The 174,779-nt window shown below is 64.3% G+C and carries 164 protein-coding genes, 1 tRNA gene, 4 pseudogenes and 1 riboswitch; of the genes and pseudogenes, 101 read left to right on the forward strand and 68 right to left on the reverse strand.

The window, feature by feature from the left end; all coding sequences use genetic code 11:
- Positions 1–143: 143 nt before the first annotated feature.
- From Q0330_RS17825 to Q0330_RS17835, 3 genes are all read right to left on the reverse strand, one after another.
- Positions 144–551: a transposase gene (locus Q0330_RS17825; protein ID WP_366518348.1), complete on the reverse strand. Its 408-nt coding sequence runs from the start codon at positions 549–551 to the stop codon at positions 144–146.
- A 41-nt stretch (positions 552–592) separates the two neighbouring features.
- Positions 593–979, reverse strand: a complete 387-nt coding sequence (locus Q0330_RS17830) for a helix-turn-helix domain-containing protein (RefSeq protein ID WP_299479190.1) — start codon at positions 977–979, stop codon at positions 593–595.
- A gap of 533 nt (positions 980–1,512) precedes the next feature.
- Complete coding sequence (locus Q0330_RS17835) at positions 1,513–2,076, reverse strand: DoxX family protein (protein ID WP_299482789.1); 564 nt, start codon at positions 2,074–2,076, stop codon at positions 1,513–1,515.
- Positions 2,077–2,181: 105 nt separating this feature from the next.
- On the opposite strand from Q0330_RS17835, the pseudogene Q0330_RS17840 reads away from it, so the two are divergent.
- A pseudogene (locus Q0330_RS17840) lies at positions 2,182–2,424 on the forward strand (hypothetical protein); the annotation flags it as partial.
- Between the two features lie 289 nt (positions 2,425–2,713).
- On the opposite strand, the gene Q0330_RS17845 reads toward Q0330_RS17840, so the two are convergent.
- The 3 genes from Q0330_RS17845 to Q0330_RS17855 are packed head-to-tail and all read right to left on the reverse strand — an operon-like array spanning position 2,714 to position 5,719.
- Complete coding sequence (locus tag Q0330_RS17845; RefSeq protein WP_299482791.1) at positions 2,714–3,508, reverse strand: inositol monophosphatase; 795 nt, start codon at positions 3,506–3,508, stop codon at positions 2,714–2,716.
- Between the two features lie 37 nt (positions 3,509–3,545).
- Positions 3,546–4,439, reverse strand: a complete 894-nt coding sequence (locus Q0330_RS17850) for an ROK family protein (RefSeq protein WP_299482794.1) — start codon at positions 4,437–4,439, stop codon at positions 3,546–3,548.
- 47 nt (positions 4,440–4,486) lie between these two features.
- Positions 4,487–5,719: an ROK family transcriptional regulator gene (locus Q0330_RS17855; protein ID WP_299482797.1), complete on the reverse strand. Its 1,233-nt coding sequence runs from the start codon at positions 5,717–5,719 to the stop codon at positions 4,487–4,489.
- A gap of 445 nt (positions 5,720–6,164) precedes the next feature.
- Here Q0330_RS17855 and Q0330_RS17860 point away from each other — a divergent pair.
- The 3 genes and pseudogenes from Q0330_RS17860 to Q0330_RS17870 form a co-directional block, all read left to right on the forward strand.
- Positions 6,165–7,091, forward strand: a pseudogene (locus Q0330_RS17860) (substrate-binding domain-containing protein); the annotation flags it as partial.
- An 82-nt stretch (positions 7,092–7,173) separates the two neighbouring features.
- Positions 7,174–8,238: an ABC transporter permease gene (locus Q0330_RS17865; protein WP_299482800.1), complete on the forward strand. Its 1,065-nt coding sequence runs from the start codon at positions 7,174–7,176 to the stop codon at positions 8,236–8,238.
- Positions 8,235–9,011: an ATP-binding cassette domain-containing protein gene (locus Q0330_RS17870; protein ID WP_299482803.1), complete on the forward strand. Its 777-nt coding sequence runs from the start codon at positions 8,235–8,237 to the stop codon at positions 9,009–9,011. The genes Q0330_RS17865 and Q0330_RS17870 overlap by 4 nt, the downstream gene beginning before the upstream one ends.
- Before the next feature lie 168 nt (positions 9,012–9,179).
- Here Q0330_RS17870 and Q0330_RS17875 read toward each other — a convergent pair whose 3' ends face one another.
- The 5 genes from Q0330_RS17875 to Q0330_RS17895 form a co-directional block, all read right to left on the reverse strand.
- On the reverse strand, positions 9,180–9,983 hold the full coding sequence (locus Q0330_RS17875) for a DeoR/GlpR family DNA-binding transcription regulator (RefSeq protein WP_299482806.1): 804 nt from the start codon (positions 9,981–9,983) through the stop codon (positions 9,180–9,182).
- 73 nt (positions 9,984–10,056) lie between these two features.
- A complete protein-coding gene (locus Q0330_RS17880) occupies positions 10,057–11,118 on the reverse strand; it encodes an ABC transporter permease (protein WP_299482809.1) in 1,062 nt (353 codons plus the stop codon).
- Positions 11,115–12,632, reverse strand: a complete 1,518-nt coding sequence (locus Q0330_RS17885) for a sugar ABC transporter ATP-binding protein (RefSeq protein WP_299482812.1) — start codon at positions 12,630–12,632, stop codon at positions 11,115–11,117. The genes Q0330_RS17880 and Q0330_RS17885 overlap by 4 nt, the downstream gene beginning before the upstream one ends.
- Entirely contained in the window at positions 12,629–13,255 is a 627-nt protein-coding gene (locus tag Q0330_RS17890; protein WP_299482815.1) for a DUF2291 domain-containing protein, read from the reverse strand. Before Q0330_RS17890 ends, Q0330_RS17885 begins: the two co-directional genes overlap by 4 nt.
- A gap of 63 nt (positions 13,256–13,318) precedes the next feature.
- Positions 13,319–14,251, reverse strand: coding sequence for a D-ribose ABC transporter substrate-binding protein (locus Q0330_RS17895; protein ID WP_299482818.1), 933 nt, complete (start codon positions 14,249–14,251; stop codon positions 13,319–13,321).
- Between the two features lie 272 nt (positions 14,252–14,523).
- Here Q0330_RS17895 and Q0330_RS17900 point away from each other — a divergent pair, with 272 nt between their 5' ends.
- The 10 genes and pseudogenes from Q0330_RS17900 to Q0330_RS17945 all read left to right on the forward strand — a co-directional run bounded on the left by Q0330_RS17900 (position 14,524) and on the right by Q0330_RS17945 (position 25,867).
- Positions 14,524–15,987, forward strand: coding sequence for a fucose isomerase (locus Q0330_RS17900; protein ID WP_299482821.1), 1,464 nt, complete (start codon positions 14,524–14,526; stop codon positions 15,985–15,987).
- Positions 15,987–16,805, forward strand: a complete 819-nt coding sequence (locus Q0330_RS17905; RefSeq protein WP_299482824.1) for a transketolase — start codon at positions 15,987–15,989, stop codon at positions 16,803–16,805. Before Q0330_RS17900 ends, Q0330_RS17905 begins: the two co-directional genes overlap by 1 nt.
- Entirely contained in the window at positions 16,805–17,758 is a 954-nt protein-coding gene (locus tag Q0330_RS17910) for a transketolase C-terminal domain-containing protein (protein ID WP_299482827.1), read from the forward strand. The genes Q0330_RS17905 and Q0330_RS17910 overlap by 1 nt, the downstream gene beginning before the upstream one ends.
- On the forward strand, positions 17,755–19,221 hold the full coding sequence (locus Q0330_RS17915; RefSeq protein ID WP_299482830.1) for an FGGY family carbohydrate kinase: 1,467 nt from the start codon (positions 17,755–17,757) through the stop codon (positions 19,219–19,221). The genes Q0330_RS17910 and Q0330_RS17915 overlap by 4 nt, the downstream gene beginning before the upstream one ends.
- 67 nt (positions 19,222–19,288) lie before the next feature.
- Positions 19,289–20,530, forward strand: a complete 1,242-nt coding sequence (locus tag Q0330_RS17920; RefSeq protein WP_299482833.1) for an ABC transporter substrate-binding protein — start codon at positions 19,289–19,291, stop codon at positions 20,528–20,530.
- A 55-nt stretch (positions 20,531–20,585) separates the two neighbouring features.
- Complete coding sequence (locus Q0330_RS17925; protein WP_299482836.1) at positions 20,586–21,476, forward strand: sugar ABC transporter permease; 891 nt, start codon at positions 20,586–20,588, stop codon at positions 21,474–21,476.
- A 5-nt stretch (positions 21,477–21,481) separates the two neighbouring features.
- A complete protein-coding gene (locus Q0330_RS17930) occupies positions 21,482–22,321 on the forward strand; it encodes a carbohydrate ABC transporter permease (protein WP_299482839.1) in 840 nt (279 codons plus the stop codon).
- Positions 22,322–22,332: 11 nt separating this feature from the next.
- Positions 22,333–23,844: a DUF5060 domain-containing protein gene (locus tag Q0330_RS17935; RefSeq protein WP_299482842.1), complete on the forward strand. Its 1,512-nt coding sequence runs from the start codon at positions 22,333–22,335 to the stop codon at positions 23,842–23,844.
- Between the two features lies 1 nt (position 23,845).
- Positions 23,846–24,916: a sn-glycerol-3-phosphate ABC transporter ATP-binding protein UgpC gene (gene ugpC, locus Q0330_RS17940; RefSeq protein ID WP_299482845.1), complete on the forward strand. Its 1,071-nt coding sequence runs from the start codon at positions 23,846–23,848 to the stop codon at positions 24,914–24,916.
- Between the two features lie 238 nt (positions 24,917–25,154).
- Positions 25,155–25,867 (forward strand): annotated as a pseudogene (locus tag Q0330_RS17945) (IS5 family transposase).
- A gap of 44 nt (positions 25,868–25,911) precedes the next feature.
- Here Q0330_RS17945 and Q0330_RS17950 read toward each other — a convergent pair.
- From Q0330_RS17950 to Q0330_RS17980, 7 genes are all read right to left on the reverse strand, one after another.
- The gene (locus Q0330_RS17950) at positions 25,912–26,781 is read right to left on the reverse strand and encodes a ParB/RepB/Spo0J family partition protein (RefSeq protein WP_299482848.1); all 870 of its coding nucleotides are present in this window, start codon (positions 26,779–26,781) and stop codon (positions 25,912–25,914) included.
- On the reverse strand, positions 26,778–27,557 hold the full coding sequence (locus tag Q0330_RS17955; RefSeq protein WP_299482851.1) for a ParA family protein: 780 nt from the start codon (positions 27,555–27,557) through the stop codon (positions 26,778–26,780). The genes Q0330_RS17950 and Q0330_RS17955 overlap by 4 nt, the downstream gene beginning before the upstream one ends.
- Positions 27,550–28,143: a 16S rRNA (guanine(527)-N(7))-methyltransferase RsmG gene (rsmG, locus tag Q0330_RS17960; RefSeq protein ID WP_299482854.1), complete on the reverse strand. Its 594-nt coding sequence runs from the start codon at positions 28,141–28,143 to the stop codon at positions 27,550–27,552. Before rsmG ends, Q0330_RS17955 begins: the two co-directional genes overlap by 8 nt.
- On the reverse strand, positions 28,140–29,981 hold the full coding sequence (mnmG, locus tag Q0330_RS17965; RefSeq protein WP_299482857.1) for a tRNA uridine-5-carboxymethylaminomethyl(34) synthesis enzyme MnmG: 1,842 nt from the start codon (positions 29,979–29,981) through the stop codon (positions 28,140–28,142). Before mnmG ends, rsmG begins: the two co-directional genes overlap by 4 nt.
- Before the next feature lie 12 nt (positions 29,982–29,993).
- Positions 29,994–31,253 (reverse strand): tRNA uridine-5-carboxymethylaminomethyl(34) synthesis GTPase MnmE, encoded by a 1,260-nt coding sequence (gene mnmE, locus Q0330_RS17970; protein WP_299482860.1) that lies wholly within the window; start codon positions 31,251–31,253, stop codon positions 29,994–29,996.
- Positions 31,254–31,259: 6 nt separating this feature from the next.
- Positions 31,260–32,531 (reverse strand): transcription termination factor Rho, encoded by a 1,272-nt coding sequence (rho, locus tag Q0330_RS17975; RefSeq protein WP_299482863.1) that lies wholly within the window; start codon positions 32,529–32,531, stop codon positions 31,260–31,262.
- Between the two features lie 142 nt (positions 32,532–32,673).
- Positions 32,674–33,120 (reverse strand): CopD family protein, encoded by a 447-nt coding sequence (locus Q0330_RS17980; RefSeq protein WP_299483222.1) that lies wholly within the window; start codon positions 33,118–33,120, stop codon positions 32,674–32,676.
- Positions 33,121–33,489: 369 nt separating this feature from the next.
- On the opposite strand from Q0330_RS17980, the gene Q0330_RS17985 reads away from it, so the two are divergent.
- The 4 genes from Q0330_RS17985 to Q0330_RS18000 are packed head-to-tail and all read left to right on the forward strand — an operon-like array spanning position 33,490 to position 36,611.
- On the forward strand, positions 33,490–34,350 hold the full coding sequence (locus Q0330_RS17985) for a shikimate dehydrogenase (protein WP_299482866.1): 861 nt from the start codon (positions 33,490–33,492) through the stop codon (positions 34,348–34,350).
- Positions 34,347–34,946 (forward strand): dephospho-CoA kinase, encoded by a 600-nt coding sequence (coaE, locus tag Q0330_RS17990; RefSeq protein ID WP_299482869.1) that lies wholly within the window; start codon positions 34,347–34,349, stop codon positions 34,944–34,946. Before Q0330_RS17985 ends, coaE begins: the two co-directional genes overlap by 4 nt.
- Entirely contained in the window at positions 34,939–35,664 is a 726-nt protein-coding gene (gene dnaQ / locus Q0330_RS17995) for a DNA polymerase III subunit epsilon (RefSeq protein ID WP_299482872.1), read from the forward strand. The genes coaE and dnaQ overlap by 8 nt, the downstream gene beginning before the upstream one ends.
- A 50-nt stretch (positions 35,665–35,714) precedes the next feature.
- A complete protein-coding gene (locus Q0330_RS18000) occupies positions 35,715–36,611 on the forward strand; it encodes a YihY/virulence factor BrkB family protein (RefSeq protein WP_299482875.1) in 897 nt (298 codons plus the stop codon).
- On the opposite strand, the gene Q0330_RS18005 is transcribed toward Q0330_RS18000, so the two are convergent.
- Positions 36,608–37,711, reverse strand: a complete 1,104-nt coding sequence (locus Q0330_RS18005; protein ID WP_299483225.1) for a class I SAM-dependent RNA methyltransferase — start codon at positions 37,709–37,711, stop codon at positions 36,608–36,610. The genes Q0330_RS18000 and Q0330_RS18005 overlap by 4 nt on opposite strands.
- Positions 37,708–38,511 (reverse strand): response regulator, encoded by an 804-nt coding sequence (locus Q0330_RS18010; protein WP_299482878.1) that lies wholly within the window; start codon positions 38,509–38,511, stop codon positions 37,708–37,710. The genes Q0330_RS18005 and Q0330_RS18010 overlap by 4 nt, the downstream gene beginning before the upstream one ends.
- Positions 38,512–38,603: 92 nt before the next feature.
- On the opposite strand from Q0330_RS18010, the gene Q0330_RS18015 reads away from it, so the two are divergent.
- The 9 genes from Q0330_RS18015 (at position 38,604) to trxA (ending at position 51,028) form a co-directional block, all read left to right on the forward strand.
- Positions 38,604–38,750, forward strand: a complete 147-nt coding sequence (locus Q0330_RS18015) for a NepR family anti-sigma factor (RefSeq protein WP_299482881.1) — start codon at positions 38,604–38,606, stop codon at positions 38,748–38,750.
- A 36-nt stretch (positions 38,751–38,786) separates the two neighbouring features.
- Positions 38,787–39,344: an RNA polymerase sigma factor gene (locus Q0330_RS18020; protein WP_299483228.1), complete on the forward strand. Its 558-nt coding sequence runs from the start codon at positions 38,787–38,789 to the stop codon at positions 39,342–39,344.
- Between the two features lie 9 nt (positions 39,345–39,353).
- Positions 39,354–41,132, forward strand: coding sequence for a histidine kinase dimerization/phosphoacceptor domain -containing protein (locus Q0330_RS18025; RefSeq protein ID WP_299482884.1), 1,779 nt, complete (start codon positions 39,354–39,356; stop codon positions 41,130–41,132).
- Positions 41,133–41,204: 72 nt separating this feature from the next.
- Positions 41,205–42,263 carry an aldo/keto reductase gene (locus Q0330_RS18030; protein ID WP_299482887.1) on the forward strand — a complete coding sequence of 353 codons (1,059 nt, stop codon included), beginning with the start codon at positions 41,205–41,207 and terminating at the stop codon, positions 42,261–42,263.
- Positions 42,245–43,675: a tRNA (adenosine(37)-N6)-threonylcarbamoyltransferase complex ATPase subunit type 1 TsaE gene (gene tsaE / locus Q0330_RS18035; RefSeq protein WP_299482890.1), complete on the forward strand. Its 1,431-nt coding sequence runs from the start codon at positions 42,245–42,247 to the stop codon at positions 43,673–43,675. Before Q0330_RS18030 ends, tsaE begins: the two co-directional genes overlap by 19 nt.
- Positions 43,663–44,343, forward strand: coding sequence for a nucleotidyltransferase family protein (locus Q0330_RS18040; protein WP_299482894.1), 681 nt, complete (start codon positions 43,663–43,665; stop codon positions 44,341–44,343). Before tsaE ends, Q0330_RS18040 begins: the two co-directional genes overlap by 13 nt.
- Entirely contained in the window at positions 44,333–47,281 is a 2,949-nt protein-coding gene (gene addB, locus Q0330_RS18045; protein WP_299482896.1) for a double-strand break repair protein AddB, read from the forward strand. Before Q0330_RS18040 ends, addB begins: the two co-directional genes overlap by 11 nt.
- The gene (gene addA, locus Q0330_RS18050; protein WP_299482898.1) at positions 47,274–50,651 is read left to right on the forward strand and encodes a double-strand break repair helicase AddA; all 3,378 of its coding nucleotides are present in this window, start codon (positions 47,274–47,276) and stop codon (positions 50,649–50,651) included. The genes addB and addA overlap by 8 nt, the downstream gene beginning before the upstream one ends.
- A 56-nt stretch (positions 50,652–50,707) precedes the next feature.
- Positions 50,708–51,028: a thioredoxin gene (gene trxA / locus Q0330_RS18055; RefSeq protein WP_299482901.1), complete on the forward strand. Its 321-nt coding sequence runs from the start codon at positions 50,708–50,710 to the stop codon at positions 51,026–51,028.
- 482 nt (positions 51,029–51,510) lie between these two features.
- Here trxA and Q0330_RS18060 read toward each other — a convergent pair whose 3' ends face one another.
- Positions 51,511–52,398: a hypothetical protein gene (locus Q0330_RS18060; RefSeq protein ID WP_299482904.1), complete on the reverse strand. Its 888-nt coding sequence runs from the start codon at positions 52,396–52,398 to the stop codon at positions 51,511–51,513.
- 89 nt (positions 52,399–52,487) lie between these two features.
- Here Q0330_RS18060 and hslV point away from each other — a divergent pair, with 89 nt between their 5' ends.
- Positions 52,488–53,045, forward strand: a complete 558-nt coding sequence (gene hslV / locus Q0330_RS18065) for an ATP-dependent protease subunit HslV (protein WP_299482907.1) — start codon at positions 52,488–52,490, stop codon at positions 53,043–53,045.
- Here the strand turns inward: hslV and Q0330_RS18070 are convergent.
- Positions 53,042–53,329, reverse strand: a complete 288-nt coding sequence (locus Q0330_RS18070) for a BrnA antitoxin family protein (protein ID WP_299482911.1) — start codon at positions 53,327–53,329, stop codon at positions 53,042–53,044. The two genes, hslV and Q0330_RS18070, sit on opposite strands and share 4 nt — an antisense overlap.
- The gene (locus Q0330_RS19265; protein ID WP_366518349.1) at positions 53,265–53,561 is read right to left on the reverse strand and encodes a BrnT family toxin; all 297 of its coding nucleotides are present in this window, start codon (positions 53,559–53,561) and stop codon (positions 53,265–53,267) included. The genes Q0330_RS18070 and Q0330_RS19265 overlap by 65 nt, the downstream gene beginning before the upstream one ends.
- A 183-nt stretch (positions 53,562–53,744) precedes the next feature.
- Here Q0330_RS19265 and hslU point away from each other — a divergent pair, with 183 nt between their 5' ends.
- Positions 53,745–55,049: an ATP-dependent protease ATPase subunit HslU gene (hslU, locus tag Q0330_RS18075; protein WP_299482914.1), complete on the forward strand. Its 1,305-nt coding sequence runs from the start codon at positions 53,745–53,747 to the stop codon at positions 55,047–55,049.
- Positions 55,050–55,176: 127 nt separating this feature from the next.
- On the forward strand, positions 55,177–55,353 hold the full coding sequence (locus Q0330_RS18080; RefSeq protein WP_299482917.1) for a PLD nuclease N-terminal domain-containing protein: 177 nt from the start codon (positions 55,177–55,179) through the stop codon (positions 55,351–55,353).
- Between the two features lie 30 nt (positions 55,354–55,383).
- On the opposite strand, the gene Q0330_RS18085 is transcribed toward Q0330_RS18080, so the two are convergent.
- Both Q0330_RS18085 and Q0330_RS18090 read right to left on the reverse strand, forming a co-directional pair.
- A complete protein-coding gene (locus tag Q0330_RS18085; RefSeq protein ID WP_299482920.1) occupies positions 55,384–56,892 on the reverse strand; it encodes a PAS-domain containing protein in 1,509 nt (502 codons plus the stop codon).
- A 123-nt stretch (positions 56,893–57,015) separates the two neighbouring features.
- Positions 57,016–58,350 (reverse strand): ActS/PrrB/RegB family redox-sensitive histidine kinase, encoded by a 1,335-nt coding sequence (locus Q0330_RS18090; protein ID WP_299482923.1) that lies wholly within the window; start codon positions 58,348–58,350, stop codon positions 57,016–57,018.
- 108 nt (positions 58,351–58,458) lie between these two features.
- Between Q0330_RS18090 and Q0330_RS18095 the strand changes: the two genes are divergently transcribed.
- From Q0330_RS18095 to Q0330_RS18105, 3 genes are all read left to right on the forward strand, one after another.
- Positions 58,459–59,073 (forward strand): SCO family protein, encoded by a 615-nt coding sequence (locus Q0330_RS18095; RefSeq protein WP_299482926.1) that lies wholly within the window; start codon positions 58,459–58,461, stop codon positions 59,071–59,073.
- A gap of 67 nt (positions 59,074–59,140) precedes the next feature.
- The gene (locus Q0330_RS18100) at positions 59,141–59,701 is read left to right on the forward strand and encodes an ActR/PrrA/RegA family redox response regulator transcription factor (RefSeq protein WP_299482929.1); all 561 of its coding nucleotides are present in this window, start codon (positions 59,141–59,143) and stop codon (positions 59,699–59,701) included.
- 76 nt (positions 59,702–59,777) lie between these two features.
- Positions 59,778–60,089, forward strand: coding sequence for an H-NS histone family protein (locus Q0330_RS18105; RefSeq protein WP_299482932.1), 312 nt, complete (start codon positions 59,778–59,780; stop codon positions 60,087–60,089).
- A gap of 50 nt (positions 60,090–60,139) precedes the next feature.
- On the opposite strand, the gene Q0330_RS18110 is transcribed toward Q0330_RS18105, so the two are convergent.
- The 3 genes from Q0330_RS18110 to Q0330_RS18120 form a co-directional block, all read right to left on the reverse strand.
- The gene (locus Q0330_RS18110; RefSeq protein ID WP_299482935.1) at positions 60,140–60,736 is read right to left on the reverse strand and encodes an HD family hydrolase; all 597 of its coding nucleotides are present in this window, start codon (positions 60,734–60,736) and stop codon (positions 60,140–60,142) included.
- Positions 60,737–60,742: 6 nt separating this feature from the next.
- Entirely contained in the window at positions 60,743–61,252 is a 510-nt protein-coding gene (gene secB / locus Q0330_RS18115) for a protein-export chaperone SecB (protein ID WP_299482938.1), read from the reverse strand.
- A gap of 80 nt (positions 61,253–61,332) precedes the next feature.
- Positions 61,333–61,884, reverse strand: coding sequence for an FxsA family protein (locus Q0330_RS18120; protein WP_299482941.1), 552 nt, complete (start codon positions 61,882–61,884; stop codon positions 61,333–61,335).
- Between the two features lie 102 nt (positions 61,885–61,986).
- Between Q0330_RS18120 and Q0330_RS18125 the strand changes: the two genes are divergently transcribed.
- Both Q0330_RS18125 and Q0330_RS18130 read left to right on the forward strand, forming a co-directional pair.
- Positions 61,987–62,646, forward strand: coding sequence for a Tim44/TimA family putative adaptor protein (locus Q0330_RS18125; protein WP_299482944.1), 660 nt, complete (start codon positions 61,987–61,989; stop codon positions 62,644–62,646).
- A complete protein-coding gene (locus tag Q0330_RS18130; RefSeq protein WP_299482946.1) occupies positions 62,646–63,242 on the forward strand; it encodes a Smr/MutS family protein in 597 nt (198 codons plus the stop codon). Before Q0330_RS18125 ends, Q0330_RS18130 begins: the two co-directional genes overlap by 1 nt.
- Before the next feature lie 45 nt (positions 63,243–63,287).
- On the opposite strand, the gene ettA is transcribed toward Q0330_RS18130, so the two are convergent.
- The 3 genes from ettA to Q0330_RS18145 form a co-directional block, all read right to left on the reverse strand.
- Entirely contained in the window at positions 63,288–64,943 is a 1,656-nt protein-coding gene (gene ettA, locus Q0330_RS18135; protein WP_299482949.1) for an energy-dependent translational throttle protein EttA, read from the reverse strand.
- Positions 64,944–65,080: 137 nt separating this feature from the next.
- Complete coding sequence (gene rimO, locus Q0330_RS18140; protein WP_299482952.1) at positions 65,081–66,445, reverse strand: 30S ribosomal protein S12 methylthiotransferase RimO; 1,365 nt, start codon at positions 66,443–66,445, stop codon at positions 65,081–65,083.
- Positions 66,446–66,542: 97 nt separating this feature from the next.
- Positions 66,543–67,100, reverse strand: a complete 558-nt coding sequence (locus tag Q0330_RS18145; RefSeq protein WP_366518350.1) for a DUF308 domain-containing protein — start codon at positions 67,098–67,100, stop codon at positions 66,543–66,545.
- 139 nt (positions 67,101–67,239) lie between these two features.
- Here Q0330_RS18145 and Q0330_RS18150 point away from each other — a divergent pair, with 139 nt between their 5' ends.
- Positions 67,240–67,707: a hypothetical protein gene (locus Q0330_RS18150; protein WP_299482957.1), complete on the forward strand. Its 468-nt coding sequence runs from the start codon at positions 67,240–67,242 to the stop codon at positions 67,705–67,707.
- A 62-nt stretch (positions 67,708–67,769) separates the two neighbouring features.
- On the opposite strand, the gene epmA is transcribed toward Q0330_RS18150, so the two are convergent.
- On the reverse strand, positions 67,770–68,822 hold the full coding sequence (epmA, locus tag Q0330_RS18155; RefSeq protein ID WP_299482959.1) for an EF-P lysine aminoacylase EpmA: 1,053 nt from the start codon (positions 68,820–68,822) through the stop codon (positions 67,770–67,772).
- 88 nt (positions 68,823–68,910) lie between these two features.
- On the opposite strand from epmA, the gene efp reads away from it, so the two are divergent.
- Positions 68,911–69,477: an elongation factor P gene (gene efp / locus Q0330_RS18160; RefSeq protein WP_299482962.1), complete on the forward strand. Its 567-nt coding sequence runs from the start codon at positions 68,911–68,913 to the stop codon at positions 69,475–69,477.
- Positions 69,478–69,626: 149 nt separating this feature from the next.
- Here efp and serB read toward each other — a convergent pair whose 3' ends face one another.
- Entirely contained in the window at positions 69,627–70,505 is an 879-nt protein-coding gene (gene serB, locus Q0330_RS18165; protein ID WP_299482965.1) for a phosphoserine phosphatase SerB, read from the reverse strand.
- A 118-nt stretch (positions 70,506–70,623) separates the two neighbouring features.
- On the opposite strand from serB, the gene lysM reads away from it, so the two are divergent.
- Together lysM and Q0330_RS18175 are read left to right on the forward strand one after the other, a co-directional pair.
- Positions 70,624–71,118: a peptidoglycan-binding protein LysM gene (gene lysM / locus Q0330_RS18170; protein ID WP_299482968.1), complete on the forward strand. Its 495-nt coding sequence runs from the start codon at positions 70,624–70,626 to the stop codon at positions 71,116–71,118.
- 132 nt (positions 71,119–71,250) lie between these two features.
- Entirely contained in the window at positions 71,251–73,140 is a 1,890-nt protein-coding gene (locus Q0330_RS18175) for an acyl-CoA synthetase (protein ID WP_299482971.1), read from the forward strand.
- 76 nt (positions 73,141–73,216) lie between these two features.
- Here the strand turns inward: Q0330_RS18175 and Q0330_RS18180 are convergent, their stop codons facing one another.
- Entirely contained in the window at positions 73,217–73,747 is a 531-nt protein-coding gene (locus Q0330_RS18180) for a hypothetical protein (RefSeq protein WP_299482973.1), read from the reverse strand.
- 309 nt (positions 73,748–74,056) lie between these two features.
- Between Q0330_RS18180 and Q0330_RS18185 the strand changes: the two genes are divergently transcribed.
- From Q0330_RS18185 to Q0330_RS18280, 20 genes are all read left to right on the forward strand, one after another.
- On the forward strand, positions 74,057–74,875 hold the full coding sequence (locus Q0330_RS18185) for a hypothetical protein (protein ID WP_299482975.1): 819 nt from the start codon (positions 74,057–74,059) through the stop codon (positions 74,873–74,875).
- Positions 74,876–74,911: 36 nt separating this feature from the next.
- Entirely contained in the window at positions 74,912–76,729 is a 1,818-nt protein-coding gene (locus Q0330_RS18190; protein WP_299482977.1) for a glycosyltransferase family 2 protein, read from the forward strand.
- A gap of 33 nt (positions 76,730–76,762) precedes the next feature.
- The gene (locus tag Q0330_RS18195) at positions 76,763–77,938 is read left to right on the forward strand and encodes a nucleotide sugar dehydrogenase (protein ID WP_366518351.1); all 1,176 of its coding nucleotides are present in this window, start codon (positions 76,763–76,765) and stop codon (positions 77,936–77,938) included.
- A 9-nt stretch (positions 77,939–77,947) separates the two neighbouring features.
- Positions 77,948–78,991, forward strand: a complete 1,044-nt coding sequence (locus Q0330_RS18200) for a glycosyltransferase family 2 protein (protein WP_299482981.1) — start codon at positions 77,948–77,950, stop codon at positions 78,989–78,991.
- A 562-nt stretch (positions 78,992–79,553) separates the two neighbouring features.
- Positions 79,554–79,970, forward strand: a complete 417-nt coding sequence (locus tag Q0330_RS18205; protein ID WP_299482983.1) for a GtrA family protein — start codon at positions 79,554–79,556, stop codon at positions 79,968–79,970.
- Complete coding sequence (locus Q0330_RS18210) at positions 79,967–81,592, forward strand: hypothetical protein (RefSeq protein ID WP_299482985.1); 1,626 nt, start codon at positions 79,967–79,969, stop codon at positions 81,590–81,592. Before Q0330_RS18205 ends, Q0330_RS18210 begins: the two co-directional genes overlap by 4 nt.
- The gene (gene rfbF / locus Q0330_RS18215) at positions 81,589–82,404 is read left to right on the forward strand and encodes a glucose-1-phosphate cytidylyltransferase (protein ID WP_299482987.1); all 816 of its coding nucleotides are present in this window, start codon (positions 81,589–81,591) and stop codon (positions 82,402–82,404) included. The genes Q0330_RS18210 and rfbF overlap by 4 nt, the downstream gene beginning before the upstream one ends.
- Positions 82,404–83,525 carry a CDP-glucose 4,6-dehydratase gene (gene rfbG, locus Q0330_RS18220; protein WP_299482989.1) on the forward strand — a complete coding sequence of 374 codons (1,122 nt, stop codon included), beginning with the start codon at positions 82,404–82,406 and terminating at the stop codon, positions 83,523–83,525. The genes rfbF and rfbG overlap by 1 nt, the downstream gene beginning before the upstream one ends.
- A gap of 10 nt (positions 83,526–83,535) precedes the next feature.
- A complete protein-coding gene (locus Q0330_RS18225; protein ID WP_299482991.1) occupies positions 83,536–84,729 on the forward strand; it encodes a DegT/DnrJ/EryC1/StrS family aminotransferase in 1,194 nt (397 codons plus the stop codon).
- Between the two features lie 12 nt (positions 84,730–84,741).
- Positions 84,742–85,995 carry a class I SAM-dependent methyltransferase gene (locus Q0330_RS18230; protein ID WP_299482993.1) on the forward strand — a complete coding sequence of 418 codons (1,254 nt, stop codon included), beginning with the start codon at positions 84,742–84,744 and terminating at the stop codon, positions 85,993–85,995.
- Between the two features lie 3 nt (positions 85,996–85,998).
- On the forward strand, positions 85,999–86,928 hold the full coding sequence (locus Q0330_RS18235; RefSeq protein WP_299482995.1) for an NAD(P)-dependent oxidoreductase: 930 nt from the start codon (positions 85,999–86,001) through the stop codon (positions 86,926–86,928).
- Positions 86,925–87,908: a glycosyltransferase family 2 protein gene (locus Q0330_RS18240; protein WP_299482997.1), complete on the forward strand. Its 984-nt coding sequence runs from the start codon at positions 86,925–86,927 to the stop codon at positions 87,906–87,908. Before Q0330_RS18235 ends, Q0330_RS18240 begins: the two co-directional genes overlap by 4 nt.
- Before the next feature lie 89 nt (positions 87,909–87,997).
- Positions 87,998–88,612, forward strand: a complete 615-nt coding sequence (locus tag Q0330_RS18245) for a ribonuclease D (RefSeq protein WP_299482999.1) — start codon at positions 87,998–88,000, stop codon at positions 88,610–88,612.
- Positions 88,613–88,621: 9 nt separating this feature from the next.
- Positions 88,622–89,566, forward strand: a complete 945-nt coding sequence (locus Q0330_RS18250; protein WP_299483001.1) for a KpsF/GutQ family sugar-phosphate isomerase — start codon at positions 88,622–88,624, stop codon at positions 89,564–89,566.
- A complete protein-coding gene (locus tag Q0330_RS18255) occupies positions 89,566–90,132 on the forward strand; it encodes a hypothetical protein (protein ID WP_299483003.1) in 567 nt (188 codons plus the stop codon). Before Q0330_RS18250 ends, Q0330_RS18255 begins: the two co-directional genes overlap by 1 nt.
- 21 nt (positions 90,133–90,153) lie before the next feature.
- Positions 90,154–90,642: a lipopolysaccharide transport periplasmic protein LptA gene (gene lptA, locus Q0330_RS18260; RefSeq protein WP_299483005.1), complete on the forward strand. Its 489-nt coding sequence runs from the start codon at positions 90,154–90,156 to the stop codon at positions 90,640–90,642.
- Complete coding sequence (lptB, locus tag Q0330_RS18265; protein ID WP_299483007.1) at positions 90,639–91,382, forward strand: LPS export ABC transporter ATP-binding protein; 744 nt, start codon at positions 90,639–90,641, stop codon at positions 91,380–91,382. Before lptA ends, lptB begins: the two co-directional genes overlap by 4 nt.
- Before the next feature lie 145 nt (positions 91,383–91,527).
- The gene (gene raiA / locus Q0330_RS18270) at positions 91,528–92,106 is read left to right on the forward strand and encodes a ribosome-associated translation inhibitor RaiA (protein ID WP_299483009.1); all 579 of its coding nucleotides are present in this window, start codon (positions 91,528–91,530) and stop codon (positions 92,104–92,106) included.
- A gap of 68 nt (positions 92,107–92,174) precedes the next feature.
- Positions 92,175–92,639 carry a PTS sugar transporter subunit IIA gene (locus Q0330_RS18275; protein WP_299483011.1) on the forward strand — a complete coding sequence of 155 codons (465 nt, stop codon included), beginning with the start codon at positions 92,175–92,177 and terminating at the stop codon, positions 92,637–92,639.
- A 57-nt stretch (positions 92,640–92,696) separates the two neighbouring features.
- Positions 92,697–92,888, forward strand: a complete 192-nt coding sequence (locus Q0330_RS18280; protein ID WP_299483013.1) for a hypothetical protein — start codon at positions 92,697–92,699, stop codon at positions 92,886–92,888.
- Between the two features lie 12 nt (positions 92,889–92,900).
- Here the strand turns inward: Q0330_RS18280 and mutY are convergent, their stop codons facing one another.
- Positions 92,901–93,923: an A/G-specific adenine glycosylase gene (gene mutY, locus Q0330_RS18285; RefSeq protein WP_299483015.1), complete on the reverse strand. Its 1,023-nt coding sequence runs from the start codon at positions 93,921–93,923 to the stop codon at positions 92,901–92,903.
- A gap of 84 nt (positions 93,924–94,007) precedes the next feature.
- Between mutY and Q0330_RS18290 the strand changes: the two genes are divergently transcribed.
- Genes Q0330_RS18290 through Q0330_RS18300 form a run of 3 tightly spaced genes read left to right on the forward strand, consistent with a single transcriptional unit; the run spans position 94,008 to position 96,366 of the window.
- Positions 94,008–94,532 carry a DUF721 domain-containing protein gene (locus tag Q0330_RS18290; RefSeq protein ID WP_299483017.1) on the forward strand — a complete coding sequence of 175 codons (525 nt, stop codon included), beginning with the start codon at positions 94,008–94,010 and terminating at the stop codon, positions 94,530–94,532.
- Complete coding sequence (locus Q0330_RS18295; protein ID WP_299483019.1) at positions 94,529–95,227, forward strand: DsbA family protein; 699 nt, start codon at positions 94,529–94,531, stop codon at positions 95,225–95,227. Before Q0330_RS18290 ends, Q0330_RS18295 begins: the two co-directional genes overlap by 4 nt.
- On the forward strand, positions 95,224–96,366 hold the full coding sequence (locus Q0330_RS18300; RefSeq protein WP_299483021.1) for a CaiB/BaiF CoA-transferase family protein: 1,143 nt from the start codon (positions 95,224–95,226) through the stop codon (positions 96,364–96,366). Before Q0330_RS18295 ends, Q0330_RS18300 begins: the two co-directional genes overlap by 4 nt.
- Here Q0330_RS18300 and lpxK read toward each other — a convergent pair.
- The 4 genes from lpxK to Q0330_RS18320 are packed head-to-tail and all read right to left on the reverse strand — an operon-like array spanning position 96,339 to position 99,582.
- Positions 96,339–97,340: a tetraacyldisaccharide 4'-kinase gene (lpxK, locus tag Q0330_RS18305; RefSeq protein WP_299483023.1), complete on the reverse strand. Its 1,002-nt coding sequence runs from the start codon at positions 97,338–97,340 to the stop codon at positions 96,339–96,341. The genes Q0330_RS18300 and lpxK overlap by 28 nt on opposite strands.
- Positions 97,337–98,581 (reverse strand): glycosyltransferase N-terminal domain-containing protein, encoded by a 1,245-nt coding sequence (locus Q0330_RS18310; protein ID WP_299483025.1) that lies wholly within the window; start codon positions 98,579–98,581, stop codon positions 97,337–97,339. The genes lpxK and Q0330_RS18310 overlap by 4 nt, the downstream gene beginning before the upstream one ends.
- Complete coding sequence (locus tag Q0330_RS18315; RefSeq protein ID WP_299483027.1) at positions 98,581–98,829, reverse strand: DUF4170 domain-containing protein; 249 nt, start codon at positions 98,827–98,829, stop codon at positions 98,581–98,583. Before Q0330_RS18315 ends, Q0330_RS18310 begins: the two co-directional genes overlap by 1 nt.
- 33 nt (positions 98,830–98,862) lie before the next feature.
- Positions 98,863–99,582 carry a CbiX/SirB N-terminal domain-containing protein gene (locus Q0330_RS18320; protein WP_299483029.1) on the reverse strand — a complete coding sequence of 240 codons (720 nt, stop codon included), beginning with the start codon at positions 99,580–99,582 and terminating at the stop codon, positions 98,863–98,865.
- A gap of 79 nt (positions 99,583–99,661) precedes the next feature.
- Between Q0330_RS18320 and Q0330_RS18325 the strand changes: the two genes are divergently transcribed.
- Entirely contained in the window at positions 99,662–100,342 is a 681-nt protein-coding gene (locus Q0330_RS18325) for an NnrU family protein (RefSeq protein ID WP_299483031.1), read from the forward strand.
- Here Q0330_RS18325 and Q0330_RS18330 read toward each other — a convergent pair.
- Positions 100,306–101,370 (reverse strand): FAD-dependent oxidoreductase, encoded by a 1,065-nt coding sequence (locus Q0330_RS18330; RefSeq protein WP_299483033.1) that lies wholly within the window; start codon positions 101,368–101,370, stop codon positions 100,306–100,308. The genes Q0330_RS18325 and Q0330_RS18330 overlap by 37 nt on opposite strands.
- A 45-nt stretch (positions 101,371–101,415) precedes the next feature.
- On the opposite strand from Q0330_RS18330, the gene mnmD reads away from it, so the two are divergent.
- Positions 101,416–102,072 carry a tRNA (5-methylaminomethyl-2-thiouridine)(34)-methyltransferase MnmD gene (gene mnmD / locus Q0330_RS18335; protein ID WP_299483035.1) on the forward strand — a complete coding sequence of 219 codons (657 nt, stop codon included), beginning with the start codon at positions 101,416–101,418 and terminating at the stop codon, positions 102,070–102,072.
- On the opposite strand, the gene Q0330_RS18340 is transcribed toward mnmD, so the two are convergent.
- Entirely contained in the window at positions 102,069–104,234 is a 2,166-nt protein-coding gene (locus Q0330_RS18340) for a lytic transglycosylase domain-containing protein (protein WP_299483037.1), read from the reverse strand. The genes mnmD and Q0330_RS18340 overlap by 4 nt on opposite strands.
- A 112-nt stretch (positions 104,235–104,346) precedes the next feature.
- Here Q0330_RS18340 and dapA point away from each other — a divergent pair, with 112 nt between their 5' ends.
- Positions 104,347–105,222 carry a 4-hydroxy-tetrahydrodipicolinate synthase gene (gene dapA, locus Q0330_RS18345; RefSeq protein ID WP_299483039.1) on the forward strand — a complete coding sequence of 292 codons (876 nt, stop codon included), beginning with the start codon at positions 104,347–104,349 and terminating at the stop codon, positions 105,220–105,222.
- A 41-nt stretch (positions 105,223–105,263) separates the two neighbouring features.
- Here the strand turns inward: dapA and Q0330_RS18350 are convergent, their stop codons facing one another.
- The 6 genes from Q0330_RS18350 to Q0330_RS18375 are packed head-to-tail and all read right to left on the reverse strand — an operon-like array spanning position 105,264 to position 111,261.
- Positions 105,264–105,668, reverse strand: a complete 405-nt coding sequence (locus Q0330_RS18350; protein WP_299483041.1) for a Na+/H+ antiporter subunit G — start codon at positions 105,666–105,668, stop codon at positions 105,264–105,266.
- Positions 105,669–105,679: 11 nt separating this feature from the next.
- Complete coding sequence (locus Q0330_RS18355) at positions 105,680–105,949, reverse strand: K+/H+ antiporter subunit F (RefSeq protein ID WP_299483043.1); 270 nt, start codon at positions 105,947–105,949, stop codon at positions 105,680–105,682.
- Positions 105,946–106,434, reverse strand: coding sequence for a Na+/H+ antiporter subunit E (locus Q0330_RS18360; RefSeq protein WP_299483046.1), 489 nt, complete (start codon positions 106,432–106,434; stop codon positions 105,946–105,948). The genes Q0330_RS18355 and Q0330_RS18360 overlap by 4 nt, the downstream gene beginning before the upstream one ends.
- Entirely contained in the window at positions 106,431–108,032 is a 1,602-nt protein-coding gene (locus Q0330_RS18365; RefSeq protein WP_299483049.1) for a monovalent cation/H+ antiporter subunit D, read from the reverse strand. Before Q0330_RS18365 ends, Q0330_RS18360 begins: the two co-directional genes overlap by 4 nt.
- On the reverse strand, positions 108,029–108,391 hold the full coding sequence (locus Q0330_RS18370; RefSeq protein ID WP_299483051.1) for a Na+/H+ antiporter subunit C: 363 nt from the start codon (positions 108,389–108,391) through the stop codon (positions 108,029–108,031). The genes Q0330_RS18365 and Q0330_RS18370 overlap by 4 nt, the downstream gene beginning before the upstream one ends.
- On the reverse strand, positions 108,391–111,261 hold the full coding sequence (locus Q0330_RS18375; protein ID WP_299483054.1) for a monovalent cation/H+ antiporter subunit A: 2,871 nt from the start codon (positions 111,259–111,261) through the stop codon (positions 108,391–108,393). Before Q0330_RS18375 ends, Q0330_RS18370 begins: the two co-directional genes overlap by 1 nt.
- A gap of 152 nt (positions 111,262–111,413) precedes the next feature.
- Here Q0330_RS18375 and ruvC point away from each other — a divergent pair, with 152 nt between their 5' ends.
- The 5 genes from ruvC to Q0330_RS18400 are packed head-to-tail and all read left to right on the forward strand — an operon-like array spanning position 111,414 to position 115,713.
- Positions 111,414–111,923, forward strand: a complete 510-nt coding sequence (gene ruvC, locus Q0330_RS18380; protein WP_299483058.1) for a crossover junction endodeoxyribonuclease RuvC — start codon at positions 111,414–111,416, stop codon at positions 111,921–111,923.
- Complete coding sequence (gene ruvA, locus Q0330_RS18385; RefSeq protein ID WP_299483061.1) at positions 111,920–112,591, forward strand: Holliday junction branch migration protein RuvA; 672 nt, start codon at positions 111,920–111,922, stop codon at positions 112,589–112,591. The genes ruvC and ruvA overlap by 4 nt, the downstream gene beginning before the upstream one ends.
- Before the next feature lie 25 nt (positions 112,592–112,616).
- A complete protein-coding gene (gene ruvB, locus Q0330_RS18390) occupies positions 112,617–113,654 on the forward strand; it encodes a Holliday junction branch migration DNA helicase RuvB (RefSeq protein ID WP_299483064.1) in 1,038 nt (345 codons plus the stop codon).
- On the forward strand, positions 113,651–115,306 hold the full coding sequence (locus tag Q0330_RS18395) for a hypothetical protein (RefSeq protein WP_299483067.1): 1,656 nt from the start codon (positions 113,651–113,653) through the stop codon (positions 115,304–115,306). Before ruvB ends, Q0330_RS18395 begins: the two co-directional genes overlap by 4 nt.
- Positions 115,303–115,713 (forward strand): PaaI family thioesterase, encoded by a 411-nt coding sequence (locus Q0330_RS18400; protein ID WP_299483070.1) that lies wholly within the window; start codon positions 115,303–115,305, stop codon positions 115,711–115,713. The genes Q0330_RS18395 and Q0330_RS18400 overlap by 4 nt, the downstream gene beginning before the upstream one ends.
- Before the next feature lie 19 nt (positions 115,714–115,732).
- Here Q0330_RS18400 and Q0330_RS18405 read toward each other — a convergent pair whose 3' ends face one another.
- The 4 genes from Q0330_RS18405 to asd form a co-directional block, all read right to left on the reverse strand.
- Positions 115,733–116,218, reverse strand: a complete 486-nt coding sequence (locus Q0330_RS18405) for a peroxiredoxin (RefSeq protein ID WP_299483074.1) — start codon at positions 116,216–116,218, stop codon at positions 115,733–115,735.
- 63 nt (positions 116,219–116,281) lie between these two features.
- Complete coding sequence (gene recQ / locus Q0330_RS18410) at positions 116,282–118,312, reverse strand: DNA helicase RecQ (RefSeq protein WP_299483077.1); 2,031 nt, start codon at positions 118,310–118,312, stop codon at positions 116,282–116,284.
- On the reverse strand, positions 118,312–118,605 hold the full coding sequence (locus Q0330_RS18415) for a YggT family protein (protein ID WP_299483080.1): 294 nt from the start codon (positions 118,603–118,605) through the stop codon (positions 118,312–118,314). Before Q0330_RS18415 ends, recQ begins: the two co-directional genes overlap by 1 nt.
- Positions 118,606–118,608: 3 nt before the next feature.
- Positions 118,609–119,757 (reverse strand): aspartate-semialdehyde dehydrogenase, encoded by a 1,149-nt coding sequence (gene asd, locus Q0330_RS18420; RefSeq protein WP_299483084.1) that lies wholly within the window; start codon positions 119,755–119,757, stop codon positions 118,609–118,611.
- A 127-nt stretch (positions 119,758–119,884) separates the two neighbouring features.
- On the opposite strand from asd, the gene Q0330_RS18425 reads away from it, so the two are divergent.
- The 4 genes from Q0330_RS18425 (at position 119,885) to Q0330_RS18440 (ending at position 123,649) form a co-directional block, all read left to right on the forward strand.
- Positions 119,885–120,451 (forward strand): acyl-CoA thioesterase, encoded by a 567-nt coding sequence (locus Q0330_RS18425; protein ID WP_299483087.1) that lies wholly within the window; start codon positions 119,885–119,887, stop codon positions 120,449–120,451.
- Positions 120,452–120,528: 77 nt separating this feature from the next.
- Positions 120,529–121,905 carry an MFS transporter gene (locus tag Q0330_RS18430; protein WP_299483090.1) on the forward strand — a complete coding sequence of 459 codons (1,377 nt, stop codon included), beginning with the start codon at positions 120,529–120,531 and terminating at the stop codon, positions 121,903–121,905.
- Positions 121,902–122,783 carry a penicillin-insensitive murein endopeptidase gene (mepA, locus tag Q0330_RS18435; RefSeq protein ID WP_299483093.1) on the forward strand — a complete coding sequence of 294 codons (882 nt, stop codon included), beginning with the start codon at positions 121,902–121,904 and terminating at the stop codon, positions 122,781–122,783. The genes Q0330_RS18430 and mepA overlap by 4 nt, the downstream gene beginning before the upstream one ends.
- Positions 122,756–123,649, forward strand: a complete 894-nt coding sequence (locus Q0330_RS18440) for an esterase-like activity of phytase family protein (protein ID WP_299483096.1) — start codon at positions 122,756–122,758, stop codon at positions 123,647–123,649. Before mepA ends, Q0330_RS18440 begins: the two co-directional genes overlap by 28 nt.
- On the opposite strand, the gene Q0330_RS18445 is transcribed toward Q0330_RS18440, so the two are convergent.
- Positions 123,641–124,564 carry a LysR family transcriptional regulator gene (locus tag Q0330_RS18445; protein ID WP_299483099.1) on the reverse strand — a complete coding sequence of 308 codons (924 nt, stop codon included), beginning with the start codon at positions 124,562–124,564 and terminating at the stop codon, positions 123,641–123,643. The two genes, Q0330_RS18440 and Q0330_RS18445, sit on opposite strands and share 9 nt — an antisense overlap.
- Before the next feature lie 66 nt (positions 124,565–124,630).
- On the opposite strand from Q0330_RS18445, the gene Q0330_RS18450 reads away from it, so the two are divergent.
- From Q0330_RS18450 to Q0330_RS18460, 3 genes are all read left to right on the forward strand, one after another.
- Entirely contained in the window at positions 124,631–124,837 is a 207-nt protein-coding gene (locus Q0330_RS18450; protein ID WP_299483102.1) for a hypothetical protein, read from the forward strand.
- On the forward strand, positions 124,834–125,448 hold the full coding sequence (locus Q0330_RS18455; protein ID WP_299483105.1) for a VUT family protein: 615 nt from the start codon (positions 124,834–124,836) through the stop codon (positions 125,446–125,448). Before Q0330_RS18450 ends, Q0330_RS18455 begins: the two co-directional genes overlap by 4 nt.
- A 352-nt stretch (positions 125,449–125,800) precedes the next feature.
- The gene (locus Q0330_RS18460) at positions 125,801–127,003 is read left to right on the forward strand and encodes a SpoIIE family protein phosphatase (protein ID WP_299483108.1); all 1,203 of its coding nucleotides are present in this window, start codon (positions 125,801–125,803) and stop codon (positions 127,001–127,003) included.
- Here the strand turns inward: Q0330_RS18460 and Q0330_RS18465 are convergent.
- Positions 126,991–130,419 carry an indolepyruvate ferredoxin oxidoreductase family protein gene (locus Q0330_RS18465; RefSeq protein WP_299483111.1) on the reverse strand — a complete coding sequence of 1,143 codons (3,429 nt, stop codon included), beginning with the start codon at positions 130,417–130,419 and terminating at the stop codon, positions 126,991–126,993. The two genes, Q0330_RS18460 and Q0330_RS18465, sit on opposite strands and share 13 nt — an antisense overlap.
- A 110-nt stretch (positions 130,420–130,529) precedes the next feature.
- On the opposite strand from Q0330_RS18465, the gene Q0330_RS18470 reads away from it, so the two are divergent.
- From Q0330_RS18470 to Q0330_RS18490, 5 genes are all read left to right on the forward strand, one after another.
- Positions 130,530–131,000 carry an Lrp/AsnC family transcriptional regulator gene (locus Q0330_RS18470; RefSeq protein ID WP_299483114.1) on the forward strand — a complete coding sequence of 157 codons (471 nt, stop codon included), beginning with the start codon at positions 130,530–130,532 and terminating at the stop codon, positions 130,998–131,000.
- 119 nt (positions 131,001–131,119) lie between these two features.
- Positions 131,120–131,785, forward strand: a complete 666-nt coding sequence (locus tag Q0330_RS18475; RefSeq protein WP_299483117.1) for a TetR/AcrR family transcriptional regulator — start codon at positions 131,120–131,122, stop codon at positions 131,783–131,785.
- Positions 131,786–131,810: 25 nt separating this feature from the next.
- Positions 131,811–132,740 (forward strand): TAXI family TRAP transporter solute-binding subunit, encoded by a 930-nt coding sequence (locus Q0330_RS18480; protein ID WP_299483119.1) that lies wholly within the window; start codon positions 131,811–131,813, stop codon positions 132,738–132,740.
- A 24-nt stretch (positions 132,741–132,764) separates the two neighbouring features.
- Positions 132,765–134,693, forward strand: a complete 1,929-nt coding sequence (locus Q0330_RS18485) for a TRAP transporter fused permease subunit (protein WP_299483122.1) — start codon at positions 132,765–132,767, stop codon at positions 134,691–134,693.
- A gap of 2 nt (positions 134,694–134,695) precedes the next feature.
- On the forward strand, positions 134,696–135,571 hold the full coding sequence (locus tag Q0330_RS18490; RefSeq protein ID WP_299483125.1) for an amidohydrolase family protein: 876 nt from the start codon (positions 134,696–134,698) through the stop codon (positions 135,569–135,571).
- On the opposite strand, the gene Q0330_RS18495 is transcribed toward Q0330_RS18490, so the two are convergent.
- On the reverse strand, positions 135,568–136,869 hold the full coding sequence (locus tag Q0330_RS18495; RefSeq protein WP_299483128.1) for an oligosaccharide flippase family protein: 1,302 nt from the start codon (positions 136,867–136,869) through the stop codon (positions 135,568–135,570). The two genes, Q0330_RS18490 and Q0330_RS18495, sit on opposite strands and share 4 nt — an antisense overlap.
- A 157-nt stretch (positions 136,870–137,026) precedes the next feature.
- On the opposite strand from Q0330_RS18495, the gene Q0330_RS18500 reads away from it, so the two are divergent.
- Genes Q0330_RS18500 through Q0330_RS18510 form a run of 3 tightly spaced genes read left to right on the forward strand, consistent with a single transcriptional unit; the run spans position 137,027 to position 139,660 of the window.
- Positions 137,027–138,055, forward strand: coding sequence for a GDP-mannose 4,6-dehydratase (locus Q0330_RS18500; RefSeq protein WP_299483131.1), 1,029 nt, complete (start codon positions 137,027–137,029; stop codon positions 138,053–138,055).
- A complete protein-coding gene (locus tag Q0330_RS18505; protein ID WP_299483134.1) occupies positions 138,052–139,011 on the forward strand; it encodes an ATP-grasp domain-containing protein in 960 nt (319 codons plus the stop codon). Before Q0330_RS18500 ends, Q0330_RS18505 begins: the two co-directional genes overlap by 4 nt.
- On the forward strand, positions 138,992–139,660 hold the full coding sequence (locus Q0330_RS18510) for an HAD family hydrolase (RefSeq protein WP_299483137.1): 669 nt from the start codon (positions 138,992–138,994) through the stop codon (positions 139,658–139,660). Before Q0330_RS18505 ends, Q0330_RS18510 begins: the two co-directional genes overlap by 20 nt.
- Here the strand turns inward: Q0330_RS18510 and Q0330_RS18515 are convergent.
- The 8 genes from Q0330_RS18515 to Q0330_RS18550 all read right to left on the reverse strand — a co-directional run bounded on the left by Q0330_RS18515 (position 139,630) and on the right by Q0330_RS18550 (position 150,590).
- Positions 139,630–140,745, reverse strand: a complete 1,116-nt coding sequence (locus Q0330_RS18515; protein ID WP_299483140.1) for a glycosyltransferase — start codon at positions 140,743–140,745, stop codon at positions 139,630–139,632. The genes Q0330_RS18510 and Q0330_RS18515 overlap by 31 nt on opposite strands.
- A 10-nt stretch (positions 140,746–140,755) precedes the next feature.
- Complete coding sequence (locus Q0330_RS18520; RefSeq protein WP_299483143.1) at positions 140,756–141,553, reverse strand: glucose-1-phosphate cytidylyltransferase; 798 nt, start codon at positions 141,551–141,553, stop codon at positions 140,756–140,758.
- A gap of 55 nt (positions 141,554–141,608) precedes the next feature.
- A complete protein-coding gene (locus Q0330_RS18525) occupies positions 141,609–142,850 on the reverse strand; it encodes a glycosyltransferase family 4 protein (protein WP_299483146.1) in 1,242 nt (413 codons plus the stop codon).
- Positions 142,847–144,838: a nucleoside-diphosphate sugar epimerase/dehydratase gene (locus Q0330_RS18530; protein WP_299483150.1), complete on the reverse strand. Its 1,992-nt coding sequence runs from the start codon at positions 144,836–144,838 to the stop codon at positions 142,847–142,849. The genes Q0330_RS18525 and Q0330_RS18530 overlap by 4 nt, the downstream gene beginning before the upstream one ends.
- 499 nt (positions 144,839–145,337) lie before the next feature.
- Positions 145,338–146,168 carry a sulfotransferase gene (locus Q0330_RS18535; protein ID WP_299483153.1) on the reverse strand — a complete coding sequence of 277 codons (831 nt, stop codon included), beginning with the start codon at positions 146,166–146,168 and terminating at the stop codon, positions 145,338–145,340.
- Between the two features lie 6 nt (positions 146,169–146,174).
- Complete coding sequence (locus Q0330_RS18540) at positions 146,175–147,386, reverse strand: polysaccharide biosynthesis/export family protein (RefSeq protein WP_299483156.1); 1,212 nt, start codon at positions 147,384–147,386, stop codon at positions 146,175–146,177.
- Between the two features lie 2 nt (positions 147,387–147,388).
- A complete protein-coding gene (locus tag Q0330_RS18545) occupies positions 147,389–148,741 on the reverse strand; it encodes a hypothetical protein (protein WP_299483159.1) in 1,353 nt (450 codons plus the stop codon).
- Positions 148,742–148,769: 28 nt separating this feature from the next.
- A complete protein-coding gene (locus Q0330_RS18550) occupies positions 148,770–150,590 on the reverse strand; it encodes a tyrosine-protein kinase family protein (protein ID WP_299483162.1) in 1,821 nt (606 codons plus the stop codon).
- A gap of 337 nt (positions 150,591–150,927) precedes the next feature.
- Here Q0330_RS18550 and Q0330_RS18555 point away from each other — a divergent pair, with 337 nt between their 5' ends.
- Genes Q0330_RS18555 through Q0330_RS18575 form a run of 5 tightly spaced genes read left to right on the forward strand, consistent with a single transcriptional unit; the run spans position 150,928 to position 155,399 of the window.
- Entirely contained in the window at positions 150,928–151,545 is a 618-nt protein-coding gene (locus tag Q0330_RS18555; protein ID WP_299483231.1) for a sugar transferase, read from the forward strand.
- A complete protein-coding gene (locus Q0330_RS18560) occupies positions 151,542–152,453 on the forward strand; it encodes a formyltransferase family protein (protein ID WP_299483165.1) in 912 nt (303 codons plus the stop codon). Before Q0330_RS18555 ends, Q0330_RS18560 begins: the two co-directional genes overlap by 4 nt.
- Complete coding sequence (locus Q0330_RS18565; protein WP_299483168.1) at positions 152,450–153,136, forward strand: PIG-L deacetylase family protein; 687 nt, start codon at positions 152,450–152,452, stop codon at positions 153,134–153,136. The genes Q0330_RS18560 and Q0330_RS18565 overlap by 4 nt, the downstream gene beginning before the upstream one ends.
- 3 nt (positions 153,137–153,139) lie before the next feature.
- Positions 153,140–154,312 carry a DegT/DnrJ/EryC1/StrS aminotransferase family protein gene (locus Q0330_RS18570; protein ID WP_299483171.1) on the forward strand — a complete coding sequence of 391 codons (1,173 nt, stop codon included), beginning with the start codon at positions 153,140–153,142 and terminating at the stop codon, positions 154,310–154,312.
- A complete protein-coding gene (locus Q0330_RS18575) occupies positions 154,299–155,399 on the forward strand; it encodes a response regulator (RefSeq protein WP_299483174.1) in 1,101 nt (366 codons plus the stop codon). Before Q0330_RS18570 ends, Q0330_RS18575 begins: the two co-directional genes overlap by 14 nt.
- Before the next feature lie 4 nt (positions 155,400–155,403).
- On the opposite strand, the gene Q0330_RS18580 is transcribed toward Q0330_RS18575, so the two are convergent.
- The gene (locus tag Q0330_RS18580; protein WP_299483177.1) at positions 155,404–156,576 is read right to left on the reverse strand and encodes a glycosyltransferase; all 1,173 of its coding nucleotides are present in this window, start codon (positions 156,574–156,576) and stop codon (positions 155,404–155,406) included.
- 342 nt (positions 156,577–156,918) lie between these two features.
- On the opposite strand from Q0330_RS18580, the gene Q0330_RS18585 reads away from it, so the two are divergent.
- Positions 156,919–157,986: an O-antigen ligase family protein gene (locus tag Q0330_RS18585; RefSeq protein WP_299483235.1), complete on the forward strand. Its 1,068-nt coding sequence runs from the start codon at positions 156,919–156,921 to the stop codon at positions 157,984–157,986.
- Positions 157,987–158,088: 102 nt separating this feature from the next.
- On the opposite strand, the gene Q0330_RS18590 is transcribed toward Q0330_RS18585, so the two are convergent.
- Positions 158,089–158,173 (reverse strand) — tRNA-Leu (locus tag Q0330_RS18590).
- A gap of 159 nt (positions 158,174–158,332) precedes the next feature.
- Between Q0330_RS18590 and Q0330_RS18595 the strand changes: the two genes are divergently transcribed.
- The 7 genes from Q0330_RS18595 to Q0330_RS18625 all read left to right on the forward strand — a co-directional run bounded on the left by Q0330_RS18595 (position 158,333) and on the right by Q0330_RS18625 (position 168,343).
- Positions 158,333–159,316, forward strand: coding sequence for a complex I NDUFA9 subunit family protein (locus Q0330_RS18595; RefSeq protein ID WP_299483180.1), 984 nt, complete (start codon positions 158,333–158,335; stop codon positions 159,314–159,316).
- A 35-nt stretch (positions 159,317–159,351) separates the two neighbouring features.
- The gene (locus tag Q0330_RS18600) at positions 159,352–160,146 is read left to right on the forward strand and encodes an undecaprenyl-diphosphate phosphatase (protein ID WP_299483183.1); all 795 of its coding nucleotides are present in this window, start codon (positions 159,352–159,354) and stop codon (positions 160,144–160,146) included.
- Positions 160,147–160,378: 232 nt separating this feature from the next.
- On the forward strand, positions 160,379–161,860 hold the full coding sequence (locus Q0330_RS18605; protein WP_299483186.1) for an NAD(P)-dependent oxidoreductase: 1,482 nt from the start codon (positions 160,379–160,381) through the stop codon (positions 161,858–161,860).
- 6 nt (positions 161,861–161,866) lie between these two features.
- Positions 161,867–162,655: a hypothetical protein gene (locus Q0330_RS18610; protein WP_299483188.1), complete on the forward strand. Its 789-nt coding sequence runs from the start codon at positions 161,867–161,869 to the stop codon at positions 162,653–162,655.
- Between the two features lie 27 nt (positions 162,656–162,682).
- Positions 162,683–163,372, forward strand: a complete 690-nt coding sequence (locus Q0330_RS18615; protein WP_299483193.1) for a DUF4328 domain-containing protein — start codon at positions 162,683–162,685, stop codon at positions 163,370–163,372.
- Positions 163,369–167,916, forward strand: a complete 4,548-nt coding sequence (gene gltB, locus Q0330_RS18620) for a glutamate synthase large subunit (RefSeq protein WP_299483195.1) — start codon at positions 163,369–163,371, stop codon at positions 167,914–167,916. Before Q0330_RS18615 ends, gltB begins: the two co-directional genes overlap by 4 nt.
- A gap of 64 nt (positions 167,917–167,980) precedes the next feature.
- On the forward strand, positions 167,981–168,343 hold the full coding sequence (locus tag Q0330_RS18625; protein ID WP_299483198.1) for a hypothetical protein: 363 nt from the start codon (positions 167,981–167,983) through the stop codon (positions 168,341–168,343).
- On the opposite strand, the gene rlmH is transcribed toward Q0330_RS18625, so the two are convergent.
- The 4 genes from rlmH to Q0330_RS18645 all read right to left on the reverse strand — a co-directional run bounded on the left by rlmH (position 168,331) and on the right by Q0330_RS18645 (position 172,498).
- Entirely contained in the window at positions 168,331–168,798 is a 468-nt protein-coding gene (gene rlmH, locus Q0330_RS18630; protein ID WP_299483201.1) for a 23S rRNA (pseudouridine(1915)-N(3))-methyltransferase RlmH, read from the reverse strand. The two genes, Q0330_RS18625 and rlmH, sit on opposite strands and share 13 nt — an antisense overlap.
- 96 nt (positions 168,799–168,894) lie before the next feature.
- Positions 168,895–170,361 carry an alanine/glycine:cation symporter family protein gene (locus Q0330_RS18635; protein WP_299483204.1) on the reverse strand — a complete coding sequence of 489 codons (1,467 nt, stop codon included), beginning with the start codon at positions 170,359–170,361 and terminating at the stop codon, positions 168,895–168,897.
- Between the two features lie 294 nt (positions 170,362–170,655).
- Positions 170,656–171,039: a ribosome silencing factor gene (rsfS, locus tag Q0330_RS18640; RefSeq protein ID WP_299483209.1), complete on the reverse strand. Its 384-nt coding sequence runs from the start codon at positions 171,037–171,039 to the stop codon at positions 170,656–170,658.
- 112 nt (positions 171,040–171,151) lie between these two features.
- Complete coding sequence (locus Q0330_RS18645; protein WP_299483212.1) at positions 171,152–172,498, reverse strand: mechanosensitive ion channel domain-containing protein; 1,347 nt, start codon at positions 172,496–172,498, stop codon at positions 171,152–171,154.
- 98 nt (positions 172,499–172,596) lie between these two features.
- Positions 172,597–172,689, forward strand: a riboswitch (glycine riboswitch).
- Positions 172,690–172,799: 110 nt separating this feature from the next.
- Between Q0330_RS18645 and gcvT the strand changes: the two genes are divergently transcribed.
- From gcvT to Q0330_RS18660, 3 genes and pseudogenes are all read left to right on the forward strand, one after another.
- Entirely contained in the window at positions 172,800–173,933 is a 1,134-nt protein-coding gene (gene gcvT, locus Q0330_RS18650; RefSeq protein WP_299483215.1) for a glycine cleavage system aminomethyltransferase GcvT, read from the forward strand.
- 11 nt (positions 173,934–173,944) lie between these two features.
- Positions 173,945–174,304, forward strand: a complete 360-nt coding sequence (gene gcvH, locus Q0330_RS18655) for a glycine cleavage system protein GcvH (RefSeq protein WP_299483219.1) — start codon at positions 173,945–173,947, stop codon at positions 174,302–174,304.
- A gap of 90 nt (positions 174,305–174,394) precedes the next feature.
- Positions 174,395–174,779, forward strand: a pseudogene (locus tag Q0330_RS18660) (glycine dehydrogenase (aminomethyl-transferring)); the annotation flags it as partial.

The raw sequence follows: 174,779 nt of genomic DNA on the forward strand, positions 1-174,779 counted from the left end.
GGAACTTCAAGCCGTCAAGCTGAGGCCGCTGTGCCAGTCAGACAACGCTTACGATGGCCTCGAACATGTCGGTAAACGTCCTCGCACCGATCCGCCGGAGGTGCGCCTTAAGCTTGTAGAAAGCCATTTCAATGGGATTGAGGTCAGGACTGTAGGGGTTGGAGGGAACAGAAAGGCGTCCAGTGGACGGCTTTCCCCGAACAACGGAAGAGGAACCAGCAGCCCGCGTCGCGCATGGCCTTGGCTGCGGCGGCATTCTTGTGGGTGGCAAGATTGTCCAGAATGACCACGGTGCCGGGGGCCAGTTCCGGGACCAACACCTTCTCGACGTAAGCCGCGAAGGCCGGACCATCCATCGCGCCCTTTATGACCCAGGGCGCGATCATGGCATCAGCGGTCAGGCCAGCGATGAACGTCTGCGACCCCCATGAGCCAAACGGGGCGTCCATGATGAGGCGATCTCCACGCGGCGCCCAGCCCCGTAGCCGGGTCAGATTTGTCTTCACGGATGTTTCGTCAATGAACACAACGCGTTCAGGCTGTGCTGACACAGCCGGGATACGGTGCCTGAACCAGTCTTCGCGCAGACGCCTTACCTTGGTTCGGCGGCGTTCGGCGGCAACCAGCGACTTTTTTTATGCGTATAGCCGAGCTTGCGGAGGAACTTGCCGATCGCATTCGGGTGCGCGCGTACGCCGGTTGCGTCATGCAAGGCAGATGCCAGCTCCGGCATCGTGATGTCACCGTCCTGCGCGATGATTTCCGCGAAGAAGCTACGATGCGGATCGAGCTTTCCCTTGCCCCTGGGCCGACCTTGACGTGCCGCGCGGGCCTGTCCGGTGTGACGGATCGCAAGCCCCCAACGCGCCCCGGTGGCAGGCGAAAGCTTCAAGCGCAGCGCCGCCGCGCGCCCGCTTAACCCTTCCTCAATCAACTTCTGAAACCGCGCCCGAAGCGCATCCGGCAAAGGTGCTGACATGAACCATCCTCCCAAACAGGACGAATCACAGATTAGGCCCCAAGGGAATCCCTACGATTCAGGTTTTCGGCGGAAGGCTTTAGGCGTTCCTTCATTCCAATAGCTCGACCGGCATTGGCATTTGTGGACAGCTCCGAACAAATCGTAGAGGCCAGTTGCTCTGCCTGGAACTTCTTCGCAAAGGACCCCGCGGCGATCACCTCAATAACATCCCGAACCTGGGCAGAAGTCGGTTTGTAGGGCCGTTGGTATTACATCCGTTTTGCACCGAGGAATCGGGCCTGGTCGCAACCATCGCTTTTCGGATGAGGAGGTGCTGGAGCGCCTGTCCGGGTTGTTCCAGCGTCATGGTAGCATTGCCGGGTTGGTGATCGACGAAGCAGACGGGATGCCGTCCAGCGGCACCTATGCCCATCGGTTCGGCAGCTTGCTCAGGGCCTACTCCCTTGGCCGGTTCACCCCGGATCGCGATGTATCGCTACATCGAAGCCAACCGTTTGTTGCATCGATTTCTCGGCAACGAGCAATCATCCTCAGAACTCCCGTTTCAGGATGCTGCGATCGACCGAAAGCGGCCCCGCCCCCCAGGCCGCCAGTACCAGCGCAGCGACCGTCCAGATCGCGGAGAGCCCTTCGGCCTTGAACTGCACGAGGTGGAGGAACCGTGCGCCGCCATCGGCGGCCACATTGCGCAGACCATCCGACGTGAACAGCGTGGCGTTTTCGGCCAGGGCCGCCATGCCCTCGGGCGACAGGATCGCCGCGCCATAAGGGTGGCTGACGTGAAACCAGTAGGTCACGGCCAGCATGATGGCGTTGGCCAGCGCCGCCGGACGGGTGAGAAACCCGGTCAGGATCAGAAGCCCGCCCCCGAATTGTAGCACCGCCAGAACGGCAGACCACAGCCAGCCCGGAGACAGGCCGATGCTTTCAGTAAATCCGGACATGGCGAACGGCGCCTGGATCTTCGGCCAGCCTTCGACGATCAGTAGCCAGCCAACCAGCAGTCGCAGTCCCAGATGTGCCAGCGGCTGTGCAATGCGCTCATAGAACGGCGCCAGAAAGGGCAGGATCAAAGGGGTGTCGGAGTGTTTCATCGTATCCTCCTGTCGCGAAAAGGGTCGGCCCAAGCGGACCGCTCCGGTTCGTCACGCTACAGGCGCGATCTTCCTCGCTTTCGTCCATCAGGTCAATTCGCCTGCATCGAAGCGAAGATGCATTGTGTAAAACTGCTGCGGCAACGGTTCATGGCGCGGGACTTCGACCGTAAGGCCGCTGAACTCCAGATGCGCTTAGCCGTCCTGAATGGTTACATCGCGCGCGGCATACCCGCCACAGAGGCCGTAGCATCAGTCTGTCCAGGAAGAGGGAACCTCGACCCTCAGCCGATTTGCCCAACAGAGTCCTTCAAACTTATGGTTTCGTGCGGTAGCCACCTATTGTAGTCAATATCGCCTCGATGTCCGGGCTAATCGACAATCGCAGGCTGATGCGGGTGCGTTATAACGCCTCGAAGACCTGAGTGATCCACATGTCGAAATTCACGGCGATGGAGCGGGCCGCAGCATCCGGGTGAATTCGATCAGCCCCGGCTATACTGCGACACCGATGGACGCCCGGCCCGAGATGGTCGGGCCGGCGGTCTTCCTGCTGTCGGATGCGGCATCCTATTGCACGGGCGTCGACCTTCTGGTCGATGCCGGCTTCTGCTGCTGGCAAGCGCCAGCCAGCCGCTCAGCGCCGTTCCAGCAGCGCCTGCAATTCCTCGTAGATGACGGCGTTCCCGGCAATGATCGGGTTGCCAGTCATCAGCCCGTCGCCGGCCAGGAAATCGCTGACCTGCAGCCCGGCCGCACGGATAACCGCGATGGCGCCGAGGCAGTCCCATGAATTGATGTGCAACTCGACATAGCCGAGCAGGCGCCCGCAGGCGACATAGCACAGCCCCAATGCGCCCGAACCGTCACGATAGAACATGCCACCCTTTTCCAGGAAGGCGCCGAACAGCGGCAGGAATTCTGCGACCGGCATTCGGGTCGAATAGCCGACCGCGACCAGACCATCGCGGATCGTGCCTTCGCGTGGCGGCGCCAGCGGCACACCGTTCAGCGTCGCCGGAAAATCCGTGCCGCCGGCGAAAAGCTCGTCGCGTTCGGGGGCATGGACCATGCCGAAACGCAGCTCGCCCCCCTGCACGAAAGCGATCGAGACACACCAGCCCGAAAGGCCCGAGATGAAGGGTTGGGTGCCGTCGATGGGATCGACAACCCAGATGCCCTGATCGGGAGAAAATTCGGTGGGGCCGGTCTCTTCGCCCAGAAAGACATCCGCTGGGTAGCGTTCCGCAAGGCGCTCGCGGATCAGAAGCTCGGTGTTCAGATCGGCCTCGCTGGCCATGTCCTGAAGCCCCTTCGACTTGATCGTCAGGGCGTCCCGGTCGCGAAAATAGCCCTGCGCAAGGGCACCTGCCTCACGGATGACCTGAAGGGCGAAGGCGTAGCGGTCCTTCAGCGAAGCTGTCTCTGTCATTCTGGTCCTCTGTCATCAGTGATTGCGATATTTCGGCCTATTTCCACAGCCAGGCGGCACCACGCACGCCGCTGGAGTCGCCATGCTCGGCGCGCAGGATCGGCGTATGGAAGACCGTCGAAAAGCAGAGCCGCGCGAGTTCCGCCGGAAGGTCGCGATAAAGTTCGTCGACATTCGACATGCCGCCGCCCATGACCAGAACGTCGGGGTCGAGCGTGTTGATCACTACCGCGAGACCGCGCGCGACGCGGTCGATATAATCGCGCCACAGCAGTTGCGACAGGTGATCGCCGTCCCGCATCTTCCCGACGATCTCGCGGGCCTTCAATTCTGTGCCGGTATGGCGCGCATAGGATGCCTCGAAGGCGCGACCGGACACCCAGGTTTCCATGCAGCCATGACGCCCGCAATAGCAGGGCGCGCCGGGCAGTTCGGTGACCGAAGGGAAGGGCAGAGGATTGTGACCCCATTCGCCGGCGCTGTTGTTCGGGCCGTGATGGGACCGGCCGCCGACGGCGATGCCGGCGCCGGCGCCCGAGCCGAGGATGACCGCGAAGACGACGTTATGACCTGCGCCCGCACCGTCCACGGCCTCGGAGACTGCGAAGCAATCGGCATCATTTTCAACCCGGATGTCACGATCGAGCGCCGCGCGCAGATCGGCTTCCACCGGGCGGCCCAGAAGCCAGGTCGAGCTTGCCCCTTTCCCCAGCCGGCTCTGCGGTTCGAGCGAGCCGGGAATGCCGATGCCGATGGATCCCCGCTTCCCGGTCGTGCTTTCAAGCGCGCCGACCATATCGCGGATCATGCGCAGGCAGCCGGGATAGTCATGGCGCGGCGTATCCTGCCGTAGCCGGGCCAGTTCGGCCCCGCCCGGATCGAGCGCGATGCCCTCGATCTTGGTGCCGCCCCAGTCTATGCCGATCAGCATTGCTCTCCTCCGACCTGTCTGCCGCCTGTGATCCGGTCCCGCGCCGGTCAGTTGAAAAGAATATTCCGGTCGCGCGCATATTCGGCAAGCAAGGGCAGGCTCGCCGCGCCCATCACCCGCGCATCGCTGCCGATGCTGCCTTCGCGGATCTCGACCGGTGCCACGCCGGACGGGTTCAGGCGCGTGAATTTTTCGGCCGTGTCGGCGACGATGCGCCGGCGGATCTCGGCCGGGAAGGCGCCGTCGATCACCACCGCCTCGAAGTCGATCACCGATACGACGGATGCAACGGCATAGGCCAGGCTGTCGCTCGCCTCTTCGATCCAACGGTCAAGGACGGCGCCAAGGGTACTCCAGCGGTCTTCGCCCTGCCATCTGGCGATGGCGGCATCGCCCTCGTCGCGGATCATCCGTTCCAGACGCGCGACCGAGGCATGCTGCAACAGCCAGCCGTGATCGCGCCCGGCCCCCTTCGGTGGCACCGGCAACGATCCGATCGCGCCGGCAAAGCCGCGCCGTCCCGGATAGAGGCTGCCATCCAGGACCAGTCCGCCGCCGACCAGGGCCGCTGAAAAGATATAGAAGAAATCCTGAAACGCGCGCCCGCCCCCGAAGGTCAGTTCAGAGGCGCAGGCCGCTGTGGCGTCGTTATAGATATGGACCGGCCAGTCGAAGGCCTGCTCGGCGGCCTGCTGCAGGTCGAATTCCCGCCAGGCGTCGACGATATGCGGCGGGGTGCCGGTTTCCTCGCCCCAATGCCAGATCTCGGTCGGAGCGGCGATGCCAACGCCACAGATGCGGCTGAACTGGTGGCGGGTCATCCCGCCGGTGATCGCCTCGACGCTGTCGCTGAAAAAGCCAAGGATGTCCTCGGGTTCTGCGTGGGCATAGCTGGTCTTGCGGATCTGGCGGACCGCGCCGACGAAATCCATCAGGACGATCTCGGCCGTGCGCCGGCCAATCTTGGCGCCAATCGAGAATGCGCCTTCCGGATTCAGCTGCATCGGCACCGAGGGCTGCCCGATCCGGCCCCGCTGCGGCTCTCCCCGAAGCAGCAGTCCGTCGCTTTCCAACTGGTTCATGATGACCGTCGTTGTCTGCACCGACAGCCCCGAGATACGCGCCACATCGACCTTGGACAGGCTTCCGCCCGAACGGATCAGCGACAGCACCAGTCTTTCATTATACAGCTTGACGCCCGACTGGTTGGTCCCCCGGCTGGACGTATGGCCGCCCTGGACCCCCTGCTCGATCTGCTCGTCAGATTCGTCGGATCGCATCGGCGCACCTTCCCTGCCATTCACGGTCCGGGCGCGGCGACACGGTTTCCGGGCGTCATTCGGGTTTCGAATAGCAGTAGCCGGAGGCGGATGGAAGGGTTAATAATAATTCATTCCGAATGATAATATGAGATATTGCGCGCCGCTCCTTGGAGTTTCTAGTCGTGCATCAGCGTTATTTTAACAACCATACTTGGAAAACCGCCGCTTCTATCGACATCAATCCGGGGACCCTTCTTTCCAATAATAATTCATTCCGACAGAATTATTGACAAGTTGCCTGTCGCCCGCTTTGATGGCCGGGCGGCGGCGCCGCTGCCGGACGATCATCGGCGCCACCAGACCCAGAGGAGTGCGCTCCGGCGCAGGGAGGAGGAAAGATGAGGATGTTATTTCTGACGGCGGCGGTGATCGCGGCCGGCGGCGGCGCGGCGGCGGCCCAGGATGCCTGATCACCAAGACCGAGATCAATCCGTTTTTCGTCAAGATGAAGGAAGGTGCCGCCGCCAAGGCTGAGGAGCTTGGCATCAAGCTTCAGACCTATGCAGGCAAGCAGGATGGCGACGCGGATACGCAGATTGCCGCCATCGAATCCTGTATCGCCAGCGGCGCCAAGGGCATCCTGCTGACACCGAACGATTCCAGCGCGCTTGTCCCGATCATCGAGACGGCTCGGCAGAACGGGCTTCTGACCATCATGCTCGACACGCCGCTCGACCCTGCCGATGCGGCCGACGCCACCGACAATTTCAAGGCCGGCGAGTTGATCGGGCAATGGGCGGCGGCGAAGATGGGGGATGCGGCGGCGGATGCCAGGATCGCGCTGCTGAACCTGAACGCGCAGGAAATCACCGTCGATTACATGCGCAACCAGGGCTTTCTGACCGGCTTTGGCATCGACACCAAGGACCCCACCGATATCGGGGACGAGGATGATCCTCGGATCGTCGGGAACGAGGTGACCAATGCCAATGAGGAGGGCGGGCGCTCGGGCATGGAAAGCCTGCTGCAGATCAATCCTGACATCAATCTCGTCTATACGATCAACGAGCCGACGGCCGCCGGCGCCTATGAGGCGTTGAAAGCGGCCGGGAAGGAAAAAGATGTGATCGTCGTATCGATCGATGGCGGCTGTCCCGGCGTCGCGAATGTCAAGGACGGCGTTATCGCGGCGACCTCAATGCAGTTCCCGCTGCTCATGGCCGCGAAGGGAATCGAGGCGATCAAGGCCTATGCCGAAACCGGCGCCAAGCCCGAGACATCGCCGGGGCTGGATTTCTTCGATACCGGCGTCGAACTGGTGACCGACGAACCCATGGAGGGATTGCCGTCGATCGATTCCGCCCAGGGCCTTGAAAAATGCTGGGGCTGAAGTCGGCCGATTGACGACAGGATCGGGCGCGCGACGACGTGCGCCCGACGCAGCAGCCGACAACCGGAAAATGGAGAAGACCTTGGCAACCCCTTTCGCGGATCACGACCCTCCATCCGAGGAGGAGGATGTCCAGTTCGCCGTCTTCACCGAGGAGCGGCAGGGCCTGCTGACGCGTGTCCAGCATTTCCTGCCCGTCTTCCCGACCGCTGTTCCCCTGATCGTATTGATCCTGTCGCTGGCGGGGTTCGGGCTTTTTGCGGGCAAAGGGTTCTTCTCGGCCTATAACATGTCGTTGATCGTGCAGCAGGTCTCGATCATCGGGGTCCTTGCCGCGGCGCAGAGCCTGATCATCCTCACCGCAGGCATCGACCTGTCCGTTGCCGCGACCATGGTGCTCTGCTCGGCCGTGGCGGGTCAGCTTTCCGTCAAGCTGGGACTGAGCCTGATCATCGGGCTGCCGCTATCCTTCGCGGCGGGCGCGGGCATCGGCTGGCTGAATGGCTTTCTGATCACCCGCGTCAAGTTGCCGGCCTTTATTGCCACACTGGGGACCTGGAACATATTCTATGCGCTCAACCTCTATCTTTCCGGCGCGCAGTCGATCCGCGGCAGCGATATCGACACGGCGGCCCCGATCCTCAAGTTCTTTGGCAGAAGCGTTTCGCTGTTTGGCACCCAGATCACCTATGGCTCTTTCCTGCTGGTGATCGTTTTCGGCATCCTCTGGTATGCGCTGAACAAGACCGCCTGGGGCCGCCACGTCTATGCGGTGGGCGACGACAAGGAAGCGGCAGAGCTGGCCGGCATCCCCACCGACCGGGTGCTGATGTCGGTTTATGTCGTTGCCGGGCTGATCTGCGCCCTGGCGGGCTGGTCGGCCATCGGCAGAATCGGCGCGGTATCGCCCACCAGCTTCTACGAGGGCAATCTGCAATCCATCACCGCCGCCGTGATCGGGGGGATCTCGCTTTTCGGCGGCCGCGGCTCGATCCTCGGGCCGCTTCTGGGCGCGCTGATCGTGGGCGTGTTCCAGTCAGGATTGCGGATCGGCGGCGTCGATGTCCTGTGGCAATTTTTCGCCATCGGCTGGCTGATCATCTTCGCGGTGGCGATAGACCAATGGATCAGGAAATTTTCCGCATGACAGAGACTGTTCAACCCGTTCTCAGCGCCCGCAATCTGGTCAAGAAATACGGCCGCGTCGTGGCCATCGACCATGCCGATTTCGACCTGCTTCCGGGTGAGATCCTTGGCGTGATTGGCGATAACGGTGCCGGGAAGTCCAGCCTGATCAAGGCGCTTTCCGGGGCCATTCGGATCGATTCGGGCGATATCGCGCTGGAGGGCCGGCCGGTCAGCTTCGCCTCGCCCATCGAGGCACGGCAGAGCGGGATCGAAACCGTCTACCAGACCCTCGCGCTGTCACCGGCGCTCTCCATCTGCGAGAACATGTTCCTCGGGCGCGAGATTTACAGCGACAATATCTTCGGGCGGCTGTTCCACCAACTCGACCGCAATCGCATGACCGTGATCGCGCGCGAGAAGCTGGCCGAGCTTGGGCTGCTGACCATTCAGAACATCCAGCAGCCAGTCGAAACGCTGTCCGGTGGTCAGCGTCAGGGGGTGGCTGTCGCTCGCGCGGCGGCCTTCGGCAGCAAGGTCATCATTCTGGACGAACCGACCGCAGCACTCGGCGTCAAGGAATCGCGCAAGGTGCTGGATCTGATCCTTGAAGTGCGCGCGCGCGGCGTTCCCATCGTGCTGATCAGCCATAAAATGCCGCATGTCTTCGAGATCTGCGACCGTATCCACGTCCACCGCCTGGGAAAGCGCGCCGCCGTGGTCAAACCGGGCGAGATCTCGATGTCGGATGCGGTCGCGATCATGACCGGGGCGCTGCAGGTGCCCGCAGCCTGAGCCATGCCGCGACGTGCTTTCCGGCCGTCAGAGACTGGGCCATGCGCCGTCCCGCATTGACAGAGCTCCGGTCGATCCCTCGTATGATCCATCCTCAGGGCGCGGCGCCCCTTTCCCCCGTGCGGCACAGGTCGCGCAGCGCCTGGCTCTGCCCGGCTGGCAGCCTTGTCAGGCGACCAGAACCGCGATTCCCAGCCGCTCGAAGGCTTGCGCATCGGCATCGCTGATACCGTCATCGGTGATGAACGTATTGACCAGTTCCAGCGCCCCCAGCCGCGTGAAGGAAGAGCGGTTGATCTTGGTGGAATCGGCAACGAGATAAGTATGCGTCGCCGCGCGGATCATAGCCTTCTTCAGCTCCAGATCGGCGAAGCTGGGCAGCGTCAGCCCGGCATCTATGGCGACGCCTGCGGTGGCGAGGAACAGCTTCCCCGCGAAGACATCCTTCAGGTATTCGACTGCCTTGTCGCCCGACAGCGACAACGTCGGAGCCTTGAACTGGCCGCCGGGCATATGGACCGCATTGCCCGGCACCGCGCCGAGGATCAGCGCGATATTCAGCGCATTGGTGATCACCGTCAGGTCGCGACGGTCGGTCAGGCGGATCGCCACCTCGGTCGTGGTCGAGCCGGCGTCGATGATCAGCGTTTCGCTGTTCGATACCAGCGAGGCGGCACGCGCGCCGATCCGGCGCTTGCGCTCCATCTCGCCGCTATGCTGCAGCGACAGCGAGCCCACCTGCGTCGAGATCGTGTTCAGATAGGCGCCGCCATGTTCGCGGGTGACATGGCCCTCACCTTCCAGCCGCTCCAGGTCCTGACGGATGGTGACCTCCGAGACCTCGAAGGCGCTCGACAGGTCGCGGACGCGGGCGCTGCCTTCCTCCTGCAGCCAGTCGAGGATCTTGCGGCGCCGCGCCTCGGACAATACGCCCGGTTGCCGCCTCTGTCGCGCCTTGGTCACCTGTGCCATGCCATCCCTGCTCTGCGGGCTGCGGCCCTTCTGCGGCCCCTGCGGACCATCCTGACAAGGTTGCGCGCGAGGCTCAACCAAGTGCTGCTTGCTGCCGCAGGATCACGCGCTTTTCAAGGCCGCTCTGCGCCTGGTCGACGACGACTGCGGCGACGATGACAAGCCCCTTGATAACGGTCTGCCAGAAGGTCGAGACGCCCATCATGATCAGCCCGTCCGACAGGATGCCGATGACGAAGGCGCCGACGATGGTGCCACCGATGTGCCCGCGCCCGCCGCTCATCGAGGTGCCGCCAAGGACGGCAGCGGCGATGGCGTTCAGCTCGAAGGTCTCGCCGGTCGCGGGATGGGCGGCCTGCAGCTGCGATGCGATGATCAGCCCAACGAGCGCGGCGCAGAAGCCCGAGAACATGTAGACGATCATCTTCACCTTGCGGACCTTGACGCCGGACAGCGCAGCACCGCGCTCGTTCCCACCGACCGCGTAGATATAGCGGCCAAGCGGCGTCGAGCGCGCGACATAGGCCGCCCCCACCGCGACAATGACCAGCATCCAGATCGAGACCGGGATTCCGAAGACGGTGCCGGCACCGATCCAGCGAAAGCTGTCCGACCCCCATTCGGCATTGCCGTTCAGGTTCGGGAAGGTTGCCCCGCCTGAGAACAGCAGCGCCGCGCCGCGTGCGATATACAGCGTTCCCAGCGTTGCGATGAAGGGCGCGACATTCAGCCTTGTGATCAGCAGCCCGTTCACCATGCCGACGAAGATGCCGACGAGGATGGTGATCAGCGAGATTTCCAGCGTGTTGAACTGGATCGTCCACGCGAAACCCAGGTCGACGCCGTAAAGCACCAGCCAGCCCGCCACCATGCCGCAGAGCCCGACGATGGAGCCGACCGACAGGTCAATTCCGCCGGTGATGATGACGAAGGTCATGCCGATGGCCAGGAAGGCGTTCAGCGCCACATGCTTGGCCATGATGACCATGTTCGCCGTGGTCAGGAAGTTCGGCGCCGCCACCGCGAAGAAGGCGATCACCACGATCAGCGCGATGAAGGTTCGCGCCTTCAGAAACAGAAGCAGCGTGCCGGAACTGCCGGACATGGGCCGCGTGGGGGTGGAGGTTGTGCTCATGCTGGCACCTTTTGCTGTTTCTGTGCGGCGGCGACGATTTCGGCGGCGGGGGCGGTCTCGCCGTCGAATGTGGCGGTGACGCGGCCGTCGGCCATGACCGCGATTCGGTCGGAAATGCCCATCACCTCTTCCAGGTGGGAATTGGCGAAAAGGATCGCGAGCCCGTCTTCGGCAAGGGCGCGCATGGTCCGGAAGACCTCGGCCTTGGCGCCGATATCTATCCCGCGAGAGGGCTCGTCCATGAGCAGGATCTTCGGCCCGGTCATCAGCGCCTTGGAAATCACCACCTTCTGCTGGTTCCCGCCCGACAGGCTGGAGACCGGGTGTTCGGGGCTGGCGATCTTGATGCCGAGCCGGCTGACGAAATCCCGCGCGCCGCTGGCTTCGGCCTTCAGGTCAAGATGGAAGGCGCGGGCGAATTTCTTCAGCGCCGACAACGTGATGTTCTCGCGGATCGCCATGATCTGGATAAGCCCGTCGCGCTTGCGGTCCTCGGGGATCAGCGCCACCCCGCGGGCGATGCGGGCGGCGACGCTTGGCCTGCCGATGGGCGCGCCCTCGATCCACATCGCGCCGCCGGCATGGGGGTGCAGGCCGAGGATGCATTCCAGGAATTCGCTGCGCCCGGCACCCATAAGCCCGTAAAGCCCGACGATCTCGCCCGCCTTTACCGAAAGCGAGACGTGATCGACGGCCAGCCCGCCCGCCTCACGCGGAAGGGTGACGTCTTCGGCGCGGAAGACCTCTTGGCCGATCCGTGTTGCGCGTGGCGGAAAATCCTTCGAGGCATCGCCGATCATCTCAGTGACGATCCAGGGAATATCAACGCCCTCCATCGGGCGCGAGCCGGTGATCTCGCCGTCGCGCAGAACGGTGATGAAATCGCCAATGCGGATCAGCTCTTCCAGCCGGTGCGAGATATAGACGATGCCGACCCCCTGCCGCCGCAGGTCGTCGATCAGCCGAAACAGCACCTCGACCTCGGCGCTCGACAGGGCCGAGGTCGGCTCGTCGAGGATCAGGATACGCGCATCCTCGTTCATCGCCTTGGCGATCTCCACGATCTGCTGCTGGCCGATCCGAAGCGTGCCGAGCGCGGCGTCGGGGTCTATATCCTGTTCCAGCCGCGCCATCAGCTTCGCCGTTTCGCGCCGCTGCGCCGCCCGGTCGATGTGGCCGAAACGGGTGATCTCGCGGCCCATAAAGATGTTTTCGGTCACGGTCAGGTCAGGAAACAGGTTCAGTTCCTGAAAGACGATGCCGATGCCGGCGGCCTGGGCGTCGTCCTTGCTGCGGAAATGGCAAGGCTTGCCGTCCATGAGGATCTCGCCTTCGGTCAGCGGCTCGACGCCTGCAATGACCTTCATCATGGTCGATTTGCCGGCGCCGTTTTCGCCGACCAGTACATTGACCGCGCCCATGCGCAGGTCGAAATCGACGCCTTTCAGCGCGCGGGTGCCGGGATAGACCTTGACGCCGCCCCGGATCGACAGGCCGATCGGATGCCCGGTCATGGCGCCGGCCATGACAGCTCGACCGGCACGACCTCTTTCGGGTCCGCTGGTTCGGCCATGGTGAAGGCGCCGACAAAGGCGGCGCGTTTCCCGACCGAATCGTCCGGCGTTGCGGGCAGGGCGGCATGGGCCGCGTCGTTCAGCGCCCTGGAAAGCTTTGCGAATTCGATCTGGTCACGGAAGGCGGTGAATTCATAGAAGGGCAAAGCGTCGCGCAGGGCGGTGCCGCGAATAACCGGACCAAGCTGGATATCGAGATCCGCTGCCCCGTCGCCATCCATATCCACATTCAGCCGCGCGGCGCGGGATTCAGTATTGGCGCCGATGACGCTCCCCTCGCCACGGATGACGAAGACGGAAGGCGCGCCCTCGACCGCGCTCGCACGATTATATTCGACGCTGCCGGCGCTGAAATCCGCGGCCAATGCGGCCAGAAGCTCGGGCGCAGGCGAGGCGGTCTCGCGCAGGCGCGGCAGGATGCGGGTGTCCCAATCCTCGGCGACAAGGGCAGCCATCCGGGTTGCGTCATCCTGGGGTGCGTCGGTCTCGTCACTCTTGGCGACGATCTTGCAGCCGGCCAGAAGCACGCAGGCGGCAAGGATGCAGAAGGCGCTTGGGCGCATGATCGACCCTCGGGGGTTGGCCGGGGCATCGGCAGGACGCCCCGGCGATTCAGGGGATGAAGCTCAGTTCAGCGCGAAGGTTTCCAGCTGGCCGGCATTCTCGCCATTGATCAGGATACAATCCATGAGCTGCTTTTCCTCCTGCCCGGTCGCGCCGGTCTTGAGGAACTGGTCCGCCTGTTCGACCGCGACCTGAGCCTGGCGGTAAGCCGGCTGCAATACGGTGGCCTTGATGCCGCCGGCCTTGATCGAATCGCGCACATCGTTGGAGCCATCGAAGCCCACCACGATCACATCGGTCCGGCCCGCCGCTTCCAGCGCCGCCCAAGCCCCCATCGCCATGGTGTCATTGCCCGAGATCACGCCCTTGATGTCCGGGTTCGCCTGCAGCATGGATTCCATCACCGTATAGGCCTCGGTCTGGGACCAGTTGGCCGATTGCTGGGCGACCATCTCCATGTCGTACTGGTCGATCACGTCGTGATAGCCCGAGGAGCGGATGCCGGCATTGGTGTCAGATTCCTTGCCGACGAGCTCGGCATATTTGCCGGTCTCGCCCATCAGCTTGACGAACTCCTCGGCCCCGAGCTGCGCGCCCTGATAGTTGTTCGACACGATCTGGCTGACCGCGACGCCGGATTCGGTGATCTCGCGGTCGATCAGGAAGGAGGGAATCCCCGCCTCCTTCGCACGCCGGATCGGCGCGACCGATGCATCGGCGCCGGCATTGTCGAGAATGATCGCCTTGACCCCCTGGGCGATCAGCGTGTCGAAGATCTCGGACTGCTTGTTGGCGTCGTCGTCATGGGTCAGCACGACGGTGTCATAGCCAAGCTCCTTCGCGCGGGCCTCGGCGCCGACGGCTTCGGCCTTGAAGAACGGGTTGTCATGGCTGGGCGTCACGATGGCGATCGTGCCTTGCCCCTGAGCGGCGACCCGAATCGGCATTAACGCCGTCACCGCCACGGTGAGTGCAATAAAGGCTCTTCTTTTCATGTGGTTATCCTCCTCCCGTTGAATGGGCGCCGACAGTGCGGCTGACCCGTCATCCGTTAGGAAACGCCAACTTTCGATTTCTGTCAAAACATTATGTTTGCTTTCGAATTTTATATGAGGGTCCCGAGACATATCCCGGCCAACCCCGCTCTTGCCGAATATTCACGGAATATCAGTGCGATAACGAAAACTTTCCTCCAACCCGCAAAAGTGATGGACATAAAAACGAAAGTAATCGAAAGTAAATTAAATCCGGAGAGGGGAGATTCGGGATGACTAACGCGGTCCAGCGAAAGATCACACTCGGCGTCGTTATCGGCAGCAGGGCGTTTTTCAGCCCCGCCCCCTGCAAGGCGGCCCGCGACGAGATTCTGGCGGCACTCGATACGCTGAATGTCGATGCGGTGATCCTGCCCTACGAGGCGACGGCCAATGGCGCGGTACAGTCCATCGAGGACGCGGTGCTTTATGCCGATCACTTCCGGCGGCATGGGGGCATTGACGGTCTGGTCATCTGCCTTCCGAATTTCGGTGACGAGATCGCAGTGATCGAACTGGTGAACCGCGCGAAGCTGGATGTGCCGATCCTGCTGCAGGCCGCGAATGACGAGAATGACAAGGTCGGCGTCGCCCATCGCCGCGATGCCTGGTGCGGCAAGATCTCTGTCACCAACAACTTTTATCAATACGGCGTCCCCTTTACCGAGCCGTCGCATCACACCAGCGATATCGACAGCGACGAGTTCCGCGCCGATCTGGCCCACTTTACCTCGGTCTGCCGGGTGGTGCGGGGTCTGCGCGGCGCGCGGCTCGGCGCGATCGGCGCGCGCACGGCGCCCTTCCAGACCATGCGCTATTCGGAAAAGCTGCTGCAACAGGCCGGCGTCACCGTGGTCACGGCAGACCTCTCGGAACTGATGGGCCGCGCCGGCGCCCTGTCCGCCGATGATCCCGAGGTCGCTCGGATCGTCGCGAAGATCCAGGGCTACGGCACGGTGCCGGCCCATATCACCAGCGAGCAACTGGCCACGCAGGCGAAATGGACCGTCACGGTCAATCGCTGGATCGCGGAAAACGGCTGTGATGCCAGCGCCATCCAGTGCTGGCGCTCACTGCAGGACAATTTCGGCTGCGCCACCTGCGTCACCATGTCGATGATGGGCGAGGAACTGATGCCATCGGCCTGCGAGGTCGACATCATGGGCGCGCTGTCCATGTATGCACTGGCGCTGGCATCGCAGGCGCCGCCGGCGATCCTCGACTGGAACAACAACTACGCCCGCGACGAGGACAAGGTCGTCTGCACCCATTGCGGCAATTTCCCGCGTTCCTTCATTGGCGACCGGCCCGAGATCGCCGAACTCGACGTGCTGGGCGAGGTGATTGGGCGTTCCAAGTGCTTCGGCGCCGTGAAGGGAAAGGTGAAGGCGGGGCCGATGACCTATTTCCGGGTCTCGTCGGATGATACGGCGGGCAGGTTGAAAGCCTATCTGGGTCAGGGCGATTTCACCGACGATCCCTATGGAATGGATGGCGGCATCGCCGTCTGCGAGGTGCCGAACCTTCGCCGGCTGATGGGTTTTGTCACCCAACAGGGCTTTGAGCACCACGTCGCCATGGTCCGCGGCCACCACGCATCGGTGCTGAACGAGGCACTGACCCGCTATCTCGGCTGGCCCTTCTACGACCACGATACGCCGCCCGAGCCGCAACTTTTCCACCCCCGGAGGTTCTGATGACAGATCGGTCAAACACGCTCGCGACCATTCGCGACAACGCGCTGTGGATGCGGCGGCAGGCCTTCACCATGGTCCACAAGGCGCAGCTTGGCCATCCGGGTGGTGATTTCTCGGCCACGGACATCATCGCGACACTGTACTTCGGCGTGCTGCGCTTTGACCCGACCGATCCGCGCAAGCCCACCCGCGACCGTTTCGTGATGTCGAAGGGCCATGCGACCGGCGTGCTTTATACCGCGCTCTGCAAGGCGGGCTACTATCCCGAATCCTGGCTGGAGACCTATATGGGGCCTGGCTCGAAGCTGAACGGGCATCCGAACCGGCAATACCTGCCGGGGGTCGAGGCGAATACCGGCCCGCTCGGCCACGGGCTGCCAATCGCGACCGGCATCGCCATTGCGGGCCAGATCGACGGGGCGGATTTCCGGACTTTCGTGCTGACCGGCGACGGCGAGTTGCAGGAGGGCTCGAACTGGGAAGCCGCGATGACCGCCGGGCATCGCAGGCTGAACCGGCTGACCGTCATCGTCGACCGTAACCGCCTTCAGCAGGGGCAGGGGACCGAGGAGACCTCGTCGCTCGACCCGCTGCCGGAAAAATGGCGCGCCTTCGGTTGGGAGGTGGCCGAAGTCGACGGCCACGATCATGCGGCGCTTCTGGAGGTTCTCGGCGCTGAACCCGGCGAGAAGCCGCGCTGCGTGATCGCCAATACGATCAAGGGGAAAGGCGTGTCGTTCATGGAAAATCAGGCCAAATGGCACCATGGCGTGCCGAATGACACGCAATATGCGCAAGCGATGGAGGAGCTGGTCTGATGGCGCAAGCAGCAGCGGCCCCGCAGAGCTACAAGGATTGCCGCAACGCCTGGGTGGCGACCGTCGAGGCTCTGGCCGAGGCCGATCCCCGCGTCGTGGTGGTGGTCAACGATTCCATCGGCTCGTCGAAGCTGAACGGCTTTGCGGCGAAATTCCCCGACCGCACCGTCAATGTCGGCATTGCCGAACAGCTCATGATCGGCGTCGGCGCCGGGCTTGCCAATGGCGGCAAGATCCCTTTCGTCTCGGCCGCCGCCTGCTTCCTGACTGGCCGCGCGCTGGAGCAGATCAAGGCCGACATCGCCTATTCGGGCTATAATGTTAAGCTGATCGGGCAATCCTCGGGCATTGCCTATGGCGAGCTTGGCGCGACGCATCACTCGATCGAGGATCTCGCCTGGCTGCGCCCGATGCAGCAGATCACCGTGATCGTGCCCGCCGATGCCTGGGAGACCGAACAGGCGATCCGTTGGGCGGCCGATCACGAAGGCCCGGTCTTCGTGCGCGTCTCGCGGACGCCAGTGCCGGATCTCGACGTCCCGAACCGCAGTTTCCGGGCTGGAAAGGCGGAACTCGTGCGCGAGGGCGGCGACGCAACCGTCATCGCCAATGGCACGACGGTGCACCTGGCTGCGGCCGCCGCCGATCTGCTGAAATCCGAAGGGATCGCCATCCGCGTCCTGAACATGGCGACTGTCAGCCCGCTTGACGAGGACGCCGTGGCAGCAGCCGCGAAGACCGGCCTGATCGTTACCGTGGAGGAGGCGAATATCTGTGGCGGGCTTGGCGGGGCGGTCGCCGAATGGACCGCCGCGAACCACCCCGTCCGGGTCGAGCGCATGGGCTTTGACGGCTTTCGCACCACCGGCTCTGTCGAACATCTGTTCGAAGAGGCGGGGCTGACAGCGGAAGGGATCGCCGCGCGGCTGCGCGCGGCGCTTGGGCGCACATGACCCGCATCCTGGCGATAGATCAGGGCACGACCAACACCAAGGCCGTGTTGTTCGATGACCGGCTGGCGGTCATCGACCGGGCCTCGGCGCCGCTGGTGTCCACCTATCCCGCCGATGGCTGGGCCGAGCAATCGGCCGGGGCGATCCGCGACAGCGTGGCCGCCGTAATCGCCATGATCGCCGAACAGAATGGCGCCGAAGGGATCGAAGCCATCGCCATCGCCAATCAGCGAGAAACGCTGGTGGTCTGGGATGCCGAGACGGGCAAGCCCATCGCTCCTGCGATCCTGTGGCAATGCCGGCGCACGGCGGATGCCTGCGCGGCGCTGGAGGCGGCGGGCCATGGGCCCGAGGTGCTGGCGGCGACCGGGCTTGGCATCAACCCGCTGTTTCTAGCCTCGAAACTGGGCTGGGTGATGCAGAACCTGCCCGAGGCGCGTGAACTGGCCGCGACGGGCCGGCTGCGCGCCGGTACGGTCGATGCCTGGCTGATCTGGAGCCTGACCGGCGGGGCGGTCTTCGCTACCGATCATTCCAACGCCTCGCGGACGCAACTTTTTGACACCGCCGCGCTTCGCTTTTCCGAAGCGCTCTGCACCATCTTCGGCGCGCCGCTGGATGCGCTGCCGGAACCGCGCGCCTCGGATGCCGGATTTGGCGTGACCGCTGGAGGGGCGACGGCGCTACCGGCAGGGATCCCGATCCGGGCGGTGATGGGCGATAGCCATGCGGCGCTTTACGGCCATGGCGTGACCGGGCCGGGCGAGGTCAAGGCGACCTTCGGCACCGGTTCGTCGCTGATGGCGCTGACACCGGAACGCATCGCCTCGTCCCATGGCCTGTCCGGCACTATTGGCTGGACCGCCGCCGGGCAGCCGCATTATGCCGTCGAGGGCAATATCACCGTCTCGGCGCAGGCCGCCGAATTCGTCGCGCGGATGCTGGGGGTCGCCAATGCCGCCGCCCTGTCTGATCTTGCGCAGACCGTGCCGGACAGCGCAGGCGTCAGCTTTGTCCCGGCGCTTGCCGGGCTGGGTGCGCCGCACTGGGACGACGCGGCCCGGGGCACGGTCGCGGGGCTTACGCTAGGAAGCCAGCCGGCCCACCTCGCGCGCGCGACATTCGAGGCTATCGCCCATCAGGTCACCGATGTCTTCGAGGCGATGGAGCAGGATTGCGGACGAAGCCTCGACATGCTGCGGGCGGATGGCGGTGCCTCTGCCAATGACTGGCTGATGCAGTTGCAGGCCGATCTGCTGGGCCACCCGGTGATCCGCAGCGAGATTGCAGAGATCGGCGCCCGCGGGGCTGCCGCCATGGCGCTCGCCGCGCTTGGAAGGGAGGTGCCGCCGCCTGCCGGCGGTGCCGCTGTGTTCGCGCCGCAACTTCAGGAATCCAACCGCCTTCGCGCCCGCGAGAACTGGCGTCACGCGGTCGACATGGCCCGCCACCGGGCCGACTGACCCCGGCCGCCGGGCGGGATTTTCGACGACCGGCCCCCGTGCCGGAACTGCAACCAGGGAGGAACCCATGACCCATCGCAAGACAATGGCCGGCATCGCAATGCTCGGCCTGACCACCTGCCTCGCCGTGTCGGCCGAGGCCGAGGATCTGAACATCTGGACGCTGAATTTCACGTCCGAGGCCAACAACAACGCGATCAACGAGATCGCCAAGGAGTTCGAGGCCGCCCATCCCGGCGTCAAGGTCATCTACACTCAGCGGGGTGTCGACGACCACAAGACTGCGCTGCGCGTCGCGGCCGGCTCGGATAGCGGCCCCGACATCTACTTCATGTGGGCCGGGCGCGGGCTTGGCGGTGAATTCGTCAATGCCGGGCTGTCGCTGCCGCTCGACAAATATTACGAGCAATATGGCTGGAAGGACAGCCTCATCCCAACCGCCGCGGCCTTTGCCAGCAATTACGAAGGCGGGCTGCACGGCGTTCCCTATACGTTCAAGGGCGAGGTCGTGTATTACCGCAAGGACATGTTCGAGAAGGCCGGTATCGCCGAGGAGCCAAAGACCTATGACGAGTTGAAGGCAGATGCCGAGAAGCTCGCCGCGGCCGGCATCCCCGCCTTCACTTTCGGCGGGACGGTGAACTGGCATGTCATGCGCCTGATGGACGTATTGCTGGAAACCAAATGCGGCGCCGAGACCCATGACAAGCTGATGAGCATGGAGGTCAGCTGGACCGAGACACCCTGCGCCACCGAAGCCTTCACCGAGCTGAAATGGTGGGCCGACAACCATTTCCTGAAGCCGTTCATGGGCATCGACCAGGCGCAGTCCACCAATCTCTTTGTCGCAGGCCGCGCGGCGATGATGCTGGAAGGCAGCTGGTTCGTGCAGACGCTGTCCGAGGTCACCGATCTCGACAATATCGGCATCTTCCCCTTCCCGACCGGCACCGACCGTCTCTATGGCTTTGCCGAATATCACTATATCAGCGCCAAATCGAAGAACCCGGACCTCGCGGCCCAGTTCCTTGACTATTTCAACTCTCAGGATGTGCAGCAGCGCTTCCTCGGCACCTTCACCACCAATTCGGTGAATTCGCAGGTCACCTATGAAAACCAGCGCCCGCTGGATGCGGAATGGGGCGGGATCTTCGAGGGCTATGACCAGATGTTCGTGAATGGCGACCAGGCCTTCCCGCTGGCCGAGACCACCGAATATTTCCGCCTGATCAACGAGGTCGCCAACGACACGATGGAACCGCAGGCCGCCGCCGAGGCGATGCAGAAATTCATCGACAGCCAGGGGTGATGCCGTCCGCCGGCGGTTCCGTGCCGCCGGCCCTTTTCCAATCGAGGGTCAAGGTATGAAAAACCTGTTCCGCAAGATGGAGGACGAGCCTTGGCTGTTTCTCGCCCCGGCGCTCCTCATCTATGCCATTTTTGCGATCTGGCCGATGATCGACGTCACCATGATGAGCTTCCAACGCTGGAACGGGCTTGACCCCGAGCGTGTCTTTGTCGGCCTGTCGAATTACAGATATGTCCTGACGCAGGATGCGGTATTCTGGACTGCCTTCGTCAACACGGTGATCTGGACGCTTCTGTCGCTGGTCTGTCCGCCGCTGATCGGGCTTCTGTTGGCGCTCGGGCTGAACCAGCCGTTGGTCGGGCGTTCGGCGCTGAGGGCGATCTATTACCTGCCGGTCATCATCGCGCCGATCGCCGTCGCGACCATGTGGCGCTGGATGTATGACCCGTTCTTCGGCTTGTTCGCGCAGATGCTCACGAACTGGGGTTTCGGGACCAGCATCCCAGATTTCCTCGGCAATCGCGAGACAGCGCTTTACTGGGTCTTCGTGGCCTATGTCTGGCAGCAGGTCGGGTTTTCGATGGTATTGTTCCTCGCCGGGCTGCAGAACGTGGACCGCTCGCTGGTCGAGGCTGCGCAGATCGACGGCGCCGGGCGCTGGAAGACCTTCCGCTATGTCACTATGCCGGCGATCATGCCGACGATCACCATCGTTCTGGTTCTGTCGCTGATCCAGTCGATCAAGGCCTTTGACATCGTCTATGGCCTGACCGGCGGCGGGCCGTCGCAATCGACGCAGATGCTGGCGCTCTGGGCCTTCACGCAATCGATGCAGATCTTCGATTTCGGCCGGGGCGGTGCGATCTCGGTGATCCTTCTGCTGATCACCGTCGTCATCGTCATCCCCTATCTGCGCTGGTCGATGAAAAACGAGGGCCGGTCATGAATGCCATGCTGAAATCCTTCCGCCGCGATCCGCTTCTGGCGGCGCTGTGGATCGCGTTGATCGTCGTCGCGGCACTCTGGATCGCCCCCTTCGTCTTCATCGTCTTCACCTCGCTGAAGACCACCAGCGACGTGATGGCAACGGGTGCCTTTACTCCGCCGACGGAAATCGCCTGGGAGAATTACGGCGTCGCCTGGAACCGTGGCAACTTCTCGACCACGGTGTTCAACTCGGCGCTGGTGGCGGTGATCAAGGTGCCGCTCGGCCTCGCCATTGCGGCATTGGCGGCATATGCGCTGGCGCGGATGAAAAGCCGCTTCAATCGGGCGGTGCTGCTGTTCATCGTTTTCGGCACCATGATCCCCTTCCAGGTGATGCTGGCGCCGCTGTTCACGCTGGTCAATTCGCTGGGGTTGGTGAACACCTATATCGGGCTGATCCTGCCCTATCTGGCCTTCGGCATTCCCTACCAGATCTTCATCCTGCACAGCTTCTTCCGAGGCGTGCCGAAGGAGCTGAGCGAGGCGGCGCTCATCGACGGCGCCGGGCATTTCACCACCTTCCGCCGGGTCTTCCTGCCGATCACCCTGCCGGTTCTGGCGGCGCTGTTCATCCTCGATTTCGTCGCCACCTGGAACGAATTCGCCATGGCGCTGGTGATCATGCAGGATGCCGGAAAATGGACCCTGCCGCTTGGCCTCATGTCCTTCCAGGGACAATTTTCTAATGATTACGGCCAGTTGAACGCAGCCATCGTGACCACCGTGCTGCCTGCTGTGCTCGTCTATCTGATCTTCCAACGCTACTTCGTCTCGGGCCTCGCCTCGGGCGCGGTCAAAGGCTAGAGGAGCCTCACATGCCCCAACAGACAGTCGAAAAGTGGGATGTCTTCGAAGCGGAATTCGGAGGTCCGAAGGGCGGCAGTCCCTATCTGGACGTGGCCTTCGACGCGATCTTCCGCCACAAGGCACGCGAAATCCGGGTGCCGGGATTCTATGACGGCGACGGCATCTACCGGCTGCGCTTCATGCCGGAAGCCGAAGGCGAATGGCGCTTCGAAACACGCTCTGCCACCCCGGCGCTGAACGGACAGACCGGCAGCTTCACCGTGACGCCGCCCAGCGAAGGCAATCACGGTCCGGTGCGGGTGCGCAATAAATTTCATTTCGCCTATGCCGATGGCACGCCCTTCCTGTCCTTCGGCACCACCTGCTACGCTTGGACCCACCAGCCGGAGGCCGAGCAGGAAAAGACGCTGAAGACGCTTTCCGGGACGCGCTTCAACAAGATCCGCATGGGGGTTTTCCCGAAAGACTACCCCTATAACACCAACGAGCCGCTGCATGACGTTTACGAACTCGTCGACGGCAAACGCGATTTCGACCGGCCGAACTACGCCGCCTTTCGCCATTTCGAGACGCAGATCGGCCGGCTGCGCGATCTCGGGATCGAGGCGGATGTGATCATGTTTCACCCCTATGACCGCTGGGGCTATTGCGACATGAGTGAGGCGCAGGATTACCACTATGTCGCCTATATCGCCGCGCGCTTCGCTGCCTACCGCAACTTGTGGTGGGCACTGGCGAATGAATACGACTTCATGATCGACACCAAGCCGATGGAACGCTGGGACCGCTTCTTCCAGATCCTTGGGGAGGAAGACCCTTATCGGCATCCGAAATCCATCCATAACGGCCATGCCGATGCGAATTACGACCACCGCAAGCCCTGGGTTACCCATACCTGCATCCAGCACCCGGATGTGAAGCGCACGCAGGACTGGCGCGACCGCTGGGGCAAGCCGGTCATCAATGATGAGCCGGAATACGAGGGCGATATCATCCAGTGTTGGGGCAATATCTCGGCGCAGGAACTGACCCACCGCTTTTGGACGATGATGATGCGCGGCGGCTATGTCGGCCATGGCGAGACCTATTCGCATCCCGAGGACCTGCTCTGGTGGGCCAAGGGCGGCGAACTGCATGGCCAGGCCTGGAAACGCATCGGCTTCCTGCGCGACCTGCTGGAAGAGGACGCGAGGGATGGCTTTGAGCCGATCGGGCCCGAAATCCGCTGGCCCTGGCATCGGATTTCCGGCGCACGGGATGGCGACACCACGATCATCTATTTCGGCGAGCATCAGCCAGTCATCTGGACGCTCGGCCTGCCGAAAGAGGACGGGGATTATCAGCTCGACCTGATCGACACCTGGAACATGACCGTCACGCCGCTGGAAAAGGTCGAGGCGCCGGCCAATCATCCGATCCGCCACGGCGAGATCATCCAGCCCCGCGCGCCCGATGCGGCCTTCGGCGTCGCGCTGCCGGGCCGTCCCTATCTTGCCATCCGCTGCAGAAAGGCGCGTTGACATGTCTCACGTTGAAATCCGCGATCTTCGCAAGACCTATGGCGCCATCGACGTGGTCCATGGCATCGATGTCGATATCGATCAGGGCGAATTCGTCGTGCTGGTCGGCCCCTCGGGCTGCGGCAAATCCACGCTTCTGCGCATGGTCGCCGGGCTGGAAGAGGTCAGCTCCGGCGCCATCTCGATTGGCGCGCGTGTGGTGAACGAGGTCGCGCCGAAGGACCGCGATATCGCCATGGTGTTCCAGAACTACGCGCTTTATCCGCAAATGACGGTGGCTCAGAACATGAGCTTCGCGTTGGAACTCGCTGGCCAGGGCAAAGCCGAGATCGCCGAGAAGGTCAGCCGGGCGGCCGAGATTCTGGGCCTTGGTCCGCTGCTGGAACGCAAGCCTGCGGCGCTGTCTGGCGGCCAGCGGCAGCGCGTGGCCATGGGCCGCGCCATTGTGCGCGACCCGCAGGTCTTTCTGTTCGACGAGCCCTTGTCGAACCTCGACGCCAAGCTGCGCGTTCAGATGCGTGCCGAGATCAAGGCACTGTGTTCGCGGCTTGGGACGACAACGATCTATGTGACCCACGATCAGGTCGAAGCGATGACCATGGCCGACAAGATCGTTGTGCTGAATGGCGGCCGTATCGAGCAGGTGGGCCGCCCGTTGGATCTGTATGACAACCCACGCAATGTCTTTGTCGCCGGCTTTCTGGGCTCGCCGGCAATGAATCTCTGGCCCGTCGAAGCGGTGCCCGAGGGGCTGCGTCTGCCGGGCGGCGGCATCCTGCCTTTGCCCGCAGATCGCCGTCCCCCAATCGGCACGAAACTGACGCTGGGCATCCGCCCGGAATTGTTGGCGCCTGATCCGAACGGCCCGATCCGGGCCACTGTTACACTGGTCGAGCCAACGGGATCCGAAACCATCATCGCGGTCGATATCGGCGGCGAGCAGGGGACGGTATTGTTGAAAGACCGCTTGGACATGGCCGCAGGGCACGAGATCCGTCTGTCGCCTGTGCTTGACCGGCTACACCTTTTCGATACGCAAAGCGGTGAGGTGCTGTCAACGTATGTAGAGTGACGTGATCATTCGCGAAAGAGACGGGCGCCGAAATCGGCGCTCGCTTGCGATCAATCATTATGTCGATCATGTCACCGTCGCTTGAGCTTCTGAGCTTTCTGCGCTATGAAATCGGGATCAGTATTCGGAATCGGTCTTCGGCTGGGGATTGTGGGGATTCAGGATTTCCATTTTGGCGGAGATGTGATTCATACTTTGGATGGAACGCTTTGTCTTGACCGATGCCCAATGGGCGAAGATGGAGCCGCACTGCTTGGGTAAGGCGACGGACCCGGGTCGAAGCGGCAGGAACAACCGGCTTTTTGTGGAGGCGGTGTTGTGGATTGTGCGAACGGGCAGTCCATGGCGCGATCTGCCAGCGATGTTCGGTAACTGGAGCACGGCGTTCCGGCGCTTCCGCGATTGGCGAGAAGCTGATGTTTTCAAGCGAATTTTCGATGCCCTGTCGGAAGAACCTGACATGGAATACGCTATGGTCGATGCCACCATCGTCAAGGTTCACCGGCACGGCCAGGGCGCAAAAGGGGGACTCAGAGCCAGGCCATCGGTCGCTCCAAAGGCGGAATGACGACCAAGATCCTGGCGCTGACCGATGCCTTGGGCAATCTGGTCCGCTTCGAACTGCTGCCTGGACATCGCTTCGACACCATCGGCGTTGCGCCGCTGATCGAGGGCGTCAATTTCGGCGCGCTGCTGGGTGACAAGGCCTATGACGCCAACTGGATCGTCGAGGAACTCGACAAGCGCGGCGCCAAGGTCGTCATCTCGCAGCATCCCGGTCGCGCCCAGAAGCTCAAGATCGACGCCGAGATCTACAAATGGCGCCACTTGGTCGAAAACTTCTTCTGCAAACTCAAAGAGTTCAAGCGTATCGCCATGCGCGCCTGCAAAACCGACCAAAGCTTCTCCGCAATGATCTATCTCGCCGCCGCCGTCATCAACTCAAGATGAATCCCCACAATCCCTAGAGCGTTTCAGTTATTGACGGAAGCGTATCAGGCACTACCGGCGAGGATCTGGCATAGTTTATCCAACTGCTCCAAATCGCGATAGGTGATCACCATCTGGCCACCCTCCGTTCCGACATGCTTGATCTGGACCCGCATTTTCAGGGCCGCCGACAGGTCCCCTTCCAACGCGCGGGTATCGGCATCCTTTTCCGAAGCCCTGCCAATCCTGGTGGGCGCGGTGGGCTTTTCGCGCATCAAAGCCTCGACCGCGCGAACCGAGAGATCCTTTTCGATAACCTTTCGGGCCAGCGACACGGGGTTTTCCGCCGTCACCAGCGCCCTGGCATGACCGGCTGACAGTTTCTCGTCGCGCACCCATTCCTGGACCTGTTCCGGAAGGTTGAGAAGGCGAAGAAGGTTGGCAATGTGACTGCGGCTTTTGCCGAGTGCCTCGGCCAGTTTTTCCTGCGTATGGCCGAAGCGGGTCATCAGTTGCTTGTAGGATGCGGCCTCGTCGATCGCGTTCAGGTCGGCCCGCTGAATGTTTTCGATGATGGCCACCTCCAGCATCTCTTCATCGCTGAAGCCGCGAAGGAGAACGGGAAGCTCGTGAAGTTGCGCGATCTGCGCCGCGCGCCAGCGGCGTTCGCCGGCAACGATCTGGTAGATATTGGCGTCGTCGGGGTGGCGACGGACGATCAGCGGCTGGATGATCCCTCTGTGCCGGATCGAATCGGCAAGCTCAGTCAGGGCGGCCTGATCGAAGACGCGGCGCGGCTGGTCCGGGTTCGGTGTGATCTGCTCGATGGGAACAGAAAGTGCGCCATCACGCAAAACGGGGTTCTCCTCAGTCTGGAGATCGGCCATCAAGGCGGACAGACCGCGCCCCAGACTGCTTCGCTTGCCTTGGCTCATTGCTGCATCTCCTTCTGGCGGTTCAGGAATTCGTCGGCGAAGGCCTTGTACGCGCGGCTTCCGGTTGACGCAGGATCGTACATCGTGACAGGCAGTCCATGCGAGGGTGCCTCGGAGATGCGGACATTCCGGGGGATTATCGTTTTGTAGACCAATTCCCCAAGTGTTGCGCGCGCATCAGCCTCGACCTGTTGCGACAGATTGTTTCTGCCGTCATACATGGTCAGGACGACACCATCGAGGCGAAGCGCCGGATTTGCGCCCTGCCGAACCTCGCGCACCGTCATCAGAAGTTGCGACAGCCCCTCGAGCGCATAGAACTCTGCCTGGAGTGGGACGAGAACGGAATCGGCCGCGACGAGCGCGTTGACCGTCAGCAGGCCTAGCGCGGGCGGGCAGTCGATCAGAACATAAGACTGGTCGTTCAGCCGATCGATGGCAGCCTTGAGCAGGCGAATGCGGTCAGGCCTGGTGGAAAAATCGATGTCGCCCGAGCTGAGATCCGGTGTCGATGGAATCAGGCTGAGATTATCGATGCTGGTGCCTGTACGAGCCTGTTGCAGATCGTAGCGGCCAGCCAGAACGTCGTAAGAGGTGGCGTCCCTGCCCTTCACCGGGCAACCAACGCCAGTGGAAGCATTACCCTGCGGATCAAGGTCGATGATCAGTGTCGACTTGCCCCGCGCAGCCAGTTCTGCACCCAGGTTGACGGCGGTCGTCGTCTTGCCAACGCCGCCTTTCTGGTTTGCAACGGCAATCACCACGGTATCAGTCATTTCGCCTTATCTCTCTCAGTTTCAATATCGCCGCTTCAGGGTCGGTCTTGCTTTGGTAATGTTGCAGGTCGAAGGACCAGTGCTCTGCCACTTTCGCGACCTCGGCCTTCCAGGATCGTCCCTTCAATAGCCACGCTTCACCATGGCTGGCAAGCTGCCGATGCAGCTGCGGCATCAGGTCGTCAAGCGATGCCAATGCCCTTGCGCTGACATAATTGTGGTTCCCAGGTTCAAGTGCTTCGATTCTCTGGCTTTTCACGGACAGGTTTGGCAGGTTCAAGCTGCGCCGCGCAGTCATGAGGAAGGCAGATTTTCGCTTGTCGCTTTCGACGAGCGTTACCTTGACCGGAAGCTCGCGTAGCAGGATTGCCATGACGACACCCGGTAACCCACCTCCGCTGCCGAGGTCCAGCCAGGAACCGGATTTCGGCTGTGCCAGATCGTAAAGTTGCGCGGAATCGGCAATATGGCGCAGTTCCAGATCCGGCAGCGTTGTGGGCGCAACCAGGTTTATAGATGGATTCCATTTTCGGATGAGTGCCGCGTAAGTTTGCAGCAGATCTTCTGTTTCACGTGAAACATTCATCTGGCGCGGCCAGCCCTTTGTGTCGTCGCAATCAGCAAGGAAAGCGCGGCAGGTGTCATGCCTTCGATCTTCGCCGCAGAAGCGATGGAGCGGGGCTTTATTGCAGCCAGCTTTCCTTGCAGTTCGCGTGAAAGTCCGGGCAGCGTCGCATAGTCCATGTTTTGTGGAAGCGCGATTCCTTCATCACGTTTCAAGACTTCGGCCTCGCGCCGCTGCCGCTCCTCGTATTGAGCGTAAAGGGCGTCGATCTTGACCTGCCGCTCAGTTACCGGATCCCAATTCGGGAGGGTCGTGTCCATCTCCCGAATATCGGCAAGCTCGACATCGACTGTCGCGAGAAGTTCCATGGCCGTGCGACGACGCCCGTCCTTGCCAGCATTGATGCCCGCATCCGTCAACTGCCTGCCAGCATAGTTGGGTTGACTGAGCATTTGCTTGGCATCGCTGAGGCGGTCCATCTTCGCAATAAAACTGGCTCTACGCGCCTCGCCAACGCAGCCCAACTCGATCCCCTTCGGCGTCAAACGCTGATCCGCGTTATCGGCCCGTAACGACAGGCGATATTCGGCGCGCGAGGTGAACATCCTGTAGGGCTCTGTCGCACCACGGCTGGTCAAGTCGTCGACCATGACACCGATATAGGATTCCGAACGGCTGAAGGTGATGGGTTCTTCGTTCGCCGCATTCAGACCTGCGAGAAGCCCCTGAGCCGCCGCTTCCTCATATCCGGTGGTACCGTTGATCTGGCCCGCAAGATACAACCCACGGATATCGCGAAGTTGCAGCGTGCGATCCAGCGATCGGGGATCGACATAGTCATATTCGACCGCATAGCCAGGCTGAAGGATTTCGGCGTTAGCCAAACCGACGATGGAGCGAACGTAGGCCTCCTGAACATCGGTTGGCAGAGATGTCGAGATCCCGTTCGGATAGATAACAGACGTATTCAAACCCTCGGGCTCAAGGAAGATCTGGTGCGAATCCTTGTCGGCAAAGCGATGAATTTTATCCTCGATGGAAGGACAATACCGCGGCCCCACCCCTTCGATGCGGCCGCCATACATTGCAGATCGATGCAGGTTGGCGCGAATAATGTCATGTGTTCGCGCGTTGGTATGCGTAACACCACAGCTGATCTGACGCAGGATCGGCGCGGTGCTCATGAAGGAAAGCAGCTCGGGTTGGTCATCTCCCGGCTGGCTTCCTACAACAGACCAATCGATTGTCCGTCCATCCAAGCGCGGTGGGGTTCCGGTTTTCAGCCTTCCAAAGGTAACACCAAGCTCACGAACGTCCTCAGCCAACCGAGACGAAGCCTTGTCACCCCAACGACCGGCCCGGCGCTGCTCCTCACCGATATGGATAAGACCGTTCAGGAATGTGCCGGTAGTCAGAATGACGTTTGACGCATGAAGGTTGTCGTCGACAAGCCGGACACCCTCGACCGCGCCGTTGCGAACGATCAGCCCGGTGACCTCCGACAAGATCGGTGTTATCGCCGGATATCCCTTGATCGCCAGATTGGCTGCCGACCGGTACGCTTCCCGATCAGCCTGTGTTCTCGGACCCTGCACAGCCGGGCCCTTCCGCCGGTTCAGCAACCGAAATTGGATGCCCGCCGCATCGGCCAATTTCCCCATCAGCCCGTCCAACGCATCAATCTCGCGAACCAGGTGACCCTTTCCCAGACCGCCAATCGCCGGATTGCAGGACATCGTACCGAAGTCGCGGGCCGACATGGTCACCAACGCGACCTGCTTGCCCATGCGCGCAGCCGCCGCCGCCGCCTCAACACCGGCATGTCCGCCGCCAATCACGATGACATCGAAATGTTTCACGTGAAACACTCCCTATTTTCCGACGCAGAACTTGCTGAACACGCGACCAAGATAATCCTCAACGTCGACCTTGCCAACCAGTCGCTCAAGATGATGTGCCGCCTCGCGCAGCGCCTCCATCTTCAGCTCCGCCGGCAATCCTTCGGCAAGGGACAGCGCAGCAACGGCATCCGACATTGCATCTGCCTGCCGGACATGGCTGGCCAACCCGACCCCAGAAACACGATCTCTCAATATCCCGAACACGCGATCCAGCAGCTCACCGATACCCGCACCAGTCTTGCTGGAGATGGCGCCGGGAACACCGGTGATGTCCCCCATGGTTTCAATATGCAGATCGTCGTCAGCTGCCAGATGCGCAACCTCACTTGGGATCTCGCCCAGGAATATCCGCAGATCTGCATCCTGCGCCCGCGCCCGGGTTCGCTCGATCCCGATGACTTCGACCGAATCGTCTGTCTGCCGCACACCGGCCGTATCCAGAAACGTCACTGGCAGCCCGTGCAGGTCGGCACGAAACTCCACCACATCGCGCGTCGTCCCGGCCTGGTCGGTCACAATCGCAATATCCCGCCGCGCCATCGCATTCATCAGAGAAGACTTGCCCGCGTTCGGGGCACCGACCAACGCCACCTCAAAACCGTTCCGCAATCGCTCATTGGCCGGAAAGGCCGCAAGCTGATCTGAGATAGAGGCCCGCACCCTCTCGATCAGCCCATCCAGATCCGCCAGCACGTCGTCAGGGATCTCTTCATCGGCAAAATCGATGGAGGCCGTGATCATGGCGCCGGCTTCGACAAGGCTGTCACGCCACTCATCCGCCAGTCGGCCCAACGCCCCCGTGCTTGTCGAGACAGCAAGTTTACGCTGCGCCTCCGTCTCGGCCGACAGAAGGTCCGAAAGCCCCTCGACCTCCACCAGGCCGAGTCGCCCGGACAGGAACGCACGCAGTGTAAACTCGCCCGCCTCTGCCTGCCGCAACCCCCGGTCACGCAATGCAGCTTCCAACCGCTTCACCACAACAGGCGCACCGTGCAGATGAATTTCGCAGCTTTCCTGACCGGTGAAACTGGCCCCGCCATCGAAGCGCAGAACCAGCGCCGTGTCGATCAGATCGTCACCATCTCGAACGGCGCGGAAATAGCCGTGCCGCGCCTCAGGCAGCGGCCCGCAAAGCTCTTCCGTAACGCGCCGCGCATCCGGCCCGCTCAGCCGAATGATCGACACCCCTCCCCGACCGGGCGGGGTCGCTTCTGCGAAGATCGTATCCACGACACATCACGCGTTCATGGATTCGAAGAAATCGGAATTGTTCTTGGTCTGCTTCAACTTCGAGATCAGGAATTCGATCGCGTCGGTGGTGCCCATCGGGTTCAGGATACGCCGCAGCAGATAGGTCTTCTGCAGATCCTTCGAATCCACCAGAAGCTCCTCCTTCCGCGTCCCGGACTTGAGGATATCCATCGCCGGGAAGACCCGCTTGTCGGCCACTTTCCGATCCAGCACGATCTCGCTGTTACCGGTGCCCTTGAATTCCTCGAAGATCACCTCGTCCATGCGCGACCCGGTATCGATCAGCGCCGTGGCAATGATCGTCAGCGAGCCGCCTTCTTCGATATTCCGCGCCGCGCCGAAAAAGCGCTTCGGCCTCTGCAGGGCGTTCGCATCGACACCACCTGTCAGCACCTTGCCCGACGACGGCACCACGGTATTGAAGGCCCTACCAAGTCTGGTGATCGAATCGAGAAGGATCACAACATCTCGCTTATGCTCGACCAGGCGCTTCGCCTTTTCGATGACCATCTCGGACACCGCGACGTGCCGACTGGCCGGCTCATCAAAGGTCGAACTGACAACCTCCCCCTTCACCGAACGCTGCATATCCGTCACCTCTTCCGGACGCTCGTCGATCAGCAGCACGATCAGGTAGCATTCGGGGTGATTCCTGGCGATCGAATGGGCGATGTTCTGGAGAAGCACCGTCTTACCGGTTCGCGGCGGTGCCACGATCAGCGAGCGTTGCCCTTTCCCGATCGGCGCCACCAGGTCGATGATCCGCGCCGAGCGATCCTTGATCGTCGGATCGTCGATCTCCATCTGCAGCCGCTCATTCGGATAGAGCGGCGTCAGGTTATCGAAAGCAACCTTGTGACGCGCGGTCTCGGGATCTTCGAAATTGATCTTCTCGACCTTGGTCAATGCGAAATAGCGTTCGTTCTCGCCCGGCGCCCGGATCACACCTTCGACTGTGTCCCCAGTCCGCAGGCTGTGCTGGCGGATCATGTCCGGGCTCACATAGATGTCGTCGGGACCCGGCAGATAGTTCGCCTCGGTCGAGCGCAGGAAGCCGAAACCGTCCTGCACCACTTCCAGCACACCGTCGCCGCCGATCTCGTAACCGTCCTCTGCATGCTCTTTCAGGATCGAGAACATCATCTCGCCCTTGCGCATGGTCGAGGCGTTCTCGATCTCCCATTCCTCGGCCATGGCCAAAAGGTCCTTGGGACTTTTCGCCTTCAGATCGAACAGGTTCAAACGTTCTTCGCTCATAGCATCACCGCAAATCACCCATCGAACCGTGGGTAATATCTAAATCTCATGGAAAATATCCGCACCGGACGGCCGGATCGTTGCGCGCCGCATAGCTGAAAGCGCGATTCGAGTCAATCTTTCGAAGACATGGCGCCTCGGCCTAGAACTTCAAGATCACCGAGAGGACGATGATGACCATGAGCAGCGTCGGCAATTCGTTCATTATCCGATAGCTGCGACCGCTCAATCCCTGACCTTCCGCCAGAAGCCGCCGTTGCGCCGACAGCCACATGTGAAACCAGGTCATTGCCAAAACCCCACCAGCCTTGGTCCAAGGCCAGAGCATCGACCAATCGACGATTCCAGGGGTCAAGACGAGCGCCAGTCCACAAAGCCAGCTGACAACCATTGCAGGGTTCATGATCAACCGCAGCAGCTTGTCTTCCATGATCCGGAACGATGCTGCGGGTTCCTCACCCGACTGCCCTCTCTCAGCATGATAGACAAACAGTCTCGGCAAATAGAACAACCCGGCCATCCATGACAGCACGGCCATGACATGCAGGGATTTTACCCAAGGATAGACAGAGGCCAGAACTTCACCCATGACAGCTTCTTTAATCATATAGAAAGAAAGAAGAAAGAAGATGTGGTTGTAAGGCTTGTGGACGACAGGATTAACCGCATCTTCAAGGATTATCCACATACTCGGCTCATCAATGTGATGAATAAATACAATATAATCAATAAATTGATAACAATCAGATACACTGTCCACAGGATGTGGAATACGAGATCAGCGCCATTCCTATGTGGATGAGTTGTCTTGGTTCTCGATTGGTTCTCAACACTTATCCAAAGGTCGGAAGACTGGCAAAACCGCCCCTGGCGTTATCCACAGACCTGCCCACACTCTGCTGCCTGTTCGGTCCGCTTTTGTCTTCCATGATCCGAAAACACGGGCTACCAAGACGCTATGACAGCGGATGAGACCAACCCGATATCGCCGGATGTCCGGCATGTGCCTCTCGCCGGGGTCATTGGCTGGCCGATTGCACATTCGCGCTCGCCCTTGCTGCATGGGCACTGGCTCAAGCGATATGGGCTTCCGGGCGAATATATCGCCATGCCGGTTCGCCCCGAAAACCTGGCCGAGGTTCTGCGCATCCTGCCGAAGATGGGCTTCGTTGGCGTGAACCTGACCATTCCGCACAAGGAGGCGGTGCTGCAGATTGCCGATATCGTCACCGACCGGGCGGCGCTGATCGGCGCGGCGAATACGCTGATCTTCCATGAGGACGGCAAGATCCACGCCGACAATACGGACGGCTACGGCTTCATCACCAATCTTCAGCAAAGCGCGCCGGATTGGCGGGCCGACCAGGGTGCGGCGGCGGTGATCGGTGCCGGCGGTGCGGCACGCGCCGTAGTCGCCTCGCTTCTGGAAAGCGGTGTGCCGGAACTCAGGATCGCCAACCGCACCAGGATCAGGGCTGAGCAGATCAAGGCCGAATTCGGCGCCAAGGTCGTTGTCTATGACTGGGCGCAGGTCGGCAATATGCTCGACGGGGCGCGGACCGTGGTCAACGCGACCTCGATGGGCATGACCGGGAAATCGCCCCTGCGGGTGCCGCTGGACGCGCTCAGCCCCGATGCGCTGGCAACCGACCTCGTCTATACGCCGCTGATGACCGATTTCCTGACCGAGGCGCAGGCACGCGGCTGTCAGGTCGTCGACGGGCTTGGCATGTTGCTGCATCAGGGCGCCCCGGGCTTTGAGCGCTGGTTCGGTCGCCGCCCCGAGGTTGACGAGGCCCTGCGCCAGGCGGTGCTGTGAGCTTTCGGCTGGGACTGACCGGCTCGATCGGCATGGGCAAGTCCACGGCGGCGCAGATGTTCATCGCCCGCGGTTATCCGCTCTGGGATGCCGATGCCGCCGTGCACCGGCTTTATGCGCCCGGCGGGGCGGCGGTTGCACCCGTTTCTGCCGCCTTTCCAACGGCTTTGCTGGATGGCGGCATCGATCGCGCTGCGCTGAAAGCGGTGCTTGCGGCGGATCCGGGCGCGCTTGCGCGGCTGGAAGCCATTGTGCATCCGCTCGTCGCTGCGGATCGCGCGGCTTTCATCGAACAGGCCCGCCAGAACGATGCGCGCATTGTCGTCCTCGATATCCCGCTTCTTTTCGAGACTGGGGCGGAAACCCAGATGGACGGTGTCGCCGTCGTCTCGACCGATGCCGCGACCCAGCGCGCGCGGGTTCTGGCCCGACCCGGCATGACCGAGGACGCGTTCGAAATGATCCTGTCGCGGCAGATGCCCGATGCCGAAAAGCGCGCCCGCGCCGACTGGATCATCCCCAGCGACACGATGCAGGGTGCCGAAGATGCCGTCGCGGCGATCTGCGCCGAGATACTGGAGGGACAGGATGCGTGAAATCGTGATGGATACCGAGACCACCGGTCTCGACCCCGCCACCGGCGACCGGCTGGTCGAAATCGGGGCGGTTGAGCTTATGAACCATCTGCCGACCGGGCGCACCTTTCACAAATACATCAACCCCCAGCGCGACGTGCCCGAGGGTGCGGTGGCCGTGCACGGGCTGACGGCCGAATTCCTCAGCGACAAGCCGCTGTTTGCGGATGTGGCAGGCGAGTTTCTGGATTTCATCGGCACCGGCACCAAGCTGGTCATCCACAATGCCAGCTTCGACATGAAATTCCTCAATGCCGAGCTGAAGATGTGTGGCAGGCCCGCCCTGCCTTGGTCGCGGGCGCTGGACACACTGGCGCTGGCACGCGAGAAATTCCCCGGCGCGCAGAACTCGCTCGATGCGCTCTGCCGGCGCTTCGGTATCGACAATTCGGCTCGGACGCTGCATGGCGCGCTGCTGGACAGCGAGATTCTGGCGGATGTCTATCTGGAACTGATCGGTGGCCGGCAGCCCGATCTGGTTCTTGCCGCGCCCGAAACGCGGCCCGCCACAGGCAACGCCGGTCCTTTGCGCGCCGTATCGGGCGGCCCGGCCCGGCAACGACCCGTGCCGCTGGCAGGCCGGCTGAGCGAGGCCGAGATTGCCGCACATCGCGAATTCGTTCAGAAAATCGGCGAAAAGGCGGTCTGGATGCGCTATATGGGCGACGCGGACGGTTGAATTCCGCGTCCCGACCGCCAAGACTGCGGCAAGTGGTACAGGCAGGCAGTATGGGCAGCGTATTCGCGCCGATTCGGGAAATCTGGCGCTTCATCATGGCCTTGGGCGATCGTATGGACAAGATCCATATGGGCCTGATCTCGGCCGGGGTGGCCTTCTATGCCATGTTTGCGGTCTTCCCGGGGCTTGCCGCCATCATTGCCTTCTGGGGTCTCTGGTATGACCCGACAGTCATTCAGGATTACGTCCATGTGGCCGAGGAATTCGTGCCACCCGAGGCCATGCAGATCGTGAAATCCCAGGTCGATGCGCTGGTGTCCGGCGGGCGCACCCAGCTTGGCTGGACCACCTTCGTGTCCTTCATGATCGCCACCGTGGCGGCGCGGGCCGGGGTGAATGCGCTGGTGCGCGGGCTGAACGCGGCTTACGGGGTGCGCGCCCATTCGACAGTCGTCGGCTTCTTTCTGGCCTATGTGCTGACGCTGGCCATTGTCGGCATCGTCTTCGTCGGGCTGGTCACCATCGTTGTCGTGCCCATCGTTCTCAGCCTGTTCGAGCTTGGCCCCTTCAACGCCCTGCTGATCCGGGGCCTGCCCTGGGGCGGGATGCTGCTGATCGTGATGATCGGGATCGGCGTGCTTTACCGCTATGGCCCCAATGTCCGCAGGCCGCGCACGCCGATCTTCACCTGGGGTTCGGTGGTGGCGACCATAGCCTGGGGCCTCGCCTCGCTGGCATTCTCGGCCTATCTGGGGAGTTTTAACAGCTATAACCGCATCTACGGCTCCATCGGGGCCGTGGTGGCGCTGCTGATGTGGTTCTATCTTGCCGCTTTCTCGGTCATGCTGGGCGCGATCTTCAATGTCGAGTTGCGCCGCCGTCGCCGTGTCGCCGCCGCGCGCGAAGCGCGCAAATCCCTGCGGGACCAGGTCCGTCAACCCGGTTAAAGCGGGCCGGTCTGGTAAAGGCGGATCTTCAACCCGCCATGGGCGACATAGGGGCCGGGCTCGCGGAACGGCAGCCCGGTCGCCTTGGCAAGCGCGGGTTCCGAGGTCACGATCCCCACCCGCCAACCTTTGAAACGGCTGCGCAACGCCTCGCCCATGGCGGCATGAAGGCCGAACAGCGGACCCTTGTTACCGATGCGCGCGCCATAGGGCGGGTTGATGATGACAAGGCCGGGCGGGCCTTGGGGCGGCACAGCATCGGTCACCTGCCCTTGGGCGAAATCGCACCACTCCGCCACGCCGGCCCGGTCGGCATTGGCGATGCTCATGCGGATGGCACCCTGATCGCGGTCGGCGCCGGTGAAACGCTGCGCCGGCGCGACCGGGTTGGAAGCCGCCTTCATCGCCGCCCAGGCGTCGGGCTTGAAGCTGGCGAAATCCTCAAAGGCGAAGCGGCGGCTGCGGCCCGGCATCAGCCCGGCCGCGATCTCGGCTGCTTCGATAACGAAAGTGCCAGAGCCGCACATCGGGTCGAAGACCGGTTCGCGCCCGTCATAGCCGCATTCGCGCAGGAAGGCGGCGGCCATGGTTTCGCGCATCGGCGCCTTGGCCACGGCCTCCTTGTGGCCGCGCTTGTGCAGGCTCTCGCCCGAACTGTCGAGGCTGATCACCGCCAGATCGTCCTCGATCCGCAGCTTGACGACGATGGCGGCATCTTTGCTGATGGGCGCGCCCAGTTCCTCGCCAAGGGCGCGCTCGATCCGCTGCGCTGCCGCGCCGGCATGATAGATGCGGGATTTGCGGCAGGTGGCCTCGACCCGGACCGGGATGTCGGGGCGCAGCACCTCGCCCCAGGGAAATTTCCGCGCCCGCTTGTCCAGCTGCGCCAGATGCAGGGCACGGAACTCGCCGATGCGGACCAGCACCCGGGTCGCGCAGCGCAGCGCCAGATTGGCCCGCCAGACTTCCGACCAACCGCCCCGCGTCTCGACCCCGCCGGGTACGATTACCGGATCGGCGAAGCCGGCCGCGCGTGCCTCTTCGGCCAGCGGCTGTTCCAGCCCCGGCGTGGCGACAAGGAAGATGCCAAGATCGCTCAGTTGGCTTCCAGCCCCTCGGTCGAGGCGAAGAACATCGCCTGGCTCAGTGCCGAACTGACCTGATCCTCGGTATAGGGTTTCGAGATCAGGAAGGCCGGTTCCGGGCGGTCGCCGGTCAGCAGGCGCTCGGGGAAGGCGGTGATGAAGATTACCGGCATATGACCAAGCGAGGCCAGCAATTCGTTCACCGCATCCACCCCCGAGGAGCCGTCGGCCAGCTGGATATCGGCCAGGATCAGGTCGGGCCGGATCTCGTTGGCCAGTTGGATGGCGGCGGAATGGGTGCGGGCGATGCCGGTCACCTCGTGACCCATGGCCTGCACGATGCCCTTCAGGTCCATGGCGATGATGGTCTCGTCCTCGATCACCATGACCCGGCCGCGCAGGGCGCTGCCCATCTCGGTCATGGCCGTGCTCAGCAGGCCCTCGGCATCGGCGGTCGAAATCTGCATGACCTGCGCGATTTCGCCGGGGCGCATTCCCTCGATCGTGTTCAGAAGCAGCGCCTCGCGCGAATTCGGCGTCAGCGCCGACAGATGTGCCTGGGCGCGGGCGCCACGGGCGCCGCCATCGGCCTCGGCCACGGGCTGGCCGCTGGACTGCCAGATCGCATGGAAGGCGCGAAACAGGCCGATGCGCAGGTCGATCTCGTTCAGCAGGCTGCGGTCGGCAAGAATGGCTTCCAGCGTCGCCGCCGCGTAATTGTCGCCGGCGGTCTGGCTGCCGGTCAGGGCGCGGGCATAGCGGCGAAGGAAGGGAAGTTCCTGCCCGATGGACTTGGCAAGCTCGGCGGAAGACATGTAAACCCCTATCGTACCGGCTCCTGGTGGAACCAGTCCATGATCTATCGGTTGAGCGGCATGCGCACAAGACAGTCGGGATTAATCAAGGTATGACGGCAAAGCGGGAAGAGCGTAAGAAGACCGCGCTCGAAAAGCAGATCGACGAGAACCTGAAGCGGGTCTACCAGGAAGAGCTGAAGGAAGAGGTTCCCGACCGCTTCCTGGACCTGCTGCAGCAATTGCGCGATCAGGGGTGAGCGATGCCGGATAAAGCAAAACGCTCGCCGGCGCAGATGTCCGGTGCCTCGCCGCGCGACGAGCTGGTCGATCACCTGCCCGCCCTGCGCGCCTTCGCGCTGTCGCTGACCCGCGAAGGGTCCTCGGCCGACGATCTGGTGCAGGACACCATCGTCAAGGCCTGGACCAATATGGACAAGTTTCAGGCCGGCACCAACCTGCGCGCCTGGCTGTTCACGATCCTGCGCAACACGTTCTATTCCGCCCGCCGCAAGACAAGGCGCGAGGTTTCGGATGCCGATGGCATCCATGCCGCGCGGCTGGCCACCCGGCCCGAGCATGACGGTCGCCTTGCGCTCAACGATTTCCGCACCGCCTTCGCCCAGCTTCCCGATGAGCAGCGCGAGGCCTTGATTCTGGTCGGCGCCTCGGGCTTTTCCTATGAGGAGGCGGCCGAGATGACCGGCGTTGCCGTCGGCACGGTGAAATCGCGCGCCAATCGGGGCCGTCGCCGGCTGGCCGAACTGTTGCATCTGGAAGATGGCGAAGAGCTGGAGATGACCGACCGCGCCACGCTGGCGGCGATGGCCTCGAACGCGCCCGTCATGCGCTAGGTCAGGGTCATGGCCGGTCCGGCAGAGACGTTCCAGTTCGCCAAGGGCCTCGGCTTTCGGCTGGCCGCGCTTCTGTCGGTGGCGATCCTGCCCATCGGGTTGATGTCGCTGATCCAGACGCTTTACCTGTCGGGCGAGGCCGAGCGTTCTGCCGAAACCGCCATCGTTGGTCGGACCGGGGCGGCGGCTGCCGGCGAACGCGCGCTGTTTCAAAGCGCGCTCGGCACCGCCGATGCGCTTGGTCCGGCGGTTCTGCGCGATATCGGCAATCCCGAGGTCTGCTCACAGATGCTGAAAAGCTTCGTCGAACGCGGCGCGACCTATGTTCAGGCCGGCTTCGTCCAGCTTGACGGCACCACGCTGTGCAATTCCGGAAATACCCCGCGCGATCTGACCGGCACCCCGGCCTATGAGCATTTCATCGCCAATCCCACCACCATGGTGGTGCCGCTGGAAAGTGGCGCCGTCAGCCGGCAAGAGGTCGTGATTGTCGGCCAGCCGCTTTACCGAGAGCGGGAATTGCTCGGCTATGTCGGGGTGTCGGTGTCGAAGCTGCTGCTTCAATCCACGCATAGCTCGATCTATGGCAGCAATGCGGCGCAGACGATCACCTTCAATTCCGACGGCGATATCCTTTCTGCCGATGACGAGGTCGCCGAGGATATCATCGCCGCCCTGCCGCGCGACCAGACGCTTAGCAGCCTCATCTCGCGGTCCGAGACGACCTTCACCGACATTACCCCTTCGGGTGAACAGCGCGTTTTCGCCGTCGTTTCCGTGGTGCCGGGGCTGATCTATGCCCTGGGCAGCTATAGCCCGACCGAGGCCGGTGTGCAGGGCTATCGCGTCACCAAGCTGACGGCGGTGCTGTTTGCGGTGGCGCTTTGGGGGGTGTCGCTGGGGGTGGCCTATTACGCCGTCTACCGGCTGGTGCTGCGCCATGTCCGCGAGTTGCGCGGCCAGATGCGGCGCTTCACCGTGGGGGATCGCGCCGCGCAGCCGCGCATCATGGAAGACGCACCGACCGAGATCGCCGATGTGTCGCGGACCTTTCACAACATGGTTCGCATTCTGAACCGTGACGAAGCTGCGCTGGAAGCCGCCCTCGACGACAAGACCGTGCTGCTGAAAGAGGTTCATCACCGGGTGAAGAACAACCTTCAGCTTATCGCCTCGATCATCTCCATGCAGGGGCGGGTGATCGAGGATGACGATGCCAAGCGGGTGCTGCGTTCGGTCCAGGACCGGGTGGCGGCGCTCGCCTCGATCTACAAGAACCTCTATCAGGCCGAGCATCTTGATTCCGTCAATGCCGACCGGCTGATGTCCGAGATCATCAACCAGATGACGCGCGCCTCGGTCGGCCCCGACCGGCGGCTGGATATCGAGACCGAGCTTGCGCCGCTGATCCTGCCCCCGGATCAGGCGGTGCCGTTGATCCTATTGACCACTGAGGCCTTCACCAATGCGCTGAAATATGCCGGCACCCCCGCCGGTCATGAGCGGCCTTGGGCGCGGGTGCGGCTGACGCGCGAAGGCGAGGACAGGGCACGACTGGAAGTGGCCAACTCCATCGGCGCGCAGGTGCAGAACCTGGAAGGCACCGGCCTTGGCAGCCAGTTGATCGAGGCCTTCGCCATTCAGCTTGAGACCCGGACCGAGATCACCACGACCGCAACCGAATTTGTCTTCTCGATGCCCTTCCGGATCGAGGAAATCCGACCTTTGCCGCTGGATGACCGCGCCGTGGTGCTGACCTCTGCCGCCCGTGACGGGGCGCGGCATTAGCGCCGCGTCCCCTCGGGCTTTCCATCCCCGCCCGCAGGGGATAGCTTGCGCCGAGCCATGACAGGAGTGGGCATGAAACGCGAAAAACTGGGCCAGAGCGACGCTGACGTAAGTGCATTCTGCCTGGGCACGATGACCTTCGGCAACCAGACGGACGAATCCGACGCCCATGCCCAGATCGACCTTGCGCTGTCGGTGGGGATCACCTTCCTCGACTGCGCCGAGATGTATCCGGTCAACCCGGTCCGCAAGGAAACCGCCGGCCGGTCCGAGGAGATCATCGGCAATTGGATCGCCCGCACCGGACGCCGCAACGAGATCGAGATCGCAACGAAAGTCACCGGCAATGGCAGCGCCGTGCGCGATGGCGAGGGTTTTGACGGCAAGATCATCGCCCGCACCATCGACGCCTCGCTGAAGCGGCTGCGGACCGATGTCATCGACCTTTATCAGCTGCACTGGCCGATGCGCGGCAGCTATGGTTTCCGGCAGAACTGGAAGTTCGACCCGTCTGGTCAGAACCGCCAGCAGAACCTCGACCATATGGCCGAGGTGCTGGGCGCGCTGTCCGATGCCGTGCAGGCCGGCAAGATCCGCGCTTTCGGGCTGTCGAACGAATCCGCTTGGGGAACGGTGCGCTGGATCGACACGGCCGAGCGGCTGGGCGGCCCCCGCGTGGCTGCGATCCAGAACGAATATTCGCTGCTTTACCGCGCCTATGACACCGACCTGGCCGAGGTTGCGGTAAACGAAGGCGTGACCCTGCTGGCCTATTCGCCGCTGGCCGCCGGTCTGCTGACCGGGAAATATCAGGGCGGTGCGGTGCCGGACGGCAGCCGCGTTGCCGCCGATCTGGCCTCGGGCGGGGCTGGCAATCTGGGCGGGCGCAAGACCGACCGGGCGCATAAGGCGGTGGACAGCTATCAGCAGCTTGCCCGCATGTCGGGCATCGACCCGGTTCATATGGCCTTGGCCTGGCTGCGGACGCGGCCTTTCCACACCATCCCGATCCTCGGTGCGACCAGCGTCACGCAGCTGGAACAGCAGCTTCCGGGGCTGGAGGTGCCGATAACCGACGACCTGAAATCCGCCATTGACGATCTGAACCGCGCATGGCCGATGCCCTACTGACGCTGACCGCAGATGCCGGACTGACCACGGGTCTTGCCCGCGCCCTCGCGCCGGAATTGCGCGCGGGCGATACGCTGATGCTCGACGGGCCGGTCGGGGCCGGGAAATCGCATTTCGCCCGCGCCCTGATCCGGGCGCGGCTGGCCAACCCGGCCGAGGATGTGCCAAGCCCGACCTTCACGCTGGTCCAGACCTATGACGGCACGCCGCCCCTTTGGCATGCCGACCTTTACCGGCTGACCGATCCGGTCGAGATCGAGGAGCTTGGCCTTCTCGACGCCCTGCCCGAGTCGATCGCGCTGATCGAATGGCCCGACCGGATGGTGCCCGCCCCCGCCGGGTTGGTGCTGCGCTTCCAGCCGCTGGACGATCCCGATCTGCGCCAGATCACGCTGTCGGGCGATAAGGCCCAATGGGCGCGTGCCACCCGTGCCGCCGCCCGCGCGATCTTCACCCATGACGCCGGCTGGTCGGATGCGCAGGTCGCCTTCCTTGCCGGCGATGCCTCGGCCCGGCGCTATTTCCGGCTGTCGCGCGAAGGTGAGACGGCGGTGCTGATGGATGCCGATGCGCCAACGCTCGCCCCCTATCTGGCAATGACCGGCTGGCTGCGAGAGCGCGGCTTCGATGCGCCCCGCGTGATCGCCGCCGATCCCGAAGCCGGCCTCGCCCTGATCGAGGATTTCGGCGATGCCCAGATCGCCCGCGTGATCGAGGCCGATCCGACGCAGGCCGGCCCGCTTTACGAACGGATCGCGGCGCTTCTGGCGCGGCTGGCGGCCTTCCCGCCGGCACCGGGGATCAAGCTGCTGGACGGTCCCGAAATGGCCCGGCAGGTCGGGCTTTTCGCCGAATGGTATGCCCCCGCCACCGGTGCCGGTCCCGATGCGCTTGCGGCGGCCAATGAGATCGCGCCGACCGTTGCCCGGCTTCACGCAAGGCTTTGCGCCGATCTGCCCCCGGTGACCGGCCTGCGCGATTTCCATGCCGAGAACATCATCCTGACCGGCGATGACCGCCTTGGTCTGCTGGATTTTCAGGACGCGGTGGCGGTGCATCCGGCCTATGATCTGGTCTCGGTCCTGCATGATGCCCGCCGCACCATTCCGGCGGCGGTCGAGGAGGCCGCCATTGCCCGCTTCCTGACCGATACCGGGCTGGACCCCGCCCGGTTCCGCGCCGCTTTCGCGCTTCTCGGCGCTCAGCGCAACCTGCGGATCATGGGCATCTTCACCCGGCTGTGCATTGCCGAGGGCAAGCCGCGCTATCTGGCATTCATGCCGCATCTCTGGTCGCTGATCGAGCGCGAGCTTCAGGCCCCCGAACTAGCCGAACTGGCCGATCTTGTTGCCCGCATTCCGGGGCCGGACGGTGCCACGATCGAAAGGATAGGCTCGCAATGCCGCCGCTGATGATCTTCGCCGCCGGCAAGGGCACGCGCATGGCCCCGCTGACCGACAGCAGGCCGAAACCGCTGATCGAGGTCGCGGGACGCAATCTTCTGGACCGCGCGCTCGATCTTGGGCGGAATGCCGGTGCCGGGCACATCGTCGTCAATGCGCATTACCTCGGCAGCCAGATCCACGACCATCTGGCGGGCAGCGATGTGCTGATCTCGGACGAAAGCGACCTGCTGCTGGAAACCGGCGGCGGGCTGCGCAAGGCCCTGCCATTGCTGGGCGAAGGGCCGGTGATGACGCTCAATCCCGATGTGATCTGGACCGGGCCGAACCCGCTTGCCGCGCTGCAACTCGCCTGGGACCCGCAGCGCATGGATGCGCTTCTGATGCTGGTCGCCCATGACCGCGCGCGGGGCCGTGTCGGTCCGGGGGATTTCAGCATTGATCACGCGGGCCGGATCGTGCGCAAGGGCGACTTCGTCTATGCCGGCTGCCAGATCGTGAAGCCCGACCGGCTGGCCGAGATCGGCGAACAGGCCTTCTCGCTCAATCTGCTCTGGGACCTGCTGATCGCCGAAGGGCGCGCTTACGGCATCACCCATCCCGGCGGCTGGTGCGATCTGGGCCGGCCCGAGACCATCCCGCTGGCCGAAGCCATGTTGGCCGAAGATGTGGGCTGACTGGCAGAGCGGCACCTTCGCCCTGCCGCCCGGCGCCGATTTCTGCCAGAGCGTGGTCACGGGGCTGATGGCGCGGATGGCCGGCAAACCGCCCGAGGCGCTTGCCGCCGTCACCGTCTTCGTCAATGCCGGGCGCACCATGATCAGCCTGCGCGCGGCCTTCGATGCCCATGCCGCCGAACATGGCCCGCTGCTGCTGCCGAAGATGCGGCTTGTCACCGATCTGGGGGCCGATCTGCTGGGGCGACCGGCATCGCCGCTGGCGCGGGTGCTGGAACTCGGCCGGCTGGTCGATCAACTGATCGTCCGCGAACCGGGCCTCGGTGCCGGGCAATCGGTGCCGCAACTGGCGGAATCGCTGTCCGACCTGATGGGCGAGATGCAGACCGAAGGCTGCGATGCCGACAGTCTTGGCCGCATCAACGCGCAGGATCATGCAGCGCACTGGCAGCGCTCACTGGCATTCCTGCGCATTGCGGCGGGGTTCTATCTGACCGAGCCGGCCGTGGATGGCCCGGCCCGTCAGCGCCGCCGGGCCGAGGATCTGGCGAAGGCCTGGGCGGCAGGGGCCGAGATGCCGGCTGCACCCGTGCTGGCGGTCGGCTCGACCGGTTCGCATGGCGCGACGCGGCTGTTCCTGCGCGCGGTTGCGGCGCTGCCTTTGGGGGCGGTGGTGCTGCCGGGCTATGATTTCCAGCAACCCGATGCTGTCTGGTCCTCGCTGGCGGACGGCGCCGACGATCACCCACAGGCGCGGCTGGCGGCGCTGCGGCAAGCTGGCGTCCGGCCCTGGGTCGAAACCCCGCCAGACGATCGCAACAGATTGATTTCGCTGGCCCTCCGCCCTGCCCCGGTTACCGATCAGTGGATTGCCGAAGGCCCCTCGTTGCCCGATCTGGCTGGCCCGACGGGCGCAATGAGCCTGATCGAGGCCGACCAGCCGCAGGAGGAGGCCGATGCCATCGCCGTCCTGATCCGCGACGCGGTCGGGCGCGGCCAGCCGGTGCGGCTTTTCGCAGCGGATCGCGGTCTGGTCCGGCGGGTGGCGGCGGCGCTGGATCGCTGGGGCCTCAGCATCGACGACAGCGCCGGCGAGCCGCTGCAGCTTTCGGCGCAGGGCCTGTTCCTGCGCCATGTCGCGGCGCTGTTCGGCCAGAAGCTCGGCCTCGATGCGCTTCTGGTGCTGCTGAAACAGCCGGTTACGGCCACCGGCAGCGCGCCCGGCGAATCCCTGCGCCAGACGCGCGAGCTGGAGCTGGAACTGCGTCGCAATGGCCCCGCCTTCCCCGATGGGGCCGCCTTGCGGAAATGGGCCGATAAAGGCGATGACACCCGCAGGATCTGGGTGGAATGGCTGGCCGGTATCCTCGATACGGTGGCTGAGGCAGAGGATGACCGAGGTCCGCGCCCGGTGCCGGATCGGATGGAGGAACATCTGGGTCTGGCCGCGCGGCTGGCTGCCGGTCCCGGCGGCACGGTTGAGGCGTCGTGGCTTTGGGACGATGCGCCGGGTCGCGCAGCCGATGCGGCGATGGCGCATCTGGCCGATCATGCGGCCCTGGCCCAGCCGATGACGCCCGGCGACTATGCCGAACTGATCCACAGCCGGCTGTCGGCGCAGGTCGTCCGTTCCCTTGGTCGCGGCCATCCGCTGATCCGCGCCTGCGGCCCGCGAGAGGCGCGGACCGAGGCCAACCTGTCGGATGGTGCCCTGGTGATCCTCTCCGGGCTGAACGAGGGCGGCTGGCCGCAGGCGCTGCCGCCCGACCCGTGGCTGTCGCGGGCGATGCGGGCCGAGGCCGGGCTGACCCTGCCGGAACGCCAGATCGGGCTGTCGGCGCATGACTTCCAGCAGGCCATCGCCGCGCCCGAGGTCGTGCTGACCCGCGCCCGCCGCGATGCCGATGCCGAGACCATCCCCTCGCGCTGGCTGAACCGGCTGACCAATCTGATGTCGGGCCTGCCCGAGCGTGGCGGCCCGCAGGCGCTGGAGGCGATGCGGTCCCGCGGTGGGCATTGGCTTGGCCTTGCCCGGCAACTGGCGCAGCCGCGCTTTCAACTGGATCCCGCGCCGCGCCCCGCGCCGGTCCCGCCCGCCCCGGCTTTCGAGGCGATCTCGGTCACGCAGGTGCGCACGCTGATCCGCGATCCCTATGCGATCTATGCCGACAAGGTGCTGGGGCTTCGGCCGCTGGACCCCCTTCGCCCCGAACCCGGCGCGCAGTTGCGCGGCCAGGTCCTGCACGAGGTCGCCGAGGCGCTGCTGACCCCGCCACCCGCGCCCGACACCCCGCCAGAGGCTCTGCGCCAGCGCTTTCTGGACATCACCCGCGCCGTTCTGGCCGAGCAGGTGCCCTGGCCCGCCGCGCGCGCCTTCTGGCAGGCACGGATGGAGAAGATCGCCGACCAGATCACCCGGGACGAAAGCCGCCGCCTGCAGCGCGGCCGCCCGCTTGTGGTCGAGGCGACGCATCGCCTGCCGGTGCCGGGCCTGAAGCTGCACCTGACCGCCAAGCCCGACCGCATCGACCGGCTGGATGGCGGCCATGTCGCGCATGTCTATGACTACAAGTCCGGCAAGCCGCCGACCGACAAGCAGATGGCCCATTTCGACAAGCAATTGCTTCTGGAAGCGGCAATGGTTCAGAAAGGTGCCTTCCCGGTGCTCGGCCCCATCGCGGTCGAGGGCGTCAGCTATATCCAGCTGGGCGGCGAGGGCGAGACCCAGCCCCGTAGCTTCTCGCCCGAGGCCGCCGAGGAGACCTGGGCAAGGTTTGTCATCCTCGCGAAACACTATTTGCTGCATGGCCAGGGCTTTGCGGCGCGGCGCGCCCTGCAGAAGGCCGGCGATGCCAGCGACTACGACCATCTGTCGCGCTATGGCGAATGGGGCGCGGGCGATGCGCCGGTGAAGATGAAGGTGGGCGATCATGGCTGAAGGTCGCGCCGACGATGCCACGCTGCGCCAGATCGCGGCGGCCGACCCGACCCGCAGCACCTGGCTGACGGCCAATGCCGGCTCCGGCAAGACCCGGGTGCTGACCGACCGGGTGGCGCGGCTGCTGCTGGACGGAACCCGGCCCGAACGCGTGCTGTGCCTGACCTATACCAAGGCCGCCGCCACCGAGATGCAGAACCGGCTGCTGAAACGCCTCGGCGAATGGGCGATGCTGCCCGATGCGGCGCTTGCCTCGGCGCTGCGCGATCTGGGGGTCGAGGGGGCGCCCGACCTCGCCTCGGCCCGGCGGCTGTTTGCGCTGGCGATCGAGACGCCGGGTGGGCTGAAGGTGCAGACCATCCACAGTTTCTGCGCCGCTCTGCTGCGTCGCTTCCCGCTGGAAGCCGGTGTCCCGCATGGCTTTACCGAGCTTGACGACCGCTCGGCCACGCTTCTGCGCGCCGAGGTGTTGGAGGAGATGGCCGAAGACGCCGCCCCCGAGATCCGCGACATCACCGCGATCCATTCCGGGGAACGTCTGGACAGCCTGCTGGCTCAGCTTTCGAAGGGGATCGAGGCCGAAGGCGGCGAGGACGCCTTGCGCCGTGCCAGCGGCTTGCCGGAGGGGCTGACGGAAGATGCGCTGCTGGCGCAGGTCTTCGATAGCGGCGAGGCGCAATGGATCGAGGCGCTCGTGCTGGCGCTGGCGGGCGGCGGCAAGACCGATATCGACCTGGCCGGGAAGCTGCGCCGGGTAAACTGGCAGGCACCCGATCTGGCCGGCTTGCAGGTGCTGGAAGGCGCGCTGCTGTTCGGGGCGACGGCGAAGGACCCGTTCGGCCCGAAGATCGACAAGCTGCCGACCAAGGCCCTGCGCGAAGGCCCCTGCGCGCCCTTCATGGACGAACTGAACGCGCTGATGGAGCGCGTGGCCGAGGCCCGGCCCCTGCGCATCGCGCTGGAGTTCACCCGGCGTTCGGCGTCGCTTCTGCGCTTCGGGCGGGCGTTTTCGCGGCGCTATCAGGCCCGCAAGGCGCAGGCAGGCTGGCTCGATTTCGACGATCTCATCACCCGGGCCGGCGCGCTTCTGTCGGATGCGGCCATGGCGCAATGGGTGCTGTTCCGGCTGGATGGCGGGATCGACCATATCCTTGTCGACGAGGCGCAGGATACCTCGCCCGAGCAATGGCGGGTGATCGAGCAACTGACAGATGAGTTCACCGCCGGCGAATCCGACCGGCTGCGCACGCTTTTCGTGGTCGGCGACCCGAAACAGTCGATCTATTCCTTTCAGGGTGCCGATATCGCCGTCTTCGAATCCCGGCGGGCGGAATTTTCGGCGGCCTTCGAGGCGGTCGAGCAGCCGATGCAGCAGCTCGATCTGGAATTCTCGTTCCGCTCATCGCCGGCGGTGCTGGCGGCGGTCGATGCGACTTTCGCCGGCGAGGCCGGGCGCGGGCTGGGACAGGACAGCCACCACCGCGCCTTCCTGTCCGATCGGCCCGGTCGTATCGACCTCTGGCCCGAAATCGCCAGGCCCGATGACCCCGAGGAAACGCCCTGGGAAGACCCGGTCGACCAGTTGGCCCCGGACGCCGCCCCGACCCTGCTGGCCGAAGAAATCGCCCGCCAGATCAAGGCGATGCTGGACCCGAATGCCCCCGTTTCGATCACCACGCGCGACGGTGTCAGGCCGCTGGATGCGGGCGATATCCTGATCCTCGTGCAGGGGCGCCGCTCGGCGCTGTTCGGGGAAATCATCCGGGCGCTGAAGGCGGCGGAACTGCCGGTGGCGGGGGCCGACCGGCTGAAACTGGCGGCGGAACTGGCGGTGCAGGACATCCGCGCCATGCTGAACTTCCTTGCCACGCCCGAGGACGATCTGTCGCTGGCGGCGCTGCTGCGTTCGCCGCTGATCGGGCTGGACGAGGATGCGCTTTACCGGCTGGCGCAGGGTCGCAAGCGCGGCGAATACCTGTGGACGCGGCTTCGGGCCTCGGGCCATGCCGGGGCGCTGGCCCTGCTGACCGACATGATGGACCATTCGGCTCTGCGGCCTTTCGACCTGATCTCCCGGTTGCTGGGCCGGCATGGCGGGTGCGAAAACCTGCTGGCACGGCTGGGCTCCGAGGCCGAGGACGGCATCGACGAATTGCTGACTCAGGCGCTGGCTTACGAGCGTGGCGAGGTGCCCTCGCTGACCGGGTTCCTGGTCTGGCTGTCCGCCGACGATGTCGAGGTTCGGCGTCAGCCCGGCGCGGGTGCCGGGCTGATCCGGGTGATGACGGTGCATGGCTCCAAGGGCTTGGAAAGCCCGGTGGTGATCCTGCCCGATACCCATAAGCGCCGCGCCTATACCCCGCCCGAGATGCTGCGCCCGAAGGATGGCCCGGTGATGCTGACCGGGCGCAGCGGGGCGCGGCCGGAATTTGCCCAAGGCCATGTCGAGGAGGCCGCGCGGCTGGATGCCGAGGAGCGCAAGCGCCTGCTTTACGTGGCGATGACCCGCGCCGAAAGCTGGCTGATCGTGGCCGCAACCGGCGAAACCGGCATGGGCGAGGACAGCTGGTATGCGATGATCCGCGACGGGCTGCCGCGTGCCGGCCTGACCGAGACGGCACTGGACGGCGGCCTTGGCCCGGTCACGCGTTACAGCTTCGGCGATTGGCCGGCGCCGGTCGAAAGGCCTGCGGCCCCGCCGGTCGCGGCAGTGGATGCGCCCTGGCTGTGGACGGCGCCACCGCCCGCAGGCAGGCGGCGGCTTCCCGTTGTGGCCTCGGCGCTTGGTGGGGCCAAGGCCCTGCCCGGCCCGGATGGCGACGATCCGCTGGCCGCGATGCTGTTCGGCACCCGGCTGCATTTGCTGCTGGAACGCTTTCCCGAACTGCCGCGCGCCGATTGGCCCGAACAGGCCCGCGACCTGCTCGCGGGCGCCGAGGGCGGCTTGCCCGACGGTGCCGTGCTGGCCCGCCTGATCGAGGAGGCGGCGGCAGTCATCGACGCGCCGGATCTGGCCGAACTTTTCGCGGTCCCGGATGGCGCAGAGGTGCTGGCCGAGGTCGAACTGGCCATCGACCTGCCCGGCATCGGCGCGCTCCGCGGCGTCATCGACCGGCTGATCGTGAGCCCCGAGCGGGTCAGCGTCATCGACTACAAGACCAATGCCACCGCGCCCGACCGGCCCGAGGCCACGCCCGAAGGCATCCTGCGCCAGATGGCCGCCTATCGCGCCGCCATTGCCGCGATCTATCCGGGGCGCGAGGTCGCTGTGGGCGTTCTCTGGACCTCGGCGCGGTCGCTGATGTGGCTGCCCGATCCGCTTCTGGACCGGGCGATGGCCGGTCTTGACCCGGCCGGACAAGCTACCTAGCTGTTAGGGCAACCCTTCCCGCCGGCACGCCCGGCCGCCATTCAGGAGAGCCCGTCATGGCCACTCAAGCCGTCACCGACGCCCAGTTCGAGGCCGAAGTCGTCCAGTCCGATACCCCCGTGATCGTCGATTTCTGGGCCGAATGGTGCGGTCCCTGCAAGCAGATCGGCCCCTCGCTGGAAGAGCTTTCGGACGAATATGCCGGCAAGGTGAAGATCGTGAAGGTCAATGTCGACGAGAACCCCGAAAGCCCCGCCGCCATGGGCGTGCGCGGCATCCCGGCCTTGTTCATGTTCAAGGGCGGCAAGGTCGTGTCGAACAAGATCGGTGCCGCACCCAAGGCCGCGCTGAAGGCCTGGATCGACGAAAACGTCTAAAGGCTCTTGACCCAGAATCTGCATCGAATCATATATGCAGTACCACTGTTGAATCGCACTGCGATTGACGAGAGCCCGCGCCTTTGGCGCGGGCTTTTTGCTTGTTGAAGCCACACATGCCAATATATGGTATGTTGTGACCCAAGCTACACAAAATATCTTGACTCTAAGTCATTGACTCGGAATCAGTATTGTACCCGAGAAGGGTGAGTCGGTGCGATTCAACAGTGGTTTGCTGAATTTGCGCCGTCTCGTAATCAATCACGAGGAGAATTTCGTGAGTACTACGACGAAGGTGCCTCTCGGCACTCGTAAGCGGACCGGTGAAGCTTGTCCTGAAAGCGGCATTTGGAAGTCGGATGACAGTCCCTCGACCACCGCACCGATTGCGAAGGGCAACACCTTCCCGCCCCACCATGGGAAGGCGGTTTACTGGATTCTTACCCAGTACGCCTAATACATGAACTAGGAAAGGGCGGCGGTCAGATTGGCCAGCCGCCCTTTTTCAACGCATCGAGGATGCGCAGTTCCGCCGTCGGGGCCATGGCGTCGATGGCCTGTTCGCGCAGCAGCCAGAACAGGTATTTCGCGTAATGCGCCTTGTGCTCGGGCGCGTGATCCAGCGCCTTTTCGACCCCCATATCGGCCACGTTCAGCGCGATATGGTGAAAATCTATCTGCGCGAACAACACCACAGGCCGTGCCAGCAGATAGGCATCCATCGCCACGGCGCTGTTCTGTGTCGCCACATATTCCGCCCCGGCCAGAAGTTCGCGGCTGTTACCCCCGACGGTCAGGTTCGGATAGCGCGCAGAAAGCGCCTCCAGCGCCGCCATCTCATCGGCGGAATAATCGCCATTCGGATGCAGCGTGGCGATGGCGCGCTTGCCGGTCTTGGCCACGGCCTCGACCATGGCCAGCGGGCTCATGGTCTGGAACGAGCGGGCCTGAAGCAACTCGCGCTGCAGGGGGATCAGCACATGGCTTGGCGCCACGGGCGAGATCCCCGGCAGGTTCTGCTTGCGCAGGCTGTGAATGAAGTTCCGCGCCTCGTCGGTGTCGATCTGGTTCGGAGAGAAACTGGCGCTTGCGACCGGCCAGCGCCAGCGTTGCGGTTCGGGCTCGATATGCCAGAACGGATAGTAATAGGTGCGCCGGAAGATCTTGACCCGCTTGTGGCGCGGCCCGCTCATGTGGTGAAGCGCATAGACAAAGCGCTCTGGCGGCTCATCGGTTTCCGGCGCGATCTCATAGCCCCAGCCTCGGCTGGCGGCGGCATTACGGATCTTGTCGACAAAGTTGAAATGCCCGCCAGTGGCGCGCTTCGTCATTTCGGGATCGAGATGGATTCGCAGCAGTCTGACGGCCATGCCGCAGGTTAGGCTGGCCCCGCGCAACCCGCAATGGCTTGCGGCGGGGATTTGGCGCACCTATCTCTGCCGAAGCAAAGGAGATCTTCATGGCGGATGACAAGTTCCCCGGTTGGCACGGCACCACGATCCTTGCGGTCAAGCGTGGCGGCAAGGTGGTTGTCGCGGGCGACGGGCAGGTCAGCGTCGGGCAGACGGTGATGAAGGGCACGGCGCGCAAGGTGCGCCGCCTGTCGCCGGGTGGGCGTGACGTGGTGGTGGGCTTTGCGGGTTCCACCGCCGACGCCTTCACCCTGCTGGAACGGCTGGAGAAGAAGCTGGAAGCCGCACCCGGCCAGTTGCAGCGCGCCTGTGTCGAGCTGGCGAAGGACTGGCGCACCGACAAATATCTGCGCAACCTGGAGGCCATGCTGATCGTGACCGACGGCGCGCAGATCTATGTCGTGACCGGCGCCGGCGACGTGCTGGAACCCGAACATGACGTGGCCGCCATCGGCTCGGGCGGGAATTTCGCACTGGCGGCGGCGCGCGGGCTGCTGGAAACCGATCTGGATGCCGAGGCCGTTGCCCGCAAGGCCATGGCCATTGCGGCGGATATCTGCGTCTACACCAATGGCAATCTGACGGTTGAGGTGCTGGGTGGCTAACCCGCCCGTTTCGCCTCCATATAGGCCCGCAGGACGGCGTTCATGCGGGTCTGATATCCTTTGCCCTGAGACTTGAAGAAGTCGAGGATGTCGGGGTCGATCCGCAGCGACACCGCCTTCTTGGGCTCGGGCATGACGACCCGTGTGGTCGACCAGTCGAGGTCGAAATCTTCCTCGTCCCGGCCTTCGAAATCGCCCGCCCGGACAAGCCGGTCCCAGTCAGTCTTGCCCTTCAACTGGCGGATTTCGTCCAGCGACATGGGCTTCATATGCTTCTCGCTCATTTCGTCGCGCCCTCCGGACCGTGATTATCCGGGTAACATCGCCCCGCATGGTGAACACGACCGCGATTGTTATCTTTCTAACGGATCCAATTACGATTTCTCGTTGTTCAACCTTACTTATACCAGTCAGCCTCAGATGCGGCTGATCGAAAACCTCAATTGCATCGACAAAGTCGATACCGTGCTTCTGTAGCGTCGTTTGACGCTTCACCTCGTCCCACTCGAACATCATTTCTCGTCCCGGTAGGTCTATTGATGCGTTCCATCTCAGATCGCCTGTCCTGCCTCTTTTGCGAAGTTTCGCTGACCTTCTAACGGGTTCAGAACATAGATACGCTTTGTATATACAAAGCACAACCCTTCACATCTCTGGTCTGACAACCTATCTGCTGAGAAATCGTAGAAGGCTTGATCCATGACCGACCTGACCCCCCGCGAAATCGTGTCCGAGCTGGACCGGTTCATCATCGGCCAGAAGGACGCCAAGCGCGCCGTGGCCGTGGCGCTGCGCAATCGCTGGCGGCGCAAGCAGCTGGCGGATGACATTCGTGACGAGGTCTATCCGAAGAACATCCTCATGATCGGCCCGACCGGGGTCGGCAAGACCGAGATCAGCCGGCGGCTGGCGAAGCTGGCGCAGGCGCCTTTCGTCAAGGTCGAGGCGACCAAGTTCACCGAGGTCGGCTATGTCGGCCGCGATGTCGAACAGATCATCCGCGACCTGACCGATGCCGCCATGATCGAGACCCGCGAGCGGATGCGCGAGGAGGTGAAGGCCCGCGCCCACAAGGCTGCCGAAGATCGCGTGCTGGCGGTGCTGGCCGGCGACGGTGCCCGCGACCAGACCCGCGCCATGTTCCGCGACAAGCTGAAGCGCGGCGAATTGGACGGCACCATGATCGAGATCGAGGTGCAGGACAATTCCAACCCGCTCGGTATGATGGATATGCCCGGGCAGGGCGGCGGCGGCATGGGAATGATGGACCTCTCGGGGCTGATGAAGGCCTTTGGCGGGCGACGGGTGAAGCGCAAGGTCACCGTCGCCGAAAGCTATGAGATCCTGATCGCCGAGGAAGCCGACAAGCTGCTGGACGACGAGGCGGTGAAGGCCGAGGCGCTGGAGGCGGTGCAGCAGAACGGCATCGTCTTCATCGACGAGATCGACAAGGTCTCGGCCCGGGCAGAGGCGCGTGGCGCCGATGTCAGCCGCGAGGGCGTGCAGCGCGACCTTCTGCCGTTGATCGAGGGCACGACGGTCAGCACGAAATACGGTCCGGTGAAGACCGATCACATCCTGTTCATCGCCTCGGGCGCGTTCCATGTCTCGAAACCCTCGGATCTGTTGCCGGAATTGCAGGGCCGCCTGCCGATCCGGGTCGAGCTGCGCGCCCTGACCGAGGAGGATTTCGTCCGCATCCTGACCGAGACGGATAACGCCCTGACCCGGCAATATGCCGCGCTGATGGGCACCGAAGGGCTGAGTGTCACCTTTGCCGATGACGGCATCGCCGCGCTGGCACGGATCGCCGCCGAGGTGAATACGAGTGTCGAGAATATCGGCGCGCGCCGGCTTTACACCGTGATCGAGCGGGTGTTCGAGGAACTGTCCTTCTCGGCCCCGGATCGCGGCGGCGAAAGCGTCACCGTCGATGCGGCATTCGTGGAAACCCATCTGGGCGATCTTTCCCGCTCGGCCGATCTGTCGCGCTATGTGCTGTAAGCAAATTTCGGTAATCGGCCCGTTTTCGCACCCGTCGGCGGTTGCGTGGCTGGAACTGCCGGTGCGTCGTCGTCGTTAGACGACAGGATTTGCGAACAGGAATTCGGGGAAGCAGATGCAGCTAGACATGTTCAGTGGTCTGATCGGCATTATCCTTTTTGCGCTGGATGTCTGGGCGATTGCGCAGATCATCAATTCCGGCGCGGAGAAGAACAGCAAGATCATCTGGGTGATCATCGTGGCCTTCTTGCCGATCATCGGGTTGATCGCATGGTATATCGCCGGGCCGAAATCCAGCCTTTGACCGGCTTCGCACCGCATCGTAGGGCTGCGATCAGCCTGTGGCCGAATTGATCTGATCCGCCAGTTCTGTGGTCGAATTACTGGGCTTTCCCGCTTTCGCATCCTGTCCTGCAGGCGGCGCGAAGCGGACCATGCGCTTGCCCCCCGGCAGGGCGGTGACCGACCAGCCGAGAACCCCTTTGCCATCTGGCCCGAAGATGACACCGCGTCCACCACCGCCCATGTCATCCGCCCCAAGTGCATGTTCCAACTCTGCAAGGCCGGGCGCTTCGTTCCAGTCGCCCTTCCAGCAGCGCAGCGCCTTGGCCAGATCTTTTGGCGGACTGCCCCAGAGCTCGGCATAGGTTGCATTTGATATCGCCACCTGCCCAAGCGCGTCGAAGACGACAAGCGCTTCGCCGAGCCCGTCCAGCACTTGTGAGCCCAGCATCAGCTCAGCCCGGAACCTTCGGGTCAGCGTGATCTCGGAGGTGATATCCTCAAACAGGAAGGCCACTGCGCCACCGGGATGGGGCGTGCCTGTCACCCGATAGGTGCGCCCGCCCGGCAATGTCCATGTCTCGACATGATGGCGGGCCGAGGCAGCCGTCTCCAGCGTGCTGATCTGTTTGCGCCAGCTTCGATAATCGCGCGGCTCCGGCACCATGCGCAGCTCTCGCAACTGATCGAGCACGCTGTAAAGCGAGGGACGGCCCGCCAGAAAGCCCGCAGATAGCCCGGTCAGGTCGATCAGGGCGGGGTTGAACAGTTGAAGCTGTCGCTCTCGGTCGAAGATCGCCAGGCCTGTCGGCAGATCGGCGAAGGTCTTGGTCAAGGTTTGCAGGAATTCCCGCAGGTTCTGTTCCGCCCTCACCTGGGCATCGGCGGGCAGGGCGAAGGTGGTGGTGCCGCTATCGTCCCGGCGATTGTGGCAGTCGAACCAGCTAAGCTCGGTGCCAGAGAGGATATGCGCCCTGTGAACCCCCTTTGCGTCGGCTGCCGTCTCATCGAGCGCCAGAATATCCGGCAATGGCCAGCTGAGATTGGCCGCGTCAATGGCCGTCGCCGTCGCGAGGTAGGTGGCGTTCGCCCAGATGAGCGCGTCATGTGCGTCTCGCCGAAGGATCAGCATCGGCGCTGAATCGACGATGCCGCGAAGCAGGCTCAGCTCTTCCTCCATCGCCTGTTGCGACAGGGAATCCACAACGATTCCCGCAGCCTCGCCTTCCGGCCGCACAAGCGTCAATCGAAGGGCGCCATCCGGCGTCTCCTCGGCCAACAGTCGCATCCGGGGTGTGCCAGTGCCTGATTGCCCGTCAAGCGTGACGGAATTGCCTGTGCGCGCCACCTCCTCCAACCTGCCGAGATTATCGAAGCGTTGTGCCAGCCAGGACTTCAGGGCCGGCAGGCTGTCGCCAGAGCAGCCGTCAAGAATGATACGCGCCGGCGGCGTGGCATCGAGCAGCCGGTCGCCGCGATAGAGGAAGATACAGGGCTCCAGCAGGCTGGTTGCCAGAAGCGGCGGTGTTGAGAGGCGTTCAGACCATCGGATATAGGCCACCGTTATCAGGGCAGACAGCACCCCCCGCCCAGGGCCAGCAATATGGAGGCATAGGAATTCATGGCTAACCGCTGCTATTTGCGAAAGCCTATTCACATGATCCGTTAAGAACTGGTTAATATTCTAGAAAATATGCGGATTTTCTTCTAATGCCTGTCGATCATCTGCCGTAATGCGGGCCAGCGGCCAGATGATATCGACCTTTGCGCCTGTGCTTCCATTCGCGAACATCAACTGCGCGCCGCTTCCTTCCAAAAGTGCGCGGGCGATAAAAAGGCCGAGGCCCATCCCCTCATATCCGCCGCGCCGGTCATTGCGGCGGCTGATCGGGAACGGGTCTGAAAGCTGGCCCAGCATGGTCGGCGGAAAACCCGGACCGTCGTCGCTTATGGTGATGTGCAGTTGCACCTGGTCCCAATCGGCGCGCACCGTGACCCTGGTTCGGGCGAAGTCGACACCGTTCTGGATGATGTTTCGCAGCCCGTGAATGACTCCGGGATCGCGGCGAATGGTGGGCTGATGGGGGGCGTCCTGTAGCAGGATTCGGATTGGCGCCCCGCGATCTCTGTGCGGTTCCGCCGCCTCCTCCAGCACAGTGCCAAGGGGGGCGGCGTGCAGCTTCAGATCGTCCTTACCGGCCCGGCCCATTGAGCGCATGATATCCCGGCAGCGGTCTGCGGATTGTGCCAGCGTTTGCGCATCTTCTGTCAGGTCCGAACGGTCGGGCAGGGCGTCGGCCAATTCGTCGCGCAGCTCTGACGCGATCAGCTTGATGGTGGCAAGCGGCGTGCCCATCTCATGCGCGGCGGCGGCGATGACACCGCCCAGATGTTGCAGCTTCTGTTCCCGCGCCAAGGCGATCTGGGTCGCGAAGAGCGCGTCCGAGGTTGTCGCAAGCTCCTCCGAGACGCGGCGGGCATAGATCGCGAAAAACACCACACCGATCAGGATGGCCAGCAAATGCGCGGCCTGCAGGATCGGCGGCATGACCAGGTTCAGCGTCGGATGGCGAAGCGGCACCGCGAACCAGGCCGCCAGCAGGATCATGACGATTGTCGCCAGGCCGACCAGCAAGGTCTGTCGGTTGCCAAGCGCCGTTGCCGCAATCGTCACCGGCGCAAGCACCAGAAGCGCAAAGGGGTTGGAGAGCCCACCCGTCAGCGCGATCAGAACCGAGATCTGCACCAGATCGAAGACCAGCTGAATGGTTGCCCCGCGCTCGGTGACGCGGGCCGGCATGGCCGTCATCCACAGGTTCAGCACGGCCCCTGCCGCGACAACCAGAAGCGAGGGCAGGACCGCGAATTCCATCCCCATCAGCAGCGCGACGATGATCGCCGCAAGCTGACCGCCAAGCGCGATCCAGCGCAGCAGGACCAGGGTCCGGCGCCGGATCGGCTCGGCCCGGCGCTGGCGGTCGGTGCCCAATGTATCGGCAAGCGGAAAGCCCGGCGGCATTCTCAACCTCGTGATGCGGCGTATGGTCCTGTTGATATAGGCCGCACATTGCGCGATCAATGTAGCGAACGCGAGGACGGGATAGATATGAACGACAAGAAGCTTCTCATGATTGGAACGGCCGTTGCGGCGGTGTTGCTGGTCGGTGGTGCGGTCTGGATGTCGCGCGGTGACGAAACTGCAACCGGGTCAGACCAGTTCGCCAGTTGCCGGACGAGCGTTGTGGCCGGCGGCTCGTCTGCGCTTGGCGGCCCGTTCGAGCTGACCGACGAGACCGGCGCCCGCGTGACAGATGCGCAGGTCTTTACCAAGCCGACGCTGGTCTATTTCGGCTATTCCTATTGTCCTGATATTTGCCCCTTTGATAATTCGCGCAATGCCGAAGCACTGGATCTGCTTGATGCGGACGGCATTGATGCGCAGGCCGTTTTCGTCAGCGTCGATCCGGGCCGCGATTCGCCCGAGGTCTTGGCGCATTTCACCGAGAACCTGCATGAGAAAATGTTGGGCCTGACCGGATCGCCCGAGGAGATCGCCGGGGTCGCGAAGGCCTATCGGGTCGGGTATCAGGTGCAGGACGATGGCAGCGACGATTATCCCGTCAGCCATACGACAATGACCTATCTGGTTTTGCCAGAACACGGCACGGTTGAATTCTTTAACCGCGATGTAACGGCAGAGGATATGGCTGCGCAAACCGCCTGTTTCGCCAAGGCGAGCTGAGCGCCGAATATTTGCTTCTGGTTGGGCTTCCGCTTAAAACGGGAAAAATTTCTCGTTGGAGGCCGTCATGGCAGAGTCAGAGCAGCAGAAAATCCAGCTTGGCCCGGACCCGTCACTGCTGTTGGTCGATGACGACGAAATCTTCGTGAACAGGCTGGCCCGCGCCATGGAGCGGCGCGGTTTCCGGCCGGCCGTCACGCTTTCCGTTGCCGATGCGATTGCGACCATCCAACAGGCCCCTGCCGCCTATGCCGTGGTCGATCTGCGGCTGGAGGATGGCAGCGGTCTGGATGTGGTCGAGGCGCTGCGCGAGGCGCGGCCCGATGCCCGGATTGTGGTTCTGACCGGCTATGGTGCAATCGCGACGGCGGTTGCGGCGGTCAAGCTCGGTGCCACCGATTATTTGTCGAAACCCGCAGATGCGAACGATATCGTTTCGGCACTTTTGCAGACCGGAGAGGCTCTGCCGCCGCCGCCTGAAAATCCCATGTCGGCCGACCGGGTAAAATGGGAACATATTCAGCGGGTTTATGAACAATGCGATCGCAATGTCAGCGAAACGGCGCGGCGTCTGCATATGCATCGGCGGACATTGCAGCGTATTCTGGCGAAAAGAAGCCCACGCTAAAAATGTACTTTTGGATAAATTGACTTTCGTGCATCGAACATCATATTCCCATAAGAATGAGTAATGGGAGAACTTAATGCTCGATCTAGAGAATATGTCGCTCAAGGAGCTGCAGGATCTGCGAAAGCAGGTCGACCGTTCAATCGTCGATTTCGAGGAGCGTAAACGTCGCGAAGCCCTTGCCGCTGTCGAGCAGGCCGCGCGCACGCACGGATTTTCGCTCAATGAGCTGACCGGCGCCAAAATCAATCGCCGTAGTGGAAAGATGGCGCCGAAATACGCCAATCCCGAAGATGCAGCCCAGACCTGGACCGGTCGCGGTCGTCGTCCGCGTTGGATTCAAGACGCGCTGAATGGCGGCAAGACGCTGGCCGATCTGGAAATCTGACTGGAAACTCGGTCCGAGTTTCCATTTTGATCCTCAACCGGTTCAACACGTTAAGTTTTGTCAATTAGCGCGTTGAACCGGTCGAGATAGGCTTTTCGCGCTTCTGCCGAAGGGCGAAGGCAGATCTTCAAGCCTGCGCAATGTTCCGGCCTCGGCACTTTGAAAATGCCTCGCGCCTCGTCTTCGGAAAATCCGGCAATCTCTATTGCCTCAAGCCAGGCCGATACCTGGTCGGCGAGCTTAATACTTCTTTTGATCGTTGCCGGCACTTTTGCGGGCAGCCCAAATCGGCGATGGACAGCCTCGGCAATTCGTTGATCCATTTCGCCATATTCATTTCCCAATGCGCCTTTTACCGGCGATATCATGTCGCCAAGCACATATTCGGGCGCGTCATGCAGCAATGCCGCCAACCGCCATTTCGCGGGCGCTTGCGGCGTGATCTGGCCAAACGCCTGCTCTACCAGAAGGGAATGCTCGGCAACCGAATATGGCCAGTCGCCGCGTGTCTGGCCGTTCCAGCGCGCGACGAAGGCCAGCCCGTGGGCAATATCCTCGATCTCGATATCGACGGGAGTCGGGTCGAGAAGATCAAGCCTGCGGCCTGACAGCATCCGCTGCCAGGCACGCTTTGCGCGGGGCGGCACGCCGGGTCAGGAAACCGGGGCGTCGGCCGGGCGCTCGGTCTGGGCGCGGCGCGTCAGTTCCTGGCGATAGAGGGCCACGAAATCGACCGGATCGAGATTGACCGGCGGGAAGCCGCCATCGCGGGTCACATCGCTGATGATTCGGCGGACGAAGGGGAACAGCATCCGCGGGCATTCGATCATCAGGAAGGGGTGAATCTGCTCTTCTGGAACGCCTTCGACCAGGAAGGCACCGGCATATTCCAGCTCGCACAGGAACAGGTTTGCGTCATTCACCGTGTTCTTCGACGAGACCTTGTATTTGGTAATGACCTCATACTGGTTGTCGACGTTACGCTTGCGGGCGTCGATGCTGACCTGGACCGAAACTTCGGGTTTGACCTCGGCCGTGTTCAGGCCTTTCTGAGCCACGACATTTTCGAACGACAGATCGCGGATGAACTGCGCCAGGATCTGCATTCGGGGCTGTTGCGGGGCCTGCGCTTCGGGCGCGGCATTCTGGGTTTCGTCGGTCATATCGGGTCCTTTCGGGAATGAGTCAAAGGGCTTCTAGCATTCCGAGCGGGACGCCTCAACGCCTGCTGGCGTCGGTATGACTACTCGGGGCGGGTCCACCCCGAAGGTGGTTTGCGCCCGGGCTTGCCATCGCTGTTCGCGGGCGGCGGCGGCGCAATATCTTCGCGCGCAACATAGGGGTCTTCCTGAACCACATAGTCGCCGTCGATCACGTCATCCCCATCGCGCCCGGCCCAGCCATGGCGCGGATCGCGGGCGCTGTCAAAGCCGAAGCCGGTGCGGGTGACGGTCACATGCCGCCCTGCGCGCCGCATCAGCCAGTCGCGCACACCGGGGATCAGCAACAACAGCCCCATCGCATCGGTAAAGAAGCCCGGCGTCAGCAGCAGCGCGCCGGAAAGCAGGATCATGGCACCATGGGCCAGGGGTCGCGTCGGGTCGCTCAAGGTCTGGAAGGACTGCTGCAACTCGGCCAGGGCGCGCTGTCCCTGGCTGCGGATCAGCACCATGCCGACGAAGGCCGACAGAAGCACCAGCCCAATGGTGGGCCAAAGCCCGATCAACCCGCCAACCTGAATGAACAGTGCGATCTCGATGATCGGAACCAGAATGAACAGAATGAATAGCGGCATGTGTCTCCTCTGGAAGCGGGCAACTGGACTTGGACCCGCTCGATCCCTACATAAGGGCCAAGGGCGAAAATACAAACCGCTGTGCCCGGCGAAGGATGGAATATGTCGAACTCGCTCATTCAACTGATTGTGCTCGCTGCAATTGCGGTGTTCCTGATCCTGCGCTTGCGCAATGTCCTGGGCACGCGCGACGGGTTTGAGCCAGATCAGCCTGACGAGCGCCCGGTCCAGCGTCGGCTGGAGGTGGTCGAGGATGACGATCCCCGTGCTGACGACAGCGACCTGTCCGATCATGTCGATCCGGCAAGTCCCGCCTATGCGGCCCTGGTCGAAATGAAGCGCGCTGAGCCCGCATTCTCGCTGACCGAATTCCTTGGCGGCGCGAAGCAGGCATATGAGATGATCATCGTCGCCTTCGAAAAAGGCGATCTGGCCGAGATTCGCGCGTTCCTCTCTCCCGAAGTGGCACAGGCCTTCGAATCCGCGATCGAGGCGCGCCAGAATGCGGGCCTGACACCAGAGGTTCAGTTCCTCGGCACCCGTGAGACTGCGCTTGCGGCAGCGGAGTTCAACACCGCAAACGCCGTGGCCGAGCTTTCCGTCCGCTTTGTCGGAGAGATCATCGTGGCCACCCGCGATGCTGCCGGCAATGTCGTCGATGGCGATCCGAAAACGCCACGCAAGCAGCGTGACACCTGGACCTTCGAGCGCGAGATGGGTGCCGCCGATCCGAACTGGCGGCTGGTCGCGACCGGGAACTGATGGCACCTCGGCGCGGCCTGACGCCCGAGGATCGCGAGCTCTGGTTGCGCGTCACCCGGACAGCCACCCCGTTGGAGCCGAAGCGTCGCGCCGCTTTGCCGGATTACTCACCTTCGGCCAAGCCAGCGCCGAAGGCGGCGGCGCCGGATACCGCGCGCCCTCTCTCGCCCGACTTCGCAATAGGCACCCGTCCGCGCCGCCTGCCCGGCCATGACCTTGCCCCCAGCCCGGCCGAGGCCTTGGCCAACCAGCCCATCCGCATGGATCACAAGACCCACAAGCAGATGAGCCGGGGCAAGTTGCGCCCCGAGGCGAAGCTGGACCTGCATGGCATGACCCTTGCCGAGGCCGGGCCGGAACTGGCGCGGTTCATCCTGTCCTGTCACGCGCGCGGCTTGCGGCTGGTGCTGGTCATTACCGGCAAGGGCAGCCGTGACGGAATCGAAGGTCCCTTGCCCGTCCGACGCGGCGCGTTGCGCCATCAGGTGCCGCATTGGCTGCATACGGCACCGCTATCCCACGCCGTCCAACAGGTTGCCCCGGCGCATCTGCGCCACGGCGGAACCGGCGCGTATTACGTCTATCTGCGCCGATAGTCCGCAGGGGCGGTCGGATGGATGGGTTCGACCGCCCTGCTTGGTCTATCGCGTGAACTTCTTGTATTTCACCCGCTTCGGCTCGACCGAATCCGGGCCGAGGCGGCGGATCTTGTCGGCTTCGTAATCCTCGAAGTTGCCTTCGAACCATTCGACATGGGCGTCGCCCTCGAAGGCGAGGATATGGGTGCAGAGCCGGTCGAGGAAGAAGCGGTCGTGGCTGATGATGACCGCACAGCCGGCGAAATCGTCAAGCGCCGCTTCCAGCGCCTGCAGGGTTTCCACGTCCAGATCGTTGGTCGGTTCGTCGAGCAGCAGGACGTTTCCGCCGGATTTCAGAAGCTTGGCCATGTGGACGCGGTTGCGTTCACCGCCCGAAAGCTGGCCGACCTTCTTCTGCTGGTCGCCGCCCTTGAAGTTGAAGGCCGAGGCATAGGCACGGCTGTTCATCGACGCGTCACCAAGCTCGATCTGCTCGGCCCCGCCCGAGATTTCCTCCCACACCGTCTTGTCGCCGGCGAGGGCGTCGCGGCTCTGATCGACATAGGAAAGCTGGACCGTGTCGCCATAGGTAACCTCGCCCGCATCGGGCTGTTCCTGGCCGGTCAGCATCCGGAACAGCGTCGATTTACCGGCACCGTTCGGGCCGATCACGCCGACGATGCCGCCCGGCGGCAGCGAGAAGGAAAGATCCTCGATCAACAGCTTGTCGCCCATCGCCTTCTTGAGGCCCGCGACCTCGATCACCTTGCCGCCAAGGCGCTCGCCGTTCGGGATGATGATCTGCGCGCGGGACAGCTTCTCGCGCTCGGACTTGCCGGCCATCTCGTTATAGGCGTTGATCCGGGCCTTCTGCTTGGCCTGCCGCGCCTTGGCGCCGGCGCGGATCCATTCGAGTTCGCGTTCCAGCGTCTTCTGGCGGGCCTTGTCCTCGCGGGCTTCCTGTTCCAGCCGCTTGGCCTTCTGTTCCAGCCAGGCGGAATAATTGCCCTCGTAGGGGATGCCGCGACCACGGTCGAGTTCGAGGATCCAGCCGGTGATGTCGTCAAGGAAGTAACGGTCATGGGTCACGACCAGGATGGTGCCGGGATATTCGATCAGGTGCTTTTGCAGCCAGGCGATGGTTTCGGCGTCCAGGTGGTTGGTCGGTTCGTCCAGCAGCAGCATGTCGGGCGCTTCCAGCAGCAGCTTGCACAGCGCGACCCGGCGGCGTTCCCCGCCCGAAAGCGTTGCAACATCGGCATCGTCGGGCGGGCAGCGCAAAGCCTCCATCGCCACGTCGATCTGGCTGTCCAGATCCCAGAGATTGCCGGCGTCGATTTCATCCTGAAGCGCCGCCATTTCCTCGGCGGTCTCGTCCGAGTAGTTCATCGCCAGCTCGTTATAGCGGTCCAGCTTGGCCTTCTTCTCGGCCACGCCCAGCATGACATTGTCGCGGACATTCAGCGACTCGTCCAGCTGCGGCTCCTGCGGCAGATAGCCGACGCGGGCGCCCTTGGCGGCCCAGGCCTCGCCGGTGAAATCCTTGTCCATGCCGGCCATGATCTTCAAAAGCGTCGATTTACCGGCACCGTTCACGCCGACGACGCCGATCTTGACGCCGGGCAGGAAGTTCAGGCGGATGTTTTCGAAGACCTTCTTGCCGCCGGCATAGGTCTTGGACACGCCGTCCATGTGATAGACGAATTCATAGGCTGCCATCGGAATCTCCTGCAAATGTTGCAGGCTATTTAGGCGATTGCCGCGCCGGTTGGAAGATCAGCCAAGGCAGGCGGTGAAATTGGCCGGCAAGCCCTGTCAGCGGCGCCCACCATGAACCGGCAGGCTCACCGTCGAAATCAGAGCCGGCCCCAGAGGTCGTATTCCCCGGCCTCGTCCACCGTCACCGAAACGATATCGCCGGGCTTCAGCGCCTCGAAGCCCTCGTCGATGAACAGGTTGCCGTCGATCTCGGGCGCGTCGGCCCTGGTGCGGCAGGTGGCGCCCTCGCCGTCGACCTCGTCCACGATCACCTCGATCCGCTGGCCGACCTTTGCCGCCAGCTTGGTCTCGCTGATCGCCTGCGCCTTCCGCATGAAGCGGTCCCAGCGGTCCTGTTTGACCTCCTCGGGCACATGATCGGGCAGGTCATTGGCCCGCGCGCCGGCGACGTTTTCGTATTGGAAGCAGCCGACGCGGTCCAGCTGCGCCTCGTCCAGCCAGTCGAGCAGGGTCTGGAACTCCGCTTCCGTCTCACCGGGATAGCCGACGATGAAGGTCGAGCGCAGGGTGACATCGGGGCAATCGCTGCGCCAGGCGGCGATCTCGTCCAGCGTCTTCGCCGCCGCAGCCGGGCGGGCCATGCGCTTGAGCGTTTCGGGATGGGCGTGCTGGAAGGGAATGTCCAGATAGGGCAGCACCAGCCCTTCCGCCATCAGCGGGATCAGGTTGCGCACATGCGGATAGGGATAGACGTAATGCAGCCGCACCCAGGCGCCGAGCGAGCCGAGGTCACGGGCAAGATCGGTGATATGGGCGCGGTGGCCGCGCGTCTCGGCATGTTTCAGGTCCACCCCATAGGCCGAGGTATCCTGCGAGATTACCAGCAGTTCTTTCACCCCGGCCTCGACCAGCTTTTCGGCCTCGCGGATCACCGCATGGGCGGGGCGGGAAACCAGCCGACCGCGCATGTCGGGGATGATGCAGAACTTGCAGTGATGATTGCAGCCTTCCGAGATCTTCAGATAGCTGTAATGGCGCGGCGTCAGGCTGACGCCGGATGCCGGCAGCAGGTCGATGAAGGGATCGGGCGCGGGCGGCACCGCACCGTGGACGGCATCCAGCACCTGTTCGTATTGATGCGGGCCGGTGACGGCCAGGACCTTGGGATGGGCGCCGGTGATGTAATCGGGTTCGGCCCCCAGACAGCCGGTGACGATGACGCGGCCATTCGACGCCAGCGCCTCGCCGATGGCATCGAGGCTTTCGGCCTTGGCGCTGTCCAGAAAGCCGCAGGTATTCACGATCACCGCATCGGCACCGGCATAATCGGGGCTGATCGCATAGCCTTCGGCGCGCAGCCGGGTCAGGATGCGTTCGCTGTCGACAAGCGCCTTGGGGCAGCCGAGGCTGACCATGCCGATGGTCGGCTGGCCCTCGCGGCGTTCATCCGGGATGGTGGCGCGGGCGAGGTCGGGGCGGATGATTGGCGGGTTCTGGCTCATCGCCGGACTCCTATGAGCGGCCCGGCGCAAAATCAAGCGAGCAAATGCGAAGCGGGCGGCCCCATGGCCGCCCGCCCCCGATTTCGTTCGGATCGCCTCAGCCGGTGGCTTCGCGCACCGAGGAGATGGCGATGATCGTGATCCCGTTCGAGATCAGCTCGACCGCCAGCAGGATGCCGAGGATCGAGGCCGCCGAGGCCGGGAAATTGCTGAAGATCATGACCGCCAGGATCACCGACAGCGCACCGCTGAGCAGCACCAGCCAGAAGGCCGGCGTCTGGCGCAGCGAGAAGGACAGAACCACCTTGAAGATGCCTTCCACAAGGAACATCGCGGCGACGGTCAGCGTCAGCGCCATGACCCCGACAAGCGGCTTGGCCAGAAGGTTGATACCCAGAAGAACCATCAGAAGACCGACCAGCAGCACCCAGATGCGACCGCCCCAACTGACCTGGCGGAACACCGCAAAGATCTGCAGGATGCCGATGATCAGGAAACCCCAGCCGGCGACCTGTTCGGCTGTCAACGTTGCCGCGAGCGGGTTTGCCAGCGCGAAAAAGCCCGCAAGAACCGACAGACAGCCCACGATAATCCAAAGAACCTTACCTGCCATATTCGAAGCTCCGATATAGTTGATGGTGCGAGATACTGACATGTTTCGAACCGATTGGCGGCCCCGAAATCGCGTCGGTACCACCTTCGCCCGAAAGATGTAACAAAATTATCAATACCATCCCCGGGCGATCACGTAGCTGTGGCTTTTCAACGCAGCGGCGATGGCGCAGATTGCTGCCATGAAACGCCACCTTGCTTACCTGCTTCTGCTGCTTCTGGTCCTGCCGGTCCCAACCAGCGCCGATATCATTCAGGGACACGGTTATATCGTGGTGAAGGATGATCGGGGCGGGAATGTTCTTGACATGGTGAAGACGCGCGCCCGGCTGGAAAACTCCGGCCAGAAGGTGTGGATCAGGGGCTATTGCCGCTCTGCCTGCACAATCCTGACGACAATGCGCAATGCCTGCCTCGGTCCCGGGGCAACCATCGGCTTTCACGCGCCGCGACTGCCGAATACGCATATCATTCCGCCCCTCGTGCCAGAGATCATGGGCAGCTATTATCGCAACGGCATCCTGAAGCGCTGGAACGAGGAATGGCGCTACAGCCTCGACATGGTGAAGATCAGCGCCCGGGAATATGTCCGGCTGGATCCGGCAACCAAGATCTGCCCGCCGGTGGCGCGGGATCCGCTGGCGCGCTAAGTCCGGCTGGATCCAACGCTCCTGGGCTGAAAACAGCCCGAGACAGTCTTGCGGGTTTCGGCTTAACCGTGACCGGGATTTGGGACAGGTGCCCACATCACCGATTCGATGGACGGTGCTGAACATGCCAGCATCACCAGCCGGTCGAAACCCAGCGCGATGCCAGAGGCTTCGGGCATGATGTCCAACGCGTGCAGCAGATCCTCGTCCAGCGGATAGGTTTCGCCATAGATCCGGGCCTTCTCGGCCATGTCGGCCTGGAAACGGCGGCGCTGTTCGGCGGGATCGGTCAGCTCGCCGAAGCCATTCGCCAGTTCGACCCCGCAGGCATAAAGCTCAAACCGCTCCGAGACGCGCGGGTCGTCGGGACTGCGCCGCGCCAGTGCCGCCTCGGGCACCGGGTAGCGGTCGAGGATGGTGGCGCAGCCATGGCCCAGATGCGGCTCGACCCGCTCGGCAAGCGCGCGGGAAAACAGGTCTGACCATGTGTCCCCCTCGGCATGGCCGATCCCGGCGGCGCGCAGGCCTGCCGCCAATGCGTCGCGGTCGGTACTGCCATCCGGTGCAATCGTGGCCAGAAGGTCGATCCCGGCATGTTCGGCAAAGGCCTCGGCCACGCTGACGCGTTCCGGGCTGGCATAGGGGTCGCAGGTGGCATCGCGCCAGCGGAACTCGCTCGTGCCGGTGGCCTCGGCGGCGAGCATCAGGAAATCGGCGCAATCCTCCATCAGCACGGTGTAATCGTCACCCACCCGATACCATTCCAGCATTGTGAACTCGGGATGATGCAGCGGCCCCCGCTCGCGATTGCGCCAGACGTGAGAGAAGGCGGCGATGCGGGTCTCGCCCGCGGCCAGCAGCTTCTTCATGGCGAATTCGGGCGAGGTGTGCAGATACATCGCCCGCGCCACCCCGTCATTGCCGATCATCGAGGTGGCAAAACCGTGCAGATGGGTCTCGTTGCCGGGGCTGAGGGCGAGCGCGGCCGGATCGACTTCCAGGAAGTCGTTCGCATCGAGCCAGCCGCGAATGGCGCGCTGGATGCGGTTTCGCGCCAGAAGCGCGGGTCGGCGGTCGGCATGGCGGTGGGGCTGCCACCATCGGGTATCGCTCATGGTTTCTCTGGCAATGCGGCAAATCATCGGATAGGGACGCTGGCAATGCGCTTACGCGCCACCCCGACAGTTCGCAAGGAATCCGCAGATGAAAGTCATCGCCTCCAGCCTCCGCAAGGGCAATGTGGTCGAAATCGACGAACGCCTTTACGTCGTTCTCAAAGCCGAGAACTTCCACCCCGGCAAGGGCACGCCGACGACCAGCGTCGACATGCGCCGCATCTCCGACGGGGTGAAGGTGACCGAGCGCTGGAAGACCACCGATCAGGTGGAAAAGGCCCATGTCGACGAGCGCAGCTATGACTATCTCTATAACGACGGCGAAGGCTTCCACTTCATGGAGCCGGAAAGCTATGAGCAGGTCACGGCCCCGGAAGACGTGATCGGCGATCAGGCGGTCTATCTGCAGGAAGGGATGCGGGTCTTCCTGCAGGTCTTCAACGGCGTGCCGATCTCCATGGAACTGCCGCAGAAGATGACCGTCGAGGTGACCGAGACCGAGCCGGTGGTGAAAGGCCAGACGGCGTCGTCTTCCTATAAGCCGGCGCAGGTCGATAACGGTCTGCGCGTCATGGTCCCGCCGCATATCGGCGTCGGCACCCGGATTGTCATCAATACCGGGGACAATTCCTATGTGGAGCGTGCGAAGGACTGATCCTTCCTGCTGCTAAGGTTCAAGGGGGTGTCTGAATGGACGCCCCCTTTTCCGTCAGGCAAAGCGTCAGCCCAAAGTTCACGAAAACAGATGCTTGGCGTGGCGTCATTCGCCAATCGGCGAATCCGCAGGGCGATTGCAGTCGATGCTCAGCCGGTTACGAACTCGTCGCGGCCGTAGCCTTGGATATAAAGCAGCGCGGTCAGGTCGGCATGGTCAATACGCACGCCTGCCTGTGCCGCGACCAAGGGCTTGGCATGAAGCGCCACGCCGGTTCCAGCCAGCTGGATCATGCCCAGATCGTTCGCGCCATCGCCGACGACGATGGCCTGTTGCGGCGTCATGCCGCGGGCGGCGGTAATTTCTTCCAATGCCTCGACCTTGGCCTCGCGGCCAAGGACGGGCAGGCCGACATGGCCGGTCAGCACACCCTGATCGGCCAGTAGCGCATTGGCCCGGTGCTCGTGAAACCCGAGCGCCTTGGCAATGGGGGCGGTGAAGGCGGTGAACCCGCCCGAGACGAGCGCGCAATAGGCGCCCTGGTCGCGCATGGTCGCGATCAACTCGCGCCCGCCGGGGGCCAGGGTGATACGCTCGTCCAGCACCTTCTGGATCACGCGCTCGTCCAGCCCGGCCAGCAGGCCCACGCGTTCGATCAGCGCCTCGTGGAAATTCAGCTCTCCGTTCATGGCGCGGGCGGTGATTTCGGCCACGCGCGGGCCGACGCCGGCCTCGGCGGCCAGTTCGTCGATGCATTCCTGCTCGATCATGGTCGAATCCATGTCGGCCAGCAGCACCGCCTTGCGCCGACCGAGCGTCGGCTGAACGACCAGATCGAAGCCGGCAAGCCGGGTGTCATCGGCGATGGCCGCAGCATCGTCCGGCAATTGGTCGGTCGGGAATTCGGCGGCGATCCCCTCGGCCAGCCAGATCACATGTTTGCCGCCCATCAGGTCGCGCAGCGCCTCGACGCGGTCATGGGTCAGGTCGGCGCGCATCGGCGCGGCAAGGACGGTCACGGTATGCATGGCGGTTTCCCCGGCTGGTCTCGGGTGAAGCGGTATCGCAAACGGCGGCCCGGCGCCAGCCGGGGAACCGCCTGCGCGGCGGCGCGTTGTCCGCGAAGCTATGTGAAAGGACAAGTGGATGGCTTTCTGGGATTTCATCAAGGATTCGGGCAAATCGGTCCTCGGTTCCGCCGAGGCGGCCGAAGCCAAGGCGCCCGCCGATGACAAGGCCGCCGCGCAGGCCGAGACCGACCGCAAGGTCAAGGCGCTGACCGCCGAGGTGAAAGCGCTCGGTCTGGATTCGGGCGATGTGCACCTGACCCTGCGCGGCGATGTGGTGAAGGTCGAATCCAAGGGCGCGGATCGCGAGACCATGGAGAAGCTGATCCTGGCCATCGGCAATATCAAGGGCATCGCCCGGGTCGAGGCCGAGGTGCCGAAAGCGCCTGCCTCGGGCGGGGCGGCTGATGCGCCGGTCTTCCATACCGTCCAGAAGGGCGAGACGCTGTCGGCCATTGCCAAGAAATATCTCGGCAATGCGAACCGCTATAACGACATCTTCAAGGCCAACCAGCCGATGCTGTCGGACCCGGACAAGATTTATCCGGGCCAGACCCTGCGCATTCCGCAATAGGCCGCGCGCCGATCTGACGCAGCGTCTTTGGAACACGGGGCGGCCGTCGGGCTTGCCCCGTGCTTTGATTATGCCTCATTGTTCAGGGCAAATCAGCCGGTCCACCGGGATCGGGGAAATTGGGGGGGAGTTATGAGCGAGCACAGCCGTTTCTGTGGTATCGCGGATCGCGATGCGGTCGAGCAGGAAATGCCTTACGAGGCGCGCGACAACGCCCGGACGATCTATGAATTCCTCGGCCGCGTGGCCGAGCGCTTTCCGGAGCGGCCGGCGATTTCGTTCCAGCTGTTGTCGGGCCCGCGCGATCATGCCACGACGCTGAACTGGGGCGAGTTGCTGGAGCGGGTCACCGAAACCGCCAACTTGTTCCGCAAACTGGGCGTCGGGCCGGGCGATACCGTGGCCTATCTGCTGCCCAATACCATCGAGACGCCGGTCGTGCTGCTGGCCGGGGCGACGGCGGGGATCGTCAACCCGATCAACCCGCTGCTGGAGCCCGAGCATATCGGCGGCATTCTTCGGTCCACCAATGCCAAGGTGCTGGTGACGCTGAAATCCTTCCCGAAAAGCGACATCGCCCAGAAGGCCGCCGCCGCCGTCGCCGAGGCGCCCAATGTCAAGCATGTGATCGAGATCGACCTGAACCGGCACCTGACCGGGCTGAAGAAATTCATCGTTCCGCTGGCGCGGCCGAAGGTCACCGTCAAGCATCACGCCAAGGTGCATGGTTTCGAGGCCGCGGTTTCGGCTGAGAACCACAACCGGCTGGATTTCGACGATCCGAAGCAGGACCGGGTTGCCGCCTATTTCCATACCGGCGGCACCACCGGCCTGCCGAAAGTGGCGCAGCACAAGTATTCAGGCATGATCTATAACGGCTTTCTGGGCGGCGCATTGCTGTTCAACGAGACCGACGTGCTGATGTGCCCGCTGCCGTTGTTCCATGTCTTCGCCGCCTATCCGGTGCTGATGAGCTGCATCGCCTCGGGCGCGCATATGGTCATGCCGACCCCCGCCGGCTATCGCGGCGATGGCGTCTTCGACAATTTCTGGAAGCTGATCGAACGCTGGCAGGTCAGTTTCCTGATTACCGTGCCGACGGCGATCTCGGCGCTGATGCAGCGGCCGGTGAACGCGGATGTCTCCTCGCTCAGGACGGCGATTTCCGGCTCGGCCCCGCTGCCGGTCGAGCTTTACAACCGCTTCAAGGCCGCGACCGGGGTCGAGATCGCCGAAGGCTATGGCCTGACCGAGGCGACCTGTCTGGTCAGTTGCAATCCGGTCGACGGCGTCAAGAAGGTGGGCTCGGTCGGCATTCCCTTGCCCTATACCCATGTGCGCATCCTGCGGAAGCTGCCCGAGGGTTTTGCCGAATGCGCAACCGACGAGGTGGGCGAGATCTGCGTGGCCAATCCCGGCGTCTTCGAAGGCTCGACCTATACCGAAGCCGACAAGAACCACGATCTTTTCGCCGAGGGTCGGTTCCTGCGCACCGGCGATCTGGGGCGGATCGACGCCGATGGCTATCTCTGGATCACCGGGCGGGCCAAGGACCTGATCATTCGCGGCGGCCATAATATCGACCCGGCCGAGATCGAGGATGCGCTGCTTTCGCATCCTGCCGTGGCCTTCGCCGGCGCCATCGGCCAGCCCGACGCCCGCGCCGGCGAATTGCCCTGCGCCTATGTCGAACTGGTCGGCGATGCGTCGGTCAGTGTCGAGGAGCTGTTGGAACATGCCCGCGCCAATATCCACGAGCGCGCGGCGGTGCCGAAACATCTGGAAATCCTGGATGAATTGCCGAAAACCGCTGTCGGCAAGATCTTCAAGCCCGACCTGCGCAAGAAGGCGATCAAGCGCGTCTATGACGCGGCCCTGGCCGAAACCGGCGCCAGCGTCGCCGAGGTGGTCGAGGACAAGAAGCGCGGGCTGGTGGCCAAGATCGCCCGGACCGAGGGCGTGGACGAAGCCGCCGTCGCCCGCACACTCGGCGAATTCACCCGCCCCTGGGACTGGGCCTGATCCATCGAAGCGGGCAGGATTGAAGGCGCGCGCGTCCAAACTGCCTGCGTGCGCGAACAGCTTGGGCGGGTCCGGTTCAGCCCGCCGCGCGACCGGCGGCGGATTTTTCGATCATGGCGGCATCGTCGGGATAGCCGAGCCCTTCGGCCATCTCGGCGAAGCGCAGAAGCCAATCATGTGACAGACTGTCGAGCGCATCCGGCGTGAAATGCGTGGCGCGCCTCTTGGGGCGAGAGTTGCGCCCGATCTCTTCACTTCGCCGCACAGGCCGGCCAACATAGTCGGCCAGAAGCGCGTCATCCTCTGGCCGGTCCACGCGATAGATCAATTGCGGCAGGAAGGACATGCACAGCTCATACCAGAGCGTATAGCTCATGACTGCGCTCTGGATGCCGTCCGGGTCTTCAGCCTCGGTCGGTAACGTGATCTCAAAGCGGTTCTTCAGGATCCTGGTCCGGAAGGAATAGCTGGCGGTATCGGAATTCTCGGGGATGATCGAATTGATGGCCGCCAAGGGTGAGCGGGCAACGCAGAAAATCCGGCTGAAATCCTCCAGTGGGCCAATCGCGTCGCCATAGGGGTTGCGATAGCGTTCAGCCGGCAGCATCCAGGAAACTAGCCCGTTGGGGCGCACATATTCGTGCCCGACTTCCAACCCGGAAGACTGCAACAGATAGGCGGTGAAGGCGGTGCCGCAGCGCGGATGGCCAAGCCCGACAAAGAAGTTCTTGCGGTGGTGAATGCAGGACAGTGTCCCGTCTCCCTTATCGTTCTCGGCCTGATATAGCGGGGCGGCAAGGCGCAGCGCAATCCTTGCGAGGGTTAAGCCTGTGCGCAGAAATAAGTGGCGGTGACTGGCGGCGCTGACTCCGTTCGGATAGACAGGCTGGAAGCGCAGGTTTGTCCGAGGTCATTTATGCCGCTCGATCGTCGTCCCGTTGCCTCTCTCTGGATCGGAGAAGAGCTGCAATATCTCAACCAGCTTTGCCTGAAATCGCATCTGCTGCACGGCCATCCTGTGACGCTTTATTGCACCGACAAGCTGAAGAACCCCCCCGAGGGCGTCGAGGTCCGTCCGGCTTCCGAGATCATGGATATCGACATGCAACTGGTGGGCGATACCTCGGCCTCGTTCCTGTCGAATGTCTTCCGCTACAAGATGATCCAGAAGACCGGCGCGATCTGGATCGATTGCGACGCCTTCTGCCACAAGCCTTTCCCCGACGAATGGGAATGGATCTTCGCCGGTCACGGTATGCGCGGGGCGCTGAATTGCGGCGTTGTCGGCCTGCCCCAGCAATGCGAGTTGATGGATCAGTTGCTGGATTACTATGACAACCTGCCCGACTATCCGGCCTGGTGGAACAAGCGTCAGCGCAAGCAGATGGACAAGCAGCGTGAAAAGGGCGACCTGTCGCATGGGGCGGCGATCTACAAGACCGAGCGCACGGCATTCGGTCCGCAGGCCTTCACATGGTTCGCCCAGCAGACCGGCGATATCGAACGCGCGATGACCTCGGACGTGCTCTATCCGGTGCCGTTCCAGTTGAACGACATCTTCTATGACCCGCATGGCAGGGTCGAAGGCTGGTTCACCGACGCGACCGTGTCCGTGCATCTTTACACCAATGGCACCAAGCCCTGGTGGCGCAAGAACCCGCCGCTGCCCAATTCCTATGCGGCGCGGATGTGCGAGCTGGTGGGCATCGACCCGACCCAGGCGCTGGAAAGCTGATGACGGCCTTCGCAGGCGGCTTGGGGGACGGCTGACATGGCGTTGAAGCGGCATGTCAGCCCGCATGGCACGGTCATGGCCGTGTCGATGATGAAGGATGAGGCGCCCTACCTGCTGGAATGGTTCGCGCATCATCTGGCTGTCGGCTTTACCGATATCCTTGTCTATACCAATGACTGCACCGACGGCACGGTCGAGATGCTGCAGCGGCTGGAGGAGCTGGGCCTTGGCTATCACCGCCCGAACGATATTCCGGAGGGCATGAAGCCGCAGCCGTCGGCGCTGAATTACGCGCAGGACGAGCCGCTGGTTCAGGCGGCCGACTGGGTCATGATCTTCGACGCTGACGAGTTCCTGTCGGTCAACCATCCTTCGGGCCATCTCGACGGGATGCTGGATGACGCGGTGGCGCAGGGTGCCAACGGGATTATCGTGACCTGGCGCATCTTCGGTTCGGGTGGCGTGGTCGACTGGTCGCGCGACCCGGTGACCGAGCAATATACCCGCGCCGCGCCGCCGCTCTGGAACAAGGGCTGGGGCGTGAAGACGCTGTTCAAGTTCGACCCGGAATACTGGAAGCTTGGCATTCACCGGCCCTCGATCAAGAACAAGCACCTGAAGGACGGCTTTCCCGACACCGTGAAATGGCTGAACGGTTCGGGCCGACCGATGGAGGATTACTTCAAGTTCCGTGGCTGGCGCACGATCCGCCGCACGCTGGGTTACGACTGGGCGCAGATGAACCATTACGCGGTGAAGTCCATCGACAGCTATGCCGTGCGTCGCTTCCGCGGCAATGTGAACAACAAGAAGGACAAGTATAACGCCGATTACTGGTCGCTTCAGGACCGCAACGAGGTCGCCGATACCCGCATCCTGCGCCACGCCCCGCGCCGGGCCGAGATCATGGCCGAATTGCTGCAGGATCCGGTCCTGTCGAAGCTGCATTACGCGGCACTGGAACGGGTCGAGGCGCGGCTGGAGGAATATCGCGGCTCCGAAGCCTATCAGGCCCTGCGCGACAGCCTGATCGAGGCCGGCAAGGTGCCGATCACCTCGGTCGAGGCGAAGCCGCCGCAGGCGCGCGACCCGGCCAAGATCGCTGCGCTGATGTCCGAGGTGGAGCGCAAGTCGAGCGAGAAGCCGGACGATGCCCGCAAGGACGCGCCGGTCTCGGGCTGGAACGCCATGGGTGCCGCGCTTTATCGCAGCGGGCGGATCAGGCTGTCGCCGGGTGATGCCGTGGAATGGGTGGAATCGCAGCGCGTGGCCCTGCCCTGCGATCCGCAGCTGTTCACCGAGGAAGCTTCGATGGCGGTGCTGGCCGGCAAGTTCGACCGTCGCCATGCCCGCAACATCGCTTCTTACCTTGCGGGCGGACGGCGCGTGCTGGACCTGGGCGCCGGGATCGGATTGCCCGCCATGACCATGCTTCGCGCTCAGGATGGCATCACGCTGATGGTGCAGGACAGCCAGCCCGGCATTGCCGAGGCCGCCGCCCGCATCCGCGCCCGCAACGGGCTGGAGGATACGGCCCGGCTGCGCTTCGTCGACGGCCCGCTGGTCCTGCCAGGTGACGAGGGCGCTGCGGCTGGCGGGCTTGCCGCCTATCTGGGCGATTTCAGGCCCGATATCTTGCGTATCTCGACCCGTGCGGACCTCGTCGGGCAACATCTCGACGGGATCGATCTTTCGCGCCTGATACGCGTCGTTTTGCCTTTCGACAGCCCCGAAGAGGCTGACGGTTTACGGCAGTCCTTCGGGCCGGTGCTGGAAGGACGGGGTTTCGTCGAGCGTGTCGAGGCCGCGGATTCGGGGTCCTTGCGATATGATCGCCTTGCCGAGAAAAATTGATAGAATGCAGGTAAGCGAGCACCTGGAAGGGCTATGACGATGACGAATATTGCAGTGGCTGGGCTTGGCTATGTCGGGCTTTCCAACGCCGTGCTTCTGGCGCAGCACAACCGGGTCACGGCACTGGATATCTCGGATGATCGGGTCAGGATGGTCAATGACCGCAAATCGCCCATCGAGGATGCCGAGATCACCGAATACCTCGCCAGCCACGATCTCGACCTGACGGCGACGCTCGACCCCAAGACCGCCTTCCACGATGCCGAATTCGTCGTCGTCTCGACCCCGACCAATTACGATGCGCGCACCAACCGTTTCGACACTTCCTCGGTCGAGGCGGTTCTGGCCGAGATTCAGCGCATCAACCCGAATGCCGTGGCGGTCATCAAATCGACCATTCCGGTCGGCTTTGTTGAGCGGATCCGGGCCGAGATGGGTTGGGAAAACGTGATCTTCTCGCCCGAGTTCCTGCGCGAGGGCAAGGCACTCTATGACAACCTACACCCCTCGCGGATCGTCATTGGCGAAAGGTCCGACCGCGCCCGCCGTTTCGCTGACCTGCTGGCCGAGGGTGCCATTCGCAAGGACATGCCGGTGCTGTTCAGTGGCGCGGTCGAGGCCGAGGCGATCAAGCTGTTCTCGAACACCTATCTCGCGCTGCGCGTGGCCTATTTCAACGAGTTGGACAGCTATGCCATCGCGCATAACCTGAACTCGCGCGAGATTATCGACGGGGTCTGCCTGGATCCGAGGATCGGCGATTTCTACAACAATCCCAGCTTCGGTTATGGTGGTTACTGCCTGCCCAAGGATACCAAGCAACTTCTGGCCAATTACGACAAGGTTCCGCAGAACCTGATTTCGGCCATTGTCGAGTCGAACCGGACGCGGAAGGATTTCGTGTCCGACCAGATCGTCGCCAAGCGCCCGAAGATCGTCGGCGTTTACCGGCTGGTGATGAAGGCGGGGTCGGACAATTTCCGCGACAGCTCGATCCAGGGGATCATGAAGCGGATCAAGGCCAAGGGGATCGAGGTGATCGTCTATGAGCCGGTCCTGCAGGACGACCATTTCTTCAACAGCCGGGTGGTCCGCGATCTGGACGCCTTCAAGGCCGAAAGCGATGTGATCCTGGCCAACCGGCTGTCGGACGATATCCGCGACGTGGCCGGGAAGGTCTATACGCGCGACCTTTTCGGGGTCGATTGAGGCGGCGGGATGCGCATCCTCGCCGCCACCACCGTCCGCAACGAAGGACCCTACCTGCTGGAATGGATCGCCTGGCATCGCCTGCTGGGGGTGACGGATTTCCTGTTTCATTCCAACGATTGCGACGATGGCAGCGACCGGCTGCTGGACCTTCTGGCCGAACATGGCGTGATCCGGCACGAGACCCACCAGCCCCCGCCCGACAAATCCGTGCAATGGAGCGCCTTGCGCGCCGCATGGCGTCATGATCTGCGCAAGTCGACCGACTGGATGCTGATCTCGGATCTGGATGAGTTTCCGGTCATCCATGTGGGCGAGGGGCGCTTTGCCGATCTGATGGCCGCGCTGCCCGAGGGGTGCGATGCCGTGGCCCTGCCGTGGCGGCTGTTTGGGTCGAATGCGCAGATCGAGATTTCCGGGCGACCCGTCACGCAGGAATTCACCCGTTCGACCCCGGCAGTGATGCACCACCCGATCGCGGCGACATTCTTCAAGTCACTGTTTCGACCTGCGGCCTTTCGCGCGCAGGGCGTGCACCGGCCCCGTCACCGGCCCGAAACCGAGCCGGTCTGGGCAGATGGCAGCGGTCGGCCATTGGCGGGGTTGATCGCCGGGAATGACAAGCGCCTGTCTCTGATCTCGACTAGGGACTATCGCCGGTTGGTCGAGCTGCATCATTACTCATTGCGCTCGGCCCAGGGCTTCATCGTCAAGTCGGACAGGGGTCTGCCGAACCGAACGAACAAGCCGATCGACCTCAGCTATTGGGTCGCGCGGAACTTCAATACCGAGGAGAACACATCTGCCGTGCGTCTCGGCCCCCGGCTGAATGAGGAGATCTCAACGCTTATGGCCCTGCCCGGCGTGGCGGAGCTTCATCAGGCAGCACTGGATTGGCACCGGGCGCGATTTGATGAATTGGTTCTGACGCCGGAAGGCTTTGACCTTTATGCACATATCCTGCTGGCGCAGGACAGCGCGGTTATGCCGATAGACAAGCAGGACGACCTGCTGCGGCTGTTTCCAAAGCTGCAGCGGGGATCTGACCTGTAAAGCCTTGCCGAGCTGCTATTCCGGTGGCGGAACTGTGCCGCAAATGCGTGCGCAGGTGATTCGGACTGACGACATCTGCAATTCATTCATCGGAAGCATTCACATGACGGCGCTCACCCATAAAGTGAATAATTGTTAATATACCTGCACCTGTTCTGCAATAAATCTGAGGCGCAGAATTATTTTTCAATGCGCGCAAAATAATTCTTGATCCATTCCTATAACGCAAAATTGTTGTGCCGATTCGTGCGTTCTCCACCGATAGAAGAAAATAAAACACATTATATACAGTCACTTGCGGCTTTCTGTGGTCGTGGAATATCAGCGGTGAAGCGGCGAATTTCCGAAAGCGATTTCTGCGCAAAACATGTCATTTCTTGAAGTGGCCTCGGTATTTCCAGAGCTTTTTCTTGAGAAATGAGAGTGCTTACGGCAAACTTGACGATGTTTCACAGTTCGAATTTGCCCGTGTTATGTGTGATTTCGTTGTTCAGTCCGTGCCGCTGCTGTCGCGTGCCTTAATGGCCGTTTTGAATGCTGCTGCGGAAAGGCCGGTGCGGTCGTGACCTCGATATCGCACCACAAACAGCCGACGCGCTCGACATCGCAGACGATGCTGCGCTTCCTTGCGGTCGGCTTGGGAAATACTGCGTTTGGTTATTCTGTTTACGTGCTTGCCGTAGTTGCAGGGCTGACCCCGCAATTGGCGCTTATCCTGCAGTTCGTGTTGGGCGTGCTTTGGAACTATACCCTACATGCGCGGCTGGTCTTCTCGGTGAACGGCTGGACCCGGTTTCCGTTATATATTGGCGCCTATCTGCTGATCTACACAATCAATGCGACATCGCTGCGCATCCTGCTTGCCGAAGGTATCGGCCCGCTATTGGCGCAATTGTTGATCCTGCCCTTTATCGTCGCGCTGTCCTGGTTGCTGATCGGCCGTGTCATGGGCTTCCGGCATGTCGGGAGGGTGCGGTGAGCAGTTCTCGCACAGCAGCGCCAATGGCGCAGGTCCGGGGGCAGAGTATCGTCGTGGCGACGATGCTGGCTGTCGGACTGCTGGTCCTGGCCGCGCTTTATGGGCGGATCATGGGTTACGATCTGCGCCGGGATGAATTCATGTTCGTCCCGCCGGCGGCGCTTCTGGACGATCATGCACTTTATAGGGACCTCTTTTACAATCACGTTCCTTATTCTGCATGGCTGTTTCGCGCCGTGCATCAGGCCCTGCCCTGGCTGGGATTGCTGGCGGCGGCGCGGCTGACGGTGTTCCTTGCCTGGCTGCTGCTGCTTGGCGGCGCGGGCTGGGTTGGCTGGCGGCTGACGGGATCGGCGCTTGTCGCGGCGGTGGGTCCGCTCAGCCTGATTACGGCGGATGTCCTGCTGGGCCAGACCGGGATGGCGGCGACGAACAATCTGCTGCCGCTGCCCTTCGCGCTTCTGGGCTTGGGCTTCTTTGCCGTGGCGCTTGCCGATCCGAGGCCGGGCTTCGGACAGCTTCTACTGGCCGGGGTCATGCTGTCCGTTGCGGCGGGCATGAAAGCCAGCGCCATCGCCTTTGTGCCCGCCGTGGCCATCGGCTGCTTTCTGGTGCCGCGCCAGCTGCCTTTCTCCGTGCGATTGCGGCATGTGGTTCTGCCGGTGGCGCTTGGCGGGGTCATCGGGGCGCTGCCGCTGTTCTGGTATGCGGCGACGGCGCCCGACCTCTTCTTTGCCCATATCCTTGGCTATCATTCCGGGCCGCATGTCGCCTATTGGCAGGCCAATGCCGCAAGCGAGCCGGGGCTGGCCCTGTCGCCCGCCGGCAAGTTGCAACTGTCCCTTTCGGTCTGGATGGTCGGGGCGACGCTGCTGGCGCTGTTTCTGGCGCTGCTTTGCCTGCTGCTGTCCTGGCGGGGCAAAAGGAATGCGCGGTCCGGCTCCAGCCTGGAGGCGGCGGCGGTGGTCGCGGCATCGGTCCTGACGGCGGCTGTGCTGGCTTTCGTGCCGACGCCGGGCTTTCCGCAATATTACGCCGCCCCTCTGATCGGGCCGCCGATCCTGATCGCGCTGTCTTGCCGTGCCATGCCGGAAGACAGCTTCCGCCAGATCCGTCCCGCGCTTGGCGTGGCGATGCTGCTGATGGCGGTTTACGGCGCGCCCCGACTGGCGCTTGGCCTGAACGATCTGCGCCATCCCGACAGGCTGACCCCGGCAAGGCTGGAGCGCAGCGCCGATCTGCTGCGCGAGACGCTGGTGGCGGCGCGGCTGGACGGGGCCGGTCCGGTGGCGACGCTTTCGCCGCTTTATCCGCTGGCCGCCGGGCTGCCGATCTATCCCGAATTTTCGGCCGGGCCCTTCGCCTATCGGGTTGCGCCCCATACCGACGCCAGGCTGCGCGGGCTTTACGCCATGGCCGGCCCCGATGATCTGCCGGCCCTGTTCAGCGCCACGCCCCCCGCCGCGATCCTGACCGGCTTCGATCCCGTGCTGGAAGCCCCGTTCGAGGATTACGCGCGGGCCAATGACTACACGCTCATGGAGATGCCCCGGATCAGCGACCGTTATGGGAGCGCGCGGCTCTGGCTGGCATCCCCCGATCAGAGAGGAGAACGAGAATGAAGACGATCCTGCTTGCCGGCGGGCTTGGCTCTCGCCTCGCCGAGGAAACCGTGGCGATCCCGAAACCCATGGTCGAGGTCGGCGGTCGCCCCATCATCGCCCGGGTCATGGATATCTACAGCCATTTCGGCCATAGCGAATTCATCGTGGCGGGCGGCTATAAATGCTTGATGTTGAAGAAATTCTTCGCGAATTATCACCTGATCGCCAATGATATCAGCGTCGATCTGGACTCGGGCGACCTGAAGCTCAGCCCGATCTCGGCCGGGGGCTGGAATGTCAGCGTGGTCGATACCGGCGCGCTGACCATGACCAGCGGTCGCATCCGGCGGCTGCGCGACTGGATCGGGGACGAGACCTTCATGGTCACCTATTCGGACGGTCTGGGGAATGTCGATATCGCCAGCCTGCTCGAATTCCACCGGGCGCATGGCAAGCTGGCTACCGTTACCGCCGTGCAGCCGCCGGCCCGCTTCGGGAATATGGAGCTAGGCGCGAATGGTCAGGTCCAGGCCTTCACCGAGAAGGTGCGGCGCTATGAGACCTGGATCAATGGCGGCTTTTTCGTCTTCGAGCCGGGGATCTTCGACTATTTCACCGACGATACCGAACCGCTGGAACATGCGCCGATGGTCAAGCTGACCAGTGACGGCCAGCTCGTCGCCTACAAGCATTTCGGTTTCTGGCATCCGATGGACACGATCCGGGACCGCAATGCGCTTAATGAAGTGTGCGATGCGGATCCGCCGCCCTGGCTGGATTTCGAGAATGTCGGGGCGGACGCGGCCTCGGCACCGAGGGCGGTGATCTGATGAACATGCGCAATCAACCCGGTCGCGACCCGTTCAATGGCGCATTTCTCGGGCGGCGCATTCTTCTGACCGGGCATACCGGCTTCAAGGGCGGCTGGCTGACGCTTTGGCTTGACCGGCTGGGGGCGAAGCTGCGCGGCATTTCCCTGCCGCCGGAAACACAACCGGCACTTTTCGATCTGGCCAGGATCGGCGGGGCCTGCGACAGCCGCTATGCCGACATAAACGATGCCGCCGCGCTGACGGAGGCGGCGCAGGATTTCGCGCCTGAACTGGTCATCCATATGGCCGCCCAGGCCATCGTTCGCGACAGCTATGACATGCCTGTCCAGACCTTCGCCACCAATGTCACCGGCACCGCGAATGTGCTGGAGGTGGCGCGGAAATCGCCGGCCCTGCGCGGGATCATCGTCATCACCAGCGACAAATGCTATGAAAACAACGAATGGGACTGGGGCTATCGCGAGGTCGATCCGCTTGGCGGCTCGGACCCCTACAGCGCCTCGAAGGCCTGCACGGAACTGGTTGCCCAGGCCTATCGCCGCTCGTTCTTCGCCAAGCCGGACGGGCCGCAACTGGCCTCGGTCCGGGCCGGCAATGTCATCGGCGGCGGCGATTGGGCGGCGCATCGACTGATCCCCGATATCGTTCGTGCCACCGCCCGGGGCGAACAGGTGGCGATCCGCAATCCTTCCAGCGTCCGGCCTTGGCAACATGTGCTGGAACCGCTGGCCGGCTACCTGACCGTAGCGGCGCGGCTGCTGGAACCGGATGCCGCCTCGGTCGCCGGGGCGTGGAATTTCGGCCCTGACAATGACGCCACCCTGCCGGTGGGCGAGATCTGCCGAAAGTTTGCCGATCTCTGGGGCGATAACGGGCCGCGCTTTGCCTTCGGTCATAACCCCGATGCCCCGCATGAGGCCGGGCTCCTGCGGCTCGACAGCACCAAGGCCCGGCTGCGGCTTGGCTGGCGTCCGCGCCTGACGATCACCGATGCGCTGCGGCTTTCGGCCGAATGGTATCGCGCCCATGCCGCCGGCGGCGACATGCAGGCGCTGACCCTGTCGCAGATTACCCAATACGAAGGGCTGATAAGGCCCGAAACCGCGATTGCAGGATAGGAGGCGAGACATGCGCGTGAATTACGGCCAGACCGTCCATGGTGAGGAAGAGATCGAAGCGGTGGTGCGCGTGCTGCGCGGCTCGACCCAGATGGGCAGGCATGTGCGAGAGATGCAGGACCGGGTCGCGGCGCTGTTCGACAAGCGCCACGGGATCATGGTGAATTCCGGCTCCTCAGCGAATTTCATTGCCGTGGCGCTTCTGGACCTGCCCGAGGGTTCCGAGGTAATCACCCCCGCCCTGACCTTCGCCACCACGGTTGCGCCCATCGTCCAGCACCGGCTGGTGCCAGCCTTCATCGACGCGGCGGACGGCACCTATAATGCCGATGTCGGCCAGATCGAGGCGATGATCGGCCCAAAGACCCGGGCGATCATGATCCCCTCGCTGATCGGCAACCTGCCCGACTGGGTCCGCATCCGCGAGATCGCCGGCAAGCACGGCCTGACCGTGATCGAGGACAGCGCCGATACGCTGGGTGCGACCATTGGCGGGGTCTCGACCGGGGTGAACTCGGATATCTCGACGACCAGTTTCTATGGCAGTCATGTCATCAATGGCGCCGGAAATGGCGGGATGCTCTGCGTCAATGATGACGATCTGGCCCGGCGCGCGCTGCTTCTGCGCAGCTGGGGGCGGACCTCGTCGCTGTTTCAGGAGGGTAGCGAGGCGATCGAGAACCGCTTCAATGTCGATCTCGACGGGATCAGCTATGATGCGAAATTCCTGTTCGAGGAACTGGGCTATAACCTAGAGCCGTCCGAGATCAGCGCCGCCTTCGGGCTGGTGCAGCTGGACAAGCTGAACCGCAATATCACCGCGCGAGAGAAGAACTTCGCCCAGCACCTTGCCTTCTTCCGCGCCTATGAGGACTGGTTCATCCTGCCCCGGCAATTGCCCGACAGCCGCACCGGCTGGCTGGCCTTCCCGCTGACCCTGCGCGAGGGCGCGCCCTTCACCCGTCGCGACATGCAGATCTGGCTTGAAAAGCGCGAGATCCAGACGCGGCCGGTCTTCACCGGCAATATCCTGCGTCAGCCCGCAATGAAGAAGGTCGAAAGCCGCACCCGGCCCGAGGGCTATCCGGTCGCGGATGCCGTCATGCGCGGCGGTATCCTGCTGGCCTGCCATCACGGGCTGGATCAGCCCCAGATCGACCATATGCACGATGCTTTCCGCGCATTCGCCCGCCAATTCGGCTAAGGAGAGACCCAGATGACCGCAGAACCCCGTGACATGCTTCGCGAATGCCGCGCCTGTGGGTCAGGGCGGCTGCACCTGTTCCTGCCCATGGGCAACCATCCGCCCGCCAATATGTTCGTCCGGCCCGAGGATGCGGGCAAACCGCAACCGGCCTTTCCGCTGAACGCGCAGGCCTGTCTGGATTGCGGGCTGATTCAGGTCGCCGATCAGGTGCCGGAGGGGTTCTTTCGGCATTACCTCTATATCCCGTCCGGCGCGGCGACGATGCATGGCCATTTCGAAGGCCTCGCCCGGGTGCTGGCCGACAGGGCGGCAGGCGGGCTGATCGTCGATATCGGCTGCAATGACGGGTTGATGCTGGGCTTTGCCAATGCCCTTGGCGCGCAGACGCTGGGGGTCGACCCGGCCGCCAATCTGGCCGAGGCGGCGGCCCGGAACGGGGTCGAGGTGCATGTCGCCTATTTCGGCCCCGAAACTGCGGATGAGCTGCGCGCCGCGCGCGGGCCGGCTCAGGTGATCTCGACCAGCAACACGCTGAACCATATTGGCGATCTCATGGGCTTCATGGACGGGATTAATCGGCTTCTGGCCGATGACGGCTGGTTCGTGGTCGAACTGCCCTGGGGGCTGGATATCCTGCGCGGCAACCAGTTCGACAATATCTATCACGAGCATATGTCGGAGATGAGCCTGAAATCCCTGGTCCGGCTGGCCGAGCGGAGCGGCATGGCGGTGGTCGATGTGACCCGGCTGCGGGTTCATGGCGGCTCGATGCGGGTATTCATGCGCAAGACCGGTGCGGCGGGCGCCCCCTCGGCAGAGGTGCGGCACATGCTGGCCGCCGAAGACGAGGCCGGTATGAACGATGCCGCCACCTTTGCCGGCCTGGCGGATCATGCACGCCAGATCGGGACCGATCTGCGCGCACTTCTGGCCGGGCTGAAGGCGCAGGGGAAGACGATTGCCGGCTATGGCGCCCCGGCCAAGGGCAATACGCTGTTGAATTATTTCCAGATCGGTCCCGAGACGCTGGATTTTCTGGTCGATCGTAATCCGTTGAAGCAGGGCATGTTGTCGCCCGGAACACTGATCCCGATCCACGACACTGCGGCCATTGCCGAACGTAAACCCGATTATCTGCTGGTCCTCGCCTGGAACTTCTTCGACGAGATCCGGCAGCAACTTGCCGATTACGAAGCGGCGGGAGGGAGGTTTATCGTGCCGCTTCCGTCTCCGCATATCGTTCCCCAGGATGGCAGAGGATAACCCATGACCAGAACCCTGATCACCGGCGGAACAGGCTTCATCGGCTCGCATCTGGTGCGGGATTGCCTGCGGCGCGGCGATGAGGTCACCGTCCTCGCCCGGCCGGGCAGCGATGTCTGGCGGTTGGAGGGGGTGCTGGACCGGGTGACGATCTGCCGGCTGGATCCGCTCGACGTTCCGGCGCTGCGTGCGCTTCTGGCCGAACGGCGGCCAGAGCGGGTGTTCCTGCTGGCTGCGGCGACCCGTTTCGATCGGAGGGATGGGCTGCACGACATGGAACTGGCGCTGCGCGCGAATGTCGAGCCGTTGCGGATCCTGCTGGACGAGCTTGCCGTGATGGCAGAGCCGCCGCGGTCGGTCATCCGCACCGGCACGCTGGCCGAGATCAGCAATGCCGGGGCCGAGCCCGGCAGTCTTTATGGGCTCTCGATCCTGATGGGCACGCATCTGCTGAGGATCTGGCGCGAATGGACCGGGATTCCTGCCGTTACCGCGCGGCTCGGTCTGACTTACGGTGGCGATCAGTCGCCTGACTTCTTCGTGCCGGGTGCCATTGCCGGTGCACTGCAGGGCGGCGCGGTGTCACCCCGCCATCCAGCCGCGCTGCGCGACCTTCTGCATGTCGACGATGCAGTGGCGGCGCTGCAACTGATCGCCGGTCACACGAGCATGCTGCCGGCGGTGGTCAATGTCTCGACCGGCGCGCCGTACCGGCTGGGCGACGTTGCCGCCCTGATCGCCGAGATTACCGGACAATCGCTTGAGATAGCGGTGGCAGAGGCGGGCGCGGGGGATATCGTCTCGGCCCCGCCTTCGCCTGAACTTGCCGCCCTTGGCTGGACGCCGCGCGTTCCCCTGCTTGATGGGCTGGCGAGGGTCCTCGACTGGGAAAGTGATTGCCGCCTCACCAAGAACAAGAGATTTGCGCAATGAGCATGCTCTCGATTCTCGTTCCCGCCTATAATGAGGAAGGCAATGTCCGCGAGTGCCATGCGCGCATTGCCGCGGTTCTGGACGGGCTGCCCGATGAGCAGGCCGAGATCATCTTCACCGACAATCACTCGACCGACCGCACCTTCGCGATCCTGTCGGAAATCGCGGCACAGGATCCGCGCGTCCGCGTCTTCCGCTTCTCGCGCAATGTCGGTTACCAGAATTCGGTCATGTATGCCTACAAGATGGCGCGGGGCGATTGCGCGATCCAGCTGGATTGCGACCTGCAGGACCCGCCGGAACTGATCCCGCAGATGCTCGACCTGTGGCGGCAGGGCAATCAGGTGGTCTATGGCATCCGACGCAAGCTGCCCGACGGGCCGGTGGTGGCGGCGCTACGGCGCGGCTTCTACTGGTTCATCGACCGGATCAGCAATGACGACCTGCCCCGCAATGCCGGCGAGTTCCGGCTGACCGACCGGGTGATCCTCGACCAGATCCGGGTCAGCGAGGATCGCTCGCCCTATATGCGCGGCATGATCTCGGCCATGGGGTTCACGCAGGTCGGCTTCGACTATGACCGCGCCGCGCGCAAGGTGGGCGAATCGAAATTCCCGCTAAAGGCGATGATCTCGCTGGCCGTGGACGGAATGGTGAACCACTCGCTGGTGCCCCTGCGGCTGGCCTCGACCGTGTCGCTTTTCGTCGGGCTGATTACCTTCCTGATCCTGCTTTTCTATCTGATCGGCAAGCTGCTGTTCGGACAGGACTGGCCGCCCGGCTTCGCGACGCTGGTCATTCTGCTGCTGATGTCGATGACGCTGAACGCGATGTTTCTGGGCATCCTCGGCGAATATATCGGGCGCATCTTCATGCAGACCAAGAACCTTAATGCGCCGGTGGTCGAGGCGACGGTGAATGTCGAAGCCGAGGCGGTCGAAGTGTCGCAGCCGCCCCTGCGTTTTCCGGTGTCACGCTGACTGTTGGCATAATCTGACGGCGCTTTGATTCGCGAAGGGCTGACCTTCACGAAAAAGCCCCGTATAGACAGCCCAAAGCGGAGCATCACATGACCATTCATCTCTATCAGAACGACCTGCCCGACGGGCTGGACCTTGGTCCCGTGGTGGCCATCGACACCGAGACGATGGGCCTCGACCCGCGCCGCGACCGGCTGTGTCTTGTGCAGATGTCTTCGGGCGACGGCGATGCGCATCTGGTGCAGATCGCGAAGGGCCAGACCGACGCGCCCAACCTGACCCGTATGCTGGCCGATCCCGGCGTCTTGAAGCTGTTCCATTTCGGGCGTTTCGACATTGCCGCGCTGGAAAACACCTTCGGCGTGGTGACGGCGCCGGTCTGGTGCACGAAGATCGCCTCGAAACTGGTGCGCACCTATACCGACCGGCACGGGCTGAAATACCTTCTGCAATCGCTGAGCGATGTCGACATCTCCAAGCAGCAGCAGACATCCGACTGGGGCGCCGAGGAGCTGACCCCGGCGCAGCTGGAATATGCGGCTTCGGATGTGCTCTATCTTCACCGGCTGAAAGAGGTGCTGGAGGCTATGCTCCACCGCGAGGGACGTGCCGAACTGGCGCAGGCTTGCTTCGATTTCCTTCCCACCCGCGCGCATCTGGACTTGCTGGGCTGGGGGGATGAAAACGACATCTTCCATCACTAGATCAGCCAGATGAGCAGCTATCTCGACACCGCCCGCCGCGTCATCGCGACCGAGACCGAAGGTCTCAACCTGCTGGCCGCCGGGCTTGGCGACAGTTTCGACCGCGCGGTCGAGACGATCTTGGCCGCGCGCGGTCGCGTCGTCGTATCCGGCATGGGCAAATCGGGCCATATCGGTCGCAAGATCGCGGCCACGCTGGCCTCGACCGGGACGCCGGCGCAATTCGTCCCCCCCGCCGAGGCGAGCCATGGCGATCTCGGTATGGTGGCCGAGGGCGATGTGGCAATCGTGCTGTCGAATTCCGGCGAAACGCCCGAACTGGCGGATATCATCGCCCATACCCGGCGCTTCAACATTCCGCTGATCGGGGTGGCCAGCCGCGAAGGCTCGACCCTGATCCGGCAATCCGACGTGGCGCTGATCCTGCCGGCGGCCCCCGAAGCCTGCGGCAAGGGCATCGTGCCGACGACCTCGACCACGATGACGCTGGCGCTTGGCGATGCGCTGGCGGTAGCACTGATGGAGCATCGCCGCTTCACGCCCGAACATTTCCGCACCTTCCATCCCGGCGGCAAGCTGGGCGCGCAGCTGTCGCGGGTCCGCGACCTGATGCACGAGGATATGCCGCTGGTGGGCGAGACCACACCGATGACCGAGGCGCTTCTGGAAATCAGCCAGCGCGGTTACGGCGTGACCGGCGTGACCGACGCCGGGGGGGAGTTGGTCGGGATCATCACCGATGGCGACCTTCGCCGGCACATGGACGGGCTTCTGGATCGCAGCGCAGCCGAGGTGATGACGCCAAAGCCCCGCACCATCCGCCCCGATCAACTGGCCGAGGCGGCGCTGTCGGAAATGCAGTCGCGCAAGATCACCTGCCTTTTCGCGGTCGAGGGCGGTCAGCCGCGCGGCATCCTGCATATCCATGACTGCCTCAGGGCCGGGATCGTCTGATGCGGTCCCGGGTGGTGGCATGGCTGCGCGTCCTGCTGCCGCTGGCTGCGCTGGCGATCCTGTCGACGCTGGTCCTGCTGCCAAACGCGCCCGATCCCGATGCGGCGATCCCCTATGCCGATGTCGATGCCGAGGCGCTGGCGCGCGATCCGCGCATGACCCAGCCCCGGTTTTCCGGTGTGGCCAAAGACGGTGCGGCGGTGACGCTGATCGCCGAAACCGCCAGCCCGACCGAGGGTCACGATGCCAATGCCGAGCGGCTGCGCATGACCTGGCGCGCCGCTGACGGGCTGGCCGCCGATCTGACCGCCCCCTATGGCGCGCTCGAAGGTGTCATGATCCGGCTGAATGGCGGGGTCAGGGTGACTACCTCGAACGGCTGGGCGATGACGGTGCCGGTGCTGAATACCGATACCGAAAGCGGTCTGATGATCGGCGAAGGGGGCATGACCGCTTTCGCCCCTTTCGGTCGTGTCGATGCAGAGCGGATGGAGATTTCGCGCAATGCCGATGGCCAGCATGTTCTGAATTTATCCGGCGGTGTCCGTCTGTTATATCAACCCTGATCCGCCCGGAAAGGAAAGCCGATGCGCCGCATTCCCAGCCTTGCCCTGCTTGTTACGCTGATGGCAGCTCTGCCGGTCGTATCGCAGACCGTGCCCTTCGGCGGCACCCCGGCCGATACCAACGCGCCGGTCGAGGTTTCGGCCGACAACATGGTGGTGAACCAGGCCAGCGGGCAGGCCGAACTGACCGGCAAGGTGCTGATTGCACAGGGCGATATGCGGCTTGCCGCCGACAGGGTGGTGGTGAATTACGATTCTCAGGACAGAAGCCGCATCTCCAGCCTCGATGCGACCGGCAATGTCACGCTGGTTCAGGCCGGCGACGCAGCCGAATCGGAACATGCCGTCTATGAGGTCGCGACCGGTCTGGTGACGCTGACCGGCGATGTGCTGGTGACTCAGGGCGAGAACGTGATGTCGGGTGACAAGATCGTCGTCAACCTGACCGATAACACCGCGCAGGCCACGGGGCGCGTGCGCACCATCCTGCAACCGGGCTCCACCCAATGAGCGAGACCGGCGAAGACCGCAAGCTTGTCGTCCGCAAGCTGCGCAAATCCTATCGCAAGCGCCCGGTGATCCGCGATGTCTCGATGGACCTGGCCCAGGGCGAGGTGGTGGCGCTTCTGGGGCCGAACGGATCGGGCAAGACCACCTGCTTCTATTGCATCGCCGGTCTGGTCGCGCCCGATTCCGGCAGCGTCCATATCGATGGCGTCGATGCCACCGGCCTGCCGATGTTCCGCCGCGCCCGGCTGGGCATCGGCTATCTGCCGCAGGAGATGTCGATCTTTCGCGGGCTGACGGTCGAGCAGAACATCATGGCCGTGCTGGAGGTGGCAGAGCGCGATTCGCACCACCGCCGCGACCGGCTGGAGGAGTTGCTGGGCGAGTTTTCCATCGGTCATATCCGCAATGCTTCGGCCATGGCACTTTCGGGGGGCGAGCGGCGCCGGGCCGAGATCGCGCGTTGTCTGGCCTCGAACCCGAAATACCTGCTGCTGGACGAACCCTTCGCCGGGGTCGACCCGATTGCCGTGGCCGATATCCGCGCCCTCGTCCACGACCTGAAATCTCGCGGTATCGGCGTTCTGATCACCGATCACAACGTCCGCGAGACGCTGGGGATCGTCGACCGCGCCTATATCCTGCATGACGGCCATGTGCTGATGTCCGGCACAACCGCGGAAATCGTGGCCGATCCCCGCGTTCGAGAGGTTTATCTGGGTCAGGCCTTCACACTGGCCTGACGACCGGCAGTTGATTTCAGGCCCGTCTTCGGGCGGCGGTTCTGCGCCCAGATCGTTGACAGTCCCGCGGCCCGGTCGCAGACTGATCCGGACCGGAGCAGCCCCGATGCGCAGGCCCGGGGGCCCGGCAGCGAAAGGAAAAACGATGCGTTACCAGATCAGTGGAAAACAGATCGACATTGGCGAGGCCCTGAGCCAGCACGTAGAGACGGAGCTGGGTGAGACCGTGGGGAAATACTCGCAGCGCCCGACCGAGGCCATCGTCACATTCTCGAAGAAGGCGCATATGCTGGTTTGTGACGCGCTCGTTCATCTTTCCACAGGTCTGACGGTGCAGGCCAAGGGCGAGGATCCCGAGATCTACGCCGCTTTCGAATCGGCCCGCGAGCGTATGGACAAGCAGCTGCGCCGCTACAAGCGCCGGTTGAAAGATCACCATAAGGACAGGTCCGAACCGGTTGAATACGGCGCCGCCGGCCTGTATGTGCTGCCCGCCGACGAAGACGAGTGGGAATCGCAGGACGCAGGCGGTCTTCAACCCGTCATCGTCGCGGAAATGGAAGCGCGCGTGCCGACCCTTTCGGTCGGCGATGCGGTGATGCAGATGGAACTGGCCGGGGCTCCGCTTCTGGTGTTCCGCAACGAGAAACATGGGGGCGTGAATGTCGTCCATCGCCGGGATGACGGAAATATCGGCTGGATCGACCCGCGCAACATCAGCTAATCGCCGCTGATCGCGGTGGCCATCCCGGATCGCCTGTGCGGTCCGGGATAGTGGGAAATCATATGGGAATGCAGCTTAGCACGATCGTCAAACCCGGCGCCGTTCGCGCCTATCCTCAGGCCAGTTCCAAGAAGCGGCTGTTCCAGGATATCGCCGAGATGGGCGCCCAGCTTTACGGGCTGGATGCCAGCCAGACGCTGGATGCGCTTCAGGAACGCGAAAGCCTCGGGCCGACCGGGGTCGGCAACGGGGTGGCCTTGCCCCATGCCCGGCTGCATACGCTGGATCATGTGGCCGGGATCTTCATCAAGCTGGACAAGCCGCTGGATTTCGACGCTGTCGACCGCCAGCCCGTCGACCTGATCTTCGCGCTGTTTGCGCCCAAGGGCAGCGGTGTCGAGCATCTGAAGGCGCTGGCTCTGGTGTCGCGCACATTGCGCGATCCTGACCTGCGCGCCAAGCTGCGGGCGAATTCGGACCCTGCCGCGCTTCATGCGATCCTGACCTCGGGGCAGGGGGTGCAGGCCGCCTGATTTGGTTTTGAACCGATTCGGCCCTATAGTCGTTGAACCCCTGAGGAGGAGTATTCGATGACCAAGACAGTTACGGATCATGAGCGCAGCACCGGCAGTGGCCGTGTCCGCGCCTATGTCAGCCAGGACCGTCAGTCCGGCACCCATCCTGCAGTAACCGCCCTGCATCGCCGCCCGCATGAGCGCGAGGGCGATGACAGCCGCAAGACCAGCGAATACGCCCGGATCGAGCGCGGCCACGAAGTCTGAGCCGCGCCGGGTCTAGTTCTGTCGCAGGGTCTCTTCGACCCGCGCCCAGACCTTCCGCATCAGCCCCGGCAGATCGCTGGGCGAAAAATCGCGGCGTGGCATCCAGATGCCGCGCTGCGGATTGCCGGTCGCGTGTGCCAGCATGACCTGAAGTTCCAGCGCGAAATGCGTGAAAACATGGGTCACATGGCCCAGTTCCTGCCATTCGGCATCAAGCGGCGGGGGCAGGTCGCTGCCATCCCAGCCGGTCGAGGGGAAGGCCAACGTGCCGCCCAGCAGGCCCTTTGGCGGGCGCTGCTCCAGCAGGACGGCATCCTCGTTCAGCACCACCCAGGCGATGCCTTGCCGCCGGGGCTTCGCCGCTTTCGGTGCCCGTCGCGGCAATTCGGCAGCGATGCCGGCCCGCCGCGCGGCGCAGGTGTCATTGAGCGGGCAGATGCCACAGGCCGGGCTGCGCGGGGTGCAGATCGTGGCACCCAGATCCATCATCGCCTGCGCGAAATCGCCGGGCCGCTGTTGCGGGGTCAGGGTTCCCGCCAGCCGGGTCAGTTCGGGCTTGGCGGCGGGCAGGGGCGTTTCCACCGCGAAAAGGCGGGCGACGACGCGCTCGACATTGCCGTCGACCACCGTTTCGGGCTGGTCGAAGGCGATGGCGGCAATTGCGGCCGAAGTATAGGGACCGATGCCGGGCAGCGCCTGCAGGGCGGCGCGGTCGGTCGGAAAGCGCCCGCCTGCCGCCGCCACCTCGCGCGCGCAGGCCCGCAGGTTGCGCGCCCTCGCGTAATAGCCAAGCCCGGCCCATTCCGCCATGACCCGGGCATCATCTGCCGCCGCCAATGCTTCAACGCTGGGCCAGAGCGTGGTGAAACGCTCGAAATAGGCCTTTACGGCGGCGACCGTGGTCTGTTGCAGCATGATCTCGGACAGCCAGACGCGGTAAGGATCGGCCCGGCCCTGACCGGGCGGCACCCGCCAGGGCAGGGCGCGGGCGTGGCGGTCATACCAGTTCAGCAGTTTCCCCGAGAGATCACGCATGGATCACGCGTTTTTTGAACAGGCTCACTGGCATCCCCGCACCGGCTTGGTAAACTGCCCCCGTCTTAGCCGCAGGAGCGCCTGATGTCACAGCCCCGCCGCCGTTCGCGCGGATTTCGGCAGGCCGCCAGTCTGGTGGCCGAACCGATCCGTCATGCGGCCGAGGGGCGTGGCTTCGCGGTCGCGCGCCTGCTGACCCATTGGCCCGAGATCGCCGGACCGGAAGTCGCCACCCGTGCCCGGCCGGTCAAGATCGCCCATGGCCGAGGCAGTTTCGGGGCGACGTTGACCCTTTTGACCACCGGGGCGGCGGCACCCTTGCTGGAAATGCAGCTGCCGGCGATCCGCGACCGGGTGAATGCCTGCTATGGCTATAACGCCATTTCGCGCATCGTCCTGACCCAGACCGCGCCGACCGGCTTTGCCGAAGGTCAGGCGCAGTTCGACGCGGCGCCCGCGCCGTCGCGCCCCCCCGATCCCGACACCCGCCGCGCCGCCGAGGCGATGGCAGCGGGTATCACCGACCCTGCATTGCAGGCCGCAGTCACGCGGCTGGCCATGCTCAAGCTGTCCCGCAAGGACAGAACCAACCGAAAGGCCCCCAGATGAGCTTCGATCTTCGTTTCGACATTCGCCACGTCATTTCCGCCTCGCTGATCTCGGCGGCGCTGGCGATGCCGGCGCTGGCACAGGATGCGGCCCCCGCAGCCGAAGGCGCGGCCACCGGCGAAGCCGCCCCTGCCGCCGCCGATCAGGCCGCGACCCCGGCCCTGATCGAGGATCAGTTCCTGGGCGAGGAAAGCGCGCCGTTGACCATCTACGAATATGCCAGCTTCACCTGCTCGCATTGCGCGGCATTCCATCAGGACGTATTTCCGACGCTGAAATCGGAATATATCGACACCGGCAAGGTCCGCTTCGCGCAGCGCGATGTCTATTTCGATCAGGTCGGTCTCTGGGCCGGGATTCTCGCCCATTGCGACGAGACGAAATATTACCCCGTCGCCGGGATGCTGATGGACGAGCAGGCCGATTGGCTGAGTGCCAAGGATGGCGAGGCTCTGGTGGCCAACCTGCGCAAGATCGGCGCCAAGGCCGGCATGACCGCCGAACAGGTCGATACCTGCTGGAACGACACCGCCCGCGTCGAAAGCCTTGTCGCGACCTTCCAGAAGAACATGGAAGAGCACGAGATCGAGGGCACGCCGACCTTCGTCATGGGCGGCGAGATCGTGCAGAACCAGGCCTGGGGCGACATGAAGGCCATCATCGACGCCAAGCTGGCGGAAGCGCCGGCCAATTGATGACCCCGCTCGCCGGCCTCAAGGTTGTCGAGCTTGCCCGAATCCTGGCCGGTCCATGGGCCGGCCAGATTCTCGGCGATCTGGGTGCCGAGGTAATCAAGGTCGAGGCCCCCGAGGGCGACGACACCCGTCGCTGGGGACCGCCCTTCATCGACAGGACCGGGCCGGATGGCAGCGCCGACCGCACGGCGGCCTATTTCCATGCCGCCAATCGTGGCAAGCGATCTGCCACCGCCGATTTCCGCAGCCCGGAGGGCCGGCAGAAGGTCCGCGATCTGGTGGCCGATGCGGATATCCTGATCGAGAATTTCAAGGTCGGCGGGCTGGCGAAATACGGGCTGGATTACCCAAGCCTTGCGGCGCTGAATCCGCGCCTGATCTATTGCAGCGTGACCGGCTTCGGCCAGACCGGCCCCTATGCCCATCGCGCGGGCTACGACTATATCATTCAGGGCATGTCCGGGCTGATGAGCGTGACCGGCGAACCTTCGGGCCAGCCGCAGAAGGTCGGCGTGGCGGTCACCGATATCTTCACCGGGGTCTATGCAGCGACGGCGATCCTGGCTGCCGTGCATCAGCGCCAGACGACCGGGCGCGGCCAGCATATCGACATGGCGCTTCTGGATGTGGCGGTCTCGGTCATGGCCAATCAGGCGATGAATTACCTGGCCACCGGCACGGCACCGCAGCGGATGGGCAATGCGCATCCGAATCTGGTGCCCTATGCGGTCTTCGACTGTGCCGATGGCTGGATCATCATCGCCACCGGCAATGACGGGCAGTATCGGCGGCTTTGCGAGGTGCTGGGCCTGCCGGCACTGGCAAGCGCGCCCGATTACGCCACCAATGCCGACCGCATCCGCAACCGCGAGGCGTTGACGGCGGGTTTGCAGGCGGTGACGCGGGGATGGGCGCGGGACGCGCTTCTGGCGGCGTTGGAGGCGCGCGGCATTCCCGCCGGGCCGATCAACGACATGGGCGATGTCTTCGCCGATCCGCAGGTCATCGCGCGCGGGCTGCGCATCGCCCCCGGCGGGGTGCCTGGCGTGCGGCTGCCGGTGGTCTTCTCGGATGCGGAACTGGCGAGCGACCGGCCCTCGCCCGCGCTCGGTCAGGACGACGTGCCGATCAGCGGCTGAAGCAACCGGTCGAGCGGTGTCCAATCCGCCAGTTCCAGCCGCACCGGCAGGGCCAGCACATTGCGGCGGAAAGCCTCGGGCAGGCGCACGGCGTCCTTTTCGGTCGTGACCAGCTGTGCGCCGGTCAGCCGCGCCTCGGTTTCCAGCCGTTGCAGCAGGGCGGGGGTGAAGGGCTGATGATCGTCAAGCGCCTCGCCCCGGACCAGATCGGCACCGAGATCGCGCAGTGTGGCGAAGAATTTTTCCGGGTGACCGATGCCGGCGAAGGCCAGAACGCGATGGCCGGCCCAGTCGATGCCGGTCTGCAGCGGATGCAGCGCGCCCTTGAGATGCGGCAGATTCAGCTCATGGCCCCAATTGTCCGAAAACCGGTCCTGCATGGCCGGCAGACCGATCGAGATCACCGCGTCGGCGCGCTTCAGCCCGGTGCCGACCGGCTCGCGCAGGGGGCCGGCAGGGATGCAGAGCCCGTTGCCGAAGCCCTTGGCGGCATCGACGACGACCAGCGACAGGTCATGCACCAGCGAAGGGTCCTGAAAACCGTCGTCCAGCAGGATCAGTTGTGCGCCATCGGCTATGGCCGCGCGCGCGCCCTCAAGCCGGCTGTCCGCGACCCAGACCGGGGCGAAGGCCGACATCAGCAGCGGCTCGTCGCCGGTCTCAGATGCGCTGTGGCTGCGTTCATCGACACGGGTCGGCTGGGTCATGGTGCCGCCATAGCCGCGGCTGACGATCTGCACCGCCACACCCTGCGCCTGCAGCCGTTGCGCCAGCGCGATGACGGTCGGGGTCTTGCCGGTGCCGCCGGCATTGATATTGCCGACGCAGATCACCGGCACGCCCAGCTTCTGCCGGCTGCCCCGCGCCAGCCGCCGCGCCGTGGCACCGGCGTAAAGCGAACCGAGCGGGCGCAGCAGTTGCGCGGCCAGAACCGGCGGGCGGCGGAACCAGAAGGCGGGGGCGCGGCGGCTCATGCGGGTTCTCCTTGGATGGTGTCGCGGATGGCATGGGCGATGCGATTGGCGACCCCCGCCCCACCGGTCGAGACCGCCCAGGCGTTGCTGGCCAGCAGCGCCGCCTGATCGGGTGCCAGCAGCGTCAGCACGGCCTGCGGCAGGGCGGTCGCATCCTCGATCCGCCGGGCGGCACCGGCCCCGTCGAGCTGGGCCCATTCGGCACCATAGGCCCCGTCCTGCGGCCCGTGGATCACCGCCGATCCCAGCGAGGCGGCCTCGAACGGGTCGCGCGCCGCTTCGGTCGGGCCGGCCAGCGTCGTGCCCATGAAGCACAGCGGTGCCAGCCGATACCACAGGCCCATCTCGAAACTGTCATCGACGAGGTAGACATTGACCTCCTCGGTCGGGTCCTCGTCGAGGCTGCGCTGCGCCACCACCAGCCCGGCCTCGGTCATTGCTTCGGCCATGGCATCGGTCCCGCGCGGGTCGGCTGGCATCAGGATCAGCATGGCGCGGTGGCTATAGCTGAGCACGGTCAGCTGTGCCGCAATCACTGCCTCCAGCTCGGCCATATTGACGGTGGAGGCCAGCCAGAGCTGGCGGCCCTGAAAGGCTTCGGCCAGCGATTGCCGCTCGGCCTCGTTGTGATGCAGGGGTTCGCGGGTCAGGGTGATCGGGCCGGTGACCTCGACCCGGGCGTCATCGGCCCCAAGGCTCAGCGCCGCGTCGCGGCTGGCGAGATCGGGCAGCAGAAGCAGGCTCAGCTGTGTAAGGGGGGAACGGCGGCGCAGCCCGGGCAGCGACCAGCGTTGCGGCGGCGCGCTCAGCCGGGCCTCGGTCAGGATCACCGGGATCCCGCGATCATGCGCGGCGCCGATCAGCGCCGCTGGCAGATCGGGGCCGATCAACAGCACAGCGCGGGGCTCCATCGCGTCGAGACAGGTGGAAAGCGGGCCGGCCTCGGTTCCGGGATCGGGGATGGCGACGACGCCGCGCGTGCCGATATCGGCGGGGCTGTCCGCCACGCGGCTGACCGCGATCTGAAGACCGGCGCGCCGCATCTGCATCAGAAGCTGGATCAGCGTCGGCGGCAGCGCCGTATCGTCCGCCGCGCTCTGGCCATGGCCGGCGCCGATGCGCATCCAGACAAGCGGCCCTTCGCCTGTGGGCAGCGCGAATTCCGGCAGTGGGGCTGCGGGGCTGGCCGGATCGCCCAGCCAGCGCCCGATCAGGCCCCGCATCCCACCGGGGGGCGTCATCAGATGCCCAGTTCCGCCGTCGGGCTGGTCTCGCGGCCCTCATCCATCAGACGGTGCAGATGGGCGATGAAGTAACGCGTCTGGGCGCTGTCGACGGTGCGCTGCGCGGCACCTTTCCAGGCGGCATGGGCCGAGGCGTAATCGGGGAAGACGCCGATCACCTCGATGGCCGAGGTGTCGCGGAACTCGCTCCCTTCCAGGTCGATCAATTCGCCCCCGAAAACGAGGTGCAAACGCTGCTGCGTCATGGGAATTTCTCCTGCTGTTGTCCTGCGCGGAACCTAAGCCCCGGAGGCCGGCTGTGCAATCACGCTCTCGGCCCGGGTCAGGGCTGCGGCGATCATCGGGGGTGCCTCGGGCGACAGGCCGATGGGCGGCAGGCAGGTGCCGGTAAAGCCAGCCTCGGTCAGGGCTTCGGGGATATCGTCGGTGACGTGATCGGCGCGGGTGGCGAAAAGCGGCAATGCGATCACATGCGCGCCGAGGTCTTTTGCCGCATCCTTCAGAAACGGTGCCTCCTCGATGAAGCCGGTGACGACCCGGCCGAAGCGGGGGCGCAGAAGCTCGGCCATCTCCTCGGTGCCCTCGGCTGATGCCCGCGCGCGTTGCGAGCCATGGGCGATCAGAAGCAGCGTCACCTGTTGCGCGTTCCAGCCGGCGGCCCTCGCCGCATCGCCGATCGTGCGCCGGCAGAGGTCCGGCAGGCCGGGATCGCGCCCGAAGGGGCGCAGCACACAGGCATCTGGTGCGCCCGCCTTTGCCAGCCGGCGCGGCAATTCGGTGCCGGTGAACCAGCCCGCCGCCATGAACATCGGATAGACCATCGCGCCGGGTGCGGCGGCAATCGCCCGCTCCAACGCGCCGGGCTTGGCCAGCGTTGCGCCGATCACCCGCCTGTCGCCCTGTGCTGCAACGGCGGCGGCCAGAGCCTCGACCGCCTGCTGTTGCGGTTCGGGGTCCGAGGGCTGGCCATGGGCGACGATGATGGCGGGGCGGGTCATGCTGGTATCCGGGCTTTGGATTGGCTAGGTCTCCTCCAACCAATCACGCGTTGGGCGTGATCTCAAGACGGAGGCGCAGATGTCGGGGTGGAGCGAGCTTGCATTGGCCTTCGCGCTGTTTCTGGCTGCCCATATCATCCCCATGCGGCCCAGATTGAAGGCAGCGCTGATCCGGCGTTTCGGTCGCGGCGGCTATATCGCCGGGTTCAGTATCCTGTCGCTCGGGCTGCTCTACTGGCTGCTGATGGCGGCGGGGCGGGCGCCCTATGTCGAGATCTGGCCGCAAGCCGAGTGGCAGCGCTGGCTGGCCAATATCGCCATGCCGCTGGCGATCCTGCTGACGGTCTTTGCGGTCGGGGCGAAGAACCCCTTCGCCTTCGGTGGCCATGCCGAGGGGTTTGACCCCGCCCGCCCCGGCATTGTCGGGCTGACCCGTCATCCGTTGATGTGGGCATTCGCCATCTGGGCCGGGGTGCATCTGCTGGCCAATGGCGATCTGGCCCATGTCCTGCTTTATGCCCCGCTTCTGGCCTTCGCCCTGTCCGGCGTTTTCGCGGCCGAGGCGCGGGCGCGGGCATCGCTGCCGGATTTTGCGCGGCTGGCGGCGCATAGCTCGCTCTGGCCCGGGGCGGCGCTGATTACCGGGCGGTGGTGCCCGCACGGTGTTCCGTCAATCCCGCGCCTGATCGTGGCGGTGCTGGTCTGGGCGGCGCTTCTGCATTTTCACGCGCCGCTGATCGGGGTGTCGCCGCTGCCCTGAAGGCGGAAGCCCTCGGGCAGGTCGTCGCGCCCCTCCAGCACCAGATCGGCCATGCACCGCGCCAGTGCCGGGGCCATGCCGAAGCCGATCTTGAAGCCGCCGTTCAGCACGAATTGCCCCGGCCTGCCCGGCCAAGGCCCGGCCAGCGGCGCACGCGATTTCGCCCGGGGACGGATCCCGGCCCAACGCGTCACCACCTTCGTCCCGGCAAGCGCGGGGCAAAGCAACCTCGCGCTGTCGATCACATCTTCCAGCAGGGCATCCGTGCCGGGATGATCGAAGCTGTTTTCCGAGGTCGAGCCGATGCCGACCGTTCCGTCGGCATGGGGAACGATATGCAGCCCGCCGGCATAGACCTGCGGCGCGTCGGGCGCATTGTATGCCAGCGCCGCGCTTTGCCCTTTCACGCCCTGACCGACCTTGCGGCCAAGATCCTCGCCCAATTGTGCCAGCCCTTCGGTGCCGGTGGCCCAGATGGCGGGACCGTCAATTTCGCTGATGTCGGCCCGCTGGCCGATCATGATATCGCCGCCCCGGCTGCGAATGGCCGCAGCCAGCGCTGCCCCCGCCGCGCGGGGCGACAGCCGTGCCGTCAGGTCGTCCATCAGCCACCAGCCATCCGGGCTGTCGGGGCAAAGCGGCCCGCCGGGCCTGTCCTGCGTCAGCCACATGCGCGCGGCATTGCCCCAGAAGCGGCCCGCACCTTCGATCCGCGCCTTCAGCTTCGGCAGATCCGCCGCCGCGACCGGCTGCACCCGGCCAGTGCGGGCGTAACCCGGGTCCATGCCGCCGGCCTCGGCCACCTCGGTCCAGAAGCCCTGCGCCGAGAGCAGGCTTTCCAGCTGGAACTGCTTCTTAGCGTTCCAGCCATCCGGCGCATGGGGCGCCAGCGCCCCCACCGTTCCGCCCGATGAGCCCGCGCCAATCCCCTCGGCCTCGATCACGCGGACGTGGTGGCCGCGCTTTGCGATCTCCCATGCCAGCGACAGCCCCGCGATGCCCGCGCCGATCACGCTGATGCTTGCCATTGCCGCCCTCTTTCGCCAGTTCTGCCAGGGAAGGAGTTAACCCCGATGACCACAAAGGACCAGTCGCCGGATCTGGAATGGCGCGATGGCGGTGTGCCCGTCTCGACGCGTTTCGACGATCCCTATTTCAGCCTTGCCGGCGGGCTGGCCGAGACGCGCCATGTCTTTCTGGCCGGCAACGACCTGCCGGCGCGGCTGCGACCGGGCTTTCAGGTGGCCGAACTGGGCTTCGGCACCGGGCTGAACCTGCTGGCTCTGGCGGAGCTGGCACAGGTGCCGATCCGCTTCACCAGTTTCGAGGCCTTTCCGATGGCGCTCGATCAACTGGAACGCGCCCATGCCGCCTTTCCCGGTCTTGCCGCCCTGTCCGAGGCGTTGCGCCGGGGCTACGCAGCCCGCCATTTCTGGCTGGGTCAGGTCGAGGTCGAACTGATTGTCGGCGATGCGCGCGACACGCTGCCCGCATGGCAAGGCATGGCCGATGCCTGGTTCCTCGACGGCTTCTCACCGGCCCGCAACCCCGAGCTTTGGGAGCCCGCGCTGATGGGCGAGGTCGGGGCCCATACCGTCCCGGGCGGCACCTTCGCCACCTATTCCGCTGCCGGCCATGTCCGGCGCGCGCTGGAGGCGGCGGGTTTCGCGGTCGAACGCGCGCCGGGCCATGCCGGCAAGCGCCATATGAGCCGGGGTCGCAGGCTTTAGCCGCCGGTCGAGATTCCGGCGGCGCTGCTGGCCGGGCGCGGCATGGGCCGGACCGCGGGCGGAGCGGCGGGGGCTGCCGCCTCATTGCGGTCGAAGGCCGTGGCCTCGGGCGACAGCGGATCGCCCTCGCGCGGCGGGCGGCGCGACTGGGTCAGCACCTCGGCCAGGGTCTGGCGCGGCTTCGGCGGCGGCGGGATGTAGCCGTCGCCGGTCAGGTCCTTCGTCGGTGTCAGTGCAACCGGCTGGCCGGCGATGCGCGCGCGATAGATCGGCAGGGCCTCGGTCACGCGCATGACATAGTTGCGGGTCTCGTCGAAGGGGATCATCTCGACCCAGTCCACGGGATCGGCGCCGCTGCGGATATCGCCAAAGCGTTCCGTCCATTGCCGCGACCGGCCCGGCCCGGCGTTATAGCCCGCCGCGACAAGCGCCGAGGATGGCCCGAACCGGTCGCGCAGGGTCTGCAGGTAAGCCGTGCCGAGCCTCGCATTGTAATAAGGATCCGAGGTCAGGGCGGCGCGGTCGTAATGAAGCCCCAGCTTCTCGGCCATCTGCTGCGCCGTGCCGGGCATCAACTGCATCAGCCCGAGCGCGCCGACATGCGAGGATACGGTGTGGTTGAACTCCGATTCCTGGCGCGAGATCGACATGACCAGCTCCGGCGGCAGGTCCAGCTTCTCATGCTCCAGCCCGGTCAGCGGGAAATAGGCCGCCGGATAGACCGCGCCCCGCGCCGCCGCCCGCTTGGCCAGACGCAGCGCGTGCCAGGGATAGCGCATTTCCAACGCCAGCCGGGCCATCCGCCCGATATCCTCGGGCGCGGCGGTTTCCGACAGGTGCAGGAAGAAGCGCTGTCCCAGATCGGGCTGGCCGGCGGCAAAGGCGAAGACGCCGGCCTGAAACACCTCGTTCTCGCGCAGGGCGGAGCGTCGCCATTGCGGCAGCGCGGCCTCGGCCCGGCCAGGGATGGACAGCGCCGGATCGGTGGGCGCGCCGATGCGTTCGGCGGCAAGCTGGCCGTAATAGGCCGTCTGCATGGTCGCCGCATGTTCGAAGGCCTTGCGCGCGGCCTCGGCATCGCCCGCCGCCTCATGCGCGCGGCCCAGCCAGTAATAGGCGCGGGACTGGCTGATGACGCTGCTGGTCTGTTCGCCGAGATGGCCGAAATGCTGCAAGGCCCGGTCCGGCGCGCCGCCGCGCAGGGCTGCATAGCCGGCGAGGAACTCCATTTCGGCGAATTCCTCGGTTCCGGGCGTCAGGAAATGCGGGGCGGCCAGATCTTCGGCAAGCTTCCAGTTCCCGTCGCGCAGCGCGGCGCGGGCATAGTCGGCGCGCATCGCCGCCCAGAGCTCGGGGTCGCGCAGGCTTTCGGCCGAGGTTGAGCGTTCCAGCATCAACTCGCGCGCCAGATCGTGCATCTTGGCCTTCACCCGCCATTGAAACCGATCCATCGCCAGGCCGGCATCGGCCTGCTGATCGGCGGGCAGGGCAAGGATCAGATCGTCGATGCCGCCGCGCCGGGCCTGAGTCGCGATCCGCGCCTCGGCAAGCGGGCGCGCCTTGTCGGACATGCCGGCCAGACCGGACTGGGCGTCCTGCCAGTCCTGCCGGTCCAGAGCCGCGAAGACGCGGCTGTCATAGGGCTGCGGCGACAGGTCCTTGATCTGATCGCCATGCGCGGCGAGAAAGGCGGTCTGTTCAACCGGGCTCATCGGCAGGGTTTCCCAGGCCCAGAGCGCCTTGGCCGCGGCACCCTTGGCATCGGTCTTTTCCAGCGCGTCGATCAGGATACCGGCGGCGGTGGCGGTTCCGGGTTCGTGACCCGCGAACCACGCGACCACATCGGCGGCGGGTGTTGCGGTCGACAGCCTGGCATCGCCGCGCTGATAAAGCAGGTCCATCCCCGGCCAGTCGGCATGGTCGCGCGCGAAGGACAGGTAATCCGCGAAGCTGCCCTCTCCTGCGCGCAGGGCCTGCCATTCGACCAGATTTTCGGCGACCGGCCCAGATTTCGCGGCGGATGCGCGGGCCATGGGCCAGTTCTTCGCCCCGGCGGCGGTCAGGGCCGTTGCCATCTCGGGCAGCGACTCGGCCCGGGCGGGCAGGGTGCCCGCCAGCGCCATAATCGCGGCGCAGAGCATGTTTCTAATCGGATACATCATCCCGCCCAATCTGTGGCGAAGCCCCGCCGCCTGCAATTCACAAGCTTGGCAATTGCCCCGCCTGCGTCTAGTGTCCCGCAAGTTTTCAACCTTCATGCAACAGGAGCGTGTCATGTTCAAAGGGTCCTTGCCCGCATTGATCACCCCGTTCGACCCGAACGGCGAGCTGGATCTGGACACGCTGAAGAAATTCGTCGAATGGCAGATCGAACAGGGCAGCACCGGGCTGGTGCCCTGCGGAACCACCGGCGAATCCCCGACGCTGAGCCATGACGAGCATCGCAAAGTCGTCGAAGAGGTCATCCGCGTCGCCGATGGCCGGGTGCCGGTGATCGCGGGGGCGGGCTCGAATTCCACCCGCGAGGCGATCGGGCTGGTGCAGCATGCCGAAAGCGTGGGGGCCTCTGGTGCCCTGGTGGTGACGCCCTATTACAACAAGCCGACCCAGGCCGGGCTGATCGCGCATTACACCGCGATCCACGAGGCGACGAACCTGCCCATCGTGATCTACAATATTCCCGGCCGCTCTGTCGTCGACATGCTGCCCGAGACGATGGGCGAGTTGGCGGCGCTGCCGCGCATCGTCGGCGTCAAGGACGCGACCGGCAAGCTGGAACGCGTCAGCCAGCAGCGCATCGCCTGCGGGACCGATTTCATCCAGCTTTCGGGCGAGGATGCGACGGCGCTTGGTTTCAACGCCCATGGTGGCGTCGGCTGCATCAGCGTCACCGCCAATGTCGCGCCGAAGCTCTGTGCCGAGTTTCAGGCGGCGACGCTGGCCGGCGACTATGCGAAAGCGCTGGAATTGCAGGACAAGCTGATGCCGCTGCATGTGGCGATCTTCCTGGAGCCGGGGCTGGTCGGCGCGAAATACGCGCTGTCGAGGCTGGGCATCGGGAACGAGCGTGTGCGCCTGCCGCTGGTGGGCCTGACCCAGTCCGCAAAGACCCGCATCGAAGAGGCGATGCGCCACGCCGGGCTGATCTGATCTGATCGGGTCCGGCGATCACGCCGGACCGACGCAATTGCTCAATCGCCTTCGTGCTTCAGGCGCGAATCGGCGCCGTCATCCATCAGGCTCGGTGCGTCCGAAAGCGTCGCCCAGCCGGTGCCGGCGCCGGTCGGGGGCAGTTCTTCCTTGCTCCAGTGCCGGAAGATATTCGCCTTGGCGATCATCAGGCCGGTCACCGGTGCGGTCAGGAAGATGAACAGCGTAATCAACAGCTCATGCCAGCTGACATGGCCGTTGAACCAGGCGAAATAGATCATCGAGGCGATCAGGACCGAACCCACCCCAAGCGTCGCGGCCTTGGTCGGCGCATGCAGGCGGGTCATCGGCTCTGGCAGCTTGACCAGCCCGTAGGAGCCGACGAAGCCGAAGATTCCGCTGATGACCAGAAGCGCGGTGACGAGGATTTCGAAGAACAGATCCATGCGATTTCCCCTTACTCGATGATATTGCCGCGCAGCATGAATTTCGCATAGGCCACCGTCGAGACGAAGCCGACCATGGCGAACAGCAGCGTCGCCTCGAAATACATGGCCGAGCCCTGACGGATGCCGAACAGCGTCAGCAGGGCGATCATGTTGATGGCCATCGTATCCAGCGCCAGAATCCTGTCTGGCACGCCCGGCGCGACCACCACCCGGTAGAGGTTGAACAGCAGCGCGATACCGTAGCAGCCGAAGGCGAAAAGCAGCGCATATTCGATCATGAGAAGATCTCCATCAGGCGTGCCTCGTAGCGGGACTTGATATCGACCACGACGCTGTCGGGGTCGGGTGCGTGCAGGCAATGGACCAGCAGCGCGTGACCGCATTCCGACAGGTCGCAACTGACCGTGCCGGGCGTCAGGGTGATGGTGCCGGCAAGGACCGAGATCGCCTCGGGAGAGCGCAGTTCCAGCGGAATCGCGATCCAGGCCGGCTTCAGGTCGCGATTTGACTTGAACAGCACGATCTTCGCCACCTCGATATTGGCGACGATGATATCCCAGATCACCAGCAGGAAATAGGCGATCAGCTTCCAGCCGAAGCGGAGCGTCGGGCGTTGCGGCCAGTAAGGCGCGATGAAGGCCGGGATCAGGATCGACAGGATCAGCCCGAAGACCAGCGAGCCCCAGCGGAAGTCATTGACCAGCAGAAGCCAGATGATGACCAGCAGGACCGAGAGGTAAGGGTGAGGGAAAAGCCGTCTCATTGCCGCGCGCCCTCCTGCTCGATGAGGACCGAGTTGACATAGGGTGCCGTATCGAAAAGCTGATCGGCAATGGCGTCGGTCATGTTCAGTGCCGGGCGGGCGAAGATGGTCAGAAGCACCAGACCCGCCAGCAGCGCGCCGGTGGCGACGAAGGTCAGGCCGGGCGAAACCGCGTCGCCGATGTCCTGCACATGCTCATCCGGTTCCAGCTTGGGCGGGATCGGGCCGGTGGGCCTGGGTTTGCCTTCGGCCTTGGCCTGCTGCTCGATCCGTTGCAGCTGGAAGGGCAGCCAGAACAGGGTCGAGCCGGCCCGGCCGAAGCCCACGATGGCGAAAAGCGAGGTGATCAGGATCGTCGACCAGATGCCGATCCACCAGGCATCGGGGCGGGTGACATCGAGGATCAGCAGCTTGCCGATGAAGCCCGACAGCGGCGGCATCCCGGCAATGGCGATGGCGGTCATGAAGAACATGGCCGCGATCAGCCCGCTGTTGCGGATCTTCGGGCGCAGGGTCAGCCACAGCTCGCCATTGCGGCGGGCAGCGACCATGTCGGCGATCAGGAACAGCGCCGCCGCCGACAGTGTCGAATGGATGGTGTAATAAAGCGCCGCCGAGATCGAGGCCGGCGTGAACATCGACACGGCAATGACCAGCGTCCCGATCGAGGCAACCGCCGACATTGCCGCGACCCGGCCAAGATGCCGGCCACCCAGCACCCCGATCTGGCCGATCACCAGCGTGATCAGCGCCGCCGGCAGCAGCATGTCGGCGATCAGATGCTCGACCAGCGAATCGCCGGGGAAAACCAGCGTATAGAAGCGGATGATGGCGTAGATGCCGACCTTCGACATGATCGCGAAAAGCGCCGCGACCGGACCCGGCGCATTGGCATAGGTCGAGGGCAGCCAGAAATGCAGCGGCACGAGGGCGGCCTTGATGGCGAAGACCAGCATCAGCAGAACCGCGCCGGTGCGCAGCAGCGCGGTATCCTGCGCCGGCATCTCGGCCACCTTGATCGCCAGATCGGCCATGTTCAGCGTGCCGGTGACCGCGTAAAGCGTGCCGAGCGCGGCCAGGAACAGGGTCGAACCCAGCAGGTTGATGATGACGTATTGCACACCGGCGCGCAGCCTCAGCCCGCCGCCGCCATGGATCATCAGACCGTAGGAGGCGATCAGCAGCACCTCGAAGAAGACGAACAGGTTGAAGGCGTCCCCGGTCAGGAAGGCGCCCATGACCCCCATCATCTGGAACTGCCAGAGCGCGTGGAAATGCCAGCCCTTGCGGTCCCAGCCGGAACCTATGGCGTAAAGCTGCACGATCAGCGCCAGAAAGGCCGCCAGGACCAGCATCAGCGCCGCCAGACGGTCCAGCATCAGCACGATGCCGAAGGGTGCCTGCCAGTTGCCGAGGCGATAGACGAAGACCTCGCCGCTGCTGGCGTAATAGGCCAGATACAGCGCCACCCCCAGCAGGATCGCCGATCCGGCGGTCGAGAAGACCCGCTGCAACAGCATGTCGTGTCGCATCCAGAGGATGATGAGGCCGCCGATCAGCGCCGGCAGGACGACGGGGGCAATGATGAAATGGTTCATTCGCTGTCGCCCCCGGTTTCACGCCGGTCTGAATCGGGCATGTCGATATAGTCATCGCCGCCCTCGATATAGGCGCCGAGCGCCAGCAGCACGACGACCGCCGTCATCCCGAAGGAAATCACGATGGCGGTCAGGGTCAGGGCCTGCGGCAGAGGGTCGGTGTAATCGGTCAGCGGTGCGTGGCCATGCAGGATCGGCGGCTTGTCGATGGCCAGCCGACCGGTGGCGACCAGAAACAGGTTGATCGCATAGGACAGCATGGTCATGCCGATCACGGTCGGGAAGGTGCGCAGGCGCAGCACCAGATAGATGCCGGCCGCCGTCATGGCGCCGATGGCAATTGCGACGAGTGCTTCCATCAGACCGCCCCCCCATGTGCAGGCTCGCCCGCGGGTTCATCGTCCCGCGACGGGTCGATATCCATCGGCTCGACGTTCACCGGCTCTCCGGCGCGGCGAGAGATGCGCGACAGCGAGTTCAGCGCCAGCATCACCGCGCCCAGCACACAAAGGAACACGCCGAGATCGAAGGCCATGGCCGTGGCAAGCTCGAACTCCTCCAGGAATGGCAGTTTCACATAGCCGTAATTCGAGGTCAGGAACGGCAGACCCCACAACCAGGCACCGATCCCGGTCGCGGCGGCGACGACGACGCCGGCACCGATCATGGCGTGGAAGGGAACGCGCTGACGCTCCTGCGCCCAGGCGAAGCCCGAGGCCATGTATTGCATCAGCAGCGAGATGGCGACGATCAGACCGGCGATGAAACCGCCGCCGGGCTGGTTGTGGCCGCGCAGGAAGATGAACAGGCCCACGGTCAGCGAGATCGGCAGGATCAGCCGCGTCGCCACCACCAGCAGCAGCGGGTGACGGTCGCCGGCCCGGCGCTGATCGCGGCGCCAATTGGCCAGCCGGCGCGAGGATTTGCCCTTCAGCAGGGTCTCGGTCATGGCATAGATGACCAGGGCGGCGATGCCCAGCACGGTGATCTCGCCGAACGTATCATAGCCCCGGAAGTCCACCAGAATGACGTTGACGACATTGTCGCCGCCGCCGAGCGAGTGGCTGTTTTCCAGGTGATATTTCGAGATCGTCTCAAACGCGAAATCGCTGCGCATGATCGCATAGGCGAGGCCACCGAAACCCAGACCGACCGCCGTTGCGATCAGTGCATCGGCACCGCGACGCAGGTTGCCCGTCTCGACCCAGGTGCGCTTGGGCAGGAAGTTCAGCGCCAGCAGCATCAGCATCACTGTCGCCACCTCGACCGAGATCTGGGTCAGGGCAAGGTCCGGCGCCGAGACGTAGATAAACCCGCAGGAAACGATCAGCCCGACGATTCCGATCAGCACCAGGGCCAGCAGGCGGTTGCGATGGAAGGCCACCATGCAGCCGGTGGCCACGATCAGCAGGACGAAACCGATCAGGGCGACCGGCTCGATCGGCAGCATCTCTCGGCTCATCGGGCTAGTGGCGCCGGTGGCCCAGGCGAAGGTGCCGGCCATGACGATGGTGATCGCCATCATGCTGGCGCCGCGCGCCAGCCTGCCGTCATGCAGCATGTCATTGGTAACCTGTGACCAACGCGCGGCACGGCGGATGATGGCGTCGAAGATGGACTTGGCCTCTGGCCGGGGGGCGTCGTCCCACAGCTCCTGCAGCGGCCTGTGGAAAAAGACCAGCAGCGCACCGCCAAGCGTGGCGATGCCCGAGGTAATCAGCGCCGTATTGACGCCATGCCACAGCGCCAGATGCGGATGGGTATGCAGCCCTGTCACCGCATCGGCCGAGGCCGTCACCAGCCAGCCGACCATGGTCATCGGCATCAGCCCGATCAGCACCACCAGCACGATCAGGAAGGCCGGACTCAACCACAGGCCGGGGCCGGGATCATGCGGATGATGGGGGTATTCCCTGCGCTCTGGCCCCAGGAAGACCTGCACGATGAAGCGGAAGGAATACCCGACCGAGAAGGTCGCGGCCACGGCGGCCACGATCAGGAACAGGTTCGCATAGCCGCCCCAGACGGTATGGGCGACTTCTTCCAGCATCATCTCTTTCGACATGAAGCCGTTCAGCGGCGGGATCCCGGCCATGGACAGCGCCGCGATGGTGCCGATGGTGAAGGTGATCGGCATCAGCTTGCGCAACCCGCCGAGCAAGCGGACCGAGCGCGTGCCGGCCTCGTGATCGACGATGCCGGCGGTCATGAAGAGCGCCGCCTTGAAGGTGGCGTGGTTGATGATATGGAAGACGGCGGCAATCGCCCCGGCCTCGGTCCCCAGCCCCAGCAGCATGGTGACCATGCCCAGATGGCTGACCGTCGAGAAGGCGAGGATCGCCTTCAGGTCGTCCTTGAACAGCGCGATCACCGCGCCGATCAGCATGGTCAGAAGACCGGTGGTGGCGACGATATAGAACCATTCCGGCGTGCCCGACAGCACCGGCCACAGCCGCGCCATCAGGAACAGACCCGCCTTCACCATGGTGGCGCTGTGCAGATAGGCCGAGACCGGCGTCGGCGCGGCCATGGCGTGCGGCAGCCAGAAATGGAAGGGGAATTGTGCCGATTTGGTGAACGCCCCGCAAAGGATCAGCAGCAGCGCCGGCAGGTAATAGGGCGAGGCCTGGATCGCCTCCTTCGCCTGCAGGATCTCGCCGATATTGTAGCTGCCGGCGATATTGCCGAGGATCAGCATCCCCGCGATCATCGCAAGGCCGCCCATGCCGGTGACGGTCAGCGCCATGCGCGCGCCTTGCCGGCCCTCGGGCAGGTGCTTCCAGTAACCGATCAGCAGGAAGGACGACAGCGAGGTCAGCTCCCAGAAGATCAGCAGCAGCAGGATGTTATCCGACAGCACGATGCCGACCATCGCGCCCTGAAACAGCATCAGATAGGTGTAGAACTGCCCGACCGGGTCTTCCTTGGACAGATAGTAACGCGCATAGAGGATGATCAGCAGCCCGATCCCGAGGATCAGGATCCCGAACAGAAGGCTCAGCCCGTCGATTCGGAAGCTGGCATTCAGCCCGATCTGCGGCAGCCAGGTGATATCGGCGGTGACGACACCGCCGGCCATCACGGTCGGGATATGCAGGCAAAGGCCGATCAGTGCCAGCGCGGTCGCGGTGGCGCAGGCGGATGCCGCGACATTGCGCCCCGAGCGGATCAGCAATCCCGGCAGAAGGGCGCCCAAAAAGGGCAGCACTGCGATCAGGGCTGGCGACATCTGTCCTCCTCGTTGTCTTTTTCCTTTTTTGTCAAGGAACGGGGGGGCAGTGTCAAGCAAGCCCCGGCTTGGAAGCGGGGGACAAAAGGACTCTTTCCCGATGTTCGCGTTTCGTGCTAGGTTTCGGGAAAAGCAGGCAAAGAGGGCAGGGCATGAGGGTTCTGGGTATCGATCCCGGTTTGCAGAACATGGGCTGGGGCGTGATCGAGCTTGACGGCCCGCGCCTGCGCCATATCGCCAATGGCGTCATCCATTCTGACAGGGGCGAGCTGGGCGAGCGCCTGCTGCGGCTTTATCGCGGGCTGTCGGCGGTCATCATTGCCCATGCACCGACGGCGGCGGCGGTGGAACAGACCTTCGTCAACAAGGACGCGGTCGGCACGCTGAAACTGGGTCAGGCGCGCGGCATCGCCCTTCTGGCACCGGCCGAGGCCGGGTTGGAGATCGGCGAATACGCCCCGAACGCGGTCAAGAAGGCGGTGGTCGGCGTCGGTCATGCCGACAAGGAACAGGTTCAGCACATGGTCCGCCACCAACTGCCCGGCGTCAGCTTCGACAGCGCCGATGCTGCCGATGCGCTCGCCATCGCCATCTGTCACGCCCATCACCTGCAGTCGCGGGCCATCCGCATCAAGCCGCAGCAGCGGAGGATCAGCGCATGATCGGCCGTATCGCAGGCGTGATCCTGCACCGGGCCACCGATCATGTCCTGATCGACGTGCGCGGGGTGGGTTACATCGTCCATGTCAGCGAACGCACCGCCGCCGGCCTGCCGCCCGTGGGTCAGGCGCTGGCGCTTTATACCGACCTTCTGGTGCGCGAGGACCTGTTGCAGCTTTTCGGCTTCCCGACCCTGCTGGAGAAGGAATGGCACAAGCTTCTGACCTCGGTGCAGGGGATCGGGGCCAAGGCGTCGCTGGCGGTTCTGGGCACGCTCGGGGCCGAAGGGCTGGGCCGGGCGATTGCGCTTGGCGACTGGTCGGCGGTCAGGAAGGCGCCGGGCGTCGGGCCGAAACTGGCGCAGCGCGTGGTGCTGGAGCTGAAGGACAAGGCCCCCTCGGTCATGGCCATGGGCGGGGCGCTGACGGTGGATGCGGGCGCGCCGGTCATCGAGACCGACACGCCCGCGCCTGCGGCCCCGGCCCCGGTGGCGAAAGCCCCGCCGGCTTCCGCCGCCGCGCAATCCGAGGCGCTGTCGGCGCTGACCAATCTGGGCTATAACCCCTCGGAAGCGGCAAGCGCCGTGGCGCAGGCGGCGGCAGCCGAACCGGAGGCGGCCATGCCCGCCTTGATTCGGGCGGCGCTGCGGTCATTGGCGCCGAAGGAATAGCCCTTGCGAAAGATGAAGACGCCCCATGGCCGCCCCTGATCCGACCCTTCGCCCCGATCCGCTGCCCGAGGACGAGCCGGGCCGTGCGCTGCGCCCGCAGGCGCTGTCGGAATTCGTCGGTCAGGCCGAGGCGCGGGCCAATCTTTCGGTCTTCATCGAAAGCGCCCGCCGACGGGGCGAGGCGATGGATCACACGCTGTTTCACGGCCCCCCCGGCCTCGGCAAGACCACGCTGGCGCAGATCATGGCGCGCGAGCTGGGGGTGAATTTCAAGATGACCTCCGGCCCGGTGCTGGCGCGGGCGGGGGATCTGGCCGCGATCCTGACCAACCTCGAAGCCCGCGACGTTCTGTTCATCGACGAGATCCACCGCATGAACCCGGCGGTGGAGGAGGTGCTTTACCCGGCGATGGAGGATTTCGAGCTGGACCTGATGATCGGCGAAGGCCCGGCCGCGCGGACCGTGCGGATCGAGTTGCAGCCCTTCACGCTGGTCGGGGCCACCACCCGCCTCGGCCTGCTGACGACGCCCCTGCGCGACCGTTTCGGCATCCCGACCCGGCTGCAATTCTATACCGTCGAGGAGCTGGACCTGATCGTCCGTCGCGGGGCGCGGCTGATGGGCTACGATTCCGATCCCGATGGCACCCGAGAGATCGCCCGCCGCGCCCGTGGCACCCCGCGTATCGCCGGGCGCCTGCTGCGCCGCGTGGCGGATTTCGCGCTTGTCGAGGGCGATGGCCGCATCTCGCGCGCCATTGCCGACAGCGCGCTGACCCGGCTGGGGGTGGACGATCTGGGCCTTGACGGTGCCGACCGCCGCTATCTGGGCCTGATCGCCGAGAATTACGGCGGCGGCCCGGTCGGGGTCGAGACGATCTCGGCGGCGCTGTCGGAAAGCCGCGACGCGATCGAGGAGGTGATCGAGCCTTACCTGCTGCAGCAGGGCCTGATCGCAAGGACGCCGCGCGGGCGGATGCTGGCGGCGAAGGGCTGGCGGCATCTGGGGCTGGACGCACCGAAAGCGCCGCAGCAGGCGGGGCTGTTCGAGGGCGATGGATGAAGGTTGCTGATTTCGGTGATCTGACGAAGGCAGAGGCGGGGCTGATCGCGCATCTGCAAGGCGGCGGGGCATGGGATTTTGAAGCATCCGAGGGCGTTCCGCCCAAAGACGCACCGGCCGATTTGCATATCCGCGCCAGCCTGATCCGGGCGCTGATCCTGAAGAAGATTGAGGACTGCGCGCTTCCCGAGCGGGGCTTGCGCATTCGGGGTGCCTATATCCTCGGCGATGGTGACACGCGGGGGGAAAACCGTGGACTCGATCTTGAAGGCGCGTCAATCGACTGCGATCTGGCTTTGCTATCCTGTCGGTTTGCGAACAAGATCTTGCTGCGAAATGCGCAGATCAAGAACCTTTTCCTGAACGGCAGCGCGCTCGATAATGCGCTGTCGGCGGATGGCCTCACTGTCAAAGGCAACGTGTTACTGCGCAAAGTCGAGGCGGCGGGAGAGATACGGCTTCTCGGCGCGACGATTGGTGGCGATCTGGGATGCATCGGCGCAAAGCTGATTGGGACGGGTGATGCGCTGTTAGCGGATCGTCTCGATATCAAAGGCAGCGTGTTTCTCCGTGAGGTCGAAGCGGCGGGAGGGATACTACTTGTCGGCGCGATGATTGGTGGCAATCTGGAATGCGAGGCCGTAAAGCTGAATGCGACGGGTAGGCCGCTAATTGCGGATGGGGCCACGATTGCCGGGGCGTTTTTCTGGCGTGACGGGGCGCTCAGCAAAGGCGCCATCGATCTGACGGCTGCCACAATTGGCACGATCAATGACGCCCCCGCTTGCTGGCCAGACGAGTTAGTTTTGGATCGCTGTCGCTATGGTGCATTTACGGGATTTGGCGTGTCAGGTCGCGAGCGGATCGACTGGCTGTCACGGATGAAGCCGAAGAAATACGGCTATGACTTCTGGCCGCAGCCCTATGAGGAATGCGCGCGCGCGCTGCGCGAGGCCGGGCATGGCAGCGATGCGCGCGAGGTTCTGATCGAGAAGGAGCGGTTGCAGCGCAAGGCCTGGCGTGCGGTGCTTCAGCGACAGCTGGATGCCGCACGGGCAGGTCGGGACGCGGGCGATGCGGGCAAGGGCTTTCGCCCGGAGAATGACAAGGTTGTAAGCGCGTGGCTGCGGCTGTGGTGGGCCCGGTTTGTGGATTGGCTGCTCGAATGGTCGGTGGCCTTCGGGCGCAGGCCGGGACGGGCGGCGATCTGGCTTTTGCTGGCGCTCGGGCTTGGTGCGATGATCTTTGCGCGCGCCGCCGGCTTCGGCGAAATCAAACCCAACCTGCCGCAGATACAACGCGCGCCGGAATGGGTGGCTTGCGCGGAAAACCCCGATCTGACGGGTCTTCCCGAGGCTGCGCGGGGTCCTTACACATCGCGCGCGCGGCCGGGTGAAGACCAGCTAATCTGCTTCCTGCGCCAGCCAGAGGCCGCGTCCTATCCGCGCTTTAACGCATTGGTCTATTCGGCCGATACGCTGCTGCCGGTGATCGCGATGGAGATGCAGTCCTACTGGATCCCCGATGACAGCAAGCCGATTGGCCGGTGGGCGCGGCTGTATCTGTGGCTGCATATCGCGGCGGGATGGGGGTTGACCCTGTTAGCGGTGGCCGGCTTCTCGGGCCTGATCAAGACGGATAACACCAAATGAACGATATCGACACGCGCATTCGCGACAGTTTCGGCAAGCAGAGCATGATGCGGACGCTGGGGGCGGAAGTTCTCAGTGTCGAGGCGGGGCGGGTGGTGATTACCGCGCCGATCCTGCCCACCAGCCTGCAGCAGCAGGGGGCGGGCCATGCGGGGCTGGCCTTTTCCATCGGCGATTCGGCGGCGGGTTACGCGGCGCTGACCACCCTGCCCGAGGGGGCCGAGGTGATGACGGTCGAGATGAAGATCAACCTGATGTCGCCCGCGCTTGGCGACCGGCTGGTGGCCGAGGGCCGGGTGATCCGCGCCGGTCGCCGGATCGTCGTCGTCGGCGCGGATGTCTTTGCCGAGACCGGCGGTGCCCGCAAGCATGTGGCCATGCTGCAAGGCACCATGATCCCGGTCTAGGCACTCAGGCTTCAGGGGCTCAGGCGCGCTCCAGCAGCGCCTCGCCGCCGGAAATGTCGCATTGGCCGGGCGAGTCCTCGACATTCATCGCGGTGATGGTGCCGTCCTCGACCAGCATGGCGTAACGCTTGGAGCGGCCCAGAAGGCCCGCCGGCGGGGCGTCGAAGCCCATGCCCATGGCCTTGGTGAAGCTGCCATCGGCATCGCCGAGGAAGGTCAGCCCGGCCTTGTCGGCGCCGGTCGATTGCGCCCAGGCCCCCATCACGAAGGGGTCGTTCACGCTGATGCAGACGATCCGGTCGACGCCCTTGGCGCGGAACTGGTCGGCGGTGCGGATGAAGCTTGGCACATGCGCGGTGGTGCAGGTGCCGGTATAGGCGCCGGGCAGCGCGAAGATCGCCACGCGGCCTTTGGCGTAATCGGCCAGATCGACCTCGGCCGGGCCGTTTTCGGTCATTTGCAGCAGTTTGCCCGCGGGCAGTTTGTCGCCTTCACCAAGTGCCATGATGCGCTTCCTTCTGTTTGAGAATGCCCTCAGCCTAGCCCATGGCTGGGCCGGCGCAAAGGGTCAGCCGGCGGCGATCTGATCGAGAAAGGCGGTGGCGAAACGCTCCAGCCTTGTCTCGTCGAGGATCCGCGACAGTGCGTCGCGGTTCGCCGGGCGGGTTTCCGCGATACGTTTCAGCTGGCTGGTCGAGCAGCTGAGCGGTTTTCCGGTCCCATCCTCCCCTCGGGCCAGCCGCATCTGTGTCTCGGCCAGCCTATCGAACAGCGCGCCGGCCTCGCGGCCCGCCAGCGCGCGGCGGGCGGGGTGCATGGGCGCGGTGTCGCCGGCGATGACCGACAGGAAGGCGTCGCCATAGCTGTCCAGCTTCTTCGCGCCGACGCCGTTGATGCGGGCCATGTCGTCCAGCGTCTGCGGGCGGCGTTCGGCCATTTCCTGAAGCGTGCGGTCGGGGAAGATGACATAGGCGGGCACACGGGCGGCCTCGGCCAATGCCCGGCGCTTGGCCTTGAGCGCGGAAAACAGTGGCGCGTCTTCCTCGGTGACCTGCATCTTCGGGGCGAAGGCGGGCTTGGCGCGCTTGATGCTGTCCTCGCGCAGGGTCACCTGCACCTCGCCGCGCAGGATCGGATGGGCGTCCCCGGTGATATGCAGCGCGCCGTGGCGGGCCGGGTCGGGGCGGCAGAGATCGCGGCCCATCATCTGGCGGATGATCGCCTGCCATTGCGGCTTGGACCAGCCCTTGCCGACGCCGTAAGTGGGCAGTCGGTCATGGCCGCGTTCGCGGATCTTTTCGGTCGGATTGGCGGTCAGGATGTCGATGATATGCCCGGCCCCGAACCACTCGCCGCTGCGCAGCATGGCCGAAAGCGCCATCTGCACGGGCTTCGTCGCGTCGAAGGTGGCCGGCGGCGTGTCGCAGAGGTCGCAATTGCCGCAAGGCCCGGCCTGATCGCCGAAATAGCCGAGCAGCATCACCCGCCGGCACGAGGTCGCCTCGGCCAGACCGAGAAGCGCGTTCAGGCGCGCGTGGTCGGCATCCTTGCGGTCATTGTCCGCCAGCCCTTCATCGACCTGGGCGCGGCGCATCCTGATATCGTCGGGGCCGTAGAGGGTCAGGGTCTCGGCCGGCAGCCCGTCGCGGCCGGCGCGGCCGATTTCCTGATAATAGGCCTCGATGGATTTGGGCAGGTCGGCATGGGCGACCCAGCGGATATCGGGCTTGTCGATGCCCATGCCGAAGGCGACGGTGGCCGCGACAATCAGCCCGTCCTCGCGCTGGAAACGGGCCTCGGCCTCGCGCCGCGCCTCGGGGTCCATGCCGCCGTGGTAGTGCAGCGCCGGATGGCCGGCGGCGTTGAGCGCGGCGGCAAGGGTTTCGGTCTTGGCGCGGCTGCCGCAATAGACGATGCCGGACTGGCCCGGGCGGGCGGCGACGAAATCCATGATCTGCCGGCGCGGCCCGTCCTTGGGCTGGAACGCCAGGTGGATATTCGGGCGATCAAACCCGCGCAGGAAGGTGACGGGTTCGCGGCCCTCGAACAGGCGAGTGACGATTTCGGCGCGGGTTTCGGCATCGGCAGTGGCGGTAAAGGCCGAAAGCGGCACGTCGAGCGCGCGTTTCAGATCGCCGATGCGCAGGTAATCGGGGCGGAAATCATGGCCCCACTGGCTGACGCAATGCGCCTCGTCCACGGCGATTGCGGTGACGCCCGCCCGGCGCAGAAGCGGCAGCGTCCCGCCCGAGGCCAGCCGTTCCGGCGCCATGTAGAGGATCTTCAGCGCGCCTTCGCGCAGGGCCGCGAAGATCTCGTCAGTCTCGGCCTCGGTATTGCCCGAGGTCAGCGCGCCTGCCGCCACCCCGGCCTCTCGCAGCGCCCGGACCTGATCGCGCATCAGCGCGATCAAAGGCGAGATGACCACCGTCACGCCCTCGCGCATCAGCGCCGGAAGCTGGTAGCACAGCGATTTGCCGCCGCCCGTCGGCATGATCGCCAACACGTCGCGGCCCGCCGCGACGGCCTCGACGATATCCTGCTGGCCGGGGCGGAAGCCGTCGAAGCCCCAGACCTGTCGCAGAAGATCGCTGGACATCAGTAACCGTAGAAGAAGCCCGCGTTATTCGCCAGGCCCTGGCGGATGACGATGATGATGATGAAGACCACCAGTGGTGCCAGATCCAGCCCGCCGGTATTGGGCAGGATGCGGCGGATCGGGCCGTAAAGCGGCTCCAGCATGCGGTTGAGCCCGTCCCAGAGCTGATAGACCAACGGCTGGCGCAGGTTCAGCACCTGGAAATTGATCAGCCAGGACATGATGATATGGGCGATCATCACGAACCAGACGACGTTCAGGATCAGCATGATGGCCTGGAAAAGCGTGGTCATGGATCAGCCCTCGATCAGGATGCGCATCATGCGGCGCAGCGGCTCGGCCGCGCCCCACAGAAGCTGGTCGCCGACGGTGAAGGCGCCGATATGGTCCGGCCCCATGGCCAGCTTGCGGATGCGCCCGACCGGGATGTTCAGCGTGCCGGTGACCGCGACCGGGGTCAGGTCGCGCATCGAGGCTTCCTTCTCGTTCGGGACCACCTTCACCCAGTCGTTATCCTCGGCGATCATCGCCTCGATCTCGTCCACCGGCAGGTCACGCTTCAGCTTGAAGGTCAGCGCCTGGCTGTGGCAGCGCATGGCGCCGATGCGGATGCAGAAGCCATCAACCGGGATCGCGGCGGCGTTCGAGCCGACGAGCGCATCGGGGCCGAGGCCGAGGATCTTGTTGGTCTCGGCCATGCCCTTCCATTCTTCCTTGGACATGCCGTCGCCCAGATCCTTGTCGATCCAGGGGATCAGGCTGCCGCCCAGCACGGCGCCGAACTGCGCCGATTCCTCGGTACCCTGCATTGCCTTCTGGCGGGCCAGCACCTTGCGGTCGATCTCAAGGATCGCCGATTTCGGATCGTCGAGCAGATCGCGGACCTCGGCATTCAGGCTGCCATACTGGGTCAGCAGCTCTCGCATGTGCTTGGCGCCGCCGCCCGAGGCCGCCTGATAGGTCTGGGTCGACATCCATTCGACCAGCCCGGCCTTGTACAGCGCGCCCACGCCCATCAGCATGCAGGAGACGGTGCAGTTGCCGCCGATCCAGTTGCGGTTGCCGGCGGCCATGGCGTCATCGATCACCGGGCGGTTCACCGGATCGAGCACGATCAGCGCGTCTTTTTCCATGCGCAGGGTCGACGCCGCGTCGATCCAGTGGCCGTTCCAGCCCTCGGCGCGCAGCTTCGCGAAGACCTCGGAGGTGTAATCCCCGCCCTGACAGGTCAGGACGATGTCGCAGGATTTCAGCGCCTGAAGGTCAAAGGCATCGGCCAGCGGTTCGTCGCCCATCGGGGCCTTGCCGCCGGCATTGGAAGTCGAGAAGAACACCGGCTCGATCAGCGCGAAGTCGCCTTCGGCCGCCATGCGGTCCATCAGGACCGATCCTACCATGCCCCGCCAGCCGACCAGGCCGACGCGCGGCGTTCCATTCATCGCCATCGCTCATACTCCGCGCAGAATTCCTGCCCTGCACTAAGCCAGAGGGGGCTGGCGTGCAAGCTTGCGCAACGTCCGAGTTGACACCGCGGGTCGCGCTGTTACCCCCACCGCAACAGGAGGTGCGCCGATGTATCCGCTGATCCGCTTTGCCAAGGAAGTGCTCAAGTTCCGGAATGCGCCGAAGTTGGGGCCGCTGGAGACCCATGTCTCGACCCATCGCTGCTGGCCGTGGGATCTGGACCCGTGGATCGAGCTGAACAACGGCCGCACGCTGACGCTTTACGATCTGGGCCGGCTGCCGCTGGCGATGCGCACCGGGCTGAGCGCGGTTCTGCGCCAGACCGGCTGGGGGATCACGGTCGCCGGCAATACCACGCGCTATCGCCGCCGCATCCGCGCCTTCAACCGTTTTACCATGCTGTCGCGGATGATCGGCTGGGATCATCGCTTCTTCTATATCGAGCAGTCGATGTGGCGAAATGGCGAGTGCTGCAACCACATGCTGCTGCGCATGGCCTGCACCGGTCCGAAAGGGATCGTCCCGCCCGAGGAGGTCTGTGCGGCGATGGGTACCGATCCGCAATCCCCGGCGCTGCCCGGTTGGGTGCAGGGCTGGATCGAGGCCGATGCGCTGCGTCCCTGGCCGCCGCATATCCCCGAGGATGCGCGCGCCGCACTGGACGCGCAGGGCTGAATTTCGGACAGATCAAGGCTTTGCGACGAAAAGACAGTTGCCAATCAGGCACCAGTCCGGCCTTATCGCAGGGAAGCATGGGACAGGCTGGAACGACCTTGAATCGCAAACGCATCTGGGGCTGGTGGTTTTTCGACTGGGCTGGCCAGCCTTACCACACGTTGCTGGTCTCGTTCATTTTCTCGATCTACTATTCCGAGGTCGCCAAGCGCGAGTTCATCTCTCGGGGTCTCGACGCCACCCAGGCGGGGGTGCAGGCGCAGGCGCTCTGGGGGGACGGGCTGGCGATCGGCGGGGTCTGCATCGCCCTTCTTGCGCCGGTCCTTGGGGCGGTCGCGGATTCGACCGGGCGCCGGTTGCCCTGGGTCTGGTTCTTCTCGGGGCTGATCGTGATCGGTGCTTCGGGCCTGTGGTGGCTGACGCCGACCGATCCGAACCTTTGGCAGGCGGTGTTTTTCTTCGGCCTCGGCCTTGTCGGGATCGAGATGGCGACGATCTTCACCAATGCGCTTCTGCCCGGCCTTGCCCCCAAGGAGGAGGTCGGTCGCATCTCGGGATCGGGCTTCGCCTTCGGCTACCTTGGTGGGCTGGTGGCACTGGCGATCATGCTGCTGTTCTTCGCCGAAGGTCAGACCGGCACCACCATGGCCGGCATTGCGCCGATCTTCGGGCTGGACCCGGCGCTGCGCGAAGGGACGCGCTTCGTCGGCCCCTTCACCGCGATCTGGTATGTTCTTTTCATGGTTCCCTTCGCGCTCTGGGTGCGCGAGGCACCGGGGCAGGGCCGTCCGCTGCGCCTGCGCGCGGCGATGGGCGAGCTTGGCCGACTGCTGGCCAGCCTGCCAAGCCGGGGCAGCCTGCTCAGCTGGCTTATATCGTCCATGCTGTCGCGCGATGCGCTGAACGGGCTTTATCTGTTCGGCGGGGTCTATGCCGGCACGGTGCTGGGCTGGTCGGTGCTGATGTCGGGCGCCTTCGGCATCGTCAGCGTGATCTCGGCGGCGGCGATTTCCTGGCTGGGCGGCAAGGCCGACCGGCGCCATGGTCCGAAGCCAGTCGTCATCGCCGCGATCCTGATGCTGACGCTGGTTTGCGTGATCGTGATCGGGATGGATCGCGACAGCATCTTCGGCATCCCGCTCGGCCCCGGCTCAAAGCTGCCGGACGTGGTCTTCTTCTTCTGCGGGGCGCTGATCGGCGGGGCCGGGGGCGCCATGCAGGCGGCATCGCGGACGCTGACCGTGCGCCATACGTCGGAAGAACGCGCGACCGAGATTTTCGGACTTTATGCGCTCTCCGGCAAGGCCACGGCCTTCCTTGCCCCCTTCTCCATCGCCCGCGTGACCGAGATCAGCGGCAGCCAGAGGATCGGCATCTCTCCGCTGATCGTGATGTTCCTTCTGGCGCTATTCCTGTTACATTGGGTCAACAAGAATGGAGAGGCAGAGCAGTGATCCGCAAATTCATCCTGACCGTGGCCGCGATTGCCGGCCTGGCCATGCCCGCCATGGCCGACCCCTTGGCGAAAGATGTGTTCGGCAACGAGCCCGGCCCGACCGGCGGCGCCCCCGTTGCCATCGGCAGCTATTCCAAGGGCTGTGTATCCGGCGCCGTGCAACTGCCCGAGACCGGGCCGACCTGGCAGGCCATGCGCCTGTCGCGCAACCGCAACTGGGCCCATCCCGAGATGGTCAAGTTTGTCATGGGCCTGTCGCAGGCGGCCACCAAGATGGGTTGGCGCGGGCTTTATGTCGGCGACATGAGCCAGATGCGCGGCGGCCCGATGATATCGGGCCACGCCAGTCACCAGCTTGGCCTTGATGTCGATATCTGGATGCTGCCGCCCTCCTCGCTGAACCTGTCGCGGTCGCAGCGCGAGAATATCTCCTCGATCAGCGTGGTCTCGAAGAATGGGCTGAGCGTGAACGGCAACTGGTCTTCTTCTCATGCCGCGATCATCCAGTCGGCGGCGATGGACCCGCGCGTCGACCGTATCTTCCTCGATGCGGCGATCAAGGTGGCGATGTGCGATGCCAATCGCAACCGTGGCGCCTGGTTGCAGAAGCTGCGCCCGACGCCGAACCACGATTACCATTTCCATGTCCGGCTGAACTGCCCGGCCGGTAGCCCAAGCTGTTCGAACCCGGCCTCGCCGGTTGCGGCGCTGTCCGGCAATGACAATGGCTGCGGTGCGGCAAGGCAGGAACTGGCCTATCGCGCCAGACCCTCGACCCGGCCCAAGGGCAAGCCGAACCCGAATTACCGCCACCCCCGCAGCTTCCGGCTGAGCGAGATGCCGCGTCAATGCCAGGCTGTCGCCACCGCTCGCTGATCTTCGGCGTCCTGCTGTCGACATTGGCCCTGCCGGCATTCGGCAAGGCCAGTGTCGAATATGTGGGAACCTATGTCTGGTCGCTGCCGGAAGCCGATTTCGGCGGCTTTTCCGCCATCGAGATCAGCGAAGATGGCAGTCGCTTCCATATCCTTTCGGACCGCGCCCAGATCCGCTGGGGCGAGGTCGAACGCGATGCCGCCGGGCGCATTCGCGGCCTGGCGATGTCGGGCCGCGCGCGCCTGCAGGACAGCAAGGGCCAGATGCTTGAGCCCGGTTGGCTGGGCGACAGCGAGGGGCTGGCCACGGCCCCCGATGGCGGCTTCTGGGTCAGTTTCGAAGGCCTGGACCGCGTCGCCTATTATGCCGATCCCGACCGGCCCGCGACCCGCCTGCCGGTGCCTGACGCTTTCGAGAAACTGCCGATCAATCGCGGGCTGGAAGCCCTTGCCGTCGATGCCGAGGGCAGCCTTTTCACCATCCCCGAGCTGATCGGCGAAGGTGCCGACAGCTTCCCGGTCTGGCGCTATCGCGGGGGCAAATGGGATCAGCCTTTCCGCTTGCCGGGCTCGTCCAAATGGCAGGCGGTGGGTGCCGATATCGGCCCCGACGGGCGGCTTTACCTGCTGGAACGTCATTTCCGCGGGCTTCTGGGCTTCCAGTCGCGGGTGCGCCGCTTCGTCATGGGCGATGACGGTTTGTCGGATGAGGAAGTGCTGCTGGAAAGCTCGACCCTGCAATATGACAATCTCGAAGGCATTTCCGCCTGGAGCGATGGGATCGGCATTCGCCTGACCATGGTCTCGGACGATAATTTCCTGGCCGTGCAGCGGACCGAGCTGGTTGAATACCGCGTGTTAAACTGACCGGTCGTCCTGCACGGGCGGGGTGTTGGGGGCAAACCAGTTCAGAAACGCCCTGAGCCGCGCCGTCATTCGCATCCGTGCCGGGTAGGAAAGGTGGAATTGCAGCGGTGACGGGCGGTATTCCGCCAGCAACTCGACCAACTCGCCATTGCGGATGGCCCCGGCTTCCAGCGGAAGAAAGCTTTGCGCGATGACGCGGCCGGCCCGCAGGACTGTCTCGAGCGTTGCCAGATCGTCCAGCACCAGTGCCGCCGGCAGGTCCAACTCCAGCCGTTCTGCGCCGCGCAGGAAGCTCAGCGGTTCCGGTCGCGCGCGGCCGGGCAAGCGATACCGTGCCAGCCGATGCGCCATCAGCGCCTCGGGCCGGTCGGGCTGGCCGTGGCGGGCCAGATAATTCGGGCTGGCCAGCAGGCAGCGTTGCAAGGGCGGCCCGATCGGGACCGAGACCATATCGCCGTCCGGTGCATCCCGCAGGCCGATCCCGGCGTCATGGCCGCCTTTGACAATATCCGTGACGCGATCCTCGCCGGACAGGTCCAGCCGGATCGCCGGAAAGGCTTCCATGAAGCCGGGCAGTTTCGGCCGGATGCAGGTCTCGGCTGCCAGCGAGGACAGGGCGATGCGCAGCGGCCCTTCGACCTGCCCGCCCGGGTCACGCACGCCCTGCATGGCCTCGCTCAGCCGCGCAAGCGGCGCGTCGATCTCGGCCAGCAGCCGGGTTCCCGCTTCGGTCAGGCGCATCGAGCGGCTGGTGCGCGTGATCAGCTGCACGCCGAGTTGATCTTCCAGCGCCCGGATGGCCTGCGACACCGCCGAAGGCGTCACCCCCAGCCGGCCCGCGGCAATGCTGAAACTGCCGAGCGTCGCCACGGCGCGAAAGACGGGCAGGCCGGCGAGGATGCGGGATTCATTCATGCAGTATCTCTAATGGATACACCGACAATTGTGGATAAAAACTAACAAAGCAAGCGTCCAGACCGGATGGGGCGGCTTTTCGGCTCGGCATTGGTGCAGACCCTGCCCAAACCCCTTTCTGTCAGAGCAGGGAGAATCCGTCTATTGCCGCCTTTCCGGCTCGACAAAGCGCAAAGCGGCATTGACTCGGGCCTGCCCCTGTCCTATCGCCGCCCCGTCCCGATGATCGGGGCCGAGTTGTTCCGCTACCTTGTAAAACGGAAAATCAAATGACCCGCTTTCTTCCCGGCGTTATCGCCATGGCCATCATTGTCGTGGCCTCGAATATCCTCGTCCAATATCAGCTCGGCGCCTGGCTGACCTGGGGGGCGATCACCTATCCTTTCGCCTTCCTGGTCACGGATGTGATGAACCGCGTCTATGGGCCTGCGGCGGCGCGGCGCGTCGTGCTGGCGGGCTTTGTCATCGGCGTTGCCTGCTCGTTGATTGCCGCAGGCATGGACAAGACGACGCTGCGAATCGCCATTGCCTCGGGCACGGCCTTCCTGCTGGCGCAATTGCTGGACATCACCGTCTTCAACGCCTTGCGCGCCAATGGCGGCTGGTGGAAGGCGCCGCTGCTGTCGTCCTTCTTCGGCTCGGCGCTGGATACGGCGCTGTTCTTCTCGATCGCCTTCGCCAGCCAGTTCAGCTTCATCGACCCTGCCGACAACGTGTCCTGGGCGAATGAACTGGTCCCGCTGATCGGTTTCGGGCCGGATGCGCCGGTCTGGGCATCGCTGGCGACGGCAGACTGGATAATGAAAATGCTGCTCGCTTTGCTGGCATTGGTGCCCTTCCGCATCATTGTCCGCAATATCTTGCGTCAGCCGGCAGTATTTTGAGTTGACTTATCCACAAGCTGTGGCACGCTTCCCTTACGTGGCAACATATTGAAAGGAGGTGGTCCAGTGTCGAGAGTGATATTGGAGAGAGGTGTTGGGACAGTCAGGGGGGCCGCGGCCTAAGGGCAAACCTGAGGGTTAGAAACCCTGGCTGGGACGGACGGATCTTCGATCCCTAACCGGACCATCTCCGTAGATCTCGCGGGCCGCCGCCTTTGGCGCGGCCCGTTTCTATTTTCCTGCGCCAATTTACCTTCGCTTAGGAGGTCCGCGCTATCAGGGTGCCATGCAGACGGTCGGCCTTCTTCAATCAAATACCTCGGTTCCTGCGCTGCGATGGCGGCGTCGGGTCATGGTGGTCGACAAAAGTGCCGCCCAACGCCGGCAACTCGCAATCCATCTGGCCCATGCCGATTACGAGGTCGTCGAAGCGGCGACAGCGACCGAAGCGCTGGAGCTTTGTCGCGAGCGGATGCCGGATTTCATCCTGTCCGGCTGGATGATGGAGGGTATGACCGGCCCGGAACTCTGTCGCGAAATCCGCAAGACCCGCGAAAACGCGTTCATCTATTTCATCCTGCTGACCTCGAAGGCAGAGCCGGCGGACATGGCTTTCGGGCTGGAATGCGGCGCCGATGAATTTCTGACCAAGCCGGTCGATGCGACCCACCTGCTCGCGCGGATGCGTGCAGCGGAACGTATTCTGCGGCTCAAGGACGAGGCGCAGCGGGCGACGGCGCAACTGACCAACACGCTGGAATCGCTGCGCCAGGTTCAGGCAGACATGGACCGGGACCTGAGCGAGGCGCGCCGTCTGCAGCAGGGTTTGATGGGCGAACGGCAGGTCCGGTTTGGCGATGTCTCGGTCTCCAAGATGCTGCGACCCGCCGGGCATGTCGGCGGTGATCTGGCCGGCAGCTTCGCCATAAACGCCCGGCGCTTCGGCGTCTTTGCCATCGACGTTTCGGGGCACGGGGTCGCCGCAGCCCTGTTGACCGCACGTTTGGCGACGCAGTTTTCGGCTTCGCTCGATCAGAATGTCGCCCTGTTCATCAATGATCTGGGCCTCTACGATTCTCGTCCGCCGGTGATGCTGGCGCGCTATCTGAACCACCTGATGCTGACGGATTTTCATACCGACAGCTATTTCACCATGATCTACGCGGTGGTCGATCATGTCAGTGGAGAGGTGCGCATGGTTCAGGCCGGCCATCCGCACCCTGTCGTTCAGCGCGCGAATGGTGACATGGAAGTGCTGGGCAATGGCGGCTTGCCCATCGGCGTCGTTGAGAATGCTGCCTATGAGGAAATCACCGTGAAGCTCGGTCCCGGTGACCGGCTGCTGATCGCCTCAGATGGATTGCTGGACGCGACCAGCAAGGCCGGCGAGGTGCTGGGCGAGGAAGGATTGGCAACGATCATGCGCACCAATCGTGCGACCTCGGGCATTGGACTGCTTGAGGCGATGGTCTGGTCGGTTCTCGCCTATACCGGCGGCAGGCAGGAGGACGACATTTCCGCCCTCCTGATCGAACATCTTGGTCAATCTGCCTGAAGCCCGCTCAATGCGGTTTCGGCAGCCTCGCGGTGCCCGGCGATGGCCGCCGCCTTGACGGGGCCATAGCCGCGCATCTGCATCGGCGCGCCGAGCACCTGACGGGCTTCCGCCAGCCGCGCCTCGCTGATCTGCGCCGGCAGGCGGTCGAGAAGGGATTCGTACCAGCCGATCAGCGCCCGTTCCTCGCGGCGTTCGGCCATCCAGCCGAACGGGTCGAGGGCGGTGCCTCGCAGCGCCTTGCCACGCGCCAATGCCTTGAGGGCCGGGGTCAGCCAGTTGCCGAAGCGGCGCTTGACCGGGCGGCCGCGCGCATCCCGGCGCGCGGGCAGGAAGGGTGGGGCGAGGTTATAGACAATCCGCCCGCCCTCCCAATCCGTTGCCAACCGGTCGGTGAATTCGGGCGCGGTCAGCAGCCGGGCGACTTCGTATTCGTCCTTGTAGGCCATCAACCGGAACAGCGATTGCGCGGCCAGCCAGGTCAGCGCCTCGGCCTCGCCTGCGGACAGGGTGGGCAAGGCGGCCTGGAACGTGGCGATCCGGTCCATGAAACGGCTCGCGTAAGCGATGTTCTGGTAAGAAGTCAGTTCTGCCGTGAAGCGGTTCAGAAGCTGGTCCAAGGTCTCTGGCGCGGGTTGAGGGTCTTCCAGCGGCAACCGTTCAGGCGCTGCGGCCAGAACCCGGCCAAGGTTGAAGGCGCGCTGATTGGCGGCAATGGCGGTGCCGTTCAGCACGATGGCCTGTTGCAGCGACAGCAGCCCGACCGGCACAAGGCCCGCTTGCCAGGCAAAGCCCAGCATCATGACATTGGCGAAGACGCTGTCGCCCAGCAGGCGTTGCGCGATCCGATTGGCATCGAAGCCCTGAACATTGTCGCCGCCAACCGCCGCCCTGATGGCGGCCAGTCGTGCCGGGACCCGCAGATCGGCGTCGCGGTTCAGCACCAGATCGCCGGTCGGCATCTCGGCCGTGTTCAACACCACCCGCGTGCCGCGCCGATAAAGCGCCGAGGCCTTCGGCGCCGAGGCCACCACCACATCGCAGCCGATCACCGCATCGGCCGAGCCGGTCTCGATCCGCAACTGGTTGATCTGCGACGGTGCCTCTGCCAGCCGGACATAGCCCAGCACGGTGCCGAATTTCTGCGCGAAACCGGTGAAGTCCAGCACGCTTGCACCCTTGCCTTCCAGATGCGCGGCCATGGTGATCAGCGCGCCCACGGTCACGACCCCGGTGCCGCCGACCCCGCCGACCAGCAGGTCAAAGGGTTCGACAAGCGAGGGCAAGGCCGGCTCGGGCAGGTCGGTCAGCAGCGCCTCCATGTCGAGATCGGCCGCCTGCGGCTTGCGGCGCGTGGCGCCTTCGATGGTGACAAAGCTGGGGCAGAAGCCACCGATGCAGGAAAAATCCTTGTTGCAACTGTTCTGGTTGATCCTGCGCTTGCGGCCGAACGGGGTCTCGACTGGCTCGACCGACAGGCAGTTCGAGGCGACCGAGCAATCTCCGCAGCCTTCGCAGACGCGGCTGTTGATGACCACAGCCTTGGCCGAGTCTTCCATCAGCCCGCGCTTGCGGCGGCGGCGCTTCTCGGTCGCGCAGGTCTGTTCATAGATCAGCACGGTGACGCCGGGGATGTCGCGCAATTCCCGCTGCACGGCGTCCAGCCGGTCGCGATGCTCGAAACTGGTGTCGTCCGGGAATTCCGACCGGTCGAATTTCTCGGGCGCATCGCTGACAACGGCGATGCGGTCCACCCCTTCGGCCCGGCAGGACTGGGCGATGGCGGCGGGGCTGACCGGCCCGTCGACCGGCTGGCCGCCGGTCATGGCCACGGCGTCGTTATAGAGGATCTTGTAGGTGATATTCGCCGACGCCGCGACAGATTGACGGATCGCCAGCGAGCCGGAGTGATACCACGTCCCTTCGCCGAGATTCTGGAAGATATGCTTGCCGCCGTTGAAGGCCTGCCGCGCGATCCAGGGCACGCCCTCGCCGCCCATCTGCGCGTAACCGACGGTATTGCGATCCATCCAGCTGGCCATGACGTGACAGCCGATCCCCGACGCCGCCATCGAGCCATCCGGCAGCCGGGTCGAGGTGTTATGCGGACAGCCCGAGCAGAAATAGGGCGTTCGGGTTGCGCCCGCGACATTCATCGTCAGGTCGGGAACCTGCGCCAGTGCGGCGGCGCGCGCGGGCAGGTTTTCGCCCGGGAAATGGCGGTGCAGACGCTCGGCGACGATCGGGGCCAGCAGGCGCGGCGACAGTTCTCCCGCGAAGGGGATCAGGTTGGCGCCGGTCTCGTCATGCTTGCCGACCATGGCCTGCGGCTTGTCGCCGGGCCAGTCGTAGAAATGTTCCTTGAACTGGCTTTCGATGATGCCGCGCTTTTCCTCGACGATCAGCACCTCGTCCTTGTTGCGCACGAAGCGCAGCGCGTCGCGGCGGGCCAGCGGCCAGACCATGCCGACCTTGTAGATGTCGATGCCAAGCCGGCGGCATTCGTCTTCCGTCAGACCCAGCAGGCGCAGCGCCTCCATCAGGTCGAGATGGCCCTTGCCGGTGGTGACGATGCCGTAGCTCGCATACTTCACGTCATAGATGCGCCGGTCGATGGGGTTGGCGTTCACGAAGGCCTCGACCGCGCGCAGCTTGTGGGTCAGGCGGGTCTCGATCTCGGGGCTGGGCAGGTCGGCGGGGCGGACATGCAGCCCGCCGGGGGGCGGATCGAAGGGCGGGATGGTGAAGGCGCGATCATCGGGCAACTCGACCGACGCCCCTGATTCGACGGTTTCCGAGATCGCCTTGAAGCCGACCCAGGTGCCGGAAAAGCGCGACAATGCGAAGCCGTATTCGCCGAAGGACAGGTATTCCGCGACCGAGGCCGGGTTCAGCACCGGCATGGACCAGGACATGAAGGCGACATCGGACTGGTGCGGCATCGAGGACGACACACAGCCATGATCGTCGCCCGCCACCACCAGCACGCCGCCCTTCGGCGCAGAACCATAGGCATTGCCGTGATGCAGCGCATCGCCAGAGCGGTCGACCCCCGGCCCCTTGCCATACCACATGGCAAAGACGCCCTCGACCCGCGCATCGGGGTCCAGCGTGGCCTGTTGCGAGCCCAGCACGGCGGTTGCGCCCAGATCCTCGTTCACCGCCGGCAGGAAGGTGATGTCATCCTTCGCCAGCCGCTTCTTCGCCCGCCACAACTCCTGATCCACCGCGCCGAGGGGGGAACCGCGATAGCCCGAGACATAGCCGGCGGTCTTCAGCCCCGCCGCCCGGTCGCGGCGCGCCTGATCCAGCAGGATCCGCACCAGTGCCTGCGTTCCGGTCAGAAAGACCCGGCCGGTTGCGGCGTCATAGCGGTCTTCCAATGCGTAGCTGTGCGGGGTCGGTTGATCCAGCATGCGTGCCTCCCATGTCCATCCGGTCAGGATAAGCGGGAATCGCTGGTAAATTTGGTCTAAGATCATATGTTATGGCGCAGGTTCCGGAAAACTTTACCGAATGAATGTTCATGTCTGACAGGATTGACCTCCAAGATCTGGATCGCGCGATTCTGCGGGCCTTGCAGCAGGATTGCCGGCTGTCCAATGCGCAACTGGCCGAACGCGTCGGCCTGTCGCCCTCGGCCTGCTGGCGGCGTGTCCGCATGCTGGAGGAGGCGGGCGTGATTTCCGGTTACGCGGCGACCGTGGACCCGGACCGCGCGGGGCTGGAGTTTCATGCCATCGTTCATGTCCGTCTGGCCCGCCACGACCGCGAGGCGGTGCAGCGCGTCATGACCGAACTGACCGTCCGCCCCGAGGTGGTCGAATGCTTTGCGACGACGGGGCAATACGATTACCACCTGCGCGTGCTCTGCGCCGACATGACCGCCTATCGGCATTTCCTGGACGATTTCCTGTTCCGCCTGCCCGCCATCGAAAGCGCGCAGACCAATGTGGTGCTGGAATCGATCAAGCGGCGCAGCGTGGTTCCGGTCTGATCCATCCTGCCCTTTTCGTTTCTTTGGCGACGGCTCCGGCTGGCCACAGGTTCATCTGTATTTAAAGTTTGAACATCTGTTCTAAAGTGTGATACGCACATTCGGGAGGGGGGTGAATCATGCGTAATTCTGCCCAGAAGCTGGATACGGGGGTGCAAATCCTCGAAGTCGCGGAAGCGCTGTTCTCCGAGCGCGGATTTTCCGCCGTGTCGCTGCGCGAAATCGCGCGGCAGGCTGGTGTGGTGGTGTCGAACGTGACCTATCACCACGGTGACAAGATCGGCATCCTCGCCGCGATCTATGACCGTCACACCCGCCCGATGAATGCCCGACGCCTTGAATTGCTGGGCGAAGCGATACGCATCCCCGACCCTTCGGACCGGCTGACGGCGGTGCTGCGCGCCTATCTGCTGCCGGCTTTCAGCTCCTCTGCCGACCTGTCGGGCGGCGGGCGGCGCTTTACCCGGATGCGTGCGCTGCTTTCAGCCGAAGGCGATCCGGCGGCGCGCGACATCATCGCCCGTGCCTTTGATGACACGACCGGCTGCTTTATCGATGCGATTGCCGAATGCCTGCCCGGCGCGACCCGAGGCGAGATCGTCTGGCGGACGCATTTCCTGCTCGGCGCGCTTTATTACACGCTCATCAATCCCGAGCGGATCGCCCGCCTGTCCGGCGGCTCCGTCTCGGCTGAGGAGAACGAGACGGCTATCGCCCAACTCGTCGCCGCGACCCATGCCAGCCTGTGCGCCTTGCAGCCGGTACGGGCGGAGGCCGCAGAATAGACCGATAACTCCAGGGAGGAAGACCATGACCATCAAACTGACCATGACCGCCGCGCTGCTGGCGGCTGGCCTTGCCATGCCCGCCGCCGCGCAGGAACGCGTCTCGATCGGGACCGGCGGCACTGGCGGGCTGTTCTATATCATCGGCGCCGGTATCGCCGATGTGATCAACAAGCATCTGGACGGCTTTACCGCCCGGGCCGAGGTCACTGGCGCTTCAGTGGAAAATGTCCGCCGCGTGGCCGAGGGGCAGTTGACCATGGGCCTGTCATCGTCCTCGACGCTGTATGAAGCGAAGAACGGGCAGGGGCCGTTCGACGGCACGCCGCTGCCGGTTGCCGGCATGGCCTATCTGTATCCGGCTGTCCTGCAGATCGCGACGACCGGCGGCACTGGCATCGCCACGCTGGACGATCTGGCTGGCAAGCGCGTGGCACTTGGCCCGCCCGGCTCCAACTCTGCCGTTCTGGCGCAGCGCCTGTTGGAGGCATACGGCGTCTTCGAGCCGTCCAAGGCGCAGTTCCTGTCCTATACCGAAGGTGTCGCGGCCCTGACCAACGGTCAGGTCGATGCCGCCGTGGTGCTGGCCGGGGCGCCGACCGCCGCGCTGATCGACCTCGACGCGCAGGAAGACATGGTGCTTCTGTCGCTCGACCCGGCCAAGGTCGAGAAGCTGTTTGCCGACTATCCCTATTACCAGCCCTATGACATTCCGGCTGGCACCTATTCCGACCAGACAGCGCCGGTGACGGTCATCAACGATCCGGCGACGCTGATGGTGGCCGAGGCGACCGATGCCGGGCTTGTCCAGCAACTGACCGGGGCGATCTTCGACAATCTCGCCGAGCTGGCGCAGGTCCACCCACAGGCCGCCGCGATTTCGCTGGAGACCGGGCCGAACACGCCGATCCCGCTGCATCCGGGCGCCGACGCCTATTTCGCCGGCAAGCAATAAGCGGCGCAGGGGGGAGGGCCGATCATGGACAGGATACTGGACGCCATCGGGCTTTCCCCCGAAACCGGCCGCAGCAGGGGCGAGCGGATCGCCCTGTCGCTATATTTCTCGGGATTGGCGGTGGCGGTCACGGCACTCGTCATCTATGGCGCGTATTTCGGGTTGATCACGGCGCTGATCCTGCGGGCGCTGTTCTTTTCGCTTGTGGCCTCGGCCGGGTTGGCGGCGATTGGCTTCACCCGGGATCAGCCCTGGATGCGCGCCATCTTCTATATGCTGGCGCTGATCGTGCTGGTTCCGGGCTTTCACATCCGCGAAAGCTATATGGACATCGTCATGCGCGGCGCCATGTCGACGCCGCCGGACCTGTGGATTTTCGTCGGCCTTATGGCCGCGCTGTTCACGCTGGTGCGCAATACCGTCGGCTGGCCGCTCGTGGTGATGATGGCGGCGGCGCTGGCCTATGCCTGGTTCGGCTATCTCATCCCCGGCCAATACGGCCATTCCGGCTATGACCTGCGCCGGCTGACCTCGACCCTGATGCTGTCGACCGAAGGGGTTTACGGCGTGCCGATGGGGGTGGCGGTCGAATATATCTTCCTGTTCTCGCTTCTGGGCGGGCTGCTGATGAAGATCGGCACCGGAGAGGTATTCGTGGACATCGCGCGCGGACTGACCGGGCGGACGCGGGGTGGGCCGGGGCTTTCGGCGGCGCTGTCCTCGACCCTTCTGGGCACGATCAATGGCAGCGCGGTGGCCAACGTCGTGACGACCGGCACGTTCACCATCCCGCTGATGAAACGCTCGGGCTATAGCGCGACGCTGGCCGGCGCGATCGAGGCGGCGGCGTCCTCGGCCGGGCAGATCCTGCCGCCGGTCATGGGTGCCGCGGCCTTCCTGATGGCCGAGATCATCGGCGTGCCCTATCCCCAGATCGCCCTCGCGGCGCTGATTCCGGGTCTTCTCTATGTGCTGGCCCTGATGATCGCCGTCTGGCTGGAGGCCGGGCGGTTGGGGCTGGAACGCGACAGCGATGCCGGCTGGGAGCTTCTGCGCGAGACGCTGATCCGGCGCGGTTATCTGCTGCTGCCCTTGATCGCACTGATCGTGCTGATGTTCGCGGGCTATACGCCGACGCGGGCGGCGGTGCTGTGCCTTGTCGCCGGTCTTGTCGTCTCGATCTTCCGGGCCGAGACGCGCATCGGTCCCCTCGGTCTCGTGCAGGTCTGCAAGGAGACGCTGGTATCGGTCATGCCCATCGTTGCGGCGGTGGCGGCGGCGGGCGTGGTCATCGGTGTTCTGAACCTGACCGGGCTGGGGCTGATGCTGTCAGGGCTGATCCTCGACCTTGGCGGAGAGAGCATCTGGGTGATCCTGCTGCTGACGGCGGTGGTGTCCTTCATCCTTGGCATGGGGCTGCCGACCTCGGCCGCCTACCTTCTGTTGGCGGTGCTGATCGCACCGGCGCTGACGCAACTGGGTCTGCCGGCGATCTCGGCGCATATGTTCATCTTCTATTTCGGCCTGGTCTCGGCGATCACGCCGCCGGTGGCACTGGCGGCCTATGCGGCGGCCTCGATTTCCGGGGCCGAGGCCAATGCGACGGCGGTTCAGGCGATCCGGCTGGGCTTTGTCAAACTGCTGGTGCCGTTCCTTTTCGTGACCATGCCGGGCCTGCTGATGATCGGCACAGGCATCCAGATCGCCTTGTCGGTGGTGCTGGCGACGGTGGCGCTGTCCTCGCTTACCGTCGCTTTCGCGGGCTGGTTCCTGCGCCCGCTTGGCGGGGCCGAACGCGGCGCCATGGTCGCGTCTTCCCTGCTGGTCCTGTGGCCGACCGCCATCACCGCAACCGATCCCGTCACGCTGGCGGCACGGCTGATCGGTCTGGCGGGCCTTGCCCTGATCTTCCGCCGCACAATGGCGTCCCGCCCCCTTGAGACCCGAGGTTGATGATGAGTTCCGAAAACCTGCCCTTCCACCCCAATCCCTCGCGCCCCAGGCTGCAACTGCCGAAAGGTGCCTGCGACGCGCATTGCCATGTCTTCGGCCCCGCCGCGCAGTTTCCCTTCGCGCCGACCCGGACCTATACGCCCGTCGATGCCCCCTGGGAAAAGCTTGAGGAATTGCACGGGTTGCTTGGCCTCGACCGCACGGTTCTGGTGCAGGCAAGCTGCCACGGGACCGACAATGCCGCCATGCTGGACGCTATCGCCAGATCCAACGGCAGTTGTCGCGGCGTGGCCATGGTCGGGCGTGATATCAGCGATTCCGAGTTGAAGCGCCTGCACGAGGGCGGCGTGCGCGGTATCCGCTTCAACTTCGTCACCCATCTGGGCAAGGATGCCGATATCGATACGGTGTGCGCCTTGGCTGAACGTATCGCCCCGCTTGGCTGGCATGCCGTCGTCCATTTTGAGGCGGATCGACTGGAAACCCTCGCCCCGGTTCTGAAATCACTGCCGGTGACCATGGTCATCGACCATATGGGCCGCGTCGATGCCTCGGCCGGGCTGGATCAGCCGGCCTATCGGATGCTTCTGGAACTGATGGAGGATGAGCGTTTCTGGGTAAAGGTCTGCGGCTCGGAACGCATCACCCGGCAGGGTCCGCCCTATGCCGATGCGGTGCCCTTCGGGCGTGATCTGGTGGCGCGCTTCCCGGACTGCACGCTTTGGGGGACCGATTGGCCGCATCCGAATATCAGGAAGGACATGCCGGATGACGGTGCGCTCGTCGATCTTCTGGCCGGGATCGCGCCGGACGCTGCCGCCCTGCAACGCCTGCTGGTCGACAACCCGACGCGGCTTTACTGGCCCGAAAACGCTTAAGCCCGCGCCCGGCGCAGGCCATAGGTGCAGCCGGCGGTCCAGACCAGGTTGAACAGAAGGTTGCTCAGCGCCGCCCCCTCGACCCCGAAAAAATGGACCAGCGGCAGGAAAGAGGCCGCGAAGATCAAGGTCGAGCCGAGCGTGACCGTAACCAGCAGCCGGTCCTTGCCCATCGACAGCAGCGCCGGGTTCAGCGCCACGCCCGAGGCGAAGACGATCGAGGAGGCCAGCAGGATATTCATCACCGGCCCCGCACCTGCATATTGCGGGCCGAAGACGGCGCGGATGATCGGCTCGATATTCAGCATGACCGGGATGGCGACGATCAGTTGCAGAACCAGAATCGCCAGCGAGACGGTCAGGATCAGGCGGTTGAACGCCGCCCGTTTGCCCTGTTCCCACAGCCGCGACAGTTCGGGATAGATGACCTGCCGCACCGGGCCGGCCAGCTTCGTCGCCCGGTTCATGACCCGCTTGCCAAGCTGGTAAAGCCCGACCGCCGTCGGATTGGTCAGCGCGCCAAGTGCCAGCACGTCGACGCGGTTGGCCGACTGGCGCAGGATGACGTTGAAATTCGAATTCCACATGAAGCGCAGGATGCCGGGGTTTTCCCGGATCGCGGCCAGCCCATGCGCGCCGAGCAGGTCGTGATGGCCGCGCCGGCGCATCTCGCGAAGGGCGAAGATCAGGCAGACGGTGCCGTCGAGCAGGCTCTGGATCAGCATGATCAGCAGGAAGGCCCAAAGCCCCAGCCCGGCCTGCCAGGCCAGCAGGCTGAGGACGAAGCGCAGCACCGCCGAGGCCATGTCGATCCGTGCGAGCACGTCGAAGCGGTCGTATATCCGCAGCACCGCCGTTGCCGTCGGCCGGAAGGACACGAAAAGCCCGCAGGCGAAGACGGCGATATATTGCGCCCCGGCGCCCTCCGGCAGTCCGACCCATGTGGCGGCGACATGACCCACCAGGATGCAGACCGACCCCGACAGCAGCCCGCCGGCCGCGTCGATCAGCAGCGACAGCTTGATCAGCCGGGCGAATGCCGCTTCATCGCGGCGCTCCTGCGCCTGGATGGCATAGCGCATGACCGCCTGCCACGGCTCGATCCGCAGGATCAGATCGACGATGCGCACGAAGGATTCGACCAGGGCCAGAATGCCCAGACTGGCCGGCCCGAGCGCGCGGGCGGTGATGAACAGCGTCGCCACCGCCGCCAGCGAGATGAACAGCTGCCCGGCGAAGGTCCAGCTCATATTGCGGGACATCCGCGCCCAGAGCGTTCGCCGCGACGGCTCTTCCATGCCGGTACTCCTTGAGGCGGGTCCTCACCTTACAATGCACCTTCCGGGCCGGCGACGGCAACCGGCCAAAGAGAAGATGCCGCCGGGCGAGACAAAGCGCCCGAGACCTGATTTTATGGGTCGGGCAAGGGCTGCCGGATAAAGGGTAAGGACGACTATGGGCGACACGATGCGGGTTCTGGTGACCGGGGCGGCCGGGTTCATCGGCTATCATCTTTCGGAACTGCTGCTGGCCGAGGGGCATGAGGTGATCGGCCTCGACAGTCATAACGATTATTACGACCCGGCGCTGAAAGCCGCGCGCGAGGCGCGCCTGACCGCAAATCCCCGCTATCGCGGCATTCGCGGCAAGGTCGAGGATCCGGGCCTGCTGATGGCGCTGTTCGCCGAACACAAACCCGAGGCGGTGGTGCATCTGGCCGCGCAGGCCGGCGTCCGCTACTCGATCGAGAATCCGCGCGCCTATGTCGAGGCCAATCTGATCGGCAGTTTCGAACTGCTGGAGGCCGCGCGGGCGCATAAGCCGAAGCATCTTCTCATGGCCTCGACCAGCTCGGTCTACGGGGCCAATACCGAGATGCCCTATCGCGAGACCGACAAGGTCGATACGCAGATGTCCTTCTATGCCGCGACCAAGAAGTCGAACGAGGCGATGGCGCATAGCTATGCGCATCTTTTCGATATTCCGACGACGATGTTCCGCTTCTTCACCGTCTATGGACCTTGGGGGCGCCCGGACATGGCGCCTTACCTGTTCACCTCGGCGATTTTCGAGGACCGGCCGATCAAGGTCTTCAATCATGGCGACATGCGGCGCGATTTCACCTATGTGACCGATCTTGTCCGCGCGATCAGGCTGCTGATCGACGCGGCGCCCGTGCGGCCCGCAAGCCCCGACCAGATCGCCGAAGGCGACAGCCTGTCGCCGGTGGCGCCCTGGCGGGTGGTCAATATCGGCAATGGCGAATCGGTGCAGCTGATGGATTTCATCGCCGCGATCGAGGCGGCCTCGAACCGCAAGGCAGTGAAGAACATGATGGACATGCAGCCTGGCGATGTGCCCGCGACCTGGGCCGACACGGCGCTTTTGCGGCGGCTGACCGGCTATGCGCCGAAAACCTCGGTTCGGGACGGGGTCCGGGCCTATGTGGATTGGTATCGCGACTATTACGGGATCGACGGATGACCGGGGGCGTCCCGGTCCTGATCTCCTCGGCCGGGCGGCGCGGCGCGCTCGTGCGCGCCTTTCAGCAGGTTCCGGGTGCGCGTGTCACCGTGCATGGCTGCGACCTGGCGCCGGATCTGTCAGCCGGGTGCCAGTTGGCCGATCACGCGCATCGGGTGCCGCGCTGCACCGATCCCGGCTTCATCGACCGGATCGAGGAAATCGTGCGCGACCATGCCATCCGCCTGATCGTGCCGACCATCGACACCGAGCTTGCCGCATATGCCGCTGCCGCCGAGCGGCTGGCGCAGGCGGGCGCCTATGTCCATGTCTCGCCGCCCGGCGTGATCGCCGCCGTCCGCGACAAGCTGCGCACCATGCAGCTTCTGGCTGGGGCCGGCGTGCCGGTCCCGCCAAGCTGCACCGAGGCTGAACTGCGCGCCGATCCCACCCGCCTCGACTGGCCGGTCTTCGGCAAGCCGGTCGGCGGCAGCGCCAGCCGGGGCCTTGGCACTTATCAGACCCCCGATCAGCTTCTGGCGGATTATCCCGAGCCGATGATGTTCCAGCCGGTGCTGTCGGGGCCGGAATATACCGTCAATATGTTCATCGACCGCGCCGGCACGCTGCGCACGGTGGTGCCGCATCTGCGCATCCAGACCCGCGCCGGCGAGGTCGAGAAGGGCCGGACCGAGCGTCGGGCCGATCTGCGCGCCCTGGCCGAGGGCATCCACCGCGCCCTGCCGCAGGCGCGCGGCGTCATGTGCTTTCAGGTCATGGACGATCCCCTGCGCGGTCCCTGCGTGATCGAGATCAACGCCCGTTTCGGCGGCGGCTATCCCCTTGCCCATCATGCCGGCGCGCGCTTCGCCGACTGGCTGGTGCAGGAGGCGAGGGGCCTGCCGCCTGCCGCCAATGACGATTGGCGCGCGGGCGTGACCATGCTGCGTTACGACGATGCCGTCTTCACCGGCTGACCGCATCGTCTTCGACCTCGACGACACGCTTTATCTGGAGCGTGACTTCGCCTTCAGCGGATTCAGCGCCGTGGGCGATGTCATTGCCGCCCGTCACGGCATACCGGGCTTTGCAGCCCTGTGCGGCGCCCTGTTCGACAGTCCGCATCGGCCCGCCATCTTCAACGAGGCGCTGCGTCGCTGCGGCCTGCAGGGGGTGCAATCCGTGCCCGAACTGGTCGCCATCTATCGCGGCCACAGCCCGCAGATCGCGCTTTGCCCGGATGCGGCGCGGTTCCTGCGGGGACGGGATGGCTTCGGGCTGATCACCGACGGGCCCGAGGCGATGCAGCGTGCCAAGATCGCGGCGCTCGGTCTTGCGGCTTTCCTCGATCAGGTGATTCCGACCGGGCAATGGGGGCCGGGCTTCGGCAAGCCGCATCCCCGCGCCTATGAGGCGATTGCCGATGCGGCGGGCGGGCGGCGCTGCGTCTATGTCGCCGATAATGGCGCGAAGGATTTCGTGACGCCGCGGCGCATGGGCTGGCTCTGCGTGCAGATCCTGCGGCCCGGGCGGGTCCATGACGGCAGCCCGCCCGATGCGGCACATGCCGCGCATGTCATCATCGACAGTTTCGATCAGCTCGATGCGGTGCTGGCCAGCGGCTGAGCGGCGCGGCCCTGCCGGGCGGCCTCGGCGATCAGCGCATCCCATTGCGCCATGATCCGCCCGGGCGCCAGCCTGTCGGCCATAAGCTGCGCCGATTGGCCAAGCCGCAGCCGAAGCGCCGGATCGCCGGCGATCCGCGCCATGGCCGCTGTCAGCGCCGGGATATCGCCATCAGGCACCAGCAGCCCGTTCTCGCCATCCCGGATCAGCTCGGCAATGCTGTAACGGCAGTCGAAACCGATGGCCGGCAGGCCGGAACAGGTGGCCTCGGCCAGCACATTGCTGAAACCTTCATAGCGCGAGGCGACCACCAGCACATCGCCCGCCCCCATCCAGTCCGAGGCCGAACCGGCGAGGCCGGCCAGCCGAATGCGCCCGGCCATGCCATGTGCCTCGATCCGGGCGTTCAGCGCCTGTTCCAGCGGGCCTTCGCCGAAGATATCGAGCCGCGCGGGCAGATCGGCGGGCAGGGTGGCGAATGCGTCGATCAGCCGGTCGAAACCCTTCTGCTCGACCAGCCGACCGACGGCCAGGAAGCGGCAATCCTCGGCGGGCGGGGCGGGGGCGAAGGCCACGGGCCGACAGGGATTGGGGATGATATGGGCGCGGTCGCGCTGCCGGGGCAAAAGGTCGGCGGCGGCATCTGCGGTCTGCATGGCGATACCCGCCGCGCGCGGCATCAGTCGGCGCTGCAAGCGGCGCCAGACGCGCGAGGATTGCGCCGCCGGGTTGTTGCGTTCCGAGATCACCACCGGAATCCCGGTTCCGGTCGCGGCGATCAGGGTCATGCAATTGACCTTGGTCAGGAAGCTGACGATCAGGTCGGGCCGCAATTGCCGGATCAGACGCGCCAGTGCCAGCGCCCGGCGCGGCTGCATGAGCGGGCCGCCACGGGCCCGTGCGCCTGCGGCCAGCAGATGCAGCCGCACGCCATCGGGATAGGGAAAGAACGAGCCGCCCTCGGGCATGACCATGCCGGCGACATGGACCTCGTCCCCCTTGGCGTGGCGATGCGCGGCAAGGGCGGCCATGACCTTCTCGGCCCCGCCGGCATGAAAGCCGGCCTGTATCATCAGGATCCGCATCCCGGCCCGTCTATTCCGCCGCCTTGACGACCGGGCGGCTGTCGAATTGCAGCCAGGGCGGCGTCTGTGCGGTGCAGTGGCGCGACAGGAAGCGGCGGTCCCGGATCGTGTCCATCGGATGCCAGAAGCCGTAATGGCGGAAAGCCATCAATTCGCCGTCCTGGGCAAGCTGCGCCAGGGGCGCGCCCTCCAGCGGTTCCTGATCGTCGACGAGATAGTCGAAGACCGTTGGCTCGAAGACGAAGAAGCCGCCATTGATCCAGCTGTCCTCGCCGCGCAGGGTGCCGGTCAGGGCGGTGACGCGGCAGTTCAGCAGTTCCAGCCCGCCCAAGCGCGCCTGCGGGCGCACAGCGGTGACGCTGGCCAGCTTGCCATGTTCGCGATGGAAATCCAGCAGTGCCCCGATATCGACATTTCCCAACCCGTCGGCATAGGCGACCATGAAGGTCTCGTCGCCGATCCAGTCGCGCAACAGCCGCACCCGCCCGCTATCCGAAGTATAGGCACCGGTATCGACGACCGCGACCTCCCATCCGGCGCCATGCGAGGGGCGCAGCTTGATCTTGCCGGTATCCAGTGTGATCCGGATGTCATTAGCCATCAGGTGATAATTGGCGAAGAACTGCTTGATCGTCACCGACTGATGACCGGTCGCAACGATGAAATCGCTATGGCCGAAGCGGCTGTAGATCTCCATCACCCGGGTCAGGATCGGGCGGCCGCCGATATCGACCATCGCCTTCGGAATGGTGCTGGCTTCCTCCGCTGGCAGGGTATCGTTCCCCCCCGCGAGCAGGATCGTCTTCATGGTCTATCCTTTCCAGTTCGGCGGCCGGGCGGCCCGGCATGGTTACGCTCTCGGGTCATGCCGCGACCACGGAGGCGGGCGGGAGGTCAGGTGTCAGGACCGACGGCGCATCGCCTTCCAGCCCCATTTCGGTCAGCAGCAGCCTGTTGACCAGATGCACGTCATTGCGCTTGCAGACGCGGGCGCGGGCCTGCGCACCCATCCTCGCCGCCAGTTCGGGATGATCGAGGAAACGGCGCATCGCCGCAGCGAGCGCCCCCACATCGCCCATGGGCACCACCAACCCGCCTTCGCCATCGCCCACGGTTTCGCCGCATCCGGGTGCGTCGGTGGTGATGACGGCGCGGCCGCTGGACATGGCTTCGAGGATGGTGCGCGGCACCCCTTCGCGCAGGCGCGTCGGCAGGACCAGCACATGTGCCGCCGCCAGATAGGGCCGGACGTCGCGGGTGGCCCCGCGCCAGATCGCGTCGCCGGCATCGTTCCAGGCCCGCAAAGTTTCGGTGTCGATGGCATCGGGATTGCTGTCGGTCGGTCCCAGCAGGTCCAGCCGGAACTCGCGACCCTCGCGGCGCAGGGCACGGGCGGCCTCGATCAGGTCTTCGAGCCCCTTGCTTCGCAGCATCCGGGCGACGAACAGAAAGACCGGCACACCGTCGGGCAGGGGGGCGGGCGCGAAGCGCTCGGTATCGGCGCCAGAGCCGGGCACCGGCACCATGCGCGCGCTGTCGGGGATCATGCCGAAGCGGCGCAGGTCAGCCAGATCGGCATCGTTATAGTAGAAGCCCAGCTGGATCATGCCGAGAGCATGGCGATGCAGCCCGATGGCGATGCGGCGGATCAGGCGGCGCTTGCCGGTCGGATGGGCCTCGGAAAAGGCATAGCCGAGACCGGTGAACAGTGGATGGCAGCGGATATTGCCCTCCAGCCGGGCGGCCAGACTGCCCCAGACGATCGGCTTCATCGTATAGGGCAGGATCCGGTCGGGGCGGCGGTCGCGGATCAGCTTGCGCAGCGCCCGAAGGGTTTGCAGATCGTTGACAGGATTCAGCCCGGTGCGCTGCATCGGCACGGTCAGCGGCTCGATCCCGACGGCGCGCAGGGCGGTTTCGGTCTCGGTGTCGAAATCCGGGGCAGCGGCCAGAACGCGATGGCCGTTGGCGATCATGCGGCGCATCAGGTCCAGCCGGAAGTTCACCAGCGACCACGCCAGACCGGCAATGACAAGAACCGTCAACCGCTGCTGCGTCCGTGCCTTGCTGTCGGCACCGAGCGCGACCTCGTTGCCTGGCATCATGCGAGGGCCTTCCCTTTTCGCCCTGCTGTGGGATGCAGGACCTGCGGTTGACGCTTCGGTAGTGGGAAGGGGTGCACGGTCAGGTCGCCGTCGCCGATGACGCCCGCCCGACGCGGGGTCGGCCGGTTGATCGCGGCATTGACGGCAGCTTCGGCGGCGGGGCGAGGCTCGGCAAAGCCCGGCACCAGTTCGGCCAGCCCTTTGCGCACGGCACCCGCATCGCCGCAGCGGGCCGAGTTTTCCAGCCGCAGAAGTGCGGCGCGCAGGCGCGGGATCGGCACCGGATGCGGGATCGCGCAGGTCACCCCGGCGAAACCCGCCGGCTGGATCACCTCGTCACGGTCGAAAAGTTCCTCGAACAGCTTCTCGCCGGGGCGGATGCCGATGAACTCGATCCCGATATCCTCGCCCGGCACCTTGCCGGCCATGCGGATCATGCGTTCGGCCATGTCGACGATGCGCACCGGCTGGCCCATGTCCAGAACGAAGATGCGGCCATTGTCGTCCTTCGCCCGCAAGCCCTGCGCGGCGGCGACGAGCGTCAGCTCGACCGCCTCGCGGATGGTCATGAAATAGCGCTCCATGTCCGGGTGGGTGATGGTCAGCGGGCCGCCGCGCGCGATCTGTTCCTGAAACAGCGGAATGAGCGAGCCGGAGGAGCCCAGCACATTGCCGAAGCGCACGGCGAAGAAGCGCGTTTCGCAGCCGAGGTCGCGGGTGATGAGATCCTGCGCCTGGCAATAGAACTCGGCCACGCGCTTGGTTGCGCCCATGATATTGGTCGTGTTCACCGCCTTGTCGGTCGAGACCTGCACGAAGGCCTTCACCCCGACCGACCGCGCGGCGTCACAGACATTGCGGGTGCCGATGACATTGGTCAGCACGCCTTCGCAGGGGTTGGCCTCGACCAGCGGCACATGTTTCAGGGCTGCGGCGTTGAAGACCATGTCGGGGCGGTGTGCCTCGAAGATCGCTTCCAGATGAACGCGGTCGCGGATGCAGCAAAGATGCAGCTTGCGCGGCACGTCCGGGAAATGACGCGCCAGCAGACGGTCGACCTGATAGGCGTTCAGCTCGCAATTCTCGATCAGCACCAGTTCGGCCGGGTCGAGAGAGGCCAGCTGGCGCACCAGCTCACTTCCGATCGAGCCGCCGGCCCCGGTGACCAGCACCCGCTGGCCGCGATAGGTGTCGCGCAGAAGCTGCAGCTCGACGGATTTCTGCGGCCGGGTCAGCACGTCGTCCGGGTCGATGACCGTCGGCGTATTGGCGGCAAGCCCGGCGGGCTGATGTTCGGTCAGATTGGGCAGCGAGCGGACCTTGATCCCCTGCGCCTCGGCCCAGTTGCGCAACGCGGTGATGCCCTGACTGTCGAAATTTGTCACCGTTTCAGTCAGCAGAAGCATTCGAGGCAGCCGACCGGAAGACATCAGCCGGTCAATGATGGGACGCGGTTCGCGGATCGAGCCAAGGATCGGCACCGAGTGGAACAACAGGTCGGTGCTGTCCATTGAATCGTCGATGATGCCGATCACCTCATAGGGTGACAGGCCCTGGTGCACGGCGCGCAGGAACAGGTCGCTGGTGGCGCCAAGCCCGACCAGAACGACAGGAGCGGTTTCCTGTGCCGCTGTCTTGCCGCGATTGCGGCGCGACATTTCCCGCTTCAGCGCAAGGCCCCGCGTGCTGGCAAAGCCCGTGAGCAGCAGCAGAAGCATGATCGGATAGATTGTCAGCGGGAAGACGGTTTGCAGGCCCGAGGCCCTTGCGGCGAGACCAAAGCTCAGCACCGCTATGGCGATTGTCGGTGCCATCGCAAACAGGCCCAGAATCGTCGTTGAGTGACGATGTCTGCGATACAGGCCCGCAGCAATGAGGATTGGCATCACGATCAGCAGCGCAAGCAGCAGGGATGGCAGAATTTCGCCCTGCCAGACGGCTGTGGGCGTGGCCCCCGACGCCAGGACAGTTGCGATGACACCGGACAAGGCGACCACCAGCGAATCTGCAATGACCAGTTTTCGATTCGCGCGGATCTCTGTTTTGAAAAGGCAGACTTTCTGGTAGGCGCGTTCAGGCCGACGCCAAAACTCACTATTGACATGCATCATCATTAAAAACACCCATTACGGCGCCGGGAGATGACCAACGTTTCCCAGAACCAGCACTGCATCTCCCCACACCAATGATCGCACGCCTGACCGAAAGGCGACCCGTTGGATCAAATGGGTAGAAAAAATAACATTAGTTAATGGTTGATACTTTAGCCAAACGCCGCTTGACGCCGGGAAGCGGCAGGCATGACTGACTTTTAAGCCGATTCCTATGGGCATCCATTCAATGCAATTCAACTGATAAGAGAATGTTAAGTAATGCGTTCAAGCCGGTAGCAAGATTGTTTGCGTGTTCAACGAGATTCAACAGGCGTTAAATTTGCGGCGACGAATCGCTCAGCAATGAAGCCCCCCATACATTATTGTTGACAAATCAGATCTGCTTCGATTGCCAGGCGGTGAAATCCACACCTGTCAGCTTTTGCAAGGCATCGATCTGTGGCGCATAGAACTCCGCAACTGCGTTTCGCAGATCCGTGTCGAATTCGGGATAGGTTTCAGGTCGCGCGACCAGGCCCCGAAGCCAACGCATCGGTGTGGTCTTGCGAACCGGGTCCAGCAAGGGCCGAAACGGGCGGAGCAATCGGCGCAGGGGGCGTGGAACTGTGGCGGTCCGGGCGTCCTTCACCCGTCCTGACAGAGGTGGTGCCAGCCTGTCCGTCAGTCCCAGATGGCCGGCAAAACGGTCAAGCTGGGTCTGCGGTGCGGTCAGGATGTCCTCGTATCGCAAGAGCAGGATCTGTTCCGGTGCGAAGGACTCGTAGAAACGGCTCAGGTGCTGCGCATAGCATCCATCGGAAAGAAAGCGTTCGGTGCTGGCATGGCGCGGATGCAGGTGGCGGGCAATGTCGCGGTCAACCGATCCGCGCCGCAGAAGCATCATGTAATCGGAATAGGCGCGGGCGACCGGATCGCGCAGCTGGAAGATAAGGCGAACCTCTGGGAGATGCCGGCGAATGCGCCCGGCGGCGGCGGGTTCCGTGAGGTAGCTGTTTGATTTTTCGCCCAGCAATACCCCGGGGCCAGCGGGACCCAGTTCTGCCAGATAGGCACCGATCCCTTCCTCGTAGCGGCGAGAGAAGAAGTGCGGCTCATGGCTGGGCATCGAAACGCGCGGCGATTGCATCAGTGATTGCTGCAACCAGGTGGTTGCCGATTTCGCGGCACCGGCAATGATGAAATCGGGAAGATGGCCTTCTGTCATGGCGCTTCAGTCAGGCGCGTTGTCAGATGGTGGATCGCGCGGGATCGCTATGTCCAGCGTGTCGCCGGGGCGCAGTGGCGCGTCGGGGTCGACGGGTTGTGTCATTCCTGCCCGGGTGACGTGGAAACCGGGCTGCGCGCGCGCGGGTTCGTCGGTTTCGACATTGAAGGCCAGTTCGGCCCGAAGTTGCTGCCGGGCGGTTTCCGCGCGAATGCGCGCGGCGGGGATCGCCGCCTCAAGCTCGGTCAGGCGGCGCAGGCGTTCGGCGATGGCATCGGCGGTGATCGTATCGCTGTCCCGCGTTGCCTGATTAAGTTGCGTATCCAGCAGCAACAGGGCGGTCTCAAGCTCCAGCCGCTTGGTTTCCAGATCGGTCAGCGCCGTTTCCAGAGAGGTGACGCGGGCATTCACCGCCAGCCCGCGTTCGTTCAAAGAGGTCATGCCGGCCAGTTCCTCTCGGGTCGAGGCGATTTGCTGGTCGCGCAGTTCCAGTTGCTTGTTCAGCCGCAGGGCCTTTTCTTCCAGCATGACGCGCAGGCTGTCATAACTGTCGATGCGAACCTGCCGGGCTGTGCGATCAGCCGTCTGAAGCTGCGTCTGGGTCGTGTCGTCGGGGGAGGCGTCGGATCCCACCTGCCCGCTCAGTTCTGCCAACTCGCTCTGAATCCGCGACTCTTCGATCTGCAGGGAACGCAGGGCCTGTTCGGCGGCGGCAAGCTCTCCGGTCAGGGCGATCATCTGGGCCGGGCCACGGGCGGCGGGGCCGCGAAACAGCCCCCCGGCCAGCGACATGGCCTGCCGCGCGGTCAGGCCGGGGCGATAGGCGACGGCGCCTTGATTGGTTACATCGCCCAAAACATAGACCGGCAGGCTTGCCACCAGTTCGACCGAAAGCTGCGGCGCGTCATCCAACCCGGCGCGCAACCGCAGGAGGTTTGCAATCTCTGCGCGCAGCTGGGACTGGGTCAGCCCGACGGCCTGCAGGCTGCCGGCCAGCGGCAGCTGCAACTCTCCCTCGGGGCTGATGGTATATTCGCCCGACAGGCCTTGCCATGCCGTGGGGTTATTGGCCTGAAAGTCCCAGGTCAGCACACGGATCATCAACCGGTCCTGTGGGTGAAGTTCGTAGGGCTCCGCCCTTGCGGCAACAGGCAGCGTCAGCGACATGGCCAGCAGGACGCCGTTCACATTGTGCCAGATTGCAGGCTGCCGGCGCATGGTCATAGGTCCCCTGCGAGTTCTGCCAGCCAGGTCTCGATCTCGGACAGCCCATCGCCATCGCCGTCTTGCCAGGGATCATCGGCGCGGCCCGGGTCAAGGGCGGGCCGGCCGGCTTCCCATTCATCGGGCAAAAGGTCGCCATCGCTGTCGGGCAGGGCCGACGCGGCCGCGATATCGGTCCACCCGTCAATATCCGAGGGGCGGTTGATGACTTTGCCACTGCAGTTCGCCAGATCGTCCAGCACCCGCTGATCCAGGCGATCCCGATGCGCGCCGCCGGGCAGCGCGTCGCCAAGCGATTCCGGCAGTTCGCCCAGCAGGTCGGCCACGGGCCGCGGGGTCACGGTCAGCGCAATTGGCTGCGCGCTTTGCAGCGATTCCGCGATGGGGTCGAGCACGGGAATACTGTCGCCCCCCCCGCAGGTGCGGGCGGCGTTCCCCTCGGCTGCGATGGCGATATCGCTGCCCGGCACGCGGTCGAACAGCTCCACCGCTGCGGCGGCGCGGGCATTTGTCGATGGGCCAGCAAGTGCCAGATTGCCGACATAGGCGATGCGGGCATCGCCCAGAAGGTCGTAAAATTCGCCGAACTGGCTGATCGGATTATAGAATATGTTGTTGACGATCTCGACCGGGCCGAGGCTGGTCGCCTTGACGTCGGGGTTGCGGTCTCGGTGATGGGCAAAGAGATTGCGGATCAAGCTGATCCGCCCGCATTCGTTTTCGCTCGGCTCGCCGGTGTCGGAACAGATCAATGCCCCCTTGGAGTGCTTGCCATCCGGATGGTTCGAGCGGTCGAGACTATAGGCCAGGATGCTGTCGGCCAATGTGATATCGGATGCCACCGCGCGTGAGACGTGAACGGCGAAGGTCTCGTCGCTGGCGAACATCAGCGACAGGTTGCCCAGATAAACGCGGGTGGAGTTCTCGACCGTCAGCGCGTCGATGGTCGAGGATTTCCGCCGCGATGGGCCGGGTCGAAGTTTGAGAAAGCGCACCACGACATCGCTCGCGTCCTTGACGATCAGCGGGCTGTGGGTGGATTCGTTGTTGCGGATCTGGATGCCGTCGCCCGGTGCCGTTTGTCCTGCGATATAAACGCTCGACTGCACCATGATCGGCTCGCGCAGGCGGATGGTGCCAGCCACGCGGAAGATGCAGACACGGGGGCCTGCGCGCTCGGCACAATCGCGCAGGCTGCCGGGGCCGTCAGCGGCCAGACTTGTGACCGCGATCAGTGTCCCGCCGCGCCAGCCCGTCGCGCCTGCGCCATAACCCTCTGCCCCCGGAAAGGCGAGTTCGGAGGCCGATGATGTTGCCGCAACAGCGAAAACGCCGGCTGCGCTGGCCATAAGACCGGCACACCCAAGATTGCGCCAATCAGTAATAGGCATAACTGCCACCGAGGTTGAGCTGGCGATAGCGGCGCGGCTCGATGTCGTTGACCACGGTGCCGCCAACCGAAACGCCGCTGTCATCCAGCCGCTCGGCCCCCTGCCGCAGGGCATTTTCCGGGGTCTTGCCGGCACGAAGAACGATCAGCGTCGAATCCGCCAGCGTGCCCAGCCGGGCCGCATCCGACAGCCCCAGTGCGGGCGGCGTATCGATAATGATCAGCTCGTAACGCGAGTGTAGCAGGGGCAGAATGCGCTGACGGAAATTGCTGACATTGCTCGGGGTCAGGCGGGTCCGCTGATCGAAGCAGATGAAGTCGAACCCGCAGTCCGGGTTGATTTCCATCAGCGCATCCGCAACCGATAGCTTTCCAGTGGTCATGTCCTCCAGAGAGCGCCGATCACCCCGCGCACCGACGATGCGGCTTGATCCGGTGCGCCTTGTGTCGAAATCGATCAGCAGGACAGACATGGAATCTCGCGCGGCAATGGCCGCAAGACAGGATGCCACCGTGGACTTGCCCTCATGCGGCAGGGCAGAGGTGATCATCACGACTCGCGGCATCTCATCCCTGGCCTGCTGGCCGGCCCAGACCGTCAGCAGCGACCGCATCGCCTCGGCGAAGTCCGAACGCGGGAACTTGTTCACGAAGGCGATGGGGTTGAGACGCCGCATCAGGCCGCGCCGCGGCATGCGCGGCAGGTTTCCAAGATTGGGAAGCTGGCTGACATGGGTTGCCTGCGCGCCGTTCCAGATCTGCCGGTTGAGCGTGCTGCGCAGCAAGGCCAGAATGAAACCGAGGATCAGCCCGGCAGGCAGCGCCATCGCCATGGTGGTCGGGATATTGGGACGAAATGGCTCCAGCGGGACTTCGGCAACCGTGATCTGGCGGGCATCGGCGTCGACCTGATCGAGCTGCGGCTCCAACAGGTTCAACCGCTCGACCGCAGTTTCATAGCGGGTGTTCATCAGCTCGATGCTCAGGTTGCGGCGGGCCAGTTGCAGCTCATGCAGGGTCCGCGCCGCAAGCTGCGTGTCCAGTTCGTCCAACTCGGCCTGAAGGCGCTGACGCTCTGCCGTGCCATTTTCGTTGCGACTGTCCATCACCTCGATGACCGAGGCGGTATGCGACCGTTCGCGCCTGAGCCGCGCCGCCAAGTCCGGATCGTCCAACTGGTTGTCGCGGATGAAGGACGCCAGATCGACCTGCGCCTGGGTCAACTCCTCGCCGATGGAATCGATCTGGTCGGTCAGATAGCTGAGCGAGCGCTCGATACCCGCCGTTTGGTTGGCGATCGAGGAATTCACGAAGGCCTTGATGACGGCATTGGCGATGTCCGCCGCACGTTCGGGAGATGTCGATTCGGCAATCACGGCAATGACCAGACTTTCGCCCGAACGCTCCAGCCGGTAGGAGCTCAGCACCTTGTCCACAACCGCGCGTTTCCGTTTGGGGCTGTCTATGGCAGGCCCCCCCTCGCTCGCGGGCAGGAAGGCCGGGTCCTGGAACAGGTCCAGACCCGCCGCGATACGTTCGGCAAAATCGCGCGAGCGCAGACGGTCCAACTCGGTCTCGACCCGGGCGCGGGTCAGATCGTAAACCTCCATCTGGGTGTTGATCTGGCTGATCCGAACCTCTGACGTGGTCAGCGCCATCGCCGATTCCGCGCGATAGACCGGCGTCTGCCGCGAGAGGTAGGCATAGGTCGCGCCCATGACCGAGGCGACCATAACCAGGATCAGCCAGAAGTTGCGGCGCAACAGTTGGACGAACTCTTCGCTGTCCAGCCTTTCGGTGCGGGACACGCCGTGTCGACGACTCGTTCTGGGGGGGCGGGCTGGACTGTTCATGACCTGTTTGCCCAACCTATTAGCAATGTACCGCCGCCGCAAAATTCCAGCGCGATTATTTCAACCTGATACGCAATCCTTGATTGAGTCATGATTGGATTATGATCCAGAAACCGCTTACACGAATATAAGACTATTGTAGAATTTGAATATTTCAAATCAAATCTTGAAATGAATCATTTCATGCCGCAACATGGATAAATTGCTGTCCCAATAAATGTAATATCATATAATTTCTAGTCGGGTCAGCAGGTTAGGCCATCGGTGTCGCTGGTATTGACGGGTGGAAATCGTGTTGCGTTATCAGGAAGTTCCATTAGCTGCGCTACTTATTTCGGCATCTCTGCCTATTCAGCTTTTGGTTGCGATTTTAGTCTTCCTGCAACTCAGATCCCCCTTGATGTTTCGCCAAAGAAGGGCGGGACTGAATGGGCGAGAGATCGTAATCGGCAAATTTCGCACAATGAACGACCTGCGCGATTCGCATGGAGAACTGCTGCCCGACGACCAACGTCAGACGAAAATGACGCGGCTGATCAGGCGATTGCGCCTTGATGAGCTGCCGCAGCTTTGGCCAGTGTTGACCGGGCAGATGGCGCTTGTCGGGCCGCGCCCGCTTTTGCCGCAGACGCTGGCGGATTTCGGCGAGCTGGGCGTGCTGCGCAACTCGATCCGGCCGGGGCTGACCGGCTGGGCGCAGGTGAATGGCAATACCCGGCTCAGCAACAGCGAAAAGCTGGCCATGGACCTGTGGTATGTCACCCATCGCAGCTTCTGGCTGGACATGCGCGTGCTGGCCGAGACCTTTCTGGTGCCCCTGCGCGGCGAGATCCGGGATGACGGTCGTCTGCGCCTGGCCACCGACTGGGCGCGGGCCGAATTCGGCTCAGCCATCGAGGTGGCGGCATGAAGACAGCGTTCATCGGGGCGGTGGAAGGCTCTGCCGTGGCGCTCAGGGCACTGTGCGAGGCTGGTCTCGGGCCGGATCTGGTGGTGACTCTGCCGCTTGAGAAGGCCGCCAATCATTCAGATTTCGCCGATCTCGGGCCAATTTCGGAAGCGCATGGGCTGAACCTGATGCGGGTCGCGCGCAGCGACGATCCGGGCCTGATGGCGGCGCTGGACCGGTTGGCGCCGGATCTGATCCTGATCATCGGCTGGTCGCAGCTTGTCGGCCCCGAGTTGCTGACGCTGCCCCGAATCGGGGTGCTGGGCTTTCACCCCTCGCCCTTGCCGAAGATGCGTGGGCGCGCGGTGATTCCCTGGCAGATCCTGACCGCGCAGAAACAGGGCGGTGCCACGCTGTTCTGGGTCGCAGAGGGGGTCGATGACGGCGATATCGCGGCGCAGGCGGTTTTCGAGATCGACCCTGACAGCATCGACGCGCGCGGGCTTTACGACCGTGCCGTGGCCGAGATGGCGCGGATGCTGCCGCCGCTTCTGGCCGAACTCGCTGCCGGCAGGCGTCCTGCGCGGGTGCAGGACGATGCGCAGGCGACCATATGCGCCCGCCGCCGCCCCGAGGATGGCGAGATCGACTGGACCCGTCCGGGGGCTGAAATCGCGCGCCTGATCCGCGCCGTTGGCCCGCCCTATCCCGGCGCCTCGACGCGAGACGCGAAAGGCACGGTGGTGACCGTGACCGCCGCCCGCCTGTCCCCGCAGGAGGGTCGCTTCATCGGCATCCCCGGACAGGTGCAGCAGGTCGACGGAGAGGTCGTGACGGTGATGTGCGGCGACGGGCGCTGCCTCGATCTGACCGGCTGGAGCGGCCCTGACCGCCTGCCGCGCCACAGCATGCTGGGGAGGGGGGTATGACCGACCAATTGCAGAATTACGGCCCGGTGCTGGTCATAGCCCCGCATCCCGATGACGAGGTGCTGGGCGTGGGTGGCACCATGGCCCGGCTGTCCGATGCCGGGGCCGAGGTCCATGTCGCCATCGTCACCAGCGGCCGCGCCCCGCGCTTCCCGGCCGAGCAGGTGGCGCAGGTCCGCGCCGAGGCCGCCGCCGCCCACAGGGTTCTGGGGGTGACGGCGACGCATTACCTCGACTGCCCGGCGGCGGAACTGGGGGAATATGCGCATAGCGAGCTCAACCGGGTGATTTCCGATGTCGTCCTTCAGGTCGATGCGCGCACCGTCTTCGCCCCGCATCCGGGCGATATCCATCTGGATCATCAGTTGAGCTTCCTTTCGGCGCTCGTTGCCGCAAGGCCGCATCAGCCCGCCTATCCGACCCGCATCTTCGCCTATGAGACGTTGTCGGAGACGAACTGGAACGCGCCCTATCTGACGCCGGGATTCCTGCCCAACCTGTTCATCGACATCTCGGAAACCCTGCAACGCAAGCTGGATGCCTTCGCCTGTTTCGAAAGCCAGCAGAAGGCGCCGCCGCATGAACGCTCGGTCGCCACGCTGACGGCGCTTGCGACGCTGCGCGGGGCGACCGTGCATCGCCCGGCGGCTGAGGGTTTCGTCACCATCCGGATCGTGGAGTAGCCCATGCAGCGCCCAAGCACATGGCCGGTTTTCGACGAGGAACAGATCGCGGCGGTCGTTGCGATGCTGCGCTCGGGCAAGGTCAATGCCTGGACCGGCCCTGATGTCCGCGCCTTCGAAGACGAATTCGCCGCCCATGCCGGCACCAGACAGGCCGTGGCCATGGCCAATGGCTCGGTCACGCTGGATGCGGCGCTTCGCGCGCTCGATCTGCAGCCGGGGGACGAGGTGATCGTCAGCCCGCGCAGCTTCGTCGTCTCGGCCAGTTGCGTGATCCTGGCGGGCGGGCGGCCGGTCTTTGCCGATGTCGATCCTGACAGCGGCAATATCACCCCGGCCAGCATCGCGCCGCTGATCACCGGGCGCACACGCGGGATCATCCCGATCCATCTCGGCGGCTGGCCCTGCGACATGGACGGCATCATGGCGCTTGCGGCGGAACACGGTCTCTGGGTGATCGAGGATTGCGCCCAGGCCCATGGCGCGCGGATCGGCGAACGGGTGGTGGGGTCCATCGGCACGCTCGGCTCCTACTCCTTCTGTCAGGACAAGATCATCTCGACTGGCGGCGAGGGCGGGATGATCACCACCGACGATGCCGCGATCTACGACCGGATCTGGAGCTTCAAGGACCATGGCAAAAGCCGTGCCGAGGTCTTTGCCCCGAACCCCGCCCCCGGCTTTCGCTGGCTGCACAGCGCCGGTGTCGGCACCAATCTGCGCATGACCGGCCCATCCGCCGCCATCGGTCGGGTGCAGTTGCGCCGGCTGCCGGAATGGCAGGCGGCGCGGGCCGCCAATGCCGCGCGGCTGGAGCGGGCGCTGGCACAATCCCCGGCATTGCGTGTGCCCCTGCCGCCTGCAGGCGTCACCCCGGCCTGGTATCGCCTTTACGCCTATCTGCGCCCCGAGGCGCTGCGCCCCGGCTGGGACCGCGAACGGATCGTGGCCGAGGCCGCGCGGCGCGGCATCGCCCTGTTTTCGGGCAGCTGTTCCGAGATCTACCGCGAGGGCAATTTCGCCGCCCCCGGCCATCATCCGCCGGCACCGCTGCCCGTTGCCGCCGAACTGGGCGAGACCTCGCTGGCTTTTCTGACCGACCCGACCTGGACCGAGGCCGAGTTGGACCTTGTTTCCTCGACTCTGTTGGAGGTGTTGTTAGATGGTAGCGCGTGACCCAAGACCGGAAGCCTGGCGTATCGTTTCGAACGATGACGCCGCCAATAACCCCGACCGCGATACAACGCGAACCGCCGGCGATGCCGCCCGGCGGATCATGGTCTGCACGGCCGATACGGCGCTGAGCGAAACACTTCTCGGCGGGCTTCGAAAACGCGGTTATCGCGCGCAAGGCGCAGCGGATTCCGACAGTGCGCTGTTTCAGCTGGCAATCTCGCCGCCCGACGCGATGCTCTGCGATCAGGCCCTGCCGGGGCATGAGGGCATGGCACTGATGCAGTTGATCCGGCGCGAGCGTTACGACCTGGCCGACATGCCGATCATCGTGATGTCGGATTTCGGCGACCGCGCCGATATCATCGCCGGCAAGCTGGCCGGAGCCGATGACTATGTGGTGAAGCCGGTCGATATCGAACTGCTGGTCGCCTCGGTCGAGGCGCAGTTGCGACTGGCCGCGCGGATGCGCTCGGCCATCGTGGCCACGCCGGACTTGAACGCTGGTGGCGGGCGGATCAACGCCTATCACGCGTTGCTGGACCGGCTGTCCTTCGGGATCATCCTTTACAATTCGCACGGCCAGCCGATCTTCACCAACCAGACCGCCGCGCAGATGTCGCGGTCGAATGCGACCACCGTCGGGGCCTGGGTCAAGCGTCAATCGACCCATAGCCCGCGCGAGGGTGATGCGTCGGTAAAGCCAGGTGCCAAGGTGATGGATTTCCGCATGATCCCGATCGGGGTTTCGGGATCGAACGCCGCGCAGCATCTTTTCGTCGCCGTCGTCAACCTGACCGAAGCCGACGACCCGGACCCGATCCTTGGCGCGATGATCTTCCCGTCAACTCATGGGGGTGTGCTGGGGGCGGGACTGGTTGCCGATGCCCTCGGCCTGACCCCGACCGAGTTGCGGCTGGCCGAATTCCTGGCCGAGGGGATGCGCCTCGATCAGATCGGCGAGGAGATGGGCATCGCCAAGCCAACGGTGAATTATCATCTGCGCAATATCTATCAGAAAAGCGGATCTTCCCGGCAGTCGGACCTCATCAACCTGCTGCGTTCGGTGCACCTGACCGACGGGCGCTAGGCCATCAGCCCGGTCTGCCGGCAAGCTGCTCGTAGATCCGCGAAATCGCGCGGACATGCTTGTCCTGTCCGTAATTGGTCAGGACATCGGCGCGGGCGGCGGCAATGATCGCCTCGCGCCGGACCGGGTCGGCGGCCAGAATGGCAACCGGTGCGACAAAGGCGCGGGGATCCTCGGCGGGGACCAGAAAGCCGGTCACACCATCGGTGATCGCCTCGGGGTTGCCGCCATGGGCGGTGGCGATGACCGGGGTGCCCAGAGACATGGCCTCGATCAGGGTGCGCCCGAAAGGTTCGTTGATGGCGCTGACCAGATAGGCATCGACACCGGCCATGTAATCCCGGATCGGATGGCGAAACCCCATCATGTGGATCTGCCCGGCGATGCCCTGCGCCGCCGCCATGTCGAGGCAGCGCTGTCGCTGCGTCGGATCGGCCTCGTCATCGCCGCCGAAGAGCAGCCCGTGAACCGGACGACCGGGCATGGCCTTGTGGATCTCGGCCACCGCCTCGACGAAGCCCACCGGCTTCTTGCGCTCGACCAGGGTCCCGAACCAGCCGAGCAGCAGCGTGTCCTCGGGCAGGTTCAACTCGCCAAGGATCATGGCGCGGGCGGCGGCCGGATCGGGGATCGGGGCCGAGAAATCGAACGGGCTGTGGACCACGTCGAAGCGCCCGGCAATGGCGCGGATCGGCTGTGCCGGCAGCGCGAATTGCGAGACGCTGACGATCCGGCTGGCGCTGAGCGGGGCCAGCTTGTTGATGCCGAAGGCGCGCGGGTCCTGACGATGATGCCAGAGATGCCTGCGCCCCGACAGCCGCGTCGGGAGCGACCAGTTGACATGCAGCCGGCCCTCGTTCGTGTGCACGATCCGGGGGGTGATGCGGCGCAGTTCCTTCATCAAGCGGGGCACGAGGCGCAGGAGATAAGCCGCCGGCCCGACATCGCCTTCGCGCGGGTAGTTCGGCGTGCGCATCAGCGGCAGGTCGGGGGCGATCTCGACCTCCAGCCCCATGTCGCGGAAATATTCGCCGACCGCGCCGGCCTGGCGATGGATGAGGATACGGGGATCAAAACGATCAAGGTCCAATCCCGAGATCAGCCCATGGGCCGAGACATGGCTGCCGCCAAGCCCGGTATCGCCTGCGAAAGGGTAGAGGATTCGTATGCGTCCCATGTTCCGAATTCACACCTCGGCCGCCGATATTTGGCGTCTGGAAGTGCTTTGGATGTATAATGGCATGGTTAGCACGGCGCGGATGCGCCACAAAGCGCCTTGCTGCATTGACAGGCTGGTCACATAATTTGACCGCAGGATCAGGGGTAGGCCGAGACGATGAGCGCGCCCGTATTCAACGATGCAACGCCAAGCCCTGTGCCTGCTGAGGCACAGTCCGCCTTGCGGTTGGAATTTGTCCTGGTCGCGATTACCGTCTTTCTGTCGCCGCTGAACTATCTTCGCGCCAGCTTCGGCTATGTCACGCTTGGTGATGTCTTTGCAATGCTCTCATTCGGCGTGATGTTCGGGCGGCAAGGTCTGCCGCTTTACCCTTTCGGTCATGCAACCGCCGGCTGGCTGGTCGGGGTGTTGATGCTAACGGGCGGGCTTACCCTCGGCTCTGCCCTGAACGGCGATCTTCTGAACGGGCTGGTCGTGGTCGGGCAGTATTGCTTTTCGCTTCTGCTGCTGCCGGTGCTGATCCTTCAGCGCCCGCGGCATGAGGTGATCCTGCTCATCAAGATTTTCGTCGCGTCGATGATCCTGGTCATGCTGCATGGCGCCTATGCCGTTGAATATACGCCGGACGACCTGCGCTTTGTCAGTCGCAACGGTCGTCTGGCTGGTCTGGTCGAGCGCGAGAATGCGACAGGTGCACTGGCCGCGATGTCGATCACCTTCACGCTCTGGCTTTATTTCATTGGCGAGATCCGGCGGTGGCTGCTGCCCCTGCTGCTCGCGCCGCTGGTCTGGGGGCTGTTGCTGACGGGGTCGAATTCCGGCCTGCTGCTTGCGGCCATCGGAATCTTCAGTCTGGCGCTGCTCAGCGGTGCGATCCGGGTTCTCCTTGGCATGGTCGTCGCGGTAACCCTGTTGGTTGTGGTTGTTCAAATCTGGGGTAAGGAGTTCCTACCCGAGATTTTTGTGGAACGGGTCTTTGGTGCCCTCGAGTCAGGCGACATCAGCGCGGCGGGGACCTTTGACGACCGTTTGGCGCTGATGCGAGAGGCCTGGAGCGTCACCCGCCGCACCATATTCCTGGGACTGGGTGCGGACCAGTATCGCGTCATCAGCATGTACGAGGCGCCGGTGCATAATGCCTATCTTCTGCTTTTGGCCGAAGGGGGGCTTGTCAGCCTGATGGGGCATGTCCTGCTGATCATGACATCGCTTTATCTGGCGTTTCCGGTCTGGCGTGCCGCTGAAACGCGTTGGTTTGGGGTCATCACGCTGACATTGGTGCTCATGCTCGGCTTCGCACAGATGGGCATTACCCATTATTATGGCCGCTTCTGGATCATGCCATGGATTCTGGCGATGGCCGCCAGCGTCGCCGCAAGCATTGACCGAGATGAAGTGCCAGCTTGAGGCGGGGCTACCTTTGGGCGAGATTGACGGGCGACGCGACGGTAGGGCCCAGAACGCAAAAGACCTCCGAATCCGAAGATCCAGAGGTCTTGTGTGCGACGATGGTGCCCAGGAGAAGACTCGAACTTCCACGCCTTGCGGCACACGGACCTGAACCGTGCGCGTCTACCAATTCCGCCACCTGGGCAGGTGTCGTGAGGCGGGTGATTAGCCCTGACGCGGGGGGCTGTCAACGGCCATTTCGCAAAAACTTCACCCCGCATGGCCCCCTGCGACGGGGCAGCGCTTGCCCGGCCCGGTCGGGCGCGCTATCAGCAGAAGAGACGCCACGAAAAAGGGGCAGCCGATGTCTAAGATCGTCACCATTTATGGCGGTTCGGGTTTTCTCGGACAGCAGATCGCACGCCGCATGGCGCGGCAGGGGTGGCGCGTCCGCGTCGCCGTCCGTCGCCCGAGCGAGGCGCTTTTCGTGCGCACCTATGGCGCCGTGGGCCAGGTCGAGCCGGTGCCCTGCAATATCCGCGACGATCTTTCCGTGCAGGCCGCCATGTCGGATGCGGATGCCGTGGTGAATTGCGTCGGCATCATGGTGAACGAGGGCAAGAACCGCTTCGAGCCGGTCCATGCCGAGGGTGCAGGCCGGATTGCGCGGCTCTCGAAAGAGGCGGGCATTGCGCGCATCGTCCATGTGTCGGCCATTGGTGCCGATGCCGAATCGGACAGCGACTATCTGGCGACCAAGGCTCAGGGCGAGGCGGCGGTTCTGGCCGAGCGTCCCGATGCCGTGATCCTGCGTCCCTCGGTGATCTTCGGGCCGCATGGCGGTATCTATGACCGTTTCGCGGCGGGCAGTTTTGGTCTGGTGACGCCGATCACCGGCGGCAAGTCGAAGATGCAGCCGGTCTATGTCGATGACGTGGCCGAGGCTGCGGAACTGGCGGTTCTGGGTCAGGCCGCGCCGGGCGTCTATGAGCTTGGCGGGCCCGAAGTGAAGACCGTGCGCGAGATCGCGCAGGAGGCCAATGCGGCCTCCATGCGTCGCCGCGCCGTCATCAACATGCCTTTCTGGCTTGCCGGGATCGTGGCCGGGGTGCTGGATATCGGCTCGGCGATGCTGGGCGGGCTGCTCACCAATCGCTTGCTGACGCGCGATCAGGTGCGGATGCTGCGCAAGGACAACGTCGTGGCAGAAGGCGCCAAGGGTTTTGCCGATCTCGGGATTGCGCCGGTCTCGCCGGAAGCGGTGATCGACGAATATCTGTGGCGCTTCCGTCCGAGCGGGCAATATGCCGAGATGACGGCCTCGGCCAAGAATATGCGCACCCGCTGATTCGGCGGCGCTGACCCCATCAAGGGATATCCGGTTTGCAGTATCTGAATGACGTGCTCTTCGGCGTGATCGAGGGCATTACCGAGTTCCTGCCGATTTCCAGCACCGGCCACCTGCTTCTGGCCGAGCATTGGCTGGGCGCGCGTTCGGATATGTATGTCGTCGTGATTCAGGCCGGGGCGATCCTGGCGGTGACGCTGATCTACTGGAAACGGCTGGTGGCACTGGCGACGGGTCTGGGTGATGCCGAGAATCGCGATTATCTGGCCAAGCTGACCTCTGCCTTCCTGGTCACCGCTGTCTTGGGCCTGATCGTCGACAAGGCCGGTTTCCAGCTGCCCGAGACGATCACCCCCATCGCCTGGGCCCTGGTGATCGGTGGCATCTGGATGATGGTCGCCGAGCATTTCGCCGGGAAATTGCCCGACAGCGCAAGGATCACCTGGCGCGTGGCGCTGGCTGTCGGGATCGCGCAGGTGGTCGCGGGGGTGTTTCCGGGCACCTCGCGTTCCGCCACGACGATTTTCGTGGCCATGCTGCTTGGCACCTCGAACCGGGCGGCGGCGACCGAATTCGCCTTTCTGGTCGGCATTCCCACCATGTATGCGGCCAGCGGTTACAAGCTGCTGCAATATCTCTCGGACGGCACCGAGGGAGAGGACTGGGCCGGTCTTGGCATCGCCTTCGTGGTCTCGACGGTGACGGCCTTCATCTCGGTCAAATGGCTTCTGGGTTTCATCCGCACCCACCGCTTCACCGCCTTCGCGATCTATCGGATCCTGTTCGGCGCCCTGCTGCTCGGCCTTGCCTGGGGCGGCTTTGTTCGGTGAGCCGTGCTAAGGTTGCGTTGAGGCGCGCGGGAATCAGGCGATTTGGGCGCTCGAAAACTGCTGATTTGCTGGGAAATCTGACGGTAGGTATAGACTGTTGACCTAATTATGACCAGGTTTCGGATAAATTCTGCCGGAATCATTAAGAAAATGCATAATAGGTCAGCATACGCGTCTTTATTTCGCTTTCCTTCAAGTATAGTGGGGGATCGGAGCAAGGGGGCGAAGCGACATGGCCACGCAAAAAATGCTGAAATTTGTCACCATCGGGCGCGAGATGCCCGAGAAGCGCGCGGCGGATGTGCGCAGTGAGGATTTCCACGAGATCTACCGTGAATTCGCGGATGCCAAGGCGAAGGAACAGGCCAGCCGCTGCAGCCAATGTGGCGTGCCCTATTGCCAGAACCATTGCCCGCTGCACAACAATATCCCCGACTGGCTGCGCCTGACCGCCGAGGGGCGCACGCGCGAGGCCTATCTGCGCAGTCAGGAAACCAATACCTTCCCCGAGATCTGTGGCCGCATCTGCCCGCAGGACCGGCTCTGCGAAGGCAATTGCGTCATCGAGCAATCGGGCCACGGCACCGTCACCATCGGCGCGATCGAAAAATACATCACCGATACCGCCTGGGAAGAAGGCTGGGTCGAATCCATCGAGCCGGCCGAGGAACGCCCTGAATCCATTGGCATTATCGGTGCCGGGCCGGGTGGCCTCGCGGCGGCGGACCGGCTGCGGCGAATGGGGTTTCAGGTCACCGTCTATGACCGCCACGACCGTGCCGGCGGGCTGATGATCTATGGCATTCCCGGCTTCAAGCTGGAGAAGGAGATCGTCGAGCGCCGCAACCGGCTGCTGGAGGATGGCGGCGTCGAATTCGTGCTGAACTGCAATATCGGCGAGGATATCAGCTTCGACGCCATTCGCGGCAAGCATGATGCGGTGCTGATCGCGACCGGTGTCTACAAGACCCGCGATCTGGATATCGACAATGCCGATGCGCATGGGGTGATCCGGGCGCTGGATTATCTGACCGCCTCGAACCGGATCGATCTGGGCGACGAGATCCCGGATTATGCGGATGGCGAGTTGGATGCCAGGGGCAAGCGGGTGCTGGTCATCGGCGGTGGCGACACGGCGATGGACTGCGTGCGCACGGCGATCCGGCAGGGCGCGACCAGCGTCAAATGCCTTTATCGCCGCGACCGGGCGAACATGCCGGGATCGCAGCGCGAGGTGCAGAATGCCGAGGAAGAAGGCGTTGAATTCGTTTGGCTTTCCGCCCCCGGCGCCTTCGTCGGCGCGGCCCAGGGAGAGACCGGGCCGGCGACGAATGTCAATGCCGAACATGCTGCCATTGCTGCCGTGCGCGTCCAGAAGATGCGGCTGGGCAAGCCCGATGTCTCGGGCCGGCAGAGCCCGGAACTGATCGAGGGCGCGGATTACGACGAACCCGCCGAGATGGTCATCAAGGCGCTGGGTTTCGAGCCCGAGGAACTGCCGCGTCTATGGGGTGCCGAGGGGCTGGAAGTGACCCGCTGGGGCACGATCAAGGCCGATTTCCGCACCCATGGCACCAGCCTGCCGGGGGTCTTCGCGGTGGGCGATATCGTGCGCGGCGCCTCGCTGGTGGTCTGGGCGATCCGTGACGGGCGCGAGGCTGCCGACAGCATCGTCGAGTTTCTGGGCAATGCGGCGCAGGTCGCGGCGGAGTGAGAAATCATGGCTGCACAACCCGTCCATAAGCTGTCCATATCGCGTGCATACGCCGTCGATACAGTTTCTGCGGGCCTGAAAATCGCCGGATTCGGCGCGATTTTCGGGGCAGCCGTGCTGACCTTTTCGCCGGCCCATGCCGGCACCTTCCTGCCGCCGCAGGGCTGCGAGCTGAAAATGACGGTACAGATGCGCGGCTGCACGGTGGCGCAACATTTCACCTGCAACGCCGACAGGCCGGGCGACCAATGGGTGACCTATTTCGATCAGGAAGGGCCGCGCTATACCTCGCGGATCGATTCGGAAACACGCTGGATGGAATCGATGAACCTGCGCAGCGGCATCGTCGATGTCCTGGAGCCGGAGGCCAGCGACCACGCCTCTTTCTCGACGCTGTTGCAGACCGGGCATGACGATTTCGACTTCTGGACCAGGTCGAACACCGGCGAGCGGCTGCGCAATATCGGCGCGGACACGCTGACCGGCGAGACACGGGTGATCGACGGTGTGCCGCTGCAACTGACCCGGTTTCAGTTGAAGGTCTATTCCTCGGCGGGCGATCTGCTGATCGAGATGACCGGACAGCAATTCGTCAATGCCGATCATGGCCGCTTCTATGGCGGGGTCGAGGAACGGGCCGACTGGACCGGCGAACGTCAGAAGACCGATGAAAGCCCGGTCACCTTCACCATGCCGGGCGAGGCGGGTTTCGGCGCGACCGATCCGGTCTTCGACTGCGACATGCAGATGGTGTGGGCACCGGCAGGCGATCTGCAACAGGGCCGCGCGTCGTGACCATGCCGGCACCGGCGGGGGCGCGTCATGGAGCTTAGGCAGGAGATCACCGACCTGTCGCGGTTGCGGCGCTGGAATGGCGTTGCCCTGATCGCCATGGCGGCGATGGAGCTGGTATACGGCGTTCTCAGCTTCCAGTTCCTGAACCTGATCCGCATGGGTGGCGATGACTCGGTCATGCCAAGTGTCCTGCATGGGCTTTGGAACGGCTATGAGGCACGGGAGGCCGTGGTGGTGAACACCTATATGGTGGCCTATGTGATCTGCGCGATCCTGGGGGCGACCTGGACCTATGGCGCGGTGCGCAATGCCGCCGTGCTGGACCCGAAGCCCGAACGGATTGGCCCGATGGGCGCGGTCTTCTGGTATGTGGTTCCCATTGCCAACCTGTTCCTGCCCTATCGGGCGATGAAGCAGACCTATAACGCCTCGTGCCGGCCTGCGCGGGAGATGGCGGCCAATCCGCCGCGCCTCTTGCCGCTCTGGTGGGGGTTCTGGCTGCTGACCGGCTTTCTGGCGATTCTGGTTACCGGCATTTACGGCATCCGCCCCTCAAGCGCCGATTACCAACTGGGTGCGATGATCGAGATTGCCTATTCGCCGCTTTCCGTCGCCAGCATCTATCTGTGGTGGATGGTCGTCACCACGATTACCGACATGCAGCAGGCCGCCGGCCGCGCTGCCCCGAACAATCTTTCTCAGGAGGTCATCCAATGACAGAACTTCCGCAAAACTGGCAAGCCAATGAAGAAGCCCGCCGCGAGTGGATGGCCGAAAACAGCCTTTACCGGGCTGAGGACGAGCATTCCTCCTGCGGGGTCGGTTTCGTCGTCTCGCTGGATGGCAAGCCCTCGCGGCAGGTGGTGCAGAACGGCATCGACGCGCTGAAGGCGATCTGGCATCGCGGCGCGGTCGATGCCGATGGCAAGACCGGCGACGGGGCCGGCATCCATGTCCAGATCCCGGTGCCGTTCTTCTATGACCAGATCCGCCGCACCGGGCACGAGCCTGACCACAACAAGCTGATCGCCGTCGGTCAGGTCTTCCTGCCGCGCACCGATTTCGGCGCGCAGGAGCGCTGCCGGACCATCGTCGAATCCGAGGTGATCCGCATGGGTCACTATATCTATGGCTGGCGCCATGTGCCGGTCGATACCTCGGTCCTGGGCGAGAAGGCCAATGCCACCCGCCCCGAGATCGAGCAGATCCTCATCCGTGACGAAAAGGGCCTGAGCCAGGTCGAGTTCGAGCGCGAGCTTTACATCATCCGCCGCCGGATCGAGAAGGCGGCGATGGCGGCTGGCGTGCAGGGGCTTTACTTCTGTTCGCTGTCCTGCCGGTCGATCATCTACAAGGGCATGATGCTGGCCGAGCAGGTGGCCGAGTTCTATCCCGACCTGAAGGACCCGCGGTTTGAGAGCGCCTTCGCCATCTATCACCAGCGTTATTCGACCAACACCTTCCCGCAATGGTGGCTGGCCCAGCCGTTCCGGATGCTGGCCCATAACGGCGAGATCAACACGCTGAAGGGCAACCTGAACTGGCTGAAAAGCCACGAGATCCGCATGGCCTCTAACGCCTTCGGCGAGATGGCCGAGGATATCAAGCCCATCGTGCCGGGCGGGTCGTCGGATTCGGCGGCGCTGGATGCGGTGTTTGAGGTGATGGTGCGCTCGGGCCGTTCGGCACCGATGACCAAGACCATGCTGGTGCCGGAAAGCTGGTCCAAGATGGTCACCGACATGCCCAAGGCCTGGGCCGACATGTATGCCTATTGCAACTCGGTGATGGAGCCGTGGGACGGGCCGGCGGCGCTGGCGATGACCGATGGCCGCTGGGTCTGCGGCGGGCTGGACCGCAACGGGCTGCGGCCGATGCGCTTTGTGGTGACCGGAGAGGGTCTGCTGATCGCCGGTTCCGAAGCCGGGATGGTGCCGGTGGACGAGGCCTCGGCGGTTGAAAAGGGCGCGCTCGGGCCGGGCCAGATGATCTGCGTCGATATGGAGGAAGGCAAGCTCTACCACGATGCCGAGATCAAGGACCGGCTGGCGGCGTCGCAGCCCTTCGGCGAGTGGATCGAGAAGGTGGCGCTGCTGTCCGAACAGATGCGCGACCTGCCCGAAAGCCATACCCTGACGGGCGAGGAATTGCGCTGCCGCCAGATCGCCGCAGGCTATACGCTGGAAGAGCTGGAAAACGTGCTGTCGCCGATGGCCGAGGATGGCAAGGAGGCGCTCGCCTCCATGGGTGATGACACGCCGCCGGCGGTGCTGTCGAAGCAGTATCGGCCGCTGAGCCATTTCTTCCGGCAGAATTTCAGCCAGGTGACCAACCCGCCCATCGACAGCCTGCGCGAAACCCGGGTGATGTCGCTGAAGACGCGGTTCGGCAACCTCAAGAACGTGCTGGACGAAAGCAGCGCGCAGACGGAAATCCTGCTGCTGGAAACCCCTTTCGTCGCCAATGGCGAATTCGCGGCGATGATGAACCTGTTCGGCGATGCGGCGACGCGGATCGACTGCACCTTCCCGAAAGGCGCTGGTCCCGACGCGCTTGGCGAAGCGCTGACCCGCATCCGCAATGAGGCCGAGGATGCCGTGCGCTCTGGCGCCGGGCATCTGGTGCTGACCGATGAGGGCGTGAGCGAATCCCGCGTCGGTGTGCCGATGATCCTGGCGACGAGCGCCATTCACAGCTGGCTGACCCGCAAGGGGCTGCGCACCTTCTGTTCGCTGAACGTGCGTTCCGCCGAATGCATCGACCCGCATTACTTTGCCGTGCTGATCGGTTGCGGGGCGACGACGGTGAACCCCTATCTGGCGCAGGACAGCGTTGCCGACCGCATCGACCGGGGCCTGCTGGAAGGCAGCCTGATCGACAACATGCGCCGTTATCGCGATGCCGTGGATGCGGGCCTGCTGAAGATCATGGCGAAGATGGGGATCTCGGTCCTGTCGTCTTATCGCGGCGGGTTGAACTTCGAGGCGGTGGGGCTGTCGCGCGCGCTGGTGAACGAATATTTCCCCGGCATGCATTCGCGCATCTCCGGCATCGGGTTGCACGGCATCCAGCACAAGCTGGAGGAGGTCCATTCCCGCGGTTTCGAGGGCGGCGGCGAGGAATTGCTGCCGGTGGGCGGCTTCTACAAGCTGCGCCGCTCGGGCGAAAAGCACGCCTGGGAAGCCAATACGATGCGGCTGCTGCAACTGGCCTGCGAGAAGGCCAGCTATGATGTCTGGAAGCAGTATTCCAAGACCATGCGGGCCAATCCGCCGATCCATGTCCGCGACCTGCTGGACATCAAGCCCATCGGCAAGCCGGTGCCGATCGAGGAGGTGGAAAGCATCACCTCGATCCGCAAGCGCTTCGTGACGCCGGGGATGTCGCTGGGGGCGCTGTCGCCCGAGGCGCATATGACGCTGAACATCGCCATGAACCGGATCGGCGCCAAGTCCGATTCGGGCGAGGGCGGCGAGGATCCGGCGCATAGCCATCCGCTGCCGAATGGCGACAATCCCTGCGCGAAGGTGAAGCAGGTGGCCTCGGGCCGGTTCGGCGTCACCGCCGAATATCTGAACGCCTGCGAGGAACTGGAAATCAAGGTGGCGCAGGGCGCCAAGCCCGGCGAGGGCGGGCAGTTGCCGGGCATGAAGGTCACGGCGCTGATCGCGCGGCTGCGCCACTCGACGCCGGGGGTCACGCTGATCTCGCCGCCGCCGCACCACGATATCTATTCCATCGAGGATCTGGCGCAGCTGATCTATGACCTCAAGCAGATCAACCCGCGCGCCAAGATCACCGTGAAGCTGGTGGCGTCCTCGGGCGTCGGCACGATTGCGGCGGGCGTGGCCAAGGCCAAGGCGGATATCATCCTGATTTCCGGCCATAACGGCGGCACCGGGGCCTCGCCCGCGACCAGCATCAAGTTCGCGGGTCTTCCGTGGGAGATGGGCCTGACCGAGGCGCATCAGGTGCTGGCGATGAACAACCTGCGCGAGCGGGTGACGCTGCGCACCGACGGGGGCCTGCGCACCGGGCGCGATATCGTCATGGCGGCGATGATGGGGGCCGAGGAATACGGCATCGGCACCGCCGCCCTGATCGCCATGGGCTGCATCATGGTCCGCCAGTGCCAGTCGAACACCTGCCCGGTCGGCGTCTGCACGCAGGACGAAAAGCTGCGCGCGATGTTCAACGGCAGCGCCGACAAGGTGGTCAACCTGATCACCTTCTATGCGACCGAGGTGCGCGAGGTGCTGGCCAGCATCGGCGCGCGGTCCCTGGATGAGGTCATCGGGCGCGCCGATCTACTGACCCAGGTCAGCCGTGGCAGCGCGCATCTGGACGATCTGGACCTGAACCCGCTGCTGATCACCGTCGATGGCGCGGACAAGATCGTCTATGATCGTTCCAAGCCGCGCAATGCGGTGCTGGACACGCTGGATGCGGAAATCATCCGCGACGCCGAACGCTTCTTCAGCGCCGGCGAGAAGATGCAGCTGCATTACGCGGTCAGGAACACGCTGCGCACCATCGGCACCCGCACGTCGTCGATGATCGTGCAGACCTTCGGGATGAGGAACAAGTTGCAGCCCGATCACCTGACCGTCCGCCTGACCGGCAGCGCCGGGCAGTCGCTTGGGGCTTTCGCGGCGCCGGGCCTGAAGATCGAGGTTTCGGGCGACGCGAACGACTATGTCGGCAAGGGCCTGTCGGGCGGCACCATCGTGGTGCGCCCGCCCATGGTCAGCCCGCTGGTCGCCGCCGAGAACGTCATCATCGGTAATACCGTGCTTTACGGCGCCACCGACGGCTTCCTGTTCGCCGCTGGCCGCGCGGGCGAGCGTTTCGCGGTCCGCAACTCTGGCGCGACGGTGGTGATCGAGGGCTGCGGCACCAATGGCTGCGAATACATGACCGGCGGTGTCGCCGTGATCCTTGGCCGGATCGGTGCCAATTTCGGCGCCGGCATGACCGGGGGCATGGCTTACCTGTACGACCCGGAAGGGGTGGCCGGCGATTACATCAACATGGAATCGCTGGTGACCTGCCCGGTCACGGTCGCCCATTGGGAAGAGCAGCTGAAATCGCTGGTCGAGCGCCATGCCGAGGAAACCAACTCAATCCGGGCGCGCGAGATCCTGGACAATTGGGAGACCGAGAAGGGCAAGTTCCTGCAGGTCTGTCCGAAGGAGATGCTGCCGCTGTTGAAGCACCCGATTGCCGAAAGCGGCGATCTGGCGGCGATGCCGGCAGAGTGATGCGTGAAGCGGGGGCCGGGTGGCCCCCGTTTTCTTATGTGCCCGGCCCGCACCGGAGGGTGATATGAAACGGACTTTCCTGCCTGCCGTGGTGATTGCGCTTCTTGGCGCTTCGGCCGTTCCGGCGCAGGAAGGTGCCGGGCTGATGGTGCCGGGGACCGTCTATCGCGGGTTGAACGAGGCGCGCGAACCGGCCCGGGTCGTCTTCGGCACGGATGGCATCGTCGAGATCGCCGAGCCGGGCGCGGATGTCGCCGAACACTATGGCTGGCAGCGCAAGGGCGAGCAGATCTGCTTCAGCGATCTTGCGAATCCGACCTCGTTCGACTGCCTGAGCGAAGAAGCGACCCAGGTGAAGGGCGGCCTGGCACTGCGGAGCGGCGGCCAGATCTGGATGTATCTGGAACCGGACAGTCAGGCCCGGTGATAGGGCGCGCCGGCAAGGATGCTGGCGGCGCGGTAAAGCTGTTCGGCCAGCATCACGCGCACCAGCATGTGTGGCCAGACCATGCGCCCGAGGCTGATCTGCCAGTCGGCGCGGGCGCGCAGGCTGGGGTCCAGCCCGTCCGCGCCGCCGATGACGAAGCAGATATCGCGGCCCTGATCGCGCAGATCGGCGATCCTGCGGGCGAAATCGGGGGAACTCGGCTGCTCGCCGCGTTCGTCCATCATCACGACGAAGGCGCCGGGCGGTAGGGCGCGCTCGATCAGCGGGGCCTCTCCGGCCATGCCGGAGCCGCGCTTGTCCTCGACCTCGACCAGATGCACGGGCGGCAGGCCGAGATTGCGGCCGGTCTTGGCGTAACGGTCGAGGTAATCGTCGATCAGCGCCAGTTCCGGCGACTTTCGCAGCCGGCCAACGGCAAGAAGGGTGATGTTCATGGCATGGGTTCTGGGCCGCGCAAGGCCAGCCGTCAAGCGATTGCGCCGAAGCGGGGACCACCCGCCGCGTTCCGTGGCGGCGGGCGGTCGGCTTGTCTATTCCGCCGGGACAGTGCCTGCGGGCTGGCTGGCGCCCGCATGGCCCGGCGCATCCGGCCATGCCGTCGGATCGGTATCGAGATCGGGGAATTTCGCCGGATCGAAGACCGGCTTCTGCACCCCCGCCTTCAGCTGCGACCTGAAATCGTTGATGATCCGCAGCGCGACCGGGAACAGCATCATCAGCGCCAGCAGGTTGACCACGGCCAGCACGCCCATCATCGGATCCGAGAAGGAGAACACCGCTGTCGCCCCCGGCGCCACGGCGCCAACAAAGACGATGCCCATCACGATCAGCCGCAGGGCCAGCACCGCCGCGGGGTTATCGGTCATGAAGGTCAGCGCGTTCTCGCCCAGGAAGTAGTTGTACATGATCGACGAGAAGGCAAAGAGGAAGATCGCCACGGTCAGGAAATACTGCGCCCAGCTTCCGACATGTTCGACCATGCTCTGCTGGGTCAGCGCCACGCCATCCACGCCTTCGGCGCCCGGCTGATAGACATCCGCCAGAAGAATGACGAAGGCCGTGCAGGAGCAGATGACAATCGTGTCGATGAAGACAGAGAAGCTCTGCGTGATGCCCTGGCTGACCGGATGCCGGACATAGGCCGTCGCCGCGACATTCGGTGCCGAGCCGAGGCCCGCCTCGTTCGAGAAAAGACCGCGACGCAGGCCTTGCGCAATCGCGGCACCCATGCCGCCGGAAACCGCCTCGCGCAGGCCGAAGGCGTTGGCGAAGATCTCCCACAGCACGCCGGGCAGCGAGGTCAGGTTCAGCACGATCACCAGCAGCGCCATGCCGATATAGCCGAAGGCCATGACCGGGATGATGACATCGGCGGCCTTGGCGATCCGGTGGATCCCGCCGAAGACGATCACGCCCGTCGCCAGCGACAGCGCGATCCCCGTCCAGAGCCGGGGGATATGCATCGAATCCAGCGCCGCGCCGGCCACGGTATTGCCCTGGAAGGCGTTGAAGCCGATGGCGAAGGACGCGATCAGGCAGATGGCATAGATGATCGCCAGCCAGCGATAATTCTCGCCCAGGCCGTGGATGATCGACTGCGCCGGGCCGCCGCGATAGTCGCCGCCCGTATCGGTGCGCTTGTAGAGCTGCGCCAGCGTCGCCTCGATCAGGGAGGTGCACATGCCGACAAGGGCGATGGCCCACATCCAGAACACGGCGCCCGGCCCGCCTGCGGTGATGGCCACCGCAACGCCGGCGATATTGCCGCCGCCGACGCGCCCGCCGACGGACACGAAAAGCGCCTCTCGGGCGCTGATCTTGTTGGGATCGTTATCCTCGTCGCCCTTCAGCACGTTGAACATGCGCTTGAAGAAGCGAAACTGGATAAGGCCGCTGGCGATGGTGAAAAACACGCCCAGCACGACCAGGAACGGGACCAGAGCCCAGCCCCATGTCAGGTCGTTGATCACGCCGAATATTCTGTCCAGAAATCCCATTCTTGTATCCTTCTTGCCATTTCTCACAAGCGTGAGGCAGGGGAGGGCGGAGTTGCAAGCCTGGGTGCACCACATTCCGGCGCGGCGATCAGAACGCACAAAACTTCCGCAGGTATTCGTTAACCTGCCTTAATCGTGCGTCTATTTTATCGTCAGGTCAATTCATCCCGGTTTCCGGGAGGGTCAGGGCGTTTGTGAATGGGGTTGAATCGGATGCCGGGCGGCGCAACATCGGGCGCGGCCCCCCGGCGGGATGAGGGGGGACGCGCCGCAGGTCCTGGGGCGCGCGCGCGGTCAGTGCGCGGCGGCGTCCGTGCGCAGGGCCTTCAGCTGGTCGGTGGGCATCCACATCTTTTCCAGCTGGTAGAATTCGCGCACTTCCGGGCGGAAGACATGGACGACGACATCGTCGGTGTCGATCAGCACCCAGTCGCCGGCATCCTTGCCCTCGATCCGGGCGGTGCGGCCGGTGGCATCCTTGATGCGCTGCGCCAGTTTCTCGGCGATGGTGACGACCTGACGGGCGTTGCGCCCCGAGGCGATGACCATATGATCGGCCATGGCAGAGCGCCCGCGGAGGTCGATGGTCACGACATCCTCGGCCTTGTCATCGTCAAGAGAGGTCAGGATGCGCTCAAGGATCTCGTCGCTGGTCAGATCCTGCGGCGCGGCGGTCACATTCGGCTGTTCGGCCGATTGGACGTTATTGGACAGGGGTATATCCTCCGGTCATCGCGCCTGATCGCCCCGGCGCCGGGATGGGACCAATATAGCACCGAAAGGCGCTTTCTCAATCGCCGGAGATCAGTTTCGGCATGGTCTCGCCGGGGTCTTCGCCCAGAATTCGCACCTCGCGTTGCGGATATGGCACGGAAATGCCGCTTTCCTTGAACGCATCCCAGAGCGCCAGATAGACCTGTCCGCGCACATTGGTCAGCCCGCCCTGCGCGTCCGAGATCCAGAATCGCAGCACATAATCTATGGAACTGTCGCCGAATTTGGTGATCCAGCAGACCGGGGTGCGCTGTGCCAGCACCCGTTTGACGGTCATGGCGGCGTTGATCGCCAGTTTCGAGACCTTGTGCGGATCGTCCTTGTAGGATGTGCCGAAATGCACGTCGAGGCGGACGAAATCGTTGATATGGGACCAGTTCACCACCTGATTGGTGACCAGATCCTCGTTCGGGATCAGATATTCCTTGCCGTCGCGGGTGACGACGCTGACATAGCGCGCGCCAAGCGCGTCGATCCAGCCGAAGGTATCGCCAAGGCTGATCACGTCGCCCGGCTTGACCGACTTGTCCAGAAGGATGATGACCCCCGACACGAGGTTCGAGACCACCTTCTGCAAGCCGAAGCCAAGGCCCACGCCGACCGCGCCGGAAAACACCGCAAGCCCGGTCAGGTCCACCCCGATGGAGCGCAGCCCGATGATGATCGCCAGCGTGAACAGCACGATCTGCAGCAGCTTCGCCACCAGAACCCGCATGGTCGGCGACAGATCGGCCGATTCCCCCAGCCGGCGCGACACCGCCCCGGTGATGAGCCTCGCACCCGCGATCAGCGCCGTCATCACCGCCAGCGCCTGCAGCACCGCCAGCGCCGACAGCCGGACCGAGCCGATGCTGAGCGCGATGCTGTCCAGCAGATGTCCTGCCTCGGGCGTCATGCCAAGCAGATAGAGCACGGCCCAGATCCAGGCCGCCCATTTGACGATGCGCCGGGCCAGCGGGTTGGCGATCAGCCGCGACATGAAGGCGATGGCCAGCACGGCGGTGGCGATGGTCGCCGCCTGCCGGATTACCTGGCTGAGCGAGGGCCAGGTGATCTGCTGCATCACCAGCACCACCGCCCAGGCCATCAGCGTGAACAGGATCAGCCGCAGCCGCCGGTCGATCATCAGCCCGAGGCGCAGCCGCCATTTCGGCCAGCCCTCGCGGGTCCGCAGCCAGCGCCGCAGCCGGGGTGAGAGGATGCGCGCCAGGACATGCGCGACCACCATCATCGCCAGCACCGCGCCGACCTGGTTCAGCCGGTGCGGCAGGAACAGGTTGCGCACATAAAGATCGAGCTGCGCCCAGAATCCGCCAGCCGCGTTGATGATCTGTTCAGACGTGGCCGGGGTTTGGTTTTCCATGGCTCGATTAGACATTCACCGCCCGCATCGGGCAAGTGCCGAGCGGCAACAGGATCGCAAAATTCTCTTGCCAGAATCCCTGCGCAAGGCTAGGCCATCGCCAGGAATACGGGAGACACTGGCCGCAAGGTCAGGGCCGAAGGAGCAACCGCCCCGGTAAACTCTCAGGCACAAGGGACCGGTTCCGACAAGAACTCTGAAGAGAGGCCCGTAGGGGCCCGCCGAAGGATAACGATCTCAGGCGCCCGTCATCGGGCAGGGACAGAGGGGGCAGCCAAACCCGCGCTGATGCGCAAGGAGGATGCCTGTGACCGAGACCGCGCTGAAACGCACGCCGCTTTATGACCTTCATGTCTCATTGGGGGGCAAGATGGTGCCCTTCGCCGGCTGGGAAATGCCGGTGCAATACCCGATGGGGGTGATGGGCGAGCATCTGCACACCCGCGAGAAGGCCGGGCTGTTCGACGTGAGCCATATGGGGCAGGTGATCCTGCGCGCGCCCTCGGGCAAGGCCGAGGATGCGGCTTTGGTGCTGGAAACCGCGGTGCCGGCGAATGTCGCAGGTCTGCCGGAAGGGCGGCAGCGTTACGGGCTGTTCACCAATGATGCGGGCGGGATTTTGGACGATCTGATGATCGCCAATCGCGGCGATCACCTGTTTCTGGTCGTCAATGCCGCCTGCGCCGATCAGGATATCGCGCTGCTGCAGGGGCTGGCGGGCGTGACCGTCGAGCCGGTGACGGATCGCGCGCTTCTGGCGTTGCAGGGGCCGGAGGCCGTGCGGGTGCTGTCGGCACTGGTCCCCGAAGTGGCGGCGATGAAATTCATGGATGTGGCGATCCTTCACTGGGACGGGGCGGAGATCTGGGTCTCGCGCTCCGGCTATACCGGCGAGGACGGCTATGAGATTTCCGTGCCCTCGGCGCGGGCGGTCGAGTTTGCGCAAGCCTTGCTGGCCGATGCGGCGGTGGCGCCGATCGGGCTTGGCGCGCGCGATTCGCTCAGGCTTGAGGCCGGGATGCCGCTTTACGGGCATGACATGGATCAGGGCGTGACCCCGGCGGCGGCGGCGCTCGGCTGGTCGATCCCGAAGATCCGGCGTGCGGGGGGCGAGCGCGAAGGCGGCTTCCCCGGCGCCGATGCGATCTTGGCCGAACTGGCCTCGGGTGCGGCGAAGACCCGGATGGGCCTGCGCCCCGAGGGTCGGGCCCCGATCCGCGAAGGCGTGGCGATCTTCGATGCGTCCGAAGGCGGCAATGACATCGGCACGGTCTGTTCGGGCGGCTTCGGCCCCTCGGTCGGCGGTCCGGTCGCGATGGCGATCCTGCCGGCCTCGCTTTCGGTCGGCGATACCGTCTGGGCGGAATTGCGCGGCAAGCGGATTCCGGTGACAGTCGCCGAACTGCCCTTCATCAAACCCGACTACAAGCGCTGAGGAGCGTCTCCATGCTGAAATACACCGAAGAACACGAATGGCTGCAACAGGATGGCGACGAGGTGATCGTCGGCATCACCGCCCATGCCAGCGAGCAACTGGGCGATGTGGTCTTTGTCGAACTGCCCGAGGTCGGTCGCGAGGTCGAGAAGGGCGAGGAGATCGTGGTGATCGAATCGGTGAAGGCGGCCTCGGACATCGTGGCGCCGATTGCCGGGGTGATTACCGCCGTGAACGAGGATCTGCCCGACAATCCCGGCGCGGTGAACGACGACGCGATGACGGCCTGGTTCTTCCGCATCAAGCCCGCCGCTGGTGAGAGCATCGACGGCTTCATGGATGAAGCCGCCTATAACGCGCTGATCGGCTGAGGCCGGACCGGGGGCGCTGCCCCCGGACCCCCGAGATATTTGGACACCAAAGAAGGCGGGTTCGTCCCGCTTGCCGGAGATGAAGACAGCATGACCCGCTGGACCCCTACCGATTACAATCCCGACGATTTCGCCAACCGGCGCCATATCGGGCCGTCGCCCTCGGAAATGGCCGAGATGCTGGCTGCGGTCGGCGTCGAAAGCCTGGACCAGCTGATCGAGCAGACGGTGCCCGGCTCGATCCGGCAAAGCCAAGGGCTGGACTGGGAACCCCTGTCCGAGGCCGCGCTGCTGGACCGGATGCGGGCGGTGGCGGCGAAGAACAAGGTGATGACCAGCCTGATCGGGCAGGGCTATTACGGCACGGTCACGCCGCCGGCGATCCAGCGCAATATTCTGGAAAACCCGGCCTGGTATACCGCCTATACCCCCTATCAGCCCGAGATCGCGCAGGGCCGGCTTGAGGCGCTGCTGA

Origin of the sequence: uncultured Paracoccus sp., assembly GCF_937873615.1 — a bacterium.
Classification (GTDB): domain Bacteria; phylum Pseudomonadota; class Alphaproteobacteria; order Rhodobacterales; family Rhodobacteraceae; genus Paracoccus.

What these genes read in the sequence shown, in the direction of transcription:
- Q0330_RS17830 (WP_299479190.1), bottom strand. Translation starts at nt 979, where the DNA reads ATGTCAGCACCTTTGCCGGATGCGCTTCGGGCGCGGTTTCAGAAGTTG.
- Q0330_RS17835 (WP_299482789.1), bottom strand. Translation starts at nt 2,076, where the DNA reads ATGAAACACTCCGACACCCCTTTGATCCTGCCCTTTCTGGCGCCGTTC.
- Q0330_RS17845 (WP_299482791.1), bottom strand. Translation starts at nt 3,508, where the DNA reads ATGACAGAGACAGCTTCGCTGAAGGACCGCTACGCCTTCGCCCTTCAG.
- Q0330_RS17850 (WP_299482794.1), bottom strand. Translation starts at nt 4,439, where the DNA reads ATGCTGATCGGCATAGACTGGGGCGGCACCAAGATCGAGGGCATCGCG.
- Q0330_RS17855 (WP_299482797.1), bottom strand. Translation starts at nt 5,719, where the DNA reads ATGCGATCCGACGAATCTGACGAGCAGATCGAGCAGGGGGTCCAGGGC.
- Q0330_RS17870 (WP_299482803.1), top strand. Translation starts at nt 8,235, where the DNA reads ATGACAGAGACTGTTCAACCCGTTCTCAGCGCCCGCAATCTGGTCAAG.
- Q0330_RS17875 (WP_299482806.1), bottom strand. Translation starts at nt 9,983, where the DNA reads ATGGCACAGGTGACCAAGGCGCGACAGAGGCGGCAACCGGGCGTATTG.
- Q0330_RS17880 (WP_299482809.1), bottom strand. Translation starts at nt 11,118, where the DNA reads ATGAGCACAACCTCCACCCCCACGCGGCCCATGTCCGGCAGTTCCGGC.
- Q0330_RS17885 (WP_299482812.1), bottom strand. Translation starts at nt 12,632, where the DNA reads ATGACCGGGCATCCGATCGGCCTGTCGATCCGGGGCGGCGTCAAGGTC.
- Q0330_RS17890 (WP_299482815.1), bottom strand. Translation starts at nt 13,255, where the DNA reads ATGCGCCCAAGCGCCTTCTGCATCCTTGCCGCCTGCGTGCTTCTGGCC.
- Q0330_RS17895 (WP_299482818.1), bottom strand. Translation starts at nt 14,251, where the DNA reads ATGAAAAGAAGAGCCTTTATTGCACTCACCGTGGCGGTGACGGCGTTA.
- Q0330_RS17900 (WP_299482821.1), top strand. Translation starts at nt 14,524, where the DNA reads ATGACTAACGCGGTCCAGCGAAAGATCACACTCGGCGTCGTTATCGGC.
- Q0330_RS17905 (WP_299482824.1), top strand. Translation starts at nt 15,987, where the DNA reads ATGACAGATCGGTCAAACACGCTCGCGACCATTCGCGACAACGCGCTG.
- Q0330_RS17910 (WP_299482827.1), top strand. Translation starts at nt 16,805, where the DNA reads ATGGCGCAAGCAGCAGCGGCCCCGCAGAGCTACAAGGATTGCCGCAAC.
- Q0330_RS17915 (WP_299482830.1), top strand. Translation starts at nt 17,755, where the DNA reads ATGACCCGCATCCTGGCGATAGATCAGGGCACGACCAACACCAAGGCC.
- Q0330_RS17920 (WP_299482833.1), top strand. Translation starts at nt 19,289, where the DNA reads ATGACCCATCGCAAGACAATGGCCGGCATCGCAATGCTCGGCCTGACC.
- Q0330_RS17925 (WP_299482836.1), top strand. Translation starts at nt 20,586, where the DNA reads ATGAAAAACCTGTTCCGCAAGATGGAGGACGAGCCTTGGCTGTTTCTC.
- Q0330_RS17930 (WP_299482839.1), top strand. Translation starts at nt 21,482, where the DNA reads ATGCTGAAATCCTTCCGCCGCGATCCGCTTCTGGCGGCGCTGTGGATC.
- Q0330_RS17935 (WP_299482842.1), top strand. Translation starts at nt 22,333, where the DNA reads ATGCCCCAACAGACAGTCGAAAAGTGGGATGTCTTCGAAGCGGAATTC.
- ugpC (WP_299482845.1), top strand. Translation starts at nt 23,846, where the DNA reads ATGTCTCACGTTGAAATCCGCGATCTTCGCAAGACCTATGGCGCCATC.
- Q0330_RS17950 (WP_299482848.1), bottom strand. Translation starts at nt 26,781, where the DNA reads ATGAGCCAAGGCAAGCGAAGCAGTCTGGGGCGCGGTCTGTCCGCCTTG.
- Q0330_RS17955 (WP_299482851.1), bottom strand. Translation starts at nt 27,557, where the DNA reads ATGACTGATACCGTGGTGATTGCCGTTGCAAACCAGAAAGGCGGCGTT.
- rsmG (WP_299482854.1), bottom strand. Translation starts at nt 28,143, where the DNA reads ATGAATGTTTCACGTGAAACAGAAGATCTGCTGCAAACTTACGCGGCA.
- rho (WP_299482863.1), bottom strand. Translation starts at nt 32,531, where the DNA reads ATGAGCGAAGAACGTTTGAACCTGTTCGATCTGAAGGCGAAAAGTCCC.
- Q0330_RS17980 (WP_299483222.1), bottom strand. Translation starts at nt 33,120, where the DNA reads ATGGGTGAAGTTCTGGCCTCTGTCTATCCTTGGGTAAAATCCCTGCAT.
- Q0330_RS17985 (WP_299482866.1), top strand. Translation starts at nt 33,490, where the DNA reads ATGACAGCGGATGAGACCAACCCGATATCGCCGGATGTCCGGCATGTG.
- dnaQ (WP_299482872.1), top strand. Translation starts at nt 34,939, where the DNA reads ATGCGTGAAATCGTGATGGATACCGAGACCACCGGTCTCGACCCCGCC.
- Q0330_RS18000 (WP_299482875.1), top strand. Translation starts at nt 35,715, where the DNA reads ATGGGCAGCGTATTCGCGCCGATTCGGGAAATCTGGCGCTTCATCATG.
- Q0330_RS18010 (WP_299482878.1), bottom strand. Translation starts at nt 38,511, where the DNA reads ATGTCTTCCGCCGAGCTTGCCAAGTCCATCGGGCAGGAACTTCCCTTC.
- Q0330_RS18015 (WP_299482881.1), top strand. Translation starts at nt 38,604, where the DNA reads ATGACGGCAAAGCGGGAAGAGCGTAAGAAGACCGCGCTCGAAAAGCAG.
- Q0330_RS18020 (WP_299483228.1), top strand. Translation starts at nt 38,787, where the DNA reads ATGTCCGGTGCCTCGCCGCGCGACGAGCTGGTCGATCACCTGCCCGCC.
- Q0330_RS18025 (WP_299482884.1), top strand. Translation starts at nt 39,354, where the DNA reads ATGGCCGGTCCGGCAGAGACGTTCCAGTTCGCCAAGGGCCTCGGCTTT.
- Q0330_RS18030 (WP_299482887.1), top strand. Translation starts at nt 41,205, where the DNA reads ATGAAACGCGAAAAACTGGGCCAGAGCGACGCTGACGTAAGTGCATTC.
- tsaE (WP_299482890.1), top strand. Translation starts at nt 42,245, where the DNA reads ATGGCCGATGCCCTACTGACGCTGACCGCAGATGCCGGACTGACCACG.
- Q0330_RS18040 (WP_299482894.1), top strand. Translation starts at nt 43,663, where the DNA reads ATGCCGCCGCTGATGATCTTCGCCGCCGGCAAGGGCACGCGCATGGCC.
- addB (WP_299482896.1), top strand. Translation starts at nt 44,333, where the DNA reads ATGTGGGCTGACTGGCAGAGCGGCACCTTCGCCCTGCCGCCCGGCGCC.
- addA (WP_299482898.1), top strand. Translation starts at nt 47,274, where the DNA reads ATGGCTGAAGGTCGCGCCGACGATGCCACGCTGCGCCAGATCGCGGCG.
- trxA (WP_299482901.1), top strand. Translation starts at nt 50,708, where the DNA reads ATGGCCACTCAAGCCGTCACCGACGCCCAGTTCGAGGCCGAAGTCGTC.
- Q0330_RS18060 (WP_299482904.1), bottom strand. Translation starts at nt 52,398, where the DNA reads ATGGCCGTCAGACTGCTGCGAATCCATCTCGATCCCGAAATGACGAAG.
- hslV (WP_299482907.1), top strand. Translation starts at nt 52,488, where the DNA reads ATGGCGGATGACAAGTTCCCCGGTTGGCACGGCACCACGATCCTTGCG.
- Q0330_RS18070 (WP_299482911.1), bottom strand. Translation starts at nt 53,329, where the DNA reads ATGAGCGAGAAGCATATGAAGCCCATGTCGCTGGACGAAATCCGCCAG.
- Q0330_RS19265 (WP_366518349.1), bottom strand. Translation starts at nt 53,561, where the DNA reads ATGATGTTCGAGTGGGACGAGGTGAAGCGTCAAACGACGCTACAGAAG.
- hslU (WP_299482914.1), top strand. Translation starts at nt 53,745, where the DNA reads ATGACCGACCTGACCCCCCGCGAAATCGTGTCCGAGCTGGACCGGTTC.
- Q0330_RS18080 (WP_299482917.1), top strand. Translation starts at nt 55,177, where the DNA reads ATGTTCAGTGGTCTGATCGGCATTATCCTTTTTGCGCTGGATGTCTGG.
- Q0330_RS18090 (WP_299482923.1), bottom strand. Translation starts at nt 58,350, where the DNA reads ATGCCGCCGGGCTTTCCGCTTGCCGATACATTGGGCACCGACCGCCAG.
- Q0330_RS18095 (WP_299482926.1), top strand. Translation starts at nt 58,459, where the DNA reads ATGATTGGAACGGCCGTTGCGGCGGTGTTGCTGGTCGGTGGTGCGGTC.
- Q0330_RS18100 (WP_299482929.1), top strand. Translation starts at nt 59,141, where the DNA reads ATGGCAGAGTCAGAGCAGCAGAAAATCCAGCTTGGCCCGGACCCGTCA.
- Q0330_RS18105 (WP_299482932.1), top strand. Translation starts at nt 59,778, where the DNA reads ATGCTCGATCTAGAGAATATGTCGCTCAAGGAGCTGCAGGATCTGCGA.
- secB (WP_299482938.1), bottom strand. Translation starts at nt 61,252, where the DNA reads ATGACCGACGAAACCCAGAATGCCGCGCCCGAAGCGCAGGCCCCGCAA.
- Q0330_RS18120 (WP_299482941.1), bottom strand. Translation starts at nt 61,884, where the DNA reads ATGCCGCTATTCATTCTGTTCATTCTGGTTCCGATCATCGAGATCGCA.
- Q0330_RS18125 (WP_299482944.1), top strand. Translation starts at nt 61,987, where the DNA reads ATGTCGAACTCGCTCATTCAACTGATTGTGCTCGCTGCAATTGCGGTG.
- Q0330_RS18130 (WP_299482946.1), top strand. Translation starts at nt 62,646, where the DNA reads ATGGCACCTCGGCGCGGCCTGACGCCCGAGGATCGCGAGCTCTGGTTG.
- ettA (WP_299482949.1), bottom strand. Translation starts at nt 64,943, where the DNA reads ATGGCAGCCTATGAATTCGTCTATCACATGGACGGCGTGTCCAAGACC.
- rimO (WP_299482952.1), bottom strand. Translation starts at nt 66,445, where the DNA reads ATGAGCCAGAACCCGCCAATCATCCGCCCCGACCTCGCCCGCGCCACC.
- Q0330_RS18145 (WP_366518350.1), bottom strand. Translation starts at nt 67,100, where the DNA reads ATGTCAGTATCTCGCACCATCAACTATATCGGAGCTTCGAATATGGCA.
- Q0330_RS18150 (WP_299482957.1), top strand. Translation starts at nt 67,240, where the DNA reads ATGAAACGCCACCTTGCTTACCTGCTTCTGCTGCTTCTGGTCCTGCCG.
- epmA (WP_299482959.1), bottom strand. Translation starts at nt 68,822, where the DNA reads ATGAGCGATACCCGATGGTGGCAGCCCCACCGCCATGCCGACCGCCGA.
- efp (WP_299482962.1), top strand. Translation starts at nt 68,911, where the DNA reads ATGAAAGTCATCGCCTCCAGCCTCCGCAAGGGCAATGTGGTCGAAATC.
- serB (WP_299482965.1), bottom strand. Translation starts at nt 70,505, where the DNA reads ATGCATACCGTGACCGTCCTTGCCGCGCCGATGCGCGCCGACCTGACC.
- lysM (WP_299482968.1), top strand. Translation starts at nt 70,624, where the DNA reads ATGGCTTTCTGGGATTTCATCAAGGATTCGGGCAAATCGGTCCTCGGT.
- Q0330_RS18175 (WP_299482971.1), top strand. Translation starts at nt 71,251, where the DNA reads ATGAGCGAGCACAGCCGTTTCTGTGGTATCGCGGATCGCGATGCGGTC.
- Q0330_RS18180 (WP_299482973.1), bottom strand. Translation starts at nt 73,747, where the DNA reads ATGCTGCCGGCTGAACGCTATCGCAACCCCTATGGCGACGCGATTGGC.
- Q0330_RS18185 (WP_299482975.1), top strand. Translation starts at nt 74,057, where the DNA reads ATGCCGCTCGATCGTCGTCCCGTTGCCTCTCTCTGGATCGGAGAAGAG.
- Q0330_RS18190 (WP_299482977.1), top strand. Translation starts at nt 74,912, where the DNA reads ATGGCGTTGAAGCGGCATGTCAGCCCGCATGGCACGGTCATGGCCGTG.
- Q0330_RS18195 (WP_366518351.1), top strand. Translation starts at nt 76,763, where the DNA reads ATGACGATGACGAATATTGCAGTGGCTGGGCTTGGCTATGTCGGGCTT.
- Q0330_RS18200 (WP_299482981.1), top strand. Translation starts at nt 77,948, where the DNA reads ATGCGCATCCTCGCCGCCACCACCGTCCGCAACGAAGGACCCTACCTG.
- rfbF (WP_299482987.1), top strand. Translation starts at nt 81,589, where the DNA reads ATGAAGACGATCCTGCTTGCCGGCGGGCTTGGCTCTCGCCTCGCCGAG.
- rfbG (WP_299482989.1), top strand. Translation starts at nt 82,404, where the DNA reads ATGAACATGCGCAATCAACCCGGTCGCGACCCGTTCAATGGCGCATTT.
- Q0330_RS18225 (WP_299482991.1), top strand. Translation starts at nt 83,536, where the DNA reads ATGCGCGTGAATTACGGCCAGACCGTCCATGGTGAGGAAGAGATCGAA.
- Q0330_RS18230 (WP_299482993.1), top strand. Translation starts at nt 84,742, where the DNA reads ATGACCGCAGAACCCCGTGACATGCTTCGCGAATGCCGCGCCTGTGGG.
- Q0330_RS18235 (WP_299482995.1), top strand. Translation starts at nt 85,999, where the DNA reads ATGACCAGAACCCTGATCACCGGCGGAACAGGCTTCATCGGCTCGCAT.
- Q0330_RS18240 (WP_299482997.1), top strand. Translation starts at nt 86,925, where the DNA reads ATGAGCATGCTCTCGATTCTCGTTCCCGCCTATAATGAGGAAGGCAAT.
- Q0330_RS18245 (WP_299482999.1), top strand. Translation starts at nt 87,998, where the DNA reads ATGACCATTCATCTCTATCAGAACGACCTGCCCGACGGGCTGGACCTT.
- Q0330_RS18250 (WP_299483001.1), top strand. Translation starts at nt 88,622, where the DNA reads ATGAGCAGCTATCTCGACACCGCCCGCCGCGTCATCGCGACCGAGACC.
- Q0330_RS18255 (WP_299483003.1), top strand. Translation starts at nt 89,566, where the DNA reads ATGCGGTCCCGGGTGGTGGCATGGCTGCGCGTCCTGCTGCCGCTGGCT.
- lptA (WP_299483005.1), top strand. Translation starts at nt 90,154, where the DNA reads ATGCGCCGCATTCCCAGCCTTGCCCTGCTTGTTACGCTGATGGCAGCT.
- lptB (WP_299483007.1), top strand. Translation starts at nt 90,639, where the DNA reads ATGAGCGAGACCGGCGAAGACCGCAAGCTTGTCGTCCGCAAGCTGCGC.
- raiA (WP_299483009.1), top strand. Translation starts at nt 91,528, where the DNA reads ATGCGTTACCAGATCAGTGGAAAACAGATCGACATTGGCGAGGCCCTG.
- Q0330_RS18275 (WP_299483011.1), top strand. Translation starts at nt 92,175, where the DNA reads ATGCAGCTTAGCACGATCGTCAAACCCGGCGCCGTTCGCGCCTATCCT.
- Q0330_RS18280 (WP_299483013.1), top strand. Translation starts at nt 92,697, where the DNA reads ATGACCAAGACAGTTACGGATCATGAGCGCAGCACCGGCAGTGGCCGT.
- mutY (WP_299483015.1), bottom strand. Translation starts at nt 93,923, where the DNA reads ATGCGTGATCTCTCGGGGAAACTGCTGAACTGGTATGACCGCCACGCC.
- Q0330_RS18290 (WP_299483017.1), top strand. Translation starts at nt 94,008, where the DNA reads ATGTCACAGCCCCGCCGCCGTTCGCGCGGATTTCGGCAGGCCGCCAGT.
- Q0330_RS18295 (WP_299483019.1), top strand. Translation starts at nt 94,529, where the DNA reads ATGAGCTTCGATCTTCGTTTCGACATTCGCCACGTCATTTCCGCCTCG.
- lpxK (WP_299483023.1), bottom strand. Translation starts at nt 97,340, where the DNA reads ATGAGCCGCCGCGCCCCCGCCTTCTGGTTCCGCCGCCCGCCGGTTCTG.
- Q0330_RS18310 (WP_299483025.1), bottom strand. Translation starts at nt 98,581, where the DNA reads ATGACGCCCCCCGGTGGGATGCGGGGCCTGATCGGGCGCTGGCTGGGC.
- Q0330_RS18315 (WP_299483027.1), bottom strand. Translation starts at nt 98,829, where the DNA reads ATGACGCAGCAGCGTTTGCACCTCGTTTTCGGGGGCGAATTGATCGAC.
- Q0330_RS18320 (WP_299483029.1), bottom strand. Translation starts at nt 99,582, where the DNA reads ATGACCCGCCCCGCCATCATCGTCGCCCATGGCCAGCCCTCGGACCCC.
- Q0330_RS18325 (WP_299483031.1), top strand. Translation starts at nt 99,662, where the DNA reads ATGTCGGGGTGGAGCGAGCTTGCATTGGCCTTCGCGCTGTTTCTGGCT.
- Q0330_RS18330 (WP_299483033.1), bottom strand. Translation starts at nt 101,370, where the DNA reads ATGGCAAGCATCAGCGTGATCGGCGCGGGCATCGCGGGGCTGTCGCTG.
- mnmD (WP_299483035.1), top strand. Translation starts at nt 101,416, where the DNA reads ATGACCACAAAGGACCAGTCGCCGGATCTGGAATGGCGCGATGGCGGT.
- Q0330_RS18340 (WP_299483037.1), bottom strand. Translation starts at nt 104,234, where the DNA reads ATGATGTATCCGATTAGAAACATGCTCTGCGCCGCGATTATGGCGCTG.
- dapA (WP_299483039.1), top strand. Translation starts at nt 104,347, where the DNA reads ATGTTCAAAGGGTCCTTGCCCGCATTGATCACCCCGTTCGACCCGAAC.
- Q0330_RS18350 (WP_299483041.1), bottom strand. Translation starts at nt 105,668, where the DNA reads ATGGATCTGTTCTTCGAAATCCTCGTCACCGCGCTTCTGGTCATCAGC.
- Q0330_RS18355 (WP_299483043.1), bottom strand. Translation starts at nt 105,949, where the DNA reads ATGATCGAATATGCGCTGCTTTTCGCCTTCGGCTGCTACGGTATCGCG.
- Q0330_RS18360 (WP_299483046.1), bottom strand. Translation starts at nt 106,434, where the DNA reads ATGAGACGGCTTTTCCCTCACCCTTACCTCTCGGTCCTGCTGGTCATC.
- Q0330_RS18365 (WP_299483049.1), bottom strand. Translation starts at nt 108,032, where the DNA reads ATGAACCATTTCATCATTGCCCCCGTCGTCCTGCCGGCGCTGATCGGC.
- Q0330_RS18370 (WP_299483051.1), bottom strand. Translation starts at nt 108,391, where the DNA reads ATGGAAGCACTCGTCGCAATTGCCATCGGCGCCATGACGGCGGCCGGC.
- Q0330_RS18375 (WP_299483054.1), bottom strand. Translation starts at nt 111,261, where the DNA reads ATGTCGCCAGCCCTGATCGCAGTGCTGCCCTTTTTGGGCGCCCTTCTG.
- ruvC (WP_299483058.1), top strand. Translation starts at nt 111,414, where the DNA reads ATGAGGGTTCTGGGTATCGATCCCGGTTTGCAGAACATGGGCTGGGGC.
- ruvA (WP_299483061.1), top strand. Translation starts at nt 111,920, where the DNA reads ATGATCGGCCGTATCGCAGGCGTGATCCTGCACCGGGCCACCGATCAT.
- ruvB (WP_299483064.1), top strand. Translation starts at nt 112,617, where the DNA reads ATGGCCGCCCCTGATCCGACCCTTCGCCCCGATCCGCTGCCCGAGGAC.
- Q0330_RS18395 (WP_299483067.1), top strand. Translation starts at nt 113,651, where the DNA reads ATGAAGGTTGCTGATTTCGGTGATCTGACGAAGGCAGAGGCGGGGCTG.
- Q0330_RS18400 (WP_299483070.1), top strand. Translation starts at nt 115,303, where the DNA reads ATGAACGATATCGACACGCGCATTCGCGACAGTTTCGGCAAGCAGAGC.
- Q0330_RS18405 (WP_299483074.1), bottom strand. Translation starts at nt 116,218, where the DNA reads ATGGCACTTGGTGAAGGCGACAAACTGCCCGCGGGCAAACTGCTGCAA.
- recQ (WP_299483077.1), bottom strand. Translation starts at nt 118,312, where the DNA reads ATGTCCAGCGATCTTCTGCGACAGGTCTGGGGCTTCGACGGCTTCCGC.
- Q0330_RS18415 (WP_299483080.1), bottom strand. Translation starts at nt 118,605, where the DNA reads ATGACCACGCTTTTCCAGGCCATCATGCTGATCCTGAACGTCGTCTGG.
- asd (WP_299483084.1), bottom strand. Translation starts at nt 119,757, where the DNA reads ATGGCGATGAATGGAACGCCGCGCGTCGGCCTGGTCGGCTGGCGGGGC.
- Q0330_RS18425 (WP_299483087.1), top strand. Translation starts at nt 119,885, where the DNA reads ATGTATCCGCTGATCCGCTTTGCCAAGGAAGTGCTCAAGTTCCGGAAT.
- Q0330_RS18430 (WP_299483090.1), top strand. Translation starts at nt 120,529, where the DNA reads ATGGGACAGGCTGGAACGACCTTGAATCGCAAACGCATCTGGGGCTGG.
- Q0330_RS18440 (WP_299483096.1), top strand. Translation starts at nt 122,756, where the DNA reads ATGCCAGGCTGTCGCCACCGCTCGCTGATCTTCGGCGTCCTGCTGTCG.
- Q0330_RS18445 (WP_299483099.1), bottom strand. Translation starts at nt 124,564, where the DNA reads ATGAATGAATCCCGCATCCTCGCCGGCCTGCCCGTCTTTCGCGCCGTG.
- Q0330_RS18450 (WP_299483102.1), top strand. Translation starts at nt 124,631, where the DNA reads ATGGGGCGGCTTTTCGGCTCGGCATTGGTGCAGACCCTGCCCAAACCC.
- Q0330_RS18455 (WP_299483105.1), top strand. Translation starts at nt 124,834, where the DNA reads ATGACCCGCTTTCTTCCCGGCGTTATCGCCATGGCCATCATTGTCGTG.
- Q0330_RS18460 (WP_299483108.1), top strand. Translation starts at nt 125,801, where the DNA reads ATGGTGGTCGACAAAAGTGCCGCCCAACGCCGGCAACTCGCAATCCAT.
- Q0330_RS18465 (WP_299483111.1), bottom strand. Translation starts at nt 130,419, where the DNA reads ATGCTGGATCAACCGACCCCGCACAGCTACGCATTGGAAGACCGCTAT.
- Q0330_RS18470 (WP_299483114.1), top strand. Translation starts at nt 130,530, where the DNA reads ATGTCTGACAGGATTGACCTCCAAGATCTGGATCGCGCGATTCTGCGG.
- Q0330_RS18475 (WP_299483117.1), top strand. Translation starts at nt 131,120, where the DNA reads ATGCGTAATTCTGCCCAGAAGCTGGATACGGGGGTGCAAATCCTCGAA.
- Q0330_RS18480 (WP_299483119.1), top strand. Translation starts at nt 131,811, where the DNA reads ATGACCATCAAACTGACCATGACCGCCGCGCTGCTGGCGGCTGGCCTT.
- Q0330_RS18485 (WP_299483122.1), top strand. Translation starts at nt 132,765, where the DNA reads ATGGACAGGATACTGGACGCCATCGGGCTTTCCCCCGAAACCGGCCGC.
- Q0330_RS18490 (WP_299483125.1), top strand. Translation starts at nt 134,696, where the DNA reads ATGAGTTCCGAAAACCTGCCCTTCCACCCCAATCCCTCGCGCCCCAGG.
- Q0330_RS18495 (WP_299483128.1), bottom strand. Translation starts at nt 136,869, where the DNA reads ATGGAAGAGCCGTCGCGGCGAACGCTCTGGGCGCGGATGTCCCGCAAT.
- Q0330_RS18500 (WP_299483131.1), top strand. Translation starts at nt 137,027, where the DNA reads ATGGGCGACACGATGCGGGTTCTGGTGACCGGGGCGGCCGGGTTCATC.
- Q0330_RS18505 (WP_299483134.1), top strand. Translation starts at nt 138,052, where the DNA reads ATGACCGGGGGCGTCCCGGTCCTGATCTCCTCGGCCGGGCGGCGCGGC.
- Q0330_RS18510 (WP_299483137.1), top strand. Translation starts at nt 138,992, where the DNA reads ATGCCGTCTTCACCGGCTGACCGCATCGTCTTCGACCTCGACGACACG.
- Q0330_RS18515 (WP_299483140.1), bottom strand. Translation starts at nt 140,745, where the DNA reads ATGCGGATCCTGATGATACAGGCCGGCTTTCATGCCGGCGGGGCCGAG.
- Q0330_RS18520 (WP_299483143.1), bottom strand. Translation starts at nt 141,553, where the DNA reads ATGAAGACGATCCTGCTCGCGGGGGGGAACGATACCCTGCCAGCGGAG.
- Q0330_RS18525 (WP_299483146.1), bottom strand. Translation starts at nt 142,850, where the DNA reads ATGATGCCAGGCAACGAGGTCGCGCTCGGTGCCGACAGCAAGGCACGG.
- Q0330_RS18535 (WP_299483153.1), bottom strand. Translation starts at nt 146,168, where the DNA reads ATGACAGAAGGCCATCTTCCCGATTTCATCATTGCCGGTGCCGCGAAA.
- Q0330_RS18540 (WP_299483156.1), bottom strand. Translation starts at nt 147,386, where the DNA reads ATGCGCCGGCAGCCTGCAATCTGGCACAATGTGAACGGCGTCCTGCTG.
- Q0330_RS18545 (WP_299483159.1), bottom strand. Translation starts at nt 148,741, where the DNA reads ATGGCCAGCGCAGCCGGCGTTTTCGCTGTTGCGGCAACATCATCGGCC.
- Q0330_RS18560 (WP_299483165.1), top strand. Translation starts at nt 151,542, where the DNA reads ATGAAGACAGCGTTCATCGGGGCGGTGGAAGGCTCTGCCGTGGCGCTC.
- Q0330_RS18565 (WP_299483168.1), top strand. Translation starts at nt 152,450, where the DNA reads ATGACCGACCAATTGCAGAATTACGGCCCGGTGCTGGTCATAGCCCCG.
- Q0330_RS18570 (WP_299483171.1), top strand. Translation starts at nt 153,140, where the DNA reads ATGCAGCGCCCAAGCACATGGCCGGTTTTCGACGAGGAACAGATCGCG.
- Q0330_RS18575 (WP_299483174.1), top strand. Translation starts at nt 154,299, where the DNA reads ATGGTAGCGCGTGACCCAAGACCGGAAGCCTGGCGTATCGTTTCGAAC.
- Q0330_RS18580 (WP_299483177.1), bottom strand. Translation starts at nt 156,576, where the DNA reads ATGGGACGCATACGAATCCTCTACCCTTTCGCAGGCGATACCGGGCTT.
- Q0330_RS18585 (WP_299483235.1), top strand. Translation starts at nt 156,919, where the DNA reads ATGTTCGGGCGGCAAGGTCTGCCGCTTTACCCTTTCGGTCATGCAACC.
- Q0330_RS18595 (WP_299483180.1), top strand. Translation starts at nt 158,333, where the DNA reads ATGTCTAAGATCGTCACCATTTATGGCGGTTCGGGTTTTCTCGGACAG.
- Q0330_RS18605 (WP_299483186.1), top strand. Translation starts at nt 160,379, where the DNA reads ATGGCCACGCAAAAAATGCTGAAATTTGTCACCATCGGGCGCGAGATG.
- Q0330_RS18610 (WP_299483188.1), top strand. Translation starts at nt 161,867, where the DNA reads ATGGCTGCACAACCCGTCCATAAGCTGTCCATATCGCGTGCATACGCC.
- Q0330_RS18615 (WP_299483193.1), top strand. Translation starts at nt 162,683, where the DNA reads ATGGAGCTTAGGCAGGAGATCACCGACCTGTCGCGGTTGCGGCGCTGG.
- gltB (WP_299483195.1), top strand. Translation starts at nt 163,369, where the DNA reads ATGACAGAACTTCCGCAAAACTGGCAAGCCAATGAAGAAGCCCGCCGC.
- Q0330_RS18625 (WP_299483198.1), top strand. Translation starts at nt 167,981, where the DNA reads ATGAAACGGACTTTCCTGCCTGCCGTGGTGATTGCGCTTCTTGGCGCT.
- rlmH (WP_299483201.1), bottom strand. Translation starts at nt 168,798, where the DNA reads ATGAACATCACCCTTCTTGCCGTTGGCCGGCTGCGAAAGTCGCCGGAA.
- Q0330_RS18635 (WP_299483204.1), bottom strand. Translation starts at nt 170,361, where the DNA reads ATGGGATTTCTGGACAGAATATTCGGCGTGATCAACGACCTGACATGG.
- Q0330_RS18645 (WP_299483212.1), bottom strand. Translation starts at nt 172,498, where the DNA reads ATGGAAAACCAAACCCCGGCCACGTCTGAACAGATCATCAACGCGGCT.
- gcvT (WP_299483215.1), top strand. Translation starts at nt 172,800, where the DNA reads ATGCCTGTGACCGAGACCGCGCTGAAACGCACGCCGCTTTATGACCTT.
- gcvH (WP_299483219.1), top strand. Translation starts at nt 173,945, where the DNA reads ATGCTGAAATACACCGAAGAACACGAATGGCTGCAACAGGATGGCGAC.